Source organism: Corallococcus sp. AS-1-12 (assembly GCF_020036995.1).
Lineage (GTDB): Bacteria > Myxococcota > Myxococcia > Myxococcales > Myxococcaceae > Corallococcus.
Window position 1 is genome coordinate 173,015 of sequence record NZ_JAIQDD010000006.1, and the last position, 229,802, is coordinate 402,816.

At 71.3% G+C, this 229,802-nt stretch carries 191 protein-coding genes and 1 riboswitch (2 of these 192 running past the window's edge); of the genes, 71 read left to right on the top strand and 120 right to left on the bottom strand.

The features are described from left to right. Nucleotides 1-154 carry the 5' end (the start) of a tol-pal system YbgF family protein gene (locus K8556_RS12360; protein ID WP_370639913.1) on the bottom strand. 818 nt of this gene lie to the left of the window's left edge, so only the first 154 of its 972 coding nucleotides appear in the window; the start codon lies at nt 152-154; the stop codon falls past the left edge of the window. A gap of 178 nt (nt 155-332) precedes the next feature. Continuing rightward, the gene (locus K8556_RS12365; protein ID WP_223740509.1) at nt 333-1,067 is read right to left on the bottom strand and encodes a hypothetical protein; all 735 of its coding nucleotides are present in this window, start codon (nt 1,065-1,067) and stop codon (nt 333-335) included. Between the two features lie 181 nt (nt 1,068-1,248). Here K8556_RS12365 and K8556_RS12370 point away from each other — a divergent pair, with 181 nt between their 5' ends. Then, nucleotides 1,249-1,674, top strand: coding sequence for a YciI family protein (locus K8556_RS12370; RefSeq protein WP_223740256.1), 426 nt, complete (start codon nt 1,249-1,251; stop codon nt 1,672-1,674). Between the two features lie 4 nt (nt 1,675-1,678). Here the strand turns inward: K8556_RS12370 and mutL are convergent, their stop codons facing one another. Further along, nucleotides 1,679-3,556: a DNA mismatch repair endonuclease MutL gene (mutL, locus tag K8556_RS12375; protein WP_223740257.1), complete on the bottom strand. Its 1,878-nt coding sequence runs from the start codon at nt 3,554-3,556 to the stop codon at nt 1,679-1,681. Nucleotides 3,557-3,658: 102 nt separating this feature from the next. Here mutL and K8556_RS12380 point away from each other — a divergent pair, with 102 nt between their 5' ends. Both K8556_RS12380 and K8556_RS12385 read left to right on the top strand, forming a co-directional pair. After that, a complete protein-coding gene (locus K8556_RS12380) occupies nt 3,659-4,630 on the top strand; it encodes an SDR family oxidoreductase (protein WP_223740258.1) in 972 nt (323 codons plus the stop codon). Beyond that, the gene (locus tag K8556_RS12385) at nt 4,627-6,720 is read left to right on the top strand and encodes a 1-acyl-sn-glycerol-3-phosphate acyltransferase (protein ID WP_223740259.1); all 2,094 of its coding nucleotides are present in this window, start codon (nt 4,627-4,629) and stop codon (nt 6,718-6,720) included. Before K8556_RS12380 ends, K8556_RS12385 begins: the two co-directional genes overlap by 4 nt. Before the next feature lie 30 nt (nt 6,721-6,750). Here the strand turns inward: K8556_RS12385 and K8556_RS12390 are convergent, their stop codons facing one another. Together K8556_RS12390 and K8556_RS12395 are read right to left on the bottom strand one after the other, a co-directional pair. Further along, entirely contained in the window at nt 6,751-7,629 is an 879-nt protein-coding gene (locus K8556_RS12390; RefSeq protein ID WP_223740260.1) for a GGDEF domain-containing protein, read from the bottom strand. A 97-nt stretch (nt 7,630-7,726) separates the two neighbouring features. Continuing rightward, the gene (locus K8556_RS12395) at nt 7,727-10,318 is read right to left on the bottom strand and encodes a carboxypeptidase regulatory-like domain-containing protein (RefSeq protein WP_223740261.1); all 2,592 of its coding nucleotides are present in this window, start codon (nt 10,316-10,318) and stop codon (nt 7,727-7,729) included. A gap of 194 nt (nt 10,319-10,512) precedes the next feature. Between K8556_RS12395 and K8556_RS12400 the strand changes: the two genes are divergently transcribed. After that, entirely contained in the window at nt 10,513-10,812 is a 300-nt protein-coding gene (locus tag K8556_RS12400; protein ID WP_223740262.1) for a DciA family protein, read from the top strand. Next, nucleotides 10,809-12,419 (top strand): CAP domain-containing protein, encoded by a 1,611-nt coding sequence (locus tag K8556_RS12405; protein WP_223740263.1) that lies wholly within the window; start codon nt 10,809-10,811, stop codon nt 12,417-12,419. Before K8556_RS12400 ends, K8556_RS12405 begins: the two co-directional genes overlap by 4 nt. A 123-nt stretch (nt 12,420-12,542) precedes the next feature. Here K8556_RS12405 and K8556_RS12410 read toward each other — a convergent pair whose 3' ends face one another. Continuing rightward, nucleotides 12,543-12,776, bottom strand: coding sequence for a hypothetical protein (locus K8556_RS12410; protein WP_223646410.1), 234 nt, complete (start codon nt 12,774-12,776; stop codon nt 12,543-12,545). 294 nt (nt 12,777-13,070) lie between these two features. Between K8556_RS12410 and K8556_RS12415 the strand changes: the two genes are divergently transcribed. Then, entirely contained in the window at nt 13,071-15,203 is a 2,133-nt protein-coding gene (locus K8556_RS12415) for a transglycosylase SLT domain-containing protein (RefSeq protein WP_223740264.1), read from the top strand. Nucleotides 15,204-15,218: 15 nt separating this feature from the next. On the opposite strand, the gene cmk is transcribed toward K8556_RS12415, so the two are convergent. From cmk to K8556_RS12430, 3 genes are read right to left on the bottom strand one after another with little or no spacing between them, the layout of a single operon-like run. Then, a complete protein-coding gene (gene cmk, locus K8556_RS12420) occupies nt 15,219-15,914 on the bottom strand; it encodes a (d)CMP kinase (RefSeq protein ID WP_223740265.1) in 696 nt (231 codons plus the stop codon). Further along, nucleotides 15,911-17,002, bottom strand: coding sequence for a histidinol-phosphate transaminase (gene hisC, locus K8556_RS12425; protein WP_223740266.1), 1,092 nt, complete (start codon nt 17,000-17,002; stop codon nt 15,911-15,913). The genes cmk and hisC overlap by 4 nt, the downstream gene beginning before the upstream one ends. A 14-nt stretch (nt 17,003-17,016) precedes the next feature. Then, nucleotides 17,017-17,985 carry an acetyl-CoA carboxylase carboxyltransferase subunit alpha gene (locus K8556_RS12430; RefSeq protein WP_223740267.1) on the bottom strand — a complete coding sequence of 323 codons (969 nt, stop codon included), beginning with the start codon at nt 17,983-17,985 and terminating at the stop codon, nt 17,017-17,019. A 93-nt stretch (nt 17,986-18,078) separates the two neighbouring features. Here K8556_RS12430 and K8556_RS12435 point away from each other — a divergent pair, with 93 nt between their 5' ends. Together K8556_RS12435 and K8556_RS12440 are read left to right on the top strand one after the other, a co-directional pair. Next, the gene (locus K8556_RS12435) at nt 18,079-18,771 is read left to right on the top strand and encodes a tetratricopeptide repeat protein (RefSeq protein WP_223740268.1); all 693 of its coding nucleotides are present in this window, start codon (nt 18,079-18,081) and stop codon (nt 18,769-18,771) included. 114 nt (nt 18,772-18,885) lie between these two features. Further along, nucleotides 18,886-19,353: a hypothetical protein gene (locus tag K8556_RS12440; RefSeq protein WP_223740269.1), complete on the top strand. Its 468-nt coding sequence runs from the start codon at nt 18,886-18,888 to the stop codon at nt 19,351-19,353. A 23-nt stretch (nt 19,354-19,376) separates the two neighbouring features. On the opposite strand, the gene K8556_RS12445 is transcribed toward K8556_RS12440, so the two are convergent. The 6 genes from K8556_RS12445 to K8556_RS12470 all read right to left on the bottom strand — a co-directional run bounded on the left by K8556_RS12445 (nt 19,377) and on the right by K8556_RS12470 (nt 27,946). After that, nucleotides 19,377-21,356: an ArsA family ATPase gene (locus K8556_RS12445; RefSeq protein ID WP_223740270.1), complete on the bottom strand. Its 1,980-nt coding sequence runs from the start codon at nt 21,354-21,356 to the stop codon at nt 19,377-19,379. Between the two features lie 328 nt (nt 21,357-21,684). Next, complete coding sequence (gene nla6, locus K8556_RS12450; protein WP_206794183.1) at nt 21,685-23,124, bottom strand: enhancer binding protein Nla6; 1,440 nt, start codon at nt 23,122-23,124, stop codon at nt 21,685-21,687. Between the two features lie 72 nt (nt 23,125-23,196). After that, nucleotides 23,197-23,859, bottom strand: coding sequence for a histidine kinase dimerization/phospho-acceptor domain-containing protein (locus tag K8556_RS12455; protein ID WP_223740271.1), 663 nt, complete (start codon nt 23,857-23,859; stop codon nt 23,197-23,199). Nucleotides 23,860-24,115: 256 nt separating this feature from the next. After that, complete coding sequence (locus K8556_RS12460) at nt 24,116-24,574, bottom strand: cytidine/deoxycytidylate deaminase family protein (RefSeq protein ID WP_120617863.1); 459 nt, start codon at nt 24,572-24,574, stop codon at nt 24,116-24,118. Nucleotides 24,575-24,657: 83 nt separating this feature from the next. Further along, nucleotides 24,658-25,548 (bottom strand): S1C family serine protease, encoded by an 891-nt coding sequence (locus K8556_RS12465; protein WP_223740272.1) that lies wholly within the window; start codon nt 25,546-25,548, stop codon nt 24,658-24,660. Nucleotides 25,549-25,696: 148 nt separating this feature from the next. After that, entirely contained in the window at nt 25,697-27,946 is a 2,250-nt protein-coding gene (locus K8556_RS12470; RefSeq protein ID WP_223740273.1) for a serine protein kinase PrkA, read from the bottom strand. A gap of 341 nt (nt 27,947-28,287) precedes the next feature. Here K8556_RS12470 and K8556_RS12475 point away from each other — a divergent pair, with 341 nt between their 5' ends. Further along, nucleotides 28,288-29,808 carry an Hsp70 family protein gene (locus K8556_RS12475; protein ID WP_223740274.1) on the top strand — a complete coding sequence of 507 codons (1,521 nt, stop codon included), beginning with the start codon at nt 28,288-28,290 and terminating at the stop codon, nt 29,806-29,808. A gap of 90 nt (nt 29,809-29,898) precedes the next feature. On the opposite strand, the gene clpX is transcribed toward K8556_RS12475, so the two are convergent. The 3 genes from clpX to K8556_RS12490 all read right to left on the bottom strand — a co-directional run bounded on the left by clpX (nt 29,899) and on the right by K8556_RS12490 (nt 32,975). Then, nucleotides 29,899-31,176 carry an ATP-dependent Clp protease ATP-binding subunit ClpX gene (gene clpX / locus K8556_RS12480; RefSeq protein ID WP_223740275.1) on the bottom strand — a complete coding sequence of 426 codons (1,278 nt, stop codon included), beginning with the start codon at nt 31,174-31,176 and terminating at the stop codon, nt 29,899-29,901. 224 nt (nt 31,177-31,400) lie between these two features. Beyond that, entirely contained in the window at nt 31,401-32,054 is a 654-nt protein-coding gene (locus tag K8556_RS12485) for a hypothetical protein (RefSeq protein ID WP_370639914.1), read from the bottom strand. A gap of 27 nt (nt 32,055-32,081) precedes the next feature. After that, entirely contained in the window at nt 32,082-32,975 is an 894-nt protein-coding gene (locus K8556_RS12490) for an AgmX/PglI C-terminal domain-containing protein (protein WP_370639915.1), read from the bottom strand. 67 nt (nt 32,976-33,042) lie between these two features. On the opposite strand from K8556_RS12490, the gene K8556_RS12495 reads away from it, so the two are divergent. Beyond that, on the top strand, nt 33,043-33,903 hold the full coding sequence (locus K8556_RS12495; protein ID WP_223740278.1) for a tRNA pseudouridine(38-40) synthase TruA: 861 nt from the start codon (nt 33,043-33,045) through the stop codon (nt 33,901-33,903). 12 nt (nt 33,904-33,915) lie between these two features. Here the strand turns inward: K8556_RS12495 and K8556_RS12500 are convergent, their stop codons facing one another. The 9 genes from K8556_RS12500 to K8556_RS12540 all read right to left on the bottom strand — a co-directional run bounded on the left by K8556_RS12500 (nt 33,916) and on the right by K8556_RS12540 (nt 38,951). After that, entirely contained in the window at nt 33,916-34,080 is a 165-nt protein-coding gene (locus K8556_RS12500) for a ribbon-helix-helix domain-containing protein (protein WP_120563010.1), read from the bottom strand. A 63-nt stretch (nt 34,081-34,143) separates the two neighbouring features. Next, the gene (locus K8556_RS12505) at nt 34,144-34,671 is read right to left on the bottom strand and encodes a hypothetical protein (RefSeq protein WP_223740279.1); all 528 of its coding nucleotides are present in this window, start codon (nt 34,669-34,671) and stop codon (nt 34,144-34,146) included. Beyond that, the gene (larE, locus tag K8556_RS12510; protein WP_223740280.1) at nt 34,668-35,564 is read right to left on the bottom strand and encodes an ATP-dependent sacrificial sulfur transferase LarE; all 897 of its coding nucleotides are present in this window, start codon (nt 35,562-35,564) and stop codon (nt 34,668-34,670) included. Before larE ends, K8556_RS12505 begins: the two co-directional genes overlap by 4 nt. A 91-nt stretch (nt 35,565-35,655) precedes the next feature. Beyond that, complete coding sequence (gene cysC, locus K8556_RS12515; RefSeq protein ID WP_223740281.1) at nt 35,656-36,426, bottom strand: adenylyl-sulfate kinase; 771 nt, start codon at nt 36,424-36,426, stop codon at nt 35,656-35,658. A 157-nt stretch (nt 36,427-36,583) separates the two neighbouring features. Further along, entirely contained in the window at nt 36,584-37,063 is a 480-nt protein-coding gene (locus tag K8556_RS12520) for a M67 family metallopeptidase (protein WP_223740282.1), read from the bottom strand. Next, nucleotides 37,027-37,659: a ThiF family adenylyltransferase gene (locus K8556_RS12525; RefSeq protein WP_223740283.1), complete on the bottom strand. Its 633-nt coding sequence runs from the start codon at nt 37,657-37,659 to the stop codon at nt 37,027-37,029. The genes K8556_RS12520 and K8556_RS12525 overlap by 37 nt, the downstream gene beginning before the upstream one ends. An 11-nt stretch (nt 37,660-37,670) precedes the next feature. Then, entirely contained in the window at nt 37,671-37,943 is a 273-nt protein-coding gene (locus K8556_RS12530) for a ubiquitin-like small modifier protein 1 (protein ID WP_223740284.1), read from the bottom strand. A 4-nt stretch (nt 37,944-37,947) separates the two neighbouring features. Further along, complete coding sequence (locus K8556_RS12535; protein WP_223740285.1) at nt 37,948-38,187, bottom strand: sulfurtransferase TusA family protein; 240 nt, start codon at nt 38,185-38,187, stop codon at nt 37,948-37,950. Beyond that, nucleotides 38,175-38,951 (bottom strand): HesA/MoeB/ThiF family protein, encoded by a 777-nt coding sequence (locus K8556_RS12540; RefSeq protein ID WP_223740286.1) that lies wholly within the window; start codon nt 38,949-38,951, stop codon nt 38,175-38,177. Before K8556_RS12540 ends, K8556_RS12535 begins: the two co-directional genes overlap by 13 nt. Before the next feature lie 101 nt (nt 38,952-39,052). Here K8556_RS12540 and K8556_RS12545 point away from each other — a divergent pair, with 101 nt between their 5' ends. From K8556_RS12545 to K8556_RS12570, 6 genes are all read left to right on the top strand, one after another. Continuing rightward, the gene (locus tag K8556_RS12545; protein ID WP_223740287.1) at nt 39,053-39,472 is read left to right on the top strand and encodes a hypothetical protein; all 420 of its coding nucleotides are present in this window, start codon (nt 39,053-39,055) and stop codon (nt 39,470-39,472) included. 93 nt (nt 39,473-39,565) lie between these two features. Beyond that, complete coding sequence (locus K8556_RS12550; protein WP_223740288.1) at nt 39,566-40,849, top strand: sensor histidine kinase; 1,284 nt, start codon at nt 39,566-39,568, stop codon at nt 40,847-40,849. Nucleotides 40,850-40,870: 21 nt separating this feature from the next. Beyond that, nucleotides 40,871-41,620 (top strand): response regulator transcription factor, encoded by a 750-nt coding sequence (locus K8556_RS12555; protein ID WP_223740289.1) that lies wholly within the window; start codon nt 40,871-40,873, stop codon nt 41,618-41,620. Between the two features lie 100 nt (nt 41,621-41,720). Further along, entirely contained in the window at nt 41,721-42,833 is a 1,113-nt protein-coding gene (locus tag K8556_RS12560) for an S-(hydroxymethyl)glutathione dehydrogenase/class III alcohol dehydrogenase (RefSeq protein WP_223740290.1), read from the top strand. Continuing rightward, nucleotides 42,830-43,684 (top strand): S-formylglutathione hydrolase, encoded by an 855-nt coding sequence (gene fghA / locus K8556_RS12565; RefSeq protein ID WP_223740291.1) that lies wholly within the window; start codon nt 42,830-42,832, stop codon nt 43,682-43,684. Before K8556_RS12560 ends, fghA begins: the two co-directional genes overlap by 4 nt. Before the next feature lie 73 nt (nt 43,685-43,757). Further along, nucleotides 43,758-45,032 (top strand): DEAD/DEAH box helicase, encoded by a 1,275-nt coding sequence (locus K8556_RS12570; protein ID WP_223740292.1) that lies wholly within the window; start codon nt 43,758-43,760, stop codon nt 45,030-45,032. Here the strand turns inward: K8556_RS12570 and K8556_RS12575 are convergent. Together K8556_RS12575 and K8556_RS12580 are read right to left on the bottom strand one after the other, a co-directional pair. Next, entirely contained in the window at nt 45,026-45,514 is a 489-nt protein-coding gene (locus tag K8556_RS12575) for a peptidylprolyl isomerase (protein ID WP_223740293.1), read from the bottom strand. The two genes, K8556_RS12570 and K8556_RS12575, sit on opposite strands and share 7 nt — an antisense overlap. Nucleotides 45,515-45,589: 75 nt before the next feature. Then, nucleotides 45,590-46,126: a DUF2378 family protein gene (locus tag K8556_RS12580; RefSeq protein WP_223740294.1), complete on the bottom strand. Its 537-nt coding sequence runs from the start codon at nt 46,124-46,126 to the stop codon at nt 45,590-45,592. Nucleotides 46,127-46,314: 188 nt separating this feature from the next. Between K8556_RS12580 and K8556_RS12585 the strand changes: the two genes are divergently transcribed. From K8556_RS12585 to K8556_RS12595, 3 genes are read left to right on the top strand one after another with little or no spacing between them, the layout of a single operon-like run. Beyond that, a complete protein-coding gene (locus K8556_RS12585; RefSeq protein ID WP_223740510.1) occupies nt 46,315-46,857 on the top strand; it encodes an RNA polymerase sigma factor in 543 nt (180 codons plus the stop codon). Beyond that, entirely contained in the window at nt 46,854-47,513 is a 660-nt protein-coding gene (locus K8556_RS12590) for a DUF1109 domain-containing protein (protein ID WP_223740295.1), read from the top strand. The genes K8556_RS12585 and K8556_RS12590 overlap by 4 nt, the downstream gene beginning before the upstream one ends. Beyond that, nucleotides 47,510-47,806 carry a Carotenogenesis protein CarS gene (locus tag K8556_RS12595; protein WP_223740296.1) on the top strand — a complete coding sequence of 99 codons (297 nt, stop codon included), beginning with the start codon at nt 47,510-47,512 and terminating at the stop codon, nt 47,804-47,806. Before K8556_RS12590 ends, K8556_RS12595 begins: the two co-directional genes overlap by 4 nt. On the opposite strand, the gene K8556_RS12600 is transcribed toward K8556_RS12595, so the two are convergent. Both K8556_RS12600 and sugE read right to left on the bottom strand, forming a co-directional pair. Next, nucleotides 47,773-48,504 carry a glutathione S-transferase gene (locus K8556_RS12600; protein ID WP_223740297.1) on the bottom strand — a complete coding sequence of 244 codons (732 nt, stop codon included), beginning with the start codon at nt 48,502-48,504 and terminating at the stop codon, nt 47,773-47,775. The two genes, K8556_RS12595 and K8556_RS12600, sit on opposite strands and share 34 nt — an antisense overlap. A gap of 105 nt (nt 48,505-48,609) precedes the next feature. Further along, entirely contained in the window at nt 48,610-48,939 is a 330-nt protein-coding gene (sugE, locus tag K8556_RS12605) for a quaternary ammonium compound efflux SMR transporter SugE (protein WP_223740298.1), read from the bottom strand. Between the two features lie 17 nt (nt 48,940-48,956). Next, a riboswitch (guanidine-III (ykkC-III) riboswitch) is annotated at nt 48,957-49,026 on the bottom strand. A gap of 135 nt (nt 49,027-49,161) precedes the next feature. Here sugE and K8556_RS12610 point away from each other — a divergent pair. Then, nucleotides 49,162-49,929: a polysaccharide lyase gene (locus K8556_RS12610; RefSeq protein WP_223740299.1), complete on the top strand. Its 768-nt coding sequence runs from the start codon at nt 49,162-49,164 to the stop codon at nt 49,927-49,929. 45 nt (nt 49,930-49,974) lie between these two features. Here the strand turns inward: K8556_RS12610 and K8556_RS12615 are convergent, their stop codons facing one another. The 3 genes from K8556_RS12615 to K8556_RS12625 all read right to left on the bottom strand — a co-directional run bounded on the left by K8556_RS12615 (nt 49,975) and on the right by K8556_RS12625 (nt 54,102). Then, nucleotides 49,975-51,744 (bottom strand): CotH kinase family protein, encoded by a 1,770-nt coding sequence (locus tag K8556_RS12615; protein WP_223740300.1) that lies wholly within the window; start codon nt 51,742-51,744, stop codon nt 49,975-49,977. Between the two features lie 120 nt (nt 51,745-51,864). After that, nucleotides 51,865-52,902 (bottom strand): hypothetical protein, encoded by a 1,038-nt coding sequence (locus tag K8556_RS12620; RefSeq protein ID WP_223740301.1) that lies wholly within the window; start codon nt 52,900-52,902, stop codon nt 51,865-51,867. A 48-nt stretch (nt 52,903-52,950) separates the two neighbouring features. Continuing rightward, a complete protein-coding gene (locus tag K8556_RS12625) occupies nt 52,951-54,102 on the bottom strand; it encodes an AI-2E family transporter (RefSeq protein ID WP_223740302.1) in 1,152 nt (383 codons plus the stop codon). Nucleotides 54,103-54,194: 92 nt separating this feature from the next. Here K8556_RS12625 and K8556_RS12630 point away from each other — a divergent pair, with 92 nt between their 5' ends. Further along, a complete protein-coding gene (locus K8556_RS12630; protein WP_223740303.1) occupies nt 54,195-54,719 on the top strand; it encodes a hypothetical protein in 525 nt (174 codons plus the stop codon). Nucleotides 54,720-54,756: 37 nt separating this feature from the next. Here the strand turns inward: K8556_RS12630 and K8556_RS12635 are convergent, their stop codons facing one another. The 3 genes from K8556_RS12635 to K8556_RS12645 form a co-directional block, all read right to left on the bottom strand. Then, entirely contained in the window at nt 54,757-54,879 is a 123-nt protein-coding gene (locus tag K8556_RS12635) for a hypothetical protein (RefSeq protein ID WP_014396669.1), read from the bottom strand. Nucleotides 54,880-54,934: 55 nt separating this feature from the next. Beyond that, nucleotides 54,935-56,317, bottom strand: a complete 1,383-nt coding sequence (locus K8556_RS12640; protein WP_223740304.1) for a P1 family peptidase — start codon at nt 56,315-56,317, stop codon at nt 54,935-54,937. Between the two features lie 64 nt (nt 56,318-56,381). Next, entirely contained in the window at nt 56,382-57,122 is a 741-nt protein-coding gene (locus K8556_RS12645; RefSeq protein ID WP_223740305.1) for a TetR/AcrR family transcriptional regulator, read from the bottom strand. 96 nt (nt 57,123-57,218) lie between these two features. Between K8556_RS12645 and K8556_RS12650 the strand changes: the two genes are divergently transcribed. The 4 genes from K8556_RS12650 (at nt 57,219) to K8556_RS12665 (ending at nt 64,779) form a co-directional block, all read left to right on the top strand. Further along, nucleotides 57,219-58,646 carry a carotenoid oxygenase family protein gene (locus K8556_RS12650; RefSeq protein ID WP_223740306.1) on the top strand — a complete coding sequence of 476 codons (1,428 nt, stop codon included), beginning with the start codon at nt 57,219-57,221 and terminating at the stop codon, nt 58,644-58,646. A 204-nt stretch (nt 58,647-58,850) separates the two neighbouring features. Continuing rightward, nucleotides 58,851-63,698 (top strand): RHS repeat domain-containing protein, encoded by a 4,848-nt coding sequence (locus K8556_RS12655; protein WP_223740307.1) that lies wholly within the window; start codon nt 58,851-58,853, stop codon nt 63,696-63,698. A 92-nt stretch (nt 63,699-63,790) separates the two neighbouring features. Further along, entirely contained in the window at nt 63,791-64,528 is a 738-nt protein-coding gene (locus tag K8556_RS12660; protein WP_223740308.1) for a phospholipase D-like domain-containing protein, read from the top strand. Beyond that, nucleotides 64,525-64,779, top strand: coding sequence for a hypothetical protein (locus tag K8556_RS12665; RefSeq protein WP_223740309.1), 255 nt, complete (start codon nt 64,525-64,527; stop codon nt 64,777-64,779). The genes K8556_RS12660 and K8556_RS12665 overlap by 4 nt, the downstream gene beginning before the upstream one ends. Nucleotides 64,780-64,838: 59 nt before the next feature. Here K8556_RS12665 and K8556_RS12670 read toward each other — a convergent pair whose 3' ends face one another. The 5 genes from K8556_RS12670 to K8556_RS12690 form a co-directional block, all read right to left on the bottom strand. After that, the gene (locus K8556_RS12670; protein ID WP_223740310.1) at nt 64,839-67,022 is read right to left on the bottom strand and encodes an ATP-grasp domain-containing protein; all 2,184 of its coding nucleotides are present in this window, start codon (nt 67,020-67,022) and stop codon (nt 64,839-64,841) included. Next, nucleotides 67,007-67,624: an RDD family protein gene (locus K8556_RS12675; RefSeq protein ID WP_223740511.1), complete on the bottom strand. Its 618-nt coding sequence runs from the start codon at nt 67,622-67,624 to the stop codon at nt 67,007-67,009. The genes K8556_RS12670 and K8556_RS12675 overlap by 16 nt, the downstream gene beginning before the upstream one ends. Nucleotides 67,625-67,647: 23 nt before the next feature. Next, nucleotides 67,648-68,037, bottom strand: coding sequence for a hypothetical protein (locus K8556_RS12680; protein WP_223740311.1), 390 nt, complete (start codon nt 68,035-68,037; stop codon nt 67,648-67,650). Between the two features lie 218 nt (nt 68,038-68,255). After that, nucleotides 68,256-69,224: a porphobilinogen synthase gene (gene hemB / locus K8556_RS12685; protein ID WP_223740312.1), complete on the bottom strand. Its 969-nt coding sequence runs from the start codon at nt 69,222-69,224 to the stop codon at nt 68,256-68,258. 63 nt (nt 69,225-69,287) lie between these two features. After that, entirely contained in the window at nt 69,288-69,497 is a 210-nt protein-coding gene (locus K8556_RS12690; RefSeq protein WP_223740313.1) for a hypothetical protein, read from the bottom strand. A 295-nt stretch (nt 69,498-69,792) separates the two neighbouring features. Here K8556_RS12690 and K8556_RS12695 point away from each other — a divergent pair, with 295 nt between their 5' ends. The 3 genes from K8556_RS12695 (at nt 69,793) to K8556_RS12705 (ending at nt 72,764) form a co-directional block, all read left to right on the top strand. Next, on the top strand, nt 69,793-70,803 hold the full coding sequence (locus tag K8556_RS12695) for an ABC transporter ATP-binding protein (protein ID WP_223740314.1): 1,011 nt from the start codon (nt 69,793-69,795) through the stop codon (nt 70,801-70,803). A 62-nt stretch (nt 70,804-70,865) separates the two neighbouring features. Beyond that, nucleotides 70,866-71,639, top strand: coding sequence for a hypothetical protein (locus tag K8556_RS12700; protein ID WP_223740512.1), 774 nt, complete (start codon nt 70,866-70,868; stop codon nt 71,637-71,639). A 3-nt stretch (nt 71,640-71,642) separates the two neighbouring features. Next, nucleotides 71,643-72,764 carry a hypothetical protein gene (locus tag K8556_RS12705; RefSeq protein ID WP_223740315.1) on the top strand — a complete coding sequence of 374 codons (1,122 nt, stop codon included), beginning with the start codon at nt 71,643-71,645 and terminating at the stop codon, nt 72,762-72,764. Nucleotides 72,765-72,768: 4 nt separating this feature from the next. Here the strand turns inward: K8556_RS12705 and K8556_RS12710 are convergent, their stop codons facing one another. The 4 genes from K8556_RS12710 to K8556_RS12725 all read right to left on the bottom strand — a co-directional run bounded on the left by K8556_RS12710 (nt 72,769) and on the right by K8556_RS12725 (nt 77,109). Continuing rightward, nucleotides 72,769-73,719 carry a DUF6268 family outer membrane beta-barrel protein gene (locus K8556_RS12710; RefSeq protein ID WP_223740316.1) on the bottom strand — a complete coding sequence of 317 codons (951 nt, stop codon included), beginning with the start codon at nt 73,717-73,719 and terminating at the stop codon, nt 72,769-72,771. Nucleotides 73,720-73,847: 128 nt separating this feature from the next. Continuing rightward, the gene (locus tag K8556_RS12715) at nt 73,848-74,642 is read right to left on the bottom strand and encodes a tRNA1(Val) (adenine(37)-N6)-methyltransferase (protein WP_223740317.1); all 795 of its coding nucleotides are present in this window, start codon (nt 74,640-74,642) and stop codon (nt 73,848-73,850) included. Between the two features lie 12 nt (nt 74,643-74,654). Continuing rightward, complete coding sequence (locus K8556_RS12720; RefSeq protein WP_223740318.1) at nt 74,655-75,800, bottom strand: DUF1015 family protein; 1,146 nt, start codon at nt 75,798-75,800, stop codon at nt 74,655-74,657. A gap of 67 nt (nt 75,801-75,867) precedes the next feature. Beyond that, the gene (locus K8556_RS12725; RefSeq protein WP_223740319.1) at nt 75,868-77,109 is read right to left on the bottom strand and encodes a hypothetical protein; all 1,242 of its coding nucleotides are present in this window, start codon (nt 77,107-77,109) and stop codon (nt 75,868-75,870) included. A 95-nt stretch (nt 77,110-77,204) separates the two neighbouring features. Here K8556_RS12725 and K8556_RS12730 point away from each other — a divergent pair, with 95 nt between their 5' ends. After that, on the top strand, nt 77,205-78,686 hold the full coding sequence (locus tag K8556_RS12730) for a deoxyribodipyrimidine photo-lyase (RefSeq protein ID WP_223740320.1): 1,482 nt from the start codon (nt 77,205-77,207) through the stop codon (nt 78,684-78,686). A gap of 89 nt (nt 78,687-78,775) precedes the next feature. Continuing rightward, nucleotides 78,776-79,099, top strand: a complete 324-nt coding sequence (locus K8556_RS12735; protein ID WP_223740321.1) for a polyhydroxyalkanoic acid system family protein — start codon at nt 78,776-78,778, stop codon at nt 79,097-79,099. Between the two features lie 30 nt (nt 79,100-79,129). On the opposite strand, the gene K8556_RS12740 is transcribed toward K8556_RS12735, so the two are convergent. The 6 genes from K8556_RS12740 to K8556_RS12765 form a co-directional block, all read right to left on the bottom strand. Then, a complete protein-coding gene (locus tag K8556_RS12740) occupies nt 79,130-80,950 on the bottom strand; it encodes a CheR family methyltransferase (RefSeq protein ID WP_223740322.1) in 1,821 nt (606 codons plus the stop codon). Beyond that, a complete protein-coding gene (locus K8556_RS12745; protein WP_223740513.1) occupies nt 80,944-81,945 on the bottom strand; it encodes a chemotaxis protein CheB in 1,002 nt (333 codons plus the stop codon). Before K8556_RS12745 ends, K8556_RS12740 begins: the two co-directional genes overlap by 7 nt. A 37-nt stretch (nt 81,946-81,982) precedes the next feature. Then, on the bottom strand, nt 81,983-84,292 hold the full coding sequence (locus K8556_RS12750) for a hybrid sensor histidine kinase/response regulator (RefSeq protein ID WP_223740323.1): 2,310 nt from the start codon (nt 84,290-84,292) through the stop codon (nt 81,983-81,985). 62 nt (nt 84,293-84,354) lie between these two features. Continuing rightward, a complete protein-coding gene (locus K8556_RS12755; RefSeq protein ID WP_223740324.1) occupies nt 84,355-85,614 on the bottom strand; it encodes a methyl-accepting chemotaxis protein in 1,260 nt (419 codons plus the stop codon). Nucleotides 85,615-85,619: 5 nt separating this feature from the next. Continuing rightward, nucleotides 85,620-86,042, bottom strand: coding sequence for a Frizzy aggregation protein FrzB (locus K8556_RS12760; protein WP_223740325.1), 423 nt, complete (start codon nt 86,040-86,042; stop codon nt 85,620-85,622). Continuing rightward, nucleotides 86,039-86,521: a chemotaxis protein CheW gene (locus K8556_RS12765; protein ID WP_223740326.1), complete on the bottom strand. Its 483-nt coding sequence runs from the start codon at nt 86,519-86,521 to the stop codon at nt 86,039-86,041. The genes K8556_RS12760 and K8556_RS12765 overlap by 4 nt, the downstream gene beginning before the upstream one ends. Before the next feature lie 180 nt (nt 86,522-86,701). Here K8556_RS12765 and K8556_RS12770 point away from each other — a divergent pair, with 180 nt between their 5' ends. Then, entirely contained in the window at nt 86,702-87,577 is an 876-nt protein-coding gene (locus tag K8556_RS12770; protein ID WP_223740327.1) for a response regulator, read from the top strand. A 12-nt stretch (nt 87,578-87,589) separates the two neighbouring features. Here the strand turns inward: K8556_RS12770 and K8556_RS12775 are convergent, their stop codons facing one another. Continuing rightward, complete coding sequence (locus K8556_RS12775; RefSeq protein WP_223740328.1) at nt 87,590-88,270, bottom strand: hypothetical protein; 681 nt, start codon at nt 88,268-88,270, stop codon at nt 87,590-87,592. Between the two features lie 32 nt (nt 88,271-88,302). Further along, on the bottom strand, nt 88,303-89,613 hold the full coding sequence (locus K8556_RS12780) for a radical SAM protein (protein WP_223740329.1): 1,311 nt from the start codon (nt 89,611-89,613) through the stop codon (nt 88,303-88,305). A 181-nt stretch (nt 89,614-89,794) separates the two neighbouring features. On the opposite strand from K8556_RS12780, the gene ald reads away from it, so the two are divergent. From ald to K8556_RS12800, 4 genes are all read left to right on the top strand, one after another. Continuing rightward, nucleotides 89,795-90,922 (top strand): alanine dehydrogenase, encoded by a 1,128-nt coding sequence (gene ald, locus K8556_RS12785; RefSeq protein WP_206794060.1) that lies wholly within the window; start codon nt 89,795-89,797, stop codon nt 90,920-90,922. A 259-nt stretch (nt 90,923-91,181) separates the two neighbouring features. Further along, complete coding sequence (locus K8556_RS12790) at nt 91,182-91,823, top strand: sigma-70 family RNA polymerase sigma factor (RefSeq protein WP_043323356.1); 642 nt, start codon at nt 91,182-91,184, stop codon at nt 91,821-91,823. 51 nt (nt 91,824-91,874) lie between these two features. Then, nucleotides 91,875-92,726: an anti-sigma factor gene (locus tag K8556_RS12795; RefSeq protein ID WP_223740330.1), complete on the top strand. Its 852-nt coding sequence runs from the start codon at nt 91,875-91,877 to the stop codon at nt 92,724-92,726. Between the two features lie 188 nt (nt 92,727-92,914). Continuing rightward, on the top strand, nt 92,915-94,684 hold the full coding sequence (locus K8556_RS12800; protein WP_223740331.1) for a response regulator: 1,770 nt from the start codon (nt 92,915-92,917) through the stop codon (nt 94,682-94,684). Nucleotides 94,685-94,762: 78 nt separating this feature from the next. Here K8556_RS12800 and K8556_RS12805 read toward each other — a convergent pair whose 3' ends face one another. Genes K8556_RS12805 through K8556_RS12830 form a run of 6 tightly spaced genes read right to left on the bottom strand, consistent with a single transcriptional unit; the run spans nt 94,763 to nt 101,631 of the window. Next, nucleotides 94,763-95,908, bottom strand: coding sequence for a hypothetical protein (locus tag K8556_RS12805; RefSeq protein WP_223740332.1), 1,146 nt, complete (start codon nt 95,906-95,908; stop codon nt 94,763-94,765). Then, the gene (locus tag K8556_RS12810; RefSeq protein WP_223740333.1) at nt 95,905-96,675 is read right to left on the bottom strand and encodes a type III pantothenate kinase; all 771 of its coding nucleotides are present in this window, start codon (nt 96,673-96,675) and stop codon (nt 95,905-95,907) included. Before K8556_RS12810 ends, K8556_RS12805 begins: the two co-directional genes overlap by 4 nt. 12 nt (nt 96,676-96,687) lie before the next feature. After that, on the bottom strand, nt 96,688-97,689 hold the full coding sequence (locus K8556_RS12815; RefSeq protein WP_223740334.1) for a biotin--[acetyl-CoA-carboxylase] ligase: 1,002 nt from the start codon (nt 97,687-97,689) through the stop codon (nt 96,688-96,690). 15 nt (nt 97,690-97,704) lie between these two features. After that, the gene (locus K8556_RS12820) at nt 97,705-98,325 is read right to left on the bottom strand and encodes a hypothetical protein (protein WP_223740335.1); all 621 of its coding nucleotides are present in this window, start codon (nt 98,323-98,325) and stop codon (nt 97,705-97,707) included. Nucleotides 98,326-98,328: 3 nt separating this feature from the next. Continuing rightward, the gene (locus tag K8556_RS12825) at nt 98,329-99,246 is read right to left on the bottom strand and encodes a HEAT repeat domain-containing protein (RefSeq protein ID WP_223740336.1); all 918 of its coding nucleotides are present in this window, start codon (nt 99,244-99,246) and stop codon (nt 98,329-98,331) included. A 54-nt stretch (nt 99,247-99,300) separates the two neighbouring features. Next, nucleotides 99,301-101,631, bottom strand: coding sequence for an HTH domain-containing protein (locus K8556_RS12830; RefSeq protein WP_223740337.1), 2,331 nt, complete (start codon nt 101,629-101,631; stop codon nt 99,301-99,303). A 97-nt stretch (nt 101,632-101,728) separates the two neighbouring features. On the opposite strand from K8556_RS12830, the gene K8556_RS12835 reads away from it, so the two are divergent. Then, nucleotides 101,729-103,924 carry a PQQ-binding-like beta-propeller repeat protein gene (locus K8556_RS12835; RefSeq protein ID WP_223740338.1) on the top strand — a complete coding sequence of 732 codons (2,196 nt, stop codon included), beginning with the start codon at nt 101,729-101,731 and terminating at the stop codon, nt 103,922-103,924. Nucleotides 103,925-103,970: 46 nt separating this feature from the next. Here the strand turns inward: K8556_RS12835 and K8556_RS12840 are convergent, their stop codons facing one another. After that, complete coding sequence (locus K8556_RS12840) at nt 103,971-104,900, bottom strand: hypothetical protein (protein WP_223740339.1); 930 nt, start codon at nt 104,898-104,900, stop codon at nt 103,971-103,973. Nucleotides 104,901-104,935: 35 nt separating this feature from the next. Between K8556_RS12840 and K8556_RS12845 the strand changes: the two genes are divergently transcribed. Next, complete coding sequence (locus K8556_RS12845) at nt 104,936-105,988, top strand: alpha/beta fold hydrolase (RefSeq protein WP_223740340.1); 1,053 nt, start codon at nt 104,936-104,938, stop codon at nt 105,986-105,988. Here K8556_RS12845 and udk read toward each other — a convergent pair whose 3' ends face one another. The 3 genes from udk to K8556_RS12860 form a co-directional block, all read right to left on the bottom strand. Further along, a complete protein-coding gene (gene udk, locus K8556_RS12850) occupies nt 105,989-106,627 on the bottom strand; it encodes a uridine kinase (RefSeq protein ID WP_223740341.1) in 639 nt (212 codons plus the stop codon). A gap of 68 nt (nt 106,628-106,695) precedes the next feature. Further along, complete coding sequence (locus tag K8556_RS12855) at nt 106,696-108,342, bottom strand: DUF692 family multinuclear iron-containing protein (protein WP_223740342.1); 1,647 nt, start codon at nt 108,340-108,342, stop codon at nt 106,696-106,698. A gap of 163 nt (nt 108,343-108,505) precedes the next feature. Then, nucleotides 108,506-108,928 (bottom strand): hypothetical protein, encoded by a 423-nt coding sequence (locus tag K8556_RS12860; RefSeq protein ID WP_223740343.1) that lies wholly within the window; start codon nt 108,926-108,928, stop codon nt 108,506-108,508. Between the two features lie 126 nt (nt 108,929-109,054). Between K8556_RS12860 and K8556_RS12865 the strand changes: the two genes are divergently transcribed. The 3 genes from K8556_RS12865 to K8556_RS12875 all read left to right on the top strand — a co-directional run bounded on the left by K8556_RS12865 (nt 109,055) and on the right by K8556_RS12875 (nt 112,891). Further along, nucleotides 109,055-109,858, top strand: a complete 804-nt coding sequence (locus K8556_RS12865; protein ID WP_223740344.1) for a GNAT family N-acetyltransferase — start codon at nt 109,055-109,057, stop codon at nt 109,856-109,858. A gap of 115 nt (nt 109,859-109,973) precedes the next feature. Continuing rightward, the gene (locus K8556_RS12870) at nt 109,974-111,227 is read left to right on the top strand and encodes a hypothetical protein (protein ID WP_223740345.1); all 1,254 of its coding nucleotides are present in this window, start codon (nt 109,974-109,976) and stop codon (nt 111,225-111,227) included. Between the two features lie 203 nt (nt 111,228-111,430). Beyond that, the gene (locus K8556_RS12875; protein ID WP_223740346.1) at nt 111,431-112,891 is read left to right on the top strand and encodes a PAS domain-containing sensor histidine kinase; all 1,461 of its coding nucleotides are present in this window, start codon (nt 111,431-111,433) and stop codon (nt 112,889-112,891) included. A 44-nt stretch (nt 112,892-112,935) separates the two neighbouring features. Here K8556_RS12875 and K8556_RS12880 read toward each other — a convergent pair whose 3' ends face one another. The 5 genes from K8556_RS12880 to K8556_RS12900 are packed head-to-tail and all read right to left on the bottom strand — an operon-like array spanning nt 112,936 to nt 121,498. Then, on the bottom strand, nt 112,936-115,230 hold the full coding sequence (locus K8556_RS12880; RefSeq protein ID WP_223740347.1) for a carboxypeptidase-like regulatory domain-containing protein: 2,295 nt from the start codon (nt 115,228-115,230) through the stop codon (nt 112,936-112,938). 27 nt (nt 115,231-115,257) lie between these two features. Continuing rightward, the gene (locus K8556_RS12885) at nt 115,258-117,525 is read right to left on the bottom strand and encodes a carboxypeptidase-like regulatory domain-containing protein (protein WP_223740348.1); all 2,268 of its coding nucleotides are present in this window, start codon (nt 117,523-117,525) and stop codon (nt 115,258-115,260) included. A gap of 39 nt (nt 117,526-117,564) precedes the next feature. Beyond that, nucleotides 117,565-119,814 carry a carboxypeptidase-like regulatory domain-containing protein gene (locus tag K8556_RS12890; RefSeq protein ID WP_223740349.1) on the bottom strand — a complete coding sequence of 750 codons (2,250 nt, stop codon included), beginning with the start codon at nt 119,812-119,814 and terminating at the stop codon, nt 117,565-117,567. Between the two features lie 42 nt (nt 119,815-119,856). Next, nucleotides 119,857-120,669 carry a TIGR02452 family protein gene (locus tag K8556_RS12895; protein ID WP_223740350.1) on the bottom strand — a complete coding sequence of 271 codons (813 nt, stop codon included), beginning with the start codon at nt 120,667-120,669 and terminating at the stop codon, nt 119,857-119,859. Nucleotides 120,670-120,673: 4 nt separating this feature from the next. Then, on the bottom strand, nt 120,674-121,498 hold the full coding sequence (locus K8556_RS12900) for a hypothetical protein (protein WP_223740351.1): 825 nt from the start codon (nt 121,496-121,498) through the stop codon (nt 120,674-120,676). A 364-nt stretch (nt 121,499-121,862) separates the two neighbouring features. Between K8556_RS12900 and K8556_RS12905 the strand changes: the two genes are divergently transcribed. Further along, nucleotides 121,863-125,009, top strand: a complete 3,147-nt coding sequence (locus K8556_RS12905) for an adenylate/guanylate cyclase domain-containing protein (RefSeq protein ID WP_223740352.1) — start codon at nt 121,863-121,865, stop codon at nt 125,007-125,009. Nucleotides 125,010-125,015: 6 nt separating this feature from the next. Here the strand turns inward: K8556_RS12905 and K8556_RS12910 are convergent, their stop codons facing one another. From K8556_RS12910 to K8556_RS12925, 4 genes are read right to left on the bottom strand one after another with little or no spacing between them, the layout of a single operon-like run. Next, nucleotides 125,016-126,638 (bottom strand): M28 family metallopeptidase, encoded by a 1,623-nt coding sequence (locus tag K8556_RS12910; protein WP_223740353.1) that lies wholly within the window; start codon nt 126,636-126,638, stop codon nt 125,016-125,018. A gap of 42 nt (nt 126,639-126,680) precedes the next feature. Next, a complete protein-coding gene (gene mdoH, locus K8556_RS12915; RefSeq protein ID WP_223740354.1) occupies nt 126,681-128,705 on the bottom strand; it encodes a glucans biosynthesis glucosyltransferase MdoH in 2,025 nt (674 codons plus the stop codon). Between the two features lie 48 nt (nt 128,706-128,753). Continuing rightward, the gene (locus K8556_RS12920; protein WP_223740355.1) at nt 128,754-129,269 is read right to left on the bottom strand and encodes a hypothetical protein; all 516 of its coding nucleotides are present in this window, start codon (nt 129,267-129,269) and stop codon (nt 128,754-128,756) included. After that, a complete protein-coding gene (locus tag K8556_RS12925) occupies nt 129,257-130,756 on the bottom strand; it encodes a glucan biosynthesis protein (RefSeq protein WP_370639921.1) in 1,500 nt (499 codons plus the stop codon). The genes K8556_RS12920 and K8556_RS12925 overlap by 13 nt, the downstream gene beginning before the upstream one ends. 550 nt (nt 130,757-131,306) lie before the next feature. On the opposite strand from K8556_RS12925, the gene K8556_RS12930 reads away from it, so the two are divergent. The 4 genes from K8556_RS12930 to K8556_RS12945 all read left to right on the top strand — a co-directional run bounded on the left by K8556_RS12930 (nt 131,307) and on the right by K8556_RS12945 (nt 136,779). Further along, complete coding sequence (locus K8556_RS12930; RefSeq protein WP_223740357.1) at nt 131,307-132,743, top strand: DEAD/DEAH box helicase; 1,437 nt, start codon at nt 131,307-131,309, stop codon at nt 132,741-132,743. 225 nt (nt 132,744-132,968) lie between these two features. Beyond that, nucleotides 132,969-135,062: a serine/threonine-protein kinase gene (locus tag K8556_RS12935; protein WP_223740358.1), complete on the top strand. Its 2,094-nt coding sequence runs from the start codon at nt 132,969-132,971 to the stop codon at nt 135,060-135,062. A 59-nt stretch (nt 135,063-135,121) separates the two neighbouring features. Continuing rightward, complete coding sequence (locus tag K8556_RS12940) at nt 135,122-135,943, top strand: hypothetical protein (RefSeq protein ID WP_223740359.1); 822 nt, start codon at nt 135,122-135,124, stop codon at nt 135,941-135,943. 11 nt (nt 135,944-135,954) lie between these two features. Next, nucleotides 135,955-136,779 carry a hypothetical protein gene (locus K8556_RS12945; RefSeq protein WP_223740360.1) on the top strand — a complete coding sequence of 275 codons (825 nt, stop codon included), beginning with the start codon at nt 135,955-135,957 and terminating at the stop codon, nt 136,777-136,779. A gap of 12 nt (nt 136,780-136,791) precedes the next feature. Here K8556_RS12945 and K8556_RS12950 read toward each other — a convergent pair whose 3' ends face one another. Both K8556_RS12950 and K8556_RS12955 read right to left on the bottom strand, forming a co-directional pair. Continuing rightward, nucleotides 136,792-137,757, bottom strand: a complete 966-nt coding sequence (locus K8556_RS12950) for a 3-oxoacyl-[acyl-carrier-protein] synthase III C-terminal domain-containing protein (RefSeq protein ID WP_223740361.1) — start codon at nt 137,755-137,757, stop codon at nt 136,792-136,794. Nucleotides 137,758-137,762: 5 nt separating this feature from the next. Next, nucleotides 137,763-139,673: a thiamine pyrophosphate-binding protein gene (locus K8556_RS12955; protein ID WP_223740362.1), complete on the bottom strand. Its 1,911-nt coding sequence runs from the start codon at nt 139,671-139,673 to the stop codon at nt 137,763-137,765. A 393-nt stretch (nt 139,674-140,066) separates the two neighbouring features. On the opposite strand from K8556_RS12955, the gene K8556_RS12960 reads away from it, so the two are divergent. Then, nucleotides 140,067-140,480: a hypothetical protein gene (locus K8556_RS12960; protein ID WP_223740363.1), complete on the top strand. Its 414-nt coding sequence runs from the start codon at nt 140,067-140,069 to the stop codon at nt 140,478-140,480. Between the two features lie 278 nt (nt 140,481-140,758). Further along, nucleotides 140,759-142,387: a tetratricopeptide repeat protein gene (locus K8556_RS12965; RefSeq protein WP_223740364.1), complete on the top strand. Its 1,629-nt coding sequence runs from the start codon at nt 140,759-140,761 to the stop codon at nt 142,385-142,387. A 9-nt stretch (nt 142,388-142,396) separates the two neighbouring features. On the opposite strand, the gene K8556_RS12970 is transcribed toward K8556_RS12965, so the two are convergent. The 8 genes from K8556_RS12970 to K8556_RS13005 form a co-directional block, all read right to left on the bottom strand. Beyond that, the gene (locus K8556_RS12970; protein ID WP_223740365.1) at nt 142,397-142,978 is read right to left on the bottom strand and encodes a GNAT family N-acetyltransferase; all 582 of its coding nucleotides are present in this window, start codon (nt 142,976-142,978) and stop codon (nt 142,397-142,399) included. 76 nt (nt 142,979-143,054) lie between these two features. Then, nucleotides 143,055-144,710: a hypothetical protein gene (locus K8556_RS12975; RefSeq protein ID WP_223740366.1), complete on the bottom strand. Its 1,656-nt coding sequence runs from the start codon at nt 144,708-144,710 to the stop codon at nt 143,055-143,057. Nucleotides 144,711-144,719: 9 nt separating this feature from the next. Next, nucleotides 144,720-145,949 (bottom strand): ABC transporter permease, encoded by a 1,230-nt coding sequence (locus tag K8556_RS12980; protein WP_223740367.1) that lies wholly within the window; start codon nt 145,947-145,949, stop codon nt 144,720-144,722. A 4-nt stretch (nt 145,950-145,953) separates the two neighbouring features. Continuing rightward, nucleotides 145,954-147,192 (bottom strand): ABC transporter permease, encoded by a 1,239-nt coding sequence (locus K8556_RS12985; protein WP_223740368.1) that lies wholly within the window; start codon nt 147,190-147,192, stop codon nt 145,954-145,956. Then, nucleotides 147,189-147,950, bottom strand: coding sequence for an ABC transporter ATP-binding protein (locus K8556_RS12990; protein WP_370639916.1), 762 nt, complete (start codon nt 147,948-147,950; stop codon nt 147,189-147,191). The genes K8556_RS12985 and K8556_RS12990 overlap by 4 nt, the downstream gene beginning before the upstream one ends. After that, nucleotides 147,947-149,200, bottom strand: a complete 1,254-nt coding sequence (locus K8556_RS12995) for an efflux RND transporter periplasmic adaptor subunit (RefSeq protein WP_223740369.1) — start codon at nt 149,198-149,200, stop codon at nt 147,947-147,949. The genes K8556_RS12990 and K8556_RS12995 overlap by 4 nt, the downstream gene beginning before the upstream one ends. Then, nucleotides 149,197-150,522 carry a TolC family protein gene (locus K8556_RS13000; protein ID WP_223740370.1) on the bottom strand — a complete coding sequence of 442 codons (1,326 nt, stop codon included), beginning with the start codon at nt 150,520-150,522 and terminating at the stop codon, nt 149,197-149,199. Before K8556_RS13000 ends, K8556_RS12995 begins: the two co-directional genes overlap by 4 nt. Continuing rightward, nucleotides 150,519-151,184 carry a YIP1 family protein gene (locus K8556_RS13005; protein ID WP_370639917.1) on the bottom strand — a complete coding sequence of 222 codons (666 nt, stop codon included), beginning with the start codon at nt 151,182-151,184 and terminating at the stop codon, nt 150,519-150,521. The genes K8556_RS13000 and K8556_RS13005 overlap by 4 nt, the downstream gene beginning before the upstream one ends. A gap of 249 nt (nt 151,185-151,433) precedes the next feature. Here K8556_RS13005 and K8556_RS13010 point away from each other — a divergent pair, with 249 nt between their 5' ends. Both K8556_RS13010 and K8556_RS13015 read left to right on the top strand, forming a co-directional pair. After that, nucleotides 151,434-154,010 (top strand): AAA family ATPase, encoded by a 2,577-nt coding sequence (locus K8556_RS13010; protein WP_223740372.1) that lies wholly within the window; start codon nt 151,434-151,436, stop codon nt 154,008-154,010. A 167-nt stretch (nt 154,011-154,177) separates the two neighbouring features. Next, nucleotides 154,178-155,020, top strand: coding sequence for a Rossmann-like and DUF2520 domain-containing protein (locus K8556_RS13015; RefSeq protein ID WP_223740373.1), 843 nt, complete (start codon nt 154,178-154,180; stop codon nt 155,018-155,020). A 45-nt stretch (nt 155,021-155,065) separates the two neighbouring features. Here the strand turns inward: K8556_RS13015 and K8556_RS13020 are convergent, their stop codons facing one another. Continuing rightward, complete coding sequence (locus K8556_RS13020; RefSeq protein WP_223740374.1) at nt 155,066-156,391, bottom strand: hypothetical protein; 1,326 nt, start codon at nt 156,389-156,391, stop codon at nt 155,066-155,068. A 90-nt stretch (nt 156,392-156,481) separates the two neighbouring features. Between K8556_RS13020 and K8556_RS13025 the strand changes: the two genes are divergently transcribed. Then, on the top strand, nt 156,482-159,598 hold the full coding sequence (locus K8556_RS13025; protein ID WP_304503959.1) for a hypothetical protein: 3,117 nt from the start codon (nt 156,482-156,484) through the stop codon (nt 159,596-159,598). Here the strand turns inward: K8556_RS13025 and nadD are convergent. From nadD to K8556_RS13050, 5 genes are all read right to left on the bottom strand, one after another. Further along, nucleotides 159,595-160,155, bottom strand: a complete 561-nt coding sequence (gene nadD / locus K8556_RS13030) for a nicotinate (nicotinamide) nucleotide adenylyltransferase (protein WP_223740376.1) — start codon at nt 160,153-160,155, stop codon at nt 159,595-159,597. The genes K8556_RS13025 and nadD overlap by 4 nt on opposite strands. Before the next feature lie 10 nt (nt 160,156-160,165). After that, nucleotides 160,166-160,840, bottom strand: coding sequence for a hypothetical protein (locus K8556_RS13035; protein ID WP_223740377.1), 675 nt, complete (start codon nt 160,838-160,840; stop codon nt 160,166-160,168). Nucleotides 160,841-160,847: 7 nt separating this feature from the next. Further along, the gene (locus K8556_RS13040; RefSeq protein WP_223740378.1) at nt 160,848-162,038 is read right to left on the bottom strand and encodes a DUF1343 domain-containing protein; all 1,191 of its coding nucleotides are present in this window, start codon (nt 162,036-162,038) and stop codon (nt 160,848-160,850) included. Between the two features lie 43 nt (nt 162,039-162,081). Continuing rightward, nucleotides 162,082-163,416 carry an adenylate/guanylate cyclase domain-containing protein gene (locus K8556_RS13045; protein ID WP_223740379.1) on the bottom strand — a complete coding sequence of 445 codons (1,335 nt, stop codon included), beginning with the start codon at nt 163,414-163,416 and terminating at the stop codon, nt 162,082-162,084. A gap of 67 nt (nt 163,417-163,483) precedes the next feature. After that, on the bottom strand, nt 163,484-164,218 hold the full coding sequence (locus tag K8556_RS13050) for a hypothetical protein (RefSeq protein WP_223740380.1): 735 nt from the start codon (nt 164,216-164,218) through the stop codon (nt 163,484-163,486). Between the two features lie 75 nt (nt 164,219-164,293). Here K8556_RS13050 and K8556_RS13055 point away from each other — a divergent pair, with 75 nt between their 5' ends. The 4 genes from K8556_RS13055 to K8556_RS13070 all read left to right on the top strand — a co-directional run bounded on the left by K8556_RS13055 (nt 164,294) and on the right by K8556_RS13070 (nt 172,003). Beyond that, nucleotides 164,294-166,699 carry an endonuclease MutS2 gene (locus K8556_RS13055; RefSeq protein ID WP_223740515.1) on the top strand — a complete coding sequence of 802 codons (2,406 nt, stop codon included), beginning with the start codon at nt 164,294-164,296 and terminating at the stop codon, nt 166,697-166,699. 78 nt (nt 166,700-166,777) lie between these two features. Further along, entirely contained in the window at nt 166,778-168,955 is a 2,178-nt protein-coding gene (locus tag K8556_RS13060; RefSeq protein WP_223740381.1) for a putative metal-binding motif-containing protein, read from the top strand. Between the two features lie 42 nt (nt 168,956-168,997). Next, on the top strand, nt 168,998-171,241 hold the full coding sequence (locus tag K8556_RS13065) for a hypothetical protein (protein WP_223740382.1): 2,244 nt from the start codon (nt 168,998-169,000) through the stop codon (nt 171,239-171,241). Between the two features lie 177 nt (nt 171,242-171,418). After that, a complete protein-coding gene (locus tag K8556_RS13070) occupies nt 171,419-172,003 on the top strand; it encodes a DUF642 domain-containing protein (RefSeq protein ID WP_223740383.1) in 585 nt (194 codons plus the stop codon). A 154-nt stretch (nt 172,004-172,157) separates the two neighbouring features. On the opposite strand, the gene K8556_RS13075 is transcribed toward K8556_RS13070, so the two are convergent. Then, nucleotides 172,158-174,563, bottom strand: coding sequence for an ABC transporter permease (locus K8556_RS13075; RefSeq protein WP_223740384.1), 2,406 nt, complete (start codon nt 174,561-174,563; stop codon nt 172,158-172,160). Between the two features lie 166 nt (nt 174,564-174,729). Here K8556_RS13075 and K8556_RS13080 point away from each other — a divergent pair, with 166 nt between their 5' ends. From K8556_RS13080 to K8556_RS13085, 3 genes are read left to right on the top strand one after another with little or no spacing between them, the layout of a single operon-like run. After that, nucleotides 174,730-175,512 (top strand): class I SAM-dependent methyltransferase, encoded by a 783-nt coding sequence (locus K8556_RS13080; protein ID WP_223740385.1) that lies wholly within the window; start codon nt 174,730-174,732, stop codon nt 175,510-175,512. 15 nt (nt 175,513-175,527) lie between these two features. Further along, nucleotides 175,528-175,659 (top strand): hypothetical protein, encoded by a 132-nt coding sequence (locus K8556_RS39115; RefSeq protein WP_255651627.1) that lies wholly within the window; start codon nt 175,528-175,530, stop codon nt 175,657-175,659. A gap of 11 nt (nt 175,660-175,670) precedes the next feature. Continuing rightward, nucleotides 175,671-176,189, top strand: a complete 519-nt coding sequence (locus K8556_RS13085; protein ID WP_223740386.1) for a hypothetical protein — start codon at nt 175,671-175,673, stop codon at nt 176,187-176,189. Here K8556_RS13085 and K8556_RS13090 read toward each other — a convergent pair. Further along, a complete protein-coding gene (locus K8556_RS13090; RefSeq protein WP_223740387.1) occupies nt 176,156-177,118 on the bottom strand; it encodes a bifunctional 2-polyprenyl-6-hydroxyphenol methylase/3-demethylubiquinol 3-O-methyltransferase UbiG in 963 nt (320 codons plus the stop codon). The genes K8556_RS13085 and K8556_RS13090 overlap by 34 nt on opposite strands. 10 nt (nt 177,119-177,128) lie before the next feature. Then, nucleotides 177,129-178,337 (bottom strand): MFS transporter, encoded by a 1,209-nt coding sequence (locus K8556_RS13095; protein WP_223740388.1) that lies wholly within the window; start codon nt 178,335-178,337, stop codon nt 177,129-177,131. Nucleotides 178,338-178,414: 77 nt separating this feature from the next. Here K8556_RS13095 and K8556_RS13100 point away from each other — a divergent pair, with 77 nt between their 5' ends. Next, nucleotides 178,415-179,308 carry a LysR family transcriptional regulator gene (locus tag K8556_RS13100; RefSeq protein ID WP_223740389.1) on the top strand — a complete coding sequence of 298 codons (894 nt, stop codon included), beginning with the start codon at nt 178,415-178,417 and terminating at the stop codon, nt 179,306-179,308. Nucleotides 179,309-179,313: 5 nt separating this feature from the next. Here K8556_RS13100 and K8556_RS13105 read toward each other — a convergent pair whose 3' ends face one another. Together K8556_RS13105 and K8556_RS13110 are read right to left on the bottom strand one after the other, a co-directional pair. Beyond that, a complete protein-coding gene (locus K8556_RS13105) occupies nt 179,314-180,192 on the bottom strand; it encodes a sigma-70 family RNA polymerase sigma factor (protein ID WP_223740390.1) in 879 nt (292 codons plus the stop codon). Then, complete coding sequence (locus K8556_RS13110; RefSeq protein ID WP_223740391.1) at nt 180,179-180,640, bottom strand: carboxymuconolactone decarboxylase family protein; 462 nt, start codon at nt 180,638-180,640, stop codon at nt 180,179-180,181. The genes K8556_RS13105 and K8556_RS13110 overlap by 14 nt, the downstream gene beginning before the upstream one ends. Nucleotides 180,641-180,757: 117 nt before the next feature. On the opposite strand from K8556_RS13110, the gene K8556_RS13115 reads away from it, so the two are divergent. Continuing rightward, nucleotides 180,758-181,369, top strand: coding sequence for a pyridoxamine 5'-phosphate oxidase family protein (locus K8556_RS13115; RefSeq protein ID WP_223740392.1), 612 nt, complete (start codon nt 180,758-180,760; stop codon nt 181,367-181,369). A gap of 3 nt (nt 181,370-181,372) precedes the next feature. Here the strand turns inward: K8556_RS13115 and K8556_RS13120 are convergent, their stop codons facing one another. From K8556_RS13120 to K8556_RS13130, 3 genes are all read right to left on the bottom strand, one after another. Next, a complete protein-coding gene (locus K8556_RS13120) occupies nt 181,373-182,407 on the bottom strand; it encodes an ABC transporter ATP-binding protein (protein WP_223740393.1) in 1,035 nt (344 codons plus the stop codon). Then, nucleotides 182,407-184,065: an iron ABC transporter permease gene (locus K8556_RS13125; RefSeq protein WP_223740394.1), complete on the bottom strand. Its 1,659-nt coding sequence runs from the start codon at nt 184,063-184,065 to the stop codon at nt 182,407-182,409. The genes K8556_RS13120 and K8556_RS13125 overlap by 1 nt, the downstream gene beginning before the upstream one ends. 889 nt (nt 184,066-184,954) lie before the next feature. Next, a complete protein-coding gene (locus K8556_RS13130) occupies nt 184,955-186,001 on the bottom strand; it encodes an ABC transporter substrate-binding protein (RefSeq protein ID WP_223740395.1) in 1,047 nt (348 codons plus the stop codon). A 155-nt stretch (nt 186,002-186,156) separates the two neighbouring features. On the opposite strand from K8556_RS13130, the gene K8556_RS13135 reads away from it, so the two are divergent. After that, entirely contained in the window at nt 186,157-187,149 is a 993-nt protein-coding gene (locus K8556_RS13135; protein ID WP_223740396.1) for an aldo/keto reductase, read from the top strand. A 73-nt stretch (nt 187,150-187,222) separates the two neighbouring features. Further along, the gene (locus K8556_RS13140) at nt 187,223-188,578 is read left to right on the top strand and encodes a family 16 glycosylhydrolase (protein ID WP_223740397.1); all 1,356 of its coding nucleotides are present in this window, start codon (nt 187,223-187,225) and stop codon (nt 188,576-188,578) included. A 61-nt stretch (nt 188,579-188,639) separates the two neighbouring features. Here the strand turns inward: K8556_RS13140 and K8556_RS13145 are convergent, their stop codons facing one another. After that, nucleotides 188,640-189,848 (bottom strand): polysaccharide deacetylase family protein, encoded by a 1,209-nt coding sequence (locus K8556_RS13145; RefSeq protein WP_223740398.1) that lies wholly within the window; start codon nt 189,846-189,848, stop codon nt 188,640-188,642. Nucleotides 189,849-189,951: 103 nt separating this feature from the next. Between K8556_RS13145 and K8556_RS13150 the strand changes: the two genes are divergently transcribed. From K8556_RS13150 to K8556_RS13165, 4 genes are all read left to right on the top strand, one after another. After that, nucleotides 189,952-190,821 (top strand): ABC transporter substrate-binding protein, encoded by an 870-nt coding sequence (locus tag K8556_RS13150; protein WP_223740399.1) that lies wholly within the window; start codon nt 189,952-189,954, stop codon nt 190,819-190,821. Then, nucleotides 190,818-191,612 (top strand): ABC transporter ATP-binding protein, encoded by a 795-nt coding sequence (locus K8556_RS13155; RefSeq protein ID WP_223740400.1) that lies wholly within the window; start codon nt 190,818-190,820, stop codon nt 191,610-191,612. The genes K8556_RS13150 and K8556_RS13155 overlap by 4 nt, the downstream gene beginning before the upstream one ends. Then, complete coding sequence (locus K8556_RS13160; RefSeq protein ID WP_223740401.1) at nt 191,609-192,550, top strand: iron ABC transporter permease; 942 nt, start codon at nt 191,609-191,611, stop codon at nt 192,548-192,550. Before K8556_RS13155 ends, K8556_RS13160 begins: the two co-directional genes overlap by 4 nt. 120 nt (nt 192,551-192,670) lie before the next feature. After that, complete coding sequence (locus K8556_RS13165; protein ID WP_223740402.1) at nt 192,671-193,510, top strand: lipopolysaccharide assembly protein LapB; 840 nt, start codon at nt 192,671-192,673, stop codon at nt 193,508-193,510. A gap of 21 nt (nt 193,511-193,531) precedes the next feature. Here the strand turns inward: K8556_RS13165 and K8556_RS13170 are convergent, their stop codons facing one another. The 3 genes from K8556_RS13170 to K8556_RS13180 form a co-directional block, all read right to left on the bottom strand. Continuing rightward, a complete protein-coding gene (locus K8556_RS13170) occupies nt 193,532-193,750 on the bottom strand; it encodes a DUF3185 family protein (RefSeq protein WP_014396547.1) in 219 nt (72 codons plus the stop codon). 51 nt (nt 193,751-193,801) lie between these two features. Beyond that, entirely contained in the window at nt 193,802-197,029 is a 3,228-nt protein-coding gene (gene rnr, locus K8556_RS13175; RefSeq protein ID WP_223740403.1) for a ribonuclease R, read from the bottom strand. Between the two features lie 157 nt (nt 197,030-197,186). Then, nucleotides 197,187-198,596, bottom strand: a complete 1,410-nt coding sequence (locus K8556_RS13180) for a protease inhibitor I42 family protein (protein ID WP_223740404.1) — start codon at nt 198,594-198,596, stop codon at nt 197,187-197,189. 162 nt (nt 198,597-198,758) lie between these two features. Here K8556_RS13180 and glp point away from each other — a divergent pair, with 162 nt between their 5' ends. The 3 genes from glp (at nt 198,759) to K8556_RS13195 (ending at nt 201,626) form a co-directional block, all read left to right on the top strand. Beyond that, a complete protein-coding gene (gene glp / locus K8556_RS13185) occupies nt 198,759-199,988 on the top strand; it encodes a gephyrin-like molybdotransferase Glp (protein ID WP_223740405.1) in 1,230 nt (409 codons plus the stop codon). 122 nt (nt 199,989-200,110) lie between these two features. Then, nucleotides 200,111-200,785, top strand: a complete 675-nt coding sequence (gene ribA, locus K8556_RS13190; RefSeq protein WP_223740406.1) for a GTP cyclohydrolase II — start codon at nt 200,111-200,113, stop codon at nt 200,783-200,785. A gap of 34 nt (nt 200,786-200,819) precedes the next feature. Next, a complete protein-coding gene (locus tag K8556_RS13195; RefSeq protein ID WP_223740407.1) occupies nt 200,820-201,626 on the top strand; it encodes an MBL fold metallo-hydrolase in 807 nt (268 codons plus the stop codon). 6 nt (nt 201,627-201,632) lie between these two features. Here K8556_RS13195 and lipB read toward each other — a convergent pair whose 3' ends face one another. The 4 genes from lipB to lipA form a co-directional block, all read right to left on the bottom strand. Beyond that, entirely contained in the window at nt 201,633-202,718 is a 1,086-nt protein-coding gene (lipB, locus tag K8556_RS13200) for a lipoyl(octanoyl) transferase LipB (RefSeq protein WP_223740408.1), read from the bottom strand. Continuing rightward, nucleotides 202,715-204,391: a ClpX C4-type zinc finger protein gene (locus tag K8556_RS13205; protein ID WP_223740409.1), complete on the bottom strand. Its 1,677-nt coding sequence runs from the start codon at nt 204,389-204,391 to the stop codon at nt 202,715-202,717. Before K8556_RS13205 ends, lipB begins: the two co-directional genes overlap by 4 nt. Before the next feature lie 100 nt (nt 204,392-204,491). Further along, entirely contained in the window at nt 204,492-205,748 is a 1,257-nt protein-coding gene (locus K8556_RS13210) for a dihydrolipoamide acetyltransferase family protein (protein ID WP_223740410.1), read from the bottom strand. Between the two features lie 42 nt (nt 205,749-205,790). Continuing rightward, a complete protein-coding gene (gene lipA, locus K8556_RS13215) occupies nt 205,791-206,720 on the bottom strand; it encodes a lipoyl synthase (protein WP_223740411.1) in 930 nt (309 codons plus the stop codon). Nucleotides 206,721-206,860: 140 nt separating this feature from the next. Between lipA and K8556_RS13220 the strand changes: the two genes are divergently transcribed. Beyond that, a complete protein-coding gene (locus K8556_RS13220) occupies nt 206,861-207,664 on the top strand; it encodes a DUF72 domain-containing protein (RefSeq protein ID WP_223740412.1) in 804 nt (267 codons plus the stop codon). 36 nt (nt 207,665-207,700) lie between these two features. On the opposite strand, the gene K8556_RS13225 is transcribed toward K8556_RS13220, so the two are convergent. From K8556_RS13225 to K8556_RS13260, 8 genes are all read right to left on the bottom strand, one after another. After that, nucleotides 207,701-209,158 carry an OmpA family protein gene (locus K8556_RS13225; protein ID WP_223740413.1) on the bottom strand — a complete coding sequence of 486 codons (1,458 nt, stop codon included), beginning with the start codon at nt 209,156-209,158 and terminating at the stop codon, nt 207,701-207,703. 209 nt (nt 209,159-209,367) lie between these two features. Beyond that, nucleotides 209,368-210,570: a SpoIID/LytB domain-containing protein gene (locus tag K8556_RS13230; RefSeq protein WP_223740414.1), complete on the bottom strand. Its 1,203-nt coding sequence runs from the start codon at nt 210,568-210,570 to the stop codon at nt 209,368-209,370. Nucleotides 210,571-210,587: 17 nt separating this feature from the next. Continuing rightward, nucleotides 210,588-212,894, bottom strand: a complete 2,307-nt coding sequence (gene pbpC, locus K8556_RS13235) for a penicillin-binding protein 1C (protein ID WP_223740415.1) — start codon at nt 212,892-212,894, stop codon at nt 210,588-210,590. Next, entirely contained in the window at nt 212,891-218,788 is a 5,898-nt protein-coding gene (locus K8556_RS13240; protein ID WP_223740416.1) for an Ig-like domain-containing alpha-2-macroglobulin family protein, read from the bottom strand. Before K8556_RS13240 ends, pbpC begins: the two co-directional genes overlap by 4 nt. Before the next feature lie 104 nt (nt 218,789-218,892). Next, nucleotides 218,893-219,105, bottom strand: coding sequence for a hypothetical protein (locus K8556_RS13245; protein WP_223740417.1), 213 nt, complete (start codon nt 219,103-219,105; stop codon nt 218,893-218,895). Between the two features lie 98 nt (nt 219,106-219,203). Next, nucleotides 219,204-219,347 carry a hypothetical protein gene (locus K8556_RS13250; protein WP_223740418.1) on the bottom strand — a complete coding sequence of 48 codons (144 nt, stop codon included), beginning with the start codon at nt 219,345-219,347 and terminating at the stop codon, nt 219,204-219,206. A gap of 174 nt (nt 219,348-219,521) precedes the next feature. Further along, entirely contained in the window at nt 219,522-221,078 is a 1,557-nt protein-coding gene (locus K8556_RS13255) for a hypothetical protein (RefSeq protein ID WP_223740419.1), read from the bottom strand. Between the two features lie 64 nt (nt 221,079-221,142). Next, nucleotides 221,143-222,099 carry an SDR family oxidoreductase gene (locus tag K8556_RS13260; RefSeq protein WP_223740420.1) on the bottom strand — a complete coding sequence of 319 codons (957 nt, stop codon included), beginning with the start codon at nt 222,097-222,099 and terminating at the stop codon, nt 221,143-221,145. A gap of 102 nt (nt 222,100-222,201) precedes the next feature. Between K8556_RS13260 and K8556_RS13265 the strand changes: the two genes are divergently transcribed. Continuing rightward, nucleotides 222,202-223,200: a YafY family protein gene (locus K8556_RS13265; protein ID WP_223740421.1), complete on the top strand. Its 999-nt coding sequence runs from the start codon at nt 222,202-222,204 to the stop codon at nt 223,198-223,200. Here K8556_RS13265 and lpdA read toward each other — a convergent pair. After that, nucleotides 223,197-224,594 carry a dihydrolipoyl dehydrogenase gene (gene lpdA, locus K8556_RS13270; protein ID WP_223740422.1) on the bottom strand — a complete coding sequence of 466 codons (1,398 nt, stop codon included), beginning with the start codon at nt 224,592-224,594 and terminating at the stop codon, nt 223,197-223,199. The genes K8556_RS13265 and lpdA overlap by 4 nt on opposite strands. Before the next feature lie 114 nt (nt 224,595-224,708). Between lpdA and K8556_RS13275 the strand changes: the two genes are divergently transcribed. Next, nucleotides 224,709-225,806: a hypothetical protein gene (locus tag K8556_RS13275; protein ID WP_223740423.1), complete on the top strand. Its 1,098-nt coding sequence runs from the start codon at nt 224,709-224,711 to the stop codon at nt 225,804-225,806. A 59-nt stretch (nt 225,807-225,865) separates the two neighbouring features. Here the strand turns inward: K8556_RS13275 and K8556_RS13280 are convergent, their stop codons facing one another. From K8556_RS13280 to K8556_RS13305, 6 genes are all read right to left on the bottom strand, one after another. Next, entirely contained in the window at nt 225,866-226,309 is a 444-nt protein-coding gene (locus tag K8556_RS13280; RefSeq protein WP_128796955.1) for a DofB protein, read from the bottom strand. Nucleotides 226,310-226,531: 222 nt separating this feature from the next. Next, a complete protein-coding gene (hisIE, locus tag K8556_RS13285) occupies nt 226,532-227,149 on the bottom strand; it encodes a bifunctional phosphoribosyl-AMP cyclohydrolase/phosphoribosyl-ATP diphosphatase HisIE (protein ID WP_223740424.1) in 618 nt (205 codons plus the stop codon). Continuing rightward, complete coding sequence (gene hisN / locus K8556_RS13290) at nt 227,146-227,928, bottom strand: histidinol-phosphatase (protein ID WP_223740425.1); 783 nt, start codon at nt 227,926-227,928, stop codon at nt 227,146-227,148. The genes hisIE and hisN overlap by 4 nt, the downstream gene beginning before the upstream one ends. Further along, nucleotides 227,925-228,689, bottom strand: a complete 765-nt coding sequence (gene hisF, locus K8556_RS13295; protein ID WP_370639918.1) for an imidazole glycerol phosphate synthase subunit HisF — start codon at nt 228,687-228,689, stop codon at nt 227,925-227,927. Before hisF ends, hisN begins: the two co-directional genes overlap by 4 nt. Then, nucleotides 228,686-229,231, bottom strand: a complete 546-nt coding sequence (locus K8556_RS13300) for an imidazoleglycerol-phosphate dehydratase (protein WP_223740427.1) — start codon at nt 229,229-229,231, stop codon at nt 228,686-228,688. Before K8556_RS13300 ends, hisF begins: the two co-directional genes overlap by 4 nt. Then, on the bottom strand, nt 229,228-229,802 hold the 3' portion of the coding sequence (locus tag K8556_RS13305) for a HisA/HisF-related TIM barrel protein (RefSeq protein WP_223740428.1). The gene runs 142 nt beyond the window's last position; the window shows 575 of its 717 coding nt (coding positions 143-717); its start codon lies beyond the right edge, outside the window — the gene reads right to left on this strand; the stop codon is at nt 229,228-229,230. Before K8556_RS13305 ends, K8556_RS13300 begins: the two co-directional genes overlap by 4 nt.

A 229,802-nucleotide genomic window follows, 5' to 3' on the forward strand; every position in this document is an offset into this window, starting at 1 on the left:
AGTCCTCGTGGCGCTTGCCCACCGCCTTCACCTCCGCGTGGAGGTTCTTCAGCAGGTTGTCCGTCTTGATGACGAGGTTGCGCGACTCGATGACCTCGCGACGGAGCTCGGAGAGTTCCTTCTCGACGTCGGTCTTCGGTTGTTCAGAGGGCATGGACATCTTCCTGGGACCGGAAATGACTTCGGCCGACTCACGCATGCTAGGGGACTCTCCGGGATGAGGGGCGGGTTCTTTTTCCGCTCCCCAACAGGGCCCTTGGTGGCCACCATTCCCCGCAAGTCCCTGCTCCGCGCGCGCTCGCCTGCCCTGGTGTTGGAACTTTCCCAGGCCTCTAGAACGAGGCCATGGGACGGGATGGATTTGGCGGGAACGTATACGTCAGTCCGAGCGCGAACCCACTGCCTCCGTGACTGAAGCTGAAGGGGCCGCGCCACGCCTCCGCGTTCGGAGACTCCACGGGGCCGCGCAGGAACATGAAGCGGTACTCGGCGGTGATGCCCCACTCCGCGGACAGGCGGAGCGTGGCGCCGAGCGAGCCCACCCAGGCCTGGGAGACCTGCTCCTTGAGGGACGAGCCCTCGCGCGTCGAGGAGATGACCGCGGGCCCGGTGAGCACGCCCGCGAAGGGCACCAGCCCCTGCGGCCCCACGTCGAGCACGCCCTGGAAGCGCAGGCCCAGCAGCGCGCCGTAGGACACGGTGCTGACCTTGCGGAAGACGGTGCCGTCAGCCCCGGGCTCGGACAGGCGCAGGTTCTGAGCGGTGCCGAACAGATCGATGCCCACCTCCACCAGGTCCGACACCGCGTAGGCGAACGAGGCCACGCCCAGCGGGCCCCCGGAGGACTCCGGCGCGCGCTCCAGGCCGGCCCCCGGCCCCTTGGCGCCATACCAGGCGTCCTGGAGCGTGCCGTTGGAGGTGAGCCGGTAGCCGGCCTGCACGGTGATGCGGCCCACGCCATCCAGGTCGGTGGGGGCCCGCTCCGCGCCCCAGTCGCCGTCATCCTGGGCGAGGGCGAGGGCGGGCGCGGCGGCGAGGGCGAAGACGAGCGGCAGACGGCGGAGCATCAAGGCGCGGATCCCGGGGCTTTCTGCCGGCACGGGCGCTCGCGGCCCGGTGCTACAGGCGTGTCGCACACCGTAGCCGGGGACCCCGCCGCGTCAATTTTCCGGACCGTCCTCCGCCGTGTCGATCCCGCGCCCTACCATTCGTCGCCATTTCGAACCCGCCGTTCCAGGAGAACTCCCCATGCGCTTCATGATGATCGTCAAGGCCACCCCCGAGAGCGAGACCGGCCGGCTCCCCACCACGGAGGAGCTGACCTCGATGGGCAAGTACAACGAGGAGCTGGTGAAGGCCGGCATCCTGCTCGCGGGTGAGGGGCTGCACTCCAGCTCCAAGGGCGCCCGCGTGACGTACTCCAAGACGGGGACGACGGTGACGGACGGCCCCTTCTCCGAGACGAAGGAGCTGATCGCCGGCTTCTGGATCATCGAGGTGAAGTCGCGCGAGGAGGCCATCGCGTGGGCGCGCCGCGTCCCCTTCCAGGATGGCCAGGTGGAGATCCGCCAGGTGGCCTCCGCGGAGGACTTCGCGCCCAGCGATCCCACGGGCGAACTGCGCGCGCGGGAAGAGGAGCTGCGCGCGCAGGTCGAGGCGAAGGCCAGGGCCTGAGCCGTCAGCGGGCGCGCCGCTCCAGCTCCAGGAGCGGCATCTCCAGCACCACCACCGTGCCGTGTGTGCACGACGGGGTGAAGTCCGCGCGGTCCAATTCGCCCAGCAGCGCGCGCAACTGCGCGTCCGTGAGCGGCGAGGAGGACGCGCGGCGCGCGGCGTGACAGGCCATCACGCGCACGGCCTCCGCCAGGCTCGTCACGTCCAGCGGAGCGCTGCGCGGAGGCAACGCGCGCGACAGGGCCTCCAGGAGCGCGCGCGGGTCCACGCCCTCCAGGCCCGCCGGCACCGACTTGAGCGCGAGCGCCGTGCCGCCGAAGGGCTCCACGTCCACGCCCAGCTTGAGCAGCGCCTCGCGGCCGTCCACCAGCGCCTTCACCGCCGCCAGGGACAGGTCCACCGTGGTGCCGAACAGCGACGGCGGCGGCGCCTTCGCGTCGTCCTCCAGACGGCGCAGGTACGCGGTGAGGCGCGCGCGCTCCAGCGCGGCGTGCGGATCCAGCACCACCAGCGTGCCGCCGGGGCCCTCACAGACATGGAAGCGGCTGCCCAGCAGGCCCATGGGGCGCAGCGCCGCGAAGTAGCCCGGGGGCGGCGCCTCGTTGAGCTGCGGCTGCGCCTCGCCGAAGCCGAGCGACCGGCCCGGCACCTGGGGCGCCTGGAACGGACCGGGGAACGCGCCGCCCTGCGCTCCGCCGTTGGGCGCGAAGTAGGACGGCGTCAGCGGGCGCGCGGGCATGGAGCCTCCCGGAGCGTCCATCGCGGTGGGCAGCGGCGCGCCCCAGGTGGCCTCCTGCGCGCGGGTGAGGAAGCGCTCCACGGCGTGCGCGTAGTGCGCGGCGTCCCGGGGCTGCGGGTTCGCGGCCTGCTCCTCCGGCGATCCCAGCCACGGGGCCGCGCGCAGCACGCGCGAGAGGGCGGCGCTGATCGCGTCCTGCACGCCGCGGGCGTCCGCGAAGCGCACCTCCATCTTCTGCGGGTGCACGTTGACGTCCACCGCGGCGGGCTCCACGTCGATGTGCAGCACCACCACCGGCTGGCGGCCCGCGGGCAGGTAATCCTGGAACGCGCGCTGCACGGTGCTGATGAGGCCGCGGTCGCGGATGTAGCGGCGGTTGACGAAGGTGTAGAGGCCGCGCGCGTTGGGCAGCGTGTACTCCGGCGACGCGAGGTAGCCCGTGACGACGACGCCCAGCCGGCGCTCCTCCACCGGGAACAGGTGCGGAAAGGACGCGGGGCCCAGGGCCGCGGCGATGCGCTCGCGCGGATCATGCTCGCTGGCGGGGCTGGAGAAGAGCTCGTTGCCCTCGTGCGAGGCGAAGAAGCCGACCTCCGGGTGCGCGAGCGCCAGGCGCACCACGGCCTCCTCGCAGTGCTTGAGCTCGGTGGCGCCCTGGCGCATGAACTTGCGGCGCGCGGGCACGTTGAAGAACAGGTCCTCCACGGTGATGACCGTGCCCACGCGGGGCGGCGCGTCCTCCACCGTGGGCGGGCCGCCGCCCTCCACCGTGACCTTCGTGCCCTCGTGCGCGTCCGGCTCCGCGGTGTGCAGCGTGAAGCGGGACACGGAGGCGATGGCGGGGATGGCCTCGCCCCGGAACCCCATGGAGTCGATGTGGAAGAGGTCGTCCAGCTCGCGCAGCTTGCTGGTGGCGTGGCGCTCCAGGCAGAGCGTGGCGTCCTCGCGGCTCATGCCGTGGCCGTCGTCGGAGATGGTGATGCGCCCCACCCCGCCGGCCTCCAGCTCCACGCGCACGGTGCGGGCGCCGGCGTCGAGCGAGTTCTCGCACAGCTCCTTCACCACGGAGGCGGGGCGCTCCACCACCTCACCGGCGGCGATCTTGTTGATGAGCACGTCGCTCAGGCGCGCGATTCGGGACATGGCGATCAGCCACCCTCCGCCACCTGGATGACGTTGTCCAGAACATCACGGGCGCGCTCGGCTGACATTCCTGGACGGCTGGGCTAACACCCGCCCCTGCGAATGGAAGTGATCCGAGCAGGCAAGGACCCGATGCGAATCGCGGTGACAGGCGCCAGTGGCGACTACGGCAGGCTGTTGCTGCCGAGGCTGGAGGCGGACCCCGGCGTGGAGAGCATCCTCGTGCTGGACACGAAGGAGCCCCCGCCCATCAGCAAGGTGGAGTTCCACCGCGTGGACCTCACTCGCTACGACGCGGAAGCGGAGCTGACGGACGCGCTCACCGAGCGCCCCGTGGACGCCCTCTTCCACCTGGCGTTCCTCTTCGGGCCCATCCTCAACGGCCCGCTGGCGCACGAGCTGGAGGTCATCGGCACCATGAACGTGCTGACGGCGGTGGGCCGCGCCCGCCTGCCCCGGCTGGTGGTGCCGTCGCTCACGGTGACGTACGGCGCCCGGGGCAACAACCCGGCGCTCCTGCGCGAGGGCTCGCCGCTGTTCGGCTGTCCGCACAGCCGCTTCGTGAACGACAAGGTGGAGGTCGAGGGACAGGTGCGGGCGTTCCGCGAGCGCAACCCGGACACCCGCACGCTGGTGTTGCGCTTCGCTCCCCTGCTCGGCCCGAGCCTGGACAATCCGGCGACGCGGTTGCTGTCGCACGCGGTGGTGCCCACGCTCCTGGGATTCGACCCGCTCTGGCAGGCCATCCACGAGGAGGACGCGGGCCGGGCGCTACACCTGGCCCTGCGGGCGGAGGCGGCGGGAGAGTTCAACATCGTGGGGCGCGGGGTGTTGCCCCTGTCCGGGCTCATCCGCCAGGCGGGCGCGCAACCGCTCCCCCTGCCGGGGCCGTTGTTTCGTGGAGCACTTCGCGCGCTCGGGGTGGTGGGAGCGGGCACGTTGCCGGTGGCCCTGCTCGACTACATGCATTACTCCTGGGTCGCGGACGGGGAGCGCGCCGAGTCCGCGCTGGGGTTCGTGCCCCTCCACCATGTCAGGGACGCCGCCTCGGCGCTCAGAAGGAGCCAGTCATGACCAAGGGTGTCCTCGGGAATGATCCCTTCCAGCGGGGCGCCGCGCCTCGCACGGGCGAGGTGAAGGACGACGCGGCCCACCCGAAGGCCGCGAAGAAGTCCGCGGCGGCGAAGGGCGCGAAGTCAGCGGGCAAGGCGAAGAGCGCCAGGGGCGGCGCGGCGAAGTCCGGCGCCCGGGCGAAGGCGCCAAAGGGTGGCAAGGCCGCGGAGGCGAAGCAGGGCCCCGCCACGCCGAAGACGCCCGCGGCCAAGGTCCACAAGTTCGAGGCCCGCGCCCACGAACGCGGCGGCGCGAGGCACGAAGAGGACGCGCACGCCTCGGGCCAGCACCCCGCGGGCGAGGACGTGTCGCCCCTGCGCGAGCCCTCCGTACCCGGCCCCGCCGGGCCCCGTGCGTCGCGGCCCCAGGTGCTCGCGGACGAGGTGCGCGGCTCGCGGCCCCAGGAGCGCACCGTGGACCGCGCCCTGACGGAGGCCATCGCCTCGGAGGCGGCGGAGACCGCGGCGAAGACGGCCGTGGATGAGCTGTTCGAGGGCCGCACGGGTCCGGACCGCGACATCGAGCGCGTCCTCGCGACGGAGCTCGTCGCAGAGGTGGCCGAGTCCGCCGTGCGGCAGGTGCTGGACCTGGGCAACGGTGACGCTGGCGAGCGCGAGGTCGCCACCGCCATCGCCACCCAGGTGGCCGAGGCCACCGCGGGCGTCGCCGTGGACGAGGTGATGGATCGCAACGCCTCCAGCCCCGAGGAGCGCGCCCTGGCCTCCGCCGAGGACCGGCCCGGCGAGGCGCGGGGCCTGGACGAGGACGAAGGCGCCGACGAGGTCTGGACCGCCGACGCCTGGCGCCGCGACCCGAAGGACGCGCCGCCGCCCGAGGAGCTCGAGGAGGTCTGGACCGCCGACGCCTGGCGCCGCGACCCGGAGGGCATGGCCGCGCCGGAGGAACCGGACGAGGACGACCGGGTCACCGGCGTCGAGCGCGTCGAGGAGGACGGCGTGCACATCTCCGTCTCCATCATCGAGGGCGCGGCCCCCACGGACGTGGAGCCGGAGGTGGAGCTGCCCGACGAGTCCCACGACGAGCTGCCGCCCAGCCGCCGGCCCCTGTCGCTCGTGAGCGACCCCGGCGAGGCGCCGCTCCCGGACGAAGCGGAGCGGGACGCGCGGGGCTTCGGCCGTCCGGAGGAGCCGGCCGCGCCGTCAGGCTTCGCGGGCCGCGCCGCGGGCATGTTCTCGCTGGCGAAGGAGATCGCCGGCCAGGCGCTCGCGAGCGAAGGCCTGGGCCGCGCCGTGGGCGCCATGCACGGCCTGATGGAGGCCATGCGCACCAGCCTGGGCACCGGCGGCGGCAGCCGGCTGGACGACTACGGCAAGGACGCGGGGCTGGTGGAGAGCCTCCAGCCCGTGCTCGACTTCCTCTACGAGCAGTACTGGCGCGTCTCCGTGGAGGGCGTGGATCAGGTGCCGCGCGGCGCCTCCATCCTCGTCGCCAACCACTCCGGCGCCCTGCCCTACGACGGCCTCGTGATGGCGCAGGCGCTGCTGCGGGAGCGCCCGGATCTGCTCGAGGCCCGCTGGCTGGTGGAGGATCAGGTCTTCCACGCGCCCATGCTGGGCACCCTCTTCAACCGCCTGGGCGCCGTGCGCGCCTCGCCGGAGAACGCGCTGCGGCTGCTCGACGAGCACCGGCCGCTCGTCGTCTTCCCGGAGGGCTACCAGGGCGCGAGCAAGCCGTTCGCGGAGCGCTACCGCCTCAAGCGCTTCGGCCGGGGCGGCTTCGTGAAGCTGGCCCTGCGCACCGGCGCGCCCATCGTCCCGGTGGCCATCGTGGGCGCGGAGGAGACGTCCCCGCTGCTGGGCCGCATCCCCGGTGGCTTCCTCGGGTTCCCGTCGCTGCCGCTCACCGCGCCCGGCCCGCTGCCCGCCAAGTGGACCATCCGCTTCGGCGAGCCCCTCACCATGGAGGGCCTGGCCCCGGAGGCCGCGGACGACCTGGGCGAGGTGCAGCGGCTCACCGAGCGCACCCGCGAGTCCATCCAGAGCATGCTCCAGGCCCTGCTGCGCGAGCGCCGCTCCGTGTTCACGGGCTGAGGGCCCGGCGGGAGGAGCCGGCCGGGGGCGTCAGCCGCAGATGCGGTTGCGCCCCTGGCTCTTCGCCGTGAAGAGGTGCTCGTCCGCCGTGCGCACCAGCTCCGCGGGCTCGCGGTGGTGTGGCTCCAGCGTGGCCACGCCCATGGACAGCGTGACGGGGATGACCTGCTTGTCGAACTCGAAGCGCTGCCGCTCCACCAGCTTGCGCACCTTCTCCGCGAGCTGGCGGGCGCCGGTCAGGTGGATCTCCGGCAGGAGCAGCGCGAACTCCTCGCCGCCGTAGCGGGCGAAGACGTCCTCGCGCCGGATGCGCGTGCGCACCGTGGACGCCAACTGCTTGAGCACCGAGTCCCCGGCCAGGTGCCCGTAGGTGTCGTTCACGTCCTTGAAGTGATCCAGGTCGAACATCACCAGCGACAGCACGCGCTCGTAGCGGCGGCTGCGGGAGACCTCGCGGTCCAACTGCTCGTCGAAGTAGCGGCGGTTGTAGATCTGCGTGAGGCCGTCCATGGTGGTCAGCCGGTAGATCTCGTCGTGGTACGCCGCCTCGATGTTGCCGCCCGCGATGAACTTGAAGATGGTGCGGCCAATCTTCACCAGGTCGCCGTTCTGCAGCGACCGCGCCGACGACGCGATGTCGTCGTTGACGAACGTGCCGTTGGTGGACCCCAGGTCCTCGATGCGCACGCCCTTGGTGGTGTTGGTGATGCGCGCGTGGTTGCGGCTCACCGCCTCCTGATCAATCTGGATGTCCGCCTTGGACGACCGGCCGATCAGCGTCTCCTGACGCGCCAGGTCGTACTTGCGCCCCAGGTCCAGGCCGTAGATGACCACCAGCGCCGCGTCCAGGTTGACGGGGCGCTCGGAGATCTTCGAGATGACGGTGACGACCGTCTCCTTCTGGCCCATGACGCCGCCAAACGTATCACCGCGCAATTCGCGAAAGCGAATTCACGGCCGGCGCGGGTACCCCGCCAGGTCGTAGACGCACTGACACCCCAGCACGTCAGGGCACCCGCACCGTGCGCGCGGCGCTGACGGCGGGTCTCAGCGGCAACCCCAGCGTATCCACCAGGGACGCCACCATCGTCACCTCCGCTCCGGAGCAGGAGGTGGGCAGGGCGAAGGACACCTCGCCCGAGCGCGTGGCCACGTCGATCCGGGCCTGCGCGAGGAAACACTCCACGCCGCCGCCGCTCAGCGTGATCAGCACGCCGCCCTCGTCGCCGTTGGCGGGATTCGCGCCCACCTGGAAGCCGTCCACGCGCAGGCGCAGGGTCGCGCCGCGAGCCACGGTCGCCCCCTCGGACGGCGCCAGCCACGTCACCTGGGGCCGGCCGTAGTTCAGCGTGGACACGGCGCGCACCGACCGGACGAGCGGCTCGGGCGAAAGGCCCCCGGACTCCGCCAGCGAGGAGAGGGTCTGCGAGCGGCCCTCGGACGGCGCCACCGTCAGCGCCTCCACCGCCAGCGACGCGCGCGAGCCCTCCGTGTCGCCCTGGAAGGTGCGGTCCTCCAGGCCCGCGGGAGGCACGGGCAGGCGCACGCCGGTGACGGAGCGGCGGCTGTCCACCCAGACCGTCCAGCGCCGGCCCGCGGCATTGGTGAAGGTCGCGCGTACGAGCGTCGCGCCTGACACGGAGGCGTCCATGCGCCACTCGCGCGGCAGCAGGCCATGCCATGGCAGCACGTCCGGGTTGTAGCGGGCGCCCTCCGGGATGCCGAGGAACGCGTCCGCGAGCGGCACCGGCTGGAGGCCCTCCGGATCGAAGCGGGGCGCGTCCAGCGGGGCCATCACCGCGCTGGTGGCCCGGCCCACGGGCTCCTCGCCGCCCAGCGCTCCGGACGACGCGACCGCGACCAGCCGGTACGCCTGTCCCTCCAGGCCGTGATGGGCCGGCGCCATGCGCACGCGCACGAGGCCCGGCGAGGACAGCAGGGGCTGCGTGTCCGTGTTCGGATCCACCGGGTTGGCGTTGACGGCGGCGCCCAGGCCCAGCGGCACGGTGCCCTGCCCGGGCGCGGTCACCGAGCCCACCACCAGCGCGCGCGCCAGGTAGCTGTCGCGGAAGCGCGGAAGCGGCGGGACGCGCACCACGAACGGGAAGGCCAGCGGCACCTGCTGGAAGTCCAGCGACGTCAGCGGCCCGGCGGGCGGAAGCCGCCCTTCGATGGGCGCGTACAGGGGGAAGCGCACGTCGCGCTGGACGGCGGAGGAGAACCGCCCCGACTGCGGCAGCGCGCGCGCCAGGAGCAGCAACGGATCCGTGCCCGGATCCATCATCCCCGCCGGCAGCTCGCCGGACGGCACCTGCGCGGTGAGGGCCCAGGCGGTGCGCGTGCCACAGGTCCCGGTGCGGGTGGCCGTCTCCGGATCCGTCCCGTCCGCGAGCGCCGCGTCGCACACGCCCGGGATGCCCGGCACCTCCACGGACTCCAGCGGGAGGACGCCCAGCCCGTTCACCCAGACGTTGGCGGGCACCTGGAACGGGCGCGTCACCCCGCCAAGCGACAGGTCCACGCTCCGGTCCGGCCCCTGCACCTGGGCGGAGGCCGAATCCGACAGGAGCCCCGGCACGGACAGCCCCGCCAGGCCCAGGGCCAGCGCGCCGCCGGTCCCCACGGGCGCCAGGTGGGTGAACCGGGCGCGCACCCCGCCCACGCGGTCCGCCGGGTTGCGGCGCAGCGGCAGCCGGAGGTCCCGCGTGCCGTTCACGTCGTAGTTCGCCACGGTGAGGTAGCCGAAGTCCGGGTGGAAGACGGACACCGTCGAGTCGCTCCGGGCCGCCAGCACGGCCACGCCCAGCGCGTCCGTGGACTCGCGCGCCGTCTCGCCGCCCAGCGCGTCCGCCACCACCACCGAGGCCCCCTGGACGGGGTACCCCGTGAGCGCGTCCGTCACCACCACCCGCACCTGCCCCGAGGCCGTGTGCGGCGGCAGCACGGTGACGCGCGCACGGCACGCGACGGAGCCCACCCGGGCCTCCACCGCCTCCTCCTCCGCGCCCGCCGCCTCCAGCGTGAACGTGGCCCCGGCGCCGGTGCCTCCGCCCTTCACGCGCGCCGACACGGCGGCCCAGGTGAGCCCGTCGCGCGGGACGACAGGCTGGCCCGCGACATCGGACACCCAGGCCTCGAAGCGCAGGGCGGCGCCCACGGGCGCGATGACGCGCTCGGGCACCACGTGGCAGGCCGCGACGAGGGACTCCGCAGGGGGCGCTCCACAGGCGCCGTCGCGGCACAGCTCCCCGTCCTCGCAGTCAGCGTCTCCGGTGCAGAGGGCGGGGACGCAGCGGCGGGCATCACAGCGGCAGCCCAGCGCCTGCGACTCACAGCCTGCGATGGCGTTCAGCTCCCCTCGGCGCTGCTCCGAACAGTCGAGGTCCGTCCGGCACGCGGGCTCGCAGCGCGACAGGGCGGTGTTGCAGAAGAACAGCGCCGGGTCCCCGCAGTCCTGATCCACCGTGCAGAAGGCGTCCGCCCTGCCCCCCTGGATGAACGGCGCATCCATGTCGGACATCGCGCAGCCCATGGCGCACGCCAGCAGGCATGCGAGCACGAGGCCGGGGGACCGGACCGGGTGGGGGATGGAACGCATGGGAACTCCGAGGGGGACCGGCCTTGCCCCGACCTTACAGGGGGATGGGCCGCGACGCACCCGCCGATGACACCGGACCGGCGCGCGCTGAACGTCCGGATGCCGGGCGGAACCGGGGCCCCGGGAAAATCGGACGGACGGGCAGGCAAGTGTCGGTTGGCTTCCGTCGCCAGGGGTTCCAGAATCACCGGACGATGGCGCGCGGTGAACCGAAGACCTTGGAGAGCCTGCTGCCCCGGGTGCTGACGCGCCTGGCGGGAGAGTCGGGCCGCGCGTCGTCGCTGATGCCGCTGTGGACCGCCGCGGTGGGAGAGAACATCGCGCGCCACAGCCGGCCGCACCAGTTGGACGGCACCACGCTGATCGTCACCGTGGAGAGCGCCGAGTGGGCCCAGGTCCTCTCCCGCCAGGCCGACTCCCTGCGCGAGCGGTTCAACGAGAAGCTGGGCGCCGGCACCGTGAAGGCGCTCGTCTTCCAACTGGAGTCGCGATGAGGGGCGCGCTCTGGGGCCTGCTGCTCGCGGGCGCGGCCGTCCTCCCCGCCTCCGCCGCGCCGCCGGCCCCGGCGGTGGCCTCCGTCTCCCTCCCCGCCCCGGAGGGCCAGGAGTCTCCGCCCCGCGTGCCAGAGGAGACGCCCCAGGCCCACGAGGCCCGGGCCCGGCTGCACGTGCTGCGCGAGTTCGAGCGGGTGGGCCGCCGCGCCCCCACCAGCGACAAGGCGCTGGAGGCCGCGGCCCGGAGGCTCGCGCGCGAGGCCCTGAGCGAGTTCACCACCGGCGCCCCGGACCTGCGCACGTTGACGGAGGCGGTCAGCGACTCGGGCGCCGCGGATCCGTCCCCCAAGGTGCTGGTCATCCGCGCCTGGGTGCGCGCGCACGCCATCGAGACGTTCCTGGCCCGCACGGACTTCAACGACGAGCGCGTGAGCCACTTCGGCGTGGGCGTGGCCTTCCTGGGCGAGCGCGCCGCGCTGGTGCTGCTCGTCGCGGACCGCAAGGCGGAGGTGCTCCCCTTCCCCCGGACGCTCGCGAAGGCCGGGACGGAGAAGCGCGTGTGCGGCCGGCTCGTGCCGCCGCTGCGCGCCCCGCAGGTCTTCGTCACCCGGCCGGACGGAGAGGTGGAGTCCGTGGCCCTGAGCCGCGCGCCCTCCGGCACCAACGGCTTCTGCGCCCTGGTGGGCTTCGACCTGCCCGGCGGCTACACCGTGGAGGTGGTGGGCCAGGGGAACGCGGGGCCGGAGGTGGCGTCGCTGTTCCTGGTGCAGGTGGGGGCCCGCACCGCGCGCGGCGGACAGGAGTCCCAGCGAGAACCCACCACGCTCTCCGAGGCCCGCGCCGCCCTCTACGAGCGCATCAACACCCTGCGCCGCGCGCACCAGCTCCCGGAGCTCACGCCGGACTTCACGCTGGAGGACGTGGCGCTGCGCTACAGCACGCGCATGGCGACGGAGGGCTTCTTCGCGCACATCGCGCCGGACGGCTCCACGCTCACCCGCCGCCTCCCGGAGGGCACGCGCTACGTGCGCGCCGGGGAGAACCTGGGGCTGGCGGCGGGCCCGCTCGCGGCGCACTTCGGCATCGAGCACAGCCCCGGCCACCGCAAGAACCTGCTGGACCCCGCATTCCGCTTCATGGGCGTGGGCGTGGCGTTCCAGAAGGTGGACGGCCGCGACCAGGCCATCGTCACGGAGGTGTACACCGCGGCCTCGCCCGGCGCGGCGCTCCCGGTGGACCCGGTGTCGGACGTCTACGACGCCCTGGCCCGGCACCGCGCCGCGCTCAAGCTGCCGCCCCTGGTGCGCAGCGAGGCCCTGGAGCAGTTGGCGCGAGGTCACGCCCGCCACGCGCTGTCGCAGGACGAGCCCTCGGCGGGAGACGGAGACCCGTCCCCGCTGCACGAGCGGGTGTTCTCCGCGCTGCCGGACGCGGGCACCGCTTCGGTGGACTTCTTCGTCGTGGGAGACCCGGGCGCCGTCCCGGAGTCGCGCAGCCTGGCCACCGCCACCTACACCCGGGTGGGCGTAGGGCTGGTGCGGGGCAACTCCAAGCGCTTCGGCCAGGGCCAGTACTGGGTGGCCGTCATCTACGCCGCGGTCCCCTGAAGGGGAGGCACCGGCTCCGCGGAGAAACGCCGACGCGGACGCCGGCCACGTCCGGTGTTCCGGGCGTGACCGGTTGCAAGCTCGCGCGGGGCCGGTGGACCGGCCCCATGTCAGACGTCCCGGTTAGACAGGACGGCGCTGCGTGGCGTACGCCTCCAGCCCCATCTGCGGAGGCGCGAGGTTGGCGTACATCGGGCACTTCATGCACGTGAACGACTGCCAGCCGCGACGCACGGCCTCATCGAGGCAGTTGTCGTAGTGGTTGCAGTTCAGGTTTCGATGCGACTCGACGCCTGCCCGCTTCGGGCCGGCTTCGGGATTGATGGTCTGCGGCAGATCGGACGGACACGGCTTCATGGAGCCTCCCCTATGAGCTGTTTCCCCCCCCGAGGTCTGTGAACGAGCAGTGCTACCGACGACAGGTCTGACTGACACACATCGGTCCGGAGTAGCGCTCAACAGCGGCGCAACGTAAGGATTCCCTCCGGAGAGCGCAACGGGTCGACAACCCCGCGGGACGAGCCCGCGGCGGCGGGATCTAGGACTTGTCGGGCCGACTGTCAAACCGACCCCCGCCCACCTGGTGGGGAATGTCGACTGCAAACCTCTCGTTCCGAAGCCGCAAGGCCGCGAAGTGAAAGGAAGAAATCCATGAGTTGGACCGGCTGGGTGGCGGGATGGGTGACGGGGGTGGCGCTGGGGCAGTCCCCGGCGACGCTGGAGGCCGTCCGCCTGCACCGGTCCGACGCGGCGGAGCTCGCCCGGGCGGAGCTCACCGCCTGTGAGCAGGCGAAGTGCCCGGACGCGGGCCGCCTGGGCCTGCTCGCCGGCACCCTGGTCCTTTCGGACGGGGACGCCGCCCAGGCCCGGGACCTGCTCACCCGCCACGCGCCCCCCGCGCCCCTGGAGGCCTTCCACGCCTTCTACCTGGGCCAGGCGCGCTTCTACGCGGGGGACTCCAACGGCGCGGCGAAGGACTTCGAGCGGGCCCTGGAGAAGGCCTCCCCCGCCCTGGCCGTGCGCGCCCGCGCCCGCCTGGGGGAGTCGCTCCTGGACGCACACCGGCCCAGGGACGCGGCCCCGGTGCTGGAGTCCGCGGCGGCGGCGCAGCCCACCCCGGAGCTGCTCTTCCAGCGCGCCCAGGCGCGCGCGGCCACCGGCAACGCGGCGGGCCAGCGGGCGGACCTGAAGACCGTGGCGCTGCGCTTCCCCACCCACCCCTACGCGGACGAGGCGCTGGAGCAACTGGCCGCGCTGAAGCCCGCGGTGAAGCTCACCCTGCCCGAACACCTCCAGCGCGCCCGGGGCTTCCTCTCCGACGACGCGGCGCGGGCCGAGGCGGAGCTCGTCACGGCGGAGAAGCGGGGGCTGGTGAAGGGCGCCCCCGCCCAGGCGCAGGTGGCGCTCCTGCGCGCGCAGGTGCTCTTCGCGCGAGGCAAGCGCGAGGAGGCGGAGAAGGCGCTCGCGGTGGCGCGCAAGGGGCCGCCGGCCATCGCCGCGGAGGCCGCGCTGGTGGTGGCGCGCCGGGCGCTGCGCTCGGATGACAACGAGAAGGCCCGCAAGCTGATGGCGGCGCTGGACAAGGCCTATCCCTCCCAGGCGGCCGGCGAGGAGGGCGCGTTCTTCGCCGCGTGGCTGGACCTGCAGGGCGGCCGCTTCGAGGACGCGGCGAAGTCCTTCGCGGACTACGAGAAGCGCTACAAGGGCTCGCGCCGCCGCGATGAGGCGATGTGGTTCCGCGCCCTCTCGCACATCCGGCTGGAGCAGCACGCGAAGGCGCGCCAGGCGCTGGACGACCTGGTGACGGCCTATCCGAAGACGAGCCTGGCGCCGCAGGCGCGCTACTGGATGGCGCGCACGGAGGAGCTGGGCGGCGGCAAGCCGGCGACGGTGGGGCCCGCCTACGAGGCCGTCATCAGCGCGGCGCCCGCGTCGTTCTACGCGCTGCTCGCCACGGAGCGGCTGCACGAGCTGGGACGCACGCCGCCCGCGGCCTTCCCGCAGCCTCCGAAGCAGCTCACCCTCCCCCGCCCGCCGGAGCTGGAGCTGGCGGTGGCGCTGACGCGCGCGGGCCTCTTCCGCGACGCCGCGGACGAGGTGCAGTCGCGCGTGTCGGGCCTGCGCGGCCCGGACCAGGCGCTGCCGTTCGCGCACGCGCTCCTGCAGCTTGGCGAGTTCGGCCACGCGCACGTCGTGGCGGCGCGCTACCTGTGGGGCCGGGCCTTCGGGGCGAAGGCGCCGGACGCGCTGGCCGCGTTCTACCCGCGCGCGTTCGCCCAGGCGGTGGAGACGGAGGCCACACGGCAGGCGCTGGATCCGTTCCTCGTGTGGGCCATCATGCGGCGGGAGAGCGCCTTCCGGCCGGAGGTCATGAGCGCGGCGGACGCGCGAGGCCTCATGCAGATCATCCCGCCTACCGCGACGGAGATCGCCCAGAAGATGGCGGAGCCCGCGCCCGCGCCCGCGGACCTGTTCGCCCCGGAGCGCAACATCCGCTACGGCGCGTGGTACCTGGCGCAACTGATGAAGCGCTTCGCGCACCCCGCGCTCGCGGCGGCGGCCTACAACGCGGGCCCCAAGGCGGCGGTGCGCTGGACGCAGGAGCGCGGCGGCATGCCCCTGGACCTGTTCGTGGAGTCCATCCCGTACCGGGAGACGCGCGGCTACGTGAAGCAGGTGGTGGCGGACCTGTACCTCTACCACCGCTTCTACGAGAAGGACGGCACCCAGGCCCGGCTGGCCCTGACGGTGCCCGCCCCCAGCACGGACGGCGTCAGCTTCTGACGCAGCCCTGACGGCTCAGGCGCCGCGCGTAGCCCGGCGGCGCTCGATCTCCTGCTCCAGCGACTGCACGACCTCCGACAGCGGCATGCTGCTGGAGTCCACGTGCACCGCGTCCTCGGCGGGCTTCAGCGGCGCCACCTCGCGGCCGGAGTCCGCGGCGTCGCGGCGCGTCTGATCCTGGAGGACGCCCTCCAGGCTGCTGTCCACGCCCTTCTGGAACAGCTCCTCGAAGCGGCGGCGCGCGCGCACCTCCGGGTTCGCCTGGAGGAAGAACTTCACGTCCGCGTCCGGGAACACCACCGTGCCGATGTCGCGGCCCTCCAGGATGGCGCCCGACGCCGCCTCCAGCGCCAGCCGCCGCTGGAGCGCGAGCAGCCCCGCGCGCACCACCGGCCGCCCGGACACCTGCGACGCCCCCATGGAGATGGGCGGCGTGCGGATCTCCGACGACACGTCCTCGCCGCCCAGGAAGACGTGGTTCTCCTCGCCCACCACCTGGAAGTGGATGCGCACGCGCCCGAGCAGCTCGCCCAGCTTCGCGTCGTCGTCGAACGCGATGCCCTCGCGCGAGGCCATCAGCGCCACGCAGCGGTAGATGGCGCCGGTGTCCACCAGCGCGAAGCCCAGCCGCCGCGCGAGCAGCTTGGACACGGAGGACTTGCCCGCCCCGGCCGGCCCGTCGATGGCGACGATGAACGGACGCGCGCTCATGACAGGACCTCCTTCAGCGCGGCCACGCAGCGCGCGTTCTCCTGGGGCGTGCCCACGGAGATGCGCAGGCAGTTCGGGTGGCCGTTGCCCGCCATGGGCCGCACGATGACGCCCCGGCGCAGGAGCTGCTCGTACACCTCGCCGGACGGACGGTGGCAGTCCACGAAGACGAAGTTCGCGTGGCTGTCCGTCAGCGTGAGCCCCAGCTTCGGCAGCTCCTCCGCGTAGAAGCGCAGGCCCTGGCGGTTGTTCTCCCGCGTGCGCTGCACGTGCTCCGTATCCTCCAGCGCGGCCATGCCCGCCGCCTGCGCCACGGTCGTCAGGTTGAACGGCATGCGCGTGCGGTGCACGTAGCCCGCGAGCTTCGCGTCCATCACGGCCGAGCCCAGCCGGATGCCGGCCAGCCCGTGGATCTTGCTGAAGGTGCGCAGCCCCACCAGGTTCGGGTGCGCGTGGAACAGCTCCACGGCGCTCGCGTAGTCGGGCCAGTCGACGAACTCCGCGTAGGCCTCGTCGTGGACCACGAGCACGTCCTTCGGCACCGCCGCCAGGAACGCCTCCAGGTCCTTGCGCCCGAACGTGGTGCCCGTGGGGTTGTCCGGGTTGGCCAGGAACACCATGCGCGTGCGCGGCGTGACGGCGCGGGCCATGGCCTCCAGGTCGTAGCGGAAGCCCTCGCGCATGGGCACCTCCACGAACGCGCGGCCGTGCGCCTGCGCGGAGATGCGGTACGCGGGGAACGAGCCCTTGCACAGGAGGATCTCCTCCTCGGGCGTCGTGAACGTGCGCATCAACAGCTCGATGAGCTCGTTGGAGCCGCTGCCCAGCACGACCTCCTCCGGCTTCACGCCCAGGTGCGCGGCGAGCTTGCGCACCAGGTGGAAGCTGGTGGCGTCCGGGTAGAGGTTCACCTGGGCCGCGGCGTTGCGCATGGCCTCCACCGCGCGGGGCGACGGGCCCAGCGGGTTCTCGTTGGAGGCCAGCTTGATGACGCCCTTGAGGCCGTACTCCCGCTCCGTCTCCTCGATGGGCTTGCCCGGGACGTAGGCCTTGAGCGTCTCGACGTAGGGAGGGACGAGCGGTCGCATGCGGTGGGAACCCTCTACTTGCCGGAGAACATGCCGAGCGCGCGGAACTTGTCGTAGCGGTCGCGCACCAGCGCGTCCGGCGACAGCTCCGCCAACTGGCCCAGGTGCCTGCGCAGCGTCTTGCCCAGCGCCTCCGCCGCCTTGGCCGGGTCGCGGTGCGCGCCGCCCGGGGGCTCCGGAATCACCTCGTCGATGATCTTCATCTCCAGCAGGTCCTGCGCCGTGGGGCGCATCGCGTCCGCGGCCTTGTCCGCCTTGGTCGCGTCGCGGAAGAGGATGGAGGCGCAGCCCTCCGGGGAGATGACGGAGTAGACGCTGTTCTGGAACATCAGCACGCGGTTGCCCACGCCGATGGCCAGCGCGCCGCCGGAGCCGCCCTCGCCCACCACGGTGGAGATGATGGGCACGCGCAGCCGGCTCATGACCTCCAGGTTGATGGCGATGGCCTCCGCCTGGCCGCGCTCCTCCGCGCCGATGCCCGGGTACGCGCCCGGCGTGTCCACGAAGGTGAGGATGGGCTTCTCCATCCGCTCGGCCAGCTCCATCAGCCGGCGCGCCTTGCGGTAGCCCTCCGGGCGCGGCATGCCGAAGTTGCGCGCCATGTTCTCCTTGGTGTTGCGCCCCTTCTGGTGCCCGATGAGCATCACCGTCTTGCCGTCGAAGCGCGCGAAGCCGCCGACGATGGACGGGTCCTCTCCGAAGTGCCGGTCGCCGCACATCTCGAAGAAGTCCGTGAAGAGGTGGTGGACGTAGTCCAGGAAGTACGGGCGCGCGCTGTGGCGCGACAACTGCACCACCTGCCAGCGGGTCAGGTCGCTGAAGATCTCCGTCTGGAGCTTCTTCGCCTTCTTCTCCAGCTTGGAGATTTCAGAGGAGAAATCCACGGTGCCGCTGGTGGAGAGGGCCTTCAGCTCCTCGATCTTCTTCTCCAGCTCGATGAGCGGGCGCTCGAAGTCGAGCGCGTAGCCAATGCCGGTTGCCATGGCGCCGAACTAGCACCAGGGTTCAGGCCAATCAACGCGCAAGCGGTTACGCACCCCCTGGAATGTCCGGGGAGACCGCCCGTCTGGAGCAACATGGTCCTCGCCCTGTCCCTGCTGGCCCTGACGCTGTCCGCCGCCCCGGCCGCGCCCCCTTCCGGCCGGGCCCTCAACACGCAGGGGTTCCGGCTGTACCAGTCCGGCCGCTATCCAGAGGCCCTGGAGAAGTTCCAGGCCGCTGCCCGGGCCACCCCGGACTACGCCCTGGCCCACTACAACGCCGCCGCCACCCTGGGCGTCCTGCGCAAGCAGGGCAAGGTGTGCGAGTACAGCGCCCACCGCGACGCCATCATGGAGGAACTGGCCACCGCCGTGCGCCTGGACGCGCGCCGCCTCCAGCGGGCGAAGGAGGACCGGGACCTGGACGTCATCCGGGACACACTCGGCTGGCAGAAGCTGCTGGGCCGCACGCCCGAAAAGGAGGCCGACGTGCCGGCCCTCCTCCGGGCGGTGTCCTGGTACGGCCCGGGCGTGGGCGTCTACGGCACCATCCGGGCCCTGAAGTTCCAGGGCGGGGGCCGCGTGGAGCTCTGGAAGCGGGAGGTGGGCGACTCCGGCGCGCCCCGCGAGTCCCGGACCCCGGGCACGTACACCGTCCGGGGCCGCACGGTGGAGGTGAAGCTCCCCAACGCCGCGCCCGTCACCGGCACGCTCAGCACCACGGGCGCCCTCACCTTCCCGGAGCCCCTGGGCGCCTTCACCGACAGCCCCTCGGAGTGCGACGCCTGAGGCGGGCGCCGTGAAGTGACGCCCGGTGCACGCCTACCCGCGTCCACGGGACAGCGCCCTGGCGCGCCTGCCTGCCGGTGCCCACCTTCCTGCCGCAAGCCGAGGGGGAAAGCCGTGCACCGACTCAACGCCAGACACTGGGGGCTGGTCGCCATCGTCGCGGTCGCGCCCGTCATCCTCGCCTTCGTGCTGGGAGCCCTGGCGCCCCCGCTGCTGGAGCCAGTGCTGGGCACCCCGGTGGGCGGGCTGAGCTGGGGGCTGGCCACGGTGCTGGGGCTCGTGGGCGGCGCCCTCTTCGCGCGCATCCTCGCGGCCCTGCAGCGCCCGCGCATCCAGGCGTCGCCGGTGCTGCGCGTGCTGGGCACGGCGGGCGGCGCCGGCCTGGTGGTGACCCTGTGCATCGTGCCGGCGGTGGCGCTGATGCTGCTGGGGCCGGGCTGGGTGCTCCATCAGCACCTGGAGGTGCCGGCGGCCCCGGCGGTGCGCTCACTGGAGGCGACCGCCGTGGACCTGCTGGGCCAGGTGCGCCGGGCGGATCCCCACCGGCTGCCCCTGTCCCTGCTCCTGCCGGGCCCCCACTGAAGGAGCCCGGCGCGGCGGAAGGCTCAGGCCGCCTTGATCTTCGCCGGCGGCGCGGACAGCGCGTACCAGGCGGTGCGGAACGCCTTCAGCTCGCGCAGCCCCGCGGGGTGACGGCCCAGCGCGGGCGCCATCGTCACGGGCAGGCCGATCTTCTTCTCCATGGCCTTGGCCGCGTTCAGCTCCAGCTTGCGGCGGTTCTCGCACTTCTCGCAGGTGGACTTGGGGCCCACGCGGTTGACGAGCACCCGCTCCACCTGGAGCTTCTTCTCCTTGAGGTACTCCACCAGCCGCTCCGTGCGGGACGACGCCAGGTCCTCGCCGCGCGTGACGACCACGAAGCGCGACTCGCTGGGGGACGCCAGCGCGTCCTCGAAGCGCTTCACGTGCTTGAGCATCGCGGCGAAGTCATCCGCCAGCTCGCCCAGGCCCTTGGCGCGGTGCTTGTTGAGGATGCCGTGCAGCGCGCCCAGCCACGTCTTTGCTGTATCCGCCAGCTCCACCACGCGGACGTTGGTCACCTGCGGCGACGAGTCCACCACGATGCGCTTGAAGCGCTCCTGCACCAGCGCGTCCGTCAGCACGGACATGGCCGCCAGCTCGTCGATGCCCGGGGGCGCGCACTCCAGCAGGTTGCGCAGGTAGAGCAGGTCCGCCGGCACGTCGTTGCCCGCCTTGGGCGCGCCCTCGAAGGCCTTCTCCGCCTTCTCCTTCAGCCGCTTGCGCAGGGCGTTGAACCAGCCCGCCATGTCCAGCTCGCGCGCGTACAGGCCCTTGGTGCCCTTCACCTGGGTCTCGGTGTCGGTGAGCCGGCTCTGGAGCACGTCCGACAGGGAGTGCGCGGGGTCCGTGGAGATGAGGAGCACCGGCCCCTCCTTCTCCGTCAGCGTCACCGCCGCGGCGGCCGCGCAGGAGGACTTGCCCACCCCGCCCTGCCCCACGAAGAAGATGAGCCGCGTGGGCGGCAGCGGAGGCGCCGCGATGGGAGGCATGGACGGGGCGCGCACCAGCGCCGGAGGCCCTTCGGCCGCGCTGAACTCCAGCGCCTTGGTCTCCTTGCCCGCCGCCCACTCCTTGGCGAACTCCTTCAGCCCGTCCAGCCCCCGGGGCGCCACCTCGCGGCGGCCCAGCAGGTTCACGGGCACGGTCTTGTCCAGCGCCTGGTACTTGCGCACGTGCGGCGCCTGCAGGCCCCGGCGGCCCTGGCACGCGGGGCAACCCTCGTGGTCCTCCACCTGGTTGACCACCACCTCCGTCACCGGCAGCCCGCGCTCGCGAAGCTGGGTGAAGTACATGCGCGTCTGCGCCTCCGGCACCGGCTCCGCCAGCGCCACCAGGTGGAAGGCCGTGCGCGCCGGATCCTTCAGGAGCGCCAGCAGCTTCTCCGCCTTCTGGCCCACCTGCTCCAGGAAGCCGCCCGAGCCCTCCGCCGCCGCGGCGGCCGCCGCCTTCTTGCCCTTGCCGCTGGGGGCCGGGGCGGCGCGGTCCTGGCCCGCCTTCACGAAGCCCAGGAACTTGCGCAACTGCGCCGGCATGTCGAACAGGCGCAGCGTGTGGCTGGTGGGCGCCGTGTCCACCACGATGCGGTCGTAGTCACCCGACTCCAGCAGGTCCACCACGTGGAAGAGCGCCACCAGCTCCTCCAGCCCCGGCACCGCCTGCTGGTAGAGCTTGCCCAGCTCCTCTTCTGACAGGTGCGTCCCCTTCACCGCCGCCTTCGCCAGCGCCGGCAGGTAGTCCGCCAGGAACGGCTTGAGCAGCGCGGGCGGGTTCAGCTCCGCGCCGAAGAGGCCGCCCTCGCCCTTGCCCGCCTGGAGCCTGGTGGGCTTCGCCGGCAGCTTCTTCTTCACGAGGTCCGACAGGGACTGGACCGGATCCAACGAGACGACCAGCACCCGGTGCTTGGGCGCTTCTTCGGAGAGCCTCACCGCGTACGCTGCCGCGAGCGTGGTCTTGCCGACCCCGCCCTTGCCGCCGAAGAAGTGAAGAACTCGCGCGTCGCTCATTGCGTTGTGGCCTTCCTTGTGCCCCCCCGGCGGCACCCCAGATGACTCACGTCGGACGACCGCACCATGGGGGGCGGACGTGGCCCGAAATGAAACGTCCCGGCCGGGCCCTCACCAACGGGTGGGAGAGGCTCGGAGGATCCCCCGTCCAGGGGGGAAAAGTCAAGAATTGACAGGGGTTTTCGAGACCTCCCCCGCCCGTTTAAACCGGCTTGGGGAGGCCCCGTGCGCGCTCTCCTGGAGCCCGGCCAAGGGCCCGGAATCCGGGCCTTCTTGCCTACCCGTCAGGTCAGCGGCGAGCGGCGGACGGGCCCGGACGGGGCGCGGATCAGCGGGTGAGGAAGCTGCTGGCGCTCATGGGGCCGTCGTTGCCCTGGCCCCCCAGGGGACTGCCGCCGCCCGGGGTGCCCTGCGCCCGGTTCTCCGCCGCGTAGCGGTTGAGCTTGTTGTAGAGCGTCTTCTCGCTCACCCCCAGCACCTCCGCCGTGCGGGCCTTGTTGTTCCCGTTGCGCTGGAGGCTGCCCAGGATGTACTCGCGCTCCACGGCGTCCAGGCTCAGGCCGAACGGCAGCTTGAACGTGTGGCGCTCCGGGCTCTTGCCGGCCATGTCGGGCGGCAGGTGCTCGCGGGTGATGAGCTCCCCGTCGCAGAGGATGACGGCGCGCTCCACGGCGTTGCGCAGCTCGCGGATGTTGCCCGGCCAGTCGTAGTTCTTGAGGACCTCCATGGCGTCCGGGTGCACGCCGGAGACGCGCTTGGCGGAGTCCCCGCGGAACTTGTCCACGAAGTGCTGGACCAGGATGGGCACGTCGTCCCGGCGCTCGCGCAGGGGCGGCAGGTGCAACTGGAACACGTTGAGGCGGAAGTAGAGGTCCTCGCGGAAGCGCTGGTTCTTGATCTCCTGCTTCAGGTCGCGGTTCGTGGCGGACAGCACGCGCACGTCCACCTCGATCTCCACCTTGCCGCCCAGCCGGCGCAGGCGCCCTTCCTCCAGCACTCGCAGCAGCTTGGCCTGCAGGTCGATGGGGATCTCACCCAACTCGTCCAGGAAGAGCGTGCCGCCGTGGGCCATCTCGAACACGCCCGGGCGGCGCTGATCCGCGCCGGTGAAGGCGCCGCGCTCGTGGCCGAAGAGCTCGGATTCAATCAGCGTCGCGGGGATGGACGCGCAGTTGATGGCGATGAAGGGCTTGTCGCGGCGCAGGGACAGGTTGTGCACCGTGCGGGCCACCACCTCCTTGCCCGTGCCGGACTCGCCGCTGATGGAGACGCTGGCCTTGGAGGGGGCCACCTTCTCGATCATCTCGATGACCTTGCGCATCCCGGTGGAGCCGGCGATGAGGTCCGTGGAGCCCAGTTGCTTGAGGCGCCGGCGCAGCGTCTGCACCTCGCGCATCGTCTCCTTCTTCTCCAGCGCGCGGTCGATGCAGACCTTGAGCCGCGCGGTGTCCAGCGGCTTCACGATGAAGTCGTACGCGCCCTCGCGGATGGACTCCACGGCGGTGTCGATGGTGCCGCGGCCGGTGAGGAACACCACCGGGCAGTCCGGCAGCTCGTCGCGCAGGTTGCGCAACAGCCACAGGCCGTCCGTCTCCGGCATGGCGAGGTCCGACAGGACGACGTCGGGCCGGAACTCACCGGCCTTGCGGAGGGCGTCATGCCCGTCGAACGCGGTCTCGACCTTGTGACCCCAGGCGGACAACATCTCCGCCAGGGCCTCGCAGGTCTCACGTTCGTCATCCACGGCCAGGATTCGTGCGCTGCCCAAGGTGAAAACCTCCACTGCGATGAAGCGTGATGAAACCGGATGGAAGACCGACCGCGCCCAGGAGGGGGAAGCTCAGGCGCGCGGGAACACGAGGCGGCACGTCCCCGCCTCCACGAAGAATTCGATGCCAAGCTGGGCCGCGCGGAGCGTCAGCGCGGCCACGGTGTCCGTCGCCCGCTCGGGCGCCGGGGAGCCGTCCGTCACCTCCAGCACCGCGCTCGCGCCCTCGCCGCGGACCGAGACGACGACGGTGGCGCCGGACTCCGCGCGCTGGAAGGCGCGCATCAGCACCTGCACCAGGAAGAACCCCAGCTCGGTGGTGTCCTCCAGGTGGGCCTGCACGTCCGGCTCGATGGAGCGCTGGACCTGGAGGCGGCGCCGGCGGCTCTCATGCCCCAGCACGTCCAGGGCCTTGCCGGTGGCGTCCGACAGCGGCGCGTCCCCGGAGGGGCCCGCCCCGCGAAACACGATGAAGTCCGAGAAGAGCTTGAGCAGGCCGTCCACGCGAGCGATCTGCTCGCGCATCGCCTTGAGGTTCTTCTCCTGCGTGGCCGGCACCTGGCCGGACTCTCCCTTGAGCTTCTCGGAGAGCACTTCGAGATGGATGGCCAGCGCGTTGAGCGGGTTGCGCACGTCGTGCAGCAAGCTGTCCATCAAGGGCGGAACCGCGTCGTAGCGGGCCGCGCCCACCACCGGGTCCGACACTTCCTGGACAGAAGGCACACTGCTGGCCATGAGAGATGAGTTAACCACCTGGAACTCCTGGGAATTTCCGTCGCCCCACCCCCGCCGCCGCCCTACCGAGGCCAGGATTTAGGGAGCACCCCTGGGATCGTCAACCCTGGGTCGGTAATTCTTGCCGGAGTTCTAAAATTCCCGTGTCGGAACAGCCACTTAGGAGCACTCACAAGTGTCATTCAACGAACGGGAACCCCACCCGGGGAGAACCGCGCGTCCAGGGATTGTACATCCCCGGACAGCGCGTCCACCCTCAGGTCCCGGTTGCGGGCGAGGGCGGCTGCGCGGCGGCGCCCAGGCCCACGAGCTGGAGGCCCAGGCGGGCCGCGTACTCGAAGATGCGGGGGTCCCGGTAGAACTCACCGAAGACGATGCGGGTGCAGCCGCTGTTGGCGATCAGCTTGAAGCACGGCCAGCAGGGGCTGGCGGTGGTGTAGATGGTCGCCCCGTCGATGCCGACGCCGTTCTTGGCGGCCTGGATGATGGCGTTGGCCTCCGCGTGGACGGTGGCCACGCAGTGGCCGTTCTCCATCATGTGGCCCACTTCATCGCAGTGGGGCAGGCCGCGGATGGCGCCGTTGTAGCCGGTGGACAGGATGGTCTTGTCCCGCACCAGCACCGCGCCCACGTGCTTGCGGTCGCAGGTGGCGCGCGTGGCCACCTGCAGGGCGATGTCCATGAAGTACTGATCCCAATTGCCCCGAGCGGACATGCGCGTGAACCCTCCAGCGAAAGAGCCCGCAGCTCTAACGCTGGATCAGGCCCGCACCAACTTCTCGGTCCGGGGCTGTGGGCTCAGCGACTGGCGGTCTTCTGGGGCCCCGCGCCGTCCGCGTCCGGGGAGCGCTCCAGCAGCCGGCCGAAGCCCTTCGCCTGGAGGAAGCCGCGCACCTTGGCGCTGGGCGCGGCGAACGTCTCGCCGGGCATGGGCACGTCGAAGCTGAAGTTCTGGGCGTCGACCTCGAAGTCCACCTTCGCGGTGCGGTAGCCCTCCACGATGGCCAACAGCCGCCCCGTCTCCAGGCTGAAGATGCCGCCGCCGGAGGCCCCGTAGCCGATGGGCGCGTCCGTCTTCAGCATGCGCGGGTGCTTCGTCTCCTTGTCCCACTCCACCTGGGACACCATGCCGCCGGAGATGGACAGCGCGCGGCCGTACGGGGACGCCGCCACCACCACGTCCTCGCCCGGCTCCGGCTCGTCGTCCGCGGCCAGCTCCGCCACGGGCCACGTCACGCCCGTCACGCGCAGGAGCGCCAGGTCCAGGTCCGGCACCTGGCCCATGGCCACCACCTCCGCGGGGTACTCGTGCGTCTCCGCGCGCCGGTCCAGCACGACCTTGAGCACGGGGTCCTCCAGGTCGCCCTGCTCCACCGCGTGCGCGTTGGTGAGCACGTAGCTGACGGGCCCGGCCCCACCGGCCTCCGTGCCGATGACGACGCCCGACGCCGAGCGGCGCACCTTGCCGTCCTCCGTCGTCACCAGCCGCACGTTGAGCGGGAGGATGCGGCGCACCATCGCCTTGCGCGTGGGCTGCGGCGTGGGCTCGGGGCGGGCCAGCGCCCGCTCCACCCGGAGCGGAGCCTGCGTGTGCGCCGCGACCGGAGTGTCCGAGGAGGACTGCGACGGGGCACTGGCGCACGACACGAGGGCCCACAGGAGGGGGGTGCCCAACAGCAACCGGTTCATCAACACTCCAGGCGCAAGGAGGAGGGGACGAGAAGACGACGACACACGCACCAACTCGGTGTGAGGTCCCATCATCCCGAGCCCGGGCCTGGAATGAAAAGCAGGCGGGCAGGCATCGGCTTACCGGATGCCTGCCCTCCCCCGCCCGTCAGGTGTAGCGCTGGCGCATCAGGAACAGGATGGCGTCCTTCGCGCAGAACTCGCAGTAGCCGTAGCGCTCGGCCATCGTCTTGAGCGTGTCCTGCACCTGGGACTGCTCGCGCGCGGTGAGCTGGTTGCGGTCCTCGGAGAGGTACTTGAGGACGTTCTCCTTGTTCTTGCGCAGCACGCGCTTGCGCTCCTCGAAGTAATGGTCGCGCAGGCGCTTGAACATGTCCGGGAAGATGCGCGGGTAGTCCATGGCGCCGTCCGGGTTGTCCAGCCGGTGCGCGCCGATGCTCGCGATGAGCCCGCGGCGGAAGTCCGCGGGGGCCTCGCCCTGCGGCATCACGATGGCCTCCACCTCCGCCATGCGCGCCTCGTCCGGCTTCTCCATCTCCCCCGTCACGCGGTTGCGCATCTTCTCCCCGCGCACCCAGTGGCTGACGCCCTGGATGTAGCGCTCCACCAGCTCGCGGTACTGGCCCTCCGACACCAGGCCCATGGAGTCGCGCACCTCCGAGTCCACGCGGTCCAGGTACTCGCCCTCCACCACGCGCACGAAGGTCTCGTGGTCGTGGTAGCCGTCCATCACCTCCTGGAGGAGGAACTCGTAGACGCTCTTGTCCTTGCAGAGCGCGTGCAGCTCCTCCAGCACCGCCAGCGCGTGGAGGCACTTGTAGTCCGGGTTCTGCGCGGCGTTGAAGAGGGCCGTCTTGATCTCCCGCGCGCTCGCGCCGGAGCGCCCCTCGTAGTTGGGGTACGCGTCGGACTCCTCGTACATCTCCTCGCGCAGCTTGAGCAGCTCCTTGGTGTTCGCGGAGGACAGGCGCGCGGGCACCCCGGCCTCCTGGTACAGGTGCAGCTTCTCCACCGGGGCCACCTGGTCCACCAGCGGCTTCACGTTGGCCGGGTAGCGCTCCGGGATGGGCTTCTTCAGGCGCGTGAGCACCGCCCACATCGCGGCCACCTCCGTGGCGTGCGGCGCCACGTGCTTGCCCACGGAGGTCGCGGTGATCTGCGCGTCGTAGATCTCCTGCTCGACCTTGTAGCGGCGCAGGTACGGCACGCGCACCAGCTCGATGCGGCCCTTGAACGACGCGAAGTCCGGCAGCTCCTTGAAGGCCCCCAGGTGCTTCTCGTTGGAGGACGCGATGAGCACCTCGTCCAACTGGAGCACGAAGGGCTCCAGGGGCACCTCGCCCGTCTCGCTGAAGCCCAGCAGGTACTTGAAGGCCTCCAGCGGGCGCTTGAGCAGGTCCGCGTACTCGATGAGGCCCCGGTTGGCGTGCACCAGCGGGCCGTGCGGCTCGAAGAGCACCGTGCTGTGCAGCGCGGCCGGCAGGTTGAGCTGGGTGCGGTCCGCGGAGATCTGCTGCGCGGCGGCGTCCACGCTCATCTGCGGCTCCACCGTCACCGTGCCCACCTGGTAGCGGCGCGACACGTAGAAACGCTCCACCTGCACGTGGCGCAGGACCTTGAGGTAGTCCCCGCCGTAGGCGTTGAGCAGGGCCGTATAGATGCGGCGGCACTTGGCGCACAGCTCGCCTTCGCGCACGTAGTCGGACAGCAGGAAGTCCCCCGTCGCCCCGTCGCCCAGCCCCTTCTTCTTGAGCGCCCCCTCCAGGAGGCCCTTGCGCTCCGCCGGAGGCACCGCGAACAGCGGGTGGTCGCGCAGCTCGCAGGGCATGCGCAGGTCCAGGGACTCCGCGTCCAGGTGCGCGTACGTGGTGAACTCGCCCTCCGCGGACTTCACGCCCGCGCGCTCGCCGAAGCCGATGGAGCCCTTGATCAGCTTCTCCGACGGGAACACCCACGCGATTCGGTAGAGGGCCCCTTGCGGCTGGCGGGAGTAGTCCTCCATGCCCTGCTTCAGCGCGTTGACCAGGCTGGACTTCGCGCTGCCGTTGGGGCCGTGCAGCATGATCAGCTTGTTGATGCGGCCGGCGCGCACGAAGTTGCCCAGGATGCGGTAGAGGGCGTTCTGCACCTCCTCCTGCCCGGCGACGCGGCCGTCGTGCTCCGCGGACGGCACGTCGAAGACCTTGAAGCGCCGGATGGTGCCGGTGGGGTGCGGCACGGCCTCCGTGCCGTAGTGGTCCATCACGTCCCGCAGGTACTGCGCCGCGTTGCGTGACTGCCCCTTCGGGTCCGTGAAGAAGAGCGACAGGTACTCCTCGAAGGACAGGATGGACCGGTTCTTGACGAAGTCGGCGCTGACCTGTGCGCCCACCTCCTGCAGATAGCCCTTCGCTTCCACGGCGGCTCCCCTCTGTGGATGGGTGGTCTCTCGGATGTAGCCACGGCGCTGCGCCGTCGCATGTGAACCCCCGGGGCTGACCTTCGTTCCCGGCCCCCGGGATGTAAAGCGAGCCCCCCTGCCCTCGCGGGCGGTGTGTTCGGGGCCGCGCGCTTGGACGCCAGCCGTGTCCCACCCGGCCAGGCGGGCGTCCCGGGGGGAAGGTTCAGGCGCGCTGGAAGATTGAGGGCGTCCGTCGGATGACGGATGGTTCGTGATTCGCGCACCCGGGACGGGTGAGATACGGTCCCGGGAAGCCACACCCCATCCAGCCGCAACGCCTCACCCGGAGCCCACACGCGATGCACAAGGAGCCCATCATCGGCATCGACCTCGGCACGACGAACTCGTGCGCGGCGATCGTCGAGGACAGCGGGAACGTCAAGCTCATCCCCTACAAGGGCGGCGAGTACACCATCCCCTCCATCTTCGCCATCGACGACAAGGGCAACGAGCTCATCGGCTTCGAGGCGAAGCGCCAGTGGCAGCTCAACCCGCGCAACACCGTCTACGGCGCCAAGCGCCTCGTCGGGCTCAACTTCAGCAGTGAAGTCGTCGGCACGATGAAGAAGTCCGTGGCGTACAACATGCGCCCCGGCACGAAGAACGACGTCACCCTGGACGTGGGGAAGAAGGAGTTCACCCTCCAGGAGATCAGCGCGAAGATCCTCGGGAAGATCCGCGAGGTCGCCTCCAACTACCTGAAGACGCCCATCAAGCGCGCGGTGGTGACGGTGCCCGCGTACTTCAACGACCGGCAGCGCCAGTCCGTGAAGGACGCCGGCAAGCTGATCGATCTGGAGGTCGTGCGCATCATCAACGAGCCCACCGCGGCGGCGCTCGCCTACGGCGTGGGCAAGGGGCTGGCGGAGAAGGTCGTCATCTACGACCTGGGCGGCGGCACCTTCGACGTCTCCATCATCGAAATCCGCGACCGCGTCTTCGAGGTGAAGGCCACCGGCGGCGACGTGTTCCTGGGCGGCATCGACTTCGACAACGCCATCATCCACCACGTCCTCAAGGACTTCGCGGCCAAGACGGGCATCGACCTGGCCACGGACCCGGTGGCCATGCAGCGCATCAAGGACCTGGCGGAGCGGACCAAGATTGATTTGTCCGCGCGCGAGGAGGTGCCCTTCAACATCCCCTTCATCACGATGACGGCGCAGGGCCAGCCGCTGAACATCGAGATGAAGTTCACGCGCAAGATGCTGGAGCAACTGACGAACCAGTTGGTGGACCGCACCCTGCAGATGGTGGCGCGCGTGCTGGTGGACTCCGGCCTGTCCACCAAGGACATCGACGAGGTGATGCTGGTGGGCGGCCAGACGCGCATGCCCGTCGTGCAGGACCGGCTCACCAAGTTCTTCGGCAAGCCGCCCAGCAAGGGCGTGCACCCGGACGAGGCCGTGGCCATCGGCGCCGCGCTCTACGCGCACTCGCTCCAGGACGACACCAACCTGCGCATCCAGTTGTTGGACGTCATTCCCATGGCCATTGGCCTGGAGCGCGGCGACGGCGGCTTCCACGTCGTCTTCCCGCGCAATGCGTCCATCCCCAACGCGAAGCAGCTCCTGGCCACGACGAGCATCGACAATCAGACCGAGCTCGCCATGCGCATCTTCCAGGGCGACCACGACACGGTGGCGCGCAACGATCTGCTGGGCGAGTTCACCTTCTCCGGGATCATGCCCGCCAAGGCCGGCACGGTGAACGTGGAGATCATCTTCGACGTGAGCGTGGAGGGCATCCTCACCATGCGCGCGAAGGACCCCGCCACCGGCCGCGAGATGAAGACCACGGTGCGCGTCACGCAGAGCTGACGCGGCACCCAGCGCCAGAAACACCACGGCGCCCCTGCCTGCTGGAGGCGAGGGGCGCCGGAGGCAACCACCGACCGTCTGGGGGAGACCTCAGGCGGTCTTCTTTTCCTTCTCCATGACGATCTGCGGAGGCTCGTGCTTGGTGATCACCTGCTCGGTGATCTTGCACTCCTTGACGCCCTCGCGGAACGGCACGTCGTACATGATCTCCAGCATGGCGTCCTCCATGATGGCGCGCAGGCCGCGCGCTCCGGAGTGACGGCGCATCGCCTCGCGGGCGATGGCGCGCAGCGCTTCCTTGGTGAAGGTGAGCTTCACCTTCTCGATCTCGAACATCTTCTGGTACTGCTTCACCAGGGCGTTCTTCGGGATCGTGAGGATGGTGACGAGGTCATCCTCCTTCAGGTCGTTGAGCGTCGCGATCATCGGCAGACGGCCGATGAACTCCGGGATCATCCCGAACTTCATCAGGTCTTCCGGCTCCGTCATGGCCAGCAGTTCACCCACGCTGCGCTCTTCCTTGTGGGTGATCTTCGCGCCGAAGCCCAGGCCCTTCTCACCCACGCGGCGCTTGATGACGCCGTCGATGCCGTGGAAGGCACCGCCGCAGATGAAGAGGATGTTGGTCGTGTCGACCTGGACGTACTCCTGCTGGTTGTACTTCTTGCCGCCGCGCGGGGTGACGTTGGCGCGGGTGCCTTCGATGATCTTCAGCAGGGCCTGCTGCACGCCCTCGCCGCCCACGTCGCGGGTGGCGCTGGGCATGTCACCCTTGCGGGCGATCTTGTCGATCTCGTCGATGTAGACGATGCCGCGCGCGGCCTTCTCCACGTCGTAGTCGGCGTTGTGGAGGAGGTTCTGGATGATGTTCTCGACGTCCTCACCCACGTAGCCGGCCTCGGTGAGGCTGGTGGCGTCCGCGATGGTGAAGGGGACGTTGAGGAAGCGCGCCAGGGACTGCGCGAGCAGCGTCTTGCCGGAGCCCGTGGGGCCGATGAGCAGGATGTTGCTCTTCTGCAGCTCCACCTCCTCGCCGCCAGGGCTCTTCACCCCGGGGCGCGGCCGGGAGGCCGGCTTCTTCTGGTAGATGCGCTTGTAGTGGTTGTAGACCGCGACCGAGAGGACCTTCTTCGCCTGGTCCTGACCGATGACGTAGTCGTCGAGGAACGCCTTGATCTCCAGCGGCGTGGGCAGGCTGACCTGCGGCTTGCCTTCCTCGCGTTCGTTCTCGTCCGCGATGATGTCGTTACACAGCTTGATGCACTCGTCGCAGATGTAGACCGTGGGTCCGGCGATGAGCTTCCGGACCTCGCGCTGCGACTTGCCGCAGAACGAGCAGGACAGGTTGACGTGGTGCTCCTTCTTCACTGCCGCCTCCGAGTTCGCCGGTCCCGGTTCGGGACCTTCTCCGCCGACCACCGCACTCCAACACCCGCGAAGCCGCCCACGTCTTTACGACGGCTCCAGGCCCACCTGCTACAGGCCCTGAACCCACTATAGGGCCCTCCCCTTCGGGCAGGAAGCCCGGTGGAAGCGCCCTTTCATGGGAGCGTTCAGCCCAGGTCAACGGGTCGGTCTTGGATAACAGCGACTCAGGCGTCCGTCACGCTCGACGCGAGTTCTTCGACATCATCCGCCAGGGCGGCCGCCCGCTCGGCGACAGCGTTGGGGACTCGACGGCTTCCCGCCAGCTCGGAAGCGAGCTTTCGCGCCATCTGCGCCAGTTTCCGCACCTGGAGGCTCTCCGGGGGCGGCTCCGGCGGGGGCCGGGGGAAGCGCTCGGCGAACTCCTTCTTGAGCTCCGTGGGGGACTTCTCCGGGCTCCAGATGCTGTCGCGCAGCGACTTGTATTCCGTGGGGGAGAGCTGGCCGCGCTCCTCGGCGTCGGCCAGGACTTCCACGACCTCGAAGGCGGGGGCCTTCTCCGGGAACTCCTGCTGCTGGAGCTCCTCGGGGTCCTCGTGCTTGGCCAGGAAGCTGAACGAGCGCGTGAGCTTGAGCGCCGTCTGCTTCTTGATGTGCAGCTCCTTGAGGCAGTAGGCCTCGAAGGAGGCGTGGCCCCACTCCTCGTACTTGGCTTCGTCCCGGACCTGGACGAGCAGCTTGCCCAGCTCCGCCCAGGTGGACTTGAAGCGCTTGGCGGCGAGCAGGACGGTGTGGCGGAACGTCCCCGGGGGGACGCTCATGGCCTTCTTGGCGATTTCGACTTCGGCGACAGAGGCGGACATGCCTGTTGTATCGGGCACGTCCGGAGGGTGGGCAAGAAAGTCGCCCTACCCCCGCTTGCCGATATTGAACGAAAGCCCCACGGTGGCGCGCTCGCCGTCGTAGGCCTTGAAGGGCCACTTCTTCAGCTCGGAGAACAGGCACTCGTAGAGCGGGCCCTGCTTGAACTGGGGGTTGTCCACCCAGAGCTTGTTCACGCGGCCGTCGTTCCCGATGACGAACTCCATGGGGATCTTCGCGGACAGGCCGGGCGTGCGCTCGGCCTCCTCCTTGAAGCAGCGGAAGAGCTTGGACTGGTTGCCCGCGACGACCCGGTTGATGGCGCCCTGGTCGAACTGCTGGGCCATCTCCAGGCCGTCCGGATCCGTGGAGACGCTGCCCGTGCGGGGCGGCGGCCGGTTGCCCGCGACGGCGGCGGTGGCCACCGCGCCACTCCCGCCTGTCTTGCCGGTGGCACTGCCCTGCCCCGCGGGGCGATCCGGGCGGCGCGGGTCGTTGGTGGGGTACGCGAAGAGGTCCTCGTCGTCCGCGCGCGCCTGGGCCAGGCGGATGGTGGGCGGATCCATGGTGATGCCGTCCGCCTCCTCCGTGGCGCCGAACAGGCCGTACACGGCGGCGTTGCGCGCCAGGTACCAGCCGGTGACGCCCAGCAGCAGCGCCACGCCCGCGGCGACGCCGGCCAGCACCTTCACGCGCTTCTGGTTGCGGGCCTGCTCGACGAGCATCATCTGGGCGACGCGGCCCTGCGCCTCGAAGCGCGCGATGTGCACCTGGAAGGCGGCGGTGTCCCGGAGGTTGCGGAACTCCCGCTCGCCGGCCGGGGCCACCGGGCTGTCCGGGGTCAGCTCCCCCGTGTAGAGCTTCTCCACCACCTGGGACGCGGTGATGGGCCCCAGCACCAGGTCGCCCTGACGGAAAAGCCACTGCCCATCACTGTCCATCGCGAGTTCTTGAGCGGCCAGCATTCGCGCGGGAGTATCGTGTTTCTCCCCTCGACATCGCAACGCCGTGGCCAGGTCCTCCCCCAAACGAATTCCCGCCGTACTGTGGACTTGGTATCGCGGTGGAAACTTCCGCGGCTTCCAGCGCCAGGTGGAGGGCCCCACGGTCCAGGACGCGCTCGAGACCGCGCTGGAGCAGGCAGGCTCACCGGCCACGGTGATGCCGTCCGGGCGCACCGACCGGGGCGTGCACGCGCGGATGCAGGTCATCAGCCTGCGCCTGAATGAGGACGTGCCCCTGGAGTCGCTGCCCGAGCGGCTGTCGCCGCACCTGTCCCCGGACGTGGGGCTGTGCGTCGCGAAGCGGCCACCGGGCGCCTTTCACGCCCAGTGGAGCGCGAGCGGCAAGGAGTACCGCTACCACCTGACGCTGGGCGCGCCTCCGACGGAAGCGTGGAGGCCGTACGCGCTGGACGCGGCGGCGGACGAGACCCTCCAGGCAGGCCACCGGGTGGTGCCGGAGAAGCTGGAGGCGCTGCTCGAGCGCGCCGTGGGCACGCGGGACTTCACCGCGTTCCACGAGCGCTCCAGTCCCCAGAAGCCTCGCACGCTCCAGTCCGCCACCCTGCGGGAGCTGGGCGGAGGGCTCTTCGAGGCGCGGCTTCTGGGAGACGGCTTCGCGCGCTACCAGGTGCGGTACCTGGTGGGCAGCGCGCTGAAGGTGGCCGCGGGGCTCCTGTCCGAGGAGCAGTGGCACGCGGCGCTGGATTCGGGGACCGCCCTGGCCGGCTTCAAGGCCCCGGCGCATGGGCTGGTGTTGTGGGAGGTCCGCTATCCTTCCGCGGTGGACCCCTTCGGGCCCGGCGAGCGCCTCCACCCGCCCGGTCTGCCCGACGCGCCACCCTTCACGGGAGCGCCGCCGGGCTGACGTGCGGCGCTTTCAGTCCACGAAGCGCGCTTCGTACTTCGCCAGCAGATCCGAGATGGCCTCCCGGAGGTACTCGCTCTGACGGATGCGCGTGGAGCGCGACAGCTCCTTCAGGGCATCCAGCTTCTCGCGATTGAGACGAAACACGACCGAGGTGAGGCGGGGATTCATGTCCAAGTGCGTGGCCTCCGACAGATGCACACACCCTCTCACAATGTCGGACAACCTCAAGAAAACAACCTACGAGGCCGAACCCACCGGGATGATCCACTGCAACCCGGTGAAGAGCTCGGTGTCCGCGCGCAGTCCGGAGCCGAACCCGAACGTGAAGCCGAGCCCGCCGTACAGCGCGAAATGATCCGAGAGGGTGTGTCTGGCGCCGAACCCTATGCGAGGCCCCAGCCACGGCCCAGAAATCGGACGCACGGAAACGCCGAGATCAAAGAAGGTCCGCCACGACTCGGATCCGAAGAGGCTGCGGTAGCCGGTGATCAGCGCCAGCTCCTCGCCCGGGCGGCCGGTGCTGCCGCGCGCGAGGAGGAACACCTCGTCCCCCTCGTAGCCCACGGTGATGGCGGCCCCCAGGTCCAGGTGCCCGGCGAGCCCGGACACGGCGGCGTCCCCGCTGATCCGTTCGGTGTACGTGGCCCCGGGCCCCACCGTGAGGATCAGCGAGCGCCGGCGCGCGTAGGGCCCGTCATCCAGGGACTCCACCGCCCCAGCGGGGGTGGCCAGCGCCAGGCCCAGCGGGATCAGCAGACCCCTCACCCCACCACCGGGAGCTTGAAGCCCTCGGCCGCGCCCTGCCCTGCCGCGGGGGCGATGCCGGCGGCTTCATTGAGGCGGCCGGAGCGGAAGGGCTCCAGGTCCAGGGCCACGAACTTGAAGCCCAGGGACTTGAAGGCGCCGTTGATCCGCTCGCGGATGCCGGCCTCGAAGAAGCGGGGGTACTCCTCGCTGGCCAGCTCGATGCGCGCCACGTCCTGGTGGTAGCGGACGCGGAACTGCTTGAAGTCCAGCGCGCGCAGCTCCGACTCCGCCGCGGCGATCTGCAGGAGCCGGTCGCGCGTCACGGACGTGCCGTAGGGGATGCGCGACGCCAGGCACGCCATCTGCGGCTTGTCCCAGGTGGGCAGCCCCAGCTTGCGGCTCCAGGCGCGGATCTCCTCCTTGGTGAGCCCGGCCTGCGCCAGGGGGGACACCACCCGGTGCTCCTTCGCGGCCTTGTGGCCGGGGCGGTGATCCTTGAAGTCGTCCGCGTTGAAGCCGTCCAGCACGACGGTGAGGCCCAGCTCCGCGCGCTTCGCCTCGCAGAGGTCGTACAGCTCCGTCTTGCAGAAGTAGCAGCGGTTGGTGGGGTTGGCGGCGTAGCTGGGGTTCGCCAGCTCGTTGCTGGAGACGACGACGTGCCGGGCGCCCAGGCGGGCCGCCAGCTCACGGGCCTCGCGCTCCTCCTCCGGGGCGACGGAGGCGGACAGCGCGGTGAGCGCCAGGGCGCGCTCGCCCAGCACCTCCGCCGCGATGGCGAGGACGAAGGTGGAGTCCACGCCGCCGGAGAACGCCACCAGGGCGCTGCCGTGGGCGCGCAGGGCGTCGCGCATCGCCTCCAGCTTGGGGCGGGACGCTTCACACAGGGCTTCAATCCGCTCGGGGCTCAGCATGGGGGACTCCTAAAACGGAAGGGCCCCGGATTGCACGCGCATCGCGCGGGCAACCTGGAGCCCTTCGACAGTCAGGGGACGACGGTGCGCCTTAGCGGGCCTTGCCCTTGGCGGCCTTCTTCTTCGCGGCCGGGGCCGGCTTGCCCACGCGGGCGGCGCGGGTGGCCGGACGCGCCTTGGCGCCCTTGGAGCCCTTGTCCGCCTTGGGCGCCTTCGCGGCCTTCACGGCGGCGACGCGGGCCGGCGGGTCCTCCTCGTCGCGGCGCGCCTTCTTCGGCGGCAGCGGGTTGGCCTTCATCTTCTTGCCGGTGATGGTCTTCAGCTCGTCCGTGGACATCAGGCCCAGGTCCAGCAGCGCCTGGAAGATCTTCGTCCCGCCGTCCTCCACCGACTCCGTGTCGGAGTAGATGGTCACCTCGGGGGAGGTGGGCGGCTCGTACGGCTCCGTGATGCCGATGAAGTTGGGGATCTCCCCGTTGAGCGCCTTCTTGTACTTGCCGGTGGTGTCGCGCTCGATGAGCTTCTCCGTGGGGCAGTCCACGTAGACCTCCACGTACTTGCCCACCGAGCGGCGCACCTCCTCGCGGCTCGACTTGTAGGGGCTGACGCAGGGGACGAGCACCGCCACGCCGTTGCGGGCCAGGAGGCCGGCGACGAAGCCCAGGCGGCGCACCACCGTGTTGCGCTCGTCCTTCGTGTCGCCGATGCCGGCCCACAGGTCGTTCTGGAGTTCGCCCTCGTCGAGGACCTCCACGTTGCGTCCGACCTGCCGGAGCCGGGCCGCGATGTAGGCGGCCGTGGTGGTCTTCCCGGTCCCGGACATGCCGGTCAGCCAGAGGGTGAATCCAGTGTTGGTGGCCATAAGGGTTCTAACTCCCTGCGTCCGGAGCGCTTCTTGCACGCGGCGTAGGACGCGGCAGATCCAATAGACCGCCGCTTTATAGACGAAAACCCAGTGACTTGACAATTCGGACCCACCTTTCCGCAGGTGGGGTCGGTTGCAGGGCAAGTTCCCGCCCTTACACGGGTTTTTCAAACCTGAAATCCGCCAATGCAAGCGGAACAGTCTGAAAATCCCCCGCGCTCCAAACAGACCGGGAGGCGGAGGCGGCACGGCCTCCGCGTATGGCGACCACCACGTACGACACCTGAGGCAGCAGTGGGATTCCCGAGGGAGCAGCCTGGCGTCGGTCCTCGGCGGAGAAGACGGCGGGCGCGTCCACGTGTGAGTGGAAGACGCAGGCCACCGCCTCCTGTCGCGCGTCCGCGTCCAGGCACACCTGGAGCCAGGCCTCCGGGGCGAAGGCGTAGGCGACGTGCGGCGTGGGGGAGGCGTTGGGCAGCGGGACGACGCGCCAGGAGTCCCCCTCCCCCGCCCCGCTCCGGAGGATCACGCCGCAGCCCTCCCGGGGCCACGCGGCCTCCAGGTGGTGGATCATCCGGGCCAGGACTTCCGGCGGGATCAGGGCTTCGCTTCCGCCGCGGCGCAGCGCGAGCACCGGCGCGGCTCCAGCTCCGTCATCGCGCCCGGAGCGCTCAGCCACCGGCCGCCCAGCGACGGGCCCAGGCCCAGCCGCAGCCGCTGGAAGACGAGCGCGCCCAGGGCGCCCAGGGCCACGCCCATGGCGCCATCCGGCGGCGTGCCCAGGTGGCGCACCGTCTCACCGAAGCACCAGACGCACCCGTCCGCGCCCCGGAACACCACCGCGCCGCGCGCGCCGTCGCCGCCCAGCGCGACCCAGGGGGCCTCTCCGCTCCAGGCCGCCGGCAGCTCCGCGAGCAGCCCGCCGCCGGGCGTGCCCACCGCGTCCGGGTTCACCTCCGGCACCACGCGCGCCAGCACCTCCGCCACGGGCTGGCCCACGTCGTGCGCGGACGCGAGGAAACCCGGGGACCAGGGGCCCAGGGTCAGCGAGCCCACGCCCGTCACCGGGGTGCCGCCGCCGGCCAGGTACGCCGTGGCCGTGAGGCCGGACGCGCCCAGCCCGTCCACGCGCGCGCCGCCCGAAAGCAGCGCCTCCTGCCCGCGCCCGCCCACGTCCCCCAGGAGGATCTGCCGGGAGTAGCGGAGAATCTGGTCCTCGCGCAGCGCCATGACGTCCCCGGTCAGCCTCCCGCCATGGCGGGGATGAGGGTGATGCGGTCCGCGTCCTTCACGGGCGTGTCCAGGGCCTTGAGCGCGCGCACGTCCTCGTCGTTGAGGAAGACGTTCACGTACCGGCGCACGGCGCCCTTGTCGTCGAAGAGGCGCGCGCCCATGCCGGGGTAGCGCGCGTCCAGGTCGCGCAGCACCTCGCCCACGGTGGCGCCGGTGGCCTGGACCTCGGACTTGTTGCCCGTCAGCGTCCTCATGGGTGTCGGAATGCGAATCGTGGCCATGCGCTCAGCTCCCCCGCTTGCGGATGATCAACCGGTGCGTGCCGTCCCCGCGTGCGTCCAGCGACACCACGTCGTGGCCCTCGTCCTTCGCGCTGCGGGGCACGTTCTTCAGGGGCTCGTCGCCCTTGAGCAGCACCTCCAGCAGCGTGTCCGGGGGCAGCGACTCCAGCTTCAGCTTGGTGCGCACGTAGGTCATCGGACACACCTCGCGGGTGATGTCCAACGTCGCCGTCACGTCGGGCATGCGGTGTCCTCCTGGGACGAAGGGAACGGGGGCAGCGTCTGGATGGCGCACCCCGGGCAGTCCGGCGCGCGCGTCACCTTCACGGTGCGCCCCTCCAGCGTCTCCCCGTCGAGCACGTGCAGCGTGGCCTGTCCCCGGGGGCCCGTGGCCGCGCCCGCCAGCAGCTCCAGGGCGAGCAGCGCCTGCACCGCGCCGATGAGCCCCGCCATCGCGCCCAGCACGCCCGCCTGCGCGCAGGTGGGCACCGCGTCCGGGGGCGGCACGTCCTCGTAGAGGCAGCGCAGGCACGGGCCGCCGGGGTCGATCCGCAGGGCCTGGCCGCTCATGCGCAGCACGCCGCCGTACACGAGCGGCACGCCGGTGAGCACCGCCACGTCCGACAGGAAGAACTTGGTCGCGACGCCGTCGGTGGCGTCCACCACCAGGTCGTGCTCGCGGAAGAGCGCCTCGGCGTTGTTCGCGTCCAGCCGCTCCGGCAGGGCCTCCACGCTCAAGCCGGGGAAGGCGCGCAGCAGGCCGGCGGCGGCGGACTCCGCCTTGAAGCGGCCCACGTCCCGGGTGCGGTGCCAGAGCTGCCGGGGCAGGTTCGTCACGTCCACCCGGTCCGGATCCACCAGCGTCAGGTGGCCCACACCGCCCTGCGCCAGCGCGAGCGACGCCGGGCAGCCCAGGCCGCCCGCTCCCACCACCAGCACCCTCGCGCGCTCGATGCGGGTGGCGTGGGGAATGCGTTCGTGGTGGTCGGTATCCGGGGAACCGTGCATGGGGCTGGTGCTCCGCGAGGAACGAACGAATATGGTGCGGCGGCTCCACGTCTCGTCTTCAAACCGCCGCCGTCACAAGCGGCCCTCACCTGCCAGGACATATGAAAAACCTGACCGGCGCGCTCGTGTTTTCCACCCTGCTGTCCCTGGCTGTCGGCTGCCACAAGAACACGGGGGAGAGCCCCGACGCGGCCACGCAGACCGGCACCGTCAAGGAGGAGCTCCAGGCGGGCAACACGGCCGCTCCCCCGGAGGCCCCCGCCGAGGCCGGCACGAAGGACGCGAGCGCCGTGAGCTACGACTCGGGCGCCAGCGACCGCCTGGCCCTGGAGGCCTGCGTGGACGGCTGGCTGAAGTCCCACAACCTGGACAAGTACGGCAGCCAGAAGGGCACCATGTACGCGGGCGGCACGCCCCTGTTCGACGAGCGCACGGGCGAGACGAAGGACCGCCTGGACTTCGTCCTGGAGCGCCAGCCCGAGGCCAAGAAGGCGTGCGTGGACGAAGGCGCCTCCAAGTAGCGCGCCGCTCCCCTCCCGGACCCGCCAGGATGCTCACCTGGCGGCTTGCCGGGAATTCCGCTCCCCGGGAAGGTCCCGTAAGCTGCCGCTCGAATGGACAGCGACCCCCGACCCGGCGACGACCACCCGGCCCATGACCTGAAGGCCCGCGTCCGCGCCGTGCTGGAGCGCCGCAACCTCACGGACAACGTGTCCGCGGAGCAGGCGGCGGCCTCCTGGGAGCAGGACCGCTTCGTCGCCCGGGCCCGCGCGCTGTTCTACGCGCGGATGATGTTCCTCACGTTGGGCCTGCTCATCCTCGCGGTGCCCGCGTGGAGCGGCTACTTCGGCTTCAACGGGCCCATCTCCTTCCTGGGCTACTTCGCGATGCTCATCTACAGCGTCGCGAACCTGCTCGTCATCGACCACCCGAAGGCGGGCCGGTGGGTGACGTACCTGTCGCTGTGCTGCGACCTGCTGATCACCGTGGTCCTCATCGCCCGGCCGCAGGTGGGCGGCGGCCTCCAGAGTCCGCTGCTGGCGACGCAGCTCTTGTTCACCACGCTCTTCGCCATCCTCTTCCCCAAGCCGCTGGCCATCCTGCCGCCGCTGCTGGCGCTGCCCATCACCACGCGCCTGGACCTGCTGCTCAACCGCTCCGTGACGGCGGTGGAGCTGCTCACGCTGCTCTGGTACCTGGGGCTCAACTTCATCATCGTCTACGTGCTCGTGTACCTGAACGAGCGCGAGGCCACCGCGCACCGCGAGGTGGTGTCCCTGCAGGGCGACCTGAAGGAGCTGGCGGTGGTGGAGGAGCGCAACCGGCTGGCGCGCGAGATCCACGACGGCCTGGGCGCGTCCCTGTCCTCGATGATCATCCAGGCGGAGTACATCCTGAACCTCGCGCGCGAGGACGGGCTGCGCACGGAGATCCGCGAGATGAAGGCCACCGCGGAGGAGTCCATCGAGGAGCTACGCCGCAACCTGCGGATGATGCGCGACGACTTCGAGCTGGCGCAGGGCCTGGAGGACTACATCAAGACCTTCCGCGACCGCACCGGGCAGGACATCCGGTTCGAGCGCACGGGCCTGGCGCGCAAGCTGCCCCCGGACGCGCAGTTGGCGCTCTTCCGCATCCTCCAGGAGTGCCTGTCCAACGCCGCGAAGCACGCGGAGGCGAAGGAGGTCCAGGTGCGCCTGGACTTCAGCGCGGAGGGCGTGCACCTGGTGGTCCGCGACAACGGCAAGGGCTTCGACCCGGGCCGCACGCCGCGTGGACACTACGGCCTGCTCAACATGCGTGAGCGGGCCATGAAGCTCGGGGGTTCCATCGTGGTGGACTCGGCGCCCGGCGCCGGGGCCCAGGTGGCCTTCTCCCTTCCCTGTCTTTCCGCCTGACACGCACCGGAGCCCCGCCCCGTGGACCCGACCCCGAATGCCGCCGCCCTCCCCATCCGCGTGTTCGTCGTGGAGGACCAGACCAAGATTTTGAAGAACCAACTGCGCCTCTTCGAGGGCCACCCGGACATCGACATCGTGGGCACCGCGCTGTCCGGCGAGGCCGCGCTGGTGGAGGTGGAGCGCGAGCAGCCGGACGTGCTGCTGCTGGACCTGGGCCTGCCGCGCATGAGCGGCATCGACGTCACCCGCGAGGTGAAGGCGCGCTTCCCGAAGGTGGAGATCCTGATCTTCACCATCTTCGACGAGGAGGACAAAGTCCTGGAGGCCGTGAAGGCGGGCGCGTCCGGCTACCTGCTCAAGGGCGCCACGGTGGACAAGATCGTGGAGGCCATCAAGGAGGTGCGCGCGGGCGGCACGGTCATCCAGCCGAACCTCGCGCGCCGCCTGCTGCGCCACTTCCGCGTGGAGCCGGACACCGCGCCCGTGCCCACGGAGCCCCTGGCCGTGGCGCCGTCCGCCGTGGAGGCCGCGCCGTCAGGTGAAGAGGCGTCCGCGCAGGAGCCGCTGCTCAAGCCGCTGTCGGACCGCGAGCGGGAGATCCTCCAGCTCATCGCCAAGGGCGTGTCCAACAGCGAGGCGGCCCGGCTGCTGTCGCTGTCCAAGGCGACCATCCGCACGCACCTGGAGCACATCTACCGGAAGCTCGAGGTGACGAACCGCGTGGAGGCCGTCACCGAGGGCATCCGCAAGGGGCTCATCTCCGTCTAGTAGCGGGCCCTGATGGGTCGGGCCGCTTCTTTTCACGGACGACGCGGTGCGTGGCTTCTACAGTGGGGAGTCTTCCTTCCCCACTGACAGGAGCCCCACCATGGACGTCCGCGCCGCCGTCGCCTTCGAGGCCGGCAAGCCCCTGAGCATCGAAACCGTGCACCTGGAGGGCCCCAAGGCGGGCGAGGTGCTGATCGAGCTGAAGGCCACCGGCCTGTGCCACACCGACGAGTTCACCCGCTCCGGCGCGGACCCGGAGGGGCTGTTCCCCGCCATCTTCGGCCACGAGGGCGCGGGCATCGTCGTGGACGTGGGCCCGGGCGTCACCAGCGTGAAGAAGGGCGACCACGTCATCCCGCTCTACACGCCGGAGTGCCGCGGCTGTAAGTCGTGCCTGTCGCGCAAGACGAACCTGTGCACGGCCATCCGCGCCACGCAGGGCAAGGGCCTGATGCCGGATGGCACCAGCCGCTTCCGCCTGGGCAAGCAGATGATCCACCACTACATGGGCTGCTCCACGTTCGCGAACTACACGGTGCTGCCGGAGATCGCCGTGGCGAAGATCCGCGAGGACGCCCCCTTCGACAAGGTCTGCTACATCGGCTGCGGCGTCACCACCGGCGTGGGCGCCGTCGTCTACACCGCGAAGGTGGAGGCCGGCGCGAAGGTCGTCGTCTTCGGCCTGGGCGGCATCGGCCTGAACGTCGTGCAGGCCGCGCGCATGGTGGGCGCGGACATGATCGTCGGCGTGGACCTGAACCCCGCGCGCAAGGAGATCGCGGAGAAGTTCGGCATGACGCACTTCGTGAACCCGAAGGAGGTGGAAGGCGACCTCGTCCCCTACCTCGTGAACCTCACCGGCGGCGGCGCGGACTACAGCTTCGAGTGCATCGGCAACGTGAAGACGATGCGCCAGGCCCTGGAGTGCTGCCACCGCGGCTGGGGCGAGAGCATCATCATCGGCGTGGCGGGCGCGGGGCAGGAGATCAGCACCCGCCCGTTCCAGCTCGTCACCGGCCGCGTGTGGAAGGGCAGCGCGTTCGGCGGCGCCCGGGGCCGCACGGACGTGCCGAAGATCGTCGACTGGTACATGGACGGGAAGATCCAGGTGGACCCGCTGATCACCCACACGCTGAAGCTGGAGGAGATCAACCACGGCTTCGACCTGATGCACGAGGGCAAGTCCATCCGCAGCGTGGTGAAGTACGCATGAGCGCCGTGACTCCCACGCTCGTCAGCGAGCACGCGTGCTTCGGGGGGACGCAGTCCTTCTGGAAGCACCCGTCCGAGGCGTGCGGCGGTGAGATGCGCTTCAGCGTCTACACCCCGCCCCAGGCGAAGCACGGCAAGGTGCCCGTGCTGTACTACCTGGCGGGCCTCACCTGCACGGAGGAGACGTTCGCCACCAAGGGCGGCGCGCAGCGCGTGGCGGCGGAGCTGGGGCTGATGCTCGTGGCGCCGGACACCAGTCCTCGCGGCGCGGGCATCCCGGGCGAGGACGCGGACTGGGACTTCGGCACCGGCGCGGGCTTCTACCTGGACGCCACCCAGGAGCCGTGGAAGGCGCGCTACCGCATGGGCACGTACGTCACGCGGGAGCTGCCCGGCATCCTTGGCGCGCACTTCCCCGCGCGCATGGACCGCGAGGGCATCTTCGGGCACTCCATGGGCGGGCACGGCGCGCTGGTGACGGCGCTGCGCGACCCGGGCCGGTACAAGTCCGTGTCCGCGTTCGCGCCCATCGGCGCGCCCATCCGCAGCCCCTGGGGCAAGAAGGCCTTTGGCGGCTACCTGGGGCCGGATGAGGCGGCGTGGCGCGAGTACGACGCCACGGAGCTCCTGAAGGCCGGCCGGCGCGTGCCGGCGCTGCTCGTGGACCAGGGGACGAAGGACAAGTTCCTGCCGGACCAGCTCCACCCGCACCTCCTCAAGGAAGCCTGCGAGGCGGCGGGCCAGCCCCTCACCCTGCGCATGCAGGAGGGGTACGACCACGGCTACTACTTCGTCTCCACGTTCATGGAAGACCACCTGCGCCACCATGGCGCGGCGCTGAACGCGGGCTGAAGCCGCGGCCCCGGGCACTCATGCCCCCGCAATCCCCCTTCCCTCTCCGGCCCGGACGTGGGAGGCGTGGGGCATGAGTGCTTCCTTCAAGTCCCTGGGCCTGTCCCCCGAAACGCTGGGCGCCGTGAAGCGTGCCCGCTTCGGTACCCCCACGCCCATCCAGGCGCAGGCCATCCCGCCCGCGCTGTCCGGCCGCGACGTCATCGGCTGCGCGGCCACCGGCACCGGCAAGACGGCCGCCTACCTGCTCCCCATGATTGAGCGCTTCGCGGGCGAGAAGGGCACGCGGGGCCTCATCCTCACCCCCACGCGCGAGTTGGCGCAGCAGGTGGAGGAGCAGGCCCGCTTCTTCGGCGAGCCCCTGGGTGTCCGGCCCGTGCTCATCGTCGGCGGCGAGGACATGAACGCGCAGGTGGATGCGCTGCGCGAGCGCCCCACCCTCATCGTCGCCACGCCGGGCCGGCTGGTGGACCTGCTGGGCGTGAAGGCCGTGAACCTGTCGCGCATCCAGACGCTGGTGCTGGATGAGGCGGACCGGATGCTCGACATGGGCTTCCTGCCGCAGATCAACCAGATCCTCCACGCGCTGCCCCGCGAGCGCCAGACGCTGCTGTTCTCCGCCACCCTGGGCGCGGACGTGACGCGCTTCGGCCAGCGCGCCCTGCACAGGCCCGTGCGCGTGGAAGTGACGCCCAGCGGCACGCCCGCGCCTCGCGCCGAGCAGCACCTCTACATCGTGAAGCCCGAGGAGAAGTGGCCCCTGCTGCTCACCCTCCTCTCACAGGATCAGGCCAGCGCGCTCGTGTTCGTGCGCACCCAGCAGCGCGCGGACAAGATGAAGGAATTGCTCGCCGCCGCGGGCCACAAGTCCGCCGCCCTGCACGCGGGCCGCACGCAGGCGCAGCGGCGTCAGGCGCTGGAGGGCTTCCGCCGCGGGCAGTACCGCTGCCTCGTGGCCACCGACCTGGCGGCGCGCGGGCTGGACGTGGATGACATCGGCCACGTCATCAGCCTGGACGTGCCGCACGGGCCGGAGGACTACGTGCACCGCATCGGCCGCACCGCTCGCGCGGCGGCCAGTGGGCGGGCGTCGCTGTTCGCGCTGGAGGTGGAGCGCCGGACGCTCCAGGACATCGAGCGCATCATCCGCCAGGAACTCCCGCGCACGGAGGTGCCGCGCAGGGACCCCATCTTCAAGCGGGAGATGGAGGCGTTCCTGGCGAAGCAGCGCGACCCGGGGCCGCCCCAGGCCGACCATGGACGCTCCAAGCGTCCCGAGGGCGCGGCGCCCGGGCGGCATGCCCGGACGCACGGCAAGGGCCGGCCGAAGGGCCCCGCCGGTCAGTGATCGTGGTCGTCGTCAGGGCCGTGCGCGTGGCCGTGCTCGAGCTCCTCGGGCGTGGCGGCGCGCACTTCCTTGATGGTGACCTCGAAGTGCAGCTCCTTGCCGGCGAACGGGTGGTTGAAGTCCACCAGCACCGTGTCCTTGCGCACCTCCTTCACCAGGAAGTCGACCTCGTCGCCCTCCGGATCCGTGGCGCTCAGGATGCCGCCGGCCTTGATCTCCAGGTCCTCGGGGAACTCGGTCCGGGGGACCTCCTCCACGCCTTCCGGATCGTAGTCGCCGTAGCCGTCCGCCGCGGAGACCACCGTCTTCAGCGACTCGCCCGCGGCCTTGCCCTCCAGCGCCTTCTCCAGGCCGGGGACGATCTCCTCGTAGCCGTGCAGGTAGACGAGCGGCTCGCCTGCCTCGCTCTCGTCCACGATCTTCCCGTCTCCGAGGTGCAGTTTGTAGTCAATGGCGACAACGCTGTCCTTGCCGATTTTCATGGGGCCCTCATAGCGCATTCAGTCATGTCGCGGTGGAAGGATGATGATCACCGTTACGGCGTGCACAGGGACGTCCTACCAGCGCATGCGCAGCTCGAAGCGCCCGTGCCCGTCATCGGACTCCAGGGCGGCGCTGGGGTTGGCGGCGCCGGCCTGGCGCAGGGCCTCCTCGCAGCACCCCGCCGCGGCCTCCGCCGGGAAGGGGTAGCCCTGGAACGTCACCCGCCAGTCCTGGGGGCCCAGCTCCGCGGAGGTGATCTCCACCGGCTCCATCACGGAGCGGAAGCTCAGCGCCACCCGCTTCATCGCGCGCTCCGGGCCCGCGACCTTCAGGGCCACGTTCACCACCTTGCCCACCAGCGTCTCGAAGTAGCCGCGCACCAGGTCCCGGCCCATCTGCCGCAGGGCCTCCTCGCGAGGCCGGCCCGCGTACGCGGCCTGCAACACCAGGTTCTGGCAGCGCAGGAACACCGACGCCGGATAGCTGGCCCGGGGCCGGTCCGGATCGTAGCCCGCCGCCGCCAGGCGCTCGCGCAGCGCGTTGTCCAACCGCACGCAGCGCACCAGCGACTCGAACAGCGTGGACTGGATGACGACCTCGGCCGGGGGCATGGACGCTCGAAGTGGGGAAACGCGTTGAAACCTGTAAGGCGCGCGACACTACCCTTTCGGGTCCTGGAAGCGAGCCCTCTGGCGATGTCACGTCCAACGCTTGTCGTTTCAAGGCCTTGGAGTGGACAGGGGGGCAATCGGCCGGCCCTGGAAACGATTTCCGGGCAGGGCCGTCCGTGAGCCAGACGATGGAAGGCGTCACGGACGAAGTGCTCATGGACCAGTTCTGCCAGGGAGACCAGCCGGCGTTCGAGGCGCTGTTCGCCCGGCACGCCGGGCGCGTGCACGGCTTCCTCGCCCGGATGGTGCGGGACGGGCCGTTGGCGGAGGACCTCATGCAGACGACGTTCCTGTCCGTCATCCGCGCCCGGGGCCGCTACGAGCGGGGCACGCGCTTCACTCCCTGGCTGCTCACCATCGCGGCGAACGCGGCCCGGGACGCGCTGCGGCACCAGCAGCACGTGGACGCGCACGCGCACGCGCCGCCGGAGGGCCCCACGTCGGTGCCCGCGCCGGACGGGGATCCGGCCATGCGCCGGCGCATCGAGGACGCGCTCCAGCAGTTGCCCGTGGAGCAGCGCGAGGCGGTGGTGCTGAGCAAGCTGGAGGGCTGGTCCTTCGAGGAGATCGCCGAGATGCGCGGCATCCGCGCGGGCGCGGCCCGGCTCCGGGCGCACCGGGGCTACGAGAAGCTGCGCGAGCTGCTGGGCGGACTGGAGGACATGTCATGAGCCATCCGTCCGACCCATGGCGTTCCGCCCCGCCCCGCCTGGATCCGAAGGCGATGGAGCGCGCGCTGGCGGCGTCGCGCGCGGAGCTGGCCCTGAAGCGGCCGGTGCGCGGGTGGCGTTCGCAGGCGGTGGGGCTGTTCGCGGCGTCCGCGGGGATGGCGCTCGCGGTGGCGGGCGTGCTGCTGGCGCTGGGGCGCACCACGGGCGCGATGCTGATGGGCCGCGCGCCCCTGCTGGCGCTGCTGCTGTCCACGGGGGCGGTGTGCTCCTGGGGGGCCCTGTCCCCGCGAGGGCGCGCGCTGCGGCAGGTGGGCGTGGGCCTGGCGCTGGTGAGCGCCGTGTTGCTGGTGCTGACGCGGGCCGCCCCGCGGGGCCCTTCCACCCTCCCCGAGTGGGTGTGCACGGTGAGCCATGTGGCGATGGCGCTGGGGCCCCTGGCGGTGGCGTTGGGGGTGCTGCGGTCGGCGGCGTTCGACCCGCTGCGCGCGGCGGTGGCGGGAATGGCGGTGGGGACGGTGGGCGCGTTCGTGGGGGAGCTGGCGTGTGAGCAGGGCCCTGGCCACGTGGCCATCTATCACCTGGGGGCATGGGCGCTGTTGACGCTCACGACCTGGGCGCTGTCGAAACGACTCAAACCCCGGACCTACGCACCATGAAGCACGATCCCTCGCTCATCTTGACGCAAGACGTGGACGGCGCGCCGGTGCGCATGGGCGCGGCGGTGATGATCGTCCGCACCGAACAGGACGACTCCGTGTCCGAGCGCTTCCTGGGCCGCGTGGGCATCGTCGTGGCGCTGGTGTTCGACGATCCGGACACGCAGTACCCGAGCGACCCGCTCATCCAGGTGCGCGTGGCCGGCGTGGGCGAGGACCTGTTCTTCGCCCGGGAGCTCGTCGAGGTGCCCGAGGGCCACTACGTCGCGTTCGGGTCGTCCAGCTCCGGGTAGTGCCGGAAGATGCCTTGTGGATTGAAGGGCTGGGCGCGCGGGGACTTCTTGTAGGCGGCGATGCGGGGGCGCTCCGCGACGCGCTGACGCAGGGCCATCACGCCGGGCACGTCCGGAGCGACGCGGCGCATGGCATTGGGAAAGGCATACAGCAGGCCCTCCACCCACTGGTACAGCGCCAGCTCCGGATAGGAGAAGTCGCGGCCCAGGAGGAACTTCCCTCCGCCCTGGGGGTTCGCCTTCAGCACGCGCTCGAAGTAGCCCAGGAACTTCGGGATGCGCTGGGTGCGGAAGTCCTCGGCGCGGCGCTTCGCCTCGGCCTTCTGCTCGTCGTAGTACTTCATGGCGGCGACGGGGTGGTGCGTGTCATGCGCCTCCGCCACGGCGTCCGCGACGGTGAGCTGGAATTGACGCGCGTGCAGCCGCGAGGCCTCGTCCGAGGGGACCAGGCCGAAGCGCTCCCCCAGGTAGGAGCAGATGTTGGGCGCCTGGGAGATGACGACGTCGCCCACCTTGAGCAGCGGCGGCGCGTACGCGGGCACGGGGGCCCTGCCGAGCATGTCCGAGACGGCCTTCCCGCCGGATTGCAGCCCCACGTCCACCCAGTCCGCGCCCGCCTCCTCCAGCACCAGCCGCACGAACTCGCCCCGGCCGGGAATGCCGGGCCAGTAGTACAGCTCGAACTTCGCGTCGCTCATCGCCGTCACCTCGCGTGATGGGAACCGGCGCGCATCCTGCGCTCGCGGGATGCGCGCCTTGGAAACCCATCCGCGGGGAGGGTTCACTCCCCCACGGTCACGGGCTCAGTGCGTTCCGCTGGTGAACTTCAGCCCGATGATGGCGACGATCATCAGCCCCAGGAAGAACAGGCGCGAGGGCGTGGCCGGCTCCTGGAAGAGCACCATGCCCGCGATGGCCGCGCCGGCCGCGCCGATGCCCACCCAGACCGCGTAGGCCGTGCCGATGGGGAGCTGCTTCACCGCGAGGCCCAGCAGGCCCATGCTCGCGATGATGGCCCCCACCGTGAGCACGCTGGGCAGCGGCCGGGTGAAGCCCTGCGTGTACTTGAGGCCCACCGTCCAGGCCACTTCGAGCAGGCCCGCGATGACGAGGAGGATCCACGACGACGACATGACGCACGACTCCCGTGAAGGCGTCGTCTTGTCGTGACCGGGTACGGCGCACCTCGTCCGGGCTCGGACGCCCCACCCCGGGGCCTCCGCACGCGCCGCGGAAACTAACCGGGATGACCGCCTTGCGCCACCTCTCCACGAGACAAACGAGGCGTCAGCCTGCTAAGCTAGGAAAACTAGAAATAACCAGAAAGCAGTAAATTTCCAATAGAGGCCCTTCCAATGCAAGCCAAGCCTTTCGCCGTGGCCGCCGGCGTGTCGCTGTTCGCGTTCGGGCTGGTCGCGGAGGCAGCGGAGATCTTCCGCAACACCGGAACGCTCACCGGTTGGAACGCCATCAACCGCGAGCACAACGGCTCCGTGAACGAGGTCACGAACGTCACCTACGAGGGCCCCACCGCCATCAAGGTCACGCAGGTCTACGACCCGAACTACACGGGCCGGTACCACTCGGAGGTGGTGAGGAACAACGTCTACCGCCGGGGCGACATGGGCTTCTACGGCTTCACCTTCCGGCTGCAGCAGGACTGGCAGTTCCAGCCCCAGTCCTACAACCTGGCGCAGTTCATCGCGGACTTTTCCAACACCGGCTGCGACGACTACATGCCGTCCACCATGGTGTGGCTGTCCGGCAACCAGTTCTACACCCGCGTCAAGCAGGGCACGGTCTGCGCCCAGAAGACCGTCACCTTCCCCAACCTGGCCACCGTCAGCGCGGGGGAATGGCACAAGGTCATCCTGCAGGTGAAGTGGGCCAGCGACAGCGCCGGCTACATCAAGCTGTGGTTCGACGGCGTGAAGGTCCTGGAGCAGTTCAACCTGGCCACCACCGTGGCGGACGACCGCTACTTCCAGTTCCGCGTGGGCCTCTACGCCAACGGCTGGCATGACAGCGGGTACATGCAGGGCTCCCAGCCCACCCGCAGCATCTGGTTCGACGAAATCGCGGCCGGCACGACGTTCGCCGACGCCGACCCTGCGCAGTGGTAGTCCCGGTGGGCGCGGCGAGGTCCTCCCCCCGCCGCGCCGCCAACCTCAGGGCAGTTGTGACTGGAACGCGCCCCAGCGCTTGTGCACCCACTGCCGGATGTACTCGACCTCCTCCGCGTGGGTCTTGAAGTCCTGGCGCAGGTGCCAGTCCGGGAAGTTGTTGTAGCCCCCGTCGCTCCCCGCCTCCGGCTTCGCGAAGTTCCGGTACTGCTCCACCCACCGCGCCTCGTCGCGCTGCGCGTTGGGCCCCAGCTCCCGCACGTAGCCGTCGATCATCGCCTGCACCCGGGCCTCGCTCAGCTCGTTCTTCAAGGCCTGGCGGTAGCGCTCGCGCAGGGGGCCCGCGATGCCAGGCTCCGCCAGCATCCGCTTGAAGATCAGGTTGTCCGACGCGTAGGTGGGCCGCGCCGTGGCGCTGGTGCGCGTGGTGTCGTAGTTCTGCCCGAAGCTCGCGTCCAGGTCCCACGGGATGTAGCGCCAGGGCCCGCCCGTCTTCGGGTCGTACGCGTGATAGGCGTTCTTCGCCTGCGAGTCATTGCCCTGGATGAGCGTATTGAAGATCCACCAGTCCTCGTAGTCGCGCGCCTTCAGCTTCGCGCCGAACTCCTGACGGAAGCTGTCGTTGCTGGAGTCCGCCACCCACGCGACGAAGGCGTCCAGCGTGTCGAAGGCGTGGGGCTGCTTCTCATCCGGCGTGCCCTCGTCCTTCACGAAGCCGACGTGGAGGTTCGCCTTGGTCTGCCCGCCGCGCGTCAGGCGGGAGAAGTTGGCGTCCGCGGTGTCGGCCTTGAAGAGGTCCGAGTCATCGTCGATGCCGTTCCACTCCATCAGCCGCTTGTCCACGTGGTCCGCCGCCGTGTAGAGCCCGCGGTACTTGTTGTTCGCGTACACCACCACGCTGAAGGTGCGGATGCGCACGGCGTTGGGGGACAGCCGGTTCCACAGGTCGAACGCCAGCCGCGAGCGCAGGTAGGAGTTGTCATTGAACGTGGTGATGAGCACCACGCGCTTGCGGTCCTTGAAGCCGTCGCCGAAGACGGGCTCGGAGAACAGGTCGTCCTCCGCGAACTTGAGCGTCAGGCTGCGCTTGGGGAACACGCTGGACGTGGCCCCGCGGTACTTCGCGTCAATCGTGTAGCGGTGGCCCCGGTACACCACCTCCGCGGGCCGGTAGGCGCCGGATGTCAGGCCCACGTCCGGATTGAAGAACAGGTGCACCACGGGCAGCCCGTACTCCTCCGTGTAGGCCACGGGGTCGACGATGTCGACCTTGCCCGGCGCGGTGTCGTTGTTGGCCACGCCGACCTTGAGCGTGCCCGTCTCGCCGGTGGTGCGCTCCTCCAGCGTGAGCATCCACACCGCGCCCTGGTTGAGCGCGGGCGTCCAGCGCAGCGTGGCGGTGGCCGCGTCGAACGTGGCGCCCGGCGGAAGGTTCCTCACCCCGAAGCGCAGTCCGGCCTCCGCGAGCCCCGTCGCGCACGTCACCTTCGCGGCGAAGGGCTCGCCCTCCAGCACCCAGCGCGTGTCGCCCGCGGTGGGCGCGCAGGCCTGGGGTGCCGTGCCCGCGTCCCCGGCTCCCGCGTCCGGCGTTCCGGAGCCCGCGTCGGTCGGGGCGCCCGTGCCCGCGTCGGAGGAAGGCTGCGTGCCCCCATCCACCGTGCCCTCGCCGGACTGCGGGTGCGTGCCCGCGTCGGAGGCCGTGCCGGAAGGCGTGTCGTCCGTGGGCGATGAGGTGTCACCGCCGCCGCCGCACGCCACCAGGGCGAAGCACGCCAGCCCCGCCAGTCCCCGCGTCCACCATCGCCTGGATTGCACCGAGAATCGTCCCCCTTGCGTCACGGCCCGCGACAGACCGTGGAGGCAAGGGGTAGTCATCGTGCTGGAGTGCCGACACCGGCGCTCCGGGGCGATGTCGCTCGTCCGACAGCGTCAACGTCAGTACGTCGCGATCAACCCGGCGTGCAGGCTGGAGTACGTCTCCTCGGTCGCTCCGCCGTTGTTCCAACCGGTGAGAGTGCCGGGCCCGGAGAACTGGTCCTTGAAGTGCGCCAGCCGCCAGGCCACGTCGTAGCCGAACGGTCCCCAGATGTCCCCGGACACGCCCAGCTCCGCGCTCCAGCCGAAGCTGGACACGGACGTGCCGTAGTCGCGGACCTCCAGCGCCCGCCGCCCGCCGTCCGCGTCCGGCGAGTGCCCCGGCCTGGGGGACAGCAACAGCCCGCCCGACGCGTCCAGCCGCACCGAGCTGAACAGCGGCACGGACAGGTCCAACGCCACGGACGGGAACACGCGGTGCGTGCCGGTCAGCGGGTTGTCCGCGGTCGCCTCCACGTCGAACGCGCGCGTCTGGATGCCCGCGCGCGCGCCCACGTAGCCCTGCTGCGGACGCGTCGTGCCGAAGCGGAAGTAGAAGCGGTACATCGCCTGCGCGGTGAAGGCCGTGTCCGTGGCGGACACCTCGCGCACCGGCGTCTGGCCGCCGTCCCCGGTGAGCGTCACGTCGGAGCTGGAGAAGCCCCGCTGCGCCCCCAGTTGGAGCCCCAGCCCGCGCAGCACCGACGAGGGGTGACGCGCCAGCGGCAGCACCTCCGCCTCCAGCGCCAGCCCCAGGTACGGATACGACGACGAGAAGTCCGACGTGTCCCCGAGCTGATCCTCCTCCGGCAGCCGGTCGTACGCGCCGCAACTGTCCACGCCGGGCCGCGCGCAGTAGCGCCGCCACGTCGCGGTGAGGGACAGGTTGAGCCGCACCCAGGTGGGCGCGCCCACCTCCGGCTCCGCCTGCGCCTGCGCCTTGCCGGACGGCCCGGTGCCCAGCCGCAGCGACAGCCACGCGGGGGATTCCCGGACACCATGGAAGGCCGGCGGCGTCAGGACGTCGGAGGCCGCCGCGGCCGGAGCCGACAGGGCCCCGATGAGGGCCAGGGTCCGCGACAGTCCCGAGGGGACCCTCGTGCTTCGGGGGGTCGTCATGCGCCGGTCAGGTTCACCCAGCGCCGGGGCGAAGTCCAGGCTCGGGGCTCAGGCGTTCATCACGTGACCCACGCTCGCCGTGGAGGGCACTGGCGCGGGCTGCGGGGTGAGCGAAGGCGAGGAATCCTGGGACACCACGGGAGCAGGCTGGGATTCCTGGGCACGACCCAGGAAGTCACGCCGGTAGATGCGCACCATGGCCATGAAGATGGACGCGATGAGCGGCCCCACCAGCAGGCCCATCATCCCGAACACCGCCAGCCCGCCGAACATGGACAGGAAGACGAGCAGCGGATGCAGCGCCATGCGCGAGCCGCACAGCCTGGGGCGGATGACGTTGTCGATGCTGCCCACCAGGAAGGTGCCCCACGCGAGCAGGAACACGCCCTCGCTCACCCGGTTGGCCGCGATGAGGATGACGCCGATGGGCCCCCACACGAGCGCGGTGCCGCCCACCGGGACCAGCGCCACCAGCACCATGGCCGCGCCCCACACCCCGGCGTGCGGCACGCCCGCGATGAGCAGCCCCACGAAGCCCACCGCGCCCTGCACCAGCGCGGTGACGGTGTTGCCGTAGATGATGGCGTACGCGACGTCCGTGAACTCGTGGGAGAAGGCGTCGAAGTAGCGGCGCTCCAGGGGGATGAGCCGGGCCACCTCGTTCACCAGACGACGGCCGTCCAGGAAGAAGTAGTACATGGCGACCGTCATCAGGAACATGTTGACGAGCAGCTCCGTGCCGGCGCCCACCAGGTCCGCGAGCAGCCCCGCGCCGCCCGACACCGCCGTCATCAGCAGGCGCTCCGTCTCCGAGCTCTCCGGATCGAAGTGCACGTAGCGGGCGAGGCCCCGGGGCAGGCTGTTGAGGAAGTGGTGGCGCAGGTCCACCTGATCCAACAGGTCCTGCGCCTGGCCCACGAACTGGAGCACCTCGCGGGCCACCATCCAGCCCACCAGCGCCAGCGGGGCCAGGATCAGCAGGAACACCGCGAGGGTGGACAGTCCGGCCGCCAGGGACTTGCGGCCCTGGAGCCGGCGGTCCAAGGAGTCCTGGATGGGCATGAACAGGACGACCAGGAAGCCGCCCAGCAGCACCGGCATCAGGAACGGCAGCAGGATGCGTGAAAAGAGAATCAGCGCGAGCGCGAACAGCCCCGCGAAGATGAAATTGGACCACCGCTTCGAATCGCCCGCCGTCACCGCCCCACCCCGTCCCCAGACCCGCTGAACGCAACGTAGGAACGGAGTTTCCCAGCAGGAAGTCCGTCCCTCCCTTCACCAAGAGGCCATCCATGACTTCTGGACGTTTCGCTCCCCTGGCGGCCGCCGCCACCGCGGTGGTCGCCAGCGCCTTCCTGATGCTCGGTCCGGCCGGCTGTGACGAGAGCCAGAACGCGGCCTGCACGGACAACTGCCCCGCCGTGGAGGGCACCTACCCGCTGAGGTTCATGGGGGACGCGGGGCTGCCCGCCGAGTGCGTGAACCTGAACGTGCAGCCCCTGGCCGACGGCGAGGTGCTGAGCATCCAGCGCGGCGAGGGCGGCATGCTCACGGGCTCACTGGCGGGGGTGCCGCTGACGGGTCAGGTGTACGCGAGCGGCGATCTGACCCTGACCGGCCTGCCGCCGCCCAGCAGCGATGGCGGGGTGAGCACGATCTACACCCTCAACGCGACCCACACCGGCGGCGGAGACGACGACGGGGGCCTGGTCCACGGCGGCCTGTCCGGGAACTTCACCGGCCAGTTCTCGCGCATCCAGGGGACCAGCGCCCTTCGGTGCAACGTGGCGCGCCCCTTCACGGCGACCCGGCAGTGAAGCCAGGGCCGCCGGGAGCGGCGCCAGGGCGGCAGAATTACTTCTTCTTGCCTTCGGCGGCGGCGGCCTTGGCGGCTTCCTTCTGCTTCTTGATCCGCTTCTTCCAGTGCTGACGGATCTTCATCTGCACGCGGCGGTGCTTGCTCTTGCTGTTGGCCATGTGGGTGGCTCCTGGTCTCCGGAATGGAGCAAAGGGGGGCTTACCTATCAGAAGCCTACGGGCTCCCGGAAGAGGAACCCTCGGGGTCCTCCGGGACGGGCGCCCCGTCGGCTCGCGGCGCGGGGCCGGGCCCGCCGTCCGGGGGGGGCTCGTTGGGGGCCGGACGGGTCGGGAAGGGAATGCCCTCCGCGCTGCGGACCCGGGTGGGCTGGGCGCTGCCCAGCGTCACGTCCCCCTCCCGGTCCTCGTCGCTGGGGCGCTCCTTGGAGGCCGGCACGCTCGTCTGGTGGGGGCGCTTCTTCACCGAGGCGAAGATGGGGCGGCAGGCGTCCACGAAGCGGCGGACCTCGTCCAGGGGCAGCGCGGGCGAGTAGTTGTCGTTCACCCCCGTCATGGGCTCCGCCATGCACATGGCGTTGAGGATGGCCTCCTCCGTGGCCTCCATCACCGCCTCGTAGAGGGGGTCCAGGCGCTGATCCAGGAGGATCTTCATCTTGTAGACCATCTTCTGGGTGCGCCTGGGGATGATGTTCGCGGTGGAGAAGCCCACCACGATTTCACCCGAGCCGTGCGCCGCGTAGCTGCCCACGCGGCCGATGCCCAGGCCCACGCGCTTGCAGAGGCGGTTGATCTGATGGCTGAGCAGCGGCGCGTCCGTGGCGACCACCGCGATGATGGAGCCGTAGGACTTGCCGCGGTGGGGGGTGTTCTTGAACTTCTCCACCAGCACCTCGCCCACCGGCAGGCCGCCCACGCGCAGGTTGTGCATCTTCCCGAAGTTGGACATGACGAGCACGCCCAGCGTGTAGCCGCCCAGCACCTCCGGCAGCTTGCGCGAGGACGTGCCGATGCCGCCCTTGAAGTCGCACGTCACCATGCCGGTGCCGCCGCCGACGTTGCCCTCCTGCACCGGGCCGGACTTCGCGTTGTTGATGGCGGCGACGACGTGCTCCTGGCGCACGTGGCGGCCGGAGATGTCGTTGAGCCACGAGTCGTCGCACTCGCCCACCACGGGGATGATGACGTCGTGCTCGTCGCCGATGCCCGGGTAGCGCTGGACGAGGTAGTTGGCCACGCCGTCGGACACGGCGCCCACGGCCATGGTGTTGGTGAGGAGGATGGGCGTCTCGATGAGGCCCCACTCCATGAGCTGCGTCATGCCGGAGACCTCGCCCGCGCCGTTGAGCACGAAGCCGCCCCCGCTCATGCGTTCCATGAAGATGTTGCCCAGGTTGGGCAGGATGGCCGTGACGCCCGTGCGCACCGGGCCGTAGCCGGGCCGCAGCGGCCCCGAGCCTTCGATGAGCGTGGTGTGGCCCACCAGCACGCCTTCGACGTCGGTGATGGCGTTGTACCTGCCCGGCTTGAAGCGCCCCAGCGGCAGCCCCAGCTCCCGCGCCCGGACCCTCGGCCCATTCTCTTCCGGTATCCGCACCATGCGCCGACCGTACCCGACAATCTCCGACGGTCAACCCTGCTTCCCTACCGACCGGCGCGAACGTTCAGCCGCGTGCGGGAGGCCTCAGCCCCTCCACGAGCAGCCGCGTCTGCACGCGGGCGAGCGCCTCCGCGGCCTCCGCGCCCTGCGGGGACTCACCGAGCTGCCGGTCCACGAACAGCGAGGCGAGCCCGTGCACGAGCGACCACGCGGTGAGCGTGAGGGGCCGCGACTCGCCGGGGCGCAGCAGGCCCGCCGCCTGTCCCGCCTCGATGCTGCTCACCAGGAGCGTGAAGGCGCCCGGCTCTCCCTCCGGCTCCGGGGGCGGTGACATGGGCCGGGTGAAGTGCGGGCCGAACATCACCCGGAAGTGCGGCGGGTGGCGCACGGCGAACAGCACGTAGGCCTCGCCCGCCGCGTACAGCCGCTCCAGGGGGCCGGTGTGCGGGGCCATGCGCTCGCGCATCTCGCGCGCCATGGCGCGGAAGCCCTCGTGCGCCACCGCCTCCAGCAGCGCCTCCTTGTCCGCGAAGTGCCGGTACGGCGCCGCGTGGGTGACCCCCGCCCGCCGCGCCACCTCCCGCAGGGACAGCGCCCCGAAGCCCTCCTCGGCGATGAGCGCCACCGCCGCGTCCACCAGCGCCTGGCGCAGGTCCCCGTGGTGGTAGCGGCCCTTGTCCTCCGGTGCCTCCGCCGCCTGCTTCCGCTTGCCCCGCGTCGCCAACGTCCGTGCCTCCTCGCGCGCCTGGTGCCGCCCGCGCGACTTGAGCATCCGCCGCGCGAAGTTGCCAGCGTCAACATCCATGTTGACGCCGGAAACATGCGATGTTTACAGTGTCTACACTCTGGGGTTGGCGCGGGGCCTTCCGCGCCCTCACGTTGCACTGGAAAGGGAGCCGTCATGACGACCGCGATGAAGCAGACGATGTCCTCCGCGCCGGGCTGGCTGCGGGCGTTCCGCGCGCTTCCCCGCCAGCACGGCTTCGAGCCGCTGCGGGTGGAGGGCCAGGTGCCGGAGGGGCTGCGGGGCTCGCTGTACCGGGTGGGGCCGTGGACGTTCGACGTGCACGGCCGGCCGTACCAGCACTGGTTCGACGGGGACGGCGGGATGCTGGGCGTGCGCTTCGGGGCGGACGGGGTGACGGGGGCGTCGCGGCTGCTGGACACGCCCACCATGGTGGCGGAGCGCCAGGCGTCCTCGCAGCGCTACGGCGCGTACGGCACGCCCACGCCGCTGCTGCACAAGCTGCGCGACGTGCGCAAGAACTCAGCGAACACGTCCGTGATGGCGTGGAACGGCAAGCTGTACGCCCTCTTCGAGGGCAGCGTGCCGGTGGAGGTGTCCCCGGAGGACCTGTCCACGCTGGGCGAGACGGACTTCGACGGCACGGTGGTGGAGACGTTCTCCGCGCACCCGCACCGCGTGCCGTCGCGCAAGGCGTCCTACAACTTCGGCATCCGCTACGGCCGGGAGACGCTGGCGGACCTCTACGCGCTGCCGGACGGCGGCCCTGCGCGGCGGCTGGGCACGGTGAAGCTGCCGGGCGCGACCATGGTGCACGACTTCATCGCCACGGACCGCTACCTCGTCTTCTTCCTCTCACCGCTGCGCTTGAACCTCTTCCGCGCGCTGCTGCGGGTGGGCTCCTACTCGGAGAACCTGCGGTGGCGGCCGGAGGCGGGCGCGGACGTGCTGGTGGTGCCCATCGACGACGTGGCGCACCCGGTGCGCATCACCACGGACGCCTTCTACCTGTGGCACTTCGGCAACGCGTACGAGCAGGGCGACACGTTGGTGGTGGACTACGTGCGCTACCCCGACTTCACGACGAACCAGTGGCTGGGCGAGCTGGTGCGCGGCCCCACGTCCCTGGACGCGAAGGGCATGCTGCACCGGGCGGTGGTGGACCTGAAGGCGCGCACCTTCCGCACCGAACAGCGCGCGGACCTTAGCTGCGAGTTCCCCCGCGTGGCCCCCGGCGTCGTGGGCCGCGCGCACCAGACGCTCTACCTGGGCGTGCACCGGAGCGATGAAGCCCGGCGCGGCCTCTTCGACGGCGTGGCGCGCATGGACATGGCCACCGGCCGCATGACCACGGCCTCCCTGGGCGAGGACACCTACCCCTCCGAGCCCGTCTTCGTCCCCCGCCCCGGCGGAAGCGCCGAGGACGACGGCTGGGTGCTCACGCAGGTGTTCGACGCGAAGACGGACACGTCCCACGTCGCCGTGCTGGACGCGCGCCACCTGGAGGACGGGCCCGTGGCGCGCTGCCACTTCAACCACGCCCTGCCGCCCACGTTCCACGGCGGGTTCGCAACTGAACGGTGACTTCCCGAAAGGCAATCCCTACCTCTCGCGGTGGATCACGCCGGTTCGCGTCATCACGCTTGTCAGAGGAGATGACACGAAGAGCGTGACCCGCCGCCAGCCGTGGCAATCCCTCGCACGGATGAGACCTGCCCTCCCGGGCGCTTCACCGCGCGAATTCGCGTCTGTCAGTCTTTGGCTCCCGACCGCCAAAGGACGCACCCCATGGCCGCAACCGACCTCGCTGAGCAGGGTGAGCTCTCCAACGCATACAACTTCCATGACCCGCTCACCGGTGACGTCAACCTGCGCACGGGGCGGGTCCACCTCTCCCTGAGCGTGCCCGTGGTGCCGGGCATCGCGGGACTCGATGTCGACCTGGGCCTTGATTACTCGCAGCCCCTGCCGGGAGCGGACCGACGCATCCTCGGTCTCCCCGCGCCCTGGCGCTACCGCCTGAGCTACATCGTGGGCGGACAACTTACCGTCAACGGCCGCGAAACCTACACCGTGGATCCAGCGTGGCCACAGGGCCTGCGGTACGCGTTCCTGAAGAACATGTCCCTGGAGGCATTCCCCGACCTTCCGGCGCTCCCCTTCGACCCAGGCAGCAATCGCACGTACCGCAACGTCCTCTCCTTCCTGAACGGGGCGAAGCAGTACTTCGACAAATCCGGACGGCTCATCGCCAGCGCGGATGTCCACAACAATCACATCCTCTATTATTACAACGAAGCCGACGACACCTCCGTCCTTCAATCCACGCTCCAGCGCATCGTCGACACCTACGGACAGACCTTCACCTTCACGCATGAGGAGATGGCGACCCAGATCACCTTCCCCCAAGGGGAAGGCATTGCGCGGAGCATCCGCTTCGAGTTCTACAAAACGAGCGAGTTCCTCCGGATGAAGAAGTACGTGGGCCCCACGGGACGCGAAACCCTGTTGAGCCACAAGGACGTCGGCTCAACCAAGGGCCTGCTCGCCAGCATTCAGTCCCCCAGCGGACTCACAAGTGAGTTCCTCTATAATTCGATCCCAGCGAAGGGCTCCCAGGGAACAGAGTCGCTGGTCGTTGTCCAGGAGATCACTCGGACCTTCCAGGGAACCTCTCACACCACGCGCTACAAATTCGGCTGGGGCGAAGGCCGTCACAACTACACCGGGTACCCCGGTCTCTTCTTCAACTCCAATCAGCAGGATCCCCTGATGGAGAGGAAGAAGGGATTCGAATACATCACCAGGGTGGACGACGGAGTCACGATCACCTTCCACTTCTACAACCAATTGCACCTGGAGATGCACACCGATGTGTACACAGGCACCAAACCCCACAAGCCGATATCCAAGACAATCTTCCAGTATCCAGGCCAGACCCTGAAGGGCCTGCTAAGCTCCCTCAAGGAGCTCAGTTCAACACATCCGAACTATCAACTCCCCGTCCAGGTGGAGACGCAGACCTTCAACTCCGGCAGCACCTGGTCCTATCGTTCCCAGAAAAAGGAACTCGATTACAATAAAAAGGGACAACCCACACGCATAAGGGAGTCCTTCGCGGCGATCGGCAAGTCCTTCCGGAAGGAGAAGCAAGAGACGTTCTCCTACGACCCCCGCTTCGGGCTGCTCACGCAACACACAGTCCGCGACTACCATGCCAGAGGGAAGTTCACTGCCGATCCGGTCGTCACCCGGACCCGGCGGACATTGCACCCAGACGGACACCTCGTTGTCCGGAGTGACGTGGGGTTCGTCGGGGGCGCCGTGTTCAATCCCATCCGGCGCTCCACCTTTACCCATGACGGCAAGGGGCGGATCACCCGGCAGGAATCGAAAGACCTGACGCCCGACCAGGGCCTGATCACGTCCCAGGAGCTTTCCTACAGCTACGACCCGGCGAAGCACCGCCTCACCCTCACGTCGACGGATGCCTCCGGGTTCACCACCCTCCAGGAAATCGACACCACCCTCGGCCTCCTTGTGTCAGAGACCGATGCGCGGAACAACGTCGCCACCCACACCTACGACGCCCTGGGACGCAAGACCTCCACGGTGGATCCCCTGAATACAACCACCCGGTGGATCTATGACGACACCCTGCGGACCGTCACGGAAGAGCGGGCGAACGGGTACCAGACCGTCACCGAATTCAACAGCCTGGGCCTGATGACCCGGCGATTCGACAACGCCGGGCCGAACAAGAGCAGGCGCACCCTCGCGACCCGGACCTTCGACGAGCACGGACGCCTCGTCAGTGAGTCCGGAATCCTGGGCGACAACTCCAAGGTGACCCATGAATATGACCGCCGAGGACGCCTATCCAAGGTCACGGACGCGCTGGGCAACGCGCGCACCTACACCTATGACGAGGTCGCCCGGACCCAATCCGAGTCGTTCAATGGCATCCTGAGCCGCAAGCGGACCTTCAACGATAGGGGGCAGGTCACCGTGGAGGAGATCATCCCCTCCACCCCGGGGGTCACCCAGGTCACCGCCACCGGCTATGACGGCTTTGGCCAGGTCGTCCTCATGAGGCAGGGCAGCAAGACCCGACCGGACTTCCTCACGCATCACATCACCCGGGACATCGATGGCAACGCGGTGAAGACCGTGGTCCAGACGAGCGACGGAATCCAGGTCGTCCATGTGGAGGGCCGGGACCTGTTCGGCAACGTCATCCGCACCCAGCGGACGCGCCAGCAAAGGAACGAAACGACCTCCGTCAGCGGCCCCACCTTCTCCTACGACAACATCAACCGCCTCACGTCCATCCTCCTGCCCAAGGGACGGGCGGAGTCCTTCCTCAACGATGCCCACGGCAATCCCACGACCTGGAACATCCTGGGGGGCGGCGGCACCCAGTTCACCCAGCAGTTTGACGCCCGCAACGCACTCACCCGGATGGAGTTCACCGAAGGTGCGGTGAAACGTGAGTTCGTCCGGACCTACGATCCCCAGACCCAGCGCCTGCTGTCCCTGGAGCACCTGGCGGGCGGCACGTCCTCCGACAAGACCGAGTACACCTACTCCATGGATGGATTGCTCACGTCCCTCCAGTACAAACCCGACGGGAGGACCCAGATATGGGAGTACTCCTCCCAGAACAACCAACTGGTCCGCTTCACCGACTCCACGGGCACCAGCTTCAAGCTGACCTATACGCCCCAAGGGCAACTCCAGTCACGGATGGTGGACCCGGTGCCCACCATCCCCCTTCCCCTACCGGGCACCTTCGTCGGCTCCGTCACCTTCGAATACTATTCGAAGGCGGAGAGCGCGGTGCACAGTGGCAAGCTGAAGACCCTGAGCCACACGCTGACTGCCTTTACCACCTTCACCTACGACAACTTCGGGCGGGTTCATCAAGCCATCACCAAACCGCTGCCCCTGGACATCATCGCTCCGGCCCTCCTGTCCATCACCTATACCTACGACGACCTCAGCCGGAAGCTCACCCGCGTGGCCTACGCGTCCCCGAGTCAGCCGCAGAACGCCGCGCTCAACCGCCGGGTGGACTACCAGTACAACGGGCTGGGGCAACTCATCCAGGAGGAAGAGAGGAACGCGTCGGGCCTGGTGCAGATCCTCCGCGAGTATGTCTACGACGTCGCGGGGAACGTGGTGAAGCGAGTACTCACCCGCGGCCGCCAGGTCGAAGGGACGGTGTTCACATACGACGAGGACAACCAGCTCGTGTCCATCCAGGATTCGAGCGGCGCCCGGCGGGTCCCCGTCCACGATGATCGTGGCAATCTCACGGAGGACGGCACCGGCAGGAAGTTCAGCTACAACCTCCTGAACCAGCTCACGGGGTTCGTCGACAGCGCAGGGAAAAGCTTCGCCTATGACTATCACCCGGATGGGCTGAGGAAGAGCAAGTACGGCGCGGACGGAGCGGCCCTGCGCTACTACTACGACGCGGATGAAGTGCCCAACCTCGTCCACGAGGCCCGCGGCAAGATGAGCGCCGCCCAGACGTTCGCGGCCGACACCCATCTCAGCGGCGCCATGGTGGGCTCCATGCGCGTCGCCCGCAGGAACCCCGAGCCCCTTCAATCCCGGCAACTGCTGCTCCACGACAAGAACCACGTCATCGCGCAACGCACGTATCCCGGCGGCGTCCTGGGGGGCGTCCAGTTCGACGGCAACCGCTTCAGCGCCTATGGCGAGCGGGACGGGGCCTCGGGAGCGGTCCAGGATCCCTTTGATCTCAAGGCCAATCCCTTCGGCTTCAAGGGGGAGTACCGGGACGCGGAGTCGGGCCTCATCTACATGCGGGCGCGCTACTACGACCCGGGGCTCATGCGCTTCATGAGCCTCGACAGCCTGCCCCTCTTCAACCGCTACGAGTACGCCAACGGCAACCCGGTGATGCTGTCCGACCCCACCGGGCATGCGTGGGGGTTCTGGGGATGGTTTGGCTTCCTCGCGGGCATTGCCGTCGCCGTCGCCACCGTGGGGATCGGGGGGCTCGTCTTCGGGGCTGTTGGGCTTGCTGGAAGCATCGCGATCGGCGCCACTGCGGGATTCGCGGGCAGCCTCACCGGGAGTGTGTTCAACGCCATTGACCAGTCCGCGCAAGGCAATGGGAGCTTCACGGACAACTTCTTCACCCTTGATACCCTCCTGACCGTGACCGTCGGAACCGTCGGGGGAGCCCTCGGGGGAGCCCTCGGCAGCGGAGTCGAGTCTATCGGCGCGAAGATCGGACAACTGGTCGCCGACAGAACCATCCTGGGGAGCGCAGCCGTCAAGTACGCGGCCAGCAAGACGGCCACGGCCGTGACAGCCCTCGCCGAAAGCGCGACCCTCAATGTGACCGCGCAGTTCATCACGACGGGGGCCGTCAACTTCGACACTTCATTCATCGCGGCGCTGGCATTTGCCCCGGTGGCTGGACTCAGCGCGAAGAGCCTGGGATCCCGTACGTCGATCAAGGGGGCGGTCAGGAATCGCATCCGGCAGCGAGCCATCAACAACCCCTACGTGGTGCCGCCCACACCTGCTCTTGGCTCCGGTTTCAGCGTCGGCGGGGTGACGGGTGCCGTCCTGCCCTCGCCATACGGCAGTTACTGAGCGGAGCAGGGCCTGGGAAAACCTCCTGCTTTCTCCGCTTTCAAAACCATATCGGCTTAAATGGTTGGGAGACGGAGAACAGGAGGCAGGTCATGAAGCGGTTGCTGGCGGTGGCAGGACTGGTGGCGGCGCTGACCGGGTGTCAGCCGGAAGCGCAGACGGATCCAAACCTGGCGGAACAGGCCCAGGGCGCGACGAACGTGCCCGGGCTCTACGCCGTCTTCAACCAGCCGGACAACACGGGCACGCGGGACTACCGCATCAAGGACGAGCTGGCGCGGCTCATCCAGAACAGCCCCAAGGGTTCCTACATCCGCATCGCCATGTTCCTGTGGACGACGGACCACCTGAACGCGGCCCTCAAGGCGGCGCTGTGCCGGGGCGTCGTCGTGCGGCTGGTGGTGGACGAGCAGAACGGCGGCGCCGCTTCTGAGTTCGCCGCGGGCGGCGTCATCCATGACCTGAGCAGCTACGTGCCCCCAGCGGCGACGTGCCCGGACGGCTTGAGGCTGGAGCTCACGCGGTGCAACGGCACGGGCGCGGGCAGCGCGTGCATCGCGGGCTTCGACCGCGAGGGCACCATCATGCACGACAAGCTCTTCACCTTCTCCACCACCACGGATCCGCAGGGCAACCGCATCCAGCGCGTGGTGGTGCAGGGCTCGTGGAACAACACCTACTCCCAGAACAACTACTGGAACGACATGGTCGTCAGCTACGAGGACTGGGATTGGTACGACTACTGGGTCGGCTACCACAACGACCTGCGCGGCGGCACGAAGACGACGGACTACTCCGGACGTACGCGGCGGGCTGCACGCTGGACGTGAACCAGAACCACTTCAACGACAGCCGCGCCATCGTGGCCACGGAGCTGGTGCGCATTGGCAAGATGGGCTGCCGGGTGCGCGTGCTCTACACGGACATGGACGCGGGCATCATAACGAAGCTCACCGGCGCGACGAACCTCACGCTCCGCCAGCTCCACGACGCCTCCGCCAACAACGTGAAGCAGGGCGACGGCACGCCGCGCGAGGTGCTCACGCACAGCAAGCCAGGCCCTCAACGACGGCTGAGATGAAACGGGGACGGCGCCCTTCCAGGCACCGTCCCCTCCCCTGCCCGCGCTTCAGCGGTGGCTCAGGACTTGAGCTCCGGACGCGGCGCGGGCGGGGTCTCCGCGGGGGCCGAGGCGTTGGCCCGCGCGTTCTGCTCTTCAATCCGCTGCACGACCTTGTTGAGCGGCGGCGCGTGGGCGCCGGCCGGGTTCTCCGTCTGGGCCCGGCGCGCCTCGCGTTCCTTGTAGCGGCGGATGGCGGGCGCCATGATCTCGCCAATCAGCGTCCGGTAGTCCATGCCGGCACCCGCCGCGATGAGCACCAGGTCGCTCCAGCCGGGCGTGAGGCCGGGCAGCGGGTTGCACTCGATGAAGTAGATGCGCCCCTTGTCGTCCATGCGGAAGTCGATGCGCGCCACGTCGCGGCACCCCAGCGCCATGAACGAGTTGCGCGCCGCCGTGCGCAGCTTCTCCAGCAGCGCGGGTTCGATCTTCGCGGGCGCGTCGTAGCGGATGCGGTCCGTCCAATCGAGCTTGTGCTGGAAGCTGTAGACGGGGTTCTTCTCCGCCTTGTCCAGGAAGACGATCTCCATGGGCGGCAGCACGCGCGGACGCCGCTCGCCCAGGAGGCCCACCGTGAACTCGCGGCCGCCGATGTACTCTTCGATCAGCGCGGGCTGCTGGTACTTGCCGGCGATCTCCCGGACCACGTCGCGCAGCTCCGCCTCCGAGTTGCACACGCTCTTGGTGACGACGCCCTTGGAGCTGCCCTCCGCCACCGGCTTCACGATGAGCGGGAAGGTGGTGAACTCCTTGTTGAGGCGCTCCTTGCCCGTGACCATCAACTGGAAGTTGGGCGTGAGGATGCCCGCCTGACGGACGATCTTCTTCGCCAGCGCCTTGTCCAGCGCGAGCGACAGCGTCGCGGGGTCGGAGCCCGTGTACGGGATGTCCAGGAGCTCCAGCATCGCCGGCACCTGGCTCTCACGGTTGCGGCCCTTGAAGCCCTCCGCGATGTTGAAGACGATGTCCAACGGCGTGCTGGAGAGCACCGTGGGCAGCTCCGCCGTGGCCTCCAGGTCGATGACCTCGTGGCCCCAGGACGCGATGGCCTCGCGGATGGCCTGGAGCGTGTTGGGCGAGTCGTACTCGGCCTCGCTGTCCTCCTGCACCGTCTCCGCCGTGGCGCTGGGCTTCACGCGCTTCACGTTGAAGCTGAAGCCCACGCGCAGCGGGCCGGACTTGCGCGCCGGCCTGCCCTGGCGGCTCTTGGAGTCGCGGATCTTGTGGCGCTTGCCCGCGCTCTGGATGATGGAGTTGATGACCCCGTCCAGGTGCAGCCCCTCCAGCTCCGCCGCGGCGTAGATGCCCGCGCCCGGCTCCAGGCTGGGCAGCGCGTTGATCTCGAGGAAGTACGGCACGCCCGCGTCGGACACGCGGAAGTCCAGCCGGCCCAGGTCGCGGCAGTCCAGCACCTGGAGGATCTTCTGCGCCATCTTGCGGACGTCCTCGGACATCTTCGCCGGGATGTTCGCGGGGGCGCGCACGGACACGGACTTCTCCCGGCGCGTCTTCAGCTCGTAGTCGTAGATGGCGTACTTGCGGCCCTGGGACGCCTCCGGGTCGATGACGTACTCCACCGGCGCGAGCACGCCGTCGTAGTCGTTGTCCACCGCGGCCAGGAACGGCACCGTGAGGTCGCGCCCGCTGATGTACTCCTCCACCAGCACGCCCGCCGGGTACTTCTCCAGCGCCTTCGCCACCTTCTCCCGCACCTGCTCCAGCGTCTCCGCGACGGAGTCCTGGGTGATGCCCTTGGAGGAGCCCTCGAAGTTGGGCTTCACGATGACGGGGAAGCGCAGGTTCTCCGGCTGCAGCTCGTTGAGCTTCTCCACGTACTGCCAGCCGGGCGTGCGGATGCCGTGCTTGGAGAGGATGAGCTTGGTGAGCTGCTTGTCCAGCGTGAGCGCCAGCGCGTACGCGTCCGAGCCCGTGTACGCGAAGCCCAGCTCGTCGAAGAGCGCCGGGTAGAAGGCCTCACGGAAGCGGCCGCGGCGGCCCTCCGCCGTGTTGAAGATGAGGTCCGGGCTGTACGCCTCCAGGCGGGCGACGGTGCGCGACGCGGGGCCGCTCACCTCGAAGCGCTCCAGGCGGTGGCCCAGCCGCTCGATGGCCCCCGCCAGCGTGTTCACCGTCTCCTGCGTGTCGAACTCCGCCTCTTCTTCCGAGTCCGAAAGCCGCAGGTTGTAGGTCAGCGCGATGCGCATGGCTTACCCCGTCTCCCTTTCCTGAATGCCTTGCCGCGGCGCACCTTGGCCGCGGACATCAACCGTCCGGGAGCGCGCGTCGCGCCCACCGGCGTGCGGGCTGCAACCGTCGCGCCCGCGACAACCTTCCCGTCCACCACCTGCGTCTGCGCCCAGGTGTCCCCCAGCCGCAGGCCCAGCGGGTCGCGCAGCACGCGCCACGCCTCCACGCCGCCAATCACCACGAAGCCCGCCAGGGCGGCCACCACGCCGTGCGGCGCGGGCATCATCCCCAGCAGCACCACCAGCGCGAGCGGCGCGTTGCGAAGCGTGCTGTCACGGTGCCGCGCGGCCGAGCGCGTGGGCAGGTGCATCACCTTCACGCCGCAGATGCGCTTGCCCACGCTCTGCCCCTGGAGCATCCCGTCCGCGAGCAGCAGGAACAGCAGCGCCACCACCGCGCCCGCCGCGCCGCACACCACGTACAGGCCCCAGGCCACCGCGCAGTCGATGATGCGCGCGCCCAGCCGCAGGAGCAGCGACGCCTTCGGGTACGGTGAGTCCGGCTCCGCGTCCTCCTGCACCAGCCGCAGCACGCGGCCCGCGCCGCGGCCCTCCGCCATGAGACTGCGTTCGGGGGCGGTGCTCACTCCTCGGGCTCCAGCGTGAGCCCCTCTTCGGTGGGCTCCGGCTCGTCCAGCCCCGCCAGCTTCGCCAGCCGCTCGTGCGCGGACAGCGGGTGGACGAACGGCACCACCGACTGCGCGTGCTCCCCGGCCGCTTCCGCCGCCAACCGCGCCGTGGGGCTGCCCGTTTCGGACATGCGCAGCAGCTTCTGCCGCGCGTCGTCCTCGTCGTGGCGCGCGGCCTCGCCCTCGCGGGTGAAGAAGACGAAGGCCATGGCCGGGCGCTTGGAGGACTCGCGCATCGCGAACTGCACGCCGTCCAGGTTCCAGCCCTTGCCCGTCCACTCGTTCAGGGTGCGCTCCAGCGCGCCCTCGTCCACCGTGGACAGCTCCACCACTTTGTACTGCAACGGCCCGGGCTCACGGAGGACGGGAGCGCGGCCCTTCCCGGGGCGCTGGCCCGACCGGGAGCGCGGCGCCTTGGACGGCGCGGCGCCACGTCTGGGCGGAGGCTTCTCGGTTCTGCGTCCGGGCCGCTTCTTCTGGGTGGGCATCGTGGTGGGGGCATTTGGGCGCAAGCGGCGGAAGCGATCAAGCCTTCCGCCGATGCCGTGCGCCCGGGTGTCGCCTACAGGAGCTTGGCCGCTTCCAGGGCGTGGTAGGTGATGACCAGGTCGGCGCCGGCGCGCTTGATGGATGTGAGGACCTCCAACATCACGCGCTCGTAGTCCACCCAGCCGTTCTGCCCGGCGGCCTTGAGCATCGCGTACTCGCCGGAGACGTTGTACGCGGCCAGCGGCAGGTCGAAGTTCTCACGCAGCGCGCGGATGACGTCCAGGTACGACAGCGCCGGCTTCACCATGATGAAGTCCGCGCCCTCCTCCACGTCCAGCGCCGTCTCGCGGATGGCCTCGCGCACGTTGCCGGGGTCCATCTGGTAGCCGCGGCGGTCGCCGAACTGGGGCGTGCTCTGCGCGGCCTCGCGGAACGGGCCGTAGAAGCCGGAGGCGTACTTCGCCGAGTACGCCATGATGGGCGTGTCCTGGTGCTTCACCTCGTCCAGCGCCTTGCGGATGGCGCCGATGCGGCCGTCCATCATGTCCGACGGCGCGATGATGTCCGCGCCCGCCTGCGCGCAGGTGACGGCCATCTGGGCCAGCAGCGGCAGCGTGGCGTCGTTGGCCACGTGGTCGCCGTCCAGCACGCCGCAGTGGCCGTGGTCGGTGTACTCGCACAGGCACACGTCCGCGATGACCTGGAGGTCCGGCTCCGCGGCCTTGATCTCCCGGATGGCGCGCTGGACGATGCCGTCCGTCGCGTACGCCTGGGTGCCGCGCGCGTCCTTGTGGTCCGGGATGCCGAAGAGGATGACGGACGGCACGCCCAGCGACTTCGCGAGCTTCGCCTCCTTCACCGCGTGCTCCAGCGAGAAGTTGAAGACGCCCGGCATGGAGGCGATGGGACGGCGCACGTCCCGGCCCTCCACGACGAACAGCGGGTAGATGAAGTCCGTGGGTGAGAGGCGCGTCTCTCTCACCATGTCACGGAGGGCCGCCGAGCGGCGCAGCCTGCGGGGACGGTGGACGGGGTGGGCCATGGGTCGCCGGTATAAACCGCCGGGCCCCGCGCTTCACCCCTTCCGAGCCCTGAATCCGCCTGCTCAGCCGGCGACGGGGCGCCAGGTCAACTGATGGCGGCGCGAATCGCGAGCCATGCGGTCGGCCCGCCGCCCGGCCAGGTCCGCCTCGTACAACGCCCGGGCGTAGCGCACCCGCGCCGCCTCGGTCCCGGTGGTCAGCTCCCGCTCGGCGGCCTCCAGCTCACGGCGCGCGTCCTGAAGCTGCTGCTCGGTCCCGTTTGCCCACGTCATGCCCATGTCTCCTGTGTGGTGTGTCCGCGAGCGTTGGCGTTCAGGTCCCGCGGGTCGCTGACAGGCATTGCAGGGCCTGGACCAGGGACACCGTTGGAACCCCCAGGAGTGCAACGCCCGGGAAAGACGAGGTGTCGCGTCGCGCCACGCGCGCTCCGGGTGCGCAAGGCATTTCCCAGCGGCGCGAACAGGGGAACGCGGAGGGAAGCCCGCATGCACGGCGGGCCGTCCCTCCCCCGGGGGCAGCTCGATTCCATGCGGGTGCAATCATCCGTCCAGCGGGTCGTCTACAGTCATGACCGTGACGACTCCACCTCCCGCGCTCGAAGTGCAGGGCCTGCGAAAAACGTATCGCCGAGCGTTCGGACGCGGCGGCCATGAAGCCCTCCGGGGCATGGACCTCCACGTCCCGGCGGGCAGCGCGTTCGGGCTGATTGGCCCCAACGGCGCGGGCAAGACGACCTTCATCAAGAGCGTGCTCGGCATCGTGCGGCCCACCGCGGGCACGGTGCGGGTGCTGGGCGGGTCGCCGGAGGACCCCGCCATCCGCGCGCGCATCGGCTACCTGCCGGAGCGGCTGCACCTGCCCGGCACGTGGAAGTCGCCCGCGTTCCTGGCCACCGTGGCGCGGCTCAAGGGATTGAAGCCGGACGCGGCCGCGCACGCGAGGCTCCTGGAGCGCGTGGGGCTGGCGGACGCGGTGGACCGGCGCATCGGCGGCTACTCCAAGGGCATGCGGCAGCGGCTGGGGCTGGCGGCGGCGCTGCTGGGAGACCCGGCGCTGCTGGTGCTGGACGAGCCCACGGACGGCATCGACCCCATGGGCCGGCTGGAGGTGCGCCGCATCCTCCAGGAGGAGGTCCAGAAGGGCGTGACGCTGTTCCTCAACTCGCACCTGCTGGCGGAGACGGAGCGCGTGTGCGACCGCGTGGCCATCCTCGCGGACGGGCGCGTGCTGCGCGAAGGAAGGCTGGAGGAGCTGGCGAAGGCGGGGGCCCGCTGGCGCGTGCGCTTCGCGCCCGGCGCGGACCGGGCGGCGCTGGAGGCCGCGGGCTTCATGGCCGTGGCGGATCCGGCGCGGGCAGCAAGGCCGGGCGGTGACGCGAGGGCGGACATGGCGCCCGCGAGCGGTGGCCGGGAGGACGGTGTGTACACGGTGGACGCGGCGGACGTGGCGGTGCTCAACGCGGCGTTGGACAGGGCGCGGGCCTCGGGCGCGCTGCTGATGGAGCTCCGGCGCGAGGGCGCGGACCTGGAGGCGGTGCTCGTGGGCGCCGTCGGCGGCGGGCCGGGGGTGGCGGCGTGAAGAGCCCTGTCTTCGTCATCGCCGGCTACGTGCTGCGCGAGGCGGCGTCGCGCAAGTTCATCATGGCCTTCATGGTGGGGCTCACGCTGGTGCTGGCCACCGTGGCGCTCAGCCTCAAGCTGGAGGTCGTGGACGGCGCGCTCGCGGCGACGCGCCTGTTCGGCGAGGTGATGCGCTCCAACATCATGTCCGTGGACGTGGCGCTGCGGCCCATCTACCGCGCGGCGGCGTACCTGGTGTTCTACGGCGGCATCCTCTTCGGCATCGTCGCGTGCTCGGACTTCGCGCCGGGGCTTTTGTCGCCCGGCCGCATCGAGCACCTGCTCGCCCTGCCCTTGCAGCGCTGGCACCTCTTGGCCGGCACGTTCCTGGGGGTGATGACGCTGGCCCTGGGCGGCACGGTGTACGCCGCGGGCGGGCTGACGCTCATCTTCGGGGTGAAGACGGGGTACTGGACGGCGGGGCCGCTCATCGCCGGGGGCCTGGCGTGCGTGGGGTTCGCGGCGGTGTACGCGGTGATGCTCACCACGGCGACGCTGGTGCGCAGCGCGGCGCTGTGCTCCGCGGCGGGCTTCGTGCTGCTGGTGGGCGGCATCCTCGCGGGCTTCCGCGCGGACGTGTCGCGCTACCTGGAGGCGGGCTTCGGCCGCACGGCGTTCGACGCGGTGACACTGGTGCTGCCCCGGCTGTCCGCGCTGGCGTCGCGCGCGGCGGACCTGGCCAGCTCCACGCCGATGGAGAAGGGTTCGCTGGGCATGCTGCTGGGCGGCGTGCTGGTGTTCGGACTGGGGGCCCTCTCCGTGGGCTTCTGGCACTTCGAGGGAAAGGACTGCTGAACCATGGATTCGCGCGGGCGCAGGAGGGTGTGGCTGGTGGGGGCGCTGCTGTTGTTCGCCGGAGGCGCGGTCCTGATGTTCACGGGCCAGGGCGACAAGCCGGCCGCGGAGGCTCCGGACGTGGAGTTCCCCCGGCGCATGAAGGGCTCGGACCTGGAGCGCGCGGAGAAGCGGCGCACCTGGGTGATGCCCGCCGTGGTGGACGCGGGCGTGGCCGCGCCGATGAAGCCGAGGGATCCGCTGCTCGCGGCGCTGCCCCGGGGCCCGGGGCGCACGGCGGTGGTCATCGAGGCGAACGCGCTGCGCTACTCGCCCGTGGGCGAGCTGCTCATGGACTGCCTGCTGCGTGACGGCGGCAAGAACCTGGAGCAGTTCAAGGCGATGAGCGGCGTGGATCCGCTCCAGGACCTGGACCGGCTGGTCGTCACCGACGAGGGCGTCATCCTCTCCGGCGACTTCAGCAAGGCGAAGTACCAGGAGCTGCTGGGCGAGCGAGTGTCCTCCGACTACGGCGCGGGCGCGCGCGTGTACGAGCCGGGGGACACGACCTTCGCCCTGCCGGACGGCGGCACGCAGCGCGGGCGCATGGACACGTCGGTGGGCACCTGGAACAACCAGATGCTCGTGTTCGGCAAGTCGCCGGACTCCGTGAAGACGGTGCTGGATCGCATGGACGGGCGCGGCCAGGAGGAGGGGCCGCCGCTGCTGGATGAGAACAGCACCTACGGCGAGATGTACGGCGTGCTGGCGGTGGAGACCCTGGCGAAGCTGCTGGGCCCGGGCCAGGAGGAGCTGGCGCGGCGGCTGACGGACGTGGCCCAGAACGTGGAGCTGCACCTGGACACCAGCGGCGACGTGGCCATGGTGGCCAACGTGACGGGCCTGGACGCGGAGAAGATGACGGACCTGGGCAAGTCCCTGGGCGGCGCGCTGTCCATGGCGCGCATGAAGGCGCAGGCGGAGGGCAAGGAGGACCTGGCGCAGCTCCTGGACTTCGCGAAGGTCCGGCCGGACGGCTCGTCCTTCAAGCTGGAGCTGGCCGTTCCGCTGGCCACCCTCCAGGAGCAGCTCGCCTGGTGCCGCGAGGAGCGCCAGGCCGCCGAGCGCGCCAGGTCCACGCCGTAGCGCATCAGGGCGCCGGACGCGCGCCCTTGGCCTTCGCCTGGGGGGGCGCGGGACGCCAGCCCAGCACCACCCGGCCGTACGGCGCGGGCCCCATGTCCAGCCCGCGCACGTTCAGGCTGTCGCGCTCGCGGTCCAGCAGCGCGTAGTCGTTGATCAGGGACACACCCACCGACGAGCTGAGCCACAGGTCCCGGCCCAGGTGGACGTTCACGGTGGGCCCCACGCGGACCTGCGTCTCGCGCAGGTAGGTGGCGTTGAGCGCCTGGAGCTCCGGCGCGAAGCGGGTGCGCAGCACCTGCATGTCCAGCGCGCCCACCAGCCCCAGCTCCACCGTGTCGCCCAGCTTGCGCAGGAGCGTGAGCCGGGGCAGGCCCACCTCCACGACGTACGGGCCCTGCCGGTAGGTCAGGAGCAGCATGGGAATCACCGGCAGCTTGTCGAAGGGCCACAGCGCGACCACGCCGAACATCAGCCCGAGCCCCGGCGTGTCCTCGAACTGGTAGCGGGCCATCGCGAACGCCACCCACGACGTGTCCAGCGCCAGGTCGAACGAGGACCGGAAGTCCGTGCGGGTGCTGGCCGTCACCCCCGTGACGAGCAGCCAGCGCGGCGCCAGCGGGCGGACGGCCGTGAGCCCCAGTTGGACGCGGTGGTACTGCCGATCCACCGCGTCCTCCCGCAGGGCCGGAACGTCCGCGCCCATCCACCGCGTCTCGTAGCCCACCGACGGCAGCAGGTACGTGCGCCCCACGACGAGCAGCGGCAGCGGCACGCGCAGCTCCAGGGCCATCCGCTCCTTGACGTGGACGCCCCCCGCCTCCAGCGAGCCGCCGCCGGAGAGGCCATAGCTCACGTAGAGCCGGTCCGCCTGCGTCTGGGCCCCGGCCGGTGCGCCAACGAGCAGCACCGCCACGGCCCAGCAGCCCAGGACCGGGGCCAGGAGTCGCCATCGCACGGCGCGGCGGAGGTCCACGCGCATCACACCCTGCCTTCGCAAAGACGGGGCGGCCGGTCCCGGCCCCGAGTCCGGCGAGTCTACCCTGCCCCGCTTCACCCGGGGTGACATGAAAGACGTGGGGTGTGTCAGCCCACCATGGCGTTGACTTCGTCCGTGAAGGCCGCGTCCTCGTCCGCGTGGACGACGAGCGGCGGCAGCACGGTGAGGTCCGCCCGGCCGCCCTTCACCGCGTGGAGCAGCACCAGCTTCGCGGGCCGGTCCGCGCGCGGATGCACCATGCGCACCGTGCGCGGCTCCAGTTGCAGCGTGCGCAGCACCGACACCAATTCGCTGAAGCGTGACGCCGGGTACACCATGCACAGCGCGCCCCGGGGCACCAGCAGGTACGCCGCGGCGCGCACCACGTCCGGCAGCTCGCAGGAGATCTCATGCCGCGCGAGCGCCTTCTCCCGGGACAGGTTGCTCTGGCCCGCGGTGCGCGCGCGGTACGGCGGATTGCACAGCACGTGGCCGAAGCTGCTCGCGGGGAACGTCTCCGCCACGTGCCGCAGGTCGCCCTGCACCAGCGTCACCGAGCCCTCGCAGCGGTTGAGGTAGACGTTGCGCTCGGCCAGGGAGAACAGGCCCGGCTGCAGCTCCAGCGCGGTGATGTCCGCCCTCCCGAACCGGCGCGCCAGCACCAGCGGGATGATGCCGCACCCGGTGCCCAGATCGAGCAGCCTGCCCCGGGCCGCCCCCGCCTCGAACACCGCGAAGTGCGCCAGCAGCACGGGGTCCAGCGTGAAGCGGTAGCCCAGCCGGCGCTGGAGCACCTGCACCTCGCCGCCGCAGATGGCGTCGAGCGTCTCCCCCGGGCCGGGCTCCAACCGCAGCCGCACCCGGCGGGGCCAGTCCTGCGCGGTGCCGGTCAGCGCACGCACTCGAGGGGGCCGTCAGACTTCGGGATCCAGGAAGAGCAACCCCGCCGGCACGCGCGGCTCCACGCGCAGGGTGCGCGGAGGCAGCGTGGCCTGGGCCTCCATCACGGCCCGCACCTCCCACACCGGCGGCGGGTTGAGCGCGAAGCCCGCCTGGAACGTGCCGGCCTCCACGCCCGCCACCAGCGCGTCCAGGCCGTGCACCGGGAAGACCTGGGGGTGTCCGGACGCCTCCGGCTCCTGGATGCCCAGCACCGTGCGCAGCACCAGCGTGTTGAGCAGCGCCAGGTCCAGGCTGCGCAGCGTGGGGTTGCGAGGCGCGCCCTTCAGGTGCGCCAGGTCCAGCCCCTGGCGGAAGCGCAGGATGCGGCCCCGCCCGCCCGGCAGCACCAGCAGCACGGCGTGCTGTCCGGGCACCAGCGTGGCCAGCCGCTCGCGCGCCGCGGCCAGCCCCTGCGGCGTGGTGAGGGGCGCGTCCAACTCCGTCACGCGCGCGTACGCGGCCACCAGGGTGAGGAAGGTGTCCTCCTGGAACGTCTCCACGCCCTTCAGGGCACGGTGGATGGGACACAGCTCCAGGCCCGGCTCGGACAGCGGCACCACCGCGGCCAGGCTCCGGCCCTGCTCGCTCAGGGCCGCCAGGGGCCGCATGGGGGCCTCGTCCAGCACCGCCTGCAGGCGCTTGGACACCGGGGACGGCTCGATGCGCAGGAGCGACACCGGGTTGCCGTCGTACTGCCCCTTCCAGACGGAGATGCCGCGCTCGGCGGCCTCCGCCAGCAGGGCCCGGAGGGCGCCGTGGTCATCCGCCACCAGGGTGACGGCGGGCTCCACCTCCCACGCGCGGGGCCGGTACGGGTCCTGCTCCAGCGACGGCACCGCGTCCGGCGTCAGCGCGCACAGGAGGTAGCGCACCGGAGGGCCGGAGAAGCGGCCCGCGGGGCCGTGCAGCTCCACGACGTAGAGGGCGGGGCGCGCGTCCTTCAACAGCCCGCCCGAGTCCCGCATCCGGCGCAGCTCCGCGCTGGGGTTCGCGGACTCCAGCAGGGGCCGCACGTGCGTGGGCAGCGGGGCCGCGTTGCCGCGAGGAGGACCGTCCCCGGGCTCCAGCGAGGAGCCCAGCGAGGTCAGGAGGGCCGAGAACGGGAGGACGCGCGCCATACCGGGGAAAGGTGATGCCGCCCCTCCCCGCGCGCCATGACGCCTGCCCGCCCGGCCTCCAGGCCGTCTACCACCAGACGTTCTTGTACGGCCGGTCCTTGGCGCTGCGCAGGGCGGAGCGGTCCACGCTCTCCTCCCACAGCAGGCTCACGGTGGTGATGGCGCCCGCGGAGCCCAGGAAGGACAGCACGTAGGGGGTGGACTGGTTGAAGCCGCCCAGCACCAGGCCGGAGATGAGCAGCACCGCCGCGCCCACGCCCCCGCCGAAGAGGTCCGCGCGGAGGATCTGCGACGCCGTGGGGTTGTAGCGCATGGTCGCCAGGGCCAGCACGCCCGCGCCCACGCCCGGCGAGATGAGCAGCATGTCCTTCCACGTCTTGCCGGAGATGGCCGTGCCGGAGAAGTGCACGATGGCGAGGAACAGCGCGCTGTACGCCGCCGCCCAGCCCGCGCCGGACGCCACCAGCAGGCCGTCCGAGAGCGGCAACTGCCCGCCGCCGATGCCCGCCGTCAGCCACGCGCCCAGCTCCGCGCCCAGGAACGCGGACCAGGTGAGCACGCCCGGGTCCTGGGTGATGAGGTCCATGAAGCCCGCGAGGAACATGCCGCCAATGCCCGAGTTGAGGATGGTGAAGTTCGCCATGGGCGTGTCCACCCAGTTGTTGAACTGCCACCACGCGGAGGCGCCGAAGCCCAGGCCCGCGCCAATCAGCGTGCCCGCGAGCATGGACTCGCGCGAGCTGCGGTCGAAGTTGAACTCCTTGGAGAACGCCTGCGTGAAGAAGCCGCCCAGCGCGCCCAGGGCCGTGTGGTGCAGCACGAAGCGCATGCTGCCAGGGCCGGACAGGAACGGCCCCCGGCGGCGCTGGCCGTCCAGGAACACGCCGTTGTCCTCCGGCGGCGGGCGGATCCGCGAGGCGGCGGTCGCGGTCTCGTCCCGGAGGGACTCCGGGCGCACCTCCCGCGTGCCCTCCGTCAACGGCGCCTGCGGCTCGGTGCGCAGGCGGTCCGGATCCGGCGGCTGGAGCGGCGCGTCGCTCGCGCGCGGAGGCGCTTCATCCGGGGGCGCGGCCTGCGTGGGCGGCGGCTGCCCATACGCGTCGCCCGCGGGCGTCGCGGGCGAAGGCTCCTCCGCCCGTGGCTCGGCCTGCGAGGACGGCGCCGGGTACATGCCCGGCGCGGGCGGAGGCGGCGGCTGCGGCGCCGGATAGACGCCCGTGCCACCCGCCTGGGCGAGCGCGAGGCCCGGCAACATCAGCGCGACCGCGAGGACGGTGACAGGGAGGTTCCAGGTTCGACGGTGTGACACGCGAGGGGCTCCTTGGGTCCGGCCGTCCGGCAGAAAACCACAACCGGTGCGCCGGTGTTGGTTTTCCGCCGCGTGTCGAAGATTCTCGCGCGCCCATGCCCGAAGGCATCTCGTGGTCCGAACTCGGCGTCGACTCCGCCCGCGTGCAGGCGGTGAACGAGGCCCCCTTTCCCGCAGGTCAGCGCGACTTCGTCCTCTACTGGTGCATGGTGAACCATCGGTGGGAGGAGAACCACGCGCTGGACGCCGCCATCGCGCTGGGCAACCACCTGGGCCTGCCCGTCGTCGTCTACCAGGCCCTCCGCCCGGACTACCCCTATGCGTCGGAGCGGCTCCACGCGTGGGCCCTGGAGGGCATGGCGGACATGGCCCAGGGCTGCGCCGCGCGCGGGCTGCCGTACTGGCTGGAGCTGCCGCGCACGAAGAAGGAGCACAAGCCCCGGCTCGCGAGCCTGGGCCGGCGCGCGGCGGCCGTCGTGTCGGACCTGTTCCCCACGTACATCATCCCGGGCCACCTGCGCGGCGCGGCGAAGGCGCTGCGGGTGCCGCTCATCGCCGTGGACGCGTCCTGCGTGGTGCCCATGCAGCGCATCCCCGCGGCCCAGGTGGGCGCGTACGCGCTGCGCCCCAAGCTGCGCAAGCTGTGGCCGGAGTACCTGGAGCACACGCTGCCCGGGCGCAAGCCCCGCGTGTCGGGCGCGAAGCTCCAGCCGGACTTCGAGCTGTCCGACGCCGTGCAGGCCCGCGCCGCGCTGGACACGTTCGCGCTGGATCATTCCGTGAAGCCGCTCGACGAGCGCGGCGGACGCAGGGCGGGCCTCGAGGCCCTGGACGCGTTCCTCCACGAGCGGCTGGAGGGCTACGACACCGGCCGGAATGATCCGGGCCTGGGCCAGCAGTCCAACCTGTCGCCCTACTTCCACTGGGGGAACCTCTTCCCCGGCGAGGCGGCGCGCGCGGCCATCGCGGCGAAGGGCAAGGACCACCCCGCCGTGCAGTCCTTCCTGGAGGAGCTGCTCGTGCGCCGCGAGCTGGGCTTCAACTACTGCTTCCACACGCCCGGCCCCAGGCAGCTCAGCACGGAGTCCCTGCCCGCCTGGGCGCGCGAGACGCTCTCCCGCCACCGGGAGGATCCGCGCCCGCATCTCTACTCCTTCGAGGAGCTGGAGCAGGGCCGCACCCAGGACGCGCTCTGGAACGCGTCCCAGCGCGAGCTGCGGGAGCGCGGGCGGATCCACAACTACCTGCGCATGCTCTGGGGGAAGAAGATCCTGGAGTGGAGCCCCACGCCGGAGGAGGCGCTGGCCCGCATCGCGCGGCTCAACGACACCTACGCGGTGGACGGGCGCGACCCGGCGAGCGTCTCCAACTTCATGTGGGTCCTGGGGCTGCACGACCGGCCCTTCCAGGAGCGCCCGGTGATGGGGAAGGTCCGGCCCATGAGCTCGCCGCGCACCGCGGAGAAGTTCGACCTGGACCCGTACCTGGAGCGCTGGGGTACCCCGCCCGAGCCACCCGGGGCCACAGCGACAGTGAAGAAGGTTCGCCGGAAGGCGGCCCGCCAGGCCCGCCGGTAGACATCCCCTTGAAGACGGCGGTTCACTTTCCGGCCCGGGGTCACTAAACCGGGCGGACATCCCCTCTTTCCCGGCACCAGGAGTCAGCCATGGGCACGATGAAGTTCGAGGTCCCCCACAACCTTCCCAAGGACGAGGTCAAGAAGCGCGTCGAGCAGCTCCTCCACTACTGGGGCTCGAAGTACGGCGTGAAGTCCGACTGGCAGGGTGACGCGGGCGCGAAGCTCGTCGGCAAGGTGATGGGCATCAACCTGGACGCCAGCTTCGTCATCACGGACAAGGCCATCTCCGGCGAGGGCACCGACCCCGGCATGCTGCTGCGCAACCAGGCCAAGACGTACATCCAGAAGAAGTTCGGCGCGGTGCTGGATCCGTCCAAGAGCCTGGATCAGGTGAAGGGCAACCTGGAGTGACGCTGTCCGCCGTGCGCCGGGCTGGGTGATTCAGCCCGGCTGCTCCTCCAGCGCGGCCAGCGCATAGCGGGCCGCGCGGGAGATGGCCTCCGCGGAGTCGAGCATCTCCGGGTAGTGCCCCGCCAGCGGGCGCTGCGGGTACTTCAACTGCGCGACGGCGTTGCGGTAGCTGCGCCGGGCCGCCTCGAAGTCCTGCGTGCGCTCCTGCACCTGGGCCAGCAGGTAGTGGCCGATGGCCAGCGTGGGCTCCAGGAACAGGGCCTTGGCCAGCTCGGAGCGCGCCTCGGCCAGGCTCCCCGCCTGCATCGCCGCCACCCCACCGAAGACGCGCGCCTCCACGCACAGCGGCTCGCGCTGGAGCGCCTGGCCGAAGGTGTCGCGCGCCTCGTCGATGCGGCCGGTGAGCGAGTACAGGTTGCCCAGCGTCAGCAGCGCGTCCAGGTCCGAGGGCTCGTCCACCAGCAGGCGCTTCACGCCGTCGATGGCGGCGGGGAAGTCCCCCTGCCCCATCTTCCGCACGGCCATGTTCAAGCGCTCCGCGGGCGGCAGGAGCTGCGGCCACGAACCGCTCGGGCGCGCGGGCACGGCCTCCGCCGGGGGCCGGGGCGTGGGCGGCTCCACGCGCACCGCCGCGAAGGTCCCGGTCGTCGCGGGCCGGCGCGGAGGCTCCCCGGGACGGGGCGGCTCCAGCTTGATGGCGGGGAACTCCCCGGTGCGCGTGGGCTCCGGCCGCACCGCGGGGAACTCCCCCGTGCGCGCCGGCTCCGGACGGAGGGCGGGGAACTCCCCGGTGCGGCGGCCCGCCAGCGCGCCCAGCGCGGGCAGCTCCAGCGTGGGCCTGCGCACGGGCGCGTCCGGAGCCTTCACACCGGCGACGTCACCCACGCCCGCCGTGCGCAGCCGCGTCGCGGTCTCCGCGCTGGCCTGCATCCGCTGGCGCAGCTCCACGGCGAAGGACTCCGGGCTGCCCGGCCGGAGCTCCGTCGCCAGGGGCGCCAGCGGCGGCGGCGGACGCGGGCGCTCGCCCAGGGGGCGCCGGTACACGAACGCGCCGTCCACTTCGATCATCTCGAAGCGGTCGTAGACCTTGAAGAGGCTCTCCGAGTACCCCAGGAAGAGCAGCCCGCCCGGCCGCAGCGCCGCGAGGAAGCGGTCCATCAGCCCGCGGATGGTGGGCAGGTCGAAGTAGATGATGACGTTGCGGCAGAGGATGAGGTCCAGCGACGCGGGCGCCACCTTGTCGAACACCGGCGCGGCCAGGTTCTGGCCATCGAAGCGGATGTACTCGCGCAGGATGGGGGACGCCTCGTAGCCGTCCTCCACGGGCCGGAAGAAGCGCTTGAGCCGCTCCGGGCCAATGGCCATCGCGCGGCGCGTGGAGAAGCGCCCCTGCCGCGCGGCCTCCACCGCGGCCAGGTTCAGGTCGGTGGCCCACAGGTCCACCTCCACCGCGAGCGCCCCCAGCTCCGCCATCACCAGCGCCAGGCTGTAGGGCTCCTCGCCCGTGGCGCAGCCGGCGGACCAGATGGACACCTTGCGCATCTCGCGCCGGGCTCGCGCGAGCAGCTCCGGCAGCACGCTCCCCTCCAGCGCGCGGAACTGCTTCGCGTCGCGGAAGAACTCCGTGTGCCCCACCGTCACCAGCGGCAGCAGCGCGCGCAGCTCCTCCTCGCCGCTCGCGCTCATCAGCTTCTGCAGGTACTTCTCCGGGTCGCTCAGCCCCAGCGCGGGCATGCGCGTGGACAGGGCGAGCCGCAGGCTGTGGTAGCCGTCCAGGGTGATCTTCAGCCCCGCGCGCTCCAGGAGGAGCGCGGACAACTGCTGGAGCACCTTGTTGCCCACGTTCAGCACGCGTCCACCCACTGCACGAGCGTCGGCGCGATGACGTCCAGCGGCAGCACCTGCTGCGCCGCGCCCAGGAGCACGGCCTCGCGGGGCATGCCGTAGACGACGCACGTGGCCTCGTCCTGCGCGATGGTGCGCCCGCCGCGCTCGCGAATCTCCTTCAACCCCCTGGCGCCGTCTCGGCCCATACCCGTCAGGATGACGCCAATGCACCTCTTGCCGAAAGACTCCCCGGCCGAAGTGAGCAGCATGTCACACGAGGGCCGGAAGCCCCGCAGGGCAGGTCCTGTATCCAGTTCCAGACGGCCGTCCGGCTTCACCAGCAGATGTCCTCCCGAAGGGGCGATGTACACCGTGCCCGGCTCCATCCACGCGTCGTGCGTCGCCTCGACGACGCGCAGCGCCGTCTCCGTGGACAGCCAGTGCGCCAGGCCCTCCGTGAAGCCCTGGCTGATGTGTTGACAGTAGGCGATGGGCGCGGGGAAGCCCCGCGGAATCATCCGCAGCACGGACGCGACGGCTTTCGGCCCGCCCAGCGAGGCGGCCAGCGCGACCAGGGGGAACGGCGCGGTGGGCCCCTCCTGCGCCGGCTGCCGGGCCCTGGGCGAGGAGGGCGGCGAGCGCACCCCCTTCACCTGCGCCAGCATCACCAGCTTGCGGTTCACCGCGTGCCAGAAGTCCGGCCCCGGGGTCATCGGCCGGTCCATCACGTCCAGCGCGCCCAGGGCCAGCGCCTGGAACGCCTGCTGGCCGGTGAGCACGCCCGGGTGCAGCGCGAGGATGGGCGTGGGGCGCTGGGCCATGACGCGCTCGATGGCGCCCAGCGCCTCCGAGGACACCAGGTCCACCAGCAGCACGTCCGGGAAGTGCCTGCGCACCACCGCCTCCGCGCCCGCGAAGTCCGCCTCCGGCGGGCCCACGGCGACCAGCGACTCGCCGTCGAAGAGCCCGCGCACCAGCGCGCGCAGGCCCCGCCCCACCAGGAGGACCCGGAACGCCAGTCCCGTCACCGCCGTGCCGCCGCCCACCAGAGGCTCCTCAGGTCAGCCGATCGATGGACTGCGCCAGGATCTCCACCCCCAGCTCGCCCTTCACCAGGTACGCATCCGCGCCCGCATCCAGGCCGCGCCGCTTGTCCTCCGGCGACGCGAGCGACGACAGGATGATGACCGGGATGCGCGCCACGGCGGGCGTGCCCTTCAGCCGCCGCGTGAGGGAGAAGCCGTCCAGCTTCGGCATCTGCACGTCCGTGAGGATGAGATCGTACGTGTTCGTCTGCACCTTCGCGTACGCCTCCTCACCGTCCTGCGCCTCCTCCACGGAGTGGCCCAGCGCCTTGACGAGCGCGCCCTCCGTCGCGCGGGCGATGGGCGAGTCGTCCACCAGCAGCACGCGCAGCCGGCGGCTGGCGGGCGCCTGGGTGACGGGGCGGGCCATGCGGCGCACCTCCGTCATGATGTCCGGCACGTGCAGCAGCACCGCGATGCGCCCGTCCTCCAGCGCCGCCGTGCCCGCGATGAACGGCGCGCCCTTGAGGAACTCGCCGCCGCAGGGCTTCACCGCCACCTCTCGCTCGTCCACGAAGCCGTCCACCACCAGCGCGGCGTAGTCGTCGCCGTGGCGCACCACCACCGCGGGGGGCTTGTCGAAGCGGTTGCCGCCGTTGAGGCCCAACAGCGGCCCCAGCGCCACGAGCGCCGTGGGCTTGCCCCGGTGCCGCACCGCCAGCGTGCCGAACACCTCCATGCGGTCATCCGGCTTGATGCGCATGACGGCCACCACGTCCGCGGCGGGCATGCCGTAGACGTCGTCGCCCAGGCGCACCAGCAGCACCTTCATGAGGGCCAGCGACTGAGGCAGGCGCAGCGTGATGGTGGTGCCGCGGCCCTGGCGGCTCTGCACGCCCACGGACCCGCCCAGCGTCTCCACCTTGCGCTTCACCACGTCCATGCCCACGCCGCGGCCGGACAGCTCGCTGACCTGCTCGCGGGTGGAGAAGCCGGGACGGAAGATGAGCTCGATGGCCTCGCGCTCCGACAGCGCGGCGGCCTGCACCGGCGACAGCAGGCGCTTGTTGATGGCCACCTGCTTGAGCCGCTCGGTGTCCATGCCGCGGCCGTCGTCCTCCACCTCGATGTGGAGCATGTCGCCGTCCACGCGCACCCGGATGCGGATGCGGCCCGTGGCGGGCTTGCCCATCTGCTGGCGGAAGTCCGCCGACTCCAGGCCGTGGTCCACCGCGTTGCGCAACAGGTGCACCAGCGCGTCACGCACGTCCGCCAGCATGGACCTGTCCACGCCGATGTCGGCGTTCTCGATGATCAGGTCCACTTCCTTGTTCTGCGTCTTCGCGATGTCGCGCACCGCGCGAGGGAACGCGTCGAACACGGTGGACAGCGGCACCAGGCGCGCCTCGGCCACGTGGTCCGCCAACTGGGCCAGGTTGCCGTGCAGCGTGTTGATGCCGTCCCCGTTGCGGCGCACGAAGCGGAACGCGTCGTCGCGCAGCATGTGCAGGTCCGCCTCCGCGCGCTCCAGCTCCGCGCGGATGGCGTCCGGGACGTCCACGTCCTCGGAGATGCGCAGGAAGCGGTCGCCCAGGCGGCTGAAGCGCTCGAAGAGCTGCGCCGTCTCCGTGCTGCGGAGCCGGCCGCGCGCGCTCTCCACCAGCAGGTCGCCGGCGAGCAGGCCCAGCGAGTCCAGCACCTCCACGTTCACGCGGATGCTGCGGTCCGCGATGGTGTTGCTCTTCGCGGCGCTGGGCGCCTCCTCCTCCTTCGCGGCCGGGGCCACGACGGGGACGGGCTCCGCCACGCGGGACGGGGCCTGCGGAGCCACCGGCGCCTGGGCCACGACGGGCGCGGCGACAGGCGGAGCCACCGGCGCCTGCACCGCGGGCTTGGGCGGCGCGGCGGGCGGAGGCTGCGCGGCGGGCTTGCGCACCGGGCCCAGGGCGGGCACGGGGTGGCCGGACACCTCCGACAGGGCCTTCACCATCTCCTCGGTGGCGGACGTGCCGGTGTGGGCCGCGTCCAGGTCCTCCAGGAGGTCCGACAGCACGTCGCAGGCACGGAGCATCACGTCCGTGGCCGTCTCCGTGGCCGTCTTGCCTTCGCGCTCGGCGCGCAGGACGTCCTCGGCGGCGTGCGCGAGCTGCCCGATGGCGGCCAGGCCCAACATGCGGGCCTCGCCCTTCATCGTGTGCAGTTCGCGCGCGACGTCGTCCGCGGCCTGCTCCGCGGTCTCCTTCTCCAGGTCGATGACTCCCAGTTGGATCTTCTGGAGTCGGTCGGCCGTGACCTCCTGGAACTTCTTCAGGAGGGATTTCTTGAGGGCCTCGGTGTCCATGGGTCGCGGGCGTCAGGGCGCTCTGCGCGCCCCTCGACCCATTTCTCCCCTCAGGAGAACGCCTAGTCGGCCTTGAACCGCTTGATGAGCTCCGCGAGCCGGCCCGCGAGCTGGGTGAGCTCCGCGGCCGCCCCGGTGGCCTGCTTCGACGCCTGCGTCGTCTGGCGCGTCACATCCTCGATCTCCGCCATGGACGCCACCACCTGCTCGGTGGCCGTGCGCTGCTGCTGGGTCGCCAGGTTGATGACCCGCGCCGCGTCGCTCGTCTCCTGCACGCCGGCGAGGATGCCCTCCACGGCCTGCGCCGCCACCGCGCCCAGCTTCTCGCCGGACTCCGTGGCGTGCTTGGACGCGTCCGCGGCGCCCGCGGCGGCCTGCGTGGCCTCGCGGATCTCCGTGATCAGGTTCTTGATCTCCTTGGTGGACTCCAGGACGTTCTCCGCCAGCCGGCGCATCTCCGCCGCGACGATGGAGAAGCCCTTGCCCGCCTCGCCCGCGCGGCTGCCTTCCAGCGCCGCGTTGAGCGCCAGCAGGTCGGAGCGGTCCGCGATCTCGTCGATCACCTCCACCACCGTGCCGATGCGCTCCACGCGCTTGGACAGCTTGGAGATGGAGTCCGCCACCGCGACGCCGTCGCTGCGGATCTGCTGCATGGCCTGGATGAACTCGCCAATGGCGCCACGGCCCGCGCGGGCCGCGCCCAGCGTCTCCTCCGCCACGCGCGCCACGCTGCCCGCGTTCTCCGCGATCTGCGCGGACGCGTGCTTCAGCTCCTCCATGGTCGCGGTCGTCTCGTGGATGGCCGCGGCCTGCTCGGTGGAGGACGTCTCGTGCTGCGTGGACGCCGCCAGCACCTGGTTGGCGGAGGACGACAGCCGCAGCGCGGCCTCGTTGATCTCCCGCACGAAGATGCGCAGCGTCTCGATGACCTTGCCGAAGCCCTCCAGCAGGGGCCCGAGCTGGGGGTCCTCCGTGGACGTGTTCCAGCGCGACAGGTCGCCCTCGCGCACCAGGATGATGAGCGAGTCGAGCGCCTGATCGATCTCCTGGGCCGCCACCTGCTTGCGGTGCTCGGCGGAGGAGAACTGCTCCAGCACCTGGTTGAGCAGGTGGCCGAAGCCGGTGGGGTCCGCCTGCACGCGGTCCTGCGGCACGCGCGCGTTCAGGTTGCCGGACAGCACCGCCATCAGCGTGTCGGTGAAGGGCTTGAGCGGATCCGCCACCGTGTTGGCGATTGCGGACTCCGCGCCGGCCTTCACGCCCGGGGACTTCCTCGCGCCGCGGGACTTCGCGGGCTTCTCGTTGGGGCTCTCCAGGGACATGTGTGTCAGTGCCTTCCTTGCGTCTTCAAGGTTTCCGCCAAATCAATGAGCAACACGGGACGGCCGGCCTCTTCATCCAGGGCGAGGCAGACGCCCACCGCATACGAAGCCGCCGCGGCGGCGGCCGGCATGCGGCGCAGCCCCGCGAGCGGGATGGAGCGCACCCCGTTGACGGCGTCCACCTTCAGGTGGCCCTCGCCCTCGGGGGTGTCGAACACGAGCGCCCGGTGCCCCTTGTGGGGCAGGCCCAGGTCGCGCACGGTCAGGTCGTCCGGGAGCGCCCGGTCGATGCGCAGCACGGACGACGCGTCCGTGCCGTACTCCGAATCACCGATCTGGAAGAAGAGGATGTCCACCTCCCCCAGGACCCGGTCCGCATCCGCGTCCAGTCCGGGGACCTCGTCATCCAGCAGGACGTTGCCGCTCATCGCACCACCGCGCGCTGACGGGCCGTCTGCAGCAGCTTGGAGAAGTTGAGCAGGTTGAGGCCATCCGCCGGCCCGGAGCCCTGCACCACGCCCAGCAGGTGCTCCGCGGCCTGATCCCCGCCCAGGGGCGGCGGCAGGATGTCCGCCACGGGGACGCGGCGCAGGCCGAGCACGGTGTCCGCCACCACGCCGGACACGTAGCTGCCGCTGACGCCCACGAAGATGCGGGTGCGCGGACCGATGCGCGCCTCGCCCTTGCTGAGGAAGCGCAGCAGGTCCACCACCGGCAGCACCTGCCCGCGGTGGCCGGTGACGCCCAGGATGAAGGACGGCGTGCGCGGCAGCGGCGTGAGCAGCCCGGCGCGCAGCACCTCGAGCACGTTCTCACTGGGGACGCCGAAGCGCAGCTCGCCCACGCGGAAGCAGAAGAATTCCTGCTCCGGCCGGGCCTGGGCGGCCACCGTACGGTCTGGCGCCATGCGCAAGGCGCGTTGGAGGGGGGAGGAGTTCGGGGTCAAGGCAGTGAAGTATCCGAGACCGGGATAAAGAGGGTCAAGGGTCCATCGTCCGGTGCCGGACCGGCCGCCTGCTCTCCGTTTCGATGGTCCAGCGTGACCCAAAGGTGTAGGGTTGTGCGCTGGAAGCCCCTGAGGAGGACGATGTCCCGCGTACTGGTCATTGACGACAGCCCGATGCTTCTGGAGCTTACCGTCCGGGCCCTGACGGCCGCCGGCTACGACGCCAGTGGCGCGCAGGACCTGGCTACGCTCAACCAGAAGCTCACCGAGGGCCCGTTCGCGCTCATCCTCATGGACGTGAACATGCCGGAGATGTTCGGCGACGACGTCGTCGAGTACCTCCGCACCCAGAAGGGCGTCACCTCCAAGCTCGTCCTCTACTCCGACATCTCGGAGCAGGAGCTGGAGGCGAAGGTGAAGAACTCCGGCGCGGACGGCTACATCCTCAAGAGCGGAGGCCTGGAGGGCGTGCTGGGGGGCGTGATGGGCCTCATCGGCGCCCCGGCGCTGAACATCCCCGCCGCGGTCCCCTCCCCCGCCCCGGCCGCCGCGCCCGCCACCCCGGCCCCCGCCGCGGCTCCGGCCGCCCCCGCCACGGGTTCCGGCGGACTCCCCAAGGCCCCGATGGCCGCCGGGGGGCGCAAGCCGCGCATCCTCATCGTGGACGACAGTGAGATGACGGCGCGGATCATCGAAGCGGACCTGGTGTCCAAGGGCTTCGAGGTCCACGTCGCGGACACCGCGGACAAGGCCACGAAGATCATCCTGAAGAAGCAGACGCGCCCGGACCTGGTGCTGCTGGACGTGCGCATGCCCAACGTGAACGGCGAACAGTTCTGCCGCTTCATCAAGAGCAACAGCCTCTTCAAGGGCATCAAGGTGCTGCTGTGCTCCGGTGAGAACGTCGAGGAGCTCCAGCGCATCTGCCGCGAGGCCGGCGCGGACGGCTACATCCCCAAGGACGCCGTGATGGGCAACCTCGTCGCCAAGGAGCTGATGCCCCCTGGCGCCGAGTAGTCACCGCGCGCTTCAGGGCTTCGCCGACGCCTCGGGCGTCACGGTCTCCCGGGCCGGGCAGCTCGTCCTGGCGGCGCGCTCCTGCAACTGTCCCTGCACCTCCGCGGACTTCGCCTCGGAGGGCTTCGCGTTCTCCACGAAGCGCTGGTACGCGGCCAGCGCCTCGCAGGGCTTGCCCAGCGCGTCGTAGGTCTTCACCAGCGCGTTGAGGATGGGGCGCTGGCCGGGCTGCAGGTCGAAGGCCTTCTGGAAGTCCGCCGCCGCCTCCTCCGTGCGCGCCAGGGCCTCCAGCGAGAGGCCGCGCCACACGTGGTAGCTGGCGTTGTCCGGCTGCGCCGTCACCAGCGCGGTGGCGGACTTCAGCGCCAGCTCCTTCTCCCCGGCGCGCGCGTTGGCCGTGTACGCCAATTGGAGCAGGACGATGTTGGGGCCGCACTTCTCACCGAACGCGTCCGTCACGCGGGTGAGGCCCTTCAGGTCGCCGGTGTCCAGCAGGAGCTGCGCCAGTTGCTGCGCCTTCGCCTTGTCGCACGGCGTCTCCGCCAGCTCCTCGCGCAGCTTGCGCACGAGCGGCTTCTTCAGGCCGTGGTCGAACTCCGGCTCCTCGGGCGCCTTGCTGCACGCGCCGAGGACGGCGCCGGAGGAGAGACAGAAGACGGCGAGGCGGAACGCGGAACGGAGGGAAGCGGACATGCCTTCCTGCGTAGCCCTTCCCTCCCGGACGGTCAAACCTCCGGCGCGCCCGCGGCGTTCTCCCGCTCGTCCAGGCCGCGCGCGAAGTTGCCGATGATCAGCCCCGGCCGCGCCGCCTTCAGCCGCTGGAGCAGCGTGCGGATGCCCACCGGCTCGCCGCCCGCGCCCACGCCGCGCGCGACCTCCAGGTACTGGAGCGGATCAATGCACAGGGAGCGCGTCTGCACCTGATCCACGCGGTACTTGCGCACCAGGTCCTCCAGCGCCCGCACCTCTCCCTCGCGGTCGGTGACGCCGGGGAACAGGAGCAGGTTGAGCGCCAGGTACGCGCCCCGCTCGCGCGCCAGCGCGATGGACGCCTCCACGTCCTCCCAGCCGTACTTCACCGGCTTGTAGTAGGCCTCGTAGAGCCCCTTGGACGCGGAGTTGAGCGACACGCGCACGGCGTCCAGCCCCGCGTCCAGCAGGGCCTTCAGCCCGTGCGTGAGGCTGGCGTTGGTGTTGATGTTGATGGAGCCCTTGTCCGTCTTCGCGCGCATCAGGCGGATGGACTCCGCGATGAACTTCCAGCGCGTGAGCGGCTCGCCTTCACAGCCCTGGCCGAAGCTGACCATGGTGCGGCCCGGCGCGTGCTCCAGGTGGTACAGGCCGATGGCCGCCATCTCCTCCGCGGAGGGGCCGTCATCCATGCGCTCATGCGAGGCCGGCGGGCCGTCCGCGGGCTGATCCGAGATGCAGCCCACGCAGCGCGCGTTGCACATCACCGACGCGGGGATGGCGCCCTCGTCGCGCGCGTAGAAGATGTTCTGCGACGTGAAGCACCGGTAGAGCAGCGCGCACGTCTTCAACTGCTTGAGCACGCGGCTGTCCGGGAAGCGCTCCATGTGCGCGGACACCAGGCCCTTGAGCTCCGGCGTGGAGTACGCCTCCGGCTCCCAGTGCGAGCGCCGGTCCGTGTGGATGGCCCACGCGAGCGGCCCCTTCTCTCCCCACGCCGCCGCCGTGTACGCCCACTGCGGCAGCACCGGCCCGCTGCCCTTCACCTCGCCGGGAAGGAACGTGCGCGTGTAGCCGGGGGGCAGGAGCGCGCCCACCGCGTTGGGCACGAAGGTCTTGCCCCCCACCTTCATCTCGCGGACCAGCTCCAGCTCGCCGGAGTCCGGGTTGAGGCCCACGGGCAGGCGGCCAGGCAGGTGCACCAGGCGCCCGGCCGCTGGCAGGGCGATGGGCTTGTCCTGCGGGGGCACCAGCTCCTCGCCGCTGCGCAGCGTGGCGATGAGGTAGGGATGCTCCATGACCCGGCCCTTGGGGTCCGCGAAGAGCAGTTTCGGCGCGTGCGTCATGCACTGTTAACTAACACGGGTGGGCCGCCCTGCGTCCAACGCCTCGCGTCATATGGATGGATGAATGACGCCCATCACAGGCGGCCCGTTTCCGCGTCGGAGCGCGCCTTGAAAGCGCTCATGCCCTGGTCTATGGGTCCGCCACGTTTTCCAGGCAGTCCCCCATTCGTCGGAGGCAGTCGTGATCGTCGGAGTCCCCAAGGAGATCAAAACCCGCGAGTACCGTGTCGGCATGGTGCCTGCGGGCGTGCGCGCGCTCACCATGGCGGGGCACACGGTGCTGGTCGAGACGAACGCTGGCGTCGGCTCCGGCATCCCGGATTCGGAGTACCAGCGCGTCGGCGCGCAGATCATCACCAGCGCGGATGAGGTGTGGAAGCGCTCGGAGATGATCGTGAAGGTGAAGGAGCCCATCGCGCCGGAGTACGAGCGCATGCAGCCCGGGCAGATCGTCTACACGTACTTCCACCTGGCCGGCGTGGATCCGGAGCTCACCAAGACGCTCATCAAGAAGAAGGTGACCGCGGTCGCCTACGAGACGCTCCAGTTGGACGACGGCAGCCTCCCGCTGCTCAAGCCCATGTCCGAGGTGGCCGGCAAGATGGCCATCCAGGTGGGCGCCGCGTGCCTGGAGAAGGCCCACGGTGGCAAGGGCATCCTGCTGGGCGGCGTGCCCGGCGTGCGCCGCGGCCGCGTGGCCGTCATCGGTGGTGGCGTGGTGGGCCTGTGCGCCGCCAAGGTCGCCGTCGGCATGGGCGCGGAAGTGACCATCCTGGACGTGAACCTGGAGCGCCTCACCTACCTGGACGACGTGTTCCTCGGCCGCGCGCAGACGCTGGCGTCGGACACGGAGTCCATCGCGCGCACCGTGCGCGAGTCGGACCTCGTCATCGGCGGCGTGCTCATCCCCGGCGGCAAGGCCCCGAAGCTGGTGTCGCGCGAGCTGATCGGTGAGATGGAGCCCGGCTCCGTCGTCGTCGACGTGGCGGTGGACCAGGGCGGCTGCATCGAGACCTGCAAGCCCACCACGCACGACAACCCCACCTTCACCGTGAGCGACGTCGTCCACTACTGCGTGGCGAACATGCCCGGCGCGGTGCCCCAGACGTCCACCTTCGCGCTCACCAACACCACCCGCCCCTACTCGCGGAAGATCGCGGACCTGGGCCTGGTGGAGGCCGTGAAGTCGGACCGCGCCCTCCAGCGCGCCATCAACACCTACAACGGCCACATCACCTACGAGGCCGTGGCCAAGGACATGGGGTACGACTATGTGCCCCTGATGGACGCACTCAGCGGCAAGAAGTGATGTAGCGGTTGCCTGCTCCACGGCCGGCCAGCCATGTGCTGGCCGGTTGCCTGGATGGGACCTTTGTACGGGTGTCCCATCCGGTTCCCACCCTGAGGAATAAATGATCCCGCCGGGCGTCTCCGCACTCCAGAAGCGGGCATGCGGGCGGCGTGGCAGGGGAAAGCGTTGTTGACCCGTCTGTTCCGGTGCATAGATTGACCGTTAGGCAGGCGACGCATTCCCCAATCATTTCGGGCCCCTGGAAGGCGGGAGCATGATGCTGGACTTCAGGCAACCCAACCGGACGAAGCAGGAATTCGAAGAGCTGGCGCTGGCGCACCTGGACCCGCTCTATTCGGCGGCGCTCCGGTTGACCAAGAACGAGCGCGACGCCGAGGACCTGGTGCAGGACACCTGCATGCGGGCCTACCGCTTCTTCGACAAGTTCGAGCGCGGCACCAACATCAAGGCCTGGCTCTTCAAGATCCTCACGAACACCTTCATCAACCGCTACCGCCGCAAGGTGAAGGAGCGCACGGTGGTGGAGGGCGTGGAGCGCGAGGCGGTGCATGAGCGCTTCGTGAGCCGGGACGCGACGGACTTCGCGGCCAACCCGGAGCAGTACTTCTTCGACCGGCTCCTGTCGGACGACGTGCTGCGCGCCATCGACTCGCTGCCCATCGACTTCCGGCTGGTGGTCATCCTCGCGGACCTCCAGGAGTTCTCCTACAAGGAGATCGCGGAGATTCTGGAGTGCCCCGTGGGCACGGTGATGAGCCGCCTGTTCCGCGGCCGCAAGCTCCTGCAGAAGACGCTGCGCGAGTACGCCGAGGGTCAGGGCGTCTTCCGGCACGACGGTGAGCCGGTCCAGGCCCCCGCGGATCTGGAAGAGTTCCGGCGCCGGAAGAAGGCAGGCTAGAAAGAGGTTGGAGGGGCGTCGTCCTCCCTCCGCCCACCTCATCGAGCGCCCATGACCTGCCAGGAACTCGAGCGGTTGCTGTATCCGTACCTCGACGGCGAATTCCAGCCCGAGGAACGCCACGACGTGGAGTCGCATCTCGAAGGCTGCGCCGCGTGCGTCGCGCGGGTGGACGAGGAGATGCAACTGCGTCAGACGCTTCGCCGCGCGGCGAAGCACTCCATCTCCGCCCAGGGCACGCGCGCGCCGGCGTCGCTGCGCGCGGGCATCCAGTCCGGCCTGCACCGCGAGCACCGCCGCGCGCAGGTGAGCCAGTGGCTGCGCGCCGGGGCCATGGCCCTGGTGGTGGTGACGGTGAGCGGCGGCTGGATGATGTACCAGTCCGGCAAGGCGCAGAAGGCCACCATCCTGGAGGCCGTGCAGCGCCACACGCGCCAGCGCCCCCTGGAGTTCGTCGCGGGCACGCCGGAGCAGATTGAAGCGTGGTTCAACGACAAGGTGGAGCACCGCATCACCCTGCCCCGCCTGCAGCAGGCGCGGCCCGTGGGCGCGCGCTTCTCCACGCTCAACGGCCAGGAGGTCGTCTACGTCAGCTACGAGACGCAGCCCCGCCTCACCAACGAGCCCAAGCGCAACATCGGCGTGTTCGTGTACCCGGCCACGGGCCAGCGGGTGATCAAGGACGAGGGCCCCACGGTGGAGAACGTCGCCGTGGACTCGAGCCAGGCGTACAACGTGGTGACGTGGCGGGATCAGGACGTCACCTACGAGCTGGTGACGGACCTGGATGACGCCGCCATCCTGCAGATGCTGCGGGATCAGGAGCACCGCTCCAACGGGCTCGTGCGCCCCGCGCAGGTGAAGCCCGCGGTGAGCGTGCAGCCCGTGTCGCTACAGCCCTGAAGCCCCCATGAAGCGGGGGCTCGGGTGGTCGCCTGCTCAACTGAATACCGGGCGTTGCGCCCGGTGTGAAGATTGACGGTCCCAGGCATGGCCGATAGCCTCGACGGCGTCTTCACTCTCGCGCGCCGCCGCTGCTGTTCCTCGCGGTGTCACACCGCGCGCCGCACCCCCAGGATGGCCGTCCCTTCATGTCCAAGCGAATCCTGATCGTCGAAAGCGACGCCACCCTCGCCACCACGCTGCAGCAGGCCCTGGAGTCGCGAGGCTTCTCCGCGCAGACGACGGGCGACGGCAAGGGCAGCGTGGAGCTGATCCGCCGTGAGCGTCCGGACCTCGTGGTGCTGGCGGTGGACCTGTCCGCGGGACAGAACGGCTACCTCATCTGCGGCAAGCTGAAGAAGGACGACGAGCTGAAGACGGTGCCCATCGTCATCATCGGCAACCCGGACGGCTTCGCGGCGCACGGCAAGCTGAAGGCGCGCGCGGACGAGTACGTGGCGAAGCCGGTGGACGCGGACGTCCTCATCGACCGCGTGGGCGGCGTCATCGGCTTCCCGGAGCCGCCCGTCAGCAACGAGGTGGTGGACGAGAGCCTCACGCTGGACTCGCTGGGCGAGGAGCCCGCGACGGACTTCGGCTCGGAGGAGATCGCCGTCGACACGGGCGAGGAGCCCGCGGTGGCCGGGGAAGACCTGGACATGCTCGACGACGCCTTCAGCGACATGTCCGAGCCCGTCACGGGCACGCCCGAGGAGCCCGTCGTCGCGCCGCCGGAGGAGCTGGAGTCCCCGTCCGGCCTGGAGGAGATCTCCGCGCTCGACTCGCTGGGGCCGGACAACGACGACTCGCTGGACATGCTGGGCGGCCTGGACGAGCCGGAGGAGAAGACCGTCGTCGGCTTCATGCCGCCGGTGGAGCCGGAGCCCGTCGCCGCCGCCCCCACCCCGCCGCCCACGCGCGCCGCCCCCACGCCGCTGCGCGCGGTGCCGCCGCCCGCCCCGGCCCGCGCCGTCGCCGCTCCGGTGACGCCGGCCGCCGCCCCGGGCCCGTCCGCCGCGGACCTGGCGGAGGTGCGCAACCTGCGCGCGAAGGTGGCGGAGCTGACGAGCGCGCTGGAGGACTCGCGCGCGGAGACGACGCAGGTCGAGGAGCGCGTGCAGTCGCTGGAGTCCGAGCTCCAGGCGAAGGCCACGGAGCTGGAGGCGTCCCGCTCCACCGCCGGCAAGAGCGACAAGGACACCTTCGCGCTGCGTGACACCGTCAACAAGCGCGACAAGGAGATCCTGCGCCTCAAGTCGGAGCTGAACCAGAAGGACCAGGAGATCATCGAGCTGAAGGATCAGCACCTGGAGCTGGAGCAGAAGGCCTCCACCTCCGACGAGGAGCTGAACCGCCGCGACGCGCAGATCAAGACGCTCACCACGCGCACCGAGCAGCTCACCTCCGAGCGCAAGCGCGTGGACCAGCAGCTCGCCACCGCGAAGGAGGAGGCGCGCGGCGCCACCGCGAAGCTGGGCACGCTCCAGGCGGAGCTGGATCAGCACCAGGCCCAGGCCCAGGCCCTCCAGGGTGAGGTGGACTCCTTGCGCGCCCAGGTGGCCCAGCAGGACGCGGACCTCCAGGCGGCGCGCGATGAGGCCGAGGGGCTGCGCTCGCAGGTGGAGGCGGCGCAGGGCGAGCTGGAGGGGCTGCGCGGCCAGTTGGAGCAGGCCCAGGCGGACCTCTCCAACCAGAGCGCCCAGGCGGCCTCCGAGGCGGACGGCCTGCGCGCGCGCATCACCGAGCTGGAGCAGGCGGCGGTGCGCAACGAGGAGCGCGTGACGAAGCTCTACGCGCGCATCAAGGGCGACGAGAAGCTGCGCGAGAAGACGAAGAAGGCGCTGGCCATCGCGCAGCAGTTGCTGGACGAGCCGGGCACCGCCGTGGGCGACGACGCCGACGAGGAAGCCGCGGCCTGAAGCACCGCGGTACCGCCTGACGGCGCCCCGGGGGAAGGCGCGGGCCGAACCGCCCTCCCCCGCCGTCAGCGCTCCGGACTACTTGCCGCCGGGCGCCTGCTTGGGGGCCGTCTTCTTCTCGTGCAGCTTCTTGGCGAAGGACTGCACGGCGGCGGGCACGTTCTTGTCGCGGGAGAGCTCCTTGAGCTCCGCGTCGCGCAGCGTGTTGAGGAACTTCATGGTGACGGTGAGCGGCACCTTGGGGTTCTTCACCAGCGCGAGCTTCACCTTCTGCATCTTCGTCCACTCGCGGTTGTTGTAGATGACGCGCAGCACGTCCTCGTTGACGGCGCGGTTCGCGGCGCACGCGAGCACCTCGCCGTCCGTGATGCGGGGGCTGCGGATGACGGCCACGCAGACGAGCTTGTTGGTGTCGCGGATGAGGGCGGAGCGGGCCTCCTTGTTGCCCAGCGTGCCCAGCTTGATCTTCTCCGCGATGGACATCTTCATGATGCGCTGCGCGAGCGTCAGGCGCTTGCCCTCCTCCATGGGGGCGGCGTCCTCGGCCTGCGCCGCCGTGCCCAGCTCCTGGAGCACCTCCTCCGCGGTGGGGCCGGGGTCCGGCGGCGCGGCGGCGGCCTGCGGGCCGTAGATGCGCACGCGCGCGGCCTGCATCGCGGGCACGTCCGCCAGCACCAGGCCGCTGCGGACCGCGAAGTCGCAGACGCTGTCCACCAGCGACGCCGGGACGCCGGGGTTGGCGCACAGGCCGCGGATGATGTCCTCGTTGCGCAGCAGGCGCAGTTGGTTCTGGGAGATGATCTCCGCCACCTTCGGGCTGCACGTGCCGGCCACGCTGGCCACGGCGTCGTCCGGCGTCTCCGAGTTGAGGACGAGCATCTCCGCGTAGGCTTCCTTGTCCTTGAGCAGGCCCAGGAAGTAGCCCAGCACGGGCGGCTGCACGCCCTCGTCGCGCAGCGCGGAGCCCAGGATGCGGTCCGGCAGGTTCGCGGACGTCTTGGCGGCCGTCTCGCGCACGTTCGCGTCCGGGTCGAACGTGAGCATGTAGAGGGCGCCCAGCATGTCCGCCGGGTTGAGCGGCACCAGGGACTTGGCCGCCATCATCCGCAGGGGCACGGGGGCGTTGGGGTCCACGTGCTTGCGCAGGTTGGGCGGCAGGAACTCCGAGTTGAAGGGGCAGCCCGGGGGCGGGGCCGGAATGCTGGGGTCAGCGGCGGTGCTCATGTCGCGTGATTCCTTCCGTAGATGATGCGCAGCCCCTCCAGGGTGAGGAACTCATCCACCTCCTGGATGGCCTTCGATTCACTGGCCACCAGCGGGGCCAGGCCCCCGGTGGCCACCACTTTCGCGGAGAAGCCCATCTCCGCCTCCATCCGCGCGCACATCCCGTCCACCAGGCTCACGTAGCCGTGGACCAGGCCGGCCTGCATGGAGTGCACGGTGTTGCGGCCCACCACGTGCGGCGGGCGCGCGAACTCGACGCGGGGGAGCTTGGAGGCGTTCTGGAACAGGGCCTCCATGGAGATGTTGATGCCGGGGCAGATGGCGCCGCCCAGGTACTCGCCCTTGGGCGTCACCGCGTCCAGCGTCGTCGCGGTGCCGAAGTCCACCACGATGAGGCCGCGGTGGTGCTTCTCGTAGGCGGCCACCGCGTTGACGATGCGGTCCGCGCCCACTTCGCGCGGGTTGTCGTAGAGGATGGGCATGCCCGTCTTCACGCCCGGGCCCACGAACATGGGGCGCGTCTTGAAGTAGCGCTCGCTCATCTTCTCCAGGATGAACTGGAGCGGCGGCACCACGCTGGACACCGCCACGGCCTTCACCAGGTTCGCGTCGATGCCGCTCCACGAGAAGAGCTGGCGCACGAGGATGCCGTACTCGTCCGCGCTGCGCCGCGCGCTCGTCTCCAGGCGCCAGTGGTCCAGCAGCCGCCGGCCCTCGTACACGCCCAGGACGGTGTTGGTGTTGCCGACGTCGATGGCCAGGAGCATCGGGCGCGCACTCTAGCGCTGGGGACGTAACTGCTCCACGTCCCCCGCCAGCACGCGCTCCACGCGGCCGTCCGCCACGCGCACCAGCAGGGCGCCCGTGGCGTCGATGTCCTCCGCGAACCCCTCCCAGTCCCCCCGGTCCGTCCGCACCCGGACGGGCACGCCCAGGGTGCTGGAGAGCGCCTTCCAGCGGGTGCGTACCGCGTCGAAGCCGGTGGCCAGGTACGTGTCCAGCCAGGCCTCCAGCCGGTTCCACAGGGCCGCGGTGAAGGCCGCGCGCCCCACCGGCCGCCCCAGCGCCAGGGAGAGCGACGTGGCCGTGGCGCGCAGCTCGTCCGGGAAGTGCTCCTCCCCGGAGTTGAGGTTCACCCCCACGCCCACGATGACGAAGTGCACGCGCTCGGGTTCCGCGGACAGCTCCGTGAGGATGCCGGCCACCTTCCGGCCGCCAATCTGCACGTCGTTGGGCCACTTGATGGCGGCGTCCGCGCCCGCGTCGCGCAGCGTCTCCGCCAGGGCCACGGCGGCCACCAGCGTCAGCTCCGGCGCGCGCTGCGGGGGCAGCTCCGGGCGCAGGACGGCGGAGAAGTACAGGTTGAGGTTCGGCGGCGACACCCAGGCGCGGCCCCGGCGCCCCTTGCCGGCGGTCTGCTGCTCGGCCACCACCACCGTGCCGTGGGCGGCGCCGTCCTGGGCCAGCCGGAAGGCCGCCGCGTTGGTGGAGCCGAGGGTGTCGTGGTGGTGCAGCACGCGGCCCACCGCGCGCGTGGCGAGCAGCGGGTGGACCTCCAGGCCGGAGATCCGGTCCGGCCGGCCCACCAGCCGGTAGCCCTTCGCGGGCACCGCCTCGATGCGGTAGCCCTTCAGCCGCAGGGCCTCCACGTGCTTCCACACCGCCGTGCGCGACAGGCCCAGCCGGTTGGACAGCGCCTCACCGGAGATGAAGCCCTCCCCGCCCTCCGCGAGGAAGTTCAGGATGCGCGCGTCCTGCGTCAGCTCGTTCGTCGTCTCCACGGGAGGCGGGCCGCTTCAGTTCGGGGCGGGAGCGGACGCGGCCTCGGAGCTGGCGGCGCCGGCCTTGTAGGAGATGAGCTCCAGCTCCGTCTGCGGCACGCGCTTGCCGTCGTGCTCCGTGGCCACGTCCACGCGGACCAGGCCCACGCCCGCGGCGAAGGTCATCGTGTTGACGAGCGTGGTCTGCGCGTCGACCTTGTTGCGGCCCTCCACGCTCACGCAGTTGGGGAACGAGCCCGCGGGCACCTTGCAGGCGAAGCCCACCTGCACCAACTGGTAGCGCTCCGTGGAGGACACGGACACGACGTTGTTCCAGCCGCGCCCGGCCTCCAGCGGGCCGCGCAGGAGGTAGCGCTTGGGGTCGCGCAGGCCGAAGGCGTCCACGGTGAGCTGGCCGCCCTGGTTGTCCACGAAGTAGCCGTCCTGCTTCTTGACGATCTCCACCGTGACGGGTTTGTCGTCGCGCCCGTCAATCCGGTACGTCCAGGCGTTGCCCACGGCCAGCGGGTAGTACTGGGCGATGGACTCGGGCGAGGGGCGCGTGTCCGACTCGACGCGCTTCGCGCAGCCGGACCCGACGAGCGTGGAGGCCAGGAGGGCCAGGCCCCCCACCATCGACAGTGATTGCTTCATCATGCGCTAGGGGTCCGCGTGGCCCTGGCCACGCGCCTCCGCGGTTGCGTGGTTGCGTGATGCGTAGAGCGTGTCCAGCGCCTGCTGCGCGGCGGCCTGGACCGACGGCGTGTCGTGGCCCTGGGCCACCGTGTACAGGTACGCCTCCGCCTCCGGGCCGCCAATCTCGCCCACCGCGAAGACGATCTCCTGCAGGAAGCCCGAGTCCTTGCCGCGCGCCAGGTCGATGAGCGCCGGCACCGCGCTCTTCGCCTTCATCTCCGCCAGCGCGCCGATGGTGCGGCGCACCTGCTCCGCGTCGCTGGTGTCCTTGAGGCGCTCAATCAGGAGCGGCGCGGCGGCCGGGTGCTTGCGCTCGGCCAGCGTGCGCAGGGCGAACTCGCGGATGCGCGAGTCGGACGCCTGGAGGTCCGCCACCAGCGCCTCGTCCGTGCGCTCCAGCGCGGCGAGTTGAAGCACCGCGGACTCCGTCACCTGCCGCAGCACGTTCTCCAGCGCGCTGCGCATGGCGGCCCGCCGCCCTTCCGCCGAGTCCTCCTCCACCGCCGCCTCGCCCAGGCCCACGACCTCGTAGCGTTGGGGCGTGTTGCCGCCGAAGCGCTCCAGGGACAGGTTGGCGCCCACCTCCGCGAAGCTGTGCGGGTTGCCGTCCTTCAGCACCTCGCGGGTGAAGGGCACGTCCAGCGACAGCCGCCAGGGGCGGGACTTCTTGGGGGACTCGTCGGCCACCCACTCGAAGCGGCCGGAGGACTTCAGCGCGTCGTCGAACAGCTCCCGCACGCCCTCCGGGCCGAAGCCCAGCAGGGCGTTGTCCCGCAGGGTGGTCCCGGAGAGCTCCACCGGCGCCACCGGATGGCGCGGGGCCTGCGAGCGGCAGGCCCCGAAGAACAGCACGCAGGAGGTTAGCAGCAGGGCCGGCTTCATGGCCCCCACAGGCTAACACTCCCGCGTCCACCGCACCTGATTCCGTGCGGGGGATCAGCCTTCCTTGTTGCCCTCGGACGAACCCTCCGTCCCAGGGGACACCGGCGCCTCGTGCACCTCGCGGGCCTCGCGGACTTCCGCGGGCTGCGAGGCCGCTTCGGCGGGCGCCTCTTCCGGAGGCAGCGCCTGCGCGGCCACCGGGGTCACCGCGTCGGACGCGGCGCGGGCGGCTTCAGCCCGGGCACGCGCGGCCTCGTCGGACTCCGGCGGCGCCTGCACCGCTTCGCCCGCCTGCCAGGCGTTGCCCACCGCGGCGACCTCCCCGTTCGCGGGGTGGGCCTCCGTCGTCACGGGCAGGGCCTCACCCGCGAGCGCGACCGGCTCACCGGTGACGCTGCCACCCGGGGACGGCGCGGCGAGGCCACCGGAGGACTCCGTGCCCCCCGTGGCCTCGGCCATGATGCCGCCCGAGGAGCCGTTGCCTTCACCGATGCCCACCGTGGCCTCGGCCGTGATGCCGTCCGAGGAGCCGTTGCCTTCACCGGCGGCGACCGCTGCCACCGTGGTGGCGCCGGCCTCACCCGCGCTGGCCGCGGCCTCACCGGCGGGAGCGCCGGCCTCACCCGCGGGCGTGCCCTCCGCTCCGCGCGAGCCACGGCCGCGACGGCCCCGGCGACGGCGGCGGCGGCGCTTGCGCTCGGAGGCGCTGCCCTCGGCGGTGCCGGCCTCGGCGCCCTCCTTGGCTCCGCCCACGAAGGCGCTGGCGGCCTCCAGGTCCTCGTCCTCACCCTCGTCGTCGCCCTCCTCGGACTCGTCCTCCTCCGACGCGGGCGTGAACCCGGCGGCGGCCGGCGGCGCGGGGGCCACCGGCGAGGCCTTGGCCTCGGCGCCCTCGGCGCCGGACTGGGCGGCGTCGCGGGCCTCGGCACGTTCGCGCTGACGGTCGCGGCGGCGCTCGGAGCGCTCCTGACGGTCGCCCCGCTCGGGACGCTCCGCGCGCTCCGGCTTCTCGGGGGTGGCGGCGACCTCGACCTCGCCACCGCCCTCCTCGCGGGCCTGCTTCTCGCTCTTGCGCTCCTCGCGGCGGCGCTGGGCCTCCTCGGCGTCCAGCTTCGCGGCCTCGAAGAAGCGCTCGTCGATGTCGTACAGCTCCACCTGGGTGACGGTGACGGCGGTCTTCGCTTCCAGGAACTTCTCCCCCAGGGCGTCACCGCACCACAGCATCACCAGCGAGCCGGAGGCCTGCGCCTCCGAGCGCGCGTCGCCGCGCACCTCGCCCGCGCTCACCAGCAGGCCCACCTGCGCCGAGTAGTGGCCCAGGTCGCGCCGCAGCTCCTGCACCGTCTTGCGGTCGATGCCCGGCATGCCCTTGAGCATGCGGACCGCGTAGCGCAGCTCCACGCTGCCCTCGCGCTTGCGCGCGGTGAGCAGGGGGCCTTCCTTGGAGCGCTTGGCGACCTTCAGCTCGCGGAAGCCCAGCCCGTGCATCATCTTCACCACGGACTTCTCGAAGGTGCCCACGTCCGCGTCGCCCAGGCGCTTGCGCAGCCCGCGCGCCACCGCCCGGCGCGCGTCCTTGAGGGCCGTGCGCGCGGTGGTGATGAGGGCCTCGTCCACCAGGGGCTCGCCGGCGGCGGCGGGCTTGCCCAGCACCGGGCGGCCCCCCTCCAGCGGGATGCCCAGGGCCTGCGCGAAGGCGGCCTGGAGCTCCAGGGGCGGCGCCTCGCTCGGCGCGCCCGCGCGCTCCAGGGACACCTCGCCGGTCTCCTGGTTGAAGGCGTACTGGGGCCGGCGGCCCGCGTCGATGCGGCGCTGGTTGTCCTCCAGCAGGGCGGTGAGCACCGCCTCCACCGTGGTCTCCTCCGCGCACAGCTCCTTGCCCTTGGCGCGCTCGATGAGCTGATCCGTGCGCAGCGCGGCGTCCGCCTCGCTGAGGATCTCGAACACCACCTCCGGCAGCGGCGGGAAGCGCTTGCGGCGGCCACCCCGCTCCTCGTCGCCCTCGTCACGGCGGCGCTTGCGCTCCGTGCCACGGCCCGACGCGCGGACGTTGTCCGTGCGGGGCTCCGGGTGACGCTCCACGGGCCGCAGCGGAGGCAACTCCTCCTCCGGATGCGGCTCCATCACGCCCGTCTGTGCAAGTGCCTCGACGTCCTCGGAGAGCGACCAGTCCGTCAGCGCGAAGGTATCCTTCGCCGTGACAATCACCTTGCGATCCCGCGTCCGTCGCGCCATGGCGGCCAGTCGCGACAGCATCGTCACTTCCGGCGTCTTACCGATGTGGGACAGCAGGCTCAGCTGGATGGACTTCTCCGTGATTTCAAGGAAATGCAGGGGGCGACCTTCGCTCTCCAGCACACGGAGCGCGGCCTCGTAAAATGTCATCGAGTATTCCCCAAGAATTCCGAACGGTTACAAAAATGTAGGTCCGTATGGGCGGCGGATGCTAGCCACCGCTAAACTGGGTTGTCAACGAACGTCAATGACCCGTCTCCGCATCGGACACCATTGGAAGCGCGAACCGTCAGCCTCCCCGCTCGATTCCATCGCGCTGGAACTGGACGGCGTGAACCTGCTGTCCGGGGCGGTGGAGGAGCCCCTGGCGGAGGTCGTCCCCTCCCTGGTGGAGGCGGTGGCGGCCCTGCATGCGGGGCGGCGGAGGCTGGCGCAGGTGTCGCTGACGGAGGCGCACCTGGAGCTCGTGTTGCGGCGCGTCGGGCCGGACATCGAGCTGTCGGTGGCCAGCCTCGCCCGGCCCGCCCACCTGCTGCGCCCGCCCATCCGGGTGGACGCCGAGGAGCTGACGAAGGCCACCCGCCAGAGCGGCCAGCGCTTCCTCCAGGACGTGACGAAGCTCGCGCCCAAGGCCCTGTCCGCCACGGCCGCCCGGAAGCTGGGCGAGGCGCTCCAGGGCCTGGGCAAGGCCGCCCCGCATGCGGAGGAGCCGCCCGTCCCCCCCACCCCGCTGCGGATCGAGCCGGTCTCCGTCCCGGGGTTCGGCTTCGAGTTGAAGGACATCTCCCCCGCCTCCCGTGAGGCGCCGTCGCGGGGCACCTCCGGGGCGCTGGCGCCGCTGCTGGGCGCGGGCGAGGTGTGGCTGGCGCTGCCGGGACGGCCGCAGGCGTGGCGCGCGCCGGGGCCGCCGTTCCTCACGGTGCTGGAGCTGTCCCGGCAGGCGGTGGAGCTGGCGCGGGCCGTGGAGCTGGGCGAGGCCCGCTTCGAGTTCGAGCCCGCGGGCGTGCGCCCCCGCCTGACGCTGGACCTGCCCGGGCAGCGGGCGAAGCTGGGGCCCACCGGCGCGTGGTTCGAGCTGGAGCCCAAGGCGCTCCTGTCCGCCCTCTTCCAGTTGGGGGAGGCGCTGGGCCTGGCGTTCGCGGAGGCGCACCGGATCCAGGTCTCCAACCCGTACCTCGTGGAGCTGGCGGAGCGCTGCCGCGAGGGGCTGTCCCACCTGCGAGGCGCCCACAAGCCGCCCGAGGCGGAAGGCGAGGCGCGCGAGCGCAAGAGCCCTCCGGCGCGCGGCGAGTCCCGTCCGCTGAAGATGCCCGGGAAGCTGCGGCGCCTGCGCTTCGAGAAGCTCTGGGAGCAGCGCGGGCTGGAGGAGCCGGAGGAGGCGCGGCTGCTCCTGGGCCGGCACGGGCCGGTGTACTGCGCGCCGGGGCTGGCGGGCGCGTTCTCGCGCAAGGACGGCGCGCTGCTGTGGCGGCGGGCCGCGTCGCTGGGCGTGGCGGCGTCCGCGGATGGCCACGCGGTGGCGGCGGACGACACGCGCGTGTACGGCTTCACCGGCCGGGGCTCGGGCGCGCGGTGGCTGCATGACCATGACGGCATCCCGCTGGGGCCGCTGCTGCTGCGCCAGGACGGGCTGCTGCTGACGCTGTCGGAGGACCGCACCGCGGTGGCCTTCGCGGAGGCCACGGGCCGCGAGGTGTGGCGCCTGGCCCCGCCGCGCACGCAGCGCGGGTGGCTGGCCACGCAGGGGCACCGGGCGCTCCTGTCCACGGACTCGGGCTACCTGTACGGCCTGGATTTGGAGGACGGTCAGGTGCGCTACCGGCTGCGCTCGCCCCTGCCCTTCCATGGCTCCCCGGTGGCGTGGGGCCGGCGCTTCCTGGCGCTCATGGGGCGCGGCTCGCATCACGCGCTGCTGCTGGCGGACGCGCACACCGGCGAGGCGCAGTGGACCTTCGAGCCGGACCTCCTCCTGCCCTCCACGCCGCTGCCGGTGGGCCAGCGGGTGCTCCTGGCCGGGATGCGCGACCAGGACGGGTTCCTGGTGTGCCTGGACGCGCGCGGGCGCAAGGTCTGGGAGCGCGCGCTGCACCTGGGCCCCGGGCCCTATGCGCTGGCGCCGCTGCCGCGCGCGGTGGTGGTGACGAGCGCGTCCGGGGCCGCCGCGCGCGTGGCGCTGTCCGGGCAGGTGGACTGGCGGCTGGGGGCGGCCGGAGAGCCGCTGATCACCGCGCTGCCGGCGCGCACCGCCCGCGACGTGACGCTCGTCGCGGGGGAGGTGGTGCGCGCGGTGGATCCTCGCGGCGGTCAGGTGCTCGCGGAGGTGCGCGCGGGGGTGGGGCTCGTCGCGCTCCAGGCCGACGTGCGCCTCAACCTGTACTTCCTGGACGACGCCGGCACGCTGTCCGCGTACCGGCTGGGGTCGCACTTCGCCGTCGTGAAGTGACGGAGCTGAAACGAAGGGCTATTCGCCCTTCACCTGAAACGAAGGGCTACTCGCCCTTCTTGGCGGAGGCCTTGGCCGGGTCGATCTCCTCCTCCGGCCGCTCCTCCTGCGTGGCGCCCTCCCACGTCTCGTTGGCGCCCAGCTTCCACTCGGACGGCACGTCCAGCTTCCACGTGTAGGTGGCGTTGGCGTTGCCTCCGGACGCCGCGTGCGAGGCGACGTTGACGGTCATCTCCACCTTCGCCACCTCCGCGGGCAGCAGGTCCAGGTCGTAGTGGCCCAGCAACATCTGCGGAGGGAAGCCGGCGATGAGGCGCTCGGGGTAGTCGATCTTCATCGACGGGTCGGCGCCGCGCATCTCGCCCAGCAGCTTGCCCTTCGCGTCGGTGAGCTTCCACACCGTGTCGAACGCGGCGCTGGTGACCATCTTCTTCACCTTGCCCTCGTCCTTCTCCACGCGCTGCGCGCCCCAGAGCACCAGTTGCAGGCGGATCTGCGGCTTGCCCATCACCATCACCACGTCGTTGGACACCACGTCCAGGCGCATGCCCTTGTCCGTGGCGGACATCACCGGGCGGTAGCGGCCCTCGCGCAGGGAGTCGAACTGCTTGCGCGCGTACTCGTAGAAGGCCTTGCGATCCCCCGCGCGGTTGTCCTTCTTGTCGCCGCCCGACTCCGAGCGCTGCTCCAGCTCCGCCAGGTAGCTGTCGAACTTCTTGTTCCCCCCGAAGCGGTCCAGGTGCGCGTCGAGGTCGTCGAAGTAGCCCTTGAAGAAGGACTTCAGCTCGTCCTTGTAGGACGCCTCATCCGGGTTGGAGCGCATCCAGCCCACGCGCTCCAGGTAGACGGACTGGATGCGGCGGAAGTCCGCGTCCCGCTCCGCCTCGGTGGCCCGCGCGGAGGCGGTGCGGTGACTCGCCACCGCGGCGACGATCACCAGGGCGATGACAATGATGATTCCGAAGTAGCGCTTCAAGCGACAGGCTCCTGTGCGTACGGGCAGGCAATGATATGAGCCCCATCATCGTGCCCCAGGCCGAGGGAATCCAACTGTTCACCGTGCCCCTTCCGCTGGAGGAAGGGGACCTGCTGGGAAGCCCCCAGATTGCCTGGCAGGCCTATGGGAAACCGTCGGATGGCAAAGCGGTGGTGGTGCTGCACGACCTGTCCCATTCCCACCAGGCGTTGAGCACGGAAGTGAACGGTGCGTACCAACCCTCGGGCTGGGGTCGGGAGCTCATCGGCCCCGGCAAGGCGCTGGATCCGGACGTGACGCCGGTCATCGTGCCCAACCTGCTGGGCAGCCCGTTCGGCTCCACGTCGCCGCTGACGCCGGATCCGCACACCGGCGCGCCGTGGGGCGCGGGGCTGCCGCCGCTCACCGTGCTGGACATGGCGCGCGGCGTGTCCGCGCTGCTCAAGGCCCTGGGGCTCACGCGCGTGAAGGCCCTGGTGGGCATTGGCCTGGGCGGGCTGGTGGCGCTGCGGCTGGCGGCGCTGTTCCCGGAGCTGGCGGACGGCGTGGTGGTGCTGGGCGCGGCGCGGGCGCTGCCGGAGGGGCTGCGCGAGAAGATGGGCCTCACGTCGCAGGTGCTGCGCATGGCGCCCGACAACGAGGACACCCCGCCCCTGCGCGAGCGCGCGCCGAACCGGACGCTGGCGCGGCTGCGCATGGACTACCTCAAGCTGCTCTACGGCCGCGACCACCTGGGCAGCGCGTATCCGGACAGCGCGGCGGCGCAGGCGGCGCTGGAGGCGGAGGCCGCGTCGTTCGCGGACACGTTCGATCCGGTCGCGTGGTCGCTGCTCTGCTCCGCGTACGCGGGCTGCGACCTGACGGAGACGTTCCCGAAGATCCGCGCGCGGGTGCTGCTGCTCGCGGGCGCGACGGACGCGCTGGCGCCCGCGGGCCGCGTGCGGGACACCTACCACCAGTTGACGGCGGCGGGGGTGCAGGCGCGATTCGTGGAGCTGCAGGGGCCGGGGGACCACGGCACCCTGCTGGCGGACGCGCACCGGCTGAAGGGGCCGGTGCAGGACTTCCTGCGCTGGCTGCGCGGCTAGCTAGCGCTGCGACTGGTGCTGCGTGGCGAGCCGCGCCCGGAGCGCGCCCACGAGCATCCCGATGGCGATGTCGTTGTTGCCGCCGTGCGGGATGATGATGTCCGCGTGGTGCTTGGACGGCTCCACGAAGCCCATGTGCATGGGGCGCACGTGGCGCAGGTACTGGCCCACCACGTGGTCGAAGTCGCGGCCGCGGTCCTTGATGTCGCGGGTGAGGCGGCGAAGGATGCGCAGGTCGTCATCCGCGTCGACGTAGATCTTCACGTCCATCTCGTCGCGCACCTCCTTCATGTGCAGCACGAGGATGCCCTCGATGAGGACGATGTCCCCGGGGTCCACGCGCTGCGTGTGCGGCTGACGGCCTGAAGTGACGAAGTCGTAGACGGGCTTCTGGATGGCCTGGCCCTGCCTGAGCGCGCGCAGGTGACTGACCAGCAGCTCCGTGTCGAACGCGTCGGGGTGGTCGAAGTTCACCTCCCGCCGCTCTTCGAGGGACATGTCCTTCAGGTCCCGGTAGTACGAATCCTGATCAATGAAGGCGACCCGGCAGTCGGCGAGAGCCTCACGCACCTTGCGGGCCACCGTGGTCTTGCCGGACGCGGTGCCGCCCGCGATGCCAACGACGAGGGGTGACGACATGCGGCGGGCAGTACCCCACCAGACAGGTGGGCGCAAGGATCCGTTGACCGGCCGACATGTGGCGCTGCTTATGCCCGCCGCAAGAGCCCGCGTGCTTGCCCTTCAGCGACCAGCCATGCAGGCAGGGCCTCCACCGGACCCGGCCCGTCCGCGAGCCCCTGGAGCCCCGCGGCCACCTCCGGAGGCAGCGTCAGGACCTCGAAGCCCGTCCCCTTGCGGCGGATGGCGAAGCGCCATGGGCCCGGGCCCGGCCGGGCCGCCACCTGCGCCAGGGCCTCCAGGCCGGAGACCTCCAGGGCCCCACAGGCCCACGCACGGCCGGTGAGGTGCCGCCGCAACGCCCGTGCGGCGAACACCAGCTCCGTCAGGTCGGCGGGGAAGGAGCCCAGGCGGACGTCCTCGGCCAGCGCCACCTGGCCCGGGGCCGGCGCCACGGGCGCCTGGAGGAAGGCGTGCGGCAGCATCATCTCCAGGGACAGCGCGGCGGCCACGCCCTCCGATGGCGCGGCCATCACGCGCTTGCGCGCCCAGGACGCGAAGGCGTGGGACAGCGACCTGCCCAGCCCGTCGAAGAGGCCCCGGTACTCGCGCGAGCGGGTGAAGGACTCCAGCCCCTCCGGCGTCGCCGCGAGCAACAGGCGCGTGAGGGGCCAGTCCTTGTCCAACTGCTCCGCCACCACCGCCAGGCGGAAGTCCCGGTCCGCGCGCGTGCCCTCGGGGTCCTCGTCCTCCGTGGCCGGGGTGACGCCGTGGCCCGCGTCGAACAGCGCCCACGGGCGGCTGTCCCCGGTGAGCGCGGGCACGGGCTCGCGCGACACAGGGAGGGACATGGGGGGGCGGGGCTCCTTCGGGACGAGCGCGCGCAGCCTCCGCAGCGACGCGAGCGCCACCTCCGGCGGATGGCCGTCGCCCTCGAAGGTGACGGCGCGCAGGCGCGAGCAGCGCGGGAGCACCTCCGCCAGCAGCTCGAACAGCTCCTCGCGCACGGGCTGCGTGTGGTCATCCACGTAGAAGGACCGCCCTCCCCTGCGCGTCACCACGCCGCCCGCGATGTGGAGCTCCACGACCTGCTCCAACGGAAAGCCGTCCAGGCCCGCGCGCAGGGGCAGGCCCGCGGAGAGCTGGTGGCTGAAGAGGTGGCCCAGGTCCAGGAGCAGCGGCAGGCCCGTGCGCGCGTGCAGCTTCGCCATGAAGTCCAGCGCGTGCAGGCCGCCGCGCGTGGCGAGCACGGCGGGGTTCTCAATCACCAGCGGGACGCTCAAGCCCGCCTGGATGTGGAGCGCGTGCGCCGCGCTGTCCCGCACGCCCGCTTCGTTGAACGGCGGCGTGACGTAGAGGTAGCCCGGGAAGGGCTGGCCGCCCGCGTGCCACCAGCCCACGTCGTTGCCCACCCACGGGCTGCCCACCGCGCGCGCGTGCGCGTCCAGCTCCGCGAGCGCCGACGCGGGCTCCAGCTCCGGCCCCCACAGGTTCAGGTGCACCGGATGGAAGAGGACCGGCACCTCCGAGCGGCGGCGCCACATCTCCGGGAAGAGCGTGGCCTGGGCCCTCGCCTCCTCCAGCGCGATGGGCGCGCTGTACTCCACGAAGTCGAAGAGACCGGGCGAGGCGTCGAGCAGCCGGTACGGATGCGGCACGTCCGAGGCGCTCAGGTTGCTGCTCAGCCCCAGCCCCATCCAGGGCAGTGACCACGAATCCGATGCAGGGCGCGTCATGGGCACACCCTAACCAGCCCGGCTCCGGGTGGCGCTAGCCTTGTGTGGCCGGCCGCTCCAGGCGCACGTCCAGGAGACCCCGCCCCTTCTCCGTCAGCACGGACTCCTGCCAGGCGCCGCCACCCGAGGCCGGCTGCGTTTCGAGCTGGCCCCCTGGGGCAGCTCAGGGGGGCGGCTTGTTCCGGGTCGCGGCCTCGCGCGCGGCCTGGAGCGTGTCCTCCACCGCGGACTCCACCGCGTCGCTGACCAGCTCCGGCGCGGAGGTGCGCCAGCGCGCGAGCGCCGCTTCATGCATCGCTTCGGGGTCCTGGAGCTTCGCGTCCGTCTCCGGCGCCACCTGTGCGATGCAGTCCGGGCACACGCCCTCCAGCGCCCGCGACCACACCTCCAGGTGCGTGGTGATCAGCACGCCCTCCATGGCCAGGGCCTCGCGCAGCCCCCTTCGCCCCGCGCCGCGCATCTGCGCGCCGTGCACGCGGTCCAGCATCGTGCGCATCCAGGAGGCCACCGCCTCCGGCTTCGGACAGGTCTGCCTGCCACAGACCCGGCAGGTCGTCTGCCAGGACTGCCCTTCCATTGGAGTCATCGCGACCCACTCCTCGCACCGGGTTGCGCACCCGCTTTAGCAGGGCCCCTCCCCTCACGCACGTAGACGTGGGCCGCCGTGAATGCGGAGAATCCGACTTCCTGGACCCTGCTGGAGACCTCCCTCATGTCGCGAGCCGAGATCGACGAATCGCATGCGCAGTTCCGTGGAGCCTGGAGGCTCATGACGCTGGGCCTGCCCCACGGAGAGGTCGTGGAGCGCGCGGACGTGTTCATCACCGCGGGTCACGTGACGTGGTCGCTGATGAACATGGCGTTCCTCCACCGGCCGGCGGAGACGGAGGCGGAGCTGCTGCGCGCGGTGGACTCGGCCGCGAGCTACTTCGCGCAGGGGCCGCACGGGTGGGCCTTCACGCTGACGCCGCGGTGGCTGACGCCGGAGCTGCGGGAGCGGGCGGACGCGCTGCTCGCCTCGCGGGGGCTCAAGCCGGGGATGGCCACGACGGGCATGGTGGCGGACCGGCTGCTGGAGCCGGTGCGGCCGCTGCCTCCGCTCGACCTGCGGCCGGTGCGCGACACCTGGGGCTACAACGCCGTCGCGGACGTGAACGCCGCGAGCTACGACACGCCCCAGGCGCTGGGCCGTGAAGCCCTGGCCGCCCCCGGCATCTTCGGCCCCGAGGCCCGGGCCTTCGTCGGCTGCCACGACGGCGAGCCGTCGACGAGCACGGTGGCGCTGCGCGTGGACGGCATCGTCTACATCGCGCTCGTCGCGACGCTCGCGGAGCACCGCCGCAAGAGCGCCGCGGAGACGGTGATGCGGCGCGCGCTGGAGGAGGCCAGGCAGGCATGGGGGCTGGAGCGCACGGTGCTGCACGCCACGGAGGCCGGCGCGCCCGTGTACCGCCGCATGGGCTACCGGGACGTGGCGCCGTTCGTGTCGTACTTCGCCGCCCCGAAGGGAGCGTGAAGCCGGGCGTCCTCCAGTCAACACCTCCGGAGGCCGCCCGTGGGGGACGGGGGTTGGACCACCGCCCCCGCTGCCTAGCTTGGTCGAGCAGCTCCCCCAACCCTTGGACCCCACCTTGGCGACTCCCTCTCGCACCCGCGCGCTCCGCTCCACGGCCGCGCTCCTCGGCACGCTCCTCGTCCTGGCCTTCACCTCCGCGCAGGCGCAGTCCGCGCCCACGCCGCTGGAGGACAACCGCACCATCACGCTGGGCTACATCGGCATCGCGTATGAGCTGGGCGGCATCATCGACCCCACGCTGCAACCCGGCGGCACCAGCAGCGCGCGTCCCAACTGGTTCACCTTCGCGCCGCACGCGTCGCAAGCCGGCGGCAAGGGCATGTACGGCGCGGCGCTCGCGCGGCACTTCATCGACAGCGCGCGGCTCCAGCCCTCCCTGTCGCTGACGAACGCGTTGGACCGGCTGGGGCTGAGCGGCGTGCTGCGCCTGCGGCTCCAGGATCTGTCCCTCCAGCTCATCGCGCAGGGCCTGACGGTGGACGCGGCCACGGCCCTCAGCGTGATGACGAGCGCGCTCAACGTCTCGGCGCTCGGGGACACGCGCACCCTGCTGGCCACCGCGTCGCGCATGGGCGCGCTGTACTGGAGCGCTCCGGGCACGGCCCCGCTCGACAAGGTGGAGGCCATCGTCATCACGCTGGAGCGCACGCTCCACGAAGGCAACCTCGCCATCTTCAACGACATCGGCGGTTCGGCGCGGCTGTACCTGGACTGGCGCGCCGCGGCCACCGGGTCCATCACCCCCGCGCGCGTGCTCACCGAGTTCACCCTGGCGGGCGCCAGCAACGCGCAGGCACAGCAGGCGTATGCGTACGCCGTCGCGCACGCGGAGGACTCGCCGCGCCCCACCCGCATGGACCTGCTCTTCCCCGGCATGCAGTGGAAGAGCCTGCTCATCGCCGCGTTCGCGCTCTACGAGGACGCCCGGCTCGCGCCCACGCCCGCGCGCCGTGACGCGCTCGTCGCCATGGGCACCAACTTCGTCGCGTGGCGCGAACAGCACGACCAGGCCCAGTCCGTCTTCACGCCCGCGAGCTCGCCCACCGACGAGGTGTCCCGCGCGGCCGTGCTCCAGATACTGACGCCCTTCCTGATGACGGACTTCGGCACCGTGCGCTGGACCTACGCGGACTATGCGTATGCCCAGCCGGACCGCGACGGAAACCCGCTCACCTCCCCTCCTTGCGAGTACAGTTGGGCGGACTTCTGGGACCGGTGGAACGGAATCCTCTTCGCGTTCGAGCAGGCCTACACCCGGCCCACGGAGCTGTGGGTCATGCCTGAACCCCTCACGGATCCGCTGGGCTGACAGACGGCCTGGACGTCCCCTGCGCTGGCTTGACGGGCGCGGGGGCCGTGCGGGAGCGTGCAACCCCGATGAGTCCCCTGCCCGGTGGTCCGTTCGAACCTGTTCGCCAAGCGTCCCAGGACGATGCGTCCTCACCGCGCCCGGCGGCCGCGCGCACACAGCCAGACGCGACCCAGCCCCCGGTCCCGGCCGACGAGGCCAGCATGTCCGCGCAGACCCGCCTGCAGGTCCTGCGGGAGATGATGGCCGAGGCGTTCCTGGCGCTCGACGCGCAGGGGACCATCCATGAGCTCAACCACCGCGCCGCATCGCTGCTGGGCCTGCCGTATGGCACCTGCCAGGGCCTGACGCCGTGGGCGGCCCAGCCGATGCTGGCCGGCACGACGTTGCACGAGCGGCTGCTGGACGCGCTCACCACGCGCGAGCCCTCGCGCTTCCTGTCGGAGCTGCCGTCGGGCGTCTGGCTGGAGCTGTCCGTGCGCCCGGTGGGCGGCGAGATGTGGGTGCTGGCCACGGACATCACCCGCCGTCAGCGCGCGGAGACCGAGGTCGCCCGCACCGAGGAGCGCTTCCGCCAGTTGGGCGAGCGGTTCCAGGTGGCGCTGGAGTCCGCGCAGATGGCGGTCTGGGAGACGAACCTCGTCACCGGGCAGGTGTTCCGCTCGGAGGGGCATGACCGGCTCTACGGCTACCCGCAGCCCCTGGAGGAGTGGACGCACGAGCGGTTCCTCGCGTCGCTGCATCCGGAGGACCGGCCGGAGGTGGAGGCGCAGGTGGCGGCCATCTTCCACAACGACGTGCTGTCGTACTCCTCCACCTTCCGCACGCACTGGCCGGACGACACCTGGCACTGGCTGAACAGCCGGTCGCGGGTCATCCGCGACGCGAACGGCAAGGTGATGGTGGTGCGCGGGGCCATCCTGGACATCACCGCGTTGAAGGAGACGGAGCACGCGTTGCAGGAGGCGGTGCGCACGCGCGACGACTTCCTGTCGGTGGCGAGCCACGAGCTGCGCACGCCGCTCACGTCGCTGCGCCTGCAGGTGGACCTGCTGCGGCGCATGTCCGAGTCGAAGGGCCACGAGCCCGTGGGCTCCGAGAAGGTCACGGTGCGGCTGGACGCGGCGGACCGGCAGCTCAAGCGGCTGGCGGCGCTCTTGGACAACCTGCTGGACGTGAGCCGCATCCGCACGGGCAAGCTGGACTTCGAGCTGGCGCGAGGAGACCTGGCGCCGCTGGTGCAGGACCTGGTGGCGCGCGTCGGTGACGAGGCGAAGCAGGCCGGGGTGGAGCTGGACGCGCGCGTGGAGGGGCCGGCGCCGTGCCGGTTCGACAGGCTGCGGATGGAGCAGGTGGTGAGCAACCTCCTCTCCAATGCGCTGAGGTATGGCCAGGGCACGCCGGTGCAGGTGGCGCTGCGCCGTCAGGACGGGCACCTGCGGCTGACCGTGCGAGACGGCGGCCCGGGAGTCCCGGCCGCCGAGCGCGAGCGCATCTTCCAGCGCTTCGCCCAGGTGCAGGGCTCCGCGCGCACGGGGGGCCTGGGGCTGGGGCTCTACATCGTGCAGCAGATTCTTGAAGCGCACGGCGGCCGCGTCTGGGTGGAGGACGCGCCCGGCGGCGGCGCCGCGTTCGTGGTGACCCTGCCGGTGGACGGGGCGTAGGCGGGCTTCAGGGCACGAGCCACGTGCCTCCACCTGGGCTCACGTCAGCGCGTGTACAGCCTTCCGCCCTTCTGAGCGGGCCGCTCCGAGTCGACGGCATGCACGCCGTCCCGGGACAGGTCCACGGGGATGCGCAGGAGTTCGTCGAGCCCGCTCTCCTCCTCCCGGATGAAGAGCGTGTAGTGCCCGAGGGGCAATCGCCTGAAGTCGAAGCGCGCTCCTGACATGAAGCTGGGGACGAAGAGGGAGTCCCCATCCTCCGACACCCTGGACATCACCCAGGGCTCCGGTGCGAAGCCGGCCCGGATGAGCTCATCCAGGGCTCCGGGTGAGTCTGGCCAGGGGAGGTCTCCCGGCAGGACGAACGCCGTGACGAACTCGCGGGACGCCTTGACGCTCACTTGCAGGTCAGCGGGGCCCTGCCTTGGCTCGAAGTCCCACCGGTGATGCGAAGCCGGAGCCAGGTTGATCAGCCGCGGAGAGAAGGACACCCGCGGCGGTCGGGCCCTTGGTAAGACGTTCAAGGGACTTGCTTCGGCGTGCAGGAAGCACGGGCGATTCGCCGGAACGCTCATCGCGTAATGGCCCACGGCGTCGGTTCTGGCGTTCGCCTTGAATCCACCTTCGCAACGAACCTCCAGGCTCACCCCGGCCAGAGGAACCCGCGCCCCATCCGTCACGGCGCCCTCGAGCTCCGCGCCCGGCACGAGCCGCAACTGCACCGACACCTCATCGGGTTCGAGCCCATGAAGGACGGTCCCTTGCGCCTTCGCGTCCACGCGCAGGAACAGGTGGCGGCCGGCCACATGGTCGAACCGGAAGTGCCCGTCCGCGTCGGTCGTCACCGTGTGAGGCCGACGCCTCCACTTCGTCTCCAGGTCGAAGACCTCCACGAGCGCGACCTCCTGCCCGGGCACACCCGTCTTGCCATCCTCAGAGACGACGCGCCCGTGCACGGTGCGGCCCACGTCGAGGACGACATCCGGGACGGTGAGGATTTCGTGCTCACGTCCCTCCGCCCGCACGAGCGCGGGCGCGAAGCCCTCCGCGTGGATGACCCACTGGTACGTGTGGGACGACGGGACGTTCAGGGCGTATTCGCCACGCGGATCCTCTTCGGAATATTCGTGGACCTTGAAGTGCTCCTGGGGCCGCCCATCCGGCCGCAGGATGCGTCCCTTCAGCAATCCGATGCCGGGACGGAACGTCACCCGTTCTCCCGTTCCCCTTGGAAGCGGCTCGCTGACCCACCAGCGCATGGAGCGGTGGGTGGCCCACTCCAGGCTGGCCGGGGCCTGGAACACGTGCGGAAGGGCGAAGGAGCCATCCGGCTCCACGCGGACTTCGCACCGGCCATTCATGCCCGCGCCATTCAGCGATCCCTGCCCCAGCCAGGCCGTCACCTGCCCCGAGGCAAGCGCCTTGCCTTCGGCGTCCACGGCCACGCCTCGCCAGGGTCCAACATCCTGGATTCCTTCGAAGCTCACCGTCGCTTCCACGCGCTGGCCCGGAAGGACCTGGACCTCGATGGCGCGAGTCCACACACAGTCGCCGGACCCGGGAGCGTACCTGCCAGAGACGCGGTAGCGCCCGGCGCGAAGGTTCTGGAAGATCATCGCGTCAGCGCTCTCCTCCGGGAACAGCTCGTAGGAGCGCTCTTTATCCTCGGCGGAGATCCAGGCGGAAGCGGCGGACGACAGCTTGCCGTCAGGCCTGCGCACCTGGACCCGCAGCGAGCTGAGTCCGCCCATCACCACCGTCAGCGCCGGCTGTGGCGTTGCGAGTTCCAGCCGCGTGGGGCTCCATTCATCCTTCTCCGCGAGGAGCTTCACGGTTCCCGCGGGCACGTTGTCGAAGCGAAAGCGGCCGTCCCCATCGCTTTCGCCATGCAGCGCGGATTCCTCCTCCCCGGTGGGAGTGATCCGGACTTGCGCTCCCGCGACAGGCCGTCCTTCCAGATCCACCACGCGGCCCGCGAACGGCGCCGCACGTTTCAGCGTCAAATCGAGTCGGGCCTCCGCACCCGGAGCAATCCGCGCGTCCGTGTGGAGCGTGCGCACGAAGCCAGGCGCCTCCGCCTGGAGGACATACCAGCCCGGCATCACCCGAAGCCGCACCGTCCCGGTCGCGTCGGAAGTACCGGACCGGGTGATCAGACTCCCCTCGTCCGCGCGGCGAGCCACCAGCGCAACCCCGGGCACGGGCTGTCCCGCCGGATCCACGGTCCGGACGGTGAACGCCACCTCGTCCACGGGCCATCGGGTCTTCTTGCGCACCGTGCGCGGAGCCTCCGCGCAAGCGAGCACCACGGCAACGAGCCCCACCCAACTCCATCGCATGCGGGAAGCATACGCGATGGGCTCACGTCAGCGCGTGTATGGCCTTCCGTCCCCAAGACCGGGCCGCTCGGACCGGATGACGTGCACGCCGGCCCGGGTCAGCTCCACGGGCACGCGCAGGATGGCGTCCGCTCCATCCATCTCGTCCCGGATGAAGAGCGTGTAGTGCCCCAGGGGAAGATGGCTGAAATGGAAGACCGCCCCCAACATGAACAAGGGAGTGATGCCGTCATCATTGCCATCCGAACCGGAGCCGGCACGGATGAGCGCATCCAAGGCTTCGGGCGAGCGGGGCCATGGGATGTCTCCTGGCAGCACGAACGCGGTGACGAACTCGCGAGACGCCTCGACGCTCACCTTCAGTGAGGCAGCGCCTTGGCGAGGCGCAGGGTCCAGCTCATGGCGCGAGCCGGGCGTCAGCCGGAGCCGCGTCGGGCCGAAGGACACCGGAGGCGGAAGGAATGAATCCCGGACGTTCAGGGGGCTCACGACAGGATGCAGGAAGCACTCGCGGTCTCCCGGGATGTTCACGGCGTAGCGGCCCGCCCCATCCGTTTCAGTGCTCGCCTTGAATCCACCGTCGCAGCGGATCTTGAGGTCCACTCCCGCCAGCGGAACCCGCGCCCCATCCGTCACGGAGCCATGCAACCGCGCGTGGGGCACCAGCCGCAACCGCACCGCCGACGCATCGGGTTCGAGCGCCTGGAGCACCGTCCCGTGTTCCTTCGCATCCACGCGCAGGTACTGGCGCCGGCCCGCCACATGCTCGAAGCGGAAGCGCCCCTCCGCGTCGGTCATCACCGTCCGCGGGCGATTCGGCCGGGGGCTGCCCAGCTCGAACGCCTCCACGAGCTGGACCTCCTGGTCAGGCACGCCGGTGCGTCCGTCCCTCGCGAAGACGCGGCCCTGCACGGTGCGGCCCTCGTCGAGCACAACGTCCGGGACCTGGAGCACCTCCCCAACCCGCCCCTGCGCGCGCACGAGTGCGGGAGCGAATCCCAGCACGTCGATGACCCACTGATGGGTCTGGGTCATCCACACGGACTGCACGTACTCGCCCCGCGGATTGTTCACGGGGACGCCGCTGACCTCGAAGTAACCCACGGGCCATCCATCCGGGCGCACGACACGACCCTTCAGAGCTCCGACCTCGGGGGGAAATACCAGCGCCTCACCCGACCCCTCCCCGAACGGGCCCTTCAGCATCCGCGTCGGCGACGGTTCGTCGGAGTTCCAGACCACCTGGAACGGAGGCCCGAGCACACGTGAAAGCGTGAAGGTTCCATCCTGCTCCACCCGGGCTTTGCAGCTTCCGCGCAGCCCCAGGGCGTCCTCGCCGCTCTCCCCCATCCAGGCCGTTACCGTTCCACCTCCGAGCGCTCTTCCCTTGTCGTCCATCGCCCGCGCGCGCCACGGCCCGACGCCCTCAACCCCTTCGAAGCTCACCGTCGCCTCCGCCTGCTGGCCCGGAAGCACCTGGACCTCGATGACACGCTGCCACGCGCAGCCCTCCGAGGGCTCGTATCGGCCCGCGACGAGGTAGCGCCCCGCGGGAAGGGCCAGGAACAAGATGGCCTCGGGGACATGCGTCCAGCGCTTCGTGATCGGAGGTTCGCCTTCCTCCGCGAGCGAGATCCACACGGACGGCTCGGGCATTCGACGCCGCTGGGGATCCAGCACCTGGACCCGCATCTTGCCGAGTCCCCCCATCACCACCGTCACCTCCGGTGCGGGCGCCGCGAGCTCCAACCGGGTCGGGCTCCAGCCGTCCTTCTCCGCGCGAAGCTTGACGGTGCCAGCGGGCACGCTGTCGAAGTGGAAGCGCCCTTCCGCGTCGCTCTCGGTTGGCGGGACGGGCACGGCCGCCTCGTCGGAGAGGCCGAGCTCAAGCCGTGCCCCCGTGACGGGCCGCCCTTCCAGATCCACCACGCGGCCCGCGAACGGCGCCGCGCGCACCAGCGTCATGTCCCAGCGAACCTCTTCACCGAAAGGGACCCGCGCATCCGTCCGGATCACACTGACGAAGCCGGGCGCCTCCGCCTGGAGGACATACCAGCCCGGCATCACCCGAAGGAGGGCCGTGCCGTTCGCATCCGTGGTGCCCCCTCTGGCAACGGTCGACCCGCGATCCGCGCGGCGCGCCACCAGGGACACACCCGGAACCGGCTGATTCGCCGCATCCACGACGCGGACGCGCACCGCCACCTCATCGAGCGGCCATCGCTTCAACACCGGCTGCGGCGCCTCCGCGCACGCGAGCACCACGGCCAAGAGCCCCACCCAGCTCCATCGCATGCCCCGCAGCGTAGCAGGACATCGTGAGGAATGGCCCCGTCAGGGAACGAAACGCACGCCCCCCACCACGGCGCGCTTCGTCTCGAACCTGTGGACGCCCGGCTCCGTGAGGTTCACGGAGTAGCGGAGCGCGACGACCCCATCCAGGTTTCCGAGCACGAACACCGTGTAGCGCCCCAGCGGCAGGTGGCTGAACCGGGGCTCACGTCTGGAGCGATAGAACTCGTTCTCGTCCTCTCGCTCCGGGCGTTGCTCGGCGGGGGCCATATCCGGTTCGGCGGCGGAAGCGATCAGCGCGTCCATGGCGTCCGCCGTCGACGGCATCGGCACGTCCCCCGGGACGAGGAGGACCCTGTCCCACTCGCCCGCATCCGGAAACGAGACCTGCACGGAAGCAGGCCCCGTGTACGGCCGCAGCTCCACCTGGACCGTCCCTCCTGGACGGCCACTGTTGAACCGCAGGGGCCAGAAGACTCGCAATGGGGGCATGGGCCAACCGGCGGGTCCATTGGGTGGATAGACGCGCAAGACACACTCGCGCTCCGGGACGACCGGCAGCCTGAACCGTCCCTCCGCGTCGGTGACGGGCAACCGGTCGGGATAGACCTGGCACCCGACCATCAGGCTGAAGCGCTGCAAGGGGCGCCCGGCTTCGTCCACCATCGTGCCAGCCAGCGTGGCCTCCGGACCGAGCGGCACCGTCACCTCTTCCACGTCCGCGCTCAAAGGCTGTGAGGCCGTTCCTTCTTCTTTCGTCTCCGCATCGAGGATGAACGGCTCGCGCGGCACGTGCTCCAGCACGTAGCGGCCATCCGGATCCACGCCCAGGATCGGCTGGGACCAGGCGAACGCCGACTCGCGCCCGGGCAACGGCCGCAGTTCGATTCTTCCCTTTGACGTGGCGGGCTGCCCGTTCTCCCGCACGAGCCGGACGCGCACGGTGCGGCCTGCCTTCAGGGTCACGTCTGGCAGGACGGTCCGCTCCTCCCGGAGCTCCACCCGCGTGCGCGTGTTCGCGAGCCCCTCCGCCGCGAAGAAGAGGCTCGCGGGCCCGAATCCTTCAAAGAAGCAGCGATAGCGCCCTTCCGGATCCTCGTAGGGATCCGAGTTCACCTTGAAACGGGTCAGGGCCTTTCCGTCCGGGCCCATCACGCGTCCCTCCACGAAGGGACTGGGACGCCGCTCCAGCGTCACGTCCTTCGCATCCGGCTCGAACGCGACCTTCGCGGTGCCACGGGAGACCTCCACGCGGACCGGTCCCCGCGACAGATGTTCCAACGTGAAGCGCCCTTCCGCGTCGGTCCGGGTGGAACTCTCGCTCGCGAAGGCATCCTTCCTCGCATCACCCACCGAGGCGCTCAGCCCAACATCCGCCAGGGGCTGGCCATCCGCGCCGACGACCCGGCCCCGCAGCGGCGCGCGTTCCGTCACACCCTCGAGGCGGAGCGCAAGCTCGCGGGTCTGCCCCGCCACGACCCCCACTTCCGTGGAAGTGGTCCACGTCGCGTCATCTCCCACCGAATGGGTGAACGTCACCCGGTAGCGCCCTGCCTCCAGGCCCCGGTACACCCTGGCGTCCTTCACGTGCTCGTCAAACCAGATGCCCTCTTCCACCACGGGTTCGAGCGCCTGGAGCGTCACGTGCGGCCAGTCCACCGGACGTCCATCCGGCGCGAAGCCAGTCACCCGCAGCGTGCCCTGCTCGCGCAGGACGAGCGTCAGCGCCACCGGTCGCGCGTCGTACACCCACCGCGCGTCGCTGTAGCCGCTGCGACGTGCCAGCAACACGCCCGGGCCGGGCCCCATGCCTTCGAACCGGAAGGTTCCGTCCGGGTTCCCCTCGAGGTCCAGCCGGGGCGCCGTCGTGTCCGCCGGGATCCACGAGAGCGACACGGCCTGAATGGGCTGGCCCGCGCCATCCACCACGCGCCCGGGGACGGCCTTGGAGGGCCCGAGCGTCATCGTCACAGTGGCCGGGTGTTCACGCCCGATCCGCACGTCCGGGTCCACGAACGTCTGGTAACCCGGGGCCTCGGCGGTGAAGACGTACCAGCCGGGCGGCACCGTCAACGTGGCCTCGCCCCGGGCATCCGTCGTGCCCCTGAAGAGCTCGGGCGGATCCACCGAGGCCTGCCGGATCCGGAACACGATGCCGGGAAGCGGATGACCCTCCGCGTCCTTCGCCAGCACCGTGAGCCGCGCCGCTTCGGACACGGACACCGGCGTCTGATTCGACGCGCCCGCGCACGCGAGCACCACGGCCAAGAGCCCCACCCAGCTCCATCGCATGCGCCCAAGCCTAGCAGGCGCGCATGAACGCCAGACAGGCCCTCAGCCGAAGCGCTCGCGGAAGGTGCTCAGGTTCGGCCCCTTCCCGCCGCGCTCGTACACCGCGAACACCACGCGGCTGAACGCGCCCGCCATCGTGGACAGCCCTCGCGCGAAGGCCTCCGCCGCGTCGTGCGGGTTGTTGCGGAACGCGCCGCAGCCCCACGCCCCCAGGATGAGCGTGCGGTGCCCGTGATGCGCCGCCACCTGCAACACCTTGAGCGCCCGCGCGGACAACACCTCACGCAGCTTCTGCGCCACCTCCGGATCCTTCGCCGGCAGCTCCCTCGCGTTGGGCGCGGGCGCCGTCAGCACCGACACGGAGAACGGCCGCTCCAGCAGATCGTGGTGCTCGTTGCGGAAGAACGGCACGTCCGGCGAATAGATGAAGTGGTCCGTGTACAGCGGCGAGCGCAGCTTGCGGTTCACGTCGTAGTACTCCGGCCACTTCAACAGGCACGGGTACAGCGCCGAGCACCGCGCCAGGTCCTCCTCCTGCGCCTTCGCGCCCGTGAGGAAGCCGCCGCCCGGGTTCACCGCCGATGCGAAGTTGAGCGCCAGCACCCGTTGCTCGCCCTCCTGCTCCACCAGCCGGCGCGCGGCATCGCCCGTCTTCTCCGGCGTCACCTCGATGGTGAAGCGCGGCACCGGCGCGGGCCGCGTGAGGCGCTCGAAGTCCCCGGGGCGCACCAGCACGGTGCCCTCCACCGCGCGCGCCACCGCGTCGCGGATGGACACCGGCCTCCCGGACAGCGGCACGTACGTGCCCTGCTCCAGGATGTGAAGGGTCTCGTCCGCGACGCGGTTCAACGACATGGCGTCACTCGCAGCCGATGCGCTCGGGCGCCACCGCGAGGTCGTCGATCCACGTCTCCGACTCGGAGTCGCCCTTCGGGTGCACGAAGCCGTAGCCCACCCCGAAGTTGGTGAACGGCCGGATGCCCACGTTCGGGAAGTCGTAGGCCTGCTTGCCGTCCACCCACACCAGCGCGTGGCCCGTGGTGGCGGAGCTGTCCGCGCGCTCCACGCCCCACTCGATGCAGGTCCACGTGTTGGGTGACACCGTGACCTTCGTGTCCTCCTGGAGGTTCCAGCCCGTGCCCTTGATGCCGCTCCAGTCATCCAGCGCGAAGGCGCCGTTGTGCATGCCCTGCAGCTCGATGCCGCCGAAGTCGTTGTCCTTCGGCGAGAAGAGGATGAAGTACGTCCCCATCACGCCCACCGGCGAGGCCCGGTTCAGGTACACGTACGCGCGCGTGTAGAGCTTCGTGCCGAACGCAGGGATGTCCTTGCGCAGGTGCGCGATGGCCTGCTGATCCCCCGAGCCCGTGTCCTCGTTGTAGCCAGGGTCCGTCTTCACGTGCACCGCGTTGCGGCCGGAGCGGGGGCGCGTGCCGTCGATGGCGATGGTGGCGTGGTGGTCCTCGTCCGGCTGACGCCAGCCGTTCTCCCCCTTCTCGAAGTCCTCGCAGATGTACGCGGAGGCCGGGCACTGGCCGTTGCCCGTGCTGGTGCCGCCGTCCGTGTTCGTGCCCGCGTCCGTGCCCGAGTCCGGGGTGTTGTCCGTCTTGTCGTCGCCGCAGGCCGAAAGCGCGCCCACCGCGAGGGAAGCCATCATCAACGCCAGTGCCGAAGTCGAACGCATGAGTCCTTCCAGGAAGAGGCGTCGCGCCCTCGCGCTCGTGCCGCGGGGACGGGACGTGTCTCCGTCCTAACACGGCCCCCCGTCCTCCTTGGAATGGGGCCTGACAGACCCCGGCGGTGGCGGCGAGCGGGCAGGCGGTGACGGCCAGCCCCGCGGGGCCATGCGGGTGTCGTCCATGGATGGATGCGCGCGCGGCGCGATCACAATTGCTCAGTAGCGGCGCACGACCCCGCCCGGCAGGTGCGCGTTGCCGTTCCAGCCCGTACTGCTTTCCATGTGGAGCGCCAGCGGCACGGGCGTCACCCTCACGGGCGACAGGAGGGTGGGAGCGGGTGGGGGTTCCTGGCATCGGGGAGAGCGGGAGATGGGAGAGCCCTTCCGAAGACTCACGGTCGTCGCGCCCCCGGCCGACGAAGGCGCCTCCGTATGTGCTCCGCCGTCCGCCCGGCACCTGCCGCCCACCGGCTCGGTGGCGCTCGTCTTCACGGACATCCAGGGGTCCACGCGGCTGTGGGAGCGCTGCGGCCAGGCCATGCGCGACGCGCTGGAGCTGCATGACGGCGTGCTGCGCGCGCTGCTCGCGGGCACCGACGGCTACGAGGTGAAGTCGCAGGGCGACGCCTTCATGGTCGCGTTCGCCTCTGCGGTGGAGGCGGCGCACTGGTGCCTGCGCGCGCAGGAGGCGCTGCTGCACGCGAGCTGGCCGGAGGCGTTGCTCGATGAACCGGACGCCGCGGAGGAGCACACGCCGGAGGGGCTGAGCCACCGGGGGCTGCGCGTGCGCATGGGCGTGCACGTGGGCGAGCCCGACTGCCGCCTGGATCCGGCCACGCACCGGCTGGACTACCTGGGGCCTCCGGTGAACATCGCGGCGCGGGTCGCGGACGCGGGGCACGGCGGACAGGTGCTGCTGAGCGGCGCGGCGTGGGCCCGCGTCCAGCCGGAGCTGGCCGCGCTGGGGATGCCCATCGCGCGCGCGCTGGGGTCCTTCCGCCTGCGCGGCGTGAGCGACAGCGTGGCGCTGGTGGAGCTGTTGCCCGCGTCCCTCGCGCACCGCCGCTTCGGCCCCCTGCGCGCCCCGCGCGAGCGGCCCGGCAACGTGCCCACGCTGAGGCAGGACCTGGTGGGGCGCGCGGAGGAGCTGGACACGCTCCGCCAGTGGGTGTCGGAGGGCGCGCGGCTGATCAGCATCCTGGGCCCGGGCGGCATGGGCAAGACGCGGCTGGCCACGCACTTCGGCGCGCTGGCGTCGGACGCGGGCACGTGGGAGGGCGGCGTCTGGCGGTGCGACCTGGAGGAGGCGGTGACGGAGGGCGACCTCTGCCACGCGGTGGGCCGGGCCCTGGGCGTGCCGCTCACGGCGGACGGAGACGGCAGCACGCCCTCGGAGCGGCTGGGGCACGCGCTCGCGGGGTGTGGCGACGTGCTGGTCATCCTGGACAACGTGGAGCAGGTGGTGCGGCACGTGCCCGCGACGCTGGGGCGCTGGCGGGTGCTGGCGCCGCGCGCGCGCTTCCTCGTCACCACGCGAGAGGCCCTGCGCCTGCCCGGGGAGCGCGTGCTGGACCTGGCCCCGCTGGGCCTGCCGGATCCGGACGAGGCGCGCTGGGACGTCATCCTGCGCTCGGACGCGGTGCGCCTGTTCGTGCAGCGGGCCCGGGAGACGCGCGGCGACTTCATGCTGACGGACGCGGACGCCCCGCGCGTCGCGGACATCGTTCGGCAGTTGGACGGCATCGCGCTGGCCATCGAGCTGGCCGCGGCGCGCGTGAGCGTGCTGGGCGTGGAGCAACTGCTCGAGCGGCTGTCGAAGCGCTTCGATCTGCTGCGCCTGGGACGGCGGGACGCCCCCGCGCGACAGGCGACGCTGCGGGGTGCCATCGACTGGTCGTGGAACCTGCTGGCGCCCGCCGAGCGCGCGGCGCTGGCGCAGTGCTCGGTGTTCCGGGGCGGCTTCACGCTGGAGGCCGCCGAAGCGGTGCTGGTGCTGCCGGAGGGCTCTCCGGACGTGCTGGAGGTGGTGCACTCGCTGCGCTCCCAGTCGCTGCTCTGCGCGCGCGAGGTGGGGGCGCCCGGCGGCTTCCTGCGCCTGGGGCTGTACGAGAGCATCCGCGAGTACGCGATGCTGCGGCTGCGCGAGACGGGAGACGAGGCGGCCTGCGAGGCCCGGCACGCGGACACGTACCTCCAGGTCGCGAGCCGGCTGAGGGAGCGCGTGCGCAAGACGGGCGGCGCGACGGCGCTGCGGCGGCTGGCCCTGGAGCGCGAGAACCTGCTGACCGCGTGCGACAACGCGATGGCCGTCCGTCCCGCGACCGCCGAGTCCCTGGGCCGCGCGCTGGAGACGCTGGTGGCGCTGGAGCCGGATGCGCGCACGCGCGGGCCGGTGGGGCTGCTCGTGGAGCGGCTGGAGCGGGCGCTGGAGGCGTCCGCCCACGTCGCCGTGGCGCCGCTGAAGCGCGCGGAGGCGCTGGCGGTGCTGGGGCGCTCGTACATGGACGCGGGCCTGGCGGAGTTCGCGCGCCAGGCCCTGGAGGAGGCGCGCGGCGTCTTCCACACGCTGGGCGAGACGGCGTCGGAGAAGCGCGTGCTCGTGGACCTGTCCATCGTCGCGCGCCACGCCGGGGACGGGGCCGCCGCGTGGACGCTGATGCGCGACGCGCAGGCGCTGCCCTCCGGGAGCGACCGCTGGCTGGAGGCCTACGCGGTGGGCAACCTGGGCCTCGTCGAACAGGTGCGCCGCGGACCGGAGGCGGCCATCCCCCACCTGCGCGCGGCGCTGGCGCTGTTCCGCGAGGTGGGCGACGTGACGTTCGAGGTGGGCTTCCTCACCAACTGCGCGGTCGCCATCGGCGAGGCGGGCGACGGCGGCGAGGCCGTGATGCTCCTGGGCGAGGCGCTGGGCCGCGCGCTGAGCGTGGAGGACCGCGCGGGTCAGGCGCTCGCGAGGATCAACCTGGGCTGCTACCTGATGGACGCGGGCGGCATCGGGGAGGCCTGCGAACACCTGGAGTCCGCGGTGCGCCTGTCGCGGCTGCTGGGGCAGCGGCTGCTGGAGGGCACGGCGCTGGGGGAGCTGGGCCGCGCCTCGCTCGCCCGGGGTGACTGGAAGCAGGCGCGCGCGGCGCTGACGGAGGCGATCACCATCCTGGGCCGCGCGTCCCGCTGGCAGGCCCTGCGGTTCATCGCGCACCGGGCCGCGCTGGACGCCGCGTGCGGTGAACTGCCCGCCGCGCGGGAGGGCTTCGCCAGCCTGGAGGGCGCCCCCGAGCTGCGCGACGACCCTGCCCTCTTCCAGCTCGTGGATCTGCTCCACGCCGCGCTCGACCTGGCCGAGGCCGACGCCGCGCCCCCGCGAAGCGTCGAAGGCAACGACGCCAGGGCCGCCGCGCGCCGCCGCATCGAAGCGGCCCGGAACGCCCCGCGCGAGACCGCGTCGTCCGACATCCGCTGCGCGCTCCGCTTCCTGGAGGCCCGCCCCGGCGTCAACGACCCGCGCCTGGACGCGTGAAGGCGCTCAGGGGGCCGGAGCCGGCGCCGGCTTCGCGAAGCGGCGGAAGAAGCTGTCGTCGTTCCAGTACGGCCGGCCGGGGGCATCCGCCACCGCGTTCGTCATCACGGTCAGGAAGGTGATGAAGCGCGCGGCGCCTTCATGGTCCACGGGCTGCTGGGTCAGGTCATCCGACGGCGCGTGGTAGCGCTCGGTCAGCCACTGCTTGAACACCTTCTGCTCCTCCGACCCCGGCGTGTAGCCGAACTTGAAGAACAGCGCGGGCACGCCCTCGCGGATGAACGAGTACTGATCGCTGCGCACGAACAGGTTGCGGTCTGGCTCCGGATCCGGGAGCACCTGCACGTCCAGCTTCGCCGCCACCTCCGCCAGCGGCACCGCGAGCGAGGACTCGTCCTTGCCGTGCGCCACCACGGAGGTGAACGGCCAGTGGGGCATGAACATGTCCAGGTTGAAGTCCGCCACGATGGAGGTGATGGGCACCGGCGGGCGGGACGCGAAGTACTTCGACCCGAGCAGCCCCTTCTCCTCCCCCGTCACCAGCGCGAACACCACCGAGCGCTTCGGCTTCTGCGGCTGCTCATGCAGCCGCCGCGCGACCTCCAGCACCGCCGCCACGCCGGACGCGTTGTCCATGGCGCCGTTGTAGATGCGGTCCCCCTTCACCGGCTCACCCACGCCCACGTGGTCCAGGTGCGCGCTGAGCACCACGTACTCCTTGGCGAGCACCGGATCCGCGCCCGGCATCACGCCCACCACGTTCATGGACTTGAGCGGCTTCACGTCGAAGGCCAGCTTCGCCTTCAGGCGCAGCGGCAGGTCGAACTTCGGCAGCGGCTTGTCCGCGTTGGCCAGCGCCACCAGCTCCTCGTAGGTGTGCGGCGCGCCCTCCAGCCACTGCTGCGACCGCTCCACGTTCGCCACCACCGCGACCTTCAACCCGCGCGAGTCGTTGAGCGACGCATCCGCGAACACCACCGTGGGGTTCTTGTTGGCGCCCACCATGCGCTCCCACGGCAGCTCCAGCAGCTTCGGGTTCTGGAGGTACACGACCCCCACGACCCCCGCCGCCTTGAGCACCTTCATCCGCTCTTCCCACGAAGAGAAGTGCGACTTCACCGGCCCGGGGATGTTGCCCGGCCCGCCCTGGAGCAGCACCACCACCTTGCCCTTCAGGTCCAGGCCCGCGTAGTCGTCGTGGCCCAGCTCGGGGATGGACAGGCCGTAGCCCACGAACACCAGCGGCGCGTCCACGGTGCCGTTGTCACCCTGCCGCGACGACAGCACGACGTCCTCGCCCTGCACCAGCGGCAGCACCTTGCCGTCCTTCACCAGCGCGACGCTGGACCTGGACTCGAGGACGCGGCGCGACTGCAACACCATGGGCTGCAGGAAGCCCGTCTTCAGCATCGGCTTCACGCCCAGCGCGGCCAGCTCCCTGGACACGTAGCCCGCGGCCGTCGCGTAGCCCTTGCTGCCCGTGTCGCGCCCCTCCATCGCGTCACTGGCCAGGACCTCGACGTGCTTCCACCAACGATTTTCGGCGGGCTGGGATGCGGGAGCCTCCGCGGCGAAGACCCCGGAGGAGACGAACAGCGCGAGCGCGGCGGCGGACGAGACCCGTTTCATGCCCCGGAGCATCCAGGGCGAAGCGGGGGCATGCAACCGGGATCAGGCCTGCGCGCCCAGCCGCCTGCCGCGAAGCTCCGCCAGCGTGCGCGCGTCCAGCAGCACCGCGGACTTCTCCTGCGGGGACAGCGGCTCCACCCCGCCCGCCAGCAGCTTGCGCCGGGCGGAGGCCAGCGCCGCGGGGACGCTCGCCGCCGGGTGGGACTCCAGCAGCGCCAGGTGCAGCGCGTGCGCGCGAGGGTCCGTCAGCACGTGGTCCAGCGCGTCATCCACCGGCTCCATCCCCTCCTCCGCCAGCTCCTGCGCGCGCACCAGCACGGTGGGAGGCTCGACCTCCTCCGGGATGAGGAGCAGGCCCTGCTTCTGCAGCCACAGGCCCAGCGACGCGCGGGAGGTGAAGACGGAGATGGCCGGGGACAGCCACAGCCCCACGATGACCGGCGACAGCCACGCCAGCATCCCCGGCGCCACCGCGACCGTCAGCGCCGCGAGCACCCCGCCCATCACCATGTGCCACTGGTGCCGGCGCAGCGCCTCCGACCAGGGCAGATCGGTGTCCTCGCGCTGCTGGCTGGACCAGTTGACCTTGTAGCCAAACAGCGTCCCGAACACGAAGTGGGACTGGAAGAGCATCATCACCGGCGCCATCAGCGTGGACACCCCGCCCTCCAGCAACACGCTCAGCACCAGCTTGAAGCGGCCGCCCATCCGCGCGGCCTCCCCGCGGTCCGCGAGCAGCAGGCCCAGGCCCATCAGCCGGGGGACCCACAGGAGCGCCAGCGACAGCGCCATCAGCCGCAGCGCGCCCACCGTGTCGAACGCGTCTCCGCCGGGCAGCGTGGACTGGAACGTCACCAGGGTCGCGGGCGAGAAGAACCACTCGTGCAGCGCGGCGAACAGGCCCGCCACCAGGAAGATGAGCCACAGGGGCGACGCCACGTAGGACATCACGCCCATGAGGAAGTGCATCCGGCTCATCGGGTGCAGGCCGCCCGCCATCACCAGCCCCAGGTGCTGGAGGTTGCCCTGGCACCAGCGGCGGTCGCGCTGCGCGTACGCGAGCAGGTCCGGCGGCGGCTGCTCGTAGCTGCCGCCCAGCTCCGGCACCAGCCACACCGTGTAGCCGGCGCGGCGCATCAGCGCGGCCTCCACGAAGTCGTGGCTGAGGATGTGGCCGCCGAAGGGCTGCTGGCCCGGCAGCACCGGCAGGCCGCAGTGCTCGATGAAGGGCGCCATGCGCAGGATGGCGTTGTGGCCCCAGTAGTTGGAGTCCCCCAACTGCCACGCCGCCGCGCCCGCGGCCACGATGGGGCCATAGACGCGCCCGGCGAACTGCTGCAGCCGCGCGAACAGCGTGGAGCGCCCCACGTTCTGCGGCGGCACCTGGAGGATGCCCGCGCCCGGGTTCAGCTCCATCAGCCGGGCCATCTTCACCACGCTGTCGCCCGCCATCAGGCTGTCCGCGTCCAGCACCAGCAGGAAGTCGTAGCGGCGGCCCCAGCGCTCGCAGAACTCCGCCAGGTTGCCCGCCTTCTTGGCCGTGTTGTCGGAGCGGCGGCGGTAGAAGATGCGCCCCTGCCCGCCCACCCGGCGGCACAGCTCCGACCACGCCAGCTCCTCCGCCACCCACGACTCCGCCCGCGTGGAGTCGCTCAGCACGTAGAAGTCGAACGCGTCCAACTGCCCCGTCGCGGCGATGGACTCATACGTGGCCTGCACGTGCGCGAACACGGCGGCCGGGTCCTCGTTGTAGACGGGCATCACCACCGCGGTGCGGCGCGTGAGCGGCCTCGCGGCTTCTTCTTCCGTAGGCCAGCGCAGCCCCGGCACCCGCTGCCGGGCCACCAGGTGGATGAAGCCCGCGACGCCGCTCCAGAACGACAGGGCGATCCACGCGAAGCACACCGCGAACAGCCCCAGCACGAACAGCTCCGGCACCGTGGTGCCGTGGGCCGCGAGCAGCCGGTGCATCTCCACGCAGGCGAACCCCGTGGACAGGGCCGCCAGGCCCAGCACCATCACGCGGCGCGGGCGCGCCAGGGCCGGAGTGTAGGGTTGGGCGTTCATGCGGACTCCGGGCTCCCGTGCGGCTTCGCTGTGTGTGAGGGGCCGCGCCTAGCGCGACGGCGACACGCCCGCCTGGCTGGCGGCGGGACGCAGCCAGCGGCGCAGCATGTCCATGAAGGGATTGAGCACGAGCACCTGCTCGCGCATCTGGCAGGGCACCTCCGCCGGGGCGGACATGGGCACTGCTTCACACACCGCGCGGCGCCACGCGTCCGGCAGCGAGGACGGAGCGCGCATCAGCACGTCCGCGCCCCAGCGCGCGCCGCCCACCAGCACGAACGCGGCCCGGCCGCGCCCCAGCAGCGCCGGCCCCACGTGCGCGGGCCCCAGCACCTCCGCCAGCCAGCCCTCCACCCGCCACCGCGCGAGCGCCAGCGCGGCCTCCGGCGACAGGGACATTTCGCGCGTGCCCAGGACCCAGCCCGAGAGCTTCTCCAGGTCGTCGCGGCCGGTGAAGCCGAAGTCCTGGAAGAAGCTCACCAGCGCGGCGCGGGTGTCCGCGCGGGCCTCCAGGGGCATCGCCGGAGCGAAGGAGATGAACGGGTGCGTGGTCACGGAATCCACAGGTAGCTCCAGGTCTCGGTGAGGGTCTCGGAACCGCGTTTCAGGAAGCAGCGCAGCTCGACGGGGCCTTCTCCGTCGGGCATGAGCTCGAAGGCCGCGCGGAAGCCACCGGTGACGGCGTGGACCTCCGCGCGCGGGTGCAGCACCTGGCCGCGAGAAGCGGTGACGACCGCCTCCACCGGGCCCGTGCCCTCCGTGCTGGCCTTCGTGAAGTCGAGGACGAAGCGGCGCGCCCCCGGCTTGCTGCCCGCCGCGACACGCGTCGCCGCGACGGTGGAACCTCCGGCCTTCACGCCCTCGGGGGAGAAGCCCCAGGACAGCCGGTAGGAGAAGCGAAGCTGTGCACCCGCCTGTACCGGTGCATCCGGCACCCAGAAGGCCACGATGTTGTCGTGGATCTCCTCACGGGTGGGCAGCTCCACGAGCCGCACGGAGCCCGCGCCCCAGTCGCCCACCGGCTCCACCCAGGCGCCCGGACGACGCTCGGAGTGCGCCTCCAGGTCCTCGTAGCTGGTGAACGCCTGGTCGCGCTGCAACAGGCCGAAGCCCGCCAGCCCGTCCGTGTGGAAGCTGCTCACCTGGATCTGCTTCGGGTTCTTCAGGGGGCGCCACAGCTTCTCGCCGTTCTTCATCCACACGGAGATGCCGTCGGAGTCGTGCACCTCCGGGCGGAAGTCGTCGAAGTCGCCCCGGTCGTTCTCCCCGAAGAGGAACATGCTGGTGAGCGGCGCCACGCCCAACTGACGCACCGCCTTGCGCACGAACACCGTGGAGTCCACGTCCATCACGGTCCGCTCACCCGGGCGGATGGCGAAGCGGTACGCGCCCGTGACGCTGGGGCTGTCCATCAGCGCGTGCACCACCACCGTGTCCGAGCCCGGGGCCGGCGTCTCCAGCCAGAACTCGCGGAACGTGGGGAACTCCTCGCCCCCCGGCTGCGCCGTGTCGATGGCGAGCCCGCGCGCGGACAGGCCGTACAGGTTGCCCTTGCCCAGCGCGCGGAAGTAGCTGGCGCCCAGGAAGACCACCAGCTCGTCGTAGTAGTCCTTCGTGTTGAGCGGCGCGTTGAGGCGGAAGCCCGCGAAGCCGTTCACCTTGCCCTTGGGCGGATGGTCCACCAGGGGGCCGTAGGTGAACTGGTCCGTGGAGAACGGCACCGGGCGCGCCTTGCCGCCCTCCACCACGTTCACGCCCACCGGACGGGTGTAATAAAAACCGGGGTGGAAGAACTGCGCCCGGAACGGCAGCCCCTCTTCACGCCACAGCGACGCGGCGTCGCGGAAGCGGATGTCCCGGTACTGATCGTAGGTGAGCTTCTCGAAGGACGGCGGCACGCCGATGGGCGGCTCCTGGTACGGCTTCGCGGCCAGCGCGCGGGCCTTCTCCTCCACCGTCCGGACGGAGAACCCGGAGGCCTTCGCCGTCCCCGCCTTCGGCTGCTGGGCACACGCCAGCGCCGCCACGCACAGCCCCAACCCCCAGGCCATCCCCACCGTCTGTCGCTGCCACCGCTTCAAGTCCCGCTCCTCACCAGGGGCCACCGCCCGCGCCAGTACGGCGCGACGCGGCAAAGGCTAGCAACGGTCATGCCAGTCGGCAGGGGCTGGGGAATTTCCCAATCATTCCAAGGACCTGCCCACGGCAGGCGCCAAGCCGTTACTTGCTGCTCCAATGATTCCAGCGGCTTGAGAGGGCGCTGGGAGAGGGGGCTGGCGGCGCCTGGACTGGGGGGTTGTGGACGATGGGGACAGGCGGCCAACAGCCCTGTCCGAAATCTCCACAGCGGCGGGGGGCAGGCGGGCGGGGAGGATTTCCCGGGACATTGCCGCCCGTTGCAGGCAGTGTGGCCCGCGCCCTGGGCGGCACCGGGAATCGTCCCGGAGGCCCAGGGGTTCCAAGACGTTCGCAGGTGCCTCGGGCCGTTGATTGGCCTGACCGCGTACCGCCAGGCGCCCCCGCAATACCGCGGGAGGGCGCGCTGCGCGGTCGGTCCCCCGCCGGAGGGGGAGTGCGCCGACCCTTCACATGCGGGATTTCATGACTTTCGACGAACTGCAGTTGACCGATTCGCTCCTCAAGGCCGTCAAGGCGGAGGGCTACACCACGCCGACACCCATCCAGGCGAAGGCGATTCCCCATGCCCTGGCGGGCAAGGACGTGCTGGGCGTGGCCCAGACGGGCACGGGGAAGACGGCGGCGTTCGCGCTGCCCATCCTCCAGCGGCTGTCGGCGAAGGCGCCCGCGGGCGGCGCGCGTCCGGTGCGCTGCCTGGTGCTGACGCCCACGCGCGAGCTGGCCAGCCAGGTGAGCGACAGCTTCGTCACCTACGGCAAGAACCTGCCCCTGCGCCACGCGGTGGTGTTCGGCGGCGTGGGCCAGAACCCGCAGGTCCAGGCGCTGCGCCAGGGCGTGGACATCCTGGTGGCGACGCCGGGGCGCCTGCTGGATCTCATCGACCAGGGGTTCGTGACCCTGCGCGCGCTGGAAGTGTTCGTGCTGGACGAGGCGGACCGCATGCTGGACATGGGGTTCATCCACGACGTGCGGCGGGTCATCAAGGTGCTGCCGCCGGTGCGCCAGACGCTGTTCTTCAGCGCGACGCTGCCGCCGGACATCATGGACCTGGCGCGCAACATCCTGAAGGAGCCGGTGCGCGTGGAGGTCACGCCCGCGTCCAGCACCGCGGACACGGTGAGCCAGCAGGTGTACTTCGTGGAGCGCGAGGAGAAGCGCGCGCTGCTCACGCACCTGCTCCAGGACGCGAAGGCGATCCCTCGCGCGCTGGTGTTCACGCGCACGAAGCACGGCGCCAACCGCGTGGCCAAGCAGCTCACGGCGGCGGGCGTGCGCGCGGACGCCATCCACGGCAACAAGAGCCAGAACGCCCGCGAGCGCGCGCTGGACGAGTTCCGCGCCGGCACCCTGCGGGTGCTGGTGGCCACGGACATCGCGGCGCGCGGCATCGACATCGACGGGCTGTCGCACGTGTTCAACTACGACCTGCCCAACGTGCCGGAGCAGTACGTGCACCGCATCGGCCGCACGGGCCGCGCGGGCGCCAGCGGCCAGGCCGTGTCCTTCTGCGACTCCGAGGAGCGCGCGTACCTGCGCGACATCGAGCGCACCATCCGCCGCAGCGTGCCGGTGGTGGCGGACGCCGCGTTCCGCTCGCACCTGCCCCCTCCCCTGCCCGGTGACGTGGAGGAGAGCCGTCCTCCGATGAACCGGGGTGGCCGGGGCCAGTCGCGTGGCGGTGGCGGCGGCGGTGGGGGTCAGCGCCGGGGTGGCGGGCAGCGCCGCGGCGGTGGCGGTGGCGGTGGCCAGTCGCGTCAGGCCAGCGGTGGTGGCAACGGACAGGCGCCGCGCGGCGGTGGCCAGGGCCGTTCGCAGCAGGCCCGGCCGGCGGTGGCTTCGCCCGCGGCCGCGGGACCGAGCTCGCCTCCGCCCCGGCGCACGATGTCCAAGTGGGGCTGAGCCCCCGTCCCGGGTAGGGCGTGAGCACCGCGCCGTTTCCGGGTGAGCAGGGATGGATGGAGTTCAAGACGCCCGGGTCCTCTCGCGAGGGTCCGGGCGTTCGACTGTCCGGGGTATGGCGGCGGGGGGGCGGGCTCGCGCCCTGGCGGATGGGGCGTGGTAGCGTGGCGCCGTGTTTCACGGTGGTGCCTCGCACCCCTTTTGTCATCAGGACACGCCTCTTCCATGACGCGCTCGGCTGACGGTGAGCTGCACATCGATTCGGTCCTCCGGAATACCTACAAAGTCGTCTCCGTGTTGGGGCGGGGCGGCATGGGTTCGGTGTTCCTGGCCCAGCACCTGCGGCTTCCGGGCAAGCAGGTCGCGGTGAAGGTGCTGCGGGTGGGCGACCACGTGGGGCCGGACCTCCACGTGCGCTTCCGGCGGGAGGCGGAGATCGCCTCGCGGCTGGGGCACCCGAACATCGTGGAGGTGCTGGACTTCGACACCCTGGAGGACGGCAGCCCGTTCCTGGTGCTGGAGTACCTGCGCGGGGAGAGCCTCGCGGACCGGCTGCGGCGCGGGCGGCTGTCGCTGGAGGAGGTGTTCTCCTTCACGCGGCAGATGGGGTCGGCGCTGCAGACGGCGCACCGCGCGGGCGTGGTGCACCGCGACCTGAAGCCCGCGAACATCTTCCTGGTGCCCACGGACTCCGGCGGCGTGGTGGGCGAGCGGGTGAAGCTGCTCGACTTCGGCATCTCCAAGGTCATGTCGTCGGAGACGCTGCAGACGCAGGAGGCGGTGCTCATCGGCACGCCGCAGTACATGTCGCCGGAGCAGGCGCAGGGGCAGAACAGCCGCATCGACGCGCGGACGGACCTGTTCGCGCTGGGCGGCATCGTGTTCGAGATGATCTCCGGGATGACGCCCTTTGGGGGCGGGTCGCTCGCGCAGATCATCTACCGCGTGGTGCACGAGCCGCCGGTGTCGCTGGCCACGCTGCTGCCGGACCTGCCGCCGAACGTCGCGAACGCGGTGGCGCGGGCGCTGGAGAAGAAGCCGGAGAATCGTCATCCGGACGTGGCGTCGTTCATCGCGGAGCTCACGGGGACGCAGCTCCAGTCGCTGCCGGAGACCGAGGAGCAGATCGCGGCCCGGACCTTCGGGCGCGCGAAGCGTCCCTCCGGTGTCGCCCTCCCCTCCGTGGCGCCGACCGACGAGGAGGCGATGGGCGCCACGATGGCGCCCGCGAACAAGGGGCCGGGGACGGGCCGCTTCGGAGCGGATGCGTTGGCGGTGTCGGAAGACATCGGCTTCGACGCGACGATGGCGCCACGGGCGAGCGGCACGGTCCCGTACGGACAGCAGCCGCAGGTGGCCGGCGGCACGATGGGCTTCGGCGCCACGCAGATGCCCGGGAGCGGCATGGGGAGCTCGGGCGTGGCCCTGCCGGCGCCCGGCGCGCCCGTGCAGCCGCCGGCCAGCTACAGCGGCCAGCAGGTCCCGCAGGGCTACGGCACGGGCCAGCACGGCGCTCCGGGCAGCATGGGCGGCCAGCAGGCCGTCCCGGGGAGCTACGGCGCGGGCCACCACGGGGCTCCGGGCAGCATGGGTGGCCAGCAGGCCGTCCCGGGGAGCTTCGGTGGCCAGCAGGCCGTGCCAGGCGGTTTCACGGGCGCCGTCGGCCCCCAGGGCCAGCCGCTCGCTCCGGTGAGCATGACGGGGCAGCCTGGAATGCCGGTGCCCGCCGCGGTCCCGCCACGGTCGCGCGTGCTCCCCATCGCGGGCACCGCCGCGCTGATCCTCGGCGCCGTGGGACTCGGGTGGTGGCTGCGGCCTCCGCCGCCGGTGGCGCCTCCGCCCGTTGCCGTGAACGCGCCCCCGCCGCCCGTTGCCGTGAACGCGCCCCCGCCGCCCGTGGCAGCGCCGCCACCCACCATCGCCCAGGCGCCTCAACCCGCCACTCCCACGCCCCCGAGCGACACGCCCGCGAAGGTCGAGCCACCGGTGCAGCCCACGACCCCAGTGAAGGCGGTCGCCAAGACGGGCGGCAAGGTCCAGGCGCCGAGCATCCCGCTGATGCCCACGGATGACCTCGCGGTCAGCAAGCTGGCGGACGCCCGCGCGGCCGCGGCGAATGATGACTTCGACACCGCGGTCCGCAGGGCCCAGCAGAGCTACGCGGCCCAGAACAACCTGGCGGCGCACCACCTGGCCATCCAGATGCGCTGCCGGACGAAGGATCTCGCGGCCGTCCGCTCGGAAACGGCGAAGATCGACAGGTCGCACCTGACGTCGCGGCTCATCGCCGAATGTCAGAGCCAGGGTATCGACTTGTAGCGTTGAGCAGACACCGCCCGTCCGCGAAACCGCGGACGGGTGAGGGGGATACATCCAACATGAAATGCATCGTCGCCGTGGCCGTGCTGGCCACCCTCCTGGGCACCCTGCCCGCCCTGGCCGCGCCGCCCGTTCCCGTGGAAGCCGGCAAGGTGTTCGTGGGCCCGCAGGGAGAACAGGTCGCCGTCGTTCCGCTCGCGCCCCGTGAGCAGAAGAAGTTCCTCCTGCGCGTCCAGGGCACGGGCTCCGCGCTGGACAACCTGGTCCTCCCCTACACGATGAAGGACTGGAGCAGCCCCAGCACGCTGCGCCACAACTACACGACCCAGTGGCACGGCAAGGACTACTCGCCGCTCATCATCGTGGGCAAGAACGCGGAGCTGCACTTCCCCGGCGGCCCCGGCAACGGCCTCGCCGTCCAGTACGACGAGGCGCGCTCCCAGAAGCTCAAGCCGGAGGAGGTCTACGCCCAGCACCAGCAGCAGACCCAGAGCGGCCAGCTCGCGAAGCTGATGGCCTTCGACCGCAAGGCGGAGGAGACCGTCCACGACACCGCCTACGCCGAAGCGCTCCAGGAGCTGAACACCGCCTGCGGCACCTCCATGGCGGGCGCCATCGACTGGAGCACCATCACCGAGCCCGTCCTCAAGGCCCAGAAGATCGCCCGCTACTGCGTCTCCCCTCTCACCGCGCTGAAGGCCCTGTGCGACGTCTCCGAGGAGGCCCGGAGCACCGTGAAGGCCCGCCTGAAGCAGATGGACTGCCGCTTCGGCGCCGCGCTGGAGCCCGCGCTGCAGGGCGACCGCTTCGTGTGGACCACCACCCCGGAGGCGAGCCAGCAGGAGAAGGCCGCCACCCGCTACTTCAAGAAGCACCTCTAGGCCCGCGCACCATGCTCTTCCAACGCATCCTCCCCGTGGCCGTGCTCCTCGCCGCCAGTCCCGCCGCCGCCGTCGAGCCGCCGTGGGGCAAGGCGGAGAACCTGGGCCAGCGCATGCTCCTGGAGGCCACCGCCGTCTGCACCGACGGCCGGGGCCACTACGTCGTCTCCGTGCCCCGCGAGGACACGGACGAGCTGGAGGACCAGCTCTACTACGGCGACGGAAAGGCGCTGGTCGTGGTGCCGCGCCCCCGCTCCCGGAACCTCTCCGCCACCACCTTCCTGGATCCGCGCTTCTTCAACCCCAACGGGACCGCCGACTACGACGGCGTGGACCTGCGCGTGCACTCGCGGCTCTCCGTGGACACGAAGGAGCGCACCTGCGCCCTGCGCTGCGGCGAGCGCAAGGTGGCGCTGGAGATGCTCCCCGGCGCCCAGGCGCGGGAACTCCTGCGCAAGGCCACCTACGTGCCCAACCCGCAGAAGTTCGTCCCGCACGCGCTGCTGCGTGATTCAGAGGGCACGTACTACTACGTGGACAAGGGCTTCACGCCCGCGGAGTCCCGCAACTTCCGCGTGTTCATCGGGCCGCGAGGCGACCTGAAGCCGCAGAAGATGACCAACGTGGTCGCGGACTCCGAGGGGGAGATCTTCACCACCAAGAAGGGCCAACTGCGGCTCGTCATCGACCGCGCGCAGAAGCCCATCTGGATCGAGAAGGCGCGCAAGGAGGTGGAGCTGCGCAACGTCCCCGTGGAGCAGAACCTGCCCCTCATCTACAACGAGCTGGGCGTCTACACGGGCATCCGGCTGGGCACGCCCTGCGACGATCAGTAGCGGGCGGCCCCGCTAGACGCGCACCAGCAGCGCCATCTGGTGCGCGCCAATGCCCAGGCCGACCATCACCAGGTACTTCGTGCGCAGCTCGCGGCGGAACCGGGCCAGCGTCACCGGGATGGACGCGTGCACCATGTTCCCGTACGCCTCGAAGGTGTCCAGGTACTCGCGCGGGCGGATCTCCTGGGCCCAGTGGTCCATCAGCTTGCGCGTGGCCTGGTGGGAGATGAGCGTCACGTCCTCGCGCGCCACGCCGTGCTTCGCGAGCAGCCGCTCCACCAGCCGGGGCGGCCCGTTCATCCCCGAGTTCAGGAACGCCTTCACGCCCGACGTGGGGGCAATCCCGTAGGTCGGGTACGCGAGGCCGGACTCCGGACGCGGGCCCATCATCATCGCGCCGTATTCGTCGCTGAAGGTGTCCGCGCCCCAGTCCACCAGCGTGAGCCCCTCGCCCGCGCCCACGACCACCGAGCCCGCTCCGTCGCCAATGCCAATGGCGTGGCCCTGCGTGTAGTCCACGTTGCGCGTCCACGCGGAGCCCACCGCCACCAGCGCGTGCCGGAGGCTGCCCGCGCGCAGGGCCTCCCAGGCCAGCACCACGCCCATCAGGAAGTTGGCGAAGTCCGCGTTCACCGGCACCACCAGCGTGCCCTGGGACAGGCCCAGCTCCCGGTGCACCGCGTACAGCTCGTTCGGCGCGATGAACTCCGACACCGACACGTAGCCGTACAGCCGCTCCACGTCCGAGGCCGTCAGCCCCGCGTCCTGGAGCGCGGCGGCGCCCGCCTTCGCGGTGAGCGCGGCCAGGGACTCGCCCGGGCCCAGCACCCGGCGCTCGCGGTTGCCGTAGAAGAGCGCGTGCTCCCCGCCACTCCCGGCGGCGCGGCGCAGCGGCTCGAACAGCGGGTCGTCGTTGCCGCGGACCTGCTCGGGGACCGCGGCGCCGACCCCCAGGAGCGCGAAGGTCGCGGCGGTCATGGGGGCTACTTCCCGTCCGACGCCACCGCGGCGAAGCGGTCGCCGTACGGAGGAACCTCGCGGTAGTCGATGTGCGCGACGATGACCTGCGGCTGGCCGGTCTCGTTCGCGCGGCGGAGCACCTCCGGCAGCAGCGCGTCCAACTGGCCGGGGGCGTTCACCGTGTAGGCGCGCGCGCCCAGCGACTCGGAGAAGGCCTTCAGGTCCGGGTTGCCCAGACCGTAGAAGTCGTCCTCCAGCGGCACCGAGCGGTCCTGCACGTGCTCGCCGTGGTTCACCATGCCCAGGAAGTTGTCGTTGAGGACGAGGGTCACCGTGCCCACGCGGTAGCGCGACGCGGTGAGCATCTCCGTGCCGTTCATCAGGAACGCGCCGTCACCCACGATGGCCACCGCGGAGCGGTCCGGCCGGCCCACCTTGCCGCCGATGACGGCGCCGCAGGACCAGCCCATGGACGACAGGCCGCACGGGTAGAAGATGCGCGCGGGGGGCGTGATGTGCAGCAGGTGCGACGTCCAACCCGTGCAGTTGCCCATGTCGATGTACAGGTCCATGTCCGGGCTCAGGTGCTTGTCGAGCTCCGCCATCAGGTCCTGCGGCTTCACCGAGTCCCGGGCCTGCGGGGCGCGCACGGCGGGCGCGGGCTCCGTCAGCGCCATCACCTGCGCCCAGCGCTCCTGCACGCGCGCGCCGCTGGACGGGCCAATCATCTGCCCCAGCTCCGCCAGGCCCGTCATCACCGAGCCCACGTCCGCCACGATGGGCAGCCGCACCGGCAGGAACTGGCCGATGTTGGAGGCGTTCACGTCCACCTGGATGACGTGGTGCACGGCCTGGAAGTAGCGGTGGAAGCTGCGGGAGGCCCACTCACCCAGGCGGCTGCCCAGCACCAGCATCACGTCCACGCCGTCGCGCAGGTACGCCTCCGCGCGCTTGCTGCCGGCCAGGCCCAGCACGCCCAGCGACAGCGCCTCGCGCTCGGAGAACAGCCCCTTGCCGCGCATGCTGGTGGCCACCGGGATGCCGTGCTGGGTGACGAACGCGGTGAACGCCTCGGCGTGCTCCGACATCGCCTCGCGCGCGCCCGAGCCCAGGAAGATGAGCGGGCGGCGCGCGGTGCGCAGCAGCGTGAAGGCGGCGCGCAGGTCCTCGAAGGGCGCGGTCGCCGGACGGGCGCGGAAGGCGCCGCGCGTGGTGGGGACGGAGGCGCGGTGGATGGGCTGGCGCGCGATGTTCGCCGGCACGCTGAGGTGCGCGGCGCCGCCCGGCAGGCCCTGCGCCGTGCGCATGGAGCGCGCCAGCAGCCGCTGGAAGCTCTGCGCGTCCGGAACGATGGTCGAGCTGGCGCACGCCTGACGGAACACCTCCACCGTGTTCACGCCGTGGGTGCTGCTGCTCTCCTGGATGGCCATCAGGCCCACGCGGTCCGTGGCCACGTTGCCGCTGATGGCCAGCATGGGCACGCCGTCCAGGTGCGCGGAGGCCACGCCCGTCAGCGCGTTGGTCGCGCCCGGGCCCGCCGTCACCATGCACACGCCCAGCTTGCCGGTGGCGCGCGCGTAGCCGTCCGCCATGAACGCCGCGCCACCCTCGTGCGACGCGATGATGAAGCGCATGGAGCGGTGCTTGCGCAGCGCCTGCTGGAACGGGGCGATGTTGCCGCCCGGGACGCCGAACACCGCGTCCACCTCCTCCGCCTCCAGGTGCGCGATCACGCAGTCGGCGACCGTCAGGTCCTCCACCGTCTTGAAGCCCCGCGCATTCACGTCCCCGTACATCGGGATCGGATCGCCGTGACGGGCCTCCAGCGCGTTCGCCTTCCCCGCGGCCTCGGTACGCAGCGCCTCGACGGGCACCTCGTTCCGCGGCGGGTTCGAAGTGGCGGCCTGGAGCTCAGCGAGCGAGGAGTTGGACATTGAAGGACGTCTCCAAGGCCCCGGAACCCGTGAGGTTCGACGCTGCGACCGCGTCGTTTCGCTGCCACCGAGTCCGGGGGGACCTCGATGTCTGTGACAGTGTTGCGGGTGTGCTGGAAAACTGCATCCCCTTAATAGCGGAGAAGCGAGCGACTGTGAAGTAAAATCAGTGGAAAGTTCGCCTGACGCTGGATTCTCAGACTCCGTGACGACTACCACGTTTACCGAGGGACGTCTTCATCTTCACGGGGAGGACGGGGCTCGCGCGCGTACGCAGGCGAGGCGGGGGTGGATCCACGCACGTGCTGACTGGGGTAGGCTCACGGGCACGCTGCCATCCGCCCGGATTCGCACGGGAGTGGCGCGCGCACCGCAATCAACGTGGGGGTTGTCATGGCTGAGAATCTGCGGACGGAGTACGGGTACCGGATCAATGCGCCGGGCTACATCACCCCTGCCGAGGCCAAGGTCTGGTTCGAGGACCTTCGCGCCAAGGTGGCGCTGAAGCGCGGGCGGCCCTTCGGGCTGATGGTGGACATCCGCAGCCAGAAGGCGAACCCGCCGGAGACCCAGGAGATCATCAAGCAGGCGATGGGCTGGCTCCGGCAGAACGGCATGGTGCGCTCGGCGGTGGTGCTCGACAGCACCGTGGCCCGCCTGATGATGGTGCGCATGGCCAAGCAGAGCGGCGTGTACGAGTGGGAGCGCTACATCGACGCGTCGAAGGACACGGACTGGGAGCACAAGGCGATCGACTGGATCACGAACGCCACCGAGCCGTCGAAGGAAGAGGACGCCGCGGCCTGAGGTCCGTCCCCGGGTGATGGCGGTGGCAGCCTCCCGTTGAGTGAGGCCCACCGCCTCCCCTGCCCCTTCGCGGGCACTGTTCCCCCTCTACCTGCCAGGTCCTGTCCGTGATTCCCGGGTCCCCGCGGACGCCAGGCTGGTTGAGGGCGGTCCTGCTCCTCCTCGCCGGAGTCCTGGGGCTGCGCTGCGCCGCCCCGTCACCGCCGCGTGGCGCCGCGCGGGCCGGCAGCTCCCTGTCAGCGGTTTCCTCCCCTGCCCCCACGGCGAAGGTGTTGCGGGTGCGCGTGTACGCGGACGTGGACCACCGTGCGCGGAGCCTCCACTGGGAGCGGGGCGTCGCCGGGTGGCTCCAGCGCGCGAGCGGGTCCGTGCGCGGCCCCCTGGGCGTCACGTTCGAGCTGGAGTCCACGCGGGCGTGGGAGCGGCGTGGCTCGGACGGTCCGCTGGAGCCGGTGCTGGCTGCGCTGGAGGAGATGGACGCGGGCGAGGACGTGGACCTCGTCGTGGGCCTGGTGGCGGCGCCCGCGACGTTCAGCGGCGCGCAGCATGAGCTGGGCTTCGCGCGCGTGCTGGGACGGCACTGCGTGCTGCGCGGCCTGGGCGGAGCGCTGCCGGGGGAGGCGCGGCAGCGGCTGGAGGTGGCGGTCCTGCTGCACGAGTGGGCCCACACCCTGGGCGCGCCGCACGTGCGCGACGGACGGGGGTGGATGTCCCCGAAGTACGACGCGGGCCAGACGGGGTTCGACGCGCGGACGCTCGCGCTGCTGGGCGCGGGGCTGAGGCACCTGCCCGGCGCCCGCGTGGAGCTGGAGGCGCAGAAGGCCTGGGCCCGGGAGCTGCGCGCGGCGGTGGAGGCGATGACGGGCCCGGCGTGGGAAGGGCCCGAGCGGGACTTCCTCCTGGAATGGACGGAGCGGGTGCGCGCCTCCGGGGTCGTGCTGGGGCCGGAGGGCACGCCCCGCTCGCTGGCGCCGCTGGAGCGGCAGCGGCTGGCGGAGGTCATCGCCCTGGAGAAGGCGGGCCGGCCGGACGTGGCCGCGGAGGCCCTGGAGCCGCTGGCCGTGCGGCACCCGCAGAACGAACGCGTGCAGTTGCTGGCGTGCTACCTCGCCGTGCACCTCACCCCGGGAATGGACGCCACGCGTGAGCGCTGCGAGCGGGCCATCGCGCGGTTTCCCCGCGAGCCCTCCCTGCGCATGAACGTCGCGCTGCTCCACCTGCACGCGGGCCGCTTCGACGAGGCCCGCGACAGCCTGGTGGCGGCGAGGACGAACCTGGAGGCCCGGGCGGACGTGGAGCCCGCGCAGTGGGCGGACCTGGCGGCGCTCTTCCTCCGGGCCCACTGCGTGACGTGGGCGGAGGAGACCGCGGCGCGCGCGCGGGGGCTGGCGGCCTCCGAGGCCGTGCTGGACCAGGCGGCCCGTCTTCGAAGACAGGTGGCGCTGCCGGCCCTGTTGGATGGGGGCACGTCCGTCGTCGAGCCCGCGCGCGAGGGAGCCCTGGTGCGCGCGGTGTCCGACGTCGAGGCGCTGCTGCATGCCGGCTCCTCGGGGCCCGCGCGCGAGCGCATCGCCGCGCTGGCGCGGGCGTATCCGGCGAGCCCCTCCGTCACGCTCCTGCAGTGCGAGCTGCACCTGCTCCAGGGGCGCCTGGGCTCCGCGCGCACCGCCTGCGAGCGGGTGCTCGCGGTCCGGGAGGACGCGGTGCAGGCCCACCTGCTGCTCGCCGTGCTGGCGACAAACACCCGTGCGCATGCGCGCGCGCGCAAGCACCTGGAGCGGGTCATCGCCCTGGAGCCCTCGCGCACGGAGGCGTGGCACCTGCTCGCGCGCGAGTACCGGGGCACCCGCCAACTGAAGACGCTCCAGGCCCGCTACCGCGAACAGTTCGCGCGCGACCTGCCGTGAGGCGCGGGCCTACGTCGCGACGGACGCGCGCCAGGCGTCCTCGAGCAGCGCGAACAGCATGATGTCGTTGAACCCGCCCCCGTTCCCGTCGGCCTGGTAGCCGCGCATCACGCCCTCCTGCTGGAAGCCCGCGCGCGTCAGCGCCTTGGACGACGCGCTGTTGCGAGCGTTCACCATGCCCTCGATGCGGTGGAGGTTCAGGTGCTCGAAGCCGAAGCGGACCAGCGCGGGCAGGATGACCGTCATCACGCCCTTCCCCCACAGCGGGCGCGCCACCATGTAGCCCACCTCCGCGCGGCGGTCCTTCTGGCTCCAGTTGAAGAGGGTCAGGTAGCCCTGGGGCGCCGGGTCGTCTCCCTTCGACAGCACCCAGCGGATGCCCTTGCCCTGGCGCATCGCCTCCAAGTCGCCGGTCAGCTTCTGGTGCAGCGTCTCCCGGAGCACGGGCACGGTGAAGTTGAGGCTCCGCGCCACGTCCGGATGGGAGTACAGCGCGATGACGCCGTCCATGTCCTCGGGGGTGAAGACGCGCACCCGGTACGGCGCGGGGACGGCGGGCAGCGGCAGCGTGACGTAGGAGGACATGGACATGCGGTGCGGGCCCCGTGCGGTAGGGACAGGAGCACCCTACCGGGTGGACGCCATCCCCGCCATGGCGCTGGCGTGTTCACGCCTCCCTCAGCAGCCGGCGCCGTTCGCGCAGGACGTCGCGGAGCGGATCCCACTCCCCCCGGGCCCAGGGCAGCACCTCGTCCACCATGGCGCGGTGGAGCAGGGCCAGCGCCTCGTCGGCCGTGCGGCTCCGGGTGAGCGTGGAGTCCCGCCACCCCTCGTCCACGGTCATGCAGGCTCCGCTGCGCAGCGCCCGGTACGCCGCGAAGGCGCACGCCGCCAGCAGGTGCTCCGGCTGACGGGGCTTGAGGCCGGTGAAGCCCACGACCCGCCTGGCGGCGTCCGCCACCATCAGCGTCGCGGCATGCAGGCACCACGCCGCGTTGAACAGCTCCGGCGGCAGGAGCTGACTGGGGACGAACAAGCCGATCTCCATCGCCCTGCGCTGGTGCTCCTCGTCCGGCGCGAGGACCCACTCCTCCAGCGCGAGGAGGGTCGACCGGGCGCCGTCGTTCTCCGGACCATGCCTGTCCCAGAGGCGCGCCGCGACGCGCGCCACCGCCACGCACAGCCGGACCTCCTCCTCCTGGCTCAGCGCCCCCAGCGACTCCACCCAGGCCTCCAGCCGGGCGGAGTCCGGGTGCTCCGCGGCCACCGGCAGCGGCCCCTGCCCCGCGAGCGCCAGGGCCAGCCGCGGCGAGCCCGGCCCCGGGGTCCGCGCCTCCGCGGGCAACGGGGCGCCCCGGACGATGGCGTCCGCCACCGACTCGGCGTGGACCCGCATCCGCCAGGAGAAGGGGTCGCCATGTCCCCGCGTCTCGGCGTGCGCCACCACGCGCCGCAGCAGGCCCGCCGCGGGCCGGGCCCCCGCGCCCAACCCCGCGAGCAGGTGGAGCGCGAAGAGCCCCAGCCGCGCCCCATCCCGGTCGTTCGGAGGGAGGCCCACCAGCCCTCGCGCCGCCTTGTCCAGCAGGGGCAGCGCACGCGACGGAGACAGCCAGGACAGCACCTGGAGCACGACGACGCGGCTCTCGTCGTCCAGCACCACCTGCTCCTCCAGCGCGTGAAGCACCTCCTCGGACGCCGTGGCGCACCGGCCCAGCAGGCGCAGCGCGGAGCGGCGGACGCAGGGGCTCTCGTCCGACAGCCGCCCCAGGGCTTCTCGCGGCACGTCGTCCGGGACGGGGCCGTCCAGCGTCGCCAGCGCGTCGAGCGCCGTCGCTCGCGCCTGCCACTGCGTCCTGTCGTGGCAGGCCTCCAGCAACAGCCGCACCGCGAGCCGGGTGGGCCGGGGACGCAGGGACACCAGGGCCCGCAGCGCCTGGCGCTGGACCCGGGCGCTCCGCCGGGACAGGAGCCCCAGCACCGCGGGCACCGCGCACCGGGGCGGTGGGCTCGGGGCCATCAACGCCTCGAGCACGTTCAAGCGGATGTTCGCGTCCGCGGACTGCTTCTCCGCCAGTTGGGGCGTCGCCAGCACCTCCAGCAGCGCGGGCACCGCCCCCAGGCCGATGGCCCGCAGCGCCTCGTGCGCGTCGTACGTCGCTCCCCTGCGCAGCCTCCCCTGCGCCACCAGCTCCGCCACCCACTCGCGGGGCGTGCGGCCCTCGTGCCGGAAGCCCGAGCGCACCATCAGCGCGTCCAGGCCGCGCAGCGAAGCCAGGTCGTCTCCGGAGGCACGCCGCCGGGCCTCCGCCAGTGCGTCACCCATCACGGCTCCCTACTCCGCGCGCATCGCCTCCACTGGATCCAGCCGCGCCGCGCGCGACGCCGGGTAGATGCCGAAGACGAGCCCCACGCCACAGCTCATCCCCAGCGACAGCGCCACGGCCCACGCGGGCACGCTCATGGGGAACAGCAGCACCCACTTGCCCAGGAAGACGAACCCGAAGCCCAGGCCCAGCCCCAGCACCCCGCCCACGAGCGACAGCATCACCGCCTCCGTGGCGAACTGGCCCAGGATGCGGCGGCGGCGCGCGCCCAGCGCCTTGCGGATGCCAATCTCCCGCGTCCGCTCCGTCACCGACATCAGCATGATGTTCAGGATGCCGATGCCGCCCACCACCAGCGACAGCAGGCACACGCCCACGCCCGCGAACGCGATGACCTGGGACAGCTCGTTGAAGGACGCCGTCATGGACTCGTTGGTGTGCACCTCGAAGTCGTTCGGCTCCTGCGGCGTCAGGCCCCGGCGGCGGCGCATCAGGTTCACCACCTCGTCCTGCGCCTTCTGGAAGGACGCCCCGTCACGCGCCTGGATGTCGATCTCCACCGAGCGGTTCTTCCCGTAGAACTGCTGGAACGCGCGCATGGGCACGATGGCCTGGTTGTCCTGGCTGGCCATCCCCATGACGCTGCCGCGCTTCTGCAGCACGCCAATCACCTGGAACGGCCGGCCCTGCAGCCGCACCTCGGAGCCCACCGGGTTCATGCCCGGGAAGAGCGTGTCCGCCAGGTCCACGCCAATGACCATCACCGGGCGGCCATCCAGCGTCTCCGTCTCGTTGAAGAAGCGGCCGGTCGACACGACGACGCCGCTCGTCTCCAGGTACGTGGGCTCCGTGCCCAGGACGCTCACCGAAGGGGGCGTCTCCCGGAACGCCGTGGTCAGCTTCTTGCCCCACTCCTGGGCCGTGGGCGTGGCCGCCCCCACCGAGGGACAGGACTCCACGATGGCGCGCACGTCGTCGCCGAGCAGGTCCTTGCGCTTGGCGTACTTCGCCCAGTTGATGCGGCCGAAGCCGGTGGGCCACTTCGTCACCTCGAAGGTGTGCGCGCCCAGGCTGCCCAGGTTCTTGTTCACCTGTTCGCGCAGGCCTTCAATCAGGGCCATCATCGTGATGACGGTGGCCACGCCGATGACGATGCCCACCAGCGTCAAGAGCGAGCGCAGCGGGTTGCCCAGGAACGTGCCGAGCGCCAGCCGCAGGTTGTCCAGGAAGGCCCGCATCGCCTTATTCGTAGCGGAGCGCTTCCACCGGGTCCAGCTTCGCCGCCCGCGCGGCCGGCCAGATGCCGAACAGCAGGCCCACCAGCGCCGCGAACGCCACCCCGCCCACCACCGTGCTCGGGCGCACGTCCGCCGCCAGCGGCGTCACCAGGGACACGATCTTCGCCGTGCCCAGCCCCACCGTCGTCCCCAACAGGCCCCCCACCGCGGACACGCTGGAGGCCTCCATCAGGAACTGGAGCACGATGGTCCGCTGACGCGCGCCCAGCGCCCGGCGGACCCCTATCTCCCGCGTCCGCTCCCGCACCGACACCAGCATGATGTTCATGATGCCGATGCCGCCCACCAGGAGCGTGATGAGGCCCACGCCCGTGGCCACCGCGTAGAGCGCGCCGGTGAGCTGCTCGTACGTCGCCGCGAGCGAGTCCGTGCGGTTGACGTTGAAGTCGTCCGGCTGGCCCGGCGGCGTCGCGCGCACGCGCCGCATGATGCCCACCAACTGGTCCTCCACCTTCGCCATCCGCCCCGCGTCCGCCACGGCGATGGCGATCTGCATGGGCCGCCCCTTGCCGAAGTGCGAGTTGAAGGTCTTGAAGGGCATGAACACGGACAGGTCCATGTTCTCCGCCACGACCTTCCCCTTGCGCCCCAGCGTGCCCACCACCTGGAAGGGCCGCCCGTCGATGCGCACCGTCTGCCCCAGCGGGCTGATGCTGGGAAAGAGCGAGGCGGCCACGTCCGCGCCCAGCACCGCCACCGCCCGGTTCACCTCTTCGTCCGCGCGGGTGAGGAAGCGTCCGGACACCACCTCGTAGTTGCCGATGGCCTGGTAGTCGCTCCACACGCCGTTGATGCGCACGTTGGAGACCTGGAGGGCGCCGTGCGCCACGTCCGACATGCGCATCACCGCCGGGGAGATGGCGGTGATGAAGTCCGCCTGGGCGCGCAACTGCGCCACCTGCTCCAGCGTGAAGTTCTTGCGGTTGCGGTACATCCACCAGTTGCCCTTGATCATCCAGGGGTACTTGGAGATGAAGACCGTGTTCGCCCCCAGCGTGGCCAGTTGCTTCTCGAAGGACGAGTTGAGCCCCTGGATGATGCCCACGATGGCGAGCAGCGTGGCCACGCCGATGCCGATGCCCAGCGTCGTGAGCACCGTGCGCATCCGGTTCGCCTGGAGGGAGAACACCGCGATGCGGACCCCCTCCAGCACGTCCACGCGGAAGCGCTGCCGCAAGCTCATGCGGTGCCCGCCTGCGGCCCAACGCCGTGCCCGCCGCCCAGCGCCACCTCCGGCCCCGGCCCGTCCGCGACGATCTGCCCGTCGCTCAACCGGATGGCCCGGGGACACCGCGCGGCCAGCTTGGGCTCGTGCGTGACGAGCACCAGCGTGTGGCCCGCGCGGTGCAGTTGTTCGAACAGCTTGACGATCTCCTCGCCGGTGGCCGAGTCCAGGTTGCCCGTGGGCTCGTCCGCCAGGAGCATGGACGGCTCCGACACCAGCGCCCGCGCGATGGCCACGCGCTGGCGCTGACCGCCCGACAGCTCGTTGGGCCGGTGGTGCATGCGGTGCGTGAGCTGCACCTTGTCCAGCGCCGCCTTCGCCCGCTCGCGCCGCTCCTTCGCGCCCATCCCCCGGTACACCAGCGGCAGCTCCACGTTGGCGAGCGCCGTCTCCCGGGGAAGCAACTGGAACGTCTGGAAGATGAAGCCGATCTCCACGTTGCGGATGACGGCCAGGTCGTCGTCGTCCATGCGCGACACGTCCTTGCCGTTGAGCATGTAGCGGCCGCTCGTGGGCGTATCCAGGCAGCCCAGCACGTTCATGAGCGTGCTCTTGCCGGAGCCGGACTGGCCGATGATGGCCACCCACTCCCCCCGATTGATGCCGAAGGACACGCCCCGCAGCGCGCGCACCTCTTCACCGCCCACGAAGAAGGCGCGCGTGAGCTCCTCCACCTGGATGAGGGGCCCCGCGTCCGGTGCAGGGGCCGACGTCACGACTTGCCCTTCGCCGCGGCCTTCTCCGGCTCGCGCACCACGTCCCCGTGGGACAGCTCCTTGGACAGCGTGCGGTAGGGGCCCTCCACCACGCGGTCCCCGACCTGCAGGCCCTCCAGCACCTCCAGCTCCGTGTCGGAGGCGATGCCGGTGCGCACGCGGCGCACCTGGGCCTTGTTGTCGCTGTCCACCACGAACACGACCTTGGCCAGCGCCTCCGTGCGGCGCTTCGCGGTGAGCGACGTGCCCTCCACCGGCGCCTGGTAGTCCGGCAGCGAGCGCTCCGCGCGCACCGTGACGGCCTGGATGGGCACCAGCACCGCGTCGTTGTGCGTCTCCGCGCTGATGCGCGCCTCGGCGCTCATGCCGGGGAGCACGCCCGGCGGACGCGCGTCCAGGGCGACGGTGATGGGGAAGCTCGTCACCTCGGCCTCCGTGCCCGGGTTCTTGATGGTGGCCTTCTGGGCGATCTCCACCACGGTGCCGGTGAAGGACTGGCCCTCCAGCGCGTCCAGCGTCACCTCCGCGGGCTGGCCGTACTTCAGGTGGACGACCTCGTGCTCACCCACCTCGAACTTCACCTCCATCTGGTTGAGCGCGGCGATGGTCATCACCACGTCCTCGGAGAAGTCGGAGCCGCGCACGCGCTCGCCCACCTCACGCGACAGCTCGATCACGTTGCCGTCGATGGGGGACAGGAGCGTGGTGCGCGCCAGGTCCGTGGAGGCCTGCTCCAGCACGGCGCTGCTCTGGGCCACGCGCTGCCGGGCGGCCGCGAGGCGCGCCTCGGCGGTGTCCGTCACGGCCTGGGCCTGCTCCACCTCCGCGGCGGACGCGAGCCCCTTCTCCGCGAGCCCCTTCACGCGCCCCAGCTCCGCGCGCTGGCGCGCGGTCTCCACCTCCGCCACCTGGACCTCGGAGCGGGCCGCGTCGCGCGACGCGGTGGCCTGCTTCACGGCCGCCTCGTAGTAGCGCTTGTCGATCTGCCCCAGCACCTGCCCCTTGGTGATGGCGTCTCCGTCCTTCACCTTGAGGGAGACCAGGTCTCCGGACAGGTTGGAGGAGATCTTCACGGTGGTGGCCGCCTGCACCTTGCCCGCGCCGGTGATGGTGCGGGTGATGGTGCCCTTGCGGGCCTTGGCCATCTGGACCTCCTGCGTCGGGGGCGGCCGGTCCCGCAGGCCGCCCACGGTGATGGCCACCGCTCCAAGCAACAGCGCGCCGGCGATTGCCGCCTTCCACCACGTCATTGTGAGTCTCCCGGGTTCAGCGTGCCCATGGCCCGGAACAGGGCATAGCGGGCGATTTCGACATCGATGCGGCTCTGGAGCAACACCAGCTCCGCCTGGGTCAACTTGAGCTGCGCGTCCCGCACGTCCAGCGTGGAGCCGGCGCCCGCGCGGAAGCGCTCCTCCGCCAGCGCCAGGCCCTGCTGGGCGACCGCGCGGTTGTCCGTCGCGAGCTTCGCGGAGGCGATCTGCCCCTCCAGCACCTGGTGGGCGCGGCGCACCTCCGCCTCCAGCTCCCGCGCCGTCTGCGCGAACGTCAGCTCCGCCTTGCGGATGTTGACCTGGGCGCGCGCGGACTGGGCGTTCGTGTTGAAGCCGTTGAACAGGTCCCACGTCAGGTTGATGCTACCGTTGAAGATGTTGCCGTAGCCGGGCTCGCTGAAGAACGGGCCCGGGGCCTGGCTGTTGTGCGAGTACCGCGCGGACAGGCCCACGCGGGGGATGTAGTCACCCTGCACGATGGCCCGCTGGAGTTCCGCCACGCGCACGCGCTGCTGGAGCGCCTTGAGCAGGGCGCGGTGCTCGCGGGCCTGCTTGAGGGCGTCATCCAGGGCGGGCGCCGGCGCGGGCTCCTGCTGGAACACGCCGGGGTCCACCGCCTGGAGCAGCTCCGTGCCGGGGCGCGCCAGCCACACGGCCAACTGCACCTGGTCCGCCACCAACTGGTTCTGGCGCTGCACGACGTTGATGCGGTCGTTGCCCAGGTTGACCTGCGCGGCGATCTCCTCGGACTTGCCCACGCGGCCCGCGGTGAAGAGGGCGCGCGCGCGCTCCAGTTGCTCCTCGCTGCGCTGCGCGGTCGCCTTGAGCACGTCCAGCGAGGCCTGCGACAGGAAGAGGTTGAAGAAGCGGCGGATGGCCTCCAGTTCGGAGGTGTCCGCCTCTTCAATGGACTGGTTGCGCGTGGCGTCCACGTTGACGCCGGCCTGCTCCAGTTGCTTCCAGAGACCGCGGTTGTAGATGACCTGCGACACGCCCAGGGACGCGAAGTAGCTGTCCGCCGTGTTGGAGGTGGCCACCACCTCCCGCGTGACGGTCTCCGTCTCACTGATGGGGACGGTGAAGACCTGCCGTCGCTGGCCCACGTAGTCCAGGCTGGGGCCCAGGTTGAGCTGCACCTGGGGCAGGAGTCCGGAGCGCGCCACGCGCTGGTCCTCCTGGGCCACGGCGACATCCAGCGCGGCCTGGAGCGCCTGGGTGTTCTTGCGGCCCAGTTGGCGCGTCTCCTCCAGCGTGATGGGCGTGGCGGTGAGCAGCGTCGCGACGAAGAGGAAGGCGCTCATCGGCCACCTCCCGCCGGCAGGCCAATGAAGAAGACACCCACGTACATGAGGTACATCACCCCGATGAGCAGCAGCGAGCGCCCCAGGCGCATGCCGGTGGCGGTGGAGAAGCCCACGCCCAGCAGGCCCACGCTCCACAGGTTGAAGAAGTCCACGCCCTTGAGCACGCGCTGCATCTTCGGCGACAGGCCTTCCAGCAGGGCCAGGCTGGAGGGCACGAGCCGCTCCGCGCGCAGGTCGGTGAGCGAGTGCTGGTAGGCCGCGCACACCGCGTAGATGAGGTGGTACAGCGCGATGGGCAGCAGCGCCACCGCGGCGGCCGCCATCAACTGCCCGAAGACCGCGGGCTTGTTGAAGAGCCAGGCCGCGACCCAGAGGATGCACGCGAGCAGCAGCACCATCAGGGGCATCACGATGAGCCCCTTGGCGATGCCGCCCACCAGCGCCTTGCGCGACGCCGTTTGAATCTGCTCGGCGATGTCGGACTCGGAGACGCTGGACGCGGTCGAGTCCGTGGGCAGGGCGCTCACGATGGAGGCGGTGGCGTCCCAGCGCAGCGCGTAGGCGGTGCCGGAGATGGCGACGCAGAAGGCGAGGATGAGGAGGGGCCACAGCCAGCGCCGGGCCTCGACGGCGGCGCGCGTGCCCCCAAGGGGGTCCACGAAGACGCGCGCCGGTTGAGCTAGGGAGGTCATAGGGATGGGGTCTCAGGGCGGTCTACGCAGCCCTCCCGGAGTGATTGCCCGGTCCCTTGAATTGAGTCGGGAAACGGGCGGGCAGCCAAACGAAATCCGGCCGCGCCCCAAGGTTTATCCTGCCTTGCATCCATCCTGTAGCGGTCTGTAGCCTAAATTTTGCGGCGGAGCGGCGGACGGTGTATTCCGCTCGGCTGGACGCTTGCCGGAGCATGAATGGTCGACAGCACGGATCTCGCCCAGGTTCTCCATGAGGCGCATGACATCGCCCGCAGCGTCGCCCAGAAGCCCACGTCGGCCCACGTGTTGCTGGCGCTCTTCACGGTGGAGAACCGTGCCCAGCTCCTCCTGAAGGAGAAGGGCGTGGACGAGGACGCGCTGCTCCAGCTCATCACGGAGGCCCCGGCGGAGACGGGCAACGTGGTGCAGGAGCTGACCGCGCGCGCCCGCGAGCTGGCCAGCACCTTCCGGGCGGGCGAGGCGGACTGTCTGCACCTGCTCATCGCCATCATCCGCAAGCGCTGCGCCGCGAGCGACCTGCTGGGGCGCACGGGGCTGGACCTCATCTCCCTGTCCAACACGGCGCTCGCCTATTCCACCAGCGGTGGCCTGCCGCGCCGGCTCCAGCCGGGCTATGGCCAGGCGGTGGCCACGCGCGCGCCGGTGAGCCGTCCGGTGGGCGCGCCGCCGTCTCCCCTCCCCTCCTCCACGTTCGCGCTGAGCGTGCCGCGTCCGGCCGCCCCGCCGGCTCCGGTGATGACGCCCCCGGTGACGACCCCGCCGCCGGCCGCGCGCACGACGCCCGCGCTGTCGCCGCGAGACCTCATCGACGTGGACGAGGACGACGTGACGCAGGACGCCGCCGCGGAAGCCCCGCCTCCGCCGACGCCGCGCCTGGCGCCGCCGGCCCCGGTGGCTCGCGCGACGCCTCCCGCTCCGCCCGTGGCCTCCCCTGCTCCGGTGGCCCGTCCGTCCGCGCCGCCCGCGCAGGCCAAGGGGCAGCCGCTGACGCTGGACGCCAAGGCGTTCCCGATGCTCACGTCGCTGGGCCGCAACCTGAGCCAGGCCGCGCGCGAGGGGAAGCTGGATCCGGTGGTGGGCCGCGCGCGGGAGGTCGAGGAGGTCATCGACATCCTGGGCAAGCGCCGCACCAACAACCCGTGCCTGCTGGGCGAGCCCGGCGTGGGCAAGACGGCGGTGGTGGAGGGCGTGGCGCAGCGCCTCATGGGGCTGCGCGGCACGCTGGCGGAGAAGATCCTCGTCGAGCTGGACATGGCCACGCTGGTGGCGGGCACGCAGTTGCGCGGCTCGTTCTCCGAGAAGCTCAACGCGCTGAAGGAAGAGGTGCGGCGGGCCGAGGGGCGCGTGGTGGTCTTCATCGACGAGATCCACACGCTGGTGGGCGCGGGCTCCACGGGCGAGGGCCCCCAGGACGCGGCCAACGAGCTGAAGACGGCGATGGCGCGCGGCGAGTTCCCCTGCATCGGGGCGACGACGCACGACGAGTACCGCAAGTTCATCGCGGCGGACCCGGCGCTGGAGCGGCGCTTCACGCCGGTGGTGGTGAACGAGCCGTCGGTGCCGGAGACGGTGCAGATCCTCCAGGGCATCATCGGGCGCTACGAGGAGCACCACGCGCTGCGCTACCTGCCGGAGGCGCTGGAGGCCGCGGCGTCGCTGGCGAGCCGCTACGTGACGGACCGGTTCATGCCGGACAAGGCCATCAGCGTGGTGGACCTGGCGGGCAGCCGCTGCCACCGCGAGGGCAAGCACCGGGTGGACGCGGCGGACGTGGCGCGCGTGGTGGCGAAGCTGGCGGGGGTGCCGGAGGAGCGGCTCCTGATGAACGACTCCGCGCGGCTGCTCCGGCTGGAGAACGACCTGGCGGAGCGAGTGATTGGCCACGGCGACGCGGTGGTGCGGATCGCCCGGGTCATCCGCCGCAACTACGCGGGCTTCGCGTCGCGGCGCCCCATGGGCAGCTTCCTCTTCCTGGGCCCCACGGGCGTGGGCAAGACGGAGATGGCGCGGGCGCTGGCGGAGGTGCTGTTCGGCAACCGGGACGCGCTGGTGCGCCTGGACATGAGCGAGATGTCCGAGTCCCACGGCGTGTCGCGCCTCATCGGGTCGCCCGCGGGCTACGTGGGCTTCGGCGAGGGCGGGCAGCTCACGGAGCCGGTGCGCCGCCGGCCGTCCTCGGTGGTGGTGCTGGACGAGATCGAGAAGGCGCACCGCGAGGTGCAGATGCTGCTGCTCCAGGTGCTGGAGGAGGGGCGGCTGACGGACGGCAAGGGCCGGCACATCGACTTCTCGAACACGGTCATCGTGATGACCACGAACCTGGGCGCGGAGGCGTTCAGCCGCACGGGGCGCGCGGTGGGCTTCGGCGCGGCGGACGCGGCCGAGGGCAAGGCGCTGGACATGGCGTCGGACACGGCGCGCAAGGCGCTGCCGCCGGAGCTGTGGAACCGCATCGATGAGCGGCTGCCGTTCCGTCCGCTGGCGGAGCAGGAGGTGGCGAAGATCGCCACGCTCATCCTGGCGGAGAGCAGCAAGCGGCTCGCGACGGAGCGCGGCATCGTCTACACGGCGGGCACGGACGTGGTGGGTCACCTGCTCAAGTCGGGAGGCTTCGACCCGATGCTGGGCGCGCGGCCGATGCGTCAGGTGGTGCAGCGGCTGGTGGAGGGCCCCCTGGCGGAGCGCATCCTCTCCGGCGAGTTCGGCGCGGGAGACCGCGTGCGCGTCGCCGTGCAGGCCGGACAGCTCCAGTTCGCCCGGGACGCCGTCTGACAGCGGCGCGGCGAGGCCGGAGCACGCGGAGCGGCACTGCTCGCCCCGAGCCCGAGAATCCGGCGCGTCCACGCACGACGGGTTCGCGAAGCCGGCTGATGCGGGAGGCTTCGGCCTCCGATGCGCCGGTGCGACCTGCTTCGAGGGCATCGCCAGGTCGTGCGCCCGTGACGACAAAGGCGAAGCGCGCCCCCGTGGTCATCGTCGGCGCGGGCCGGCTGGGGGGTGCGCTCGCGCTGGCGTTGCAGGCGAAGCGCTGGCCCGTGCGCGTGTACTCGCGTGACGACGCGGGCCGCGAGCGCGCGCGGGCCCTGGGCCTGAAGCCCGCGACCGCGGCGGACCTGAAGAAGGCTCGCGTCTGTGTGCTGTGCGTTCCGGACGCGGCGGTGCCCTCCGTGTCCGAAGCCCTGTCCCGCGAGCTGCCGCGCACGGTGGCGCTGGTGCACACCGCGGGCGCCCTGCCCCTCTCCGCGCTGGGCACGCAGCGGGGCCGCGCGGTGGGTTCGTTCCATCCGCTCTGCGCCGTGTCTTCCGCGCGGGACTCGCTCGCGGGCCACACCGCCGCCATCAGCACCCGCTCCCCTGCCCTGCGCGCCGTCCTCCAGCGCATGGCGGAGGACGTGGGCTTCGCGATGTTCGACGTTCCGGAGGCGCACCGCGCGGCCTACCACGCGGGCGCGGTGCTGAGCGCCGGTGGACTGGTGGCCCTGGCGGACGCGGCCGTGGGCGCGCTGGGCGCCGCGGGCATCGAACCGGAAGCCGCGCTGAAGGCCCTGCTGCCGCTGATGCGCTCGGCGCTGCGAGGCATCGAAGCGCGCGGCCTCTCCGGGGGACTCACCGGCCCCATCGTCCGGGGAGACGCGGGCGTCGTCGCGGCGCACCTCTCGGCGCTGCCTCCCGACATCGCTCCGCTCTACGCACGGCTCTCGCGGCGGGCCCTGCGCCTGGCCTCGGAGCGGCTCCGTCCGGAGCCCCGTGCCGCGCTGGAAGCCCTGCTCGCGAGGAAGTGACGGCGCGCGTCCCGGTCGCCCCGGACGCGCGCCCTTCTCACGTGACTAGGTGAGGATGATGCGCGGGCTCTGCAGCGCGCGGCGCACGATGGCCAGCGCCTGCTCGGAGGCGGCCTCGGCCTCCGTGAGGCGGCGCAGGCAGACGTCGCCGCCCACCGCCACGGAGCGCTTCAGGTCCGCCAGCAGCGTCAGCGCCGCCTGCAGCATCTCCTTGCCCTGCGGGGACTCCGCGGCCGGCTTGCCCGCCGCCTTGGACACGTGCTCCGTGAAGCGCTGCACCGCGTCCATGGTCGCGTTCGGGTCGTACTTCTCCAGCATCGGCTTCAGCCGGTCCGGGTTGATGCGGATCAGCCGCAGCGCGCCGACCTTCTGGAAGGCCGGGTGCACCAGGCCGATCTCCGACATCTCGAAGGCGCCCAGCAGGCCCTCGTCCGGCGCGCGGTGCGAGTGCGGCACCACGTCCACGAAGAGCGCCAGCGGATCCGCGCCCTGCTTGAACGCCTCCAGCTCGTCGTCATCCAGCGGCGGGAAGCTCGCGGGCGTGCCGATGAACAGCAGCGGCAGCACCACGTCGTGCCAGAACTCCTCCGGCGCGGAGCCCGTGCCCCCCACCGTCGCCACCAGGTGCGTCAGCAGCTCCGCGAGCCGGGGGGCGCGCTCGGCCTGCTCCGCCAGCGACTTGCCCTGCTCCATGCGCTGCAGCGACGTGACGATCTGCCCCTCGAACTGCTGGCGGGCCTCCGGCGGCAGCGGCGGCTGGGTGCGGCCCAGCGCGTCACGCACGTCGCGCGCCAGCGCGTCCGTCTTCGCCTCCAGCGCCTGCTTCGTCTTGGCCGGATCCACCACGATGAACTGGAGGAAGCCCGGGTCGAACAGGCGCTGGTAGTCCTGCGGCCCCAGCCGCTGGGGCTGACCGCCGCCCAGGGCCTGCGCCGGGTTGGTGCCGAACTTCACCTGCCCCAGCGAGCGGCGGATGTCGGCGGCCAGGTCGTCCAGCCGCGTCAACTTGCCCTGCGCCAGCGCGTCCATCACCGCCCCGAACGGGGACAGCATGATGATGGCCTCCGGGAAGCCCAGCGAGGCGCCCTCCGGCGAGTCCCGGTTGGGGAACCAGAACGCCTGGTGCTCGGAGATGAGGCGCAGCGCGAAGCCGCCCGCCAGGCCCAGCGCCGCGCCCTGGTGGTTCGGGTTGTTCGGGTCGAACCGGCCGCCCAGCAACTGGATGACCGACTTCTCCACGTCCGCCCACGGCGCCTTCGTCAGGTCGACCGGCGCGCCGCTGGCCTTCTCCAACGCGGCGGAAAGCTGGAGCTGCGCATTGTGGACGTGCTGCGGAACAGGGAGCCCCTGGGGCTCGGCGGGTTCGGTCATTGGGAAGGTTCCTGTGGGGAATGCGACGCGTTCCCTTACCGTGAAAAACGCGTTCGTGACTACGAATTGTGGTCGGTAGGATGCGCCGCCATGTCAGCTCCTCGCGGGCCTGCCCGCCAGCCCGCCATCCTCGCTTGCCTCCTGTTGCTGACATCGGGGTGTGCTTTCGTCGCACCCCGTTTTCCGCAGAACGTCCAGGCGTCGTTCGCCCGGGACGACATGCACAAGCTGACCACTCGGTCGATGGAGCTCTACTACCCGGCGCACCTGCGGGCGACGGCGCTGCGGGTGGCCGCCCGGATGGAAGGCTGCGTGGACCGGCTGCGCACCGACGCGTGGAGCAAGGCCGAGCGCAAGCGGGTCCTCGTCTACCTGACGAGCTCGGACTTCAACAACGCGTACGTCCAGTCGGAGTTCGCCAGCACGCCGCAGCAGATGGTGCTGCCGCAGCACATGACGCTGGAGCAGTTCAACCTGCTGGGCCTGGGTGAGACGGACATCGGCGACGTGGCCTGTCACGAGTCCGTCCACTACGTGCAGATGCAGCAGGTGGGCGGGCTGTGGAACGTGCTGAACAAGGTCACGGGCGGCCTCTTCCAGCCCAACATCTTCACCGAGTCCTGGTTCCTGGAGGGTCTGGCGACCTACTACGAGGGCCGGCTGGGCAAGGACACGGGGCGTCCCCACAGCCCGGTGTGGCGCGGCTGGTGGGAGGGCGCGGTGCAGGCCCGCCGGGGCGAGCTCAACGCGGGCTACCTGTCCCCGGAGCAGCGCGCGCTGGATCCGTTCGGCGGCAACTACCTGAGCGGCATGAACTTCGTGGAGTACCTGGCGAAGACGTACGGCGAGAAGCGCCTGTGGAAGCTGGTGGAGGAGCAGGGCAACTCGCTGTTCCCGCCCCTGGCGGTGACGCTGCGGTTCAAGCGGGTGTACGGCAAGGACATCGGGTCGCTGTTCAGCGAGTTCGAGCAGAGCCTCCAGAAGGACCTCCAGGTGCGCGAGCGCCCCGCCACGCAGCAGGTGCTCCTGCGGGAGGCGGGCTACTTCTCGCGGCTCGTCGCGAACCCGGCCGACGGGAGCACCGCGCTGGTGAGCGTGGGCCGCGAACAGATCACCCACCTCACGGTGCTCGAGCGCGACGGCCGCGAGCGCTTCAGCCGCGCGCTGGTGCGGCTGTTGCCGGGGCGCCGGTGGGTGGTGGCCAGCCCGTCGCTGGTCAGCGGCATGACGTTCAGCCGGGATGGCCGGTGGCTGTACCTGGTCAGCGCGGACGTGGACGTGGTGGGCAGCTACACGGGGAAGCTGTGGCGGGTGGACGCGCGCACGGGCGACGTGGTGCGGCTGTGGGACGACCTGGTGGGCATGGGCGGCGACGTGACGGCGGATGGCCGGGGCTACGTCTTCGTGGAGGTGAACGGCGACGCGGCCAACCTCGTGCGGCTGGACCTGGAGAGCGGCCAGCGCGAGCGGCTGACGGACTTCAAGGCGCACACGGCGCTGGGCACGCCCGTGATCTCACCGGACGGGGAGCGGTACGTGTTCCCCATGAACGGCGCGCAGGGCTGGGACCTGGTGCTGCGCGAGTCGGACGGCTCGCTGCGCTGGCTCACGCGGGACGGGCTGTTCAACTACTCGCCCCGGTGGCTGGACGCGGATCACCTCGTCTTCCTGCGCGAGCACGAAGGCCGGCTCCAGGCGCACGTGATGACGGTGTCCACCCGGCGCATCGCCCGCGTCACCGACGCGCCGACCCTGGTGCTCGACGCCGCGCCCGCGGGCGGGGACGCCGTGGTCTTCCTCAACCGCGACGGCATCCAGTTCACCGTGGACCGCGCGCCCCTCACCGAAGCCCTGGCCGAGCTGCGCGCGACGCCCGAGCCGCCGCCCGAGAGCGTCGCGACCGCGCCGGCACCCGAGCCAGGAGCCACCGCGCGGGCCCCTGACGCGCAGGACGGCTTCGTCGCCTTCCCCGGCCAGCCCGCGCCCCCGGCGGATGCCCCCACGCAGGCCTCGGCCGACGTCCCCCCGGCGCCGGTGGCGCCGCCGCCCCTGCCGGTGGATCCCGCCCATGACGTGGACGCGCCCGTGACGCCTCCGGCCGTCGTGGGCAAGGCGGTGGACGTGCTGACGGACGAGCCCTATTCGCCGCTCGAAGGCTTCTTCATCCCGAACTACCGCGTCCCCTACTTCTACACGGTCCCCAACGACGTCGATGAGAACGACCCGTACTTCGCGGGTGGCATCTCCATCGCGGGACAGGACCGGCTGGGCTTCAACGCCTATGCCCTCACGCTGACGTACGACCTGAAGGAGAAGCAGCCCGGCGTGTCGTTCGCGTACGGCAACGCGATGCTGTCGCCCTTCTACCTCCAGGTCTCCGCGTCACGCCTGCGCGAGAACCAGCGCACGGACCTGCAGGCCACCGTGTTCGCGTCCCGCACGTTCTGGACGACCCCCGTGAGCTTCGGCGTGCTCGCGCTCGACCGCCGCTTCGACGCCACGGAGCGCCGGCCGGCCCTCACCACGCGGCTCATCGGACCGGAGGTCGCCGCGTCGTACTTCGCCGGCGAGAGCACGTCCTACGGCGGCACGCAGCGCGGCCTGGGCCTGTCCGTGAGCGGCGGCGTCTTCCCGAAGGCCTTCACGCTCGACTCCACCGTGGGCGACGTGCGCCTGGGCGTGGACGGCTACCTGGGCGGCCTGCCCTTCACCGGCAAGGACAACCTCCAGCTCGCCGTCGTGGGCCGCGCCCTGCCCGGCGCGCCTGACGGCCTGCTGGAGGTCGGCGGCATCCTCCCGGGCCAGGCCTTCTTCATCAACCGCGACACCACCACGGACGGGAACCTGCCCCTCCAGCTCCAGCCGGGCCTCGCCTTCAGCGAGTACCTGCGCGGCTACGAGGACCACACCTTCCGCGCGCGCAACGTGGTGCTCGCCAACGCGCGCTACCGCTACCGCTTCATCATCGACTACGGCTGGGCGTCCACGCTGTGGGTGCTGCCGTCCCTCTTCGTCAGCCAGGTGGAGCTGGACGCGTTCGGCGCACTCGCGCGCACGGACAACCGGGACAACCACGGGGCGGTGGGCGGCTCCGCCACGCTGCGGCTCTCCGTGGGCCAGGCCTACGCGCTCTCGTTCTTCTACCAGTACGCCCACCGCTTCGATGACGGCTTCGGCGACCTGCACCTCATCGGGATGACCTTCTAGCGAGGCCCGCGCAGGCCATACAGGCCCTCCTCGCGCGCCACCTTGAGCACCGCGGAGGGCACCAGCTCCACCGGCTCCAGGCCGCGCGCGAGCTGGTCGCGCACCTGCGTGGAGGACACCTCCGCCAGCGGCGGCCCCACCGTGTCCGGCGCCGGGTAGCCCGCGCGGTAGAGCACCATCACGTGCGCCATCCGCTGGATGCGGTCGAAGTCCTTCCACTGCGGCAGGTCCCTGAGGATGTCGCTGCCGATGATCAACGAGAAGCGCGTGTCCGGGTAGCGCTCCACCAGGTACGCCAGCGTGTCCACCGTGCGCCCGCCGCCGCCCAGCTCGCGCTCCACCAGGCTCGTCTGGAGCCAGCCGGACGTCTCGCGGCAGAGCGCCTCGCACATGCGCACGCGCGCCTCGAAGGGCTCCAACTGCTTGCCGAACGGGTGGCGGAACGTGGGCATCAGCCAGACGGCGTCCACGCCCTGCGTCGCGTGGACGTAGCAGGCCGCCATCAGGTGGCCCACGTGCGGCGGGTTGAACGAGCCTCCGAGCAGCGCGACCTTCACGGCGGGCCTCTTATTTGACGGTGAGCTTCGTCGAGCGCGAATCGACCTGCAGCACCCGGGGCGGCAGCACCAGGTGCCCATCCAACCGGAACGCGGAGAAGCTCAGGTTGCGCTCCGCCCGCTCCAGCAGGCCGCACGTCTGCTCCGCGGCCCCCACCAGCCGGCCCGGCGTCACGAAGTAGCGCGGGCCGATCTGCACCACCGCCGGCTCGGACTCCTTGCCGTGGATGAACACCTGCGCGTTGAGCAGGTCGTCCCGCACCAGGTCGTTCTTGTCGTGCACCACGCAGCAGAGCGTGTCCCCCACCAGGTCCATGGCCTTGTTGGCCACGCCCGGGTCCCGGTACGCCAGCGAGTCGCGCTCCGGCACGCGCACGAAGCGCTCCATCACCAGCCGCCGGTCGTCCTCGGACGCCAGGTCCGCGGGGGCCTCGCGGGACGCGGGCGTGCGCGCCAGGCCGTCCTGCGGCGCCACCAGCCACTGCGTCACGTCCGCCAGGAAGTCCGCGTCCGAGTATTCGCGCCCGCCCCGGCTCTTCTTGCGGCGCCACAGCACCCACTCATCCAGGTCCGTGTAGCGCGCGCCGGTGAAGAGGAAGCGCCGGGCGCCCTTCGCGCGCAGCAGCTCATAGGCCGCGTCGAAGGCATCCAGGTCGCCATGCGTATCGGAGAAGACGCCAATCACGGGCAGGTCACCGCGCGGAAGCGTACAGCAGGGCGGGCTCGCGGCGCTTGCGGAAGGCCTCCGTCTGCGCCTCGAAGCCCTCCAGCATCCGGTCCAGGGGCCACCCCTCCTCGATGCCGCGACGCACCTGGTCGGTGCCGCACAGCAGGTCGAACGCGGGCACGTCGTCCACGAACTCGTACGCGTCCGCCCGCCAGTCGAAGTGGCCCGGGCCGATGTCGTGCAGCGCCTGGGTGATGGCGATGCCCGTGCGCAGCGGCTGGAACACCTTGCGGTCCGTGACGTGGATGAACGCCCCGCTGCACGACTGGCCCTGGTACTTGTCGAACGTGGGGGTGAAGCCCACCGGACGGAAGGCCACGCCCGGCAGCCGCTCCTGGTCCAACCGCGCCATCAACCGGTCCGTGTCCACCCACGGCGCGCCGAACTGCTCGAAGGGCCGGCAGGTGCCGCGGCCCTCGGACACGTTGGTGCCCTCGAGCTGGCACATGCCCGGGTACACCAGCGCCGTGTCCGCGGTGGGCATGTTGGGCGACGGCGGGATGAACGGCAGGCCCGTGTCGCTCCAGGCCATGTCGCGCGTCCAGCCCTCGCACGGCACCACCGTGAGGTCGCAGCCGAAGCCCTCCTGCGAGTTGAACAGCCGCGCCAGCTCCCCCGCCGTCATGCCGTGGCGGTTGGGCAGCGCGTACAGCCCCACGAAGGAGCGGAACTTCTCACCCACGAGGTTGCCCTCCAGCGTCACCCCATCCAGCGGGTTGGGCCGGTCCAGGACGTAGAAGGGCACGCGGGCCTGGACCGCGGCCTTCATGGCCAGGGCCATGGTGTAGACGTAGGTGTAGTAGCGGCTGCCCACGTCCTGGATGTCGAACACCAGCGCGTCCAGCCCCTTCAGCCACTCCTGGCGCGGGGAGAGCGACTCGAAGGTGGAGCCGTAGAGGCTGTGCACCGGGACGCCCGTCTTGCGGTCGCGCGCCTCGTCCACGGCCACCATGTACTGGGCCTCGCCGCGGACGCCGTGCTCCGGCCCGAAGAGCGCCGCCAGCGTCACGCCGTCCGTGCCGGCCAGCAGGTCCGCCAGGTGGCGGAAGCGCGAGTCCACGCTCGTGGGGTTGACGATGGCGCCCACGCGCTTGCCCTTGAGCGCGCTGAACCCCTGCGCCGCCCACACATCCAGTCCCGTCTTCACCTTCGTCACGTTCGGTCGCCTCGTCCCGCGCCGTGGCGCGGGCTGGGAAGGGTCAGTCCGCCGCCAGGCGCTTGAGCGCGCTCTGCGCGGCCTTCTTCGAGTCACAGGTGCCCAGGCCCAGGAAGCCTCCGGACTCCCCGTCGTTCGGGCCGCCGTCGTCGGCCAGCGACTCCAGGGCCCCGCGCGCGGACTCCAGGCGCAGGCTGGCCAAGGCCTCCACCGCGCCGGTGCGCACCGCGCACTGCTCGTGCTTCAGGAGCGAGATGAGCCGGGACTCCGCGCGGCCGTTGGCGTCCTTGCGCACCGCCAGCGCGTAATGGACCACCGCGGCGCCCATGTTGCCCTGTGCCTCCTCCAGCCGCCCGTTCAGGTAGTTGCGCTGGTCCGCGTCCTCCTGCCGGATGAGCCGCTTCGCCTCGTTCACGCGCGTGACCTTCTCCGCGCCGGTGGCGCCCTCCACGTCGCGGATGGCCCGCATCGCGGGGCCGCCACTGTTGACGAGCAGCCACCCACCCAGCAGGACCACCGCCAGCAGCACCGCGCACACGCCCCAGCCGGCCGCGGTGGACGACACCTTCGTGGTGATGGCGGGCGGCAGCTTCGCGTACGTGCGCGCCCAGAGCGCGTCCGTCGCGGTGCGCGCCTGCTTGCCCAGCACCGTGGCCCGCTGCCCCACCAGCACCGCGCCCGCCGCCGCGCGCTGGCCCACCGCCACCGCGCCCTGCCCCACCGCCGCCGCGCCCGCCGCCGCGCGCTGGCCCAGGTCCAGGCTCGACTCCACGCGCGCCAGGGCCAGGTTGCCGAAGGGCGGCAGCGAGTCCGCCTCCTCCGGCGAGGGCAGCACCGCGTCCGGCGTGGGCGCCAGGACCCGGTAGGGCGCGCGCGGCACGCGGAAGACGCGGATCTTCCCGGGGATGCCCTTCAGCTCGAACGCGCCCACCTCCTGCGACGGCACCTCCGCCTTGTTCATGGAGAGGTAGACGGCCTCCGTGAAGAAGACCTCGTCCGCCTCCGTGATGCCCTCCACGCGGGCGGCGATGTTCACCGGCTCGCCGAAGATGTCGTTGGCCTCCACCCGCACCTCGCCCACGTTCACGGCGACGCGCACGTGGATCTGCTCATCCTCCAGGAGCTGCCGGTTGTGGTGCCAGAGCCGGTCCTGGATGGCGATGCCGCTCAGCACCGCCTGGGTGGGCGACTCGAAGGTGACGAGGAACGCGTCGCCGATGGATTTGATGATGCGTCCACCGAACGCCTTGAACAGCGGCGCGAGCAACGCCTCATGCACCTGGAGCAGCCGCTGGTTCTCCTCCAGCGTCTGCCGACTGGTGCGTTCGGTGAAGCCCTTGATGTCGGTGAAGACGATGGCGAGGTTGGCGGTCTTCAAAGCGGGGGCAGTGTATGCAGCGCGTCGCGCGAAGCAATCGCCACGGACCGCGCCCCGCCGCCCGCTGTCAGCGCTTCGAAGGTTTGAGGACCCGCATGTTGCGCTTGGGCGGCGCCGTGAGCTGCGCCCTCACCTTCGCTGCGAGCTGGGGCCTGTCCGTCCGCTCGTAGAACGCCGCCAGGGTCCGCAGGACACCCGGGTTGTCCGGCTGGGCGTCGCGCGCGGCCAGGAACTCCCGCTCCGCGTCCAGCGCGCGGCCCTGCTTCTCCAGCACCGCCGCCAGTTGCATGCGCACCTGCACCCACGCGGGCCGGGACTTGGACAGGGGCCGGTAGTGCAGCTCCGCCTTGAGCCAGTCCCCCGCCTGCGCCCAGAGCCCCGCCAGCCGGAAGCGCGCGTCGTCATAGGACGGGCGCAGGGACACGGCCTTCTCGTAGGCGCGGATGGAGTCGAAGGTGGCGCCCTGCTCCTCCAAAAGCTGCCCCTGGAGGAAGTACACGCGGGGGTTGTCCGGGGCCTCGCGCCCGGCCGTAGCCAGGTGGACCCGGGCGCGCTCCAGCTCCGGGGCGCTGCCTCCCTTGAGGAGCAGGCGCGCGGCCTCCAGCCGGGGCAGCTCCCAGCGGGGCTGATGGGTGATCAGCCGCTCCAGGGCGACGAGGGCTCCCGCGTCGTTGCCCGAGGCCTCCAACGCCAGCGCGTCCGCCAGCGGACTGGGGGCCGGGGCCGCTTGCGCCGTCAGGACCGGAGAGGCCGGTGCGTCGGACGCGCCCGCCAGCAGCGCCGCCACGAGAACCCACATCATGGTTGGCAGATAGCAGGTCCCGGTGGGCCACCTCAATACTTCCCCTTGACGGACACCCGGCCTCGCATGAAACCCATGACCGTGCAGATTTCCCAAAGGACATTGGAAGACCTTGGTTTCTCGGAAGTGCTCCGCGCGCTGACGCAGCGCTGCCGCACCGAGCCAGGGAGGGAGCGGGTGCTGGCCCGTCCATTCCTGGACACCGAGTCCGAAGTGGCCGAGGCGCTGGCGCTCGTCGACGAGGCCCGCTTCCTCTCCCAGCAGCAGTTCTCCCTGCCCCTGGGCGGCGTGACGGACCTGCGCACCGCGGTGGGCCACGCGGAGAAGGGCGGCGTGCTGGAGCCCCGCCAGCTCATCGACGCGGCCCAGTTGCTCTTCGCCTTCGCCCGCACCCGCGAGGCCCTCGATGAGCGCAAGGAGCGCGTCCCCCGGCTGGCGGAGATCTCCAAGCGCCTGCCCTTCCTGGAGGCCATGGCGCGCCGTTTGGATCAGTGTTTCGAACCGGACGGAACCCTCTCCGACCGCGCCAGCCCGGAGCTGAGGGAGGCGCGGGACCGCGCCCGCGGCCTGCACCGGCGGATCAAGTCGCGCCTGGACGAGATGCTCCACGACCTGACGTTCACCGCCAAGCTGCGCGAGAACTACTACACGCTGCGCAACGGGCGGTACGTGGTGCCGGTGGTGTCGAACTACCGCGCGGAGGTGGACGGCATCGTCCACAACGCCAGCCAGACGGGGCAGACGCTCTTCATGGAGCCGCAGGCGATGGTGGGCCTGGGCAACGACCTAGCCATCGCGCAGTCGGAGGTCGCGGAGGAGGAGCTGAAGGTCCTCCAGGAGCTGAGCAGGCTGGTGGGCCGCGAGTCCGCGCGCATGCTGGAGGGCCTGGAGGCGGTGGCGGAGCTGGACGAGGTGGAGGCCATCGCCACCCTGTCCTCGGACCTGGACGCCACGACGCCGACCTTCGAGGGCGTGAAGGAGCTGCAGTTGCGCGCGCTGCGCCACCCGCGCCTGGTGCTCAAGGGCACGGAGGTGGTGTCCAACGACGTGACGCTCACGGAGAGCGCCCGGGCGCTGGTGGTGTCCGGCCCCAACGCGGGCGGCAAGACGGTGACGCTGACGGGCGTGGGGCTGTGCGCGCTGATGCTGCGCGCGGGCCTGCCCATCCCGGTGGGCGAAGGGTCGCGGATGCCGCTGTACCGCTCCGTGCACTCCACCGTGGGTGACACGCAGGACCTGTCCCAGGGCCTGTCGTCGTTCAGCGGCCACGTCACCCTGCTGCGCGACATCCTGGCGGCGGTGGTGACGGACTCGCTGGTGCTCATCGACGAGATCGCCTCGGACACGGATCCTCGCGAGGGCGCGGCCATCGCCATCGCGGTGCTGGAGGAGCTGCTCGGCAAGGGCGCGTACGTCCTGGTGACGACGCACCTGGAGGAGCTCAAGGCACTGGCGCACATGGATCCGCGCTTCCTCAACGCGCGCGTGGGCTTCGACTCCAAGCGAATGGCGCCCACGTTCCGGTTGCAGATGGGCGCGTCCGGCCAGTCGTCCGCCATCGACGTGGCGGCGCGGGTGGGCCTGCCGGCCTCCGTGTGCGAGCGCGCGCGGGAGCTGTCGCTCAACGCGGGCGGCCCGCTCACCAAGGCGCTGGCGGCGGCGGAGGACGAGCGGCGCAAGCTCTCCGAGGAGCTGGAGAAGGCGCGCATCGCCGCGAAGGAGGCGGAGGCGCTCCGCGCGGACCTGGAGAAGCAGAAGGTCGCCTTCGAGCGCGAGCGCAAGGGCCGGATGATGCAGTTCAACGAGGACGTGCACGCGGCCAGCGAGCACGCCGCCCAGGAGGTCCGCGACCTGCTGGTGAAGCTGCGCTCGGAGCAGAACGAGAAGGCGCTCTCGGAGGCGCGCCTGCAGTTGCAGCAGCGCGCGGAGGAGGCGCAGAAGCGCGCGGCGGCGGCCAAGGCGGAGCTGTTCCAGGTGGAGGCCCCGGGGCCCGCGAACCTCAAGGTGGGCGCGTGGGTGCACCACTCCGGCCTGGGCCGGGACGTGGAGATCCTGGAGCTGACGGAAGGCCAGGCGGTGGTGTCCGCGGGCGGCGCGCTGAAGATGCGGGTGCCCACCACGGAGCTGTCCGGCTCACGCAGCAAGAAGCCGCAGCAGGCGAAGTTCCCGGAGCAGCGCAAGGGCGAAGCGGCCCTGAAGCGCGCGGCGTCCGCGGCGCCGTCGCAGGTGGAGGCCACGAACTTCCGCTGCGACGTGCGCGGCATGCGCGCCGACGACGCGCTGGCGGAGCTGGAGACGTTCCTGGACCAGGGCCTGCGCAAGGGTGAGGAGGCCGCGCTCATCATCCACGGCCACGGCACCGGAGCGCTGAAGCAAGCCATCCGCGACCACCTGGCCGCCTCGCCGTACATCCGCATGTTCCGCCCCGGGGAGAGCCACGAGGGCGGAGACGGCGTCACCGTGGTGTCCCTGCGCGGCTGAGACACCGTGTAACCAGGGGGCGGGGTCCTGCTGGCCCCGCTCCCCTGCCCGGGGAAGTGTTGGCTACAGTGCAGCGCCATGTATCGGCTCTGTCTGTTGGGATGTGTGGTGTTCCTGGCCGCGTGCGGGGAGAAGGCCCCCGACGAGGGCGCCATCCGCGTGTCCGTGAAGTACGGCTCCTTCAAGCCCGCGTGCGTGCGCGTGGAGGCGAAGGACGCGAGCGGGCACCAGGGCGCCACCGACATCCCCTCCAGCCAGTTCAAGAACGCGGAGAAGAACGAGGTCCTGGTCGCGGTGCGCCGCAAGGCGGACTGGGACATGGCGCTGAGCGTGACGGCGTCTTCGTACGCCTCCGCGACCGCCACCGGTTGTGACGGCCCCTTCGTGGAGCAGCACTCGAGCAACGGCCCCCTCACCATCGTCGCCAGGAAGTTCACGAACTTCGACGTGACGTTGAAGGCGACGGACGCGGATGGTGACGGTCATCTGGCGGGCGCCATGTGGAGCGAGCCCGCGGACTGTGATGACTCGAACCCGGCCAGGCACCCGGGCGCCGTGGAGACCTGTGGCTCCACCGTGGACCTCAACTGCAACGAGCGGACGGGCTGCCAGGAGGAGAACTGCTGGGGCAACCCGTGTGACGACGGCAATGCCTGCACGACGGGGGACCGCTGCGAAGGCTCGGGCCTGGAGGCGAAGTGCGTGCCCACGCAGACGACGACGTGCACCCAGCCCACGGGCGTCTGCGACGCGCGTCTGGCGTGCAACCCCGCCTCCGGGCTGTGTGAGGCCGCGGAGTCCACCGTCGGCAAGAGCTGCAACGACGGGAACGCGTGCACGGATGGGGACCAGTGCGGGGCCGATGGGAAGTGCGGCGGCACCGCGCGGACGTGCACCACCTCCGAGCAGTGCCTGTCCCGTTCCGGGACGTGCAACCCGGCCAACGGCCAATGCGTCTTCACGCCGCTCCCGGCCACGACCGCCTGTCAGGACCCGGTCGCGTGCACCACGCCGGACCGCTGCGATGGGAACGGGAACTGCGTGGGCACGCCCACGACCTGCACGCCGCCGCCGTGCTACCGCGTCAAGCAGCAGTGCACGGCGAACACCGAGTGCGAGTACGAGGTCGACCTCAACGGCACGTGCACCACGTCCGGTGGTGTCCCTGGCGTGTGCTCCGCCACGGCCGAGTGCAGCCCCTTCCCCTACCGGCCCTCCAACTTCGACCCGAATTCGATCGCGGCGGCGGACATCGGGGAGCTGCGGACCTCGGGGAGCGTGACGTTCGACACCACCAGCCGGACCTGGTCTCCGCCGGGCCAGGTCCCGACCCGGGACTCGATCAAGTACGTGCTGCTTGATCAGGGCGCCGGAAACCCGCAGGCCGTGCTCATCCCGGTGTCGGCCCTGGCGCTGAACGGAACCCTCACCATCACCGGTCCCAACCCCGTCATCTTCGCGGTCTACGGCTCGGCGACCGTGTCCCAGTCGATCCTCGCCACAGGCACCATCGACACCCCCAACGCCGCGTGCGGTACGTCCCAGGGCGGCGCGGGCACCGCTTCCGGAAGCACGGGCGGTGGCGGCGGCGGTGGCGGCAACGGCACCCCCGGCGCGGACGGGGGCAACGCCTACAACGCCCAGAACCGTGGCGCCGCGGGCATCAACCGCGCCACCGGGCCCGAACCGCTCCTGGGTGGCTGCCCGGGTGGAAACGGAGGTGCGGGCGCGTCCGGCGGCAGGGGCGGAGCGGGCGGAGGCGCCATCCAGCTCTCCGTCGCACAAACCCTGACCCTCGATAAGAACCTCTCCACGAGCGGGAATGGCGGAGCCGGCGGCACCACGGGGGGCGGCGGCGGTGGTGGCAGCGGCGGCCAGGTAGTGTTGGAAGCCTTTCAACTGAATCTCACCGCCGCCGCTCGCATCACCGCCAATGGAGGCGGTGGCGCCGAGGGCGGAACGACCACCAGCAATGCCGGGAGCGCTGGAGCCAACGGCAATCAGTCCTCAGGGGCCCCCGCCACGGGTGGCACCGGCAACAACGCCACCGGAGGTGCTGGCGGTGCCGGCGGCGCTGGGATGACGCCCCCCGTCAGGGGCACGGATGGAACCCGGGACGGCTTCGGCACCGAGGGGTCTGGCGGTGGCGGGGGCGGCAGCGTCGGCTACATCCACCTGCGCAGCGTCCAACCCTGCGCGCTGGCGGTCGGACATGTCCTCAGTCCCCCAGCCACAACCCCTTGCACGCAGCCCTGACCTCTCCCCAATCCCGGGAAGTGTTGGCTACAGTGCGGCGCCATGAATCGGCTCTGCCTGCTGGGATGTGTGGTGTTCCTGGCCGCCTGTGGGGAGAAGGCTCCCGACGAAGGCGCCATCCGCGTGTCCGTGAAATACGGCACCTTCAAGCCCGCGTGCGTGCGCGTGGAGGCAAAGGACGCCCGGGGGCACCAGGACGCCACGGACATCCTCTCCGGCCAGTTCAAGAACGCGGAGAAGAACGAGGTCCTGGTCGCGGTGCGCCGCAAGGCGGACTGGGACGCGACGCTGGAGCTCACGGTGTCGTCGTACGCGGAGGCTGACGGCGACCGGTGCTCGGGTGAGGCGGTGGAGCGGTTCACGAACGCCGCGCTCACGCTCGTCCCCAAGGAGTACACGCGCTTCGACGTGGAGCTGAAGGCAGTGGACGCCGACGGCGACGGCTCGCCCTCCGGCATCGAGTGGGCGGGCGTCTCCGACTGCGACGAAACGAAGGGTGACGTCCGTCCAGGCGCCGTGGAGAAGTGCGACACGACCATCGACTACGACTGTGATGGGAAGTTCGCGTGCGCGGATTCGGACTGCACGGAGAAGACGTGCACGGACGGGGACCTGTGCAACACGGGCAAGCGGTGCATCGGCGTGGGGGCGTCCGCGCAGTGCGGAGGCGGCACGCCCAAGTGCACGCAGCCCGTGGGCCAATGTCAGCCGACGGTGACGTGCGAGGCCGCCACGGGCCAGTGCGTTGACGGGAACGTGCAGGTCGGCGCGGTCTGCGACCCCGGGAACCCGTGCATGACCGATGGCCGCTGTACGGCCGACAAGCAGTGCGTGGGGACCCTGAAGACGTGCACCACGCCGACGAGCCCCCAGTGTCAGGAGTCCACGGGCACCTGCAACCCGACCAACGGCATCTGCGTGTACGACCCCAAGCCGGTCACCACGTCCTGCGAGGACGGCAACGTCTGCCATGAGCCGGGCTTCTGCAATGGCAATGGCGCGTGCATCGGCGTGGACACGCCGTGCCCTCCCATCGAGTGCAAGGCCGCCGCGGGCTGCACGGCGAACAACTCCTGCATCTATTCGGCGGACCCGGACCAGCTCAACCAGCCCTGCAGCCTGGACGAGTCCGGAACGCCGCGCGTGTGCACCGTGACGGGCCAGTGCGTCGCGTTCCCATACACGCCCAGCAACTTCGATCCGAACGGCATTACTGGCGGTGAGCTTGGCGAACTGAAGACCACCGGCGCGGTGGTCTTCGACTCGGACGCCCAGTCCTGGACGCCCTCGAACGCTGGCCCCGATACCGGTCAGCTCACCCTCAAGACCGTGCCCCAGGGCGGAGGAGCCCCCGACATCCTGCTCATCCCGGTGCGGACCCTGGCCCTGGGCGGCGAGCTGCGCATCGTGGGCAGCCGTCCGGTCATCCTCGCGGTGTACGGGGATGCGACGCTGAACCACGACATCCTGGCCAGCGGGCGCATCGTGAATGGCGAACCGGTCCCTGGTGCCGGCGGCAACCAGCAGTGCTTGTCATCCCAGGGCACGGCCGGGACGTTCACCGGGGGCCAGGGCGGCGGTGGGGGTGGTGCTGGCGGTGCGACGGCGGGAGCGAATGGCGGAGATGGCTTCAACGCCAGCAACTCGCGGGGCGAAGGCGGCCTGCAGCAATCCCAGGTCTTCACCCCGCTCCTCGGTGGATGCGCGGGGGGCCCTGGCGGAGGCTCGGGCACCGCGGCCGGTGGCCTGGGTGGCGCCGGGGGTGGCGCCTTCCAGATTTCGGTCGCCAGGACCCTGACCGTCGCGAAGACGCTCTCCGTGAGCGGCGGCGGGGGTCTGGGCGGCAAGGCGAGCGCATCCCCCGCCCAGTCGGCGGGCGGTGGCGGCGGCGGGAGCGGAGGCCGCATCGTGCTGGAGGCCTTCCAGGTGAACCTGACGTCCACCGCGCGACTCACCGCCAATGGCGGTGGCGGTGGAGAGGGTGCTGGCGCGGGAAGCCTCGCCGCGAATCCCGGGGAGAACGGCGCGAACGGTAGCGAGGACAGCGACAGCAGCGCCACCGGCGGCACGGGGTCTGCCATCACGGGTGGCAACGGTGGCTCGGGTGGCACCTCGAGCCTCCCCTCCGTTGGCAGTCCCGGAACCACGGCCGTGTTGGGTGATGGCGGTGGCGGCGGTGGCGGCGGCGCCGCGGGCTCCATCTATCTGCGCAGCGTCAAGAGCTGCACCCAGGCGCCCGGTTATGTGATCAGCCCCGCCTCGACAGGAGGCTGCATTCCTCTCTGACGCACGCGGAGCCGTGATCCACTCCGCACCCACGGGTGGCTGCGCACCCGCCTGGACAGCAGCCAGCCCAGCAACTCCCATGTGAAGTTATACACACCTGATGTGAAAACATGTATGGTCTGTTTCGCCTGTCGCACGACGCGCGGGCGAAACACATCTCAGGGGGAATCACATCACATGAATCGCAAGCAGATGCTGCGTCGCAGCGCGGTGGTGGGCTTTGGCTTCTTCGCGCTGATGGGCTGTGGGGGCCCGGATGCCGTGAGCCAGGAGCCGGAGCTGGGCAACGTCGAGCAGGGCATCAACGTCGCCACCAACGGCAGCTTCGAGAACAACGTCATCGGCAACTTCAACTACGTGGTCCTCAACGCCGGTAGCACGGCGTTGCCGGGCTGGACCATCACCGCGGGCATCAAGGTGATGAAGAACACGTACAAGACGCCGCAGAACGGCGCGCAGACCATCGACCTCAACGGCCTGGGCGCGGGCTCCCTGTACCAGGACGTGCCCACCGTCGTCGGCGCCGGCTACACGGTGACCTTCTACGTGTCCAACAGCCCCGCCTGCGCCACGGTGTCACGGTCGGCCACCATCAACTACGGCCCGTCGAGCGCCAGCTTCTCCAACGCGTCCGCGTCCTGGGGCCTGCGCACGTACGTGTTCAACGCCACCAGCACCACGTCGCGCATCCAGCTCACCAGCACCTCCGGTGGCGTCGGCTGTGGCCTCGCCATCGACAACCTCCAGGTGAACGGGCCGTGATGCACGCGGTCCGCTGATCTCCGCGGGCTCCGGGCCGCCGCTCCCCACTTCCCGGGGCGGCGGCCCTTTTCTGTCGCTACTTGGAGGGGATGCGCACGCAGGGCAAACCGTGTCCTCCGGGGCGGACCTGCACCGTCTCTGCGTCCGTCGGCCCCTACTCGTCCGCCCGGAGCGCGATGGCGGGCGTCACGCGCAGCGCGCGGCGTGCGGGCAACCAGCTTGCCATGAGCGCCACCGCGCCGAGCAGCAGGGGCACGCCTCCGAACGTCAGGGCGTCCAGCGCGCCCACGCCGTAGAGCATCCCCGAAAGGCCGCGCGCCAGCACCGCCGCCCCCACGAGCCCCACCCCCACGCCGATCGCCGCCAGCCGCAGCCCCTGCCCCACGACCAGCCACAGCACCTGCCGGTCCGTCGCGCCCAGCGCCATGCGGATGCCCAGCTCGCGCGTGCGCTGGCTCACCGTGTACGCCAGGACACCGTACAGCCCCACGCCGGCCAGGGTGAGCGCGAGCACCGCCATGGCGGTGAGCAGACCGCTCATCACCCGCGTGCGGCCCAGGCTCTCCTCCACCACGGCCTCCAGGTCGCGCACCTGGACGAGCGGCAGGGTTGGCTCCACCGCGCGAAGCTGTTCGCGCAGCGCGGGCAGCAGCGCCCGTGAGTCCTGGGACGCGCGCACGGCGAGGACCATGAACAGGCCCTCGAATTGATCCATGGGCAGGTACACCTCCGCGCGCGGCTCCTCCGCGAGGCTCGCGTGGTGCACGTCACCCACCACGCCCACCACCTCCCGGAACGGCTCGCCGTCGAGCGTCAGCCGTGCGCGCTGGCCCAGCGCGGAGCCCTTCGACAGGAAGCGCCGCGCGAAGGTCTCGTTGACCACCATCACCGGCGCCGTGCCCGCGCCATCCGCGGCGCTCACGTCGCGGCCCTCCTTCAGCGGGATGCGCAGCGTGGCGAAGTAGCCGTCACTCACCGCGCGGAAGTTGACCGGTTCGCGCGCCTGGGCCTCCTGCTCCGTTTCACCGGGCAGCACCACCGCGCTGAAGCCGTTGCGGCTCCACAGCGGCAGCGTGCTGGCCAGCCCCGCCGACTGCACCGACGGCAACGCCCGCACCCGCGCCAGCAGCTCCGCGCTCACCTGCCGCCGTCGGGGGTCGTCCTGCCCGTAGGCCTCGCGGGGGAAGGACAGGTCCATCGCGCTGACGCCTCGCGGGTCGAAGCCCGGCGCCACGGCGTGCAGCGCATGGAGTGTGCGCAGCATGAGGCCGGCCCCCACCAGCGGCACGAGCGCCAGCGCGACCTGCGCCACCACCAGCACGGCCCGCGCCCGCATCGGCCCGGTCGCGCCCCTCCCACCGCGAAGCCCCCCGAGCGCCCCCTTCGCCTCCGCGCGGGAGGCGCGCAGCGCGGGCGCCAGACCGAAGAGGACGCTGGTCGTCAGGGACAGGCCCGCCGCGATGGCGAGCACGTGCGGCTCCAGCTCGAGTTCCTCCGGTGACACCACCTCCCCGGGGACGAACACGCGCAGCAGGTCCATGCCCCACATCGCCAGGAGCAGACCCACCGCGCCACCAGTCAGCGCCAGCACCGCGCTCTCCACCAGGAACTGCCGCACCAGCCGTCCCCGGTCCGCGCCCAGCGCCGCGCGCACCGCGACCTCCCGCTCCCGGGCACTGGCCCGCGCGAGCAGCAGGTTCGCCACGTTGGCGCACGCCACGCACAGCACCAGCGCCATCACTCCGGCCAGCAGCCACAGTTGTTCGCGCGAGGTCTCCACCACCTGTTCCCGCAACGGCACCAGCCGCACGCCGGGCGCCGCGTCCTTCCCGCCCATCGTCGCGGCCCAGGCGCGCGAGTGCTCCTCCAGCTCCGCGCGGGCGCGCTCCAGCGGGACACCCGGCCGCAGCCGGCCCACGCCACGCAGGTAGAGCTCCTCCGAGGCCTGCCCCGGGGGCGCGGGAGCCAGGGGCTTCCACAGGTCCACGCCCGGCCAGAAGCGGAATGAAGCGGGCAGCACGCCCTGGACGACGTGGGGCACGCCATCCAGCGTGAGCGTCTGGCCCACCACGTCCGCGCGTCCACCGAGGTGGCTCCGCCAGAACTCGTGGGACACGAGCACGCTCCGGTCGCGCCCGGGCACCTGGGACTCCGGTCCGAAGTCCTGTCCCCGCTCGGGCCGCACGCCCAGCAGGGACAACAGGCCCGGGGTCGCGAGCCCCGCGCGCACCCGCTGCGCCGCGCCCGGGCCGGTCAGCGTGGAGTCCATCGCGGTGACGCCCTCGATGGCCTGGAAGGCGCCTGGGCGCTCGCGCCAGGCCTGGAGGTACGCGTACGCCACCCCGCCCCGCTCACGCTGCGGCGTGGATTGGTAGAGGCGCAGCAGCTCCTGGGGTTCGGGGTACGGCAGGGGCTTGAGCAGCACCTGGTACACGAGGCTGAAGACCGCGGTGGTGGCCCCGATGGCGAGCGCGAGCGTGGCCACGACCACCGTGGTGAACACGGGCTCGCGGCGCATCCGGCGCAGCGACAGGCGGAGGTCTTGGAGGAGCTGGGACATGGTGTCGGAGCGGGGCGGGCTGCAACTCTAGCGCCACGGCCGTAGGGCCGCGGCGAGCCCGAGGGGGCGGAGGCGCGGTGTCCGCTCGTGGCACGTGGCGTCCCGCAAGCGGACAGTGGCCGTCTTTTCGGAAGGCATGCGCGAGCGCGGGCGATATGGATCGCCCATGCGCAATGCACTGATGGCGGCATCGTTCCTGGCCCTCGCGGGCTGTTCCCACTCGACGCCCACGGCTCCGGCGTCCTCCCCCCAGACGCAGGCGGCGGCCGTGTCCGCGCAGGCGCTGGTGGACGCGCCGGACCGCACGGAGGCGGATCGCAAGCTGGACGCGGGCCGGCATCCGGCCGCCCTGCTGGAGTTCGTGGGCGTCAAGCCCGGCATGCACGTGGCGGAGCTGATGGCGGGCGGCGGCTACACCACGGAGCTGCTGGCGCGCGCGGTGGGGCCCACGGGCAAGGTGTACGCGGAGAACCCCAAGGTCGTGCTGGAGCGGTTCGCGGAGAAGCCGTGGCAGGAGCGGCTGGCGCGGCCGGTGAACCAGAACGTGGTGCGCCTGGACCGCGAGCTGGACGCGCCCTTCCCGCCCGAGCTGAACGGCACGCTGGACGCGGTGGTGAGCCACATCATCTACCACGACACGGGCTGGCTGGGCGTGGACCGGGCGAAGATGAACGCGGCGGTGTTCCAGGCGCTCAAGCCCGGCGGCGTGTACGTCATCCTCGACTCCAGCGCGAAGGCGGGCACGGGCATCACGGAAGGCCAGACGCTGCACCGCATCGACGAGCAACTGGTGCGTGACGAGGTGCAGGCCGCGGGCCTCCAGTTCCAGGAGGAGAGCAAGGTCTGGCGCAACCCGGAGGACACGCGCGACTGGAGCTCCAGCCCGGGCGCCGCGGGTGAGCGCCGGGGCACGAGCGATCGCTTCGCGTTCAAGTTCGTCAAGCCGTAGGACGGAGGCGCGCTGATGGCCGTGCGCAGGTTCAAGGCGAAGCTCGAAGTGGCCAACGACCAGGGGTACGGCGGCATCACCTATCTGGGCTTCACCAAGGAGGTGGAGGTGCCGGAGGATCTCCAGCGTGCGCTGGCGGTGAAGTAGCATTCGCGCGAATGAACTCCTCCCGCCCGGCGAATCCTGCCCGCAGCTCCCCATCCCAACAGCGGGCACGCTGGAAGGCCTGTGGTGTGTCGGCCGTGCTCTTCGTGCTCGCCTGCGCGACGCCCGCGATGACCGTGTTCAACACGAACAAGCGCGCCGAGGAACAGATGTGGGGCCTGCCGCTGCTGCTCGTGGGTTGGCTGGGGGTGTTCATCCTTCAGTTCGGCTGGTTCGCGAACCCCCTGGCGTTCCTGGCCTCCATCCTGCTCCTGGACGGTGAGGACCGGAAGGCGCTCTGGGTCGGCGGCGCGGCGAGCATCCTCGGCCTGTCGACGCTCACCTGGTACGTGAAACCCATCCCCGCGGATGAAAGCGGCGGCAATCGCTACCTCGAACTGCTCTACCCCTCCGTTGGCTTCGTGTGCTGGATGGCCTCCCTGCTGGTGATTCCCATCACGGCCTGGCTCCTTCGGGAGCGCACAGCGAAGTCCAAGGCTCAGGTGTCTTCGTCAGCCGAACCGAACGCCTGACCTCTCACCGCCGTGAGCAGCAGGTCGTACTTGCCGCCCAGGAACGTGCGGAAGCCGTGCTGGTGCAGGTAGCGGCGGTAGAAGGACAGGTCCTTCACCAGCAGCGACAGGTCCGGCTCGCGCAGGTTGCGCACGCGCGCGCCGTACACGACCTCTCCGTCCCGGAAGCGTGAGTTGGGGAAGCCCAGCACCAGCGAGGCCCCGGGCTCCAGGTGCTCCTGCACCAGCTTGCGCAGGAGCGCCCGGTCATCCACGCCCGGGCTCTGCAACGTGCCCACCGACACCACCACGTCGAAGCGGCCCAGGTCCGAGGGCAACACGTTCAGGTCCGCCTGCACGAACACATGGCGCGGCTCCGGGAACGCCGCCCGTGCCTCCGCCAGGGCGCTCGCGCTGTGGTCCACGCCCACGAAGCGGATGCCCTCCACCTGCGCGAACGCCGCCAGCTCATCGCCCCGGTTGACGCCCAGGTCCAGGAGCCTCGCACCCGGTGGCAGCGCCAGCCGCCCCACCGCCTCCAGCCAGGGCAGCAGGAAGCCCGCGTCCTCGAACTTCCGCACGCGCGCGAAGTCGGACGCGGCGCCATAGCGCTCCTGGGGCGCCTCCGTCCGCGCGCCACCGCCCGCGTGCCACGAAGCCTCCGAACCCAACGGCTCGAACGTGAGCCGCACGTGCGTCGCGTCCACCGTGCGCGGCGTGCGCAGACGGCACGACAGTCCTTCCGCCAGGTCGCACCAGCTCCGCAGCGGCCGGTGCACGAGCCCGCCCTCCACGCGCTCCCCGGGATAGCGCCCGGGGCCCAGGTCCGGATCCGGCACGTCGATGGACACGGGCCCGGACGACACCAGCGCCTCCAGGTGGCGCAGGACGGCGATCAACGGCTCGGCGTGGAAGCGGCGTGGGCTTTCGGCGGAGGGGCTCGACGGCATGCGCCCCACCCTACCCAGAAGTCCGCCGCGCCTGGACCTGTTCCCACACGAACGCGATGAGCAGGAACCCGCCGCCCACCGCGCACACGCCCCGCCAGCCCGCGTGATCCCACGCGATGGCGGAGAGCGCGGAGCCGCAGGCCCCGCCCACGAAGTAGAACATCTTGTAGAGCGTGTTGAGGCGCGTCTGCGCGGTGGGGTGCAGGCGGTACAGCTCCGTCTGGTTGGACACCGTGGCGGCCTGCGCCCCCAGGTCCAGCAGCACCACGCCCGCGATGAGCCCCGCCCACAGCGTGCCGAACGCGGCGAACACGCCGAAGGCCGCCAGCATCGTGACGATGCACGCCCGGACGATCCGCCGCGCGCCAATGCGCTGCGCGTGCCGCCCCGTGACGTTCGCGGCGAGCGCCCCCACCGTCCCGATGAGCCCGAACATGCCCGCCGTGCCCGGGCCCTGGTGGTACGCGTCACTGCTCAGGAAGAACGCCAGGGACGCCCAGAACGCGGAGAGCGCCGCGTACATCAGGGCGCCCGTGAGCGCGATGGCCCGCAGCCCCGGCACGTCCCGCAGCAGCGTCCACAGCGATTGCAGCAGGCGCGGATACGTCAGCCGCGTGGAGGACTCGTAGCGAGGCAGCCCCAGCCGCAGCGTCATCGCCAGGCCCACCATCGTCGCGCCGGCCGCGAAGTACACCCCGCGCCAGCCCAGGTGCGTCGCCACCAGACCGCTGAGCGTGCGGGAGATGAGCACGCCCACCAGCGCGGCGCTGAGCACGACGCCCAGGTTCCGCCCCCGCTCCTCGGGAGCGCTGAGCGCCGCGACGAACGGGATGAGGATCTGCACCAGCACGGACGTCAGCCCGATGGCCACGCAGGCGAACAGGAACAGGGGGAACGTGGGCGCCAGCCCCGCCGCGAAGAGCGCCGCCGCCGCGAGCCCCAGCATCGTCACCAGCAGGCCGCGCTTCTCCAGCACGTCGCCCAGCGGCGTCAGGAGCACCAGCCCCGCCACGTAGCCCAACTGGGACATCATCGGCACGGAGCCCACGGCGGAGGCGGACAGGCCGAAGGTCCGCGCGATGACACCCAGCAGCGGCTGGCTGTAATAGACGTTGCCCACCGCGAGCACCGTCGCCGTCGTCATCGTCCAGAGCAGCCGGCGGTCCATCGGCGCGGCCTGGGGCACGGCGGCGGGGAGCACGGCGGAGGAGGTCTCCATGCGACATGCCTAGCGCTCCCCCATCCATACTTCCAATATATCCTGGGTCTGGAATCCAGACCTGGAGCGTATGGACCATGGAGCTGCGCCACCTGCGGTACTTCGTCGCGGTCGCGGAGGAGCTCAGCTTCACCCGCGCCGCGAAGCGGCTGCACATCGCCCAGCCGCCGCTCAGCCAGCAGATCCGCAAGTTCGAAGCGGAGCTGGGCGGTCCCCTCTTCGAACGGGAGGGGCGCGCCGTGCGCCTCACGAAGCTGGGGCGTGAGTTGCTGCCGGAAGCCCATCAGCTCCTGGAGCGCGCGAAGCGGTTCCAGGAGCACGCGGCGCGGCAGGCCCGGGGCGAACAGGACGTGCTGGTGCTGGGCCTCATCTCGTCGTTCGCGACGCCCCGGTTCGCGGCGATGCTCCGGGCGTTCCAGAAGAAGATGCCCGGGGTCCACATCGAGCTGAGCAACCATCCGTCCGCGTGGCAGTTGGAGGCGCTGGAGCGGGGCACGCTGGACGTGGGCATCCTGCGCCCGCGCGAGCGGATGCCTCCGGACGTCGTCTCGCACCTCATCCGGCGGGAGCCCTTCCGGCTGGCGGTGCCCTCACGGCATCCCTTCGCGAAGCGCAAGGCGGTGGCGTGGAAGGACCTGCGGGAGGAGCCGCTCGTCCTGGTGGAGCCCGGCGTCGCGCCGCCGGACTACTACGCGGGGTTCTTCGACCGGCTCCGCGACGCGGGGGTCGAACCGGCGGTGCGCCAGTACGCGCAGAACGTGGCGACGAAGATCTGGTTCGTCTCCGCGGGCTTCGGCATCGCGCCCATGCCGCACACGCCCGACACGGAGCACCACTCGGGCGTGGCCTTCATCGACCTGCCGGAGGACGCGCCGGTGACGAACACCGCCATCGCCTGGCGCAAGGCCGGGAGCTCCCCGGCCCTGCTCCGGTTCGTCGAGTTCGCGCGCGACGCCTTCTCCGCGAGCTGAACGCCCTACGACGGCTCCCCCACCACCGCCCGCCGGATGCCCTTCAGCTTGTCGGGGTTGCGCGTGACGTAGAGGGCGACGATGCGGCCGTCCTCGATGGCGAGCGCCGTGGTCTGCAGCGTCCCGTCCACCTCCAGCGTGACGTACGCGGGCAGTCCATCGATGGTGCCCTCGTGCACCACCTGCGCCGAGCCCACGGCCGGAATGCGCCGCAGCCCTTCGAAGAAGCGCACCAGCTTCTCCCGGCCGTAGATGGGATTGAGGGCCGCCTTCGCCTTGCCGCCGCCGTCGGAGTACAGGATGACGTCCTGGGCCAGCATCGCCTGGAGCGCCTGCGTGTCGCCGCTCCGGGACGCGGCGTGGAACGCGGAGGCCAGCTCGTGGCCCTTCTCCTCCGTCACGGGGAAGCGGGGCCGGGCCTCCTGCACGTGGGCCCGCGCCCGGCTGGCGAGCTGGCGGCACGCCGCGGGATCGCGGTCGATGGCCTTCGCCACCTGCTCGAAGTCCATGCCGAACACGTCGTGCAGGAGGAACGCGGCGCGCTCCAGCGGGGACAGGCGCTCCAGGGCCATCATCAGGGTCAGCGTCAAGTCATCGCCCTCCACTGTCTCGATGATGGGCTCTGGGAGCCAGGTCCCCACGTACTCCTCGCGCCGGACGCGCGCGGACTTGAGGACGTCCAGGCACAGGCGCGTCACCGTGCGGACGAGCACGGCCTCGGCGTCCCGCACGGCGTCGCGGTCCGTCTGGTGCCAACGCAAGTACGCCTCCTGCACCACGTCCTCCGCCTCCGCGACGATGCCCAGCATCCGGTACGCGATGCGGAGCAGCCGGGGGCGGAGCGGGTCGAAGACGTCCGCGGGGTTCGGTTCAGGCGGCTTCACTGCGAGCGGTCACCGGGTGGAGGGCCCGGAAGCCGATGGCGAACCGGTTCCAGGAGTTGATGACACCAATCATGATGGTCAGCTTCACGATCTCCTCTTCGGTGAAGTGCGGCGTGAGCGCAGCGTAGTCCTCGTCGGGGGCGTGCGTCTCGGAGACGAGCGTCAGGGCCTCGATCCAGCCCAGGGCCGCCCGCTCGCGCTCGGTGTACAGCGGCGACTCACGCCAGCCGTCCAGCAGGTAGATGCGCTCTTCGGTCATCCCCTGCGCACGGGCGTCACGGGTGTGCATGTGGATGCAGAAGGCGCAGCCGTTGAGCTGGGACGCGCGGATCTTGACCAGCTCGCGCAGGCTGGGCTCCAGCCCCAGGGCCTCCACCTTCTTGCTGAACTCGAGCATGAGGTTGACGGCTTCGGGCGCGACCGCGAAGGCATTCATCCGGGTCTTCATGTGCAGGTCCTCGTTCTGGGGGGCGAAGTGCCCTTCCATCCCCAGGACGACGCAGCCGGTGCCGCGTGTGACATGGCCCTTTAAAATGCCTAGAACGGACCCGGGAGGCGCCCGCGGATGAAGACCGTGACCGATGTGGAGACGCTCGAACGCCTGTACGGGGTTCCCGGGAAGTCGTCCGTGCTCAAGGAGGTGGACCACCTCCACCCGGCGTACCGGCCCTTCATTGAACGCTCGCCCTTCATGGTGCTCGCCACGTCCGGCCCTGAAGGGCTGGATGCCTCGCCGCGCGGAGACCCCGCCGGGTTCGTGGTCATCGAGGACGCGCACACGCTGCTGCTGCCCGACCGCCGGGGCAACAACCGCATGGACTCGCTGCGGAACATCCTGGCGGATCCGCGCGTCGCGCTGCTGTTCTTCGTCCCGGGCGTGAACGAGACCCTGCGCGTCAACGGCCGGGCGAGCATCGTCATCGAGCCGTCCATGCTCGAGCGCTTCCCCCACGACGGGAAGCTGCCGCGCTCCGTGCTGCGCGTCACCGTGGAGACGGTCTACTTCCAGTGCAGCCGCGCGTTGATCCGCTCCGGGCTCTGGGACCCGGCCCGGCACGTCATCCGCGCCGAGTTCCCGAGCCCCGGCTCCATCCTCCAGGCGCTGAGCCCGGAAGACTTCGACGGCGGCGAGTACGACCGCGAGCTCCCAGCCCGGGTGAAGACGACGCTGTACTGAGCCTCACGCGCCCGCGTCGAACACGGCGGCCTTGCGCACGCGCACCTTGAGCGTCTGGCCGGCGCGCACGCCCTCCAGCGCCGGCCCGATGACGCGCAAGAACGCGTCGCCCACCGGGAAGCGGTACTCCGCCGAGTGCCCCAGGAACAGGCGGGCGGACAGCACCAGCGGCGTCCCGGTCTCCCCCAGCTCCAGGTCCTCCGGGCGCACCACCAGCGTCCCAGGCCCGGGCCTCACGTCCATGGGGAGGTCGAACGCGATCTCCGTCCCCGCGCAGTGGAAGGCGCCCGCGCGAGCCTCGCCCCGCAGCACGTTCGCGCCTCCGACGAAGCCGGCGACGAACGGCGTCGCCGGTTCCCGGTACAGTTGCTCCGGCGAATCCACCTGCTCGATGACGCCCCGGTTCATCACGGCGATGCGGTCCGACAGGGCGAGCGCTTCGCCTTGATCATGCGTGACGAACACCAGCGTCGTGCCCAGCCGGGCCCGCAGCGCGGCGATCTCCGCGCGAAGCTCCTCGCGCAGGGCCGCGTCCAGGTTGGACAGGGGTTCGTCCAGCAGCAGCACGCGAGGCCCCGCGACCAGCGCCCGCGCGAGCGCCACGCGCTGCAACTGCCCGCCGGACAGTTCGTGCGGCATCCGCGCCGCGAAGGCCTCCAGTCGCACCCAGCGCAGGGCTTCGCGCACGCGCGAGGCCACCTCGTGCCGGGGCACCTTCCGGAGCACCAGGGGATAGGCGACGTTGGCTTCGACGCTGCGATGCGGCCAGATGGCGTAGCTCTGGAACACCATGCCCAGGCCGCGCTTCTCGGGAGGAACGCGCACGCCGGGCCCGGCGACGACCTCGTCACCCAGCCGGATGATGCCCGCGTCCGGGTGCTCCAGTCCCGCGAGCATCCGCAGGGTCGTCGTCTTCCCGCAGCCGGAAGGGCCCAGCAGGGACACCAGCTCGCCCGGCTCCACGTGAAGGCTCAAGCCGCGCACCACTGGCGCCCCGCCGTAAGCCTTGACCAGTCCCTCCAGGACGATGGCCGCCATCACCGCACCTCCGGCACTCGACGCCGAGCCCACGCCAGCACGGCCTGTCCCGCGACCACCAGCGCCACGAACGCGCACGCGAGCACGGCCGCGGCGGCCGGGTCCGCGTAGCTCTGCAATTCGAACAGCAGTGTGCCCAGGACCTCGGAGCCCGCGGGCACCAGCAGCACGGACAGCGTGATCTCCGTGGCGCACGCGAGGAACGCGAGCACGAACGCCACCACGAGCGCGGGCCGGAGCAGCGGCAGGGTCGCGTCCCAGAACGCCCGAGCCGGTCCCGCGCCACCGACGCGAGCAGCCTCCGCGAGCGAAGGATCCACCTGGGCCAGGGCCTCGGAGCTGTTGCGTTCGCCCAGGGCCAGGTACTTCGCCACGTAGCCCACGAGCATCAGCCAGGGCGTGTGCGCCAGGGCCAGCACGAACGCGAAGCGGTCCAGCACCACCAGCCGCCAGTCCCGGGAGAACGCCACCAGCAGCGCGAGCGCCAGCACCGTCCCCGGAACCGCGAAAGGCCACACCGCCATGGCCTCCACGACCGCGCCGCCGCGACGGAAGGCCCGCCACAGGAGCGCCGCGGAAAGGCCCAACCCCACCACGAGCAGCCCCGCTCCAGCCGCGAGCAGCACGCTGCGCCCCGTGGCCCGAAGCGTGCGCGCATCCCAGAGCACTCCGGACCAGTGCGACAGCGTCAGTGCGTCCCACGTCAGCGCCGCGCCGAAGCTGCGTTGCAGAGAAGTGAGCAGGATGGCCGCCAGGGGAAGCACCACCAGCACCCCACCCACGAGGCCCACACCCGCAAGCGCCGCGGGCCGCCACGCCCCCAACGCGAGCACGCGAGGGGACACGCCCTTGCCCGCGCTCAATCGCACCCGTCCGCTCCGGCCCAACACCCAGGTCAGTCCCAGCGCCAGTGGCGTGAGCAGCAGAAGGAACGAGGCAAGGACGGACGCACGCGGCAATCCCTCTTCGCTGCCGAGCAGCACCAGTTCATAGATGCGGGTGGTGAGGACGCGGGTGGGCGGCGACGCCGACACGCCCAGCAGGTACGGCACGCCGAAGGACGACGCGGCCATGAGGAACACCATCACCGAGCCCGACAACAGCGCGGGCAGCACCAGGGGAACGGTGGTGTTCAGCACGGCGCGGAGTGGCGAAGCGCCACACACCCGCGCCGCCTCCTCCAACGAGGGATCCACCCGCCGAAGCGCGGCAGCCCCGGCGAGCAGCACCAGCGGCAGTCCGGACAGTCCCTCCACGAACGCGATGCCCGCCGCGCCATAGAGGTCGAACACGTCCGCGCCCAGCATGCGGTTCAAGTAGCCGGCGCGAGGGCTCGCGAGCGACAGCCACCCCATGCCCCAGATGAACGCGGGGATGGCGGACGGCAGGGTGAACAGCACGGTGAACGCGCCACGCAGTGGCAGGTCCGTGCGGAACAGAAGGAAGGCGAGCGGAGCCCCCAGGCACAACGCCCAAGCCGTCGCGCCCAGCGAGACGCCCAGCGTATTCACCAGCGCCCCGGACTCCGCCGAGAGCACCGAACCCACGCCGCCCGTCGCCGCGCCCACGCCCCGCACCAGGAGTGCCACGACAGGAACCACCGCGAACAGAAGGAGCGGCACGAGCCACAAGGCCAACGCGATCCACCGCCCCCTCATCGCGCAGCTCCATCAAGGGTCGAACGAATGCCCCCATGGTGCGCCACGCCCACGACCGAGCGGTCCTCCCCACCGGCTAAGAAACGGAGAAGCCCGCCGAGGCGCCCCGGCGGAGGGGCACGCCAAAAACCTGTCCGACAGTCGGACAAGTCGGACCGACCACGTGAACCAGTCCGACCGTCCAACAACTTGGGGCCACCGCAAAAACCTGTCCGACTGTCCGACAGGTTTGAACCTCCGCCCCAACCGGTCCGACCGTCCGACAGCTTGGGCCCACCGTCGGCACATGTCCGACTGACCGACAGGTTTGAATCACCGCTCGAACCGGTCCGACGGTCGGCCAAGCCAGGGTCACTGCTCGAACCGGTCCGACTGTCCGACAGCTTGGGCCCACCGCCTGTACTTGTCCGACTGTCCGACAGGTTTGAACCTCCGCCCCAACCGGCCCGACGGTCTGCCAAGCCAGGGCCACTGCGCGAACCGGTCCGGCTGGCGGACACGTTGGGTTCGCCGCTTGAACCGGTCCGACTGTCCGACAGTTCTGGAGCACTGCGTTGGGCCCCCTGGGCGGACGGTCTCCCGTTGCCGCTTCCTGCGGGACCGGCCACATCTTCCGCCGGGACTGGGGACCGAGCACCCACCGAACTTGTCCGACTGTCCGACAGGTTTGGACGACCACCGGGGACGCAGCGTGCTGATGGCCTCCGGTTGTCGTTCTCCTGGACGGCGACGCTCCCGTTCCAGCCGAGCAGCGAAAACCTGTCCGACTGTCGGACAGGTTTTGCTCGTGCCGGTCCGGAGGGCGTCTCCCTGAAGGTCCGGGGACTCTGGGCCCGAATCAGCGTTGGCTGCCACACCGCGTCAGCGCGGCAGGTCTCGCGCTCCTCGCTCATCGCGCGAAGGCCCGGCTGAAGGCTTCTTTGATGTCTCCGCCGTGCAGCAGTCCCTTTTCCAGCAACTCCGGTGTCCAGGCCTGCGCGCGGCTCAGCAATCCGTCCACGCCCGGCTCACCACGCGGGCCGCCCAGGCGTGGGTCCACCGCGTGCATGTCCCCCTTCTCCACGATGATGCGCTGGCCTTCGGGCGACAACAGCACGTCCACCAGCGCCTTCGCCGCCACTGGATTTCGCGTCGACGCGAACAGGCCCACCGGACCCGGGATGACCACCGCGCCGTCCTCCGGCCAGATGACCTCGATGGGACTGCCCTTCGCCTTCGCCGTCAGCGCGTTCTCCAAGAGCAGCACGCCCGCGTCCACCTCGCCACTCTCCACCTTCTGGAGCACCGCCGCGTTGCCACCCGCCACCACCGCGCCCTTGTCCCGCAGCCCCGCGAAGTACGCATCCCCGCGCCGCGCGTGCAGGAACACCGCCCACGTGAACGCGGTGCCCGATGTGAGCGGATCCCCGATGGCCACCCGTCCCTTCCAACTTCCATCCACCAGCGCCGCGAACGACTTCGGCGCCTCGCCCGCGCCCACGCGGTGCACCAGCACCATCGTGGACAGCCGCACCGCCGCGTACCTCGCGTCCAGGTCCACCAGCGTCTGCGGGATGCGCAGCGCGTTCACGGACGCGTAGCGCAGGAACGCGCCTTCCCGCGCCAGTCGCTCGTAGAGGAACGGATCCGACGTCATCAGCACGTCCGCGCGCACCGCGCCCGCGGCCCGCTCCGCCTCCAGCCGGCTGGCCACCTTCTCACTGCCCGCCTGGTACCAGTGCACCTTCACACCGGGCAGCCGCTCCTGGAGCAGGGGCTCCATCGCATCCAGCACGTGCCGGTACATCGACGTGTAGACCCAGACCTCGCCGGAGGGGGTCTCGGCCTGCGCCACGGCGGCGCCTCCCGACGGCGCGGCGGATTCAATGCGGCACGCGGCCAGGAAGATCAGCGCGAGGAGCGGCCCCACGCGCCGCACAAGGAGGGGGATGCGCATGCGGGTGTCGATTATGCGGCACCCGCGTGCCCTGCACACCTGGTCCGCAGCGGTGGCTCCTGCACACTCGGCCCGCGCGCCCGTTGTCCCGGGCGCCGCCCGGTCCCAACGTCGGCCTCCCAGACGATACCTGCTCTCGGGAAGGACGCCCGCGCATGACCCGGAAGGAATTCCTCGCCGCGACGCTGTCGCTGATGGTTGCCCCGCCCGTGCTCGGGGCTTCGCCCAAGAAGGCGAAGAATGCGCCCGCCGTCCCCCGCCGCAAGCTGGGCCGCACCGGCCAGGAGGTGTCGTGCATCGGGCTCGGGGGCTTCCACATCGGCAAGCAGAAGGAGGAGTCGGAGAGCATCGCGCTCATCCGCGGCGCGTTGGACCAGGGCATCAACTTCCTGGACAACTGCTGGGACTACAACGACGGCAAGAGCGAGGAGCGCATGGGCAAGGCGCTGCGCGACGGCTACCGCGCCAAGGCCTTCCTGATGACGAAGATCGACGGCCGCGACAAGAAGACCGCCGCGAAGCAGATCGACGAGTCCCTCCAGCGGCTCCAGACGGACCACCTGGACCTGCTCCAGCTCCACGAAGTCATCCGCGAGAACGACCCCGACCGGGCCTTCGCCGAAGGCGGCGCCATCGAGGCGATGAAGGACGCGCAGAAGGCCGGCAAGGCGCGCTTCCTGGGCTTCACCGGCCACAAGTCCCCGGACATCCACCTGAAGATGCTGGAGACGGCGAAGAAGCACGGCTTCCGCTTCGACACCGTGCAGATGCCCCTCAACGTCATGGACGCCCACTTCAACAGCTTCGAGAAGCGCGTGCTGCCCGTGCTCGTGAAGGAAGGCATTGGCGTGCTCGCCATGAAGTCCATGGGCGACCCGTTCATCCTGGACAGCAAGACCGTCACCGCGCCCGAGTGTCTCCGCTACAACCTGTCCCTGCCCGTCAGCGTCGTCATCACCGGCATCGACTCGCAGGAGCGCCTGCAGCAGGCGCTGACCGCCGCGCGCACCTTCAAGCCCCTGAACGAAAAGGAGGTCCAGGACCTGCTCGCCAGGACGAAGGACGCGGCCCAGGACGGCGCCTACGAGAAGTACAAGACGAGCCACCACTTCGACGGAACCGTCCAGAATCCCCAATGGCTCGGCTGAGGTTCTTCCAGACCTCCTGGCGAGACGCGTCAAAACCGGCAAACATGAATGCTCCCCCTACCCCGGAGCATTCATGCACCGCCCCTTTCGAGCAGGCCTTGTCGCCGCAGGACTCCTGACCACCCTCTCCGGCTGTTCTCCCGAGCCGGAGGCCGCCCCGGTGGAGGCGGAAGGTTACGGGCAGACGCAGCAGGGCGAGCGCGCGTACGACCCGGGCTCGGGGTGGTCGCTGGCGTGGCAGGACGACTTCACGGGCACGGCGCTGAACACGGGCGCGTGGAACGTGCTGACGAGCAACTGGGATCCGGTGACCAACAACTGCAACTTCGGCACGGGTGAGCTGGAGTTCCCGCGCGCGCAGAACGTGGCGGTGGCCAACGGCAAGCTGATCATCTCGGCGGAGCGCACGGCGGACAACCCCACGGACTCGCGCTGCCCGGGGCAGTACCGGTCGTTCTATTCCGGCCGCATCCACACCAAGGGCAAGGTGGAGGGGCGCTACGGGAAGATCGTCGCGAGCATCAAGGTCCCGCCGGGCTACGGCATGTGGCCGGCGTTCTGGACGCTGGGCTCGAACGTCCAGAGCGCGGGCTGGCCGGCGGCGGGAGAGATCGACATCCTGGAGTGGAAGTCCACGGAGCCCACGTGGATGAAGTCCGCGCTGCACTGGTACAACAACGGCAACGCGGACTGGGGCACGGGCGCGAGCCGCGGCGTGGACCTGTCGCAGGACTTCCACACGTACGAGGTGGAGTGGACGGCGAACACCATCGTGTTCCGCCTGGACAAGGACTTCGTGTCCACGGCCACGTTCAACCACAACGAGTCGGAGTTCCAGCAGAACCACTACCTCATCCTGAACCTGGCGCTGGGCGGCGTCTGGTACGGGAACCCGGCGCCGGCCTCCATCGACCTGGCCTGGGGCGCGAAGAAGACGATGGAGGTGGAGTGGGTGCGCTGGTACCAGCCGGGGGGCTCGCAGTCGCTGGGGCTCACCAACCCGGGCTTCGAGCAGGGCATGACGGGCTGGACCACCTGGAGCCCGAACGGCACGGGCGCGGCGGCGTTCTCGGAGACGTACAACGGCGGGCACTCGGGCAGCTACCACCTGACGCACTGGACGTCCGCGGCGGCCTACGAGGCGTGGACGTACCAGACGAAGTCGGGCCTGGCGGCGGGCAACTACAAGCTGCGCGCCTGGTTCCGCAAGGGAGGCACGTTCGACTTCGCGCGCTTCCAGGTGAAGAACTGCGGGGACTGCGCTCCGGCCATCACCAACCTGGGCACCTACGGCAACTACACGCTGCTGGAGACGCCCGCCATCAGCGTCACCAACGGCTACCTGGAGTTCGGGCTGCACAGCAAGTCACCGGCCCACAACGGCTCCAACTTCATCCACATGGATGACGTGGAGCTGATCAAGCTGTAGGCCCGGCTGTCTTCACGCGCGCGCGCCGGAGAGGACACCGGCGCGCGCGGTGGCTCGAGGACTACGGCACGAGCACGAAGTCGTCCACGTACAGCGTGCCCTGATCCGCGCCGGATTCGTCCATCACGTAGAAGTCATCCACCGTGCCGGACGTCGCGCCCAGGGCGCTCAGCGGAATGGAGACCTTCTGCCAGGTCCCCGCCGCGATGGGGTGCCCCAGCGCCGTCTCCAGGCTCATGCTGCCCAGCGGCGTGCCGCCGTTGTAGAGCGCCAGCCGCACCTGCTGCCCGCCCGTCGTGCCTCCGTGCACCCAGAGGTCGATGGACTGGTACTGCGACAGGTCCAGCCCCGGGTGGTGGAACATCAGCGCCTCCCAGAAGTCCGGCTCGAAGCCGACCGCCGTGGAGCCGGAGTGAACCGTGACGGCCTGGTCCAGGTCGTGCGTCGCCCAGCTCCAGTCCTGGAAGCCGCTGCCCATCGCGTCGTCGTAGACGACCGTGCCCACCGACGGCAGCGCCTCCGTGAGGCCGTCCGACAGCGCGAGCCCCTGCTCCACCGTCACGGCGCGGATGCCCGTGGACTGCACGTAGTTGAGGATGCTGGCGAAGTTCGTCGTCTTGTACTGCGTCTCCCGCGTGGGCGTTCCGCTGGTGAACTCGTGGAAGAGGATGATGAGCCAGCTCTTCTCCGCGATGGCCTGGTTGATCCACCCCTTCACCTGCGCCACCGTCACCGCGCTCGACACGTCGTTGGCGCGCAGCTCGTAGATGACCGTGTCGCGATGGTTGCGGCCCGCGTTGATGGTGCGGTGGCTGGCGTACTCCGCCTTCAAGGCCGTCATCACCGTCGCGTCGTAAGCGCCGTAGGGTGACGCGAAGTCCCTGCCGCACGCCGCCCCCACGTTCGCCTCCAGCCACGCGCGCGAGTCGTGCAGCTCCGACGTGAGCTGCGCGGGCGTCAGCGACGTGAGGTCCGCGTGCGTGCGCGTGTGGCTGGCGATCTCGTTGCCCTCCGCCTTGAGCGTCTGCACCTGCGCGAGGCTCATGTAGCCGCCCCACCCCTGCGCCACCGCGTCGGTGACCAGGTAGTACGTCGCGGGGATGTTCCGCGACTTCAGCGCCGGCCGCGCCAGCGTGTACTGCGTGCTCCACCCGTCATCCAACGTGATCGAGATCATCCCTTCCGCGAACGGCGACGCGGCGAACGCCGAGGTGGTGCAAAGCAGCGCCGCGGCGCAGAACGCGCGCGACGTCCCATTCATCCAAGCCATGTCCGGGTATTCCCCCTGTGAGGAGTCCCCAGGATATCCACGCCTCCCGAGCGAAACCCAGACGCTGCTTCCCGCGACCCGCGTGCTAGAAGTCGGCCCGCCCATGAGTCTCTTCCGCCTCCCCTCCCTGCTCTGCGTGGTGCTCGCGCTCGCGGCGGGCTGCCAGCGTCCGGCGCCGCCCGCTCCGGAGGCCCAGGCGCGGCGGATCGTCTCGCTGTCCCCCTCCGTCACGGAGACGCTGTTCGCGCTGGGCGCGGGCGCGGAGGTCGTGGGCGTGTCCGACTACACCGTCCTGCCCCAGGGCACGCCCGCCCTGCCCAGGGTGGGCACCACGTTCGCGCCGAACTTCGAGGCCATCGCGAAGCTCAAGCCCACGCTGCTCGTGGATCAGCAGGTGAAGCAGGCCCCCGCGGAGTCGCTCTCCGCGCTCGCGCCGCTGAAGGTGCTGCCCTGGACGTCGCTCCCGGAGGTGGTGGAGAGCGTGAAGGAGCTGGGCCGGCTGAGCGGCCGCGAGCCCCAGGCCACCGAGCTCGCGCGGAAGCTGCACCAGACGCTGTCTCGCCCCGCGCCGAAGGACGCCCCCCGAGTGCTGCTGGTGCTGGGCGACACGGGAGGCACGCTGTCCGAGGTCTGGTACATGAAGCGCGCGTCGCTGCACGGCGCCGCGCTGGAGGCCGCGGGGGCTCGCAACGCCGTCGCGGAGGACGTCACCGGGCCTCCCAACCTGTCGCTGGAGGGCGTCATCGCGTTGGATCCGGACGCGGTGCTGGTGCTGATCAGCGCGCCGGCCCTGGACGCCGTGAAGCAGGCGCAGGTGCTGGCCCCCTGGAAGCAGCTCACCGGCCTGCGCGCGGCGCGGGAGGACCGGGTGCGGCTGGTCATCGGACCCGACGTGCAGTCCACCGGGCCCGCCATCCTCGACGTCGTCGAGCGGCTCCGCGCCGCCCTGGGCACCCTGCCCTCCACGCGATGACGGCCGGGCTGACGCTGGACGCGGTGACGGTGCGGGCGCGGGGGCGGACGCTGCTGGACAGCGTGTCCCTGCGCGTGGCCCCCGGTGACTTCGTGGCCATCGTCGGGCCCAACGGCGCGGGCAAGTCCACGCTCCTGCGCGTGGCGCTGGGCCTGCTGCGTCCGGATGCCGGACATGCGTTCGTGGACGGGCAGGACGTGTCGAGGCTCGCCCCCCGGGAGCGCGCGGCGCGACTCGCGTGGCTGCCCCAGCGGCTGGAGGCCGCCGAGCCCATCACCGCCCTGGAGCAGGTCGTCTCCGCGCGCTACCGCTTCCCCGAATCCCGCCGGGCCTCCGAGACGGCGGCGCACCAGGCGCTGGCGGAGGCAGGCGCCCAGTCCTTCGCCCTGCGCCCCATCACGGAGCTGTCCGGCGGAGAGCGGCAGCGCGTGGCGGTCGCGGGGCTGCTCGCGCAGGAGACGCCGCTGGTGCTGCTGGACGAGCCCGCCAACTTCCTGGACCCCGCGCAGCAGTTGGAGCTGTACGCGCGCATGGGCCACCTCTGGCGCGCGGGGCGCGGCATCCTCTGCGTCACCCACGACGTCAACGTGCTCTCCCACGCCCACGCCCCGGGCACGCGCGCGCCCCGCGTCGTGGGCCTGTCCCAGGGCCGAGTGGCCTTCGACCGGAGCCTCGACGCCCCCGACCTGGGCGAACGGCTGGGCGAGCTGTTCGGCGTGCGCATGCACGGGATGTCCGTGGAGGGGCACCGCGTCTTCGTGGGCCTGCCCCGGAGCGGAGGTGCTCCGTGAAGGTGAAGGCCTGGCTCCTCGTAGCGGTCTGCGCGGCCGCGTGCGCGGTGGCGCCGTTCATCGGGCCGGGGCTCACCCCGGACTCGGCGGACTTCGTCTTCTGGCAACTGCGCGTGCCCCGCACGCTGATGGCCATGCTGGTGGGCGGGACGCTGTCGCTGGTGGGCGCGGTGTACCAGTCCCTCTTCGCGAACCCGCTCGCCGCGCCCAGCACCGTGGGCACCACCGCGGGGGCGACCCTGGGCGCGCTGGTGGCCATCATCCTGGGGGCGCGGCTGGCGTCGGGCTGGCTGCCGCTCATCACCGCCGCGGCCTTCCTGGGGGCGCTCGGCGTCAGCCTGGTGGTGGCCGCCATCGCCGCGGGCCGCCGCGTGCGGATGAACGACGTGGTGCTCGCCGGCATCGCCTGCTCCATGGCCGCGAGCGCCATCGCCACCGGCCTGCAGTTCACCGCGGACTCCGCCGAGCTCATGGCCGCCATGCGCTGGTCGCTCGGCCACCTGCCGCAGGTGGGCTACTCGGGCGTGCGGCTGCTCACCCCGTTCGCGGCCGTCACCGTCGTGGGGCTGCTCGCCCTCACCCGCGCGCTGGAGGTGTTCATCGCCGGCGAGGAACACGCCGAGTCCCAGGGCGTCCCCGTCCGCCGCGTGCGCACGGTGGCCATCGGCCTGGGGGCGCTGGGCGTCGCCGCCTGCGTCGCGTGGTGCGGCCCCATCGCCTTCGTGGAGCTCATCGTCCCGCACCTGGTGCGCCGGACGCTCGGTGTGAGCCGCCGGGTGCTGCTGCCCGGATCCGTGGTGGTGGGGGCCGCGTTCCTCGCGTTGTGCGATGCGTCGGCGCGGCTGATCCTCCCCGGGCGTGAATTGCCCGTGGGAGTGGTAACGGCCGCCCTGGGCGCCCCCCTGCTCGTCTCCCTGCTCGCGCGCGCACGCTCCTGAGGCGCCCTCGCGGCCCCGGCCTTCAGGACGGGGGTACACGAGGCGAGTTCGGGTATATTCCGCGCCATGTGGGGCCCCCGGCTGGGACGTGCCCCTGGAACTTCACGAAAGGCATTGGGCATGAAGCGGCTGGGTAGCGTGGGTTTGATGCTGGGTGTGCTGACCCTGGGCGGTTCCTTCGGCTGCGCCGATGAGAAGGAAGAGAAGGCCAAGGAGCACCGGGTCAAGGGCACCAACTTCCTCGCCGACAAGAACTACGCGGAGGCGGTGAAGGAGTACGAGGAGTCGCTGAAGATCGACCCGAACCAGGAGAAGGTCTGGGAGAAGAAGGCCTTCGCGCACATGCAGGCGGGCCAGACGGACGAGGCCGCGCAGGCCGCGCTGAAGCTGCTGGACTACGCGAAGACGCCCCAGGACAAGGCCGACGTCTACCGCAACGTCGCGGCGATGTACGCGAAGAACGGCCCGCTGGACAAGGCGGAGCAGTACTTCCAGGAGTGCCTGAAGATCAACCCGAAGGACACCGACGCGCTGAGCTGGATCGCGGAGGTGCACTCGCAGCGCGGCGGCGCCCGCTCCATGTCCGCGCCCGCGGTGCCCGCGGAGCTGGAGCTCGCGCTGAAGACGTATGATCAGGTCATCGCCATCAACCCGGACCTGCCCAACCCGTACCTGAACAAGCGCGTCGTGATGTTCAAGTACATCGAGCACGAGAAGTCGCTGCAGCAGGCCGCCGAGCAGGAGGCCGTCGAGGCCGCCATGCCGCCCAAGCCGGAGAAGGGCAAGAAGGCCGTGGTGGATCCCGCCGCCGCGGAGCGCGTCGCCGCCGCCAAGGCCAGCGCCGCCGCGCACGCCAAGCGCATTGAAGAGCTGACGGCCCAGGCCAACGAGGCGACCAAGCAGTTCGGCGAGGCGACCAAGCGCGCCAAGGCCGCGCAGGCCTCCGGCGCCACCAAGTAGTCCGGGTGGAGGGGACGGGGCCTAACGCCGGCCTCGTCCTCCCCCGAAGAGGGCCAGCAGCACGCCGCCCACCAGCGCGGCGCCGCCGCCCGCGACGTAGAGCGTGGTCTGCTCGGTGTTGCGGCCGGTGATGAGCTCGGTGGCGCGCTCCGTGAGCGAGTCCCGCGCCTTGAGCCCGGTGAACAGCAGCACTCCGCCCGCCACCGCGAGCATCAACCCCACGATTCGCACAGCACCCACACGGCCTCCTTGAGTGGAACGGCGGCGAGGCCGGGAGCCCCGGCCCCGCGTTCAGCGCTTGCGCTTGCCCGGGGCGCCTCGCCCCTGCTTCTTGCCCGCGCCCTTCGAGCCGCCGGCCTTCTTCGGCGCGGACGTCTTCGAGGCTTTCCCCTTCGCGCTCGCGCCAGGGGCCGCCTTGCGGACCTTCTTGGACGCGCCCGCGCGGCCCGGCGCCGCCCCCGTGGAGAGCTGGCCCCGCTGCGCGGCCAGCGCACGGATCCGGTCGAAGCCCGGGTGCGGTGACGCGGCAGGGGCGTGGTCCTCGGAGTCGAACGAAGGCGGAGTGAAGGCCTCGCGAGGCGCCTTCGCGCCCGAAGCAGCCTCGCCGCCCGAGCGCTCCGTGGCCCAGGGCTCACGAGAGCGCCTCGCGTCGCGCGCGGCCTCGTCGAAGCGGTCCGCGACCGAAACACCCTCGTCCGTCGCCGCGGCCCCGGATGAGGCGCCGGCCTCGTCGCCTTCACCGGCCGCGGGGAGCGAGGGACGGATGACCTTGCGCTTGCCCTTGGCCGGGGTGGCCGGCTCCGCCTTCGCAGCGGGGGCCTCCTCCGTGCGGGCACGCAGGAAGCGGGAGGGGGTGCGCGCGGGCGCGGCCTCCTCGCGGCGCCCTTCCCGGCTGAACCGTCCTCGCGGACGCGGCGCGGCCGGCGCTTCGCCCAGGACCTCGTCGCCGTACCCGGAGACCGTCGCGGCCTCCACCGTGGCGGCGTCCTCGGGCGTGGGCGGCTCCCACGCCTTCTTCACGCCGAACGGCGCCTCCTCCGCCTCGCCGAGCGACCGCCACTGCTCCGCGGCCTCGTCCCCCGCGGGCTTGCGCCACGGCGTGCGGCCCGTCTTCGCGGCCTCGCGCTCGCCGCGTCCGGGCCTGCCACCCTTGTGACGGCCCGGCGCTTCGTTCACGAATTCGCGACGGCGCGGCGGCGGACGTGCGCCGCCGGTCCGCTGGAGCGGGGCCTCGTCCTCGAACTGGAGCGCCTCGAAGTCGATCTTCCGCGCCGTCGTGTTCGCGGACAGCAGCCGCACGCGCAGCTTCTGCCCCACGCGCACGCGCCGGCCGTTCGGATACACGAGCGAGTGCGTGCGCTTGTCCAGCTTGGAGCCCGGCCCCAGCGACTCGCCCTTCACCAGGCCCTCGACGTGGACCTCGTCCAGCTCCACGAAGAAGCCGAACTCGGCGATGCCCGCCACCGTCGCGTCGAACTCCTCGCCCACGCGGTCCTTCATCATCAGGGCCGCGTAGAACGCCACCACCTCGCGCTCCACCGTCATGGCCGCGCGCTCGCGCTCCGAGCACTGCTGCGCCATGCCCTCCAGCCGCTCCTCCTCGCGGTCCATCTGCGCTTCCGAGGGCTTCTTGCCCTTGCGCGCCCACACCGCCTTCAGGACGCGGTGCACCAGCAGGTCGGGGTAGCGCCGGATGGGCGACGTGAAGTGCAGGTAGTTCTCCGCCGCCAGGCCGTAGTGGCCCACGCGCGTCGCCGTGTACACGGCCTGCATCATGGAGCGCAGGAGCAGTTGGTTCAGCGCGCGCTGCTCCGGGTGGCCCTCCAACTGAGTGATGAACGCGTCCAGCTCCTTGGACGAGACGCCGTTCTCCACGTCGAGCTGGAAGCCGTACGCCTCCGCCAGCACCGCGAACGCGGCCAGCTTCTGCGGATCCGGCTCGCCGTGGAACCGGTACACCGTGGGCAGGCCCTCGTCCTGGAAGTACGTGGCCACCGCCTCGTTGGCGGCCAGCATGCACTCCTCGATGAGCCGGTGACTGTCCTTGCGCTCGCGCTTCTCCATGCGCAGCGGCAGGCCGTCCTCGCCCAGCACCACCTTGTGCTCCGGCACGTCGAAGTCGATGGCGCCTCGCGCCTTGCGCATGCCCATCAGCGCGCGCGCCAGCGCCATCAACTGCTCGAACTGGGGCTTGAGGAAGTCGCGGTGCGGCACGTCCTTGCCGTCCAGGACGTCCTGCACCTCGTTGTACGTGCAGCGCGCCACGCTGCGCATCACCGCCGGGTACAGCTCGTGCGAGCGGCGCTGGCCATGGCGGTCGAACGTCATGTCCGCCACCATGCACAGCCGGTCTTCCTCCGGGCGCAGCGAGCAGATGCCGTTGGACAGCCGCTCCGGCAGCATGGGCAGCACGCGGTCCGGCAGGTACACGGACGTGGCGCGGTTGAGCGCCTCCGCGTCCAGCGCGCTGCGCTCCTTCACGTAGTGCGATACGTCCGCGATGGCCACCACCAGCCGCCAGCCCCCGGCCTGGGGCTCCGCGTACACGGCGTCGTCGAAGTCGCGCGCGTCCTCGCCGTCGATGGTGATGAGCGGCAGCTCGCGCAGGTCGCGGCGGTTGCCCTCCGTGGCCTCCGCCTCCGTGACCTTCACCGCGAACGCGTCCGCCTCGTCCATCACCTCCGGCGGGAACTCGTCGTTGAAGCCGTGGGCGAAGGCGGACCCCAGCACCTCCGCGCTCGGGTCGCCCGGCCGGCCCAGCGAACCGGCCACCTCGCCGAACAGCCCCTGCCCGGGCTCCAGCAGGTCCGCGCCCACGCCCAGCCGGACCTTCACCAGGTCGCCGTCGCGCGCCATCTGCGTCGGCGGCACGCGGATGGGCCCCGGCAGGCTCGTGTCCGTGGTCATCACCAGCGAGTGCCGGCCCTGCGCCACGTACGTGCCCACCGCCAGCTCACGCCGCCGGTTGAGCACGCGCACCAGCCGGCCCTCGAAGCGGCCCGGCCGCCCCGCCACCTCCACGAGGACGCGGTCGTTGTCGAGCGCCCGCTGCGCCTCGCCGGGCGGCAGGAAGATGTTCTCCCCCTCGCCCGACACCGGGTGCACGAAGCCGAAGCCGTCGCGGTGCATGTGGAGGATGCCCTCCACCGCGGGCTGGCCGGAGTCCTCGAAGCGGTCGTCCCGGGAGCCGCGCCGCGGCGAGCGCCGGAAGTCGCCGCCGCCGGAGGCCGGACGTTCGTCGCGGAAGCCGCCCCGGCGCTCCTCCCGCCCGCTGCCGGGAGCGGGGCCCCGCTTCTTGAAGGGCGGCGCGGAGGCGTCCGGGCGGGGCTCGAAGCCGGCCTCGGGCGCGCGGGGCCGGCGGGGGCCCTCCAGCCGGAAGCGCTTGCCGTCCTTGACGATGGTGCCCGCGCGCACCAGCTCACGCAGGGCGCGCTTGAGCTCGGTCTGCTGGCCGGGGTTCAGCCCCGCGACGCGAAGGAGCTCCTTCACGCCCAGGGGGTGGTCGGCTTCTGCGAGCAACTGTCGGATGTGTTCTTGGGAGAGGCTCACGGTGGGGATGCGGCAAGGCCGCTGAGGGAACGGGTAAGCCCGAAGGGTGCGGGCGGGAACCCCCCGGCCCCCATTCGCCCTCCCCGGCAGACCTTGCGGTCCAGGGAGGGCCCGTGCGCCCAAGCCGTCAGGGCTTGACCGTGACGTTGATCTTGAAGGAGCGCTCCACCACGCCCGGCGTGAACGCCTTGGCGAGGAAGAACTCCACTTCGAAGTTGCCGGGGTTGCGCGGCGTGAAGAAGAACTCGCGGGTGGCGGGGCCGCCGGCGGCGCCCGGCTCGAAGTTGGCCTCGCGCAGACCCACGCGCTTGGCCAGCGTCGGCTCGATGGCCCAGGTGGCGCCGGGCTGCTCCTGCAGGCGCACCGTGAGGCCGTGGTTGAGCTTCACGTCCACGGACGTGGGCACCTCGCCCTCGATGTGCACCAGCTCCATCTCGTCGCGCGACACCGAGCGCGCCTCGGACGGACGCGGCTCCACCGTCTCCGCGGTGATGCGGCCGCCCCAGCCGGACGTCTTGTCCACCACGCCCGTCACCTGGAGCGTCTGCCCCACGTGCTTGCGCAGGCTCTTCACCGCCGCCTTGCCCTCGATGGCGAAGGACACCTGCTGGCGCGTGCCGCCGTTGGACACCACGAGCACGAAGTCCTCGCCCATCATCTCCAGGTTGCCCCGGATGCTGGCGAAGCCCTTGATGCCGGCGCCCATGCCCGCGGCCACGGCCATGGAGACCTCGCCGGGCGACAGGTAGCGCAGCTTCGGCTCCGAGTCCGACGGAGGCGGCGCGACCTCTTCCACCTCGGGCTTCTTGGCGGAGTACTTGCGCACCTCCACCACGCCGCTGTGGTTGGTCGTCTTCTTGATGAGGCCGCTCACGGAGACCTTGTGGTCCACGTAGGCCGGCAGCACTTCCTGATCCGGTCCCTGCAACAGGAACGTGAGCTCGCGCTTGTCGCGGCCCACGACGACCAGGTGGGGCATCTCGCCGCTGAGGATGAGCCGGCCCTTGAGGCTGCCCTCGCCCATCACACCGCGGCCCTCGCCGGCGGTGAGGAGCTGCTCCATCTCACGCTTCGTGAGCGGCTCGCCCACGGGCGGCAGCTTCGTCGCGCGCGGACGCGGCTTCTCCACGGGAGGACCGGCGGGGACGGCAGACGGGGCCTTGCCCCCCGCCTTCCCAGCCGCCTTCTTCGCGGCGGGCGCGGTCTTCGCGGCGGGTGCGGCCTTCGCGGCGGGCGCGGCCTTGCCGGCCTTCGCGGGAGGCGTCGCTGGAGCAGGAGGCGCGGCCTTGGCCGCCGCCTTCTTGGCGGCCGCGGGGGCCTTCTCCACCTTCTCCGCCACCGCCTTCTTCGCCGCCGCGACCTTCCCCTTCGCCCCCTCAGCCACCGCCTTGACGACCTTCGTCGCGGCCGTCGCCACCTTCTTCGAGGCGTTCCTGATCAGATCCAGGCGGGCCGCGTTGTCCTTCTTCGCGGTAGGCTTCGCACCGGCTTTTGCAGCGGGAGTCGGCTTCTTCGCCCCGGACTTGGGCTTGGCCATCGACGCTGTCTCCTTGAGAATTTCCCGTGTGCTATCAACGGGTTGGCGGGACGCCCCTGCTGTTGGACGCGAGCCTCGCGATCACGGTTGCTTGTAACGATGATCAGATGGGCTGTCAAACTAACACTTGATTTTCCCACGGACTTTGGGTGGGAAACATGCATGAGTGACGCCCCCGCATTGCTGCCGGTGGAGGACGCCCGCGCGCGGATCCTCGGGCTGTGCACGCCGCTGGCCACCGAGTGGGTGCCCGGGGACGACGCCCTGGGCCGCGCGCTGGCCGAGGACGTCCCCGCCCGCCGCACCCTGCCCCCCTGGGACAACTCCGCCATGGACGGCTACGCGGTCCAGGCCCGGGACCTGGAGGGCCCCCTGCCCGTGCGCCTCGCGGTGGGCGAGACGGTGTTCGCCGGAAGACGCCCCACCCGGGAGGTCGTCCCCGGCACCTGCGCGCGGATCATGACCGGGGCGCCCCTTCCCCCGGGCGCGGACGCGGTGGTGATGCGCGAGCGCACCCGCCCCGTCCCTGGCGCGCCGGACGCCGTGGAGGTCCTGGAGGCCGTGAAGCCGGGGAGCTTCGTCCGCCCCCGGGGCGAGGACGCGAAGGAGGGCGACGTCCTGCTGCGGCGCGGCACGCCCCTGGGCATCCCGGAGCTGGGGCTCCTGTGGGCGCAGGGCCAGGGCACGGTGCCGGTGCCCCGTCGGCCGCGCGTGGCGGTGCTGTCCACCGGGGACGAGCTGTGCCGGGTGGACGAGCCCCCCGGCGACGGCATCGTGGACATCAACGCCCCCGCCCTGGCCCTGGCGGTGCGGCGCGCGGGCGGCGTGCCCACGCTCCTGGGCATCGCCCGGGACACGCGCCAGGCCGTCCAGGAGGCCCTGGCGCGCACGGAGGGCTTCGACGTGGTGCTCACCAGCGCCGGGGTCTCCGTGGGCGACCACGACTTCGTGAAGGACGCCCTGGAGGCCCTGGGCGTGGAGCAGCGCTTCTGGCGCGTGGCCATCAAGCCCGGCAAGCCGCTGGTGGTGGGCCAGCGGGGCGCCACCCTGTTCATGGGCCTGCCCGGCAACCCCACGTCGTCCCTGGTGACCTTCGAGCTCTTCGTGCGCCCCGCCCTGCGCCGGCTGCTGGGGCACGCGGACGTGGAGCCGCCCCGCGTCGGCGGCCGCCTGGAGGGCCCGCTCTCCAAGGCCCCGGGGCTTGCCCACTTCGTGCGCGTCACGGCCACCTGGCGGGCGGGCGAGCTGTGGGCGAAACCCCTGGGGACTCAGACGTCGGGGGCCCTGCGTTCAGCAGCGGCGGCCACCCATCTGCTCCACTTCCCCCGGGAAATCAGCAGCTTGACTGATGGCTCCCATGTGGAGCTGCTCCCCCTCTCGTGGGTCGCCTGAGCAACGAAGTCCACGCCCGCCGCATCCAAAGAGGCGGGTTTCACCACACCCATCGGGGTGTCACCTTGACTTGCATCCAGGGGGGCGAGAAGTAACGGCCCCTCTCTGGGAGACGACCTACCATGTCCGACACGCGCTCACCCCAGGTCCTGCCGACCCGAAAGCCGACCCAGCACCTGGAGCGGTACTCGGAGGCGGACGTGCCCACGGCCCGCGGGGTGCTGAAGACCATCGTCTTCCGCGACAAACGCAACGGGAAGGAGCACGTGGCGCTGGTGGTGGGCGAGCCCAAGGGGATGGAGGGGGTGCCGGTGCGCATCCACTCCGAGTGCCTCACGAGCGAGGTCTTCGGCAGCCTCAAGTGCGACTGCCGCGAGCAGTTGGACCGGGCGCTGGACTTCGTGTCCCAGAACGGGCTGGGCGTGGTGCTCTACCTGCGCCAGGAGGGCCGGGGCATCGGCCTGGGCAACAAGATCAAGGCCTATGCCCTGCAGTCCAAGGGCCTGGACACCTACGAGGCCAACCGCCAGCTCGGCTTCGCGGATGACTTGCGCTCGTACGACATCGCCGCGGAAATGCTGCGGTCGTTGGATGTGCGGTCGGTGGACCTGATCACCAACAACCCGCTGAAGATCGCCGGGCTGGTGGAGGAAGGCGTGGCGGTCCGGCGCCGAATCCCTTCCCGGACCGAGCACAATCCGCATAACGTCGACTACTTGAGGACGAAGCGCGAGCGTACGGGGCACCTGATTGAGCTCTTCGCGGAGGACGACGACACGGAAGCCAAGGCCGGCTGAGCGCCCGGCCCGGCGGAGCACCGCGCGCTTCGAGGTGCGCTTCTGGGGGGTGCGCGGCTCCATCCCCGCGCCGGGCCCGGCGACCAAGCGCTACGGCGGCAACACGCCGTGCGTGGAGGTCCGCTGCGGCGACGAGCTGCTCATCTTCGACCTGGGCTCCGGAGCACGCGGCCTGGGGGATGCGCTGGTGGCGACGCGCAAGCCCATCAAGGCGTCCATCTTCATCTCGCACTACCACTACGACCACCTGCAGGGCCTGCCGTTCTTCTCGCCGATGTTCTCTCCGGCGAACGACGTGACGCTGTACGGGTCGCCTCGGGACGGCAGGTCGCTGAAGCAGATATTGGCCGGGCAGATGGTGCACCCCTACTTCCCGGTGACGGCGGAGGAGGTGTTCCGCACGCGCCTGGCGTACCGGGACGTGGTGGTGGGCGAGGACATCCACGTGGGCAAGGCGACGGTGCGCACGCTGGAGCTGAACCACCCGGGCGGCAACGTGGGCTACCGGGTGGACTTCGGCGGGCGCTCGCTGGTGTACGCGACGGACGTGGAGCACGGCACCGCGCTGGACGGGAAGCTGTTCGACTTCGCGCGGGGCGCGGACGCGCTCATCTACGACTCCATGTACACGGAGGACGAGTACCGGGTCCGCACGGGCTGGGGCCACTCCACCTGGGAGGCGGCGGTGCGCGCGGCGGACGCCAGCGAGGTGAAGCAACTGGTGCTCTTCCACCACGACCCGGGCCGCGACGACGCGAGCATGGACAAGCTGCTGCGCGAGGTGCGCAAGCAGCGCAAGGACGCCATCGCCGCCAAGGAGGCGATGGTCATCCAGTTGTAGCGGGCGTCAGGCCCCGGGCGTCCTGAGCGCCCGGGTCACCGTCTCGCGCAGGCCCCGGAAGGGCAGCCGCGCGAGCGCGGTGGGCACGTCCACCCACTCGAAGGCGTCGTGCTCCGGGCCCAGGCGCACCGAGGTGTCCGGCGCGGCGTGCACCGCGAAGCCGTGCTCCTCCACCAGCCTCGGCGGCAGCGCTTCGCCCAGCGCGAACGCGTGGCGGTAGGCCAGGTCCACCACGGGGAGCTGGAGGCCCGTCTCCTCCGCCACCTCGCGGCGGGCGGCCTCCCCGGGGGACTCGCCCGGCTCCAGGCGCCCCGTCACCGTCTGCCAGAAGCCACCGCGCTCCGGCGTCCGGCGCAGCAGCAGCACGCGCGCCTCCGGTCCCCGGCCGTGCGTGACGGCGACGCTCACCGTGCGCAGGTCCACCGTGCCGTCCACGCGCCGGGCGTCGAACACGTGGGTGAACTCGCGCGCGAGCACCTCCTCCACGTCCGGGACGGACACGGGGTGGCCCAGCTCGCGCTGCATGGACGTGACGCCCGCCTCGCGGATGCCGCACGGGACGATGAGCTGGAAGTGCTCCAGGTTCGTGTTCACGTTGAGCGCGAAGCCGTGCGTGGTGAGCCAGCGCGACAGGTGCACGCCAATGGCGCCAATCTTCCGCGCGTCCGGCGAGCCCTCCTGCCCCAGCCACACGCCCGGCCACTTGGGGATGGCGCCCGCGGTGAGGCCGAAGGCCGCGAGCGTCTGGATGAGCCCGCGCTCCACGTCGCGCACGTAGCGGCGCACGTCGCGGCGCTCCGGCGGCAGCAGGAGGATGGGGTAGCCCACCACCTGTCCGGGGCCGTGGTAGGTGACGTCGCCGCCGCGGTTGGTGTCGAACACCTCCACGCCCTCCTCCGTAAGGCGCGCGTCCGTGGCGGTGATGTTCTCGCGCTTCGCGGCGCGGCCCAGCGTGAGGACGGGCGGGTGCTCCAGCAGCAGCAGCGCGTCCCCGATGCGCTCCTGGAGGCGGGCCTCGCCGAACAGGTGCATCAGCTTCAGTCCGTCCTCGTACTCCACCCGGCCCAGGCGGAAGACGGTGAGCGTGTTCATGGTGTTCCCTTTCGCCCCCCTCGTGGGTTGTGGGATGGCGCGGCGGGCGTCTGGGCCGCCTCCAGGCTCCAACTGCCCGCGTAGACGCGCGACAGCAGCGCCTGGAGCTCATGCCCCGCGCGTGGGGAGCGGACCGCTTCGGCGGCGAACGCCCCCAGGACTTCTTCGGACAACGTCACCGCCGGCTGGCGCAGGGCCAGGGTGCGGCGGGCCACCTCGACCAGCTCCGGCACCGTGGGGCGGCGCACCGGGAGCAGCACCTGCACGCGCTCCAGGAGCGACACCGGCACGGCGCCCTGCACGGCTTCGATCATGCCCGCCGTGGTGGGCACGGGCAGGCTGCCACCCTCCCCTCGCACCCACAGGCCCAGCGACGACACGGCGCCGCGAGCGCTCATCACCACCGCGCGCGCCGGGCGGTTCCCGAGGAACGCGGTCAGCACGGCCTGGGCGCGGGGCTCCAGGCGATCCACGTCCTCCACGAGGAGCGGCTCGGTGCCCGGCGTGGACTCCAGCGCGTCCACGGACGCGAGCACGCCCAGGCCGCGCCGCTGGAGGGTCTGGAAGAAGAGGCTCTTGCCGCAGCCCTCCGGGCCCACGAGCAGCAGGCAGCGCGCGCCCGCCTGGAGCGTGCGCTCCAGCAGGGTCTTCACCTCGTCGTGGCCCACCATCTCCACGGCCCCGGCGCGCGGCTCCTCCGCCACGGGCTTGCGCACCGGGGATGGCGCGACGACGTCGCCCAGCAGCCCCTGGGACTCGCCCAGGCAGCCCTTGCAGATGAACGCGCCGGCCGGGCCCGCCACCAGGTCGCCCACCTCGCCTCGCGGCCGGCAGCAGAACGAGCACCACGCGTCCAGGGCCGGATCCGCGCGGGTGGGTCCGCGCTCGATGATGCGCTTCTCACGCCGCCGGCCCCGCGCGGGTTCGGCGTGCACGGGCGAGGGGTCCTCGTCCGGCGGCCGGAGGAGTCCTCCAGGGACGACGGGGTCCTCCGCGCCCGAGGCGCGCAGCAGCCCGGTCGCGGGGTCGAGTTCGTCCTCTTCCGGAGGCATGAGCAGCCCGCCCGGGACGACGACGTCGCCACCCGGGGAGCCCCGCGAGTCGTCGTCCTCGTCCGAGGCGAACGCGGGCGAAGGCCGCTCACCGCCAGGGGCGGGCGCCTCCTTCTCCGCATGCGGACCATCGGCACCGGCGACTCCCGCGGAGACGGTGGCCGTGCCCGGGGCCTGGGTCGCGGAGGTGGGCCCGTCAGGCGGGGTGCCCGTCTCAGCCGGGGACGGCGCACCCACGGCGGCGATCCTCCCGGCGAGCCGGGGCAGGCCGGGCTCGGTGGGCAGCGCCGCGCCGCCGGTCACGGTGGGGTCCTCGAGCGTGTGCACCCTCGCGTCCACCTTGTCGTTGAACGCGTCGGAGACAGCGTCGCTCCAGCCCACCGCGCGGTAGGCCGCCGCGTCCTTGTTGCCCGTCATCGCCGCGGTGAAGGCCGGGCTGACGTCCGGGGCGCGGGCCTTCAACTGGCGCGCCTGCCGCAACAACTGCGAGGCGCGCGAGGTGTGCCCGGACTTCTGGTACAGCGCGGCGGCCTGCTCCAGGCACTCCGCCGCTCGCGCGCGGTCTCCCTGGAGCTCGGCGGTCTGCGCGGCGCGGATCAACTCACGGGGATTCTCGGCCATCGCGGATGCCCGCCTTCGACGTTGCTGTTCCGGAAGTTCCCCCGCCTCCCGGCCGCCCCCCGGAGCAGGAGCGGTCGGGAGTACCCCACGACACGTGTCCTCACGCCATCGCGAGGAACAGCAGGTCCGGCGCTTCCAGGTACTTGATGATCTCGTACACGAAGCTCGCCGCGACATCGCCGTCGATGACGCGGTGGTCGCAGGACAGCGACAGGTTCATCATGTCCCGGACCACGACCTGGTCGTTCTTCACCGCCGGGCGCTTCTTTAGCTTGTGAACGCCCAGGATGCCCACCTCCGGGTGGTTCAGGATGGGCGTGGCGAACAGGCCGCCGCTCTGCCCCAGCGAAGTGATGGTGAAGGTGCCGCCCGTCAGCTCCTCCATCTTCAGCTTGCGGTCGCGCGCCGCGACGCTCAGGCGGGAGATCTCCTTCGCCAGCTCGCCCAGCGTGAGCTGGTCCGCGTTGCGCACCACCGCCACCGTGAGGCCGTCCGGCGTGGCCACCGCGATGCCGATGTTGTACTCGCCGCGCACCACCAGCTCCTGCGTCGCCTCGTCGAAGTTCGCGTTGAGGTGCGGGAACTTCTTCATCGCGGCGATGGTCGCCTTCACGATGAACGGCAGGTACGTCAGCTTCGTGCCGTCACCGGCCGCCGCCAACTGGCTGTTGAGCCGCGTGCGCAGCGCGACCAGGTCCGTGGCGTCCACCTCCTCCACGAACGCGAAGTGCGGCATCGTGAACTTCGAGCGCACCATCTTCTCGGCGATCTTCTTGCGCAGCCCGCGCAGCGCGATGCGCTCGTCGCCCTTGCCGGACGCCACCGGCGGCGCCGCCGGACGCGCGGCCTGGGGCGCGACCTCGTTCTTCTTGGGCGCGCCGTTGCCACCCTCCAGCGCCGCCACCACGTCCGCCTTCGTCACGCGGCCCTGCGGACCGGAGCCGGAGATCTCCGCCAGGTCCAGGCCGTGCTCGCGCGCCATGCGGCGCGTGACGGGCGTGGCCAGCACCTTCGTGCCGGAGGCCGGAGCCGCGGGGGCCGCCGCCTGCGCGGGGCTCGGAGCCGGAGCCGGGGCGCCGTGGGACGCCGGGGCGCCCTGGGACGCGGGAGCACCGCCCTCCATCTCCAGCGTCACCAGCAACTGGTGCACCTTCGCCATGTCGCCTTCACGCCCGTGCGTCTTCACGACGCGGCCGGCGTGGGGGCTGGGCACGGTGACCGTGGCCTTGTCCGTCATCACCTCGCAGAGCACCTGGTCTTCCTTCACCAGGTCGCCCTCCTTGACGTGCCACTTGACGAGCTCGCCCTCCGCCACGCCTTCGCCGAGATCCGGGAGCTTGAATTCGAAAGTCGCCATGAGGGGGTGTGTCTCTCTCTGGTTGGGGAAGGGGGCGTCCGGTCAGCCGAGTCGCTCGACGCGCTCGCGCTCCATCAGGCCCTTCATGAAGAACTCGGCGGCGCGGTAGCTGGAGCGCACCAGCGGCCCCGAAGCCACGTAGAGGAATCCGAAGGACTCCGCCAGCGCCTTGTAGGCTTCGAACTGCGCGGGCGTCACGAAGCGCTCCACGCGCAGGTGGTACTGCGACGGCTGCAGGTACTGGCCCAGCGTGAGCACGTCCACGCCCACGTCGCGCAGGTCCTTGAACGTGCGCTCCAGCTCCTCGTCCGTCTCGCCCAGGCCCACCATCACGGACGTCTTGGTGTAGACCTTCTCCGGGCGATTCTTCAGGTACTCCAGCACGCGCAGGGACTGGCGGTACGTCGCGCGGCGGTCGCGCACCGTGGGCGTCAGCCGCTCCACCGTCTCCACGTTGTGCGCCACCACGTGCGGCTTCGCCTGCGCCACCGTGGCCAGGTCCTCTTCCTTCCCCTTGAAGTCGGGGATGAGCACCTCCACGAGCGTGCGCGGGCTCTCCTTGCGCAGCTCCCGGATGGCGGACGCGAAGTGGCCGGCGCCACCGTCCGGACGGTCGTCGCGGTTCACCGACGTGACGACGATGTACTCCAGGTTCATCTCCTTCACCGCCTGCGCCAGATGGATGGGCTCCATCGGGTCCAGCGGCGGGGGCGCCCCCACCTTCACGTGGCAGAAGCGGCACGCGCGCGTGCACACCTCGCCCATCAGCATCACCGTGGCGGTGCCGCCGCCCCAGCACTCGGCGATGTTCGGGCAGCGGGCCTCCTCGCACACCGTGGACAGCCCCACGCGCTTCACGATGGCCTTCACCCGCTCATAGCCTTCGCCATGCGGCAGGCGCACCTTCAACCACTCGGGCTTCCGGGTGCTGTCTGAGACCTGTGGGAGGGGAAACCGGTCGGGAGTCGCCATGGGTCGCGGGCCTTCTAGAGGGTGGGTGAAAGCAGGGTCAAGCGTGAAGCCCTAACGCCTCGCGTTAGCGCGGGCCAACCCCGAGGACAACTTCCGGGAGGTGTAACGCGGTGGACAGGGCGCGGCCACGCGCGGGGGGCATGCCCATCCTCCAGCCCATGGCGGCCATCCACCTGGGGACCAGCGGCTACGTCTACAAGCATTGGAAGGGGCTCTTCTATCCGGACGGGCTGCCGGTCCGCCGCTGGCTCCCCTACTACGCGCGCGTGTTCTCCGCCGTGGAGCTCAACGCCACGTTCTACCGCCTGCCCACGGAGGCGGCCGTGGACGGCTGGCGGGAGCAGGTGCCGCCCGGGTTCCGCTTCGCGTGCAAGGGCAGCCGCTTCCTCACGCACCTCAAGCGCCTCCAAGAAGTGGGCGAGGGCGTGGAGCACTTCCACTCGCGCGTCTTCCGGCTGGGCCGCCGGCTGGGGCCCATCCTGTGGCAGTTGCCGCCGGACATGACGAAGCCGGACCCCGAGCGGCTGGAGCGCTTCCTTGCCCACCTGCCGGGCGGCGTCCAGCACGTCTTCGAGTTCCGGCACGCGGCCTGGTACCACCCGGAGGTGCTCGCGCTGCTGGACGCGTACGGCGCGGCGGTGTGCGAGCACGACCTGGTGGACGTGCCGGTCCCCCGCCCCACCGGCGGCTTCCGCTACCTGCGCTTCCACGGCGCGACGGGGCGCTACGAGGGCCGCTACGGGCGCCGCGCGCTCCAGCGGGTGGCGGCGGGGCTCGAGGCGTGGCGCGGCGCGGGCCGGACGGCGTGGGTGTTCTTCAACAACGACCTGGAGGGCCACGCGCTGCTGGACGCGTTCGACCTGGCGGACCTGCTGGGCGAACCGCTGCACCGGCCGGAGCCGTCCGCCGTGAATCGAGACAGCGGCGCCCGGCCCTCCCCATGAGGACCGGACGCCGCCGGGACCGCGTGCCCGGGGGGATTACTGACCGAGCACCTGCACCTCGATGCGGCGGTTCTGCACGCGGCCCTCGGGGGTGTCGTTGGGGGCGATCGGGTTCGCGTCTCCCTCGCCGCTGACCTCGATGCGGTCCTGCGGGATGCCCCGGCGCACGAGCACCCGGCGCACGCTCTCCGCGCGGCTCTCCGACAACTGGCGGTTGGCGTCCGCGTTGCCGGTGGAGTCGGTGAAGCCGTTGATGCGCACGCGCGCGTCGGACTTCTCCTCCAGCACCTTGCCCAGCTCGCCCACCATGCGCTGGCTCTTCGAGGTGAGCTGCGACGAGCCCGTCTTGAACTCCACGCCCTCCAGCACGAAGCCCTGCTCCGCGCTCGGGCTGTTGAAGGCCTCGCGCAGGCTGTTGGGGTCGCTCACGCGCAGCTTCTCCTGACCCGAGCCGCCGGTGCCCGCGTTCTCCGGCTTCTCCACGTTGCCGGCGCCGCCCGTGCCCGCGTCGGCCGCCAGGTTGGCGCCCTCGTTCGGCTGCGTGCCGCCGCCGCCCGTGCCCTCACCCTTCACCGTGCCGGCGCCACCCGTCGCGGGCGGTGTGGGCTGCGTGGCCTGCGGCTGGGTCGCGGGTGGGGGTGTCGTGGGCCGCGCGGGCTGGGGGCTCTGCGCGACGCGCTCCTGCGCGGGAGGCGGCGTGGTGCGGCTCACCTGCGGCGCCCGGGCGGGCTCCTGCTTGCGCCCGCGCAGGGCGCCCCACGCGAGCACGACCAGGGCGAGCAGGGCCAGCGGAACGGCCCATCCGGCGATGCTCTTCTTCTCCGGGGGACGGTTGTAGGTCGTCCGGGCCGTCTTCTCGCGCACGGTGTGGGCCTCGCGCACGGGCGCCGTCTCGCGGACCTGCGACACGGTCTCGCGGTGGGGTTCGATGACCTCCGCGACCGCGTGGCGCGGACCGCCGAAGCCGAGGATGCCGCCCAGGCCCGCCGGCAGCGCGGCGGCGATGTTGTTGCGCTGGCCGTTGAGCAGTTGCATCAGCCCGGAGGACCCCATGTGCTGGTCGCGCACCTGCTTGCCCAGGACGCCCATCAGCATGGGGGCGGCCAGGGACAACAGCCGCGTCGCCGAGCCGGCGTTGCGCATCCCGCCGAAGCGCGTGAGCCCTTCACTGACGGCGCCCAGCTTGTCGCCGAAGATGCCGCTCAGCATCCCCTTCCCGCGCTCCTCCTCGTCGAGGAGTCCCTCCGCGACGCCGCCCGCGCGTGGGGTCGCGTCCGGTCCGGTGTAGCCGCCCTCGTTGAGCTTCGTCAGCAGTCGGTGGGCACCGGCCTCGTTTCCGCCCTGGTCCACGACGCCCGCGGCCACCGCGGCGATGGCGCCCGGCAGCGTCTTGGTGGTGGCCTGCGGATCCTCGCCCAGCGCACCGCTGATCTTCTGGAGCAATCCCTTCTGCATGAACTGCGAGCCGACTGCCTCGATCAGATTGAACGCCATGTGATGCCTCCCGGTTGGGTTCCGCACCGGGATGGCCGGTGCGCGAAGCCACCTCCCCACCGGACCGCGCGGGGCTGAGGGCTCTGGTGCAATCGATACGGAGCAAGGTGGATGCTGGTAAGCCCTCGCGGAGAGGCCGGGGGAGAGCCCCCGGAGGGCCGTCACCTTCGCGGACGACTGCGAGCGGGAGGCCAGCGCGGCCCTCGCGTTCACTTGTCCCGGGGCTTCTCCAGGAGGGCGCGAGGGAAGTAGTGCGCGAGCAACTGCTCCGCGGTCCAGCCCTGCCGTGCGAGCAGGGCCGCGCCGGCCTGACAGAGGCCGACTCCGTGGCCGTGGCCCTGTCCTTCGAGGAGTGCCTGGTCACCGCCAAGCGTCATCGAGAACCGCGCGCTGCGGATCCGATCCCACCCGGCACGCGCTCCGAGCGCGCGGAAGAACGCGTCACCGCGGCCCTCGCGTCCCGAGGCGCGGTCCACGACGCGCACCACCGCGCCGCTGGAGTCGCGTTCCAGCAGCAGGTCCTCCGCCTGCGCGGGGCCGCCGACCGCGACCGACGCGGCGGCCGACACGAGCGCGCGAGGCACGACCGCGCGCCACGGCGAAGCGGGACAGCGGTCAGGCACGGCGGCGGCGCCGGTGAGGTCCGGGGCGCCAAACACGGCCACGGGCTCGGCCGTGTGTCCGCCGCAGCTTGCGTGGAACGGAGCGAGGGCCACGGCGCCGCCGGGAAGGCGCAGCACGACACCTTCCGTGGAGCGGGCGGCATCGCGGGCGCGGCGCAGGTGGCGGGCGAAGCCCTCACCGCGAAGGACCTGGCAGTGCGTGAGATCGCAGGCCCGGGCCTCATCGTGCCGCTTGCCGGAGGCCAGCACGTAGCTGCGCGCGGTGATGGCCTGGGCACGAAGCGCCTCGAAAGGGGTGTCGACCTCGGTCTCGCTCGCGGTGACGGCGGCGACATAGGCCTCCAGCGCGAAGGAGGCGACGACGATCAGCTCACCGTCGCGGGCCTCCAGCGAAAGTGAGGCCTCGTAGCGGCGGTCCAGGCCACGGCCCCGCACATGCCAGCGTCCGGCGTCGAGTTGCAGGGCGTGAGGCTGGGGGCGGCCATCGACAACAAGCGAGTTCCGCGACGCCACGACCTCCAATGAGCGCGGGCCATCCAGCCGCAACCGCGCGGGCCGGTGCCTGGAGAGGATGCGAACATCGACCTGAGCATCGTGCACGGGCTGACGCGCACGGGAGACCTGCGCGGAGGATTCGCTCGCATCGGCCGGAGCGCGGGCCGACCGCGCGGACGTGACGTGCGCATCAGCCGCCGTGATCAGCGTGCCTCGCACCGGCGCGCCGTCATCCAACGCTCCCGTGCTCTCCACACCAAGCGCCGTGCCCGCCATCAGCGCGGCGATGAGCACGGCTACGCCCGCCGCGTTCATCGGACCCGGAACCGCGTCACCGCCAGCGGCTCGGAGCCACCGGGCGCCCAGAGCTCCAACCGGCGCTCTCCTGCCACCGCAGGCAGCCGTGTCACGAAGGGCGGGCGCAGCTCGATGCGGCGGCCGTCGTCCGTGCGCAGCTCCAGCAGCTTCGCGCCCTGGGGGGCCATCACCCGCACGGGCACCGCCTGCGCGCTCTCGGGCAGCTCGGGCTCCACCAGGAACTCGTCCCCGTTCGCCGGCAGGATGAACCCGGGCTGCATCCCCGGTCCTCCCTCCGCGCTCACCGACGTGGAGGTCAACCCTTCCGCCTGGGCCCACGCGAGATACGCCGGGCCCACGTCCAGCGAGCCGTCGCCCCGGTGCATCGTGCACGTGTGGCGCGGCGCCGTGCCCGGCAGGTAGACCTCCTTCATCGCTCCGGGACAGTTCGGGCCCGCGCGATCGCCGGACAGCGGGCAGATCTCCGCGGACTCGAAGTGGCCGCGGTCCACCAGCGGCGCGGCCCGGAGGCCCTTCATCGCCAGCGCCATCACCCGCGCGAACACCGGACCCGCGCCCGTGATGCCGGACACCCCGCGCATCGGCGTGCCGTCGAAGTTGCCCACCCAGACCGCCACCGTGCGCTCACGCGTGAAGCCCGCCGCCCAGTTGTCCACGTGCGCCCGGCTCGTCCCCGTCTTCGCCGCCACCCGGAACGGCAGCCGCAACGCATTGTCCAGGCCGAAGGCCGGCGCCCGCGCGGCCTCGTCCGCCAGCACGTCCGTCAGCAGCTCCACCGGCCTCGCCGCCAGGAAGCGGTGCTCCTCCAGCTCCTGCGGAATCCTCAGCGGCCTGCCATCCGGCCCGAACGCCGCGCGCACCTCCCGCAACGGCCCCACCACCCCACCCCGCGCCAGCCCCCGGTACGCCCGCGCCAGCTCTCGCAGCGTCACGTCCCCGTTGCCCAGCACGATGCCCACGCCGTAGTGCGACGCGCTCTCCGTGAGGCTCTGGAAGCCCGCCTCGCGCAGCACGCGCAGCACCTGCTCCGGCCCCAGCGCGTCCGCCACCCGCACGGCCGGGATGTTGTAGCTGGACGCCAGCGCCGCCCGCAGCCGCACCGGACCGTGCACCCGCCGGTCGTAGTTCTTCGGCACGTACGCGCCCCCCGGCGTCGCCAGGTGCACCTCCACGTCCGCGAGCACGCTCGACGGCGTGAACCCCTTGCTCAGCGCCAGCCCGTACGCGAACGGCTTGAGCGCCGACCCCGGCTGCCGCAGCGAGCGCACGCCGTCGTTCTGCCCGCCCTTCTCCTCGTCCAGGAAGTCCGAGGACCCCACGTACGCGAGCACCTCGCCCGAGGCGTTGTCGATGACGATGGCCGCCGCCTCCCCCACGCGCCGGTGCGCCAGGCCCCGCAGCTCCTCCGTGATGGCCTTCTCCACCGCCGCCTGGAGCGCGGGGTCGATGGTCGTCTCGATGCGCGACGCCCGGTCCAGGCCCAGCTCCGGCAGCCGCTGGAGCAGCGCCGTCGTCAGGTGCGGCACCTCGAACACGCGCTCCGGAGGCACCAGGTCCAGCGGCGTCTCCTCCGCCACCTTCGCCTCCTCCTTCGTCAGGAAGCCCTCCTCCACCATGCGCGACAGCACGTCGCGCATCCCGGCCAGGGCCATCTCCGGCCGCCGGTACGGGTCCCTCCGCGCGGGCGACCGCGCCATCCCCGCGAGCAGCGCCGCCTGCCCCGCCGACAGCCGCTCCGCCGGCCGCCCGAAGTAGCGCCGCGCCGCCGCCTCCACGCCGAACGTGGAGTTCCCCAGCGGCACGCGGTCCAGGTACTCCAACAGCACCCGCTCCTTGGACAGGTGCGCCGTCAGCCGCAGCGCCCACAGCGCCTCGCCGGCCTTGCCCCACCACGAGCGCTCCCGGGGCACCAGCCTGCGCGCCAGTTGCTGCGGAATCGTGGACGCGCCGGACACGATGCGCCCGGCGGACACGTTGTCCCGCGCCGCCCGGGCCACCGCCACCACGTCCACGCCCGGATGCCACGGGAAGCGCTGGTCCTCCGCGGCGATGAACGCCTGCCGCACCTTCGGAGGGATGCGCCCCTCCGGAAGGCCCACACTGCGTCCGTCCTCGCGGGACAGCACCTCTCGCAGGGCGTGGCCCGTGCGGTCGGTGAGCACCAGCGAGGACAGCGCCTCGCGGGACAACAACGTCCCCGGCAGGGGCCACGCGATGAAGCCCGCGCAGCCCACCACCAGGAGCGCCGCCAGCACCGCCACGGCGCGCACCGTCCCGCGAAGCGTGAGGCGCCTCCTCACTTCGAAGCGACCTCGTCCGGCAGCAGCACCGGGAAGCGCCCACCCTCGGAGCGGCCGAACACCTCCGGCGCGTACATCTCCTCCGCGTGCGCGGGCTTGAGCAGGAAGTCACCCGGCGTCGTGGCCCGGGCGACGAAGCTCGCCACGTGGACGCCCGGGGGCAGCTCGTCGGCGAAGAACACGACGCGGTCATCCCGCATCTCCGTGTGGTTGAACGGCGACCAGAAGCGCGTCGCCCATGCGTTCTGGGGCTCGTCCGTCTCCGACAGGTCCTCCTCGCTCTCGTACTCGTAGCCCTCGCCGGGGCCCTCCTCCTGACCGGAGCCCGCGGGGCCCGGCAGGCTCGCCGTGCTGGCCAGCGACGTGTCCACCGGCTCCAGGCCCGCGGGCAGCGGCACGTCCACCGCCACGAAGTTGCGCCGCATGGGCGTGGCCACGCGCACGCGCACACGCACCAGCTCGCCCGCGCGCGCCGCCTTCGCCTGGCCGCCGCCCGTGTACGGCTCGAACCAGCGCTGGACGATGATGCCCCGGTCCAGCGGGTCCACCGGCAACTGCGCCGGCGCGTAGCGCAGGAGCGCCCCGTAGTAGAGGTTGCCCGTGCCGTTCACCCCGAAGGTGAGCGGCTGCGCCTTGTCCGCCGGGCCCAGCTTCTCCACCGGGACCTGCACCGTCTTCACGCCCATGTCGCGGCCCTTGAAGTCGGCGGAGGCGATCACCTGCCCGCCCAGCTTCACCACCGCCTCGAAGGACGGCGCGGCCGTCTCCTTGCGGCGCACCACCTCCGACAGGGCCATCAGCGTGAAGGCCGCCTCCTGCGTGTTGCGGAAGCGCCCGTCACCCTCGCGCGCGGACGCCAGGTAGCGGCCCATCTTCGACACGTAGGGGTGGTCCGGCTGCACGTCCGCCAGCGTCTGGAGCACCAGCGCCGTGGTGCGCGTGTCGGAGGACCAGAGCGGCGCGTACGTCTTCGGGTCCGTCTCCTGGAAGTGCACGCCCGCCGCGGTCTCCTGGGCCGTGTTGAGCAGCTCCTGGAGCATCTTCTGGCCCTGCGCGCGGTTGCCCTTCCCCACGAAGATGGCGTCCGTCAGCATCGCCCGCGCGAAGAGCGGCAGCTTCTCCCGCTGCTCGAACAGCTCGTTGTAGTACGACGGCCGCGGCGACCCCATGCGCGCCAGCGTGTAGAGCGCGAAGGCCCGCGTCTCCAGCCCCACCCCGCTGCAGCCGTAGGCGCACTGCATGCACACGCCCGCCGCCACCTTGTCCGCCAGGAACTTCCTCGCCTTGTCGAGCACGGCCGCGTCCACCGGGTAGCCCACCTCCTTCGCGCGCGCCAACGCCAGCGTCGCGTACGCGGACGCATACGGCGACGAGCAGTCGCTGGAGGCCCAGAAGCGGAAGCCGCCGTCGTGGTTCTGGAGCGCCTGGATCTTGCGCACCGTCGCCGTCACCACCGTGTCCGGATCCAGCGAGCCCTGCGTCTTCAGCGCGTCCTCGCTGAGGAAGCCGCGCACGAACGCCTGCTTCTGCTCCTCCGAGCCGCCGGTCCACGCCACGCCGAACTTGCCGGACAGCTCGCGCAGCGCGACGAACGGCACCAGCCGCGACGACATCTGCTCCAGGCAGCCGTAGGGGTAGTCCACCAACTGGTTCATCGACTCGTCGAACCCGCCCATCACCGTGGAGGACATGGTCAGCGTGAGGCCGCCCATGCCCGGACGCACGCCGCCCGGCGGCTTGAGCCCCTCCACGCGCTCACCCGTGGTGTCGCCATAGGTGGCCACCGCCTCCATGCCCACGGGCAGTTGCACGGGGATCTGCTGCTCCACCCCGTCCGTCTCCCCGCCGCCCGCGACGGCGAAGCGCAGCACCGCGGTGCCCGGCTGCTCGGCCACGAAGGTGAAGCGCACCTCGCGGGCCTTTCCGTCCAACTGCACCGTCTTCTCCGAGGGCCCCTCCACGCGCACGCCCGTGAGCCGCGCGGTGACCTTGGCCTCCTTGATGGCGGGGTTGGTGGTGTGGATGACCACGCCGGCCTCCGCCTTGTCACCCACGCGCACCAGCCGGGGCAGCGCCGGCAGCGCCAGCAGCGGCTTGGCCACCTGCACCTTGCTCTCGCCCACACCGAAGCGGTCCGCGTCCGTCACGGCCACCGCCATGATGCGGAAGGTGGTCAGGTTGTCCGGCAGCGTGAACTCCACCTTCGCCTGGCCCTGGTCGTCCGTCTCCACCGACTGGAACACCGCCGTCGTCTTGAAGTTGGACCGGATGCCGGAGCCCGTGGCGTCGGAGCCGCCGGAGCCGCCCGGGCGCGAGCCCTTCTCGCCATACAGCCTGCGCAGCACCAGGTGGATGAGCGGCTCGCCGATGCGCACCGACAGGCCGCGCTCCTGGAACATCGCGTCCAGCGGATCCGGCGTCTTGTAGCCCGTCAGCCGCAGCACGCCCTCGTCCACGGCCCAGAGCGTGACCTCCGACTTCGCGCCCTTGCCCGTCGCGTCCTTCACCGCGACGTTCACCGTCACCTTGTCGCGCGGGCGCTTCTCCTGCGCATCCGGCGTCAGCGTCACGGCCAGGCGCTTGGACTTCTTCTCCACCCGGAGCTGGGTGTAGCCCACGCGCACGGCGGGGCGGCCCGGGTCGTCACCGGACTCGATGCCCTTGGCCGCCTCCACGCGGCCGCGCACCAGCACCACGCCCACGAAGACGTTGGGGATGGCGCCCTCGCCCAGCGGGACGTCCAGCGCGGTGGCGCTGCCCTTGAGCTTCACGCGGCGCACGCTGAGCACGCCCTCGCGCTCCACCGTGAGGATGGCGTCCGCCTGCGGGTACGGGCTCTTCACCAGCACCTTCGCGGTGTCCCCCACGTCGTACAACTGCTTGTCCGCCACCAGGTCGATGCGGTCCGTGTCGTTGCGCTGCCAGGACACCCAGCCGGAGCCGGTGACGTAGAGCGAGTCGCGCGTCGTCGCCTTGCGGCCCTTCGCGTCCGTGGCCACCGCCTCCATCACGTAGAGGCCGGGCTCCGCGGGGGTGAACCTGCACGACTGCGGCGTCGCCGCGCTCTTCACGGAGCACTTCGCCACCTCCGTCTCCACCGGCTCGGTGACGGTGAACCACTGGCCGCCGTCGCCCTTCTTGCGGATGGACTTCCACTCGCGGCGCTTGATGTTCACGTCCACCGCGACGCCTTCCTGGCGCTTGCCCTGCGGCGTGACGGCGACCAGCTCCAGGCCCACCTCCTTGCCGGCCTCCGCGAAGCCGGTGGAGAGCGTGCGCAGGCCCGCGTAGACGTCCGCGGGGTGCACGATGATGAGGTTGCGGTTGGCCACGCGCTGGCGGTTGACGTCCTCCACCTCCGCCTCCAGCGTGTACTCCCACGTCTTGCCGCCGGGCGCGTCCGCGTTGCCCAGCGCCAGCGCCAGTTGTCCCTGCGCGTCCGTGCGGCCGTCACCGGAGCCGAACGATTCGCGGCTGTGCTCCGGCTGATCATCGTCCCACCACCAGGTGTTCACCCCGAAGGTGAAGGCCTCGTTGCCCGGGGGCGTGAAGAAGGAACTCTCGCGCTGCACGTTCCAGCGCACCTGCGCGTCGCCCATGGCGCCGCCGAACAGGTAGCGCGCGTCCACGCGGGCGGTGAGCGGCTCGCCGGCCGCGACGTCCTTCTTCGGCACCGCCACGTCCACGCGGAACTGCGGCGCGCGGTACTCCTCCACGCGGAAGGTGCCGCCGTAGCTCAGCGTCTCGCCGCCGACCTTCAACTGCGCGGACACGTCGTAGTAGCCGAGCGGCATGTCCTTGCCCAGCTTGAGCTCCGCGCTGAAGGTGCCGTACTTCGTGACGGTGGCCTCCGTCTGGAAGACCTTCTCGCCGCGCGAGCTGGTCACCGTCACCCGCGCCTTCGCGTTCGCGGGCGGCGCCTTGAGCACGCCCAGGCGGCGGTAGCGCGCCACGCCCTTGAGCATCACGTCGTCACCGGGGCGGTAGATGCCGCGGTCGGCGAACACGAAGCCCAGGCTGTCCGGGACGCGGCCCTCCCACGCGCTCTGGAGCGAGAACGCGCCGGGCGACATGCCGCCCTCCCACGTGGACAGCGTCACGCCGACGTCCGTGTCCTTCACCGCGGACACCATGGCCCACGGCGTGCTCCAGGGGGACTCGTTCTTGGGCTTGAGCAGCTCCGACAGGCCCGGCACCTTCGCCAGGCCGTTGGCGTCCGTCGTCCCCGTCCAGTGCTCCGTGCCCTGCTTGTCCCAGAGCGTGAGCTGCGCGTCCGGCACCGGGGCGCCCGTCGCCAGCGACGTCACCCACACCACGCCAGAGGCGGCGCCCAGCTTCGCGTGCACCGCCAGGTCCGTCACCTGTCCGATGACCCGGCGCGGGTACTTCTGATTGAGCGACGGCGCATCGAGCCGCGCGAGGAACAGGCCCGTCTTCGCGCCGCTGAACGCCGGGCGCAGGTCCAGCGGCGTGGTGCGCTCCACGTTGCGCGCGGCGTTCGTGTCCAGCGTGGTGCGGTAGGGCTCGGAGGCCGGCCACTCGTTGGTGTCGATGAGCTGCGCGAGCTGCGCGGGAGACAGCGCCCACACCTCCGCCTGCACCTGCGGGACGTTGGTCGTCACCATGGGGATGGAGCCGTCACCGGACGCCTCCACCAGCGCCTCGCGCGAGCCGGAGTCGAAGGACGGCTCCACGTCCGACAGCTTCACCTGGCCCTGGAAGGCGGGGCCCGTCTGGCCGAAGAGGTCCTTGTACCCTTCCGCGACCTTGAGCGTGTACGTGGTGCCGGGGCGGTAGCGGCCGGGCAGCGACACGTAGGGGAACTTCAGCTCCGAGCCCGACCACGGCAGTTGCGTCTGCGCGCGCTCCCAGTCGATCTCCGCCTTCGGCTCCAGCGTGACCTTGCCCTTGAGCGAGGCCACGTCCAGCTCGTTGGACGTGAAGAGGATGAGCGGGCCGTAGGAGCACTGGTGCTCGCCCCAGGTGAACACGCACGCACCCGCGGACTCCACCTTGAGCGCGCCAAAGGTGGCGTAGGGGTAGCGCACCGCCTCGCCCATGGGCAGCGGGCCCTCCGTGCCCGTCAGCTCACCGTCCACCACCAGGGTGAACTGCGTCCCCGAGGGCAGCTTCTGCGCGGGCTTGAGCTCGTACTTCACGCGGCGGTCCTGGGAGCGGCGCTCCGGGCCGCTGCCCACCTGCACCTCCTTCACGTCCGCGAGCGGCGTCGCCTTCACCAGCGTGAGCGGCACGGGCGCGCCGGTCGCGGGCTCCAGGCGCGCGTGCTGCGCCAGGTCCTTCACGGCCTGGTTGAAGGTCAGCGTGAAGACCTGCTCCGGCTGAAGCCAGCGGAACTCCGACTCCGGCTGCGCGGTCTGGAGCGCGGGGCGGGGCGTCTCGAACTGGAAGGTGTACGGCTGCGCCAGCGCGGTGCCGTCCATGGCCTTGAGGCCCGCGGGCACCGTCACCGTGTACTGCGTCCCCATCTTCACGGGAGCGCTCGGCACGAACTCCACGCTCGCGGAGCCCAGCCAGCGCCACTCGCCTTGCAGCGCGGGGGTGAGGGTCGCGGGGGCCGCCAGGCCACGCTCCGCGGCCACCGAGCCCAGGGCGATCATCGGCTTGGAGAAGGTGATGGTCGGCCGGGCGCTGCCGTAGACCTGGCCCGTCGGCCGCGCGGCGGCGATGGAGAGCGGGCCCTGCGCCGCGGCGTCCTCGGCGTCGATCTTCAGCGCGGGAGGCTCGGGCAGCGGCTCGACGGCGAGGCCAGGGGACTTCGAGGACGGAGCCGGCGCGGTGCCGGTCTCCGAGGGGCCGCCCTTCGCGTCCTTGTCGCCGCGGGAACACGCGGTGGCGACGAAGAGGCAGAGGGCGAGCAGGGAGAGTCTGCGCATGGTGGGGCTCACGGAGTTCCAGGGCGGGCACTCGTGAATGTCCCCCCTGAAAAATGACGCGAGCACCGTACCACGGGGCACCCCGCCCCGCTGTCACTCCCGCGTCATCCGGGGAGGCGCGGATCCGTGCCTCGGATTCCGAGCGCTTGAGAGGACCGGACCGGGACCGGAGCGCGTCCGTAACGCGGACGGACGTCCAGCACCGGCGGGCCGTCCGCGAGCACGGAGGTGGGGGCGAAGGCCCGGGCGACGGACACGACGCAGCCGCCCAGCAGCTTGCGCAGGTGGGACTTCGGACGGCGAGGGGATGACGCCATGGGTGCCTCCGGCCGGATGGGGAGACACCAAGGTGGAAGGGGGAAGGCGGCCGGGCCATCGCACCGGTGCGCCGCGCCCCATCGTCCAATGGACAGGCCTACTTCGGCGCGTGCTTCTGGATGAGGGCGTTCATCTTCGCCTCGCAGGCGCCCTCGCAGACGAGGTAGCGCAGGCCGTTGACGGGGGCGTGGAGGCTCCCGGCCCAGCGCCGGAGCTTCATTCCCAGAGGGGTGTGTCGCATGTCAGGCCCCGAAGCCCTTTCCTTGAGGGTGTCACGCCTCGGCGGTGCGTCACCGGGGCCACGGCTTGGGCCGCTGTGGCGCGGCTTCGCCGTGGAGGAGGCGTCATTCCTTCGCGTCATGCAGGGCGCGAGCCACAAGCCGGTGGGGCCGTCAGCCGAGTCGCGGACCGGGCCTCAACCGCCGTGAGGCAGCAGGCTTCCGGCGCCGAGCCCCAGCAGGAAGGCCACGATGACGAGCAGCACCACCCAGCGCACGGCGACGCCGGTGGCACGCGGGGCCTGCTGCCCGACGGTGGCGCGGGTGGGCGCGGATTCGTCCGGCACGAGGATGCGGACCTGGATGGCGGCGGTGCGCAGCACTTCGTCCACGTCGGTGAGGAACTTCTCGTATTCCTCCGGGGCCAGCTCCAGCGGCGTGCCGTGCTGGAACTCGAAGCGCTTGGCCACCGCCTCGTGGTTGCGCAGCGAAGCCTGGCCCTTGGCCACGTCCACCCAGCCCGCGACGAGCGCGGGAGCGGTCCCCTTGCGGTCCACGAGTGAGATGGCCTGACGGGCCTGCTTGCCGCCCGCGGTGCTGGGGCCTTCGGGTTCGTCCACGCGGAGGATGCGGTGCGGGCTGCGGCCGTAGATCTTGTGCTGGAGCTCGGCCTTGAGGCGCTCCGCGAGCAGCGCGGAGTGGGTGGCGAACATCGTGCGCAGCTCGGGCGTTGCTTCGGACTGGCTGGCCGCCTGCGCGGAGGGGAGTGGAGCGAAGATCATCGGCTCCGGCCGGCTGGCCTTGCGAGGAGGCTCGGAAGAGCTCCCGTCCAGTTCGGCGCCACGGCCCGCGCGGATGAGCTCCGGCAGTTCGAAGCTCTCCTCCTGCTTCGCGCCGTCACGGCCCAGGCGGGCGATCTCCGGAAGCCCCTGTCCCTCTTCGCGAGCACCGCCACGAGCGGAGCCAGCAGCCCGGGGAGGGCGGGCGATCTCCGGAAGGCCCTGCCCTTCATCGCGAGCACCACCGCGACCCGGGCGGACGATCTCGGGAAGGCCCTGGCCTTCATCCCGGGCACCACCGCGCGAAGGGCGGATGATCTCCGGAAGGTCGTGTCCCTCTTCGCGCGAGCCACCACGGCCCGAGCGTGCGTTCTCGGGAAGGCCCTGGCCTTCGTCTCGCGCACCACCGCGCGAAGGGCGGATGATCTCCGGCAGGTCGTGCCCCTCTTCACGGGTCACCGCGCGACCCGGACGCACGACCTCTGGAGCACCCTGTCCGCTCTCGCGTGCACCGCCACGCGCTCCCGCGCGCCCCTGCCGGACACCCTCGCTCTCACGCGACGGACGCGCGGCGGTCGCCGGAGCGGCGAACTCCGCGTCGTCGTCCTCCTCCCACGCTCCGGGACCACCACGGGGCGGCGGCACAGGCGCCAGCCCTTCCACGCGGGTCTCCTCGACGAGGTCATCGTCGGGGACCGGAGGCGGCGTCATCCGCGTCTCCAGCCCCGTGAACTCCGGCACGCGCGGGGCCGCGCTCGTGGGGGGCGCGGTCCGCGTCTGGTTGCCCCAGGACTTCCGGCCGGAGGCCGCCGCGGAGGAACGGGCCGCCTCCGCGGCGTCGCGCTGCACCGAGGCCGGCACCTGCGTCTGCTCGGTGCGGACCTCGTCCGTCTCGTCCAGGTCGTCGTCCAACGGCGCGACCCGGGTCTCGTCGATCCGATCCGGCTCGTCGTTCCTGCGGTGCCCCTTGGCCATGTGCGCGACCTCTCGCGTCAGACCATAGCGCGACACCTGACTTCGGGGGATGGGCCGTGAACGGTCAGTATTTCGGCCAGTCCGGGCACACGATCTCGATGGAGCCCCCGCGCCACGACGCATAGGCCGCGTCGTCCGCGACCGTGTACGGCTTCCCATACGTCCGCTCGAAGTACTCCGCCCAGTGCGGCTGCGAGCCATCCAGGTCCGTGAACCCGTACTCGCGCGCCAGCGTCCACGACGCGACCACGCGCCCCGCCCTGCGGTGGACCTCCGGATCCGCCGCGAGCGCCGCCACCCCGCGGCCCACGTACGACGGCGTCTCCGACGCGATGAAGTCCGGGACGTTCTTCACCGCGTCGCGCCAGTTCGCCTCCTTCACCCCGAAGCCATCCAGCATCTCCTCCGAGCGCAGGAACCCCGGCGTCACCGCCAGCGCCGTGATGTTCGTGCGGCGCAGGTCGCGCGACATCGCGAACGCCAGCCGGATGACCGCCATCTTCGTCACGTCGTACGCGACGGCGCCCCGGTACCCGAACGAGTCCCCATCCGTCACCTCCACGATGAGCCCCCGGTCGCGCTCCAGCATCAGCGGCACCGCGTAGCGGCTCGTGACGATGTGCGTGCCCACGGCGCGGTCGAACATCAGCCGCGCCTTCGCCGGAGACTGCTTCCAGAACGCCAGCCCCAGCTCGTGCAGCGTCTCCCCGCCCCAGATGTCGTTGACCAGCACATCCAGCTTCCCGGCCTCCGCGCGGATGCGCTGACAGAGCGCCTCCACCTCCTCCTCCACGGAGTGGTCCACCCGCACCGCGATGCCCCTGCCGCCCAGCGCCGTCACCTGCTCCGCCGTCTCTTCAATCGTCTCCGGCCGCGATGCTCCGCTCGCAAGCCCACCCCGCACGCTGCGCCCGGTGCAGTACACCGTGGCCCCCGCCGCCCCCAGCATCGTCGCGATTCCCCGGCCCGCGCCCCGCGTCGCTCCCGCGACCAGGGCCACCCGTCCTTCGAGTGGCTTCATGTCAGTGCTCCCCTTTCACGCGCCACCTTGCATCCCCAATCCTGACAACCCCTGTCATGATTGCCGGCCCAGACTGCACCGCTCCCGAACCCCAGAGGGCCCATGCGCGCGGATCGCCTCGTCCACCTGTTGATGCGCCTCCAGGCCCGCTCGCGCAGCACCGTGGGCGAGCTGGCGCGCGAGCTCCAGGTCTCCAGCCGCACCGTGCACCGGGACCTGGACGCCCTCACCACCGCGGGCGTCCCCGTCTACGCCACGCGCGGCGCCGCCGGCGGCGTGGCGCTGATGGAGGGCTGGCGCACCCAGCTCACCGGCCTCACCCGCCCGGAGCTCCAGGCCCTGGCCACGGTGGGCGCCCCGGGAGCCCTGGACGACCTGGGCCTGTCCGGACCGCTGCGCACGGGGCTGGTGAAGCTGGCCGCGGCCCTCCCCGCCCTCCAGCAGCCCGCGCTGGAGCACGCGCGCCAGCGGCTCCACGTGGACGCCTCCGGGTGGTTCACCGGCCGCGAGCCCCTGCCCCACCTGGGCAAGCTGCGCGACGCCGCCTGGCAGGACCGCCGCGTGTCGCTCAGCTACCAGGACTTCGACGGCGCCCGCTCCCGCCGGACGGTGGACCCCTACGGGCTCGTCATCAAGGCGGACCGCTGGTACCTCGTCGCGGGGACGGACAAGGGCCCGCGCGTCTTCCGGGGCGGGCGCATTGGCGACGTGCGGCTGCGCCCCCAAGGCTTCACCCGCCCGCCGGGCTTCGACCTGCCCGCGTTCTGGAAGGACTGGTGCGCGAAGTTCGCCACCGAGCGCCCCCGCTACGACGTCACGCTCGCCTGCACGCAGGAGGGGGAAGCGGCGCTGCGGAGGATGCGTCCCCCGGCCGACGGTGAGCGCATCGACAAGGCGCCCGCGGCACGCGGTGGGAAGCGGAAGGTGACGCTGGACTTCGAGCGGGAGGCCATCGCGGTCTCCCAGTTGTGCGACATCGGGGCGGGCGTGGAGGTGCTCGCCCCGGAACCGCTGCGCCAACGACTGGCCGCGCTGGCGGCCTCCCTGCGGGCGCTCTACGGCGAGCCCGGCCAGAAGAGGCCGGGCCGCCGTGACCGCTAGAAGTGCAGCGGGTGACCCAGCGTGGCCTCGGCGCCCTCGTGCATGATCTCGGAGAGCGTCGGGTGCGCGTGGATGGTGTGGGCCAGCTCCTCGGTGGTGATCTCCAGCTTCATCGCGACGCAGGCCTCGGCGAGCAGCTCCGTGGCGTGCGGCCCGATGATGTGGATGCCCAGCACCTCGTCGTACTTCTTGTCGGAGACGATCTTGATGAGGCCGACCGACTCGTTGGAGATGGCCGACTTCGTCACGGCGCCGAAGGGGGCGATGCCCACCTTCACGTCGTAGCCGCGCTCCTTGGCCTTCTTCTCCGTGAGGCCCACGGACGCCACCTCGGGGTAGCAGTACGTGGCGGACGGGGTCAGGTCGTAGTTGATGGGCGCGGGGTTCTTCCCGGCGATGTGCTCCACCACCATCACGCACTCGGCGCTGGCCATGTGCGCCAGCATCGGCGTGGGGATGACGTCGCCAATGGCGTAGACGTTGGGCTCGCTGGTGCGGCACAGCGTGTCGACCTTGATGAAGCCGCGGTCCACCTGGACGGCCGTCTTGTTGAGGCCCACGTCCTCGGTGACGGGCGAGCGGCCCACCGCCGACAGGAGGATTTCGGCCTCCAGCGTCTTGGTCTCCGAGCCCACCGTCATGGTGACGCGCACGCCGTCCGCGGTGTGCTCCACCTTCTCCACCTTGGCGCCCGTGTGCACGTCGATGCCGCGGCGGCGGAAGACCTTGTCCAGCTCCTTGGAGATGTCCGCGTCCTCGATGGGGAGCAGCGCGGGCATGTACTCCACGATGGCCGTCTTGCTGCCCACGTGGTTGAACACGGAGGCGAACTCGCAGCCCACCGCGCCCGCGCCCAGGACGATGATGCTCTTGGGGATGCGGTCGATGGTCAGGATGGAGTCACTGTTCATCACCCGCTTGTGGTCCACCACCACGTTCGGCAGGGACTTGGGCACGGAGCCCGTGGCGACGATGATGTTCTTCGTCTCCAGGGTCTGCTTGGAGCCGTCCTCCGCCGTGACCTCCACCTTGCCCTTGCCGGCGATGCGGCCGTGGCCCTTCACCACGGTGATCTTGTTCTTCTTCATCAGGAAGTCGATGCCGTTGGCACCCTTCGTGACGACCTTGTCCTTGTGCTTCTGGGCGTTGGCCCAGTTCACGGTCGGGTTCGCCACGTCGATGCCGAAGTCGGACGACTCCTTGATGTGGTGGAAGAGCGACGCCGTCCACAGGAGCGACTTGGTGGGGATGCAGCCGCGGTGCAGACACGTGCCACCCAGGCGCTTGTCCTTTTCGATGATGGCCGTCTTCAGCCCGAGCTGGGCCGCGCGGATGGCGCCCACATAGCCGCCAGGACCCGAGCCGATGATCACCACGTCGAAAGTCTCAGCCACACACGCCTCCGGTCATTTTTGCGGATGGAACTCGCGGGCGCTGATAACCCCCGGTCCCGGTTGGAATCAAGGAGTTTGCTCGTGCGTCGCTTCCCGCTCCACACGCTTCTCTTGATGCTAGTAGCGCTGCTGGCGTTCGCCCGCCTCTATTACGTGTCGCATCAAGCCCCGCCCGCTCCGGCCCCCGGGAAGGCGCCGGGCGCGAAGCAGCCGGTGCGCATCACCCCGCCCGACCTGGGCCCCGCCGCGTGCCGGGGCCTGGACGCCGTCCTGGGGGACCTCCTCCAGGGCGACGGAGGCACGGGAGGGGACGCGGGCACGGCCTGGAGCGACGCGCGCCGGCAGCTCGGCGACTGCCCCACCCCTCCCGCCGCCGCCTGCGCCCGGGGCCCCGCCCTGGCCTTGCGCGCGCCCCTGACGGCGAAGGACGACCTGCCCCGCGAGCTGCTCGCCACCCTGTGCGAGCGGTGTGCTCCCGCGGACAATCCCTGCGCCCAGGCCGTGACGCGCGCGTTGCGGGAGGCCGCGCGCCGGGGGAACCCGCCCCTCCAGGAGGCAAGCTGGAGCCTGGAGCACGCGGGGGCCGCCCTGGGCTCGGCCTGCCAGGAGCTCGCGCGCCAGGCCGTGGGCCCCGCGGCCATGACGGGGCAGGTCGTGGAGCCGCAGGTGCTGGCGCTCACGGAGGCGCTGGCGCCCACGTGCGTGAAGACGGGGCAGTTGCCCGCGCCGCTCCTGAACGCGGCGGCGGTGCAGCAGGCCCACCGGGCGCCCCTGCTGGCGACGCTGAACACGGCGGGCGCGGTGGAGACGAAGCCCATCGAGCCGGATCAGACGGCGGGGCCCGGGGACGCGTTCCGCGCGTTCGACCGGGACGAGCTGTCCGGGGTGAAGCTGCCCATGGCGGACGCGGGCACGGGCAGCGCGCTGCGGCTCACGTACGCGCCGTCGCTGAAGTCCGTGGCGTCCTTCCAGGTGCGGGCGACGGGGCCGGGCTCGCTGCGGGCACACGTGCGCGCACCGGACGGCGTGGGGCACGCGGAGCCGGGGGGCAAGGGCTTCTTCGTGGATCCCACCGTCTGCCGCTTCCACGGCACGGGCAGGTGGGAGATCTGCAAGCCCGGGGTCCCCCTGCTCGACGTGGACGCGGTGAGCGTCCTGCCGGAGCGGCCGGGGGTGGAGCTGAAGGAGCTGGAGATCATCGGCGCCCGGTAGGCACGGGCGCCTTCACGCACGCGGCGTCGGAGGGGCTCCGACGTCGCCCGCGTGGGTCCTCAGGCGATCAGGCCGCGCTCGCGCGCCTGACGGAAGATGCCGGACGCGTCCTTCTTCAGGGCGGTGGAGACGTCCTTGACGATGGCGTCCGCCGACTTCGCGACCGACAGGTAGTTGTCGAACGTGCGCGTGAGGATGAGCACGCCCGAGATGATGACTCGCTGCAGGTTGTGCTGCAGGTCCGTGCCCTCGTACACGAGCCAGGACTGCTCACAGTAGCGGCGGCCCTCGGCCACCATCTGGTTCAGGTGCGCGCGCTCGGTCGCGTCGGGAACCTTCGCCTTGGGGCTGATGGAGGCGATGTAGAGGACGTTCTGCCCCAGCCGCTGCGTCGCGTCCTCCATCTGCGCCATGATGGCCTGGACGTCGTCCTTCGTCGGCGGGTTGTGCCACCGCGAGAACAGGACGCGGTCGATGAGTTCGGATTGGTACGTGGCAGACACGAAGCCTCCGGGATGCGAACGCTGATGACGACGGGGCCGCTTCGTCGGGCACGGCCCGTGTCGCAGGGCGGAATCTGTACCAGGATCGCAGAGGCGGTTGAAGAGTAGCGGACACACGCCTGCACCTTTGGCGCGCCTGTGTGCCAGCCACGCTGTGAGGATGCAGTGCGGTTGGACAACTCCGCCTGGGTCGCAACCGACACGCCGGGCTATCCGGGGAGTTCAGGGCGATTTTGGACGCGCGCGGGCGGCGAGGACGGCCTTCACGTCGTCCAGCGTCACGCCCAGGGCCCGCACCGCGACGAGCGCGTGGAAGAGCACGTCGGCGGCCTCCTCCGCGGCCCGGTGCGTGTCCGCGTCCGCGCAGGCGGTGACGAGCTCCGCGGCCTCCTCCCCCACCTTCTTCAGGCGCAGGTTGCGGTCCTCCAGGAGGCGCCGGGTGTAGCTGGGCCTGGCGCCCTCGGGTTGGGGGCCGGCCGCGCGGGCGGCGAGCGTCGCGTCCAGGTGCGCGAGCGCGTCCCAGCGCCCCTCGCCGAAGCAGGTCTCCTCGCCGGTGTGGCACGCGGGGCCGGCCTTGCGCACGCGCGCGAGCACCGCGTCGCCGTCGCAGTCCGCATCCAGGGAGACGACCTGCTGCGTGTTCCCGCTGGTGGCGCCCTTGTGCCAGAGGCCGCGCGTGCGGGAGCGGTAGTGCATCTCGCCCGTGGCGAGCGTGCGCTCCAGCGCCTCGCGGTCCGCGTGCGCGACCATCAGCACGTCGCCGGTGCTCGCGTCCTGCGTCACCACCGTCACCAGCCCCTGGCCCTTGCCGAAGTCCAGCTTGGAGAGGTCCAGCGTCATGGCTGGCCCCCCGCGCGAAGCAGCTCGCGCACGCGCCCGGACAGCGCCGCGTTGGTGGCGATGCCGTCACCGCCGAACGCCGTGCGCGCGCCCTTCCAGTCGGTGAAGACGCCGCCCGCCTCCTCGATGATGGGCTGGAGGGCCGCCGCGTCCCAGGGAGACAGGGCTTCGTCCACCATGACCTCCGCGCGGCCGGTGGCGACGAGGAGGTAGCCGTAGCAGTCCCCCCACGTGCGGGACAGGGACGCCTGCCGCGACAGCTCCGTCCAGGCGGCGCCCTTCGCGGGGCTCTGGAGGAAGCGATCGTCGGTGACGAGCACCACTGACTGCGCCAGCGAGTCCTGCTCCGACACGCGCGCCGCGGAGCCGTTCCAGAAGCAGCCCAGGCCCGGCGACGCGACGACCAGTTCGTTCACAGCCGGGAAGTAGGCCGCGCCCGCGAGGATGGTCTCCCCTTCCGCCACCGCGACCAGCGTGCCCCACAGCGGCACGCCCCGGATGAACGTCTTCGTGCCGTCGATGGGATCCAATATCCACCGGCGCGTCGCGCCCGGCCGGGACTCGCCGAACTCCTCGCCCAGGATGCCGTCCTGGGGGAAGCGGGCCTCCAGCCACTCGCGGGCGGTCCACTCGGCGGTGCGGTCCGCCACCGTCACGGGGGTGCCGTCGCTCTTGGTGTCCACGGCGATGCCGCGCCGGAAGAAGTCCAGCGCCACGTCACCGGCCTTGCGCGCCACGTCGGCGGCGGCCTCCATCAAGTCTCGCGGGTCCGCGTTCATGTCGTGCTCCGGATGGCGATGCCGCTGTCATTCAGCAGGGACTTCAAGGCGCCCACCGTGGTGAGGCCGTCGTGGAGGATGCCGGCGACGAGCGCCGCGTCCGCCGCGCCCAGGGTCAGGGCATCGCGCACGTGCTCCGCGCGGCCCGCTCCACCGGAGGCGATGACGGGCACGTCCACGGCCTCCGCCACCGCGCGGGTCAGCTCCAGGTCGTAGCCCGTGCGCGCCCCGTCCCGGTCGATGCTGGTGAGCAGCACCTCGCCCGCGCCGCGCCGGACGCACTCCTTCGCCCAGGCCACGGCGTCCCAATCCGTGGGCCGCCGGCCGCCGTGCGTATAGACGCGGTAGCGGTCTGCCTCGCGCTTCGCGTCGATGCTGGCCACCACGCACTGGGCGCCGAAGCGCTCCGCGCAGCCGGTGAGCAGCTCCGGCGTGGCCACGGCCGCGGAGTTGATGCTCACCTTGTCCGCGCCGGCCCGCAGCGCGCGGCCCACGTCGTCCACGGTGCGCACGCCTCCGCCCACCGTGAGCGGGATGAAGAGGCGCTCCGCGGTGCGCTGGACCAGGTCCCACAGCGTCTGGCGCTCCTCGGCGCTCGCGGAGATGTCCAGGAAGGTCACCTCGTCCGCGCCCGCCTCTTCATAGCGCCGGGCCAGCTCCACCGGGTCGCCGACGTCGCGCAGGCCCTCGAATTGAACGCCCTTCACCACGCGGCCGCCCTTCACGTCCAGGCAGACGATGATCCGTCGGCGCAGCATCACTTCACCTCCAGGGAGACACTGCCCTTCATGCTGAAGACGACGCCGGAGTCCACCATCGCGTCGCGCAGCGCGAGCCCCAGCGCCTTGAAGGCCGCCTCGGTGAGGTGGTGGCTGTCCTTGCCGCGCAGCACGCGCAGGTGGAGCGTGATGCGCGCGTGCTCGCAGAACGAGCGCATCCAGTGCTCGTACAGCCGGTTCTTCAACGGGCCCCGGTAGTAGAAGCGCCCGCCCGCGTCCAGGCACGCCTGCACCAGGGCGTCATCCATGGGCAGGGTGCGCTCGCCGTAGCGCGCGGCGGTGGCGGGGATGACGCGCTGGACGGCGGTGCCCAGGGTGATGGCCACGTCCTCCATCAGGTGGTGGCGCAGGTCGCCGCGAGCGCGCAGGGTCAGGTCCAGCCCCGCGTAGCGCGCGAACGTGGCGAGCATGTGGTCGAAGAACTTGAGGCCCGTGTCCACCCGGGCCACGCCGGTTCCGCGCGCCAGCTCCACCGTGACCTGGGTCTCCTTCGTTTCGCGGACGACCGTGGTGACCGTGCTCATTGCGTGAACTCCCGCGCGACCGCGCGCGCATCCAGACGTCCTGTGTAAAGCGCCATGCCCACCACCGCCCCGTATGCGCCCACCTTCGCCAGCGCGCGCAGGTCCTCCAGCGTCGTCACCCCGCCGGAGGCGTAGAGCCGGTGCCGGCTCGAACGGGCCACCTCCTCCATCAAGGGCAGGTCCACGCCGCCCAACTGCCCCTCCTTGTGCACCGCCGTGACGAGCATCCCGCCCAGCGGCAGGGGCTCCAGCGCGGACAGCACGTCGCGGATGTCGCGCGCGCTGCCGGACGTCCAGCCGCGCGTCACGACCTCGCGGCCCTTCACGTCCGCGGCGACCACCACGCGGCCGGGGAAGCGCTCCGCGACCTCGGTGAGCCAGGCCAGGTCCTCGATGGCGCGGGTCCCCACGACGACCGAGGACGCCCCGCCCGCGAGCACCGCCTCCACGCGCGAGGCCTCACGGACACCGCCGCCCACCGTGAACGTGAGGCCCGGGGCGTGCGACACCAGCCGCGTCACCACGTCCGCGTTGGAGCCCTTGCCCAGCGCCGCGTCCAGGTCCACGACAT

Coding starts and splice junctions, on each gene's coding strand:
- K8556_RS12365 (WP_223740509.1), bottom strand. CDS start 1,067: ATGCTCCGCCGTCTGCCGCTCGTCTTCGCCCTCGCCGCCGCGCCCGCC.
- K8556_RS12370 (WP_223740256.1), top strand. CDS start 1,249: ATGCGCTTCATGATGATCGTCAAGGCCACCCCCGAGAGCGAGACCGGC.
- mutL (WP_223740257.1), bottom strand. CDS start 3,556: ATGTCCCGAATCGCGCGCCTGAGCGACGTGCTCATCAACAAGATCGCC.
- K8556_RS12380 (WP_223740258.1), top strand. CDS start 3,659: ATGGAAGTGATCCGAGCAGGCAAGGACCCGATGCGAATCGCGGTGACA.
- K8556_RS12385 (WP_223740259.1), top strand. CDS start 4,627: ATGACCAAGGGTGTCCTCGGGAATGATCCCTTCCAGCGGGGCGCCGCG.
- K8556_RS12390 (WP_223740260.1), bottom strand. CDS start 7,629: ATGGGCCAGAAGGAGACGGTCGTCACCGTCATCTCGAAGATCTCCGAG.
- K8556_RS12395 (WP_223740261.1), bottom strand. CDS start 10,318: ATGCGTTCCATCCCCCACCCGGTCCGGTCCCCCGGCCTCGTGCTCGCA.
- K8556_RS12400 (WP_223740262.1), top strand. CDS start 10,513: ATGGCGCGCGGTGAACCGAAGACCTTGGAGAGCCTGCTGCCCCGGGTG.
- K8556_RS12405 (WP_223740263.1), top strand. CDS start 10,809: ATGAGGGGCGCGCTCTGGGGCCTGCTGCTCGCGGGCGCGGCCGTCCTC.
- K8556_RS12410 (WP_223646410.1), bottom strand. CDS start 12,776: ATGAAGCCGTGTCCGTCCGATCTGCCGCAGACCATCAATCCCGAAGCC.
- K8556_RS12415 (WP_223740264.1), top strand. CDS start 13,071: ATGAGTTGGACCGGCTGGGTGGCGGGATGGGTGACGGGGGTGGCGCTG.
- cmk (WP_223740265.1), bottom strand. CDS start 15,914: ATGAGCGCGCGTCCGTTCATCGTCGCCATCGACGGGCCGGCCGGGGCG.
- hisC (WP_223740266.1), bottom strand. CDS start 17,002: ATGCGACCGCTCGTCCCTCCCTACGTCGAGACGCTCAAGGCCTACGTC.
- K8556_RS12430 (WP_223740267.1), bottom strand. CDS start 17,985: ATGGCAACCGGCATTGGCTACGCGCTCGACTTCGAGCGCCCGCTCATC.
- K8556_RS12435 (WP_223740268.1), top strand. CDS start 18,079: ATGGTCCTCGCCCTGTCCCTGCTGGCCCTGACGCTGTCCGCCGCCCCG.
- K8556_RS12445 (WP_223740270.1), bottom strand. CDS start 21,356: ATGAGCGACGCGCGAGTTCTTCACTTCTTCGGCGGCAAGGGCGGGGTC.
- K8556_RS12455 (WP_223740271.1), bottom strand. CDS start 23,859: ATGGCCAGCAGTGTGCCTTCTGTCCAGGAAGTGTCGGACCCGGTGGTG.
- K8556_RS12460 (WP_120617863.1), bottom strand. CDS start 24,574: ATGTCCGCTCGGGGCAATTGGGATCAGTACTTCATGGACATCGCCCTG.
- K8556_RS12465 (WP_223740272.1), bottom strand. CDS start 25,548: ATGAACCGGTTGCTGTTGGGCACCCCCCTCCTGTGGGCCCTCGTGTCG.
- K8556_RS12475 (WP_223740274.1), top strand. CDS start 28,288: ATGCACAAGGAGCCCATCATCGGCATCGACCTCGGCACGACGAACTCG.
- K8556_RS12490 (WP_370639915.1), bottom strand. CDS start 32,975: ATGGACAGTGATGGGCAGTGGCTTTTCCGTCAGGGCGACCTGGTGCTG.
- larE (WP_223740280.1), bottom strand. CDS start 35,564: ATGCTGAGCCCCGAGCGGATTGAAGCCCTGTGTGAAGCGTCCCGCCCC.
- cysC (WP_223740281.1), bottom strand. CDS start 36,426: ATGGCCACCAACACTGGATTCACCCTCTGGCTGACCGGCATGTCCGGG.
- K8556_RS12525 (WP_223740283.1), bottom strand. CDS start 37,659: ATGGCGCTGCGCGAGGACCAGATTCTCCGCTACTCCCGGCAGATCCTC.
- K8556_RS12530 (WP_223740284.1), bottom strand. CDS start 37,943: ATGGCCACGATTCGCATTCCGACACCCATGAGGACGCTGACGGGCAAC.
- K8556_RS12535 (WP_223740285.1), bottom strand. CDS start 38,187: ATGCCCGACGTGACGGCGACGTTGGACATCACCCGCGAGGTGTGTCCG.
- K8556_RS12540 (WP_223740286.1), bottom strand. CDS start 38,951: ATGCACGGTTCCCCGGATACCGACCACCACGAACGCATTCCCCACGCC.
- K8556_RS12545 (WP_223740287.1), top strand. CDS start 39,053: ATGAAAAACCTGACCGGCGCGCTCGTGTTTTCCACCCTGCTGTCCCTG.
- K8556_RS12550 (WP_223740288.1), top strand. CDS start 39,566: ATGGACAGCGACCCCCGACCCGGCGACGACCACCCGGCCCATGACCTG.
- K8556_RS12560 (WP_223740290.1), top strand. CDS start 41,721: ATGGACGTCCGCGCCGCCGTCGCCTTCGAGGCCGGCAAGCCCCTGAGC.
- fghA (WP_223740291.1), top strand. CDS start 42,830: ATGAGCGCCGTGACTCCCACGCTCGTCAGCGAGCACGCGTGCTTCGGG.
- K8556_RS12570 (WP_223740292.1), top strand. CDS start 43,758: ATGAGTGCTTCCTTCAAGTCCCTGGGCCTGTCCCCCGAAACGCTGGGC.
- K8556_RS12575 (WP_223740293.1), bottom strand. CDS start 45,514: ATGAAAATCGGCAAGGACAGCGTTGTCGCCATTGACTACAAACTGCAC.
- K8556_RS12580 (WP_223740294.1), bottom strand. CDS start 46,126: ATGCCCCCGGCCGAGGTCGTCATCCAGTCCACGCTGTTCGAGTCGCTG.
- K8556_RS12585 (WP_223740510.1), top strand. CDS start 46,315: ATGGAAGGCGTCACGGACGAAGTGCTCATGGACCAGTTCTGCCAGGGA.
- K8556_RS12590 (WP_223740295.1), top strand. CDS start 46,854: ATGAGCCATCCGTCCGACCCATGGCGTTCCGCCCCGCCCCGCCTGGAT.
- K8556_RS12595 (WP_223740296.1), top strand. CDS start 47,510: ATGAAGCACGATCCCTCGCTCATCTTGACGCAAGACGTGGACGGCGCG.
- K8556_RS12600 (WP_223740297.1), bottom strand. CDS start 48,504: ATGAGCGACGCGAAGTTCGAGCTGTACTACTGGCCCGGCATTCCCGGC.
- sugE (WP_223740298.1), bottom strand. CDS start 48,939: ATGTCGTCGTCGTGGATCCTCCTCGTCATCGCGGGCCTGCTCGAAGTG.
- K8556_RS12610 (WP_223740299.1), top strand. CDS start 49,162: ATGCAAGCCAAGCCTTTCGCCGTGGCCGCCGGCGTGTCGCTGTTCGCG.
- K8556_RS12620 (WP_223740301.1), bottom strand. CDS start 52,902: ATGACGACCCCCCGAAGCACGAGGGTCCCCTCGGGACTGTCGCGGACC.
- K8556_RS12630 (WP_223740303.1), top strand. CDS start 54,195: ATGACTTCTGGACGTTTCGCTCCCCTGGCGGCCGCCGCCACCGCGGTG.
- K8556_RS12635 (WP_014396669.1), bottom strand. CDS start 54,879: ATGGCCAACAGCAAGAGCAAGCACCGCCGCGTGCAGATGAAGATCCGT.
- K8556_RS12640 (WP_223740304.1), bottom strand. CDS start 56,317: ATGGTGCGGATACCGGAAGAGAATGGGCCGAGGGTCCGGGCGCGGGAG.
- K8556_RS12645 (WP_223740305.1), bottom strand. CDS start 57,122: ATGGATGTTGACGCTGGCAACTTCGCGCGGCGGATGCTCAAGTCGCGC.
- K8556_RS12650 (WP_223740306.1), top strand. CDS start 57,219: ATGACGACCGCGATGAAGCAGACGATGTCCTCCGCGCCGGGCTGGCTG.
- K8556_RS12655 (WP_223740307.1), top strand. CDS start 58,851: ATGGCCGCAACCGACCTCGCTGAGCAGGGTGAGCTCTCCAACGCATAC.
- K8556_RS12660 (WP_223740308.1), top strand. CDS start 63,791: ATGAAGCGGTTGCTGGCGGTGGCAGGACTGGTGGCGGCGCTGACCGGG.
- K8556_RS12670 (WP_223740310.1), bottom strand. CDS start 67,022: ATGCGCATCGCGCTGACCTACAACCTGCGGCTTTCGGACTCGGAAGAA.
- K8556_RS12675 (WP_223740511.1), bottom strand. CDS start 67,624: ATGGCGGAGGGCCGCGGCGCGGGCCGCGTGCTGCGGCTGGTGCAGGAG.
- hemB (WP_223740312.1), bottom strand. CDS start 69,224: ATGGCCCACCCCGTCCACCGTCCCCGCAGGCTGCGCCGCTCGGCGGCC.
- K8556_RS12690 (WP_223740313.1), bottom strand. CDS start 69,497: ATGACGTGGGCAAACGGGACCGAGCAGCAGCTTCAGGACGCGCGCCGT.
- K8556_RS12695 (WP_223740314.1), top strand. CDS start 69,793: ATGACCGTGACGACTCCACCTCCCGCGCTCGAAGTGCAGGGCCTGCGA.
- K8556_RS12700 (WP_223740512.1), top strand. CDS start 70,866: ATGGCCTTCATGGTGGGGCTCACGCTGGTGCTGGCCACCGTGGCGCTC.
- K8556_RS12705 (WP_223740315.1), top strand. CDS start 71,643: ATGGATTCGCGCGGGCGCAGGAGGGTGTGGCTGGTGGGGGCGCTGCTG.
- K8556_RS12720 (WP_223740318.1), bottom strand. CDS start 75,800: ATGGCGCGCGTCCTCCCGTTCTCGGCCCTCCTGACCTCGCTGGGCTCC.
- K8556_RS12730 (WP_223740320.1), top strand. CDS start 77,205: ATGCCCGAAGGCATCTCGTGGTCCGAACTCGGCGTCGACTCCGCCCGC.
- K8556_RS12735 (WP_223740321.1), top strand. CDS start 78,776: ATGGGCACGATGAAGTTCGAGGTCCCCCACAACCTTCCCAAGGACGAG.
- K8556_RS12750 (WP_223740323.1), bottom strand. CDS start 84,292: ATGGACACCGAGGCCCTCAAGAAATCCCTCCTGAAGAAGTTCCAGGAG.
- K8556_RS12755 (WP_223740324.1), bottom strand. CDS start 85,614: ATGTCCCTGGAGAGCCCCAACGAGAAGCCCGCGAAGTCCCGCGGCGCG.
- K8556_RS12760 (WP_223740325.1), bottom strand. CDS start 86,042: ATGAGCGGCAACGTCCTGCTGGATGACGAGGTCCCCGGACTGGACGCG.
- K8556_RS12765 (WP_223740326.1), bottom strand. CDS start 86,521: ATGGCGCCAGACCGTACGGTGGCCGCCCAGGCCCGGCCGGAGCAGGAA.
- K8556_RS12770 (WP_223740327.1), top strand. CDS start 86,702: ATGTCCCGCGTACTGGTCATTGACGACAGCCCGATGCTTCTGGAGCTT.
- K8556_RS12775 (WP_223740328.1), bottom strand. CDS start 88,270: ATGTCCGCTTCCCTCCGTTCCGCGTTCCGCCTCGCCGTCTTCTGTCTC.
- K8556_RS12780 (WP_223740329.1), bottom strand. CDS start 89,613: ATGACGCACGCGCCGAAACTGCTCTTCGCGGACCCCAAGGGCCGGGTC.
- K8556_RS12790 (WP_043323356.1), top strand. CDS start 91,182: ATGCTGGACTTCAGGCAACCCAACCGGACGAAGCAGGAATTCGAAGAG.
- K8556_RS12795 (WP_223740330.1), top strand. CDS start 91,875: ATGACCTGCCAGGAACTCGAGCGGTTGCTGTATCCGTACCTCGACGGC.
- K8556_RS12800 (WP_223740331.1), top strand. CDS start 92,915: ATGTCCAAGCGAATCCTGATCGTCGAAAGCGACGCCACCCTCGCCACC.
- K8556_RS12805 (WP_223740332.1), bottom strand. CDS start 95,908: ATGAGCACCGCCGCTGACCCCAGCATTCCGGCCCCGCCCCCGGGCTGC.
- K8556_RS12810 (WP_223740333.1), bottom strand. CDS start 96,675: ATGCTCCTGGCCATCGACGTCGGCAACACCAACACCGTCCTGGGCGTG.
- K8556_RS12820 (WP_223740335.1), bottom strand. CDS start 98,325: ATGATGAAGCAATCACTGTCGATGGTGGGGGGCCTGGCCCTCCTGGCC.
- K8556_RS12825 (WP_223740336.1), bottom strand. CDS start 99,246: ATGAAGCCGGCCCTGCTGCTAACCTCCTGCGTGCTGTTCTTCGGGGCC.
- K8556_RS12830 (WP_223740337.1), bottom strand. CDS start 101,631: ATGACATTTTACGAGGCCGCGCTCCGTGTGCTGGAGAGCGAAGGTCGC.
- K8556_RS12835 (WP_223740338.1), top strand. CDS start 101,729: ATGACCCGTCTCCGCATCGGACACCATTGGAAGCGCGAACCGTCAGCC.
- K8556_RS12845 (WP_223740340.1), top strand. CDS start 104,936: ATGAGCCCCATCATCGTGCCCCAGGCCGAGGGAATCCAACTGTTCACC.
- udk (WP_223740341.1), bottom strand. CDS start 106,627: ATGTCGTCACCCCTCGTCGTTGGCATCGCGGGCGGCACCGCGTCCGGC.
- K8556_RS12855 (WP_223740342.1), bottom strand. CDS start 108,342: ATGACGCGCCCTGCATCGGATTCGTGGTCACTGCCCTGGATGGGGCTG.
- K8556_RS12860 (WP_223740343.1), bottom strand. CDS start 108,928: ATGACTCCAATGGAAGGGCAGTCCTGGCAGACGACCTGCCGGGTCTGT.
- K8556_RS12865 (WP_223740344.1), top strand. CDS start 109,055: ATGTCGCGAGCCGAGATCGACGAATCGCATGCGCAGTTCCGTGGAGCC.
- K8556_RS12875 (WP_223740346.1), top strand. CDS start 111,431: ATGTCCGCGCAGACCCGCCTGCAGGTCCTGCGGGAGATGATGGCCGAG.
- K8556_RS12880 (WP_223740347.1), bottom strand. CDS start 115,230: ATGCGATGGAGTTGGGTGGGGCTCGTTGCCGTGGTGCTCGCTTGCGCG.
- K8556_RS12885 (WP_223740348.1), bottom strand. CDS start 117,525: ATGCGATGGAGCTGGGTGGGGCTCTTGGCCGTGGTGCTCGCGTGCGCG.
- K8556_RS12890 (WP_223740349.1), bottom strand. CDS start 119,814: ATGCGATGGAGCTGGGTGGGGCTCTTGGCCGTGGTGCTCGCGTGCGCG.
- K8556_RS12895 (WP_223740350.1), bottom strand. CDS start 120,669: ATGTCGTTGAACCGCGTCGCGGACGAGACCCTTCACATCCTGGAGCAG.
- K8556_RS12900 (WP_223740351.1), bottom strand. CDS start 121,498: ATGCGTTCGACTTCGGCACTGGCGTTGATGATGGCTTCCCTCGCGGTG.
- K8556_RS12905 (WP_223740352.1), top strand. CDS start 121,863: ATGGGAGAGCCCTTCCGAAGACTCACGGTCGTCGCGCCCCCGGCCGAC.
- K8556_RS12910 (WP_223740353.1), bottom strand. CDS start 126,638: ATGAAACGGGTCTCGTCCGCCGCCGCGCTCGCGCTGTTCGTCTCCTCC.
- mdoH (WP_223740354.1), bottom strand. CDS start 128,705: ATGAACGCCCAACCCTACACTCCGGCCCTGGCGCGCCCGCGCCGCGTG.
- K8556_RS12925 (WP_370639921.1), bottom strand. CDS start 130,756: ATGGCCTGGGGGTTGGGGCTGTGCGTGGCGGCGCTGGCGTGTGCCCAG.
- K8556_RS12930 (WP_223740357.1), top strand. CDS start 131,307: ATGACTTTCGACGAACTGCAGTTGACCGATTCGCTCCTCAAGGCCGTC.
- K8556_RS12935 (WP_223740358.1), top strand. CDS start 132,969: ATGACGCGCTCGGCTGACGGTGAGCTGCACATCGATTCGGTCCTCCGG.
- K8556_RS12940 (WP_223740359.1), top strand. CDS start 135,122: ATGAAATGCATCGTCGCCGTGGCCGTGCTGGCCACCCTCCTGGGCACC.
- K8556_RS12945 (WP_223740360.1), top strand. CDS start 135,955: ATGCTCTTCCAACGCATCCTCCCCGTGGCCGTGCTCCTCGCCGCCAGT.
- K8556_RS12950 (WP_223740361.1), bottom strand. CDS start 137,757: ATGACCGCCGCGACCTTCGCGCTCCTGGGGGTCGGCGCCGCGGTCCCC.
- K8556_RS12955 (WP_223740362.1), bottom strand. CDS start 139,673: ATGTCCAACTCCTCGCTCGCTGAGCTCCAGGCCGCCACTTCGAACCCG.
- K8556_RS12960 (WP_223740363.1), top strand. CDS start 140,067: ATGGCTGAGAATCTGCGGACGGAGTACGGGTACCGGATCAATGCGCCG.
- K8556_RS12970 (WP_223740365.1), bottom strand. CDS start 142,978: ATGTCCATGTCCTCCTACGTCACGCTGCCGCTGCCCGCCGTCCCCGCG.
- K8556_RS12975 (WP_223740366.1), bottom strand. CDS start 144,710: ATGGGTGACGCACTGGCGGAGGCCCGGCGGCGTGCCTCCGGAGACGAC.
- K8556_RS12980 (WP_223740367.1), bottom strand. CDS start 145,949: ATGCGGGCCTTCCTGGACAACCTGCGGCTGGCGCTCGGCACGTTCCTG.
- K8556_RS12985 (WP_223740368.1), bottom strand. CDS start 147,192: ATGAGCTTGCGGCAGCGCTTCCGCGTGGACGTGCTGGAGGGGGTCCGC.
- K8556_RS12995 (WP_223740369.1), bottom strand. CDS start 149,200: ATGACGTGGTGGAAGGCGGCAATCGCCGGCGCGCTGTTGCTTGGAGCG.
- K8556_RS13000 (WP_223740370.1), bottom strand. CDS start 150,522: ATGAGCGCCTTCCTCTTCGTCGCGACGCTGCTCACCGCCACGCCCATC.
- K8556_RS13010 (WP_223740372.1), top strand. CDS start 151,434: ATGGTCGACAGCACGGATCTCGCCCAGGTTCTCCATGAGGCGCATGAC.
- K8556_RS13020 (WP_223740374.1), bottom strand. CDS start 156,391: ATGACCGAACCCGCCGAGCCCCAGGGGCTCCCTGTTCCGCAGCACGTC.
- K8556_RS13025 (WP_304503959.1), top strand. CDS start 156,482: ATGTCAGCTCCTCGCGGGCCTGCCCGCCAGCCCGCCATCCTCGCTTGC.
- K8556_RS13050 (WP_223740380.1), bottom strand. CDS start 164,218: ATGATGTGGGTTCTCGTGGCGGCGCTGCTGGCGGGCGCGTCCGACGCA.
- K8556_RS13055 (WP_223740515.1), top strand. CDS start 164,294: ATGACCGTGCAGATTTCCCAAAGGACATTGGAAGACCTTGGTTTCTCG.
- K8556_RS13060 (WP_223740381.1), top strand. CDS start 166,778: ATGTATCGGCTCTGTCTGTTGGGATGTGTGGTGTTCCTGGCCGCGTGC.
- K8556_RS13065 (WP_223740382.1), top strand. CDS start 168,998: ATGAATCGGCTCTGCCTGCTGGGATGTGTGGTGTTCCTGGCCGCCTGT.
- K8556_RS13070 (WP_223740383.1), top strand. CDS start 171,419: ATGAATCGCAAGCAGATGCTGCGTCGCAGCGCGGTGGTGGGCTTTGGC.
- K8556_RS13075 (WP_223740384.1), bottom strand. CDS start 174,563: ATGTCCCAGCTCCTCCAAGACCTCCGCCTGTCGCTGCGCCGGATGCGC.
- K8556_RS13080 (WP_223740385.1), top strand. CDS start 174,730: ATGCGCAATGCACTGATGGCGGCATCGTTCCTGGCCCTCGCGGGCTGT.
- K8556_RS39115 (WP_255651627.1), top strand. CDS start 175,528: ATGGCCGTGCGCAGGTTCAAGGCGAAGCTCGAAGTGGCCAACGACCAG.
- K8556_RS13085 (WP_223740386.1), top strand. CDS start 175,671: ATGAACTCCTCCCGCCCGGCGAATCCTGCCCGCAGCTCCCCATCCCAA.
- K8556_RS13090 (WP_223740387.1), bottom strand. CDS start 177,118: ATGCCGTCGAGCCCCTCCGCCGAAAGCCCACGCCGCTTCCACGCCGAG.
- K8556_RS13095 (WP_223740388.1), bottom strand. CDS start 178,337: ATGGAGACCTCCTCCGCCGTGCTCCCCGCCGCCGTGCCCCAGGCCGCG.
- K8556_RS13100 (WP_223740389.1), top strand. CDS start 178,415: ATGGAGCTGCGCCACCTGCGGTACTTCGTCGCGGTCGCGGAGGAGCTC.
- K8556_RS13110 (WP_223740391.1), bottom strand. CDS start 180,640: ATGAAGACCCGGATGAATGCCTTCGCGGTCGCGCCCGAAGCCGTCAAC.
- K8556_RS13115 (WP_223740392.1), top strand. CDS start 180,758: ATGAAGACCGTGACCGATGTGGAGACGCTCGAACGCCTGTACGGGGTT.
- K8556_RS13120 (WP_223740393.1), bottom strand. CDS start 182,407: ATGGCGGCCATCGTCCTGGAGGGACTGGTCAAGGCTTACGGCGGGGCG.
- K8556_RS13125 (WP_223740394.1), bottom strand. CDS start 184,065: ATGAGGGGGCGGTGGATCGCGTTGGCCTTGTGGCTCGTGCCGCTCCTT.
- K8556_RS13130 (WP_223740395.1), bottom strand. CDS start 186,001: ATGCGCATCCCCCTCCTTGTGCGGCGCGTGGGGCCGCTCCTCGCGCTG.
- K8556_RS13135 (WP_223740396.1), top strand. CDS start 186,157: ATGACCCGGAAGGAATTCCTCGCCGCGACGCTGTCGCTGATGGTTGCC.
- K8556_RS13140 (WP_223740397.1), top strand. CDS start 187,223: ATGCACCGCCCCTTTCGAGCAGGCCTTGTCGCCGCAGGACTCCTGACC.
- K8556_RS13145 (WP_223740398.1), bottom strand. CDS start 189,848: ATGGCTTGGATGAATGGGACGTCGCGCGCGTTCTGCGCCGCGGCGCTG.
- K8556_RS13150 (WP_223740399.1), top strand. CDS start 189,952: ATGAGTCTCTTCCGCCTCCCCTCCCTGCTCTGCGTGGTGCTCGCGCTC.
- K8556_RS13155 (WP_223740400.1), top strand. CDS start 190,818: ATGACGGCCGGGCTGACGCTGGACGCGGTGACGGTGCGGGCGCGGGGG.
- K8556_RS13165 (WP_223740402.1), top strand. CDS start 192,671: ATGAAGCGGCTGGGTAGCGTGGGTTTGATGCTGGGTGTGCTGACCCTG.
- K8556_RS13180 (WP_223740404.1), bottom strand. CDS start 198,596: ATGGCCAAGCCCAAGTCCGGGGCGAAGAAGCCGACTCCCGCTGCAAAA.
- glp (WP_223740405.1), top strand. CDS start 198,759: ATGAGTGACGCCCCCGCATTGCTGCCGGTGGAGGACGCCCGCGCGCGG.
- ribA (WP_223740406.1), top strand. CDS start 200,111: ATGTCCGACACGCGCTCACCCCAGGTCCTGCCGACCCGAAAGCCGACC.
- lipB (WP_223740408.1), bottom strand. CDS start 202,718: ATGAACACGCTCACCGTCTTCCGCCTGGGCCGGGTGGAGTACGAGGAC.
- K8556_RS13205 (WP_223740409.1), bottom strand. CDS start 204,391: ATGGCCGAGAATCCCCGTGAGTTGATCCGCGCCGCGCAGACCGCCGAG.
- K8556_RS13210 (WP_223740410.1), bottom strand. CDS start 205,748: ATGGCGACTTTCGAATTCAAGCTCCCGGATCTCGGCGAAGGCGTGGCG.
- lipA (WP_223740411.1), bottom strand. CDS start 206,720: ATGGCGACTCCCGACCGGTTTCCCCTCCCACAGGTCTCAGACAGCACC.
- K8556_RS13220 (WP_223740412.1), top strand. CDS start 206,861: ATGCCCATCCTCCAGCCCATGGCGGCCATCCACCTGGGGACCAGCGGC.
- K8556_RS13225 (WP_223740413.1), bottom strand. CDS start 209,158: ATGGCGTTCAATCTGATCGAGGCAGTCGGCTCGCAGTTCATGCAGAAG.
- K8556_RS13240 (WP_223740416.1), bottom strand. CDS start 218,788: ATGCGCAGACTCTCCCTGCTCGCCCTCTGCCTCTTCGTCGCCACCGCG.
- K8556_RS13245 (WP_223740417.1), bottom strand. CDS start 219,105: ATGGCGTCATCCCCTCGCCGTCCGAAGTCCCACCTGCGCAAGCTGCTG.
- K8556_RS13250 (WP_223740418.1), bottom strand. CDS start 219,347: ATGCGACACACCCCTCTGGGAATGAAGCTCCGGCGCTGGGCCGGGAGC.
- K8556_RS13255 (WP_223740419.1), bottom strand. CDS start 221,078: ATGGCCAAGGGGCACCGCAGGAACGACGAGCCGGATCGGATCGACGAG.
- K8556_RS13260 (WP_223740420.1), bottom strand. CDS start 222,099: ATGAAGCCACTCGAAGGACGGGTGGCCCTGGTCGCGGGAGCGACGCGG.
- K8556_RS13265 (WP_223740421.1), top strand. CDS start 222,202: ATGCGCGCGGATCGCCTCGTCCACCTGTTGATGCGCCTCCAGGCCCGC.
- K8556_RS13275 (WP_223740423.1), top strand. CDS start 224,709: ATGCTAGTAGCGCTGCTGGCGTTCGCCCGCCTCTATTACGTGTCGCAT.
- hisIE (WP_223740424.1), bottom strand. CDS start 227,149: ATGACGCTGGACCTCTCCAAGCTGGACTTCGGCAAGGGCCAGGGGCTG.
- hisN (WP_223740425.1), bottom strand. CDS start 227,928: ATGAACGCGGACCCGCGAGACTTGATGGAGGCCGCCGCCGACGTGGCG.
- K8556_RS13300 (WP_223740427.1), bottom strand. CDS start 229,231: ATGAGCACGGTCACCACGGTCGTCCGCGAAACGAAGGAGACCCAGGTC.